General features: G+C 67.3%; 152 protein-coding genes and 1 pseudogene (1 of these 153 cut by a window edge). 86 read left to right on the top strand and 67 right to left on the bottom strand.

Annotated features, from left to right (window positions below; translation table 11 throughout):
- Together A9974_RS22460 and A9974_RS22455 are read left to right on the top strand one after the other, a co-directional pair.
- Positions 1 to 405, top strand: a 405-nt coding sequence (locus A9974_RS22460) for a hypothetical protein (protein WP_183006375.1), incomplete at its 5' end; no start/stop codon positions are given.
- Positions 402 to 1,931 carry a hypothetical protein gene (locus A9974_RS22455; RefSeq protein WP_183006374.1) on the top strand — a complete coding sequence of 510 codons (1,530 nt, stop codon included), beginning with the start codon at positions 402 to 404 and terminating at the stop codon, positions 1,929 to 1,931. The genes A9974_RS22460 and A9974_RS22455, both read left to right, overlap by 4 nt.
- Here A9974_RS22455 and A9974_RS22450 read toward each other — a convergent pair.
- From A9974_RS22450 to A9974_RS22430, 5 genes are all read right to left on the bottom strand, one after another.
- Positions 1,928 to 2,566, bottom strand: a complete 639-nt coding sequence (locus tag A9974_RS22450; protein ID WP_183006373.1) for a 2OG-Fe(II) oxygenase — start codon at positions 2,564 to 2,566, stop codon at positions 1,928 to 1,930. The genes A9974_RS22455 and A9974_RS22450 overlap by 4 nt on opposite strands.
- 23 nt (positions 2,567 to 2,589) lie before the next feature.
- Positions 2,590 to 4,911 (bottom strand): YcaO-like family protein, encoded by a 2,322-nt coding sequence (locus tag A9974_RS22445; RefSeq protein WP_183006372.1) that lies wholly within the window; start codon positions 4,909 to 4,911, stop codon positions 2,590 to 2,592.
- Between the two features lie 11 nt (positions 4,912 to 4,922).
- Positions 4,923 to 7,118, bottom strand: a complete 2,196-nt coding sequence (locus tag A9974_RS22440) for a YcaO-like family protein (RefSeq protein WP_183006371.1) — start codon at positions 7,116 to 7,118, stop codon at positions 4,923 to 4,925.
- A 156-nt stretch (positions 7,119 to 7,274) separates the two neighbouring features.
- Entirely contained in the window at positions 7,275 to 7,475 is a 201-nt protein-coding gene (locus A9974_RS22435) for a hypothetical protein (protein WP_183006370.1), read from the bottom strand.
- Between the two features lie 378 nt (positions 7,476 to 7,853).
- Complete coding sequence (locus A9974_RS22430) at positions 7,854 to 9,098, bottom strand: NADH:flavin oxidoreductase/NADH oxidase family protein (protein ID WP_183006369.1); 1,245 nt, start codon at positions 9,096 to 9,098, stop codon at positions 7,854 to 7,856.
- A gap of 107 nt (positions 9,099 to 9,205) precedes the next feature.
- Between A9974_RS22430 and A9974_RS22425 the strand changes: the two genes are divergently transcribed.
- Positions 9,206 to 9,625, top strand: a complete 420-nt coding sequence (locus A9974_RS22425) for a MerR family transcriptional regulator (RefSeq protein ID WP_183006368.1) — start codon at positions 9,206 to 9,208, stop codon at positions 9,623 to 9,625.
- Here the strand turns inward: A9974_RS22425 and A9974_RS22420 are convergent.
- Both A9974_RS22420 and A9974_RS22415 read right to left on the bottom strand, forming a co-directional pair.
- A complete protein-coding gene (locus A9974_RS22420) occupies positions 9,622 to 10,002 on the bottom strand; it encodes a LysR substrate-binding domain-containing protein (protein ID WP_370539671.1) in 381 nt (126 codons plus the stop codon). The two genes, A9974_RS22425 and A9974_RS22420, sit on opposite strands and share 4 nt — an antisense overlap.
- On the bottom strand, positions 9,957 to 10,850 hold the full coding sequence (locus A9974_RS22415) for a LysR substrate-binding domain-containing protein (protein WP_183006367.1): 894 nt from the start codon (positions 10,848 to 10,850) through the stop codon (positions 9,957 to 9,959). Before A9974_RS22415 ends, A9974_RS22420 begins: the two co-directional genes overlap by 46 nt.
- A 177-nt stretch (positions 10,851 to 11,027) precedes the next feature.
- On the opposite strand from A9974_RS22415, the gene argH reads away from it, so the two are divergent.
- Entirely contained in the window at positions 11,028 to 12,551 is a 1,524-nt protein-coding gene (gene argH / locus A9974_RS22410) for an argininosuccinate lyase (protein ID WP_183006366.1), read from the top strand.
- A gap of 108 nt (positions 12,552 to 12,659) precedes the next feature.
- Complete coding sequence (locus A9974_RS22405; protein ID WP_183006365.1) at positions 12,660 to 13,640, top strand: tripartite tricarboxylate transporter substrate binding protein; 981 nt, start codon at positions 12,660 to 12,662, stop codon at positions 13,638 to 13,640.
- 65 nt (positions 13,641 to 13,705) lie between these two features.
- Here the strand turns inward: A9974_RS22405 and A9974_RS22400 are convergent, their stop codons facing one another.
- Positions 13,706 to 14,197, bottom strand: a complete 492-nt coding sequence (locus tag A9974_RS22400) for a GNAT family N-acetyltransferase (protein ID WP_183006364.1) — start codon at positions 14,195 to 14,197, stop codon at positions 13,706 to 13,708.
- Between the two features lie 344 nt (positions 14,198 to 14,541).
- Between A9974_RS22400 and A9974_RS22395 the strand changes: the two genes are divergently transcribed.
- Entirely contained in the window at positions 14,542 to 15,576 is a 1,035-nt protein-coding gene (locus A9974_RS22395; protein WP_183006363.1) for an AraC family transcriptional regulator, read from the top strand.
- 20 nt (positions 15,577 to 15,596) lie between these two features.
- On the opposite strand, the gene A9974_RS22390 is transcribed toward A9974_RS22395, so the two are convergent.
- Positions 15,597 to 16,487: a LysR family transcriptional regulator gene (locus A9974_RS22390; protein WP_183006362.1), complete on the bottom strand. Its 891-nt coding sequence runs from the start codon at positions 16,485 to 16,487 to the stop codon at positions 15,597 to 15,599.
- Positions 16,488 to 16,649: 162 nt separating this feature from the next.
- On the opposite strand from A9974_RS22390, the gene A9974_RS22385 reads away from it, so the two are divergent.
- Positions 16,650 to 18,131, top strand: coding sequence for an MFS transporter (locus A9974_RS22385; protein ID WP_183006361.1), 1,482 nt, complete (start codon positions 16,650 to 16,652; stop codon positions 18,129 to 18,131).
- Here A9974_RS22385 and A9974_RS22380 read toward each other — a convergent pair.
- Genes A9974_RS22380 through A9974_RS22360 form a run of 5 tightly spaced genes read right to left on the bottom strand, consistent with a single transcriptional unit; the run spans position 18,119 to position 23,525 of the window.
- Positions 18,119 to 18,958 carry a class I fructose-bisphosphate aldolase gene (locus A9974_RS22380; protein WP_183006360.1) on the bottom strand — a complete coding sequence of 280 codons (840 nt, stop codon included), beginning with the start codon at positions 18,956 to 18,958 and terminating at the stop codon, positions 18,119 to 18,121. The two genes, A9974_RS22385 and A9974_RS22380, sit on opposite strands and share 13 nt — an antisense overlap.
- A gap of 13 nt (positions 18,959 to 18,971) precedes the next feature.
- Entirely contained in the window at positions 18,972 to 19,952 is a 981-nt protein-coding gene (locus A9974_RS22375; RefSeq protein ID WP_183006359.1) for an aldo/keto reductase, read from the bottom strand.
- Positions 19,949 to 20,974, bottom strand: coding sequence for an ABC transporter permease (locus A9974_RS22370; protein WP_183006358.1), 1,026 nt, complete (start codon positions 20,972 to 20,974; stop codon positions 19,949 to 19,951). The genes A9974_RS22375 and A9974_RS22370 overlap by 4 nt, the downstream gene beginning before the upstream one ends.
- Positions 20,971 to 22,494: a sugar ABC transporter ATP-binding protein gene (locus A9974_RS22365; RefSeq protein ID WP_183006357.1), complete on the bottom strand. Its 1,524-nt coding sequence runs from the start codon at positions 22,492 to 22,494 to the stop codon at positions 20,971 to 20,973. Before A9974_RS22365 ends, A9974_RS22370 begins: the two co-directional genes overlap by 4 nt.
- Complete coding sequence (locus A9974_RS22360; RefSeq protein ID WP_183006356.1) at positions 22,491 to 23,525, bottom strand: substrate-binding domain-containing protein; 1,035 nt, start codon at positions 23,523 to 23,525, stop codon at positions 22,491 to 22,493. The genes A9974_RS22365 and A9974_RS22360 overlap by 4 nt, the downstream gene beginning before the upstream one ends.
- Positions 23,526 to 23,705: 180 nt before the next feature.
- Here A9974_RS22360 and A9974_RS22355 point away from each other — a divergent pair, with 180 nt between their 5' ends.
- The 3 genes from A9974_RS22355 to A9974_RS22345 are packed head-to-tail and all read left to right on the top strand — an operon-like array spanning position 23,706 to position 27,651.
- Entirely contained in the window at positions 23,706 to 25,187 is a 1,482-nt protein-coding gene (locus A9974_RS22355) for an FGGY family carbohydrate kinase (protein WP_183006355.1), read from the top strand.
- The gene (locus A9974_RS22350) at positions 25,184 to 26,896 is read left to right on the top strand and encodes a glycerol-3-phosphate dehydrogenase/oxidase (protein ID WP_183006354.1); all 1,713 of its coding nucleotides are present in this window, start codon (positions 25,184 to 25,186) and stop codon (positions 26,894 to 26,896) included. Before A9974_RS22355 ends, A9974_RS22350 begins: the two co-directional genes overlap by 4 nt.
- Positions 26,893 to 27,651 carry a GntR family transcriptional regulator gene (locus A9974_RS22345; RefSeq protein ID WP_183006353.1) on the top strand — a complete coding sequence of 253 codons (759 nt, stop codon included), beginning with the start codon at positions 26,893 to 26,895 and terminating at the stop codon, positions 27,649 to 27,651. Before A9974_RS22350 ends, A9974_RS22345 begins: the two co-directional genes overlap by 4 nt.
- A gap of 59 nt (positions 27,652 to 27,710) precedes the next feature.
- Here A9974_RS22345 and A9974_RS22340 read toward each other — a convergent pair whose 3' ends face one another.
- Entirely contained in the window at positions 27,711 to 28,316 is a 606-nt protein-coding gene (locus A9974_RS22340; RefSeq protein ID WP_183006352.1) for a hypothetical protein, read from the bottom strand.
- 349 nt (positions 28,317 to 28,665) lie between these two features.
- Between A9974_RS22340 and A9974_RS22335 the strand changes: the two genes are divergently transcribed.
- Genes A9974_RS22335 through A9974_RS22325 form a run of 3 tightly spaced genes read left to right on the top strand, consistent with a single transcriptional unit; the run spans position 28,666 to position 32,488 of the window.
- On the top strand, positions 28,666 to 29,379 hold the full coding sequence (locus tag A9974_RS22335) for a gluconate 2-dehydrogenase subunit 3 family protein (protein WP_183006351.1): 714 nt from the start codon (positions 28,666 to 28,668) through the stop codon (positions 29,377 to 29,379).
- A gap of 3 nt (positions 29,380 to 29,382) precedes the next feature.
- Positions 29,383 to 31,158 carry a GMC family oxidoreductase gene (locus A9974_RS22330; protein WP_183006350.1) on the top strand — a complete coding sequence of 592 codons (1,776 nt, stop codon included), beginning with the start codon at positions 29,383 to 29,385 and terminating at the stop codon, positions 31,156 to 31,158.
- 10 nt (positions 31,159 to 31,168) lie between these two features.
- Positions 31,169 to 32,488 (top strand): cytochrome c, encoded by a 1,320-nt coding sequence (locus A9974_RS22325; RefSeq protein ID WP_183006349.1) that lies wholly within the window; start codon positions 31,169 to 31,171, stop codon positions 32,486 to 32,488.
- 83 nt (positions 32,489 to 32,571) lie between these two features.
- Here A9974_RS22325 and A9974_RS22320 read toward each other — a convergent pair whose 3' ends face one another.
- On the bottom strand, positions 32,572 to 33,087 hold the full coding sequence (locus tag A9974_RS22320; protein ID WP_183006348.1) for a GNAT family N-acetyltransferase: 516 nt from the start codon (positions 33,085 to 33,087) through the stop codon (positions 32,572 to 32,574).
- Between the two features lie 306 nt (positions 33,088 to 33,393).
- Here A9974_RS22320 and A9974_RS22315 point away from each other — a divergent pair, with 306 nt between their 5' ends.
- The 3 genes from A9974_RS22315 to A9974_RS22305 all read left to right on the top strand — a co-directional run bounded on the left by A9974_RS22315 (position 33,394) and on the right by A9974_RS22305 (position 37,866).
- On the top strand, positions 33,394 to 33,864 hold the full coding sequence (locus tag A9974_RS22315; protein WP_255468292.1) for an ATP-binding protein: 471 nt from the start codon (positions 33,394 to 33,396) through the stop codon (positions 33,862 to 33,864).
- Between the two features lie 91 nt (positions 33,865 to 33,955).
- Entirely contained in the window at positions 33,956 to 35,593 is a 1,638-nt protein-coding gene (locus tag A9974_RS22310) for a VRR-NUC domain-containing protein (RefSeq protein ID WP_183006346.1), read from the top strand.
- Positions 35,590 to 37,866, top strand: coding sequence for an ATP-dependent DNA helicase (locus A9974_RS22305; protein WP_183006345.1), 2,277 nt, complete (start codon positions 35,590 to 35,592; stop codon positions 37,864 to 37,866). Before A9974_RS22310 ends, A9974_RS22305 begins: the two co-directional genes overlap by 4 nt.
- Positions 37,867 to 37,874: 8 nt before the next feature.
- On the opposite strand, the gene A9974_RS22300 is transcribed toward A9974_RS22305, so the two are convergent.
- Both A9974_RS22300 and A9974_RS22295 read right to left on the bottom strand, forming a co-directional pair.
- Complete coding sequence (locus A9974_RS22300; protein ID WP_183006344.1) at positions 37,875 to 38,279, bottom strand: group III truncated hemoglobin; 405 nt, start codon at positions 38,277 to 38,279, stop codon at positions 37,875 to 37,877.
- A 109-nt stretch (positions 38,280 to 38,388) separates the two neighbouring features.
- Complete coding sequence (locus A9974_RS22295) at positions 38,389 to 39,915, bottom strand: MFS transporter (protein ID WP_183006343.1); 1,527 nt, start codon at positions 39,913 to 39,915, stop codon at positions 38,389 to 38,391.
- Positions 39,916 to 40,091: 176 nt separating this feature from the next.
- Here A9974_RS22295 and A9974_RS22290 point away from each other — a divergent pair, with 176 nt between their 5' ends.
- From A9974_RS22290 to A9974_RS22245, 10 genes are all read left to right on the top strand, one after another.
- Positions 40,092 to 40,976, top strand: coding sequence for a LysR family transcriptional regulator (locus A9974_RS22290; protein WP_183006342.1), 885 nt, complete (start codon positions 40,092 to 40,094; stop codon positions 40,974 to 40,976).
- A 183-nt stretch (positions 40,977 to 41,159) separates the two neighbouring features.
- Entirely contained in the window at positions 41,160 to 41,672 is a 513-nt protein-coding gene (locus tag A9974_RS22285) for a PaaI family thioesterase (RefSeq protein ID WP_183006341.1), read from the top strand.
- Between the two features lie 111 nt (positions 41,673 to 41,783).
- Positions 41,784 to 43,247, top strand: a complete 1,464-nt coding sequence (locus A9974_RS22280; protein WP_183006340.1) for an amidase — start codon at positions 41,784 to 41,786, stop codon at positions 43,245 to 43,247.
- A 255-nt stretch (positions 43,248 to 43,502) separates the two neighbouring features.
- Positions 43,503 to 45,122, top strand: a complete 1,620-nt coding sequence (locus tag A9974_RS22275) for a methyl-accepting chemotaxis protein (protein ID WP_183006339.1) — start codon at positions 43,503 to 43,505, stop codon at positions 45,120 to 45,122.
- Positions 45,123 to 45,129: 7 nt separating this feature from the next.
- Positions 45,130 to 45,669 (top strand): chemotaxis protein CheW, encoded by a 540-nt coding sequence (locus A9974_RS22270; protein WP_183006338.1) that lies wholly within the window; start codon positions 45,130 to 45,132, stop codon positions 45,667 to 45,669.
- A complete protein-coding gene (locus A9974_RS22265) occupies positions 45,666 to 47,045 on the top strand; it encodes a CheR family methyltransferase (protein ID WP_183006337.1) in 1,380 nt (459 codons plus the stop codon). The genes A9974_RS22270 and A9974_RS22265 overlap by 4 nt, the downstream gene beginning before the upstream one ends.
- A complete protein-coding gene (locus tag A9974_RS22260) occupies positions 47,038 to 47,718 on the top strand; it encodes a chemotaxis protein CheW (protein ID WP_183006336.1) in 681 nt (226 codons plus the stop codon). Before A9974_RS22265 ends, A9974_RS22260 begins: the two co-directional genes overlap by 8 nt.
- Entirely contained in the window at positions 47,715 to 49,976 is a 2,262-nt protein-coding gene (locus tag A9974_RS22255) for a hybrid sensor histidine kinase/response regulator (protein WP_183006335.1), read from the top strand. Before A9974_RS22260 ends, A9974_RS22255 begins: the two co-directional genes overlap by 4 nt.
- Positions 49,973 to 50,989, top strand: a complete 1,017-nt coding sequence (locus tag A9974_RS22250) for a chemotaxis response regulator protein-glutamate methylesterase (protein ID WP_183006334.1) — start codon at positions 49,973 to 49,975, stop codon at positions 50,987 to 50,989. Before A9974_RS22255 ends, A9974_RS22250 begins: the two co-directional genes overlap by 4 nt.
- A gap of 36 nt (positions 50,990 to 51,025) precedes the next feature.
- Positions 51,026 to 52,039, top strand: a complete 1,014-nt coding sequence (locus A9974_RS22245) for a PleD family two-component system response regulator (RefSeq protein WP_183006333.1) — start codon at positions 51,026 to 51,028, stop codon at positions 52,037 to 52,039.
- Between the two features lie 62 nt (positions 52,040 to 52,101).
- Here A9974_RS22245 and A9974_RS22240 read toward each other — a convergent pair whose 3' ends face one another.
- A complete protein-coding gene (locus A9974_RS22240; RefSeq protein ID WP_183006332.1) occupies positions 52,102 to 52,581 on the bottom strand; it encodes an Lrp/AsnC family transcriptional regulator in 480 nt (159 codons plus the stop codon).
- A gap of 178 nt (positions 52,582 to 52,759) precedes the next feature.
- On the opposite strand from A9974_RS22240, the gene A9974_RS22235 reads away from it, so the two are divergent.
- On the top strand, positions 52,760 to 54,052 hold the full coding sequence (locus A9974_RS22235) for a cystathionine gamma-synthase family protein (protein WP_183006331.1): 1,293 nt from the start codon (positions 52,760 to 52,762) through the stop codon (positions 54,050 to 54,052).
- A gap of 30 nt (positions 54,053 to 54,082) precedes the next feature.
- On the opposite strand, the gene A9974_RS22230 is transcribed toward A9974_RS22235, so the two are convergent.
- Complete coding sequence (locus A9974_RS22230; RefSeq protein ID WP_183006330.1) at positions 54,083 to 55,627, bottom strand: MFS transporter; 1,545 nt, start codon at positions 55,625 to 55,627, stop codon at positions 54,083 to 54,085.
- 96 nt (positions 55,628 to 55,723) lie between these two features.
- Here A9974_RS22230 and A9974_RS22225 point away from each other — a divergent pair, with 96 nt between their 5' ends.
- A complete protein-coding gene (locus A9974_RS22225) occupies positions 55,724 to 56,599 on the top strand; it encodes a LysR family transcriptional regulator (protein ID WP_183006329.1) in 876 nt (291 codons plus the stop codon).
- Between the two features lie 69 nt (positions 56,600 to 56,668).
- Here the strand turns inward: A9974_RS22225 and A9974_RS22220 are convergent, their stop codons facing one another.
- Positions 56,669 to 57,115 carry a universal stress protein gene (locus tag A9974_RS22220; RefSeq protein WP_183006328.1) on the bottom strand — a complete coding sequence of 149 codons (447 nt, stop codon included), beginning with the start codon at positions 57,113 to 57,115 and terminating at the stop codon, positions 56,669 to 56,671.
- Between the two features lie 109 nt (positions 57,116 to 57,224).
- The gene (locus A9974_RS22215; protein WP_183006327.1) at positions 57,225 to 57,911 is read right to left on the bottom strand and encodes a GntR family transcriptional regulator; all 687 of its coding nucleotides are present in this window, start codon (positions 57,909 to 57,911) and stop codon (positions 57,225 to 57,227) included.
- A gap of 316 nt (positions 57,912 to 58,227) precedes the next feature.
- On the opposite strand from A9974_RS22215, the gene A9974_RS22210 reads away from it, so the two are divergent.
- Positions 58,228 to 59,280 carry a D-cysteine desulfhydrase family protein gene (locus tag A9974_RS22210; protein WP_183006326.1) on the top strand — a complete coding sequence of 351 codons (1,053 nt, stop codon included), beginning with the start codon at positions 58,228 to 58,230 and terminating at the stop codon, positions 59,278 to 59,280.
- Positions 59,281 to 59,348: 68 nt separating this feature from the next.
- Here the strand turns inward: A9974_RS22210 and A9974_RS22205 are convergent, their stop codons facing one another.
- Genes A9974_RS22205 through A9974_RS22180 form a run of 6 tightly spaced genes read right to left on the bottom strand, consistent with a single transcriptional unit; the run spans position 59,349 to position 68,022 of the window.
- Positions 59,349 to 60,335, bottom strand: a complete 987-nt coding sequence (locus tag A9974_RS22205; RefSeq protein ID WP_183006325.1) for a tripartite tricarboxylate transporter substrate binding protein — start codon at positions 60,333 to 60,335, stop codon at positions 59,349 to 59,351.
- Between the two features lie 39 nt (positions 60,336 to 60,374).
- Positions 60,375 to 62,306 carry an acyl-CoA synthetase gene (locus tag A9974_RS22200; protein ID WP_183006324.1) on the bottom strand — a complete coding sequence of 644 codons (1,932 nt, stop codon included), beginning with the start codon at positions 62,304 to 62,306 and terminating at the stop codon, positions 60,375 to 60,377.
- 17 nt (positions 62,307 to 62,323) lie between these two features.
- Positions 62,324 to 63,457, bottom strand: coding sequence for an acyl-CoA dehydrogenase family protein (locus tag A9974_RS22195; RefSeq protein WP_183006323.1), 1,134 nt, complete (start codon positions 63,455 to 63,457; stop codon positions 62,324 to 62,326).
- A 9-nt stretch (positions 63,458 to 63,466) separates the two neighbouring features.
- Positions 63,467 to 64,675, bottom strand: coding sequence for an acyl-CoA dehydrogenase family protein (locus tag A9974_RS22190; protein ID WP_183006322.1), 1,209 nt, complete (start codon positions 64,673 to 64,675; stop codon positions 63,467 to 63,469).
- Positions 64,676 to 64,686: 11 nt separating this feature from the next.
- Positions 64,687 to 65,868: an acetyl-CoA C-acyltransferase gene (locus tag A9974_RS22185; RefSeq protein ID WP_183006321.1), complete on the bottom strand. Its 1,182-nt coding sequence runs from the start codon at positions 65,866 to 65,868 to the stop codon at positions 64,687 to 64,689.
- 33 nt (positions 65,869 to 65,901) lie between these two features.
- Positions 65,902 to 68,022 carry a 3-hydroxyacyl-CoA dehydrogenase NAD-binding domain-containing protein gene (locus tag A9974_RS22180; protein ID WP_183006320.1) on the bottom strand — a complete coding sequence of 707 codons (2,121 nt, stop codon included), beginning with the start codon at positions 68,020 to 68,022 and terminating at the stop codon, positions 65,902 to 65,904.
- Positions 68,023 to 68,258: 236 nt separating this feature from the next.
- On the opposite strand from A9974_RS22180, the gene A9974_RS22175 reads away from it, so the two are divergent.
- The 4 genes from A9974_RS22175 to A9974_RS22160 all read left to right on the top strand — a co-directional run bounded on the left by A9974_RS22175 (position 68,259) and on the right by A9974_RS22160 (position 71,961).
- Positions 68,259 to 69,188, top strand: a complete 930-nt coding sequence (locus A9974_RS22175; RefSeq protein WP_183006319.1) for a LysR family transcriptional regulator — start codon at positions 68,259 to 68,261, stop codon at positions 69,186 to 69,188.
- 148 nt (positions 69,189 to 69,336) lie between these two features.
- A complete protein-coding gene (locus A9974_RS22170) occupies positions 69,337 to 70,620 on the top strand; it encodes a hypothetical protein (protein WP_183006318.1) in 1,284 nt (427 codons plus the stop codon).
- On the top strand, positions 70,602 to 71,204 hold the full coding sequence (locus A9974_RS22165) for a hypothetical protein (RefSeq protein ID WP_183006317.1): 603 nt from the start codon (positions 70,602 to 70,604) through the stop codon (positions 71,202 to 71,204). The genes A9974_RS22170 and A9974_RS22165 overlap by 19 nt, the downstream gene beginning before the upstream one ends.
- 25 nt (positions 71,205 to 71,229) lie before the next feature.
- Positions 71,230 to 71,961, top strand: a complete 732-nt coding sequence (locus tag A9974_RS22160) for a hypothetical protein (RefSeq protein WP_183006316.1) — start codon at positions 71,230 to 71,232, stop codon at positions 71,959 to 71,961.
- Positions 71,962 to 71,988: 27 nt separating this feature from the next.
- Here A9974_RS22160 and eno read toward each other — a convergent pair whose 3' ends face one another.
- The gene (gene eno / locus A9974_RS22155; protein ID WP_183006315.1) at positions 71,989 to 73,269 is read right to left on the bottom strand and encodes a phosphopyruvate hydratase; all 1,281 of its coding nucleotides are present in this window, start codon (positions 73,267 to 73,269) and stop codon (positions 71,989 to 71,991) included.
- A gap of 224 nt (positions 73,270 to 73,493) precedes the next feature.
- Here eno and A9974_RS22150 point away from each other — a divergent pair, with 224 nt between their 5' ends.
- The 3 genes from A9974_RS22150 (at position 73,494) to sodC (ending at position 76,530) form a co-directional block, all read left to right on the top strand.
- Positions 73,494 to 74,363 (top strand): LysR substrate-binding domain-containing protein, encoded by an 870-nt coding sequence (locus tag A9974_RS22150; protein ID WP_183006314.1) that lies wholly within the window; start codon positions 73,494 to 73,496, stop codon positions 74,361 to 74,363.
- Between the two features lie 188 nt (positions 74,364 to 74,551).
- Entirely contained in the window at positions 74,552 to 75,796 is a 1,245-nt protein-coding gene (locus tag A9974_RS22145) for a DUF445 domain-containing protein (RefSeq protein WP_183006394.1), read from the top strand.
- A 209-nt stretch (positions 75,797 to 76,005) separates the two neighbouring features.
- Positions 76,006 to 76,530, top strand: coding sequence for a superoxide dismutase family protein (sodC, locus tag A9974_RS22140; protein ID WP_183006313.1), 525 nt, complete (start codon positions 76,006 to 76,008; stop codon positions 76,528 to 76,530).
- 42 nt (positions 76,531 to 76,572) lie between these two features.
- On the opposite strand, the gene A9974_RS22135 is transcribed toward sodC, so the two are convergent.
- The 6 genes from A9974_RS22135 to A9974_RS22110 form a co-directional block, all read right to left on the bottom strand.
- On the bottom strand, positions 76,573 to 77,208 hold the full coding sequence (locus A9974_RS22135) for a glutathione S-transferase family protein (protein ID WP_183006312.1): 636 nt from the start codon (positions 77,206 to 77,208) through the stop codon (positions 76,573 to 76,575).
- Between the two features lie 212 nt (positions 77,209 to 77,420).
- Positions 77,421 to 78,641 (bottom strand): MFS transporter, encoded by a 1,221-nt coding sequence (locus A9974_RS22130; protein ID WP_183006311.1) that lies wholly within the window; start codon positions 78,639 to 78,641, stop codon positions 77,421 to 77,423.
- A 139-nt stretch (positions 78,642 to 78,780) separates the two neighbouring features.
- On the bottom strand, positions 78,781 to 79,572 hold the full coding sequence (map, locus tag A9974_RS22125) for a type I methionyl aminopeptidase (protein WP_183006310.1): 792 nt from the start codon (positions 79,570 to 79,572) through the stop codon (positions 78,781 to 78,783).
- Positions 79,573 to 79,818 carry a ParD-like family protein gene (locus A9974_RS22120; protein ID WP_025137936.1) on the bottom strand — a complete coding sequence of 82 codons (246 nt, stop codon included), beginning with the start codon at positions 79,816 to 79,818 and terminating at the stop codon, positions 79,573 to 79,575.
- A gap of 188 nt (positions 79,819 to 80,006) precedes the next feature.
- Positions 80,007 to 81,161, bottom strand: coding sequence for a PAAR domain-containing protein (locus A9974_RS29535; RefSeq protein ID WP_255468291.1), 1,155 nt, complete (start codon positions 81,159 to 81,161; stop codon positions 80,007 to 80,009).
- Positions 81,162 to 81,197: 36 nt separating this feature from the next.
- A complete protein-coding gene (locus A9974_RS22110) occupies positions 81,198 to 81,449 on the bottom strand; it encodes a hypothetical protein (RefSeq protein WP_183006309.1) in 252 nt (83 codons plus the stop codon).
- A gap of 142 nt (positions 81,450 to 81,591) precedes the next feature.
- On the opposite strand from A9974_RS22110, the gene tssA reads away from it, so the two are divergent.
- Entirely contained in the window at positions 81,592 to 82,704 is a 1,113-nt protein-coding gene (gene tssA / locus A9974_RS22105; protein WP_183006308.1) for a type VI secretion system protein TssA, read from the top strand.
- Positions 82,705 to 82,801: 97 nt separating this feature from the next.
- Here tssA and A9974_RS22100 read toward each other — a convergent pair whose 3' ends face one another.
- From A9974_RS22100 to A9974_RS22080, 5 genes are all read right to left on the bottom strand, one after another.
- Positions 82,802 to 83,596: an OmpA family protein gene (locus tag A9974_RS22100; RefSeq protein ID WP_183006307.1), complete on the bottom strand. Its 795-nt coding sequence runs from the start codon at positions 83,594 to 83,596 to the stop codon at positions 82,802 to 82,804.
- Positions 83,597 to 83,598: 2 nt separating this feature from the next.
- Positions 83,599 to 84,582 carry a type VI secretion system-associated protein TagF gene (gene tagF, locus A9974_RS22095; RefSeq protein WP_183006306.1) on the bottom strand — a complete coding sequence of 328 codons (984 nt, stop codon included), beginning with the start codon at positions 84,580 to 84,582 and terminating at the stop codon, positions 83,599 to 83,601.
- Positions 84,579 to 88,343: a type VI secretion system membrane subunit TssM gene (gene tssM, locus A9974_RS22090; protein ID WP_370539674.1), complete on the bottom strand. Its 3,765-nt coding sequence runs from the start codon at positions 88,341 to 88,343 to the stop codon at positions 84,579 to 84,581. Before tssM ends, tagF begins: the two co-directional genes overlap by 4 nt.
- Before the next feature lie 65 nt (positions 88,344 to 88,408).
- Entirely contained in the window at positions 88,409 to 89,818 is a 1,410-nt protein-coding gene (locus A9974_RS22085; RefSeq protein WP_255468290.1) for a hypothetical protein, read from the bottom strand.
- On the bottom strand, positions 89,815 to 90,666 hold the full coding sequence (locus A9974_RS22080) for a M15 family metallopeptidase (protein WP_183006304.1): 852 nt from the start codon (positions 90,664 to 90,666) through the stop codon (positions 89,815 to 89,817). Before A9974_RS22080 ends, A9974_RS22085 begins: the two co-directional genes overlap by 4 nt.
- Positions 90,667 to 90,905: 239 nt before the next feature.
- Between A9974_RS22080 and A9974_RS22075 the strand changes: the two genes are divergently transcribed.
- From A9974_RS22075 to A9974_RS22010, 14 genes are all read left to right on the top strand, one after another.
- On the top strand, positions 90,906 to 91,838 hold the full coding sequence (locus A9974_RS22075) for a hypothetical protein (protein WP_183006303.1): 933 nt from the start codon (positions 90,906 to 90,908) through the stop codon (positions 91,836 to 91,838).
- A 24-nt stretch (positions 91,839 to 91,862) separates the two neighbouring features.
- Positions 91,863 to 94,769: a type VI secretion system Vgr family protein gene (locus A9974_RS22070; RefSeq protein WP_255468289.1), complete on the top strand. Its 2,907-nt coding sequence runs from the start codon at positions 91,863 to 91,865 to the stop codon at positions 94,767 to 94,769.
- Positions 94,762 to 95,628 carry a DUF4123 domain-containing protein gene (locus tag A9974_RS22065; RefSeq protein ID WP_183006302.1) on the top strand — a complete coding sequence of 289 codons (867 nt, stop codon included), beginning with the start codon at positions 94,762 to 94,764 and terminating at the stop codon, positions 95,626 to 95,628. The genes A9974_RS22070 and A9974_RS22065 overlap by 8 nt, the downstream gene beginning before the upstream one ends.
- Positions 95,625 to 97,778: a DUF2235 domain-containing protein gene (locus A9974_RS22060; protein ID WP_183006301.1), complete on the top strand. Its 2,154-nt coding sequence runs from the start codon at positions 95,625 to 95,627 to the stop codon at positions 97,776 to 97,778. Before A9974_RS22065 ends, A9974_RS22060 begins: the two co-directional genes overlap by 4 nt.
- Before the next feature lie 2 nt (positions 97,779 to 97,780).
- Positions 97,781 to 98,332 (top strand): DUF3304 domain-containing protein, encoded by a 552-nt coding sequence (locus A9974_RS22055; RefSeq protein ID WP_183006300.1) that lies wholly within the window; start codon positions 97,781 to 97,783, stop codon positions 98,330 to 98,332.
- Between the two features lie 83 nt (positions 98,333 to 98,415).
- Positions 98,416 to 98,907, top strand: coding sequence for a DUF3304 domain-containing protein (locus tag A9974_RS22050; protein WP_183006299.1), 492 nt, complete (start codon positions 98,416 to 98,418; stop codon positions 98,905 to 98,907).
- A 159-nt stretch (positions 98,908 to 99,066) separates the two neighbouring features.
- Positions 99,067 to 101,163: an ATP-dependent helicase gene (locus A9974_RS22045; RefSeq protein WP_183006298.1), complete on the top strand. Its 2,097-nt coding sequence runs from the start codon at positions 99,067 to 99,069 to the stop codon at positions 101,161 to 101,163.
- 118 nt (positions 101,164 to 101,281) lie between these two features.
- On the top strand, positions 101,282 to 102,289 hold the full coding sequence (locus A9974_RS22040; RefSeq protein WP_183006297.1) for a magnesium and cobalt transport protein CorA: 1,008 nt from the start codon (positions 101,282 to 101,284) through the stop codon (positions 102,287 to 102,289).
- Positions 102,290 to 102,359: 70 nt separating this feature from the next.
- Positions 102,360 to 103,028 (top strand): thermonuclease family protein, encoded by a 669-nt coding sequence (locus A9974_RS22035; protein WP_183006296.1) that lies wholly within the window; start codon positions 102,360 to 102,362, stop codon positions 103,026 to 103,028.
- A 100-nt stretch (positions 103,029 to 103,128) separates the two neighbouring features.
- Complete coding sequence (locus tag A9974_RS22030; RefSeq protein WP_183006295.1) at positions 103,129 to 105,366, top strand: ABC transporter substrate-binding protein; 2,238 nt, start codon at positions 103,129 to 103,131, stop codon at positions 105,364 to 105,366.
- The gene (locus A9974_RS22025; RefSeq protein ID WP_183006294.1) at positions 105,363 to 106,340 is read left to right on the top strand and encodes an ABC transporter permease; all 978 of its coding nucleotides are present in this window, start codon (positions 105,363 to 105,365) and stop codon (positions 106,338 to 106,340) included. Before A9974_RS22030 ends, A9974_RS22025 begins: the two co-directional genes overlap by 4 nt.
- Positions 106,341 to 106,345: 5 nt before the next feature.
- Positions 106,346 to 107,854, top strand: a complete 1,509-nt coding sequence (locus A9974_RS22020; RefSeq protein WP_183006293.1) for an ABC transporter permease — start codon at positions 106,346 to 106,348, stop codon at positions 107,852 to 107,854.
- Positions 107,851 to 109,545, top strand: a complete 1,695-nt coding sequence (locus A9974_RS22015; protein WP_183006292.1) for a dipeptide ABC transporter ATP-binding protein — start codon at positions 107,851 to 107,853, stop codon at positions 109,543 to 109,545. Before A9974_RS22020 ends, A9974_RS22015 begins: the two co-directional genes overlap by 4 nt.
- Before the next feature lie 250 nt (positions 109,546 to 109,795).
- Positions 109,796 to 110,962 carry an NAD(P)/FAD-dependent oxidoreductase gene (locus A9974_RS22010; protein ID WP_183006291.1) on the top strand — a complete coding sequence of 389 codons (1,167 nt, stop codon included), beginning with the start codon at positions 109,796 to 109,798 and terminating at the stop codon, positions 110,960 to 110,962.
- A 70-nt stretch (positions 110,963 to 111,032) separates the two neighbouring features.
- On the opposite strand, the gene A9974_RS22005 is transcribed toward A9974_RS22010, so the two are convergent.
- The 3 genes from A9974_RS22005 to A9974_RS21995 form a co-directional block, all read right to left on the bottom strand.
- Positions 111,033 to 111,572 (bottom strand): MarR family winged helix-turn-helix transcriptional regulator, encoded by a 540-nt coding sequence (locus A9974_RS22005; protein ID WP_183006290.1) that lies wholly within the window; start codon positions 111,570 to 111,572, stop codon positions 111,033 to 111,035.
- A 27-nt stretch (positions 111,573 to 111,599) separates the two neighbouring features.
- Positions 111,600 to 113,267: a collagen-like triple helix repeat-containing protein gene (locus tag A9974_RS22000; protein WP_183006289.1), complete on the bottom strand. Its 1,668-nt coding sequence runs from the start codon at positions 113,265 to 113,267 to the stop codon at positions 111,600 to 111,602.
- A 356-nt stretch (positions 113,268 to 113,623) separates the two neighbouring features.
- Complete coding sequence (locus A9974_RS21995; RefSeq protein ID WP_370539673.1) at positions 113,624 to 115,222, bottom strand: ShlB/FhaC/HecB family hemolysin secretion/activation protein; 1,599 nt, start codon at positions 115,220 to 115,222, stop codon at positions 113,624 to 113,626.
- A 601-nt stretch (positions 115,223 to 115,823) separates the two neighbouring features.
- Between A9974_RS21995 and A9974_RS21990 the strand changes: the two genes are divergently transcribed.
- The 17 genes from A9974_RS21990 (at position 115,824) to A9974_RS21910 (ending at position 132,165) form a co-directional block, all read left to right on the top strand.
- On the top strand, positions 115,824 to 116,654 hold the full coding sequence (locus A9974_RS21990; protein ID WP_183006287.1) for an MHYT domain-containing protein: 831 nt from the start codon (positions 115,824 to 115,826) through the stop codon (positions 116,652 to 116,654).
- A gap of 117 nt (positions 116,655 to 116,771) precedes the next feature.
- On the top strand, positions 116,772 to 116,948 hold the full coding sequence (locus A9974_RS21985; RefSeq protein WP_006390266.1) for a Flp family type IVb pilin: 177 nt from the start codon (positions 116,772 to 116,774) through the stop codon (positions 116,946 to 116,948).
- A 264-nt stretch (positions 116,949 to 117,212) separates the two neighbouring features.
- Entirely contained in the window at positions 117,213 to 117,734 is a 522-nt protein-coding gene (locus A9974_RS21980) for a prepilin peptidase (protein WP_220806069.1), read from the top strand.
- Positions 117,701 to 118,141, top strand: coding sequence for a TadE family protein (locus tag A9974_RS21975; RefSeq protein WP_183006286.1), 441 nt, complete (start codon positions 117,701 to 117,703; stop codon positions 118,139 to 118,141). The genes A9974_RS21980 and A9974_RS21975 overlap by 34 nt, the downstream gene beginning before the upstream one ends.
- A gap of 1 nt (position 118,142) precedes the next feature.
- Complete coding sequence (locus A9974_RS21970) at positions 118,143 to 118,634, top strand: TadE/TadG family type IV pilus assembly protein (protein WP_183006285.1); 492 nt, start codon at positions 118,143 to 118,145, stop codon at positions 118,632 to 118,634.
- Positions 118,631 to 119,587, top strand: coding sequence for a Flp pilus assembly protein CpaB (gene cpaB, locus A9974_RS21965; protein ID WP_183006284.1), 957 nt, complete (start codon positions 118,631 to 118,633; stop codon positions 119,585 to 119,587). Before A9974_RS21970 ends, cpaB begins: the two co-directional genes overlap by 4 nt.
- Positions 119,588 to 119,652: 65 nt before the next feature.
- A complete protein-coding gene (locus A9974_RS21960) occupies positions 119,653 to 121,035 on the top strand; it encodes a type II and III secretion system protein family protein (RefSeq protein WP_183006283.1) in 1,383 nt (460 codons plus the stop codon).
- Entirely contained in the window at positions 121,032 to 122,372 is a 1,341-nt protein-coding gene (locus A9974_RS21955) for a pilus assembly protein CpaE (protein ID WP_183006282.1), read from the top strand. Before A9974_RS21960 ends, A9974_RS21955 begins: the two co-directional genes overlap by 4 nt.
- 22 nt (positions 122,373 to 122,394) lie before the next feature.
- Positions 122,395 to 123,756 carry a CpaF family protein gene (locus tag A9974_RS21950; protein ID WP_183006281.1) on the top strand — a complete coding sequence of 454 codons (1,362 nt, stop codon included), beginning with the start codon at positions 122,395 to 122,397 and terminating at the stop codon, positions 123,754 to 123,756.
- Complete coding sequence (locus A9974_RS21945; RefSeq protein ID WP_183006280.1) at positions 123,756 to 124,685, top strand: type II secretion system F family protein; 930 nt, start codon at positions 123,756 to 123,758, stop codon at positions 124,683 to 124,685. The genes A9974_RS21950 and A9974_RS21945 overlap by 1 nt, the downstream gene beginning before the upstream one ends.
- Before the next feature lie 11 nt (positions 124,686 to 124,696).
- Entirely contained in the window at positions 124,697 to 125,695 is a 999-nt protein-coding gene (locus A9974_RS21940; RefSeq protein ID WP_183006279.1) for a type II secretion system F family protein, read from the top strand.
- The gene (locus A9974_RS21935; protein WP_255468288.1) at positions 125,695 to 126,579 is read left to right on the top strand and encodes a tetratricopeptide repeat protein; all 885 of its coding nucleotides are present in this window, start codon (positions 125,695 to 125,697) and stop codon (positions 126,577 to 126,579) included. The genes A9974_RS21940 and A9974_RS21935 overlap by 1 nt, the downstream gene beginning before the upstream one ends.
- 21 nt (positions 126,580 to 126,600) lie before the next feature.
- A complete protein-coding gene (locus A9974_RS21930; RefSeq protein WP_183006277.1) occupies positions 126,601 to 127,047 on the top strand; it encodes a DUF3613 domain-containing protein in 447 nt (148 codons plus the stop codon).
- Between the two features lie 26 nt (positions 127,048 to 127,073).
- Positions 127,074 to 129,182: a pilus assembly protein TadG-related protein gene (locus tag A9974_RS21925; protein ID WP_255468287.1), complete on the top strand. Its 2,109-nt coding sequence runs from the start codon at positions 127,074 to 127,076 to the stop codon at positions 129,180 to 129,182.
- A 49-nt stretch (positions 129,183 to 129,231) separates the two neighbouring features.
- A complete protein-coding gene (locus tag A9974_RS21920; RefSeq protein WP_183006276.1) occupies positions 129,232 to 130,638 on the top strand; it encodes a sigma 54-interacting transcriptional regulator in 1,407 nt (468 codons plus the stop codon).
- 176 nt (positions 130,639 to 130,814) lie between these two features.
- Positions 130,815 to 131,525 carry a DUF2968 domain-containing protein gene (locus tag A9974_RS21915; RefSeq protein ID WP_183006275.1) on the top strand — a complete coding sequence of 237 codons (711 nt, stop codon included), beginning with the start codon at positions 130,815 to 130,817 and terminating at the stop codon, positions 131,523 to 131,525.
- A gap of 181 nt (positions 131,526 to 131,706) precedes the next feature.
- Complete coding sequence (locus A9974_RS21910; protein WP_183006274.1) at positions 131,707 to 132,165, top strand: DUF1178 family protein; 459 nt, start codon at positions 131,707 to 131,709, stop codon at positions 132,163 to 132,165.
- Positions 132,166 to 132,258: 93 nt separating this feature from the next.
- On the opposite strand, the gene efp is transcribed toward A9974_RS21910, so the two are convergent.
- From efp to A9974_RS21895, 3 genes are all read right to left on the bottom strand, one after another.
- Positions 132,259 to 132,816 (bottom strand): elongation factor P, encoded by a 558-nt coding sequence (efp, locus tag A9974_RS21905; protein WP_183006273.1) that lies wholly within the window; start codon positions 132,814 to 132,816, stop codon positions 132,259 to 132,261.
- 158 nt (positions 132,817 to 132,974) lie between these two features.
- Complete coding sequence (earP, locus tag A9974_RS21900; RefSeq protein ID WP_183006272.1) at positions 132,975 to 134,105, bottom strand: elongation factor P maturation arginine rhamnosyltransferase EarP; 1,131 nt, start codon at positions 134,103 to 134,105, stop codon at positions 132,975 to 132,977.
- Positions 134,106 to 134,116: 11 nt separating this feature from the next.
- Positions 134,117 to 135,319, bottom strand: coding sequence for a DUF2863 family protein (locus A9974_RS21895; protein ID WP_183006271.1), 1,203 nt, complete (start codon positions 135,317 to 135,319; stop codon positions 134,117 to 134,119).
- A 256-nt stretch (positions 135,320 to 135,575) separates the two neighbouring features.
- Here A9974_RS21895 and A9974_RS21890 point away from each other — a divergent pair, with 256 nt between their 5' ends.
- Entirely contained in the window at positions 135,576 to 136,349 is a 774-nt protein-coding gene (locus A9974_RS21890; protein WP_183006270.1) for a class III extradiol ring-cleavage dioxygenase, read from the top strand.
- 116 nt (positions 136,350 to 136,465) lie between these two features.
- On the opposite strand, the gene acnA is transcribed toward A9974_RS21890, so the two are convergent.
- Positions 136,466 to 139,171: an aconitate hydratase AcnA gene (acnA, locus tag A9974_RS21885; protein ID WP_183006269.1), complete on the bottom strand. Its 2,706-nt coding sequence runs from the start codon at positions 139,169 to 139,171 to the stop codon at positions 136,466 to 136,468.
- A 326-nt stretch (positions 139,172 to 139,497) separates the two neighbouring features.
- Positions 139,498 to 140,427: a LysR family transcriptional regulator gene (locus A9974_RS21880; protein WP_183006268.1), complete on the bottom strand. Its 930-nt coding sequence runs from the start codon at positions 140,425 to 140,427 to the stop codon at positions 139,498 to 139,500.
- Positions 140,428 to 140,545: 118 nt separating this feature from the next.
- On the opposite strand from A9974_RS21880, the gene A9974_RS21875 reads away from it, so the two are divergent.
- The 3 genes from A9974_RS21875 (at position 140,546) to A9974_RS21865 (ending at position 144,032) form a co-directional block, all read left to right on the top strand.
- Complete coding sequence (locus A9974_RS21875) at positions 140,546 to 141,433, top strand: SDR family oxidoreductase (RefSeq protein ID WP_183006389.1); 888 nt, start codon at positions 140,546 to 140,548, stop codon at positions 141,431 to 141,433.
- Entirely contained in the window at positions 141,430 to 142,926 is a 1,497-nt protein-coding gene (locus A9974_RS21870) for an AMP-binding protein (protein WP_255468286.1), read from the top strand. Before A9974_RS21875 ends, A9974_RS21870 begins: the two co-directional genes overlap by 4 nt.
- A gap of 122 nt (positions 142,927 to 143,048) precedes the next feature.
- Entirely contained in the window at positions 143,049 to 144,032 is a 984-nt protein-coding gene (locus A9974_RS21865) for a tripartite tricarboxylate transporter substrate binding protein (protein ID WP_183006267.1), read from the top strand.
- Positions 144,033 to 144,112: 80 nt separating this feature from the next.
- Here the strand turns inward: A9974_RS21865 and A9974_RS21860 are convergent, their stop codons facing one another.
- Complete coding sequence (locus tag A9974_RS21860) at positions 144,113 to 145,021, bottom strand: LysR substrate-binding domain-containing protein (RefSeq protein WP_183006266.1); 909 nt, start codon at positions 145,019 to 145,021, stop codon at positions 144,113 to 144,115.
- Between the two features lie 143 nt (positions 145,022 to 145,164).
- Here A9974_RS21860 and A9974_RS21855 point away from each other — a divergent pair, with 143 nt between their 5' ends.
- The gene (locus A9974_RS21855; RefSeq protein WP_370539670.1) at positions 145,165 to 146,151 is read left to right on the top strand and encodes a pirin family protein; all 987 of its coding nucleotides are present in this window, start codon (positions 145,165 to 145,167) and stop codon (positions 146,149 to 146,151) included.
- Between the two features lie 326 nt (positions 146,152 to 146,477).
- Positions 146,478 to 148,685 (top strand): TonB-dependent siderophore receptor, encoded by a 2,208-nt coding sequence (locus A9974_RS21850; protein ID WP_183006264.1) that lies wholly within the window; start codon positions 146,478 to 146,480, stop codon positions 148,683 to 148,685.
- 129 nt (positions 148,686 to 148,814) lie between these two features.
- On the opposite strand, the gene A9974_RS21845 is transcribed toward A9974_RS21850, so the two are convergent.
- From A9974_RS21845 to A9974_RS21820, 6 genes are all read right to left on the bottom strand, one after another.
- Complete coding sequence (locus A9974_RS21845) at positions 148,815 to 149,582, bottom strand: SDR family NAD(P)-dependent oxidoreductase (RefSeq protein ID WP_183006263.1); 768 nt, start codon at positions 149,580 to 149,582, stop codon at positions 148,815 to 148,817.
- Positions 149,579 to 150,574: an NAD(P)H-quinone oxidoreductase gene (locus tag A9974_RS21840; RefSeq protein ID WP_183006262.1), complete on the bottom strand. Its 996-nt coding sequence runs from the start codon at positions 150,572 to 150,574 to the stop codon at positions 149,579 to 149,581. Before A9974_RS21840 ends, A9974_RS21845 begins: the two co-directional genes overlap by 4 nt.
- Positions 150,575 to 150,594: 20 nt before the next feature.
- Positions 150,595 to 151,299: an ABC transporter ATP-binding protein gene (locus A9974_RS21835; protein WP_183006261.1), complete on the bottom strand. Its 705-nt coding sequence runs from the start codon at positions 151,297 to 151,299 to the stop codon at positions 150,595 to 150,597.
- Positions 151,292 to 153,073: a branched-chain amino acid ABC transporter ATP-binding protein/permease gene (locus A9974_RS21830; protein WP_183006260.1), complete on the bottom strand. Its 1,782-nt coding sequence runs from the start codon at positions 153,071 to 153,073 to the stop codon at positions 151,292 to 151,294. The genes A9974_RS21835 and A9974_RS21830 overlap by 8 nt, the downstream gene beginning before the upstream one ends.
- Positions 153,074 to 153,095: 22 nt before the next feature.
- The gene (locus A9974_RS21825) at positions 153,096 to 153,962 is read right to left on the bottom strand and encodes a branched-chain amino acid ABC transporter permease (protein ID WP_175193098.1); all 867 of its coding nucleotides are present in this window, start codon (positions 153,960 to 153,962) and stop codon (positions 153,096 to 153,098) included.
- A 126-nt stretch (positions 153,963 to 154,088) separates the two neighbouring features.
- The gene (locus A9974_RS21820) at positions 154,089 to 155,288 is read right to left on the bottom strand and encodes an ABC transporter substrate-binding protein (protein ID WP_183006259.1); all 1,200 of its coding nucleotides are present in this window, start codon (positions 155,286 to 155,288) and stop codon (positions 154,089 to 154,091) included.
- A 332-nt stretch (positions 155,289 to 155,620) separates the two neighbouring features.
- Between A9974_RS21820 and A9974_RS21815 the strand changes: the two genes are divergently transcribed.
- From A9974_RS21815 to A9974_RS21805, 3 genes are read left to right on the top strand one after another with little or no spacing between them, the layout of a single operon-like run.
- On the top strand, positions 155,621 to 156,403 hold the full coding sequence (locus A9974_RS21815; protein WP_183006258.1) for an SDR family oxidoreductase: 783 nt from the start codon (positions 155,621 to 155,623) through the stop codon (positions 156,401 to 156,403).
- On the top strand, positions 156,403 to 157,380 hold the full coding sequence (locus tag A9974_RS21810; RefSeq protein WP_183006257.1) for a 3-hydroxyacyl-CoA dehydrogenase: 978 nt from the start codon (positions 156,403 to 156,405) through the stop codon (positions 157,378 to 157,380). The genes A9974_RS21815 and A9974_RS21810 overlap by 1 nt, the downstream gene beginning before the upstream one ends.
- The gene (locus A9974_RS21805; protein ID WP_183006256.1) at positions 157,373 to 158,308 is read left to right on the top strand and encodes a 3-keto-5-aminohexanoate cleavage protein; all 936 of its coding nucleotides are present in this window, start codon (positions 157,373 to 157,375) and stop codon (positions 158,306 to 158,308) included. The genes A9974_RS21810 and A9974_RS21805 overlap by 8 nt, the downstream gene beginning before the upstream one ends.
- A gap of 97 nt (positions 158,309 to 158,405) precedes the next feature.
- Here the strand turns inward: A9974_RS21805 and A9974_RS21800 are convergent, their stop codons facing one another.
- Positions 158,406 to 159,473 (bottom strand): glycerol dehydrogenase, encoded by a 1,068-nt coding sequence (locus A9974_RS21800; protein ID WP_183006255.1) that lies wholly within the window; start codon positions 159,471 to 159,473, stop codon positions 158,406 to 158,408.
- Between the two features lie 9 nt (positions 159,474 to 159,482).
- Entirely contained in the window at positions 159,483 to 160,187 is a 705-nt protein-coding gene (locus A9974_RS21795) for a GntR family transcriptional regulator (protein WP_183006254.1), read from the bottom strand.
- Positions 160,188 to 160,366: 179 nt separating this feature from the next.
- Between A9974_RS21795 and A9974_RS21790 the strand changes: the two genes are divergently transcribed.
- The 4 genes from A9974_RS21790 to A9974_RS21775 are packed head-to-tail and all read left to right on the top strand — an operon-like array spanning position 160,367 to position 164,612.
- On the top strand, positions 160,367 to 161,182 hold the full coding sequence (locus A9974_RS21790) for a transketolase (protein ID WP_255468285.1): 816 nt from the start codon (positions 160,367 to 160,369) through the stop codon (positions 161,180 to 161,182).
- The gene (locus A9974_RS21785; protein WP_183006252.1) at positions 161,183 to 162,169 is read left to right on the top strand and encodes a transketolase family protein; all 987 of its coding nucleotides are present in this window, start codon (positions 161,183 to 161,185) and stop codon (positions 162,167 to 162,169) included.
- A gap of 15 nt (positions 162,170 to 162,184) precedes the next feature.
- Positions 162,185 to 162,994, top strand: a complete 810-nt coding sequence (locus A9974_RS21780; RefSeq protein ID WP_183006251.1) for a shikimate dehydrogenase — start codon at positions 162,185 to 162,187, stop codon at positions 162,992 to 162,994.
- Positions 162,995 to 163,010: 16 nt separating this feature from the next.
- The gene (locus A9974_RS21775) at positions 163,011 to 164,612 is read left to right on the top strand and encodes a GMC family oxidoreductase (RefSeq protein WP_183006250.1); all 1,602 of its coding nucleotides are present in this window, start codon (positions 163,011 to 163,013) and stop codon (positions 164,610 to 164,612) included.
- Here A9974_RS21775 and A9974_RS21770 read toward each other — a convergent pair.
- The 7 genes from A9974_RS21770 to A9974_RS21740 are packed head-to-tail and all read right to left on the bottom strand — an operon-like array spanning position 164,609 to position 170,270.
- The gene (locus A9974_RS21770) at positions 164,609 to 165,712 is read right to left on the bottom strand and encodes a mandelate racemase/muconate lactonizing enzyme family protein (protein ID WP_183006249.1); all 1,104 of its coding nucleotides are present in this window, start codon (positions 165,710 to 165,712) and stop codon (positions 164,609 to 164,611) included. The genes A9974_RS21775 and A9974_RS21770 overlap by 4 nt on opposite strands.
- 22 nt (positions 165,713 to 165,734) lie before the next feature.
- Positions 165,735 to 166,553, bottom strand: coding sequence for a transporter substrate-binding domain-containing protein (locus tag A9974_RS21765; RefSeq protein ID WP_183006248.1), 819 nt, complete (start codon positions 166,551 to 166,553; stop codon positions 165,735 to 165,737).
- Between the two features lie 55 nt (positions 166,554 to 166,608).
- Complete coding sequence (locus A9974_RS21760) at positions 166,609 to 167,340, bottom strand: amino acid ABC transporter ATP-binding protein (RefSeq protein ID WP_183006247.1); 732 nt, start codon at positions 167,338 to 167,340, stop codon at positions 166,609 to 166,611.
- Positions 167,324 to 167,983, bottom strand: a complete 660-nt coding sequence (locus A9974_RS21755; protein WP_183006246.1) for an amino acid ABC transporter permease — start codon at positions 167,981 to 167,983, stop codon at positions 167,324 to 167,326. Before A9974_RS21755 ends, A9974_RS21760 begins: the two co-directional genes overlap by 17 nt.
- Positions 167,984 to 167,993: 10 nt before the next feature.
- The gene (locus A9974_RS21750; protein ID WP_183006245.1) at positions 167,994 to 168,677 is read right to left on the bottom strand and encodes an amino acid ABC transporter permease; all 684 of its coding nucleotides are present in this window, start codon (positions 168,675 to 168,677) and stop codon (positions 167,994 to 167,996) included.
- Positions 168,678 to 168,699: 22 nt separating this feature from the next.
- Positions 168,700 to 169,932 carry a UxaA family hydrolase gene (locus A9974_RS21745; protein ID WP_183006244.1) on the bottom strand — a complete coding sequence of 411 codons (1,233 nt, stop codon included), beginning with the start codon at positions 169,930 to 169,932 and terminating at the stop codon, positions 168,700 to 168,702.
- Between the two features lie 11 nt (positions 169,933 to 169,943).
- Positions 169,944 to 170,270, bottom strand: coding sequence for a UxaA family hydrolase (locus A9974_RS21740; RefSeq protein ID WP_183006243.1), 327 nt, complete (start codon positions 170,268 to 170,270; stop codon positions 169,944 to 169,946).
- Between the two features lie 255 nt (positions 170,271 to 170,525).
- On the opposite strand from A9974_RS21740, the gene A9974_RS21735 reads away from it, so the two are divergent.
- From A9974_RS21735 to A9974_RS21725, 3 genes are read left to right on the top strand one after another with little or no spacing between them, the layout of a single operon-like run.
- Positions 170,526 to 171,296, top strand: coding sequence for an SDR family oxidoreductase (locus A9974_RS21735; RefSeq protein ID WP_183006242.1), 771 nt, complete (start codon positions 170,526 to 170,528; stop codon positions 171,294 to 171,296).
- Positions 171,297 to 171,333: 37 nt separating this feature from the next.
- The gene (locus tag A9974_RS21730) at positions 171,334 to 172,188 is read left to right on the top strand and encodes a fumarylacetoacetate hydrolase family protein (protein ID WP_183006241.1); all 855 of its coding nucleotides are present in this window, start codon (positions 171,334 to 171,336) and stop codon (positions 172,186 to 172,188) included.
- Between the two features lie 26 nt (positions 172,189 to 172,214).
- Complete coding sequence (locus A9974_RS21725; RefSeq protein WP_255468284.1) at positions 172,215 to 173,102, top strand: IclR family transcriptional regulator; 888 nt, start codon at positions 172,215 to 172,217, stop codon at positions 173,100 to 173,102.
- A 128-nt stretch (positions 173,103 to 173,230) separates the two neighbouring features.
- Here A9974_RS21725 and A9974_RS21720 read toward each other — a convergent pair whose 3' ends face one another.
- Positions 173,231 to 175,432, bottom strand: coding sequence for a TonB-dependent siderophore receptor (locus tag A9974_RS21720; protein WP_183006240.1), 2,202 nt, complete (start codon positions 175,430 to 175,432; stop codon positions 173,231 to 173,233).
- A gap of 158 nt (positions 175,433 to 175,590) precedes the next feature.
- On the opposite strand from A9974_RS21720, the pseudogene A9974_RS21715 reads away from it, so the two are divergent.
- Both A9974_RS21715 and A9974_RS21710 read left to right on the top strand, forming a co-directional pair.
- A pseudogene (locus A9974_RS21715) lies at positions 175,591 to 175,734 on the top strand (type II toxin-antitoxin system HipA family toxin); the annotation flags it as partial.
- A 385-nt stretch (positions 175,735 to 176,119) separates the two neighbouring features.
- Positions 176,120 to 176,383: a hypothetical protein gene (locus tag A9974_RS21710; protein WP_183006239.1), complete on the top strand. Its 264-nt coding sequence runs from the start codon at positions 176,120 to 176,122 to the stop codon at positions 176,381 to 176,383.
- A 50-nt stretch (positions 176,384 to 176,433) separates the two neighbouring features.
- On the opposite strand, the gene A9974_RS21705 is transcribed toward A9974_RS21710, so the two are convergent.
- On the bottom strand, positions 176,434 to 178,833 hold the full coding sequence (locus A9974_RS21705; protein WP_370539669.1) for a TonB-dependent siderophore receptor: 2,400 nt from the start codon (positions 178,831 to 178,833) through the stop codon (positions 176,434 to 176,436).
- A 140-nt stretch (positions 178,834 to 178,973) separates the two neighbouring features.
- A protein-coding gene (locus tag A9974_RS21700; RefSeq protein WP_183006238.1) for a FecR family protein crosses the window boundary here: on the bottom strand, positions 178,974 to 179,270 show its end. The gene runs 693 nt beyond the window's last position; 297 of the gene's 990 nt are visible here — the last part of the coding sequence; its start codon lies off the right edge, out of view; the stop codon is at positions 178,974 to 178,976.

The raw sequence follows: 179,270 nt of genomic DNA, 5'->3' as shown, positions 1-179,270 counted from the left end.
TGGTACGGCTACGACGCGATGAACCGCCAGACCACGGTCGAGGCGGTCAACGCCAACCTGGAGATCAACGCGGCCCAGGGCCACAAGCTGACGTACGACGCCAACGGCAACCGCCTCTCGGACACGTATTGGGACAAGGTCCTCTATGCCGACGGCGGCACGGCGGCCGGCTTCACCACGGAGCGGTACACGTACGACGCGATCAACCGCCTGACCACGCTGCGGCGCGACGGGCTGCTGCTGGACGCGCGCTACTACGACGGGGCCGACCGCGTGGTGCTCAGCGGCATCGACGGGTCGCTGGGCAAGGCGTTCTTTGACCGGTCGGGGCTGGCGGGCGAGCAGCGGCGTATGACGGCTACGACGGCGCCGGGCGGCTGTATTCGGCGCGGGTGGTCAAGATGACCGATGCGGGCCTGTCGGGCGGCTACGCCACGACGTATTCCGGCTACGACCAGGCGGGCAACGTCACGCAGTACTCGACGGCGGTGTATGACGGCTCGCCCTACACCAACACGTACACCTACACCCACGAGCGCTACGAGGGCTACCGGGAGAAGACGCTGTCGGGCACCAGCACCGCGCTGGACCCGGGCCAGACGACGTACCAGTACGACGTCAACGGCAACCTGATCGGCGTGGTCGATAGCAAGGACAGCAGCAAGAACCAGACGCTGGTCAATGATGCCAACGGCAAGATTTTGCAGCGCGTGCAGAACGGGCAGACGATCCGGTCGCTGGTGGTGAACGGGGAGTTGATGGGAACGACCGGGCCGGCGGCGGGGGCGGATGATTTCTCGCCGAGCTTCCGACCGATTGACGGGGGCAATCCTTCGGCCAGTCCGGGGTCGTATCGGATACAGGCGGGCGGACGGGCCGCTAAACCGATTGCTTGCCGAAGGGAGAAGTTAGATCTTGGGCCACCAAATTGCCTGACGCCCACGCACCCTCCGGCCACGCCATTCCTCATGCACTACCTCTTCCGCCCCATCAAACACCTGTACCCCATCCGTGAATGGGCGCTTGAGCGGGGGGCGGAAATGCGCATGGCGCCCGAAACCTACGAGATGTCTTTGCAGTTGAACGATCGCAAGGTGGTGCTGATCCCGCGATTCGTCCGGGAAGAAGAAGGTCGCATCGTCTACCACCGCGACATGTCGGCGGATGGAAATTTCATTGGCTGGATGCCGTACGCGGTGAAGTCATGGGCGTTGTCCAACGACAAGCGTGCATTCAAGGACTATGCGGTGGCCAATGGGCTGCGGGTAACGGCCAGTTGGACGGAAGGGGCGCATTTGGCGCCGGACTACATCGTCAAGCCTGCGGTAGGGTCGTTTGGCGTCGGTATCCGTGGACCGTTCGGGCCGTTGGCGCCATTGGACGCGGACGTGGAGCTGGCCGAAGGTGAGTTCTATGAGCAGTTCATACGGGGCCGCAGTGCCAAGGCGTGGTTCTGGAATGGCCATCCGGTGGCGCTGGAGGTGCTGACGCCGCCGATGATTACCGGGGATGGCCGGCGCAGCCTGCGCGAGATTGCGGCGCAGCCGCGCGGCAATTTCGATGTGGCGTTGAATCTGGACGAGTCAGTGCAAATTCTGGCGTGGCAGGGCGTGGATCTGGATTCCGTGCTGCCCGCCGGTATGGAGGTGATGCTGGACTACCGCTATATGACGCCGTACGACCGGGTGACGGTGACGAACCGCAATGTGTGGCGGTCGGTATCGCCAGAGATTGCCGGGCAGTTCAGCTACGCGGGGCAGTTGCTGTACCGCGGTATCGACGCGGCGGTGCGGCGCAATTCGGTGTTTACGCTGGATGCGGTGATCGACTCGGAAGACCGGGTCTGGTTGCTGGAGATGAACAGCCATCCGATGATTCATCCTGGCGTGTATCCCCATATGCTGGCGTCGATATTTGGGGAAGCGGCTTAGACCTGCGGCGCCCGGAGCCTGGCCTGCTCGACCAGCGGTCGCAGCGCGTCTTCGTCCCACATCTTGAACACCAGCACGCGGCGGTCGCTGGGGCAGATTCGCGAGACGGACCGGCCGACGTGATGGGGGTCGCCGCGCAAGATGGCGACGCGGCCCGGACGGGGCATGATGCCGCCGCTGATTTCGCCGTTTTCATCGAAGATCAACGTTTCGCCAGCCCAGGTGATGTCCCACTGCGGGCTGCAGTAGATCAGTACGGTGAGGTGAGCGGGCGCCACGGTGCGGTTGCGAAAGTCGAAGTGCGGGTTGCCTTCGGTGCCAAAGGTGTTGGCGCTGACGCTGCATTCGTACAAGCCCAGGGTGCCGCCGATCTTGGCGGCGACCATTTCCCAGGTTTCGCGCAGCACATCGAGCGGGTCTTCCAGTGCGTCCATTTGGTCTTCGACGCGTCCGAACAGCGCTTCTTCGGTGACGGCGACGGGGTAGTACCAATGGATGTCCAGGGAGTGCGTTTCGAACCGGCTGGCGCGGTTCAGGAAGTACATGGGCATCCAGTTGGACGCCTGGGTCAGGCGCTCGAGCAGGTCGGGCGTGAACCAGTCGTCGTGGACTTCAACGCCGGTGGGCAGGTGCATGGGGTTTCCTGGTGGTGAAGCGTTCAGGGAAAAGGATGGGGGAAAGTCGACGCGGGATGGTGGCTGGCCACGTTGCCGAGCGGTTCCATGCCGCTACCGAATGACATGGGCACTAGACCGGGCGCAAACGCACGCGCCACGGCCAGGCGTTCGCCTGAACCCAGTGCGTTCTGGCGGGGCGTGATGTCGACGAACAAGGGGCTGATGCCTTGGGCGACCAGCCCGTCGTAGAGCGCCTGCGCGTCGGGCAGGTCGTGGCGCTCGATCTGCGCGAAAGGTTGATGGGTATCGGGGACGGCCAGGTTGTCGGCCCGGTGAAACCAGGCGGGGCTGGCGTACAGGTCGAAGTGGTCGTCGGGCGTGCGGACGCTGGCTGGGCGGATGCGGCCGATGGCAATTCCATGCAGCAGCGAGAAGACGCGGGATTCCAGTTCGGCCAGGGCCGATTCCAGGGCGCGTTGCAGGCCTAGCCCGGCGCCTGCGCTGACGCAGGCAACGCGCCGCTCGGCATGGCGCGCCATCAGGAAGGCTACCTGGGCGTAGGGGGATGGCAAGGCCTGGACCGTGACGGAGAATCCCGTGGCGAGGATGGCGCGGACGCGGGCCTGGAACGCGCCAGGCAGCGAGTCGATCGGCAGGCCCGTGCCGGGCTGCTGGGCGAGCCAATGGCGCATGAAGCCATCGCGTTCGATCAGCTCCAGCGTGCCTGCCAGGCGGGCGTCGGCCTGGGTGGTGCCGGCGGCGCAGCCCGAGGAATTGCTGTACCAGTAGAACGCGCTTTGCCCATGGCGGTTGCGCAGCGATTCGGCCGAGTAGACCAGATCGGCCAGTACGGCGATACGCCGGCCGTCGGTGATGCGTTCGGCGTCGGCCCAGCGCTGCGTGGCGTGGTCATCGAATGGCACGCAAGGAAAGCCTTTGCGACGGTACTGCTGTGGGGTGAAGCGCGCGACGTGGTGCGGATGCAGGGCATCGGTCAGGTCGGCGTAGGCGGCTTGCCGCAGGTTGCGGGGTTCGCAGTAGCCTTGGCGTTCGATGGTCTCGGCGACGGCCTTCCGGCAAGCCAGCACAGGATCGGTGTCGCGGCCCCAAGTGGGGCGGTCGATCGGACCGTGCCGGAGTTTGGCGCGGCCAACATAGTAGGGCAGGGTGTATTGGTCGGAAGGGGCATCGGCCCACGTGAAATCCATGACAGGCGCGGCGTCGGTCCGCGCCAGCTGGCTGGCGGTGGGCAGGGTGCCGAAGATCGCCGAACCCAGGATCAGATGGCTCGGCGTGCGGCACAGGCTGCGCACGATAGCCTCGTAGTAGCTGCCAAACGCCACGAAGCCCAGGCCCTGGTGACTGGCGGCCAGGGCGCCGTTCTGCAGAGCCATGCCGGCTTCGGTGTACAGGTATTGCACGGCGCGGTTGCGGTAGCGCAGCGCGGCCAGTTGCGCGTCGGCCGCCAGGAAGATCATGCCCGCGGCTGATTCCAGCAGCCAGGGCTTGGCGATGGCGCGTGGCAGGGTCGCCAGCGACGGGGCGATCAATTCGTATTGCAGGAGATAGGCGTCGGGATAGCGGACACGGTAGAGGCCGGGCGCCAGGGTTTGTCCAGGCGCGCCGCAAGTGGGGCGCTGCAGCGCGAGGTAGACCTCGGTCAGGTGCATGGCGCCCGCCGAAGGCGTGGTGCGGCGGGGCAGGAGATGGCCCGCGCGCTCGCGGTCGTTGCAGACAATGCCCGTCAACGACCAGGCCAACGCGTCCAGCGCCTCTTGCGGCACGGGGGCATCACCGTAGGTATAGGTCGAACGGCGGGTGGCCAGGGCCGTTTGCAGGGTGTCGTCCTGGAGGCGGGCGATGGTGCGTTGCAGAGAGGGACGGCACGCCGCTGCGAGGGTTTGCGCGGGGGCGCGGACCGAGCCGGCCGGTGCCGTGGCGTTGTTCGCTGGCGAAGTGGCGGATCCTGCAAACCGCTGGCCGATGCGTTCGGACAGGTTGTCGGGTGCAGGCTGGCCATAGGGACTACTGCCCCAGGCAAACCCCATATTGGCCAGCAGATAGCTCCCGGCGTCCACCAGGGCGCCGCTGTCCAGCAGAAAGGGGATGAACCGGCCGAGCCGCTCGCGCGTGTCGCGGTGCGCGACGCTGTCCAGCAGTTCCGTGATGGAGCGGGTGCCGTCGCACAAGGCGAAGGCCCGGCGCAGCAACGCGCGGTCGGCGCGAATGGCGATGTCGCCGTGGGCTTGGCGTACGGTGAGCGTGTCGCCATCGATCAGCGCGGGACCGGCCAGCATCGGGCACACCCTGGCGGGATCATGGGCGCGCAGGTCTTCTGCGGTGATGGGGGCTTCCGTCAGCATGTGGGGAGTCGTCAAGGAAATGGGTGGGGAAATTTCGCGTGGCGATGCACCTGGGCGAGCATGCCCAGGGGCTCCAGGCCCACGCCGAAAGACAGGGGCACCAGGGATGGCACAAATGCCTTGACCACGTGCAGCGGGCGCGTGCCGTGGTCCAGCACGCACTGCGTGGTAGTGAGGTCGACGATGACGGGCGCCATGCCGGCCGCGGCCAGCCGGTGCACCAGCGCGCCGCGCAGGGGCCGCTGCGCCAGGTCGCGCCAATCGATGGCGGCAGCATGGGCTTGGAACAGCGTATCGGCCCGCCGGTAGTAGCGCCTGACGCCATACAGTTCGAAATGGTCGGCCGGGGTGCGCACCGCGGCGGGGTGGCTGATCATCGGGACAGGGCCATGGCGCCAGGCCAGCACGCGCGATTCCAGTTCTGCCAGGGCGTGTGCCAGGGTTGCGTGCGGATCGTTGCCTGCCGCGGCGCCCAGGGTCGTGAAGCAGCGGGTGTCATCGCGCGCCCAGACGATGAAGACGTGCGCCCACTGCGAGTCCAGCCGTTGAATGCTGATCTCGCTGGGCAGCGCGCGCAGGCGTTGCAGGCGTGCCTGGATATCGGCAGGCAAACTGGTGTCGGCCAAGGGTGTGCCGGGGTGCTGGCTGAGCCAGTGGCGCATGAACGCATCGCGTTCGATCAGTTCGCCCAGGGCGCGTTCGATGGCTTCGGGCGGTGTGGCGCCGGCTGCACAGCCCGAAGTGGTGGCGTACGTCAGAGGCGGGACGAGCGCAAGACCAGCGCGGACCAGCGAGGGCCGCGCGTAGACCAGATCTGCGGGAATCCAGGCGGAGCGGCCATCGTCGCTGTGGACGGCACGAGTCCAGTGATAGCGTTGGGTCGCGGAAAACGGCCGAAAAGGGAAGCCTGGCCGGCGATATTGCGCCGTGCGATACCGGATGAAGGCGGACGGGTCCAGGGTGCCTGGCAGGTCGTTGGCGCAGCCCTCGGCCGGCGCGTCTGGCGTGTTCCAGGCCAGGCGCTCGATGACTTCGGCGCTGGCTTTGCGATAGGCCGTGTCTGGGTCCTGGCTTGCACCCCAGGAATAGTCGCCGTCGGGCGCGTTGCGCCGCTGCTGGGCGCGGGCCAGATACAGTGGGGGGGCCGCGGCCTGCGGGGCGCCGTTGTCCAGCAGGCTCGTGTCGATCCACGAAAATTCCAGTTCCGGGCCGGACCCGGCCGGAACGGGCGCATCCGTCGATGGGCCGAACACCGCCGATCCCAGTATCAGTTGTGGCCCCGTGCCGCAGAGCGCCTGCACGGCCGCTTCGTCGTAGCAGCCCAGCGTGGCATAGCCCAGGCCAAGTGCAGTGGCGGCCAACGCGCCGTTATGCAGCGCGGCGCCGGCTTCGGTGTACAGGTACTGCACCGCGCGGTTGCGGTAGCGGGTCGCTGCCAACGCGATATCACCCGCCAGGAAAATGGCGCCTGTGGCCGTCTGCACATGCCAGGGCTGAACGAAGGCGCGTACCAGCAGGGAGACGTCGCCGACGCGCTCCAGAGCCACCTGGCGCGGGCCGGGGTAGTGCACGCGGTAGATGCCCGGCGCATGGCCGTCGACAGGACGCCGCAACGCTACGTAAGGCTGGACCTGATGCAGGGCGCCTGCGGATGCAATGGTCCGGCGGGCGATATCGGCGCCAAGGCGCTCGTGGGCGGTACGTACAATGCCGCACAGCGCCCATAACAAGCCCGTGAGACTGCCGGCTGGCATGGCGGTATTCGCGAAGACATAGCAGGAAATCCGGTGCGTCAGGGGCGCCATCCAGGCGGCTGCGTCGACGGTGTCGATACTCAGAGCGTCAGTGGTGGACGTTGCGTCTGGCCAGCGCGGGCGGCGGCTGAGACGGTCGGTGTCCAGCGGTGGTGCGGAGCGGCCGTGAGGGGCGGCCTGGGAGGCGTACTGCAATGCATGCGCCGTCAACAGGTTGCCGTCCACCAAGGCCCCTGCCGCAAGCAGATCCGCCAGAAAGGCCGCGAAGCGCTCGGGATTGATCGCGGTAGGCAATGCCGACAAGATGGCAGCGACAGGGCGCGTGCCATCGCAGAGATCCAGCGCCGCGCGCAAGAAGGCGGGCGGCGCGGTGACGGAGAGCTCGCCATCAGCATGGCGGATGCGCAGGCGGCGGCCGGTCAAGATGGCCGTGCCCGTGACCGCCGGGCACATTGGCGTTGCCGGAAGCGGCGCGAGGTGGCCGAGCGGCGTTGCGGCGTCGGTCTGTGAAACCATGAATACGGGAAAGAGAGTAAAAAATCCCTTACTGCCGCCGGGCGGGCGAGGGATCGGGCAACGCGGACAACAGGGCCTGCGGCGTGCCGCAGCTCAAGGGGCGCCGCCGCTGCCGGAGTCGTCGCCGCTGCCGCCAGAACCCAGCGGCATGCCGACCTTGTGGGGCAGGCGCATCTTGTGCGTCACCGACCATTCGACGTCACGGCGGGGTTTTTTTTTCTCGACCTTGCTCGCCGCGCCCTGTTCAAGCGCCTGGGCGGATTCCGCGCCCTGTTGGGCAGCGATTAGCGTCATGGATATCTCCTGATATGTATAGACAAAGAGGACCTGCATCGACTTTTTTTGCCATCCTCGACAACATATCCGGCTTGGGGAGGAAAAGTTTAGCGAAGGCGGGGCGGAGTCATGGTCGAGCTCGCCCTTCGGCAGGCAGGCCCGCCCTGCGCTTGGCGGCTCATCCGCGGGGATGCTAAATGGGTGCCGAGTTGAGCCGGTGCAGGCGGTGCTGCGCCATGTGTCGGGGGCGGATGTGACGATGACAGAGGGACATGCTGTCGGGCAGGCGCTGCTGGCATCGGTGGCCGGGTTCTGGTTGCGGGTGGTTTTTTCGATGTCTGAAAGGCCGATCGGGCGGGGCTGGTTTGGCCGGTAAGGCTTGTACGCCCCGCATACCTACGCCCTGGCGCTGTCCGCGCGCGCTTGCATCCAGCGGCGATACCGGCAGGTCCGGCGCTGGGCGCCGGCTTGCGACACGACCAGCGCCCAGACGGGTGACACGCCGGGCGCGGGACGGCGTTGGCGGCTGAGGCGGGTCAGTTGGTATTTCACGGCCGCCATGTGCGCGGCGGTGGCCAGCACCTTGTCTTTCCAGTGGATGGGCTTGAGTTGGGGCGCGCTGGCTTGTCCCTGGCGCCAGCGGCGAGGCAGGTCCGGTTCGATGGCCAAGGCGGTGGCGATGCCGGCCATGGCGATGCCGCTGTCGATCACCTGGTCCGCGACGGCGCGGCGCCGGATGCCGCCGGTGACCATCAGGGGCATGGTGGCGACCGCGGCGATGTCGCGGGCGAAATCCAGGAAATAGGCCTCGCGCGCCAGGGTGCGTTCGTCTCGCGCGGCGCCCATCATGGCGGGGGCTTCGTAGCTACCGCCGGACAACTCGACCAGGTCCACACCCAGCGGCGCCAGCATCTCGATCACGTGGCGGGCGTCTTCCGGCGAGAAGCCGCCGCGCTGGAAATCGGCCGAGTTGAGTTTGACGGCAATGGCAAAGCCCGGGCTGACGGCGGCGCGCACGCGCCGCACGGTGTCCAGCAGCAGGCGGGCACGATTTTCCAGGCTGCCGCCCCAGCGATCCTGGCGGCGGTTCGATAACGGCGACAGGAACTGGCTGATCAGATAACCGTGCGCGGCATGGATCTGCACGCCCGTGAATCCGGCGCGCTCGGCAAGCGCGGCGGTGGCGGCGTAGCGGTGTTCGACGTCGGCGATGTCGGCGGCTGTCATTTCACGCGGGACGCCGAACCTTTTGGATTGCGCGCCCAGGTCCAGGGCGACCGCGGACGGCGCCAGGGTTTCCTGGCCGAGGGCGGCGGGCATCTGGCGGCCGGGGTGGTTGATCTGCATCCAGGCTTGTGCGCCGTGTGAACGCGCGGCGTCCGACCAAGCCTTGAAGCGGTCCAGATGACGGTCGTTTTCCAGCACGACGCCGCCGGGGCCGGTCATGGCGCGGGCATCGATCATGACGTTGCCGGTGATGATGAGGCCGGCCTCGCCCTCTGCCCAGGAACGGTACAGGCGGATCAGCGCGGCGGAGGGGGCGTGATTGTCATCGGCCATGTTTTCTTCCATGGCGGCTTTGGCGATGCGGTTCGGGATGACGCTGCCCGAAGGCAGGGTAAGGGGCGAGAACAGGGACATGATGTGCTTACGGAGTCAGGGATTGCCAGACCTTAACCTTCAAGTTAGATTGAAGGTCAAGCGCTGGCGCGCGCTTTTTGCGGGTGCGGCGGCAAAAGGGGAAAACGTTGAATATCGGAGAATTGGCCAAGCGCACCGGACTGGCCGCGTCGCGTATCCGCTTCTATGAAAGCCGCGGCCTGCTGAAGATGGCGGCCCGGGGCGCCAATGGCTATCGCGTCTACCCGCCCGAGGCGGCGCTGGCGCTGGCGCTGATCACGACCGCGCAGCAGGCCGGTTTCAGTCTGGATGAGATCCGGCCGTTGCTGCCGTCCGGGCAGGGCGACTGGGATCAAGGCGCGCTGTTGGCGGCGCTGCGTCGCAAGGTCGCCGAGATCGAGGCGTTGCAGGCGAAGCTGGCCAACAACAAGGCGCAACTGGCGGCGGTGATCGAGGACATCGAGGACATCGAGGCCAGGCCGGACGATCTGGATTGTTCGGCCAACGCCAGCCGGGTGCTGTCGCGTGTGCTGGGTAAAGACGCCTAGGGCAGACGCGGCGGGCTGCCAGGCAGTAGTTCTTCGCTGGCATGGTCGAAACGCTCGATCAGGAAGTCCAGCAATCGACGCACGCGGGGCGCCATGTAGCGGGTGCCTTGAAAGACGGCGTGCACGCCGGCTTCGGCCACGCTGTAGTCGGGCAGCAGGACTTGCAGGCGGCCGGCGCGCAGGTCTTCGGCGGCGTCCCAGATGGTCTTGCGGGCGATGCCGCGGCCGGCCAGCGCCCAGCTGCGCGCGAGCGCGCCGTCGTTGGTTTCCCAGGCGCGTTCCAGCGGCACGGTGATGCGCTGAACCTCACGGTCACGTTGACGGACGGTGGTCAGTACGCCGGCATATCCAGCGCGGTGAAGGTTTCCCGCACGCACTCGGCCATGCGCCGGGCCAGCGTGTTGACCGGGTAGTGGTCGGACGTGACCGCGTAACTGTGGAATTCGACCTTTTCTGAAAACGGAATCTCGCGCAGGTCCGGGATGCCCAGCGCGCGCGGTACGACGGGATTGACGATGGAGATGCCCAGCCCCTTGCTGACCATGGTGCAGATGGTGGTGGCGTAGGGCGTTTCGATCGACAGGATGCGGGCGTCGTCGGGAAAATAGCGGTCAATGGCGGCGCGGTTGAAACTGCCGGCGGGCAGCGAGATGAAGTTCTCGTCGTGGAAATCGGCGGGCGTGAGCCGCGCCCTGGCGGCCAGCGGATGTGCGGCGGGCACGATGCCCGCGCCGTGAGCGGTGTTGATGCGTTCGTAATGCAGGCCGGGCAGGTCGGTGTGCAGGGAACAGAAACCGATATCGCAGACGCCGGTGGCGAGCCATTTGGCGACGACGTCCGAGCCGCCGGTGTTGACCACGACGGGGATGTCCGAGAACTTGCGGCGAAACAGGCGGATGGCGTCGGGCAGGACGCATTGGGTGATGGAGCCGACCGCGCCGACCCGCAGCAGCCCGGTGCCGCGCCGGCGGATGGAGCTGGCGCTGTCGTTCAGGGATTCCAGGCCGATGAAGGCGCGTTCGACGTCGGCGTAGAAGGCTTCGGCTTCGGGCGTGGGGATGATGCGCGTGCCCACCCGCTGGAACAGGCCGAAGCCCAGGGTCTTTTCCAGCAGCGCGATCCAGCGGCTGACGTTGGGCTGCGAGGTATGCAGCAGGCCGGCGGCGGTGGTCATCGAGCGCGTCATCATGACGGCGCGGAAGGCTTCGACTTGCTTGAAGTTCATGCGGTAAATCCCTAGGCGGGCAGGGCGGGAACGGGCGGCCAGCAAAGCGGCCTGGCGGCACGGCGGCTGGCGTGTCTAATCATATCAATTTTGTATGAGAAGTCGTAAGAATCTGATTTGACGTATGAATTGGCCGAGCGAGAGACTACGGTTTTCCTTGTTTCGCACCGGACCGATATGGAATCCAAAGTCAGCACCCGCTTGAAGCAACCCCTGGCCCCCCAGGTGCTCCAGCATCTTTTTCTTCCGCGCTTGAACCGGGAGTTTTTCGCCAATTTCGAGATGTTGACCCAGGTCAACCTGGCGCATCTGCTGATGCTGCGCGAGCAGGGCATCCTGGACCACGCAGCGTCGCAGCGCCTGGCGCAGGCCTTGCTGGCGATGCAGGCGGACGGGCCCCACGCGGTGGAGCTGGACGCGGCGCGTGAAGAGGCCTATTTCAACTACGAGGCCCACCTGATCAAGGCGGTGGGGCAGGAATTGGGCGGGCGGTTGCATACGGCCCGCAGCCGCAATGACATCGGCGCCACGATCGACCGGATGCGGGCGCGCGATTTCGCGGCCCGCATCGGTACCGCGTTGATCGGCGTGTCGCAAGCGGCGCTGGCGCAGGCCGAGCGCTACGCGGACTGTGTGATGCCGGGCTACACCCACATGCAGGCGGCGCAGCCGATTACCTATGGCTATTACCTGTCGGCGCTGGCGGATGCCTGGTCGCGGGATATCGGCCGGCTGGCGCATGCGCTGGAAACCGCTGACGCCTCGCCGCTGGGCGCCTGCGCGCTGGCCGGCACGTCGTTTCCGATCGACCGCGGCGCCACCAGCGCGCTGCTGGGCTTCAGCGGTCCGCTGGCCAATGCGCTGGACAGCGTGGCGTCGCGGGATTTCGCCTTGGAACTGAGCGCAACGCTGTCGATCATGATGATCACCTGCAGCCGCATGGTGCAGGACTTCTATATCTGGTCGACGCCGGAATTCGGCTATCTGTCGTTTCCGGACAGCATCGCCAGCACGTCCAGCATCATGCCGCAGAAGAAGAATCCGGCGGTGCTGGAGTACCTGCGCGGCAAGACGGGGCACCTGATCGGGCTGACGGCGGCCGCGCTGTCGACGGTGAAGTCGACCCACTTCACGCATTCCGGCGACAGCAGCCGCGAAAGCACCCGTACCTGCTGGGAGTCCTGCGAGGAAGCGCTGAAGGCGCTGGAACTGATGCAGCTGCTGGTGGAGCAGGTGGCGCCCAATCGCGAACGCATGGCGTCGCGCGCGGCGGACGACTTTTCGACCGTGACGGACCTGGCGGATCTGCTGGTGCGACGGGCGGACGCGTCGTTCCGCGATGCGCACCACATCATTGGCGCGGTGGTGCGGCAGGCGCTCGAGCAAGGCTTGCCGGCGCGCGCGATCACGCCGGCGATGATCACGTCGGCGGCGGCTGGGCAATTGGGCCGTCCGGTGACGCTGGACGAGGCGGACATCGCCGCTTGTCTGGACCCGGTGCGCAACGTGGCCGCGCGCCAGTCGCAGGGCGGGCCGGCCCCGCAATTGGTGCGGGCGCATATCGGCGAGCAGCGCGCGCGGCTGGCCGTGCAGCAGGCGGCGATCGACGCGGCGCTGCAGCGGGCGGCGGATGCGCGCGAGGCGCTGCAGCGCCAGGCTGCCGCGTTGGCGGCATCTGAAGCCGGCGTGGCCACGGCATAAGGCGGCGCCACCCGTAACCGTTCAACCCGACAGACGCAAGAACCACGGCACACGGCGCGGCATCCTGCGCCGCCGTATAAATCACATCAAGCAAGGGGAATATCAATCATGGTCAATGCATTGCCGAAGTTCGCCGTGGCGCTGGCCGCGGCATGGGGGATCAGCCTGGGCGCCCAGGCGGCCCCGGCGGCCTATCCCAGCAAACCGATCACGCTGGTGGTGCCGTTCGCGCCGGGCGGCACGGTGAACCTGATGGGGCGGCTGCTGGCCAACCACATGTCCGAAGCGCTGGGCCAGACGGTGATCGTGGAGAACAAGCCGGGCGGGGGCGGCAGCATCGGGGCCAATTTCGTGGCGAAGGCGGCGCCCGATGGCTACACGCTGTTGCTGGCGACGATGGGCCAGCAGTCGATCCTGCCGCTGCTGTCCAAGAACCTGCCGTACAACGCCGACAAGGATTTCGCGCCGGTGGCGTTGTTCTCGACGGTGCCCAATGTGCTGGCGGTGTCCAAGGACGCGCCGGCCAAGACGGTGGACGAGTTGGTGGCGTATGGCCGTGCCAATCCCGGCAAGCTGAACATGGCGTCGGCGGGCATGGGCTCGGTCAATCACCTGACCGGCGAGCTGTTCATGTTCCGCTCGGGCGCCAAGTTCGAGCATGTGCCTTACCGCGGGGCAGGGCCGGCAACGTCGGACCTGCTGTCGGGCCAGGTGCAGGTACTGTTCGCGAACCTGCCCAATGTGTTGCCTTACGTGAAGTCGGGGCAGGTGCGGGTGCTGGCGGTGGCCAGCGACAAGCGCAGCGCGTCCATCAAGGACGTGCCGACGCTGGCCGAGGCGGGCGTGAAGGACGCGGTGGTCGAGTCGTGGTACGGGGTGATGGCGCCGGCGGGCACGGATCCACTGGTGATCCGCAAGCTGCAGGACACGGTGATCGCGATTGCCAACGACAAGGCGCTGGTGGGGCAACTAGCCGACCAGGGCGCGGTGCCGTTCCCCGGCACCAGCGAAGACCTGGCCAAGCTGTCCGGTGAAGAGACCAAACGCTGGAAGGAAATCATCGACAGCGCGAAGATCCAGCTGGACTGACGGCGGGATGGCGCAGTGTCGTCGGGCCGCGGCGCACAGCGCCTGGCGGCCCGGCAGAGGCGCCGCTACAGGTCCATCACCATTTCATGCCACGACATACCGCCGTGATCGGACGGCGAAGGCCGCACGTAGCGGTAGCCCAGCTTGCGGTAGAGCGCGACGTGGCGCTCCTTGCACATCAGGTGGATGGTCTGCTTGCCCAACTGCCGGGCATTGTCGACAAACTTGCGCATCAGCAGGCTGGAATAGCCCTTGCCCTGGTGGGCCGGGTCCACGACCACGGACATGATCACCACGTTGGGCGCGTCCGGGTCGTGGCCGACGAGCTCCTTGAAGGCCTCGTCCGACATGGTCACATCGTGGGCGCAGCCGCTGTTGATGAAACCGACGATGCCGCCGTCCGCTTCCAGCAGCAGGAACCCTTGGGGATATTGCGCGATGCGGGTGGCGATCTTGGCGTGGGTGGCGGCCTCGTCGCCTTCGTAGGCCGTGGTTTCGATCTGGAAGCAGCGGTCGGTGTCGGCGGGGCGGGGCGAGCGGAATACCAGGGTGGGCATGGATGTGGCGGCGCAGCGTAAACGGGCAAAAGCGCTATGGTAGCTGTTTCGCGAAGCCTCTCCTGCGCTGGCGCGCAATGACAAAAAAAGCGCATTCCCCGGGGAGGGGGAATGCGCGAAATAGCTGTGCGGCGCAGCGCGAGAAACCTGATCGCTGCGCCCCGCCTGCTTGCGGTACTTCGGCCCGAGTCCGCATACTGCTGCGGGATCTCGCAGCCAGCTTAGATACTGTCGGTCGCACGGCTATACCGTGCGTCTCAGTTTCGGTCTTTTTGCCTGGTATTTACTTTTTGTTATGCTCTGGACAGCTCAGCCTGCAGCCATCCGCGCAGCGATCTCCAAGCGTGAATCCGAATGCTTACCTGGCCGGCTCGACGCCGCCGCTTCCGCCCGATATCGCCCATCATCATTTCGATGTCGCGGCGCAGGCCCCCGAACGCCGTTTGCTGGCCTGGCGCGACCAGGTCGGGCACGTGGTGGACGTGCTGCCAAGCCTTGATGCGCTGCAGCAACCCTTCAACGCCTCGATCGACCGTTACCGCGTCGGCCAACTGATGTTCACCGACTGCCGTTCCGACGCGATGCGGCTGGAACGGTCGCTGGTGCGCATTTCCCGGGACAACATCCGCGACTTCGCGTTCCATGTGTTCCTGGAAGGGGGCGTGGACGGGGTGTCGGTGCGCAATGGACCGCGCGCGGGGGACGAGGGCGGCGCGGCGCGGGTGCTGGCGGTGGACCTGGGCCAGCCGGTGCGGATGCTGCGCCATGCCTGCCGCATGCTGACCTTCTTCGTGCCGGCGGGCCTGGTGCAGGAAGTGTTTCCGGACCCGCAGGCTATTCACGGCCGGATGCTGCGCGACACGATGCCGCTGACCCGCCTGGCGATCAGCCAGGCGGCCGCGCTGGGGCAGTCGGTGTGCAGCCTGAGCGCGGCGCAGGTCCAGGCCGGCATCACCGACTGCGTGCGCCTGCTGTTGGCCGCCTTCGGCAAAGAGGCCGGGCTGGCGGGCAATGCCCGGGCGGCGGTGCGGGCAGCGATGTTCGGCGAAGTGCGCCGCTACATCCAGGCCAACCTGCACCAGGCGGAGCTGACGCCGGAATCCGTGGTGCAGGCGCTGCGGCTGCCGCGCCCGACGGTGTACCGGCTGTTCCAGCACGAGGGCGGACTGGGCGCGTATATCCGTCTGCTGCGGCTGCGGCTGGCGGCCGAGGAGCTGGTGCGGTATCCGCATCTGACCGTGATGGAAGTCGCCTATGGGCTGGGGTTCGGCAGCGCGTCGGACTTTACCCGCGCGTTTCGGCGCGCCTACGACATGCCGCCGCAGGAATTCCGCGAGCAGTCCTGGATGTGGCCGGAACGGGCCCGGCTGCGGGCCTAGCGAGCGGGCGCGGGGCGGCGCTAACCCGAGCACACCTGCCGCACGCTCTCCCTTAACCAGCGGTGGCCGGGGTCGGCGTCCATGCGCGGATGCCACAGCATGGATACGGTGATTTCCGGCGTGCCGACGGGCAGCGCAAAGCTGTGCATGCCGGCGCGCAGATTGCCGGTGTGGCGTTCGGGCACGCTGGCGATCAGGTCGGTGCCGCGCGCCAGGGTCAGCGCATCGGAAAAGCCAGCCACGATGGTGGCGACCTGACGGGTCAGGCCCAAGGCGGCCAAGGCCTCGTCGATGGGGCCTTTGTCCAGCCCGCGCCGCGACACCAGCACGTGCTGGCCGGCCGCGTAGCGGGCCGGTGTGATCTTGCCCTTGGCCAGCGGATGGCCGGCGCGCACTGCGCCGATGAAGCGGTCGCGAAACAGGGCGCGGGTGCGGATCTCGGGGCTGCTGCCCGAGCCGATGACGCCGGTTTCCAGGTCTACGCTGCCGTCGCGCAGCGGGGCGCTGTTCTTGTCGGTCTTGGCGACGAAGCGCAGTGTGACGCCGGGCGCCTCGCGGCCGGCCAGCGCGATCAGGGCCGCGCCGAAATTTTCCACGAAGCCGTCGCTGGTGCGCAGCGTGAAGGTGCGCGCCAGCCGCGCCGGGTCCAGCAGCTCGGCGGGGCGCAGCACGGCACGGGCGTCCTGCACCAGCTGGGCGACGTGATCGCGCAGTTCGATGGCACGGGGCGTGGGCACCAGGCCGCGGCCGGCCCGCACCAGCAGGGGATCGCCGGTGGTTTCACGCAGGCGGGCCAGCGCCCGGCTCATGGCCGACGGGCTCAGGTGCAGACGGCGCGCCGCCCGGGCGACGTTGCCTTCGGCCAGCAGGACGTCCAGGGTCAGCAGCAGATTGAGGTCGGGGCGGGACATGGCGGGACGGTAGCACGGCGGCGGCGCGGTATGGCGTCTGGTGCAGGGATAAAGTGCAAATGCTGCGTCTTCCGCCCTACGTGAGACGGCCCTACGCTGCGGGTTGGGGCCGGTCCGGTGCACGTCGGGCGGCCGTTTTGATGCCCGCCGCCGCAGAAAATCATGTCCGAATCCTTGCCGAACCCGAACCCGAACCCGAACCCGAACCCGAACCCGGTCGGGAGCGCTGCGGCGCGCCAGGGCCGGCATCCCGCCCAGGATCCCCCCCTGGCCGTTGTATCGGCCCCGCGCGCCGCCTGGGCGTTGGCGAGCCTGTCGCTATCCCTGCTGCTGGCCTCCCTGGGTACCAGCAGCGCCAACGTGGCCCTGCCGGCGCTGGCGCAGGCCTTTGCCGCGCCGTTTCCGCAGGTGCAGTGGGTCGTGCTGGCGTATCTGCTGGCGGTCACGATCTGCGTCGTCGGCGCGGGTCGCCTTGGGGACCAGTGGGGGCGCCGGCGCCTGCTGCTGGCGGGCATCGTGGTGTTCACCGTGGCGTCGGCGTTGTGCGGCGTGGCGCCCACGCTCGGGTGGTTGATCGCGGCGCGGGCGGCGCAGGGCGCGGGCGCCGCCGTGATGATGGCGCTGTCGATGGCGTTCGTGGGCGACATCCTGCCCAAGGACAGGACCGGCAGTGCGATGGGCTTGCTGGGCACGATGTCGGCGGTGGGCACGGCGCTGGGACCGACGCTGGGCGGCGTGCTGATCGCGGCGTTGGGCTGGCGTCTGATCTTCCTGGCGAACCTGCCGCTGGGCCTGCTGGCCTTGGCGCTGGTGGCTCGCCATCTGCCGGCAGACCGGCCCAGGGCGGGCGGCGCGGGCGTCGACGTGAACGGCACGGTGTTGCTGGCAGTCACGCTGGGCGCCTATGCGTTGGCGATGACGTTGGGGCGCGGCCACTGGGGGGCGCTGAACGCCGGGCTGCTGCTGGCGGCGGCGGCCGGCGGGTGGCTGTTCCTGCGGATCGAGGCCCGGCTGGCGGCGCCGCTGGTGCGCCCGGCGATGTTGCGCGACCGGGAGCTGGGAGCCGGCCTGGCGATGAACGCGCTGGTGTCGACCGTGATGATGGCCACGCTGGTGGTCGGCCCGTTCTACCTGACTCAGGCCTTGGCGCTGGACGCGGCCATGGCGGGGCTGGTGATGTCGGCGGGGCCGCTGGTCAGCGCGCTGTGCGGCGTGCCGGCGGGGCGCCTGGTGGACCGCCATGGCGCGGCGCGGATCGCTCGACGCGGCCTGGCGGCCATGGTCGCGGGCGCGGCGCTGCTGGCGGCGTTGCCGCCGGCGCTGGGCGTGGCTGGCTATATCGGGCCGATCGTGGTGCTGACCATCGGCTACGCAGTCTTTCAGGCCGCCAACAATACCGGCGTCATGGCCGACGTCGACGCGCGACAGCGCGGGCTGGTGGCGGGCATGTTGAGCCTGTCGCGCAACCTGGGGCTGGTGACCGGGGCCTCGGCCATGGGCGCGGTGTTCGCCCTGGCGGCGGGGACGGCGGACCTGACCGAGGCGCCGCCCGCGGCGGTGGCGCGGGGGATGGGGGTGGCGTTTGGGGTGGCCGCGGCGCTGGCGGCCTGCGCCTGGGGAATCGGCTGGCGTCAACGCTCGTAGATATCCCATGCCTGCTTGGCGTCCACACCGTCATGGATCAGCGCCATCAGCGCTCGCACCACCGCCGACGGATCGGCATGCTGGTAGACGTTGCGGCCATACACCAGCCCCACGGCGCCCTGGTCCAGCAGCTCGCGTGAGCGGCCAAAGACCTGGCGCAGGTCTTCGCGGCCGCCGCCGCGCACCAGCACCGGGCAGCGGGCGGCCTGCACCACGCGGTGGAAGTCCTGCGCATGGGTGGTGGGGTCCGCTTTGACGATGTCGGCGCCCATTTCGCGCGCCAGCCGCACTAGCGTGACGATTTTTTCCGCGTCGCCGTCGACCATGTAGCCGCCGCGCTCGGAATGCGGCGCCATGACCAGCGGCTCGATCATCAGGGGCATGCCGTAGCGGTCGCAGTCGGCGCGCACGCGGGCGATGTTGGCCACGCATTGGCGGAACAGGTCGGGCTCGCCGGGCAGCATGAACAGGTTGACCACGACGCAGGCCGCGTCCATCTGCACGGCGGGCAGCACGGGGTCTTGTTCGTTTTGCAGCACCGCCCACATGACGCGGTGGATGGTGGCGTTGTAGGGGTTGCCCATGTCCAGGCGCATGACCAGGGCGGGCTTGTCGCGGCCGGGCTGCTGCTGCAGCAGATCGGCCTGGCCGTAGTTCAGCTGGATGGCGTCGGGACCGGCGGCCAGCAGCTGGGCCATGACGGCGGGCATGTCTTCCAGGCCCGACAGAAAGCTGGGCTCGTTGCAGACGCCGTGGTCTACGGCGATGTCCAGGCAGCGGCCGGCGTTCAGCAGGCGATTCAGGCGGGCTTGTTTGAGGTGCGGCATGAGGGCTCCGGGGTCAGTCCAGCGCTTGCAGGTGGCGCTGGGCCGCCGCGTCGATAGCGGCGATGTGTGGGGGATCCAGGCGCAGCGCGGCGGCGCGCGCGTTCTGGGTGGCCTGGCGGGCGTCGCGGGCGCCGCACAGCGCCACGGTGACGCCGCCGGGCCGGGTGGTCCAGGCGATCATCAGTTGCGACAGCGTGCAGTCCAGCTGTTGCCGCAGCGGCTCCAGGTCCTGGAAGAAGGCTTGCAGGCGAACGCGGTTGCCGGTCGAAAAGCGCGGGTTGCCGGCGCGTTGGTCATCGCCGCCGAACTGGCGGCCAGGATCGATGGGGCCGGCCAGCAGGCCCAGCGCCAGCGACGAGTAGCCCAGGATGCCGACCTTGTGTTCGCGGCACAGCGGCATCAGGGTGGCTTCGATGTCGCGGTCGATCAGGCTGTAGCGTTCCTGGATGGCATCGACGGGGCCGTGGCGCAGGTATTCGGCCAGCGTGGCCGCGTCCACATTGCTGACGCCGATGCCGCGGATCTTGCCCTGGCGCTTCAGGTCGAGCAGGGCGTCCATGGTTTCGGCAACCGGCGTGGTGTCGTCCTGCCAGTGGGTGATGTACAGGTCGATGTAGTCGGTACGCAGGCGCGCCAGGCTTTGCTCGACTTCATGGAAGATGGAGGCGCGCCCCAGATGGCGGTGCACGGCCTGGCCGTCTTCGTCAAAGAAATGGCGGCCCTGGCGGGTGTGCCACACCAGGCCGCACTTGGTGGCGATCACGGCCTGGTCGCGGCGGCCCTCCAGGGCGCGGCCGACCAGGCTTTCGGCGTGGCCCAGACCATAGGCGGGGGCGGTGTCGATCAACTGCACGCCCGCGTCGAGCGAGGCGCGGATGGCGTCGATGGCGGCCGCGTCGTCGTTGCCGCCCCACATCCAGCCGCCCATGGCCCAGGTGCCCAGGCCCACGGTTTGGCAGCGGATGGCGCATGCGCCCAGTGTGATGGTGTTCATCGATGTCCCTTCTTGACGTTCATGAGATGGTCGACGGTGACGGCGCCCAGGAGAATCAGGCCCTTGACCACGTCCTGCCAGTACGGCGACACGTCCAGCAGGATCAGCGAGCTGGTCACCACCGACAGCAGCGCCAGGCCGAGCACCGCGCCCAGCACGGTGCCCGAGCCGCCTTTCAGGCTGGCGCCGCCAATGACGACGGCGGCGATGACGTTCAGTTCCATGCCGACGCCGAAAGTGGGCGTGGCCGCGCCGAAGCGCGCGGTGTAGACCACGCCGGCCAGGCCCGCCAGCGCCGAGCACAGCACGGTGACCCAGAACTTGACGCGGCCGGTGCGGATGCCGGCGTAGAGCGCGGCCTTTTCGTTGCTGCCGGTGTAGAACACCTTGCGCAGCAGGGCCGAGCGGCGCAGCGCGAAGTCGCTGAGGGCGACGATGGCGCCGAAGATCAGGATCACCGCGGGAATGCCGGCGATCGTGCCCTGGCCGATGAACTTGAACTGCGGCGGCAAGGAAAACAGCGATTGCGGCGTGCCCTGGGTGATGGCCAGGCAGAGCCCGCGCACGATCACCATGAAAGCCAGCGAGGCGATGAAATGGCTGAGCCCGATGCGCGTGACGCAGCCGCCGATCATGGCGCCGATCGCGGCGCTGGCGGCGATGGCGGCCAGGCCCGCCGTCCACGGATCCAGTCCCATCAGAAACAGCTTGCCGGTTACCACCATGGCCAGGCACACCACCGAGCCCACTGAAAGATCGATGCCGCCGACGATGACCAGGAAGGTCATGCCGACCACGACGATGCCTTCGATGGAAAACGACAGCAGCATCGCGCGCACGTTTTCCCAGGTCAGGAAGTGGGGCGAGGCGAAGCTCATCACGATGCACAGCGCGGCGATGATCAGCAGCAGGCCGGCTTCGCGCAGGCTGGCCAGCCGGTGGCGCAGGCGCGGCGGCGCGCCTGCTGCCTGGGGCGCCAGCGCAGCGCTGGCGGAGGCCGGGGAGGGTAGGTCCGTCATCATGCCGTCTCCTGTGCGCCCAGGCCCGAGGCCAGCCTGAGCAGCTTTTCTTCTGTCATGTCGGCGCGGGCCAGCTCGCCGGCCAGCCTGCCGTTGCGGATCACCAGCGCGCGGTCGCACAGGCCGATGATTTCGGGCAATTCGGATGAGATCACCACCACGCCGACGCCCTGGTCGGCCAGTTCGCGCAGCAGGTGGTGGATTTCGGATTTGGCGCCCACGTCGACGCCGCGGGTGGGTTCGTCCATCAGCAGCACGGCGGGGCGGGTGGCCAGCAGCTTGGCGATGGCCACTTTCTGCTGGTTGCCGCCCGACAGGCAGGCGGCGTCCTGGCCCACGCCGGCGGACTTGAGCTTGAGCCTGGCGCCCAGGTCGACGGCCAGCTGGCGTTCGGCCGGCCGACGCAACAGGCCGAAGCGGCCGCTGATGCGGGCCAATGCCATCGACGACACGTTCTGCTCGATGGGCATGTCCAGGAACAGGCCGGCGGCCTTGCGGTCTTCGCTGAGATAGGCGATGCCGTGGCGCAGGGCGTCGGCGTAGCGGCGTAGCCGCAGGGGCTTGCCGCGCAGGCTGACCGAGCCCTGGCGCGCGCGCCGCAGGCCGCAGACGGTTTCGGCCAGCTCGCTGCGGCCGGCGCCCATCAGCCCGGAGATGCCCAGGATCTCGCCGCGCCGCAGGCTGAAAGAGATGCCGTGCACGCGGGCGCCGTCATCGATGCCCTGCACGTCCAGCAGGGTTTCGGGCGGCTGGCCGGTATCGGCCTGCCCGGGCGGGTAATAGTTGCCCAGGTCGCGCCCGACCATGCTGCGCACCAGGGCGTCCGGCGTCATGTCGGCAATGCAAGCGCAGTGCACGTCGCGGCCGTCGCGCAGCACGGTGACGCGGTCGCAATGCTCGAAGATCTCGGCCATGCGGTGGCTGATGTAGATGATGCCGATGCCCTGCGCCTTCAGGCCATGCAGCACGCGGAACAGCGCCGCCGACTCCACTTCGGTCAGCGCCGCGGTGGGCTCGTCCAGGATCAGCACCTTGCAGTCCAGCGTCAGGGCGCGGGCGATCTCGACCAGTTGCTGGCTGGAGATGCCCAGCTGGTCCACCCGCAACGCCGGGTCGATGTCCTGCCCCAACCGCCGCAGCACCTGCACGGCGCGCCGGTTCAGGTCGGCGTAGTCCATCCAGGCGCTTGGCTGGGTGTTGATGTGCGGCATGAACAGGTTTTCGGCCACCGTGGCGTCGCCGCACAGCGCGATTTCCTGGTGCACTAGGCCGATGCCCAGCCGCATGGCGTGCGCCGGGCCGTCAATGACGACCCGCTGGCCATCCAGCAGGATGGCGCCGGCGTCGGGCGCATGGATGCCGTCGATGATTTTCATCAGCGTCGACTTGCCGGCGCCGTTCTCGCCGCACAGGGCATGGATTTCGCCCCGTTGCAGCGAGAAGTGCACGCCGGCCAGCGCTTGCGCCGCGCCGAAGCGCTTGCTGATGCCCTGCAGTTCCAGCAGGGGCGCGGCGGGCGTCATTCGTTGATGCCCTTGGTGCCGCGGCGCGCCAGGTACTTGTCCCAATAAAAGTCGTCGGCGTTGGCCTTGCTGACGATCGACAGGCCGTTGTCCAGGAACGGCACCGCCATGGGGTTGCTGCCGTTGCGCTTGGCGTCGTTCATGGGGTCGATCAGTTGCTGGTTGCGCGCCAGGAACAGCAGCATCATGCCCATGTAGCCCTGCACGCCCTGGTTGGGGTTGACCGAACCGAACACCTCGCCGGACTTGATCATGTCCAGGATCTTGGCGTTGACGTCGCAGCACAGCACCTTGATGTTCTTCTTGGTTTCGATGCTGGCTTGCGCGGCGCCCAGCGCGGAGTTGGCCTCGGGCATGAACAGGGCGCCCAGGCCGGGGTTGGCCTGCGCCAGGCTCAACGTGGCCTGGTAGGCCTTGTTCGGATCCTGGTTGCTGGCCGCGCGGCCCACCAGTTTCATGCCGGGGTGCTTGGTCTTCATGCGGTTGATGAAGGCCGCGATGCGGCGGTCGTGGTTGTCCTGGCCGGGGTTTTCCAGCACCGCGTATTCGCCCTTGCCGCCCAGCGCGGCGGCGATCGCGTCGGCGGCCTGCGCGCCTTCGCGGTCGTTGTCCGACGTGACGAAGGACACGCGCTTGGAGTTGGGCGAATCGGCGGCGAAGGTCACCACCGGAATGCCCATCGCCGCGGCGCGGTTGATGGGTTCGATGAAGGGGTCAGGGTTCATCGGATGCAGCAGGATGCCGGCCGGCTTGCGCGCCAGTTCCTGTTCAAACGAGGCCAGCTGTTTGTTGACGTCGTACTCGGGCGTGCCCGAATAGCGGGTGCGCACGCCGAGCGACTGGCCCAGCTGCTTCATCATTTCGTACACCGGGAACCAGTACTCCACGCCCGACACCATCACGTTCATCACGTAGACGTCGTTGGGGTTGCCGCGCAGCCCGGGGGCCTGCGGCGCGGCTTGCGCAAAGGCATTGGCGCTGGCCAGGCCCGCGCCCGCCGCCGCCACGGTCTTCAAGAAATCTCGTCTCATGTTTCCGCTCCTCGTCCTTGCATTGATCCAACGGCCCTGGGGCCCGGGAACCTGCTGATCGGTCTGATTCGACCAATTCGTTGTTATGACATCGAGAGCACTATATGGCAGCCGAAATTTTTAGATTACTAGGGGAAACACTGCTATCCTGCAAAAAATTTCTGTAGACAATGTTATGACATGAGAACAGACATCTACCTCGGGATAGACATGGGCTCCACGGGCTTGAAGGCGGTTGCCTTCGAAGCTGGGAGCGGGGCCACCCTGGCGGCCGCGGGCGGCGCGTTGCCCTACCGGCAGTTGCCGCAGGGCGGCTGCGAACTGGCCGCCGATGCCATCGAGACCGGCCTGGCGCACGCCCTGCGGGGCGTCGCTGCCCAGCTGGGTGATCGGGTGCGGGAGGTGCGCGCGCTCAGTTGCACCGGCCACGGAGCGGGGCTGTACCTGCTGGATGCGTCCGGCCAGCTGCTGGGCGGCGGCGCGGTGGCGTCCACCGACCAGCGCGCCGCGGGCCTTGCCCGCGCGCTGGGGCTGCGCCTGGGCGATGCGCTCTACGACGAGGTTGGTTGCCGGCCGTGGTCGGGGCAATCGTCGCTGATCGCGGCCGAGCGCTTCCAGGCGGACCCGGCGCTGCGCGGCCGCGCCCGCCACCTGCTGTTCGCCAAGGACTATCTGGCGTTTCTCTTGACGGGCCAGATCGCCACCGATGCCAGCGACGCCAGCACGGCGGGCTTGCTGACGCTGAAGACGGGCGTCTGGTCGGCGATGGCGTTCGAGGCCGCCGGCCTGGCCGATCTGGCCGCGCAGGCGGCCCCGATCGTTGCGGCCGGTTCGGTGATCGGCCGGGTGTCGGCCGGGGCCGCGGCAACCTTCGGCCTGCCGGCCGGCGTGCCGGTGGCAATGGGCGCAATCGATCTGCTCGCCTCGCTGCGGGCGGTGGGCGCCGAGCGCCACGGCAATGCCGTGGCGGTGCTGGGCACCTGGTGCGTCAACGCCGTGGTGGCCCCGGCGCGCGAACCCAAGCCCGAGGTCGGCGCCATCGTTCGCTTTGGCGATCCGGATCGCAGGCTGTATCTGGAGAACAGTCCGTCGTCGATGGCCAATGTGGCCTGGGCGGCGCGCGCGCTGCAATTTCCGGATGCGACGGCGGTGGTTGAATGCGCCATGTCGGTGCCGTTGGGCGCCGAGGGCTTGCGCTTTCTGCCGTTCATCAATGGCGGCAATTGGCCGGCGGGCGCCAGCGCCGGCTTCGTGGGATTGCAGGGGCACCACACGCGCGCCCACCTGGCCCGCGCCGTGGTCGACGGCGTGGCGGCCTGGCATACCTGGCACCTGAAACGCCTGGCGGCGCAGGGCCTGGGTGTGGCGGGCAGGGTGGCCGCGCTGGGCGGCGGCGCCCGCGACCGGCGCATGGCGCAGTTGCTGGCCGGCCTGCTGGGCCATGCGGTAGAGCGCTGCGGCGATGATGAGACCGGCGCGCGCGGCGCGGCGGGCTATGCGGCGCTGTCGCAAGGGGCGGGCGATTGCCTGCCGGCGCCGCGCGAACAGGTCGAAGCCGATCCGCGGCAACACGCCGCGCACGCGGACTTCTATACGGAATTTCACGCGCTGGTGGACAGCATGGCGCCGGCGTTCGCGCAGATAGCGGGAGCCGCGCGATGACCGCCGCCACGCCCTATGCGCGTCCGGCAGCGCTGGCCGGCCGGCATTTTTCCACGGTCATCGTGGGCGCCGGCATCAATGGCGCGGGGGTGTTTCGCGACCTGTGCCTGCAAGGGGTGGACTGCCTGATCGTGGACAAGGGCGATATCGCGGCCGGCGCCAGCAGCGCGCCGTCGCGCATGATCCACGGCGGCCTGCGTTACCTGGAAAGCGGCGCGTTTTCGCTGGTGGCCGAGGCCACGCGCGAACGCAATCTGCTGCTGCGTAATGCCGCCCATCTGGTGCGGCCGCTGGAAACCGTGGTGCCGCTGTCCAGTCGTTTCGGCGGCCTGGTGGGCAGCGTGCTGCGCTTTGCCGGCCTGCGCGCCTCGCCCGGCGCACGCGGCCTGTGCGTGGTGGGCTTGGGCTTGCGGCTGTACGACCGCCTGGGGCGGCGCCAGCGCGTCATGCCGGAACACCGCATTGCGCGGGTGCCGGCCGACGACGGCGCCTTGTTCAGCGCGTCGGTGCGCTGGACGGCCACGTACTACGACGCCTGGATCCGCCACCCCGAATGGCTGGTGCTGGAACTGATCCGCGACGGCCATCGCGACCAGCCCGCGTCGGCCGCGTCCAACTACTGCAGCGTCACCGCGTGCCTGGGGCGCACGGTGACGCTGCGCGATGAACTCACGGGCGAATCGGTGCAGGTCACCGCCGACACCGTGGTCAACGCCACTGGCGCGTGGCTGGACCGCTCGGCGGGAGCCTTGCAGGGCGCGGGGTCACGCGTCATGGGCACCAAGGGCTCGCACCTGATTCTGGATCATCCCGCGCTGCGCGACGCTTTGCGCGGACGCATGGCGTACTTCGAGGCCTCCGACGGCCGCGTCTGCATCGTGTATCCGTTTCTGGATCGCGTGCTGGTGGGGTCGACCGATATTCCGGTGGACGATCCGGATCAGGCAGCCACCGAGCCGGCCGAGATCGACTACCTGCTGGACGTGCTGCGCGAGGTCTTTCCGCGGCTGGATTTTGGCCGCGGCAACGTGGTCTACACTTACGTCGGCGTCAGGCCGCTGGCGCAGTCGGATGCCGACAAGCCGGGCCAGATTTCGCGTGATCACGCGGTGGCGATCGATCCGCCGAATGCCGCGCGCGAGGTGCCGCTGGTGTGCCTGGTGGGCGGCAAATGGACCACCTTCCGTTCGCTGGCGCAGTTGGCGGCCGACGCGGTGCTGCGGCAATTGGGCCGCGCCCGCACGCACTCGACCGAGCAACTGGCCATCGGCGGCGGCGCCGGCATGCCGGCCGACGCGCCGGGGCTGGATCGCCTGCTCGATCGCATCCAGTCCGTCAGCGGGCTGACCCGTCCGCGCGTGGCCGAGCTGGTCAACCGCTATGGGTCGGGCGCGCAGGCGTTGGCGCGCGGCTTCGCGGACGATGGCGATGCGCCGCTGCGGCACGCGCCGGATTATTCGGCCGCCGAGGTCCGTTACCTGTGCCGCGAGACGGCCGTGCAGCACCTGGCGGACCTGGTCATCCGCCGTACGCTGCTGGCCATCCGCGGCCGCATGACCGCCGCGCTGGCGGCCGAGCTGGCCGGCATCGCCGCGGCCGAGCTGGGCTGGAGCCCCGCGCGCCGCGACGACGAATTGCAGGCCTGCATCGCCACCTTGCGGGACCGGCATTGTGTTCCTTTTTCCGTTTCAAGCCCCGTCACGATATGAGCAGCTCGACCCCTACCGAAGACACCGTGCTGGACCGCAGCGCCAGCGCCCCGTTGTGGACGCAGTTTCGCGACGTGGTGCGCGGCAAGATCCTGCAGGGCGAGCTGGCCGTCGGCGCCAAGCTGCCTACCGAGGCCGAGTTCGGCGAGCAATACGGCATTTCGCGCATCGTGGTGCGTGAAGCCCTGGCCGACCTGGTGCGCAATGGCCTGATCTACAAGATCCGGGGGCAGGGCGCCTTCGTGTCGGCGCGCGAGCGCGACGAGGATTTCGTTTCCACGGTGCTGGGCTTTTCGGACGAGATGGAACGCAAGGGCCGCACGGTGCGCACCCAGGTGCTGCTGCAGGAGCTGCGCGCACCGACCGAGCGCGAAGCGGCGTCGCTGGGATTGGCCTTCGATGCGCAGGTCGTCGCGCTGAAGCGCTTGCGCAGCGTCGATGGCGAACTGCAGCTGCTGGTTGAGACCGCGGTGCCCGCGGACCTGGCGCCGGGGCTGAACCGCACCCGGCTGGAAAACCGTTCACTGTACGACGTGCTGCGCCGCCAGTATGGCCTGCGCATCGTGCGCGCCGAACGCTGGATCGACGCGGTGCTGCCTGACGCCGAAACCTGCGCGTTGCTGGGCATGACCGAGCCCGAGCCGCTGCTGCGCATCGAATCCATTGCCTACGGCGCCAATGGCCGGCCGCTGGAACACTACCGCGCGCTGCACCGCTGCCAGACCAGCCGGTTGCACGTGCAGACGACCACCTAGCCGGTTCCGCCGGGCCCTCGTTGGAAGGGAAAGCGCCCGCGCTATAGCGGGCGCCGTGGTCACACCACGTTCATCAGCCGCAACACCCACCAGACCAGGCCCACGGCCGCCACCACCAGCACCATGCGCAGCAGGCCACCGCCGCTGCGCGGCACGGCGCCGGGCGCCGGCGCGTTTGGCGACGACGCGCTTGCCGGAAACGCTTGCGCCTGCGGCGCGCCACTCACGGCAGGCGCCGCGCTACGCACGTCGGGAATATCCGTTTCGATGATGAATTCGGGCTTGGCCGGATCGCGCTGGTCCGGCGCGCCCGCCAGGCCGCCGATGTCGATGCCGGCGTTCTTCAGCATGTCCCAAAGCCCGCCGTCCGCCAGGCCGCCGCGCAGCGCCTCGATGCGCTCGCGGTCGGCGCGCGGCACCTCGTCCAGGCTGTCGTAACGCTGGCCGTTCACGGTGACCGCGCCGTCCTTGATCTCGACCTTGAAGGGGCCGTCTTCGCCGCCGCTGGCGTAGCTCCATTGCTCGCTGACGCGCACATTGGCGGCGTCAGCGGCGCCGTCCAGCAGGGAATCGAGGCTGTCGCGCTGTTCGCGGGTCAGGCCTTTTGTCGAGCTCCAGCGGGTCGTGGTGGTCGTGCTGCGCCACGTTTTGCTTTTCTCTGTCATGGAATGGTGTCCGTGAGTAACTTTTATTAGCAAGCCGTACGTCTGTCTGGCCGCGCAGGAAATCGGGCCTCCGCACTATACAGACCCGTCGCCCACTCACTGTCTTCTTACAGTGTCCTTAATGCAAAACTGAATCCCAAGTCAAGAAATGCAATCTGATCCGGTCTTATGAGCGGATCAGATGCGCCAAAAAGCGCATAATGGGGACCGCTTCCCCTTATGTCCCTTTTCAAGGGAAAGCTGTTTTTCTGTAACGAAAAGCGTGTTGTTTCTAGCTCGGCAGTTCGTGTTTCCAGGGTTCATGTTCGGTAGCGCGCTAGGACAACTTGGAATTCTCACGGAGATGTCTATGACAGAAGATGCAAAGCCGCGCAGGCGGTTTCTGCAGGCGCTGGCCATCGTGCCGGCGTCCACATTGGCGGTCGGCACGCTGACCACGGCCTGTACCAACGCGTCGGAAGGCGGCGCGGCAAACGCGGCCAAGGCCTACCAGCCCACCTACTTCACCAAGCCCGAATGGAACTTCATCGTCGCCGCGGTGGATCACCTGATCCCCGCTGACCAGTACGGTCCGGGCGCGATCGAAGCCGGCGTGCCGGAATTCATCGACCGCCAGATGGAAACGCCGTTCGGCCACGGCAAGCTCTGGTACATGCAGGGCCCGTTCCATCCCGACGTGGCGCCCGAACTGGGCTACCAGTTGAACCAGAACCCGCGCGAGGTCTATCGCCACGGCATCGAGGCCTGTGATGCCTGGTGCAAGAAGACCCACAGCAAGGTCTACGCGGAACTCGACAAGCCCCTGCAAGAGCAGATCCTGAAAGACCTGCAAGGCGGCAAGATCGAATTGGACAGCGTGCCCGCCAAGACGTTCTTCAGCTTCCTCTTGTCCAACACCAAGGAAGGGTTCTTCGCCGACCCGATGTACGGCGGCAACAAGAACATGGTGGGTTGGAAGATGGTGGGTTTCCCCGGCGCGCGCGGCGATTTCATGGACTGGGTCGACCAGCCCAACGTCAAGTACCCCTACGGGCCCGTATCGATTTCTGGGGAAAAGGGGTAAGCCATGGGTATCAAGAAAGAAAAAGTCGATGCCGTCCTGGTCGGATTCGGCTGGACCGGCGCGATCCTGGGTCAGGAGCTGACCGAAGCCGGCCTGCACGTGCTGGCGCTGGAGCGTGGCGTCATGCAGGACACGCCCAAGGACGCGGAATACCCCAAGGTGCTGGACGAGTTGGCGTACTCCGTGCGCGGCAAACTATTCCAGGACCTGTCTAAGGAAACCGTTACGATCCGCCACGGCGTGGACGACGTGGCGGTGCCGTACCGCCAGAACGGTTCGTTCTTGCTGGGCACCGGTGTGGGCGGCGCGGGCTTTCACTGGAACGGCATGCATTACCGCACGTTGCCCGAAGAGCTTGAGTTGCGCACGCGCTACGAAACGCGCTACGGCAAGAATTTCATTCCCGAAGGCATGACCATCCAGGACTTCGGCGTCACGTACGACGAACTGGAACCGTACTTCAGCAAGTTCGAGTACGTCTGCGGCACGTCGGGCAAGGCCGGCAACCTGAACGGCAAGATCGTCGAAGGCGGCAACCCGCTGGAAGGCAAGCGCAGCAAGGAATTCCCGCTGCCGCCGCTGGCCAACACCTACGGCGCCCAGCTGTTCGAGAAGGCTGCGCGCGAGGTGGGCTTCAACCCGTATCCGGCGCCCGCGGCCAACGCGTCCGGCCCGTACACCAACCCGTACGGCGTGCGCCTGGGCCCCTGTAATTTCTGCGGTTTTTGCGAAAACTACGGCTGCTACATGTATTCGAAGGCGTCGCCGCAGACCACGATTCTGCCGGTGCTGCTGAAAAAGCCCAATTTCGAACTGCGCACCCAGTCGCACGTCATCAAGGTCAACCTCGATTCGACCGGCAAGAAGGCCATCGGCGTGACCTACATCGACGCCCAGGGCCGCGAGGTCGATCAGCCGGCCGACCTGGTGATCCTGTCGGCCTACCAGATGCACAACGTGCGCCTGCTGCTGCTGTCGGGTATCGGCAAGCCCTACGATCCCAAGACCAACGAAGGCGTGGTCGGCAAGAACTACGCCTACCAGATGAACGGCGCGGTCAACGTGTTGCTGCCCAAGGGCACCCAGCTCAACCCCTTCGTGGGCACGGGCGCGGGCGGCGTGGGCATGGACGACCTGAACGGCGACCAGTTCGACCACGGCCCGCTGGGCTTCGTGGGCGGCGCCAGCATCCGCCACGTGCGCTACGGCGGCCGTCCCATCAAGACCACGCCCACCATGCCGGGTACGCCCAGCTGGGGCACGGCCTGGAAGGCCGGCGTGCAGGATGCCTACCAGCGCTACATGACAATCGGCATTTCCGGTTCGGTGATGTCGTACCGCGACGCCTACCTGTCGCTGGACCCGACCTACAAGGACAGCTTCGGCCAACCCTTGCTGCGCATGACGTTCGATTGGCACGACAACGAATTCGACATGCTCGGCTACATGGGCGGCCGCATGGACGAAGTGGCCAAGGCCATGAAGCCCGAAAAGCATTTCGTGGCCGTGCGCAAGAAGGGCGCCCGCTACGACACCCGGGTCTACCAGAGCACGCACAACACTGGCGGCGCCATCATGGGGTCCAACCCCAAGGAAAGCGTGGTCAACAAGTACCTGCAAAGCTGGGACGTGTCCAACGTGTTCGTGATGGGCGCCTGCGCGTTCCCCCAGAACATGGGCTACAACCCGACCGGACTGGTGGGCGCCTTGGCGTACTGGGCCGCGCAAGCGATCCGCGACCAGTACCTCAAAAACCCCGGCCCGCTGGTCCAGGCCTAAGGAGCCCACAATGATGAAGAAAACCATTGTTGCGGCGCTTTCGGTGCTGGTCTGCGGCGCCGCCTGGGCTGCCGACGGCACCCCGGCTACCGCGGATGCGCAGCTGATCAAGAAGGGCGAATACCTGTCGCGCGCCGGCGACTGTATCGCCTGCCATACCGCCACCAACGGCAAGCCGTTCGCCGGCGGCCTGGGGATCGAGTCGCCGCTGGGCACGATCTATTCGACCAACATCACGCCCGACAAGGACACGGGCATCGGCAACTACACCTACGAGGACTTCGACCGGGCCGTGCGCCACGGCGTGGCCAAGGATGGGCATTCGCTGTATCCGGCCATGCCGTATACCGCCTACGCCAAGGTGACGCCCGATGACGTCAAGGCCCTGTACGCCTACTTCATGCACGGCGTCGAGCCGGTCAAGCAGGCCAACAAGGACACCGACATCACCTGGCCGCTGTCGATGCGCTGGCCGCTGGGCGTGTGGCGCTGGATGTTCGCGCCGGACGTCGCGACGGCGCCGGCCGCCAACGCCGCGGCCGTGGCGGATGCGGACAAGCAGGCGCTGCTGCGCGGCCAGTACCTGGTCGAAGGCCTGGGCCACTGCAGCACCTGTCATACGCCGCGCGGCGTCGCCTTGCAGGAAAAGGCGCTGAGCGACGCGGACGGTTCTGCGTTCCTGTCGGGCGGCGTGGTCGAAGGCTGGCTCGCCAAGAACCTGCGCGGCGACATGACCGATGGCCTGGGCAGCTGGAGCAAGGAAGACATCGCAGCCTTCCTGAAGTCCGGCCGCAATGGCCACTCGGCGGCGTTTGGCGGCATGGCGCAGGTGGTGCAGGACAGCACCCAGCACCTGACCGATGCCGACCTGAATGCCATCGCGGTGTATCTGAAGAGTTTGCCGCCGGTCAACAAGGACGCGACCAAGCCGCTGGCCTACAACGAGACCGTGGCGCAGGCGCTGCGCACGGGCACGGACAAGGGCGACGGTGCCATGGCGTTCCTGAACAACTGCGCGGCCTGCCACCGCAGCACCGGCAAGGGTTACACGGAAACGTTCCCGCAGCTGGCGCTGAGCTCGACCGTGAATTCGGCGGACCCGACCTCGCTGATCCACATCGTGCTCAAGGGCGCGCAGATGCCGGGCACGACGGCGGCGCCGACCGCGTACGCCATGCCGGGCTTTGACTGGCGCATGACCGACAAGGAAGTCGCCGACGTGGTGACTTTCGTGCGGGCCAGCTGGGGCAACCAGGGCGCCAAGGTCAGCGCGTCCGACGTGGCCAAGGTGCGCAAGGACGTAGGCGCGGCGCCGCAGCCCAAGCGCTAGTCCTACGCGTTTCGCGTGCGGCCAACGGCGCCGCGTTGCCTTCGGGCGGCGTGGCGCCGTTTTCATGGGCGGCTACCGCAGTCCTATAGCGGCCGCTCGTAGCGCCGCGCCTGCGCCGTGACGCCGCCGATCTGGTCGGTCTCGGTGCCGGCGTATTGCCAGCCCTGGCGCTCGTAGAAATGGATGGCGCGGGTGTTGCCTTCCAGCGCGTACAGGTACAGATGCGAGGCGCCGCGGGCGCGGGCCCAGGCTTCGGCCTGCGCCACCATGCGCTTGCCGGCGCCCGTGCCCTGGTAGGCGGGCAGCACGTGCAGGTTGTCCAGCAGCACGCCGTCCGGGCTGTCATGTTCCTGTTTGACGCAGACAAAGCCGATGGGTTGGCCGTCCTGTTCGGCGATGAACACGGCTTGCGCGCCGGCGTTGGCTTCCTGCATCTTGTCTTGCCAGTGCACCATGCGTTCGCTGGCCAGGTTCGTGTCGAGAAAGCCGTCGGGCAGCAGGCCCCGGTAGGTGACGGCCCAACTGGCCGCGTGCATCCGGGCGATGGCGTCGGCGTCGCGGGCGGTGGCCAGACGCAGGGTCACGGTGGGGGCGGGCATGGCATCCTTGCGGGAGTGTTGGCAGACGGTTGGCGGTTGTGGCTTGCGTTGTTGCGGGTGTTGGCCATGGACGCCGCGTCCGCGCATTTGACAGCGTCGCCAGGCGCGCGCATCATCTTCGCATGAACCGCCCGCAACCCTCGTTCGCCTTGATTATTACCACCATTAGGCCAATGGTGGGTTAGCGCGCGTCGGATCATCGCTACATCAACCCGCCACTGGCGGGTTTTTTGTTGGCCCGCCGCCTGGTTTCTTTCCTGAAGGCACGCCATGCAAGCCCATCTTTCCCCTTACGTTCCCACGCCAATGTTGCACTTTCTGTGCGGCAAGATCGGCGCCGGCAAGTCCACCCTGGCCGCGCAACTGGCGTCGCAACCGCGCACGCTGCTGATCAGCGAGGACGCCTGGCTGGCCGCGCTGTATCCCGGCGAGATCCTGGACGTGGCGGATTACGGCCGCTGCGCCAGCCGCTTGCGCAACGCGCTGGGCAGCCACGTGGTGGCGCTGGTGCAAGCCGGCTTGTCGGTGGTGCTGGATTTTCCGGCCAACACCCGCCGCAGCCGCGAATGGCTGCGCGAGGCCGCCCAGGCGGCGGGTTGCGGTCACCAGTTGCATTTCCTGGACCTGCCGGACGAGGTCTGCAAGGCGCGGCTGCGGGCGCGCAACGCGTCGGGCATGCATCCGTTCACGACCAGCGAGGCGCAGTACGACGCCATCACCGCGTATTTTGTGGCGCCGCAGGAAGACGAGGGGTTCGAGATCGTGCGGCATGGATGAATTTGCGTCTTGCGTCATCAGGGTCGGCGCTTGCGGGGCTGATCGGCCTGCTATGATTACTGGATAAATAACCAGTCATCCGGCCCCGCCGATGCTTGCCCCGCACCGCTACTACTACCTGCACAATTTCCAGCGCGCCCTGGCCTGGGTGGCCGAACGCTACGCCGACCTGCTGGACGAGCGCGAACGCCGCTTCCTGGCGGACTTCGCGGCGTTGCCGCAGGCCCCCCAGGCGCTGCTGGTGCGTATGCTGATGCGGCGCGGGCCGTGGTTTCGCGCCAGCCGGCTGGTGTACGACGAAATCTCCAGCACGCAGGAGGCCGCGGCGCCGCTGCTGGCGTTGGGCTGGCTTGATGCCGATGCGCCCATGACGCTGGACGAGCTGTTCGCGCTGCATACGCGGCCGGAATTGGACCGCATCTTTGCCGGGGCCGTGGCCAAGGGGGCGCGCAAGAGCGACTTGCTGGACGCGTTGCGGGCGACGCAACCCCAGGCGCAACCGTATGCGGCGTGGCGGCCGGGCGGCGATCCGGCCTGGCGCGTGGCCGTGGCCGACCTGTGCGAGCGCTTGCGCCTGATGTTCTTCGGCAATCTGCATCAAGACTGGTCCGAATTCGTGCTGGCCGATCTGGGCGTGTTCCAGTACGAAGCAGTGCCGTTCGACGCTTCATCGCGGGCGTTCCAGACGCGCGACGACGTGGACCGCTATCTGGCCTTGCATGCCTGCCGCCGGGCGCTGGACGACGGCCTGGACGTCGATGCGTTGCTGCAAGCGGTGGCCGATTGCGCCAGCGACAACCCCTGGTTGGAAAAGCGCCGCGCCAAGGTGCTGCTGCGCATCGGCCAGGCCTGCGAACGCGCGCAAGACTGGCAGGCTGCCCAGCGCGTCTATGCCTTGTGCGCCTATCCCGGGGCGCGGCATCGCCGCATCCGGATGTACGAACGCATGGCGTGTTTCGACGAGGCGCTGGCGCTGGCCTTACAGGCCCAGGCGCAACCCGAAAGCGAAGAAGAAACCCAGCGCCTGGCGCGCATGCTGCCGCGCTTGCGGCGCAAGCTGGGACAGGGCGCGCCGAGCGGCGGGGCGGCCGCGCCTGTGATCCGCCTGGACCTGGAGCTGGACCGGCCCCAGCCGCCCGCGCCGGTGGAATTCGCCGCGCGCGACCATCTGCACCGCGACGACGCGCCGGTGCACTACGTGGAGAACGCGCTGATCAATTCGCTGTTCGGCCTGCTCTGCTGGCCGGCGGTGTTCGCGCCATTGCCCGGTGCGTTTTTCCATCCTTTCCAGCGCGGCCCGGCCGATCTGGACGCGCCGGATTTTCACGCGCGGCGCCAGGCGCTGTTCGCGGACTGCCTGGCGCAGCTGGACACGGGCGAGTACCGCGCCACCATACGCCAGCGCTATATGGAAAAGCGGGGCGTGCAGTCGCCGTTCGTGTTCTGGGGCGCCTTGTCGGACACGCTGCTGGAACAGGCGCTGGACTGCCTGCCCGCGGCGCACCTGAAGCTGTTTTTCGAGCGGCTGCTGCGCGACGTGAAGGCCAACCGGTCGGGCCTGCCCGACCTGATCCGCTTCTGGCCGGACGCGCCCGGCTATGAACTGATCGAGATCAAGGGCCCGGGCGACAAGCTGCAGGACAACCAGATCCGCTGGCTGGCGTATTGCGCGGCGCATGACATGCCGGTGCGTGTCTGCCACGTCCGCTGGCGCGAGGCCCAGGCATGACCTACGCCGTGGCGGTGCGCACGCTGTGCGAGTTCACGGCCCGCGCGGGCGACCTGGACCAGCGCTTCACGCCCGCGCCGAGCGGGCTGGAAGGCATGGCGGGTCATGGCGTGGTCACGGGCCGGCGCGGGCCCGCCTACGAAACCGAATTGGCGCTGTCGGGCCAATACGAAAACCTGCTGGTGCGTGGCCGCGCCGATGGCTACGACCCTGCGGCCAACCAGCTTGAAGAGATCAAGACCTACCGAGGCAAGCTGGACAGCGTGCGCGAGAATCACCGCGCGGCGCATTGGGCGCAGGCGCGGGTCTACGCCCACCTGCTGTGCCAGGCGCGCGGCCTGACCCAGCTGCGGGTGGCGCTGGTGTACTTCAATGTCACCACCGAAGAAGAAACCGTGCTGACCGAAGGCCGCGACGCGGCATGGCTGGCGACGTTTTTCCAAGCGCAATGCGGGCGCTTCCTGGCGTGGGCGGGCACGGAACTGGCACATCGCCAGGCGCGCGACGCCGCGCTGGAAAAACTGGCGTTTCCGCATGGCGAATTCCGCAGCGGCCAGCGCGAGCTGGCGGTGTCCGTGTACCGCACGGCACGCGACGGCCGTTGCCTGATGGCGCAGGCGCCGACCGGCATCGGCAAGACACTGGGCACGCTGTTTCCGCTGCTCAAGGCCAGTCCGGGCGCCGGGCTGGACAAGGTGTTCTTCCTGGCGGCCAAGGGCTCGGGGCGCAATCTGGCGCTGGAGGCGCTGGACACCCTGAACGCGCAGCCCGCCGCGCCCGGCCTGCGGGTGCTGGACCTGGTGGCGCGCGACAAGGCCTGCGAGCACCCGGACAAAGACTGCAATGGCGAGTCCTGCCCGTTGGCGCGGGGTTTCTACGACCGCTTGCCGGCGGCGCGCGAGGCGGCGCTGACGCAGATTCAAAGCCGCCTGGACGCGCCTACTGTGCGCGCCGTGGCCCGCGCGCACCAGGTCTGTCCGTATTACCTGTCACAGGAACTGATCCGCTGGAGCGACGTGGTGGTGGGCGACTACAACTACTACTACGATTCCACAGCCATGCTGCACGCGCTGACGCAGGCCAATCAGTGGAAGGTGGCGGTGCTGGTGGACGAGGCGCACAACCTGGTGGAGCGCGCCCGTCGCATGTACACGGGCGAATTGCACCAGTTGTCGCTGGCCGCGGCGCGGCAGGCGGCGCCCAAGCCGCTGAAGAAGGCGCTGGACGGCCTGCAGCGCTCATGGACGGCGCTGAACAAGAAGCAGGCCGAGGCTTACCAGGCGTACGATGCCGCGCCCGCCGGGGTATTGGCGGCGGTGCAGAAGGCCGTGACCGCCATCACCGACCACCTGGGCGAGTCACCGCTGGCGCAAGACGACCCGGTGCTGGCGTTCTACTTCGAGGCACTGCATTTCATGCGCCTGGCCGAGCAGTTCGGCTCGCACGCGCTGTTCGACGTGACGCGGGCCGACGGGCGCGCGCTGGGCGCCAAGACGCCGCCTTCGACGCTGTGCGTGCGTAACGTGATTCCGGCGCCGTACCTGGCGGCGCGCCACGCGGCGGCGCATGCCACGGTGCTGTTTTCGGGCACCTTGAGTCCGCAGCAGTTCTATCGCGATACCCTGGGACTGCCTGCGGATGCCGCCTGGATCGACGTGGCTGCGCCGTTTCAGGCCGAACAGCTCGCAGTGAAGGTGGTGGGCAACGTATCTACCCGCTATCGCGACCGCGAGCGTTCGCTGGCGCCCATCACCGACCTGATTGCCGCGGAATACGCGCGTCGGCCCGGCAACTACCTGGGCTTTCTGAGCAGCTTCGATTACCTGCGGCAGGTGGCCGACCTGATGCGGCTGCGCCATCCGCAGGTGCCGATCTGGCTGCAGACGCCGGGCATGGGCGAAACCGACCGTACGGCGTTCCTGGCGCGCTTCACCGAAAACGGGCAGGGCGTGGGGTTCGCGGTGCTGGGCGGCGCGTTTTCCGAAGGGGTGGATTTGCCGGGCAAGCGATTGATCGGCGCGTTCATCGCCACTCTCGGATTGCCGCAGGTCAATGCCGTGAACGAGAACATCAAGCGCGCCATGGACCTGCGCTATGGCCAGGAGCAGGGCTACGACTACACCTATCTGTACCCCGGCCTGCAAAAGGTGGTGCAGGCGGCTGGCCGGGTGATCCGCACCGAGCAGGACGTCGGCACGGTGCACCTGATCGACGATCGTTATCGCCGCGCCAAGGTGCGCAATCTGCTGCCCAGCTGGTGGCGGGTGGACTGAAATCAGCGTTAGGCGGACCGCAGTTCCGTCAGCGCCTGGTTGGGATCGCGGCTGAGCTGGTAGCCGTACCACAGGCTGCGCGCCATGCGCTTGGCCATCTCGCTGGCGGCATCGGCCAGCGCGCGGTTGGGTAGCGCGGCCAGCGTTTCGCCCCACAGCGCCAGCCAGCGCTCGAACAGTTCGGCGCTCAGGTGCGGCATGGCGACATGCTTGGGCATCGGCATGCCGGTAAAGCGCCGGGTGCCCAGCAGCACGGCCGACCAGAAGTCCGACAGCGTTGCCAGGTGTTCGTCCCAGTCGTGGATCTGGGCCTGGAAGACCGGCCCCAGGGCGTCGTCGGCGCGCGCCTTGGCGTAAAAGGTATGCACCAGATCGCGGATTTCGGCTTCGGTGCAGAGGTCGGCTTGGGGCAAGGGCGGCTCCTGGCGGCGCGATGGATAACGCGAAATAGTAGGGTGCGGGGCGGGCGTGCCGGGTTGATCTGGCGCAAACAAGTGGCCGGCTGTCCGGCCTGCATGGCGTTCACGAAACCTGGGGGCGCGCCGCGGCCGTGGCCGCCTCTGGCCTGCCCAGCAACGCATACACCAACCCGGCCAGCAGCAGTGCAAACACCGCCAGCGCGTACAGCACCTGTCCGAAGGCCGCGTCATAGGCCTGGTGCAGCAAGGCGCCAGCGCCTGGCAGCAGCTCGGCGGCCTCGGCCAACTGACCCAGGGCGGCGCGGTTGGCGGCTTGCAGCAGGTCTTGGCGGCCGGCGCCGGGCAAGGCCGTGGCCGCCTGGGCGTGAATCAAGGTGGCCAACAAGGCGCTGACGACGGCGATGGCCACGCCGTCGGCGGACACGCGCACGGTGTTGAAGATGCCGGTGGCCATGCCGACGCGTTCGCGTTCGACCACGCTGACCGCCATGGCGTCCATCAAGCCCCAGGGCAGGCCGATGCCGATGCCGATCAGGCCCATGGGCAGCCACAGCCCCTGCGCGCCGCCGGCCAGGTCGCGCGCCAGCCACGCCAGGCCGGCCGCCACGGCCAGCAGGCCCGCGCAGGACAGCGCGCCGGGGCGGGCCCAGCGCGTCAGCAGCGCGGCCAGGAAGGGCACCACCAGCAAGGGCGCGGCCAGGCCTATCATCAGCTGGCCGGCTTGCAGCGCGCTGTAGCCGTCGATGCCGATGAAGCGCCCGGGCAGGATGGCGATCAGCACGATGAAGAGAAAGGCGGGCGAGGCCGCCAGCACCTGCACACCGACAAAGCGCGCGCCGCGGAACAACGTCAGGTCCAGCATCGGATGGGGCGTGCGCATTTCGGTGACGACAAACGCGGCCGCCAGCAGCGCGGACAGGAGCAGCGAGCCGGCGACCGCGAGGTCGGCCCAGCCGTTTTCGGGCGCCAGCAGCATGCCGTAGGTGAACAGTCCCAGCGCGCCGGTGAAGCTGAGCGCGCCGCGCCAATCGAAGCGGCCTTGCGCCGCGCCGGACGTGGCGCGCACGCTGGCCGCTACCAGCGCCAGGCCGGCCAGCCCCACCAGGCCGGTGCCATGGAAGACCCAGCGCCAGCCGGCCGTCTGCACCAGCCAGCCCGAGATCAGCGGGCCGAATGACAGGCCGATGCCGAACGTGGTGCCCAGCAGGCTGAAGGCGCGGGCGCGGGCCGCGCCATGGAACAGCGGCGCCAGGGACGACATGGCCGCGGCGAAGGCCGCCGCGCCGCCCACGCCTTGCATCAGGCGCAGGAAGTCGATCCAGCTGGCCGACGGCGCCCAGGCGATGGGAAAGGTAAAGGCGCAGAACCAGGCCAGCCCGCCCAGCCAGACGCGGCGCGGGCCGTACAGGTCGGTCAGGCTGCCGGACACCATGATGACGCTGCCGTAGGCCAGGATGTAGCCGTTCAGGATCCAGTTCAGTTGCACGGGCGTGCCGCCCAGCGCCTGGCTGATCGATGGCAGCACCACGGCGGGGCCGGTGAAGCACAGCGGAATCAGCACGGCGGTGAGACAGGCGGCCAGCAATTGCAGCCAGCGGTTGGGGGCAGGGGAAAGGGCAGGCGGTGTCATGGTCGGAACAAAATGGTGCAAGGCCGGATCGGCAAGAAGGAAACCGGTTGAGCCAGGGCGCAACCGATGCAGTGCCCGCAGAATAGGCAAGCGCCGATAAAAGAAAAATAGGCTAGGATTCCGAATATTCCGGACATGAATGTCCGCATTGAAATCGATGGGGAAAAGGCCGGAACATGGACAGCCTGAGCGGTATCGGCGTCTTCGTGCTGGTGGCGGACACGCGCAGCTTCGCCGAGGCGGGGCGCGTGATGGGCGTGTCGCCGTCGGCGGTTGGCAAGAGCGTGGCGCGGATGGAAGCGCGCCTGAAGGTGCGGCTGTTTCACCGCAGCACGCGCCACATCGCCTTGACGCCGGAAGGCGAGAAATTCCTGGAGCGCTGCCGCCGCATCCTGTGCGAGGTCGAGGCGGCTGAACTGGAGTTGTCCGAAGCCAGCGGCACGCCCAGCGGCCGGCTGCGGGTCAGCTTGCCGCGTTACAGCGGGCTGTTCGAGCCGGCGCTGGCCAGTTTCATGAAGCGGTACCCGCAGGTGGAGCTGGACCTGGATTTCACCGATCGCATGGTCGACGTGATCGGCGAAGGCTACGACGCCGTGGTGCGGACCGGCGAGATGGACGATTCCGGTCTGAAGCGCCGCCGCCTGGGGCCGTTTCGCCGCATCCTGGCCGCGTCGCCCGACTATCTGGCGCAACACGGCACGCCGCGGCGCGCCAGCGATCTGCTGCGCCACTGCTGCCTGCACTACCGCTATCCCAGCACCGGCAAGCTGGAGAAATGGCCCCTGAAGACCGGGCCCGACGCGCAGACCCCTGAGTTGCCGCTGACCCTGGTGTGCAACAGCGTCGAGATGCGGATCTTCCTGGCGCTGAGCGGGCTGGGCATCGTGTGCCTGCCGGATTTCACGATTCGCGACGAGTTGGCCTCGGGCCGGCTGCAATCCGTGATGGACGAGCGCACCCGCGGCAACGGCACGATGTGGGCGCTATGGCCAGCCAGCCGGCACCCGTCGCCCAAGCTGCGTGTGTTCGTGGATCATCTGGCGCAGCACCTGTTCGAGTAGGGCTGGGCGCGCGAAAATCTGGGCGCTTGCCGTGGCTGCGCCGCGGCGCAGACCTGGCGGCGCATTTGCTATATGATGTTCGTCATATTCAGATCTTAACCCGCCTTCGTGGCCGGGTATGGCTTCTCGAGGGCCCGGCCGCCTTGGTTCTCGCTATCGCCTTTCGTTCCTGGAGCACACCGCATGACTGCATCGTCGAATCCGGCGGGCGGCACGTCCGCCGCCCCGCAACGCGAACCCAGTCTGGTCGATCAGACCGGCGCCGGCCTGAGCGGCCTGGAGCAATTGCGCGCCTTGTTGGCCTCGGGCCGCAAGCCCGGCATCCTGGTGTCGCTGGACTTTGATTTCGTCGAGGCCGAGGAAGGCTTGGCGGTGTTTGCCGGCACGCCCGGCCCGCACGCCTACAACCCCATCGGCACGGTGCACGGCGGCTATGCCGCCACCTTGCTGGATTCGGCCTGCGGCTGCGCGGTGCATTCGCGCCTGTCGGCCGAGCAGGCCTACACCACGCTGGAACTGAAGGTGGCCTATCACAAGGCCATCACGCGCCACAGCGGCCTGCTGCGGGCCGAGGGCAGGGTGCTGTCGTTCGGCCAGCGGGTGGCATACGCCGAAGCCAAGTTGACCGACGCGCAGGGCCGCCTGCTGGCCTCGGCCACGTCGACGCTGCTGGTATTTGCGCGTCCGTCCGTCTGATTCCGCGGGTGTCTTGCCCGGCCGGCATTTCCGGGAGGTTCCTCGCCGGGTTCTCAAGGGCCCGGGTTGCGGCGTAGTATCGTCGCCGTACAAAGAGGAGACCACAACACCATGAACGCAGCCACGCCGGCGGCCTCGGGCCGCCTGAACGATATCGTCGCCATGCCCGCCCATGCGCTGTCGGACGCGATCCGCCAGCGCCGGGTTTCCTGCCGCGAAGTCATGACGGCCTATCTGCAGCATATCGACGAGGTCAATCCGCGCCTGAACGCCATCGTGGCCCGGCGCGATGCGCAAGACCTGCTGCGCGAGGCCGACGAGCGCGACGCGCAGCTGGCGGCGGGGCAATGGCTGGGCTGGTTTCACGGCATGCCGCAAGCGCCCAAGGACCTGACCGCGGTGCGCGGCATGGTCACGTCGATGGGGTCGCTGGTCTACAAGGACCAGGTGACCCAGCACGACTCGATCCTGGTGGAACGCATGCGCGCGGCCGGAGCCATTTTCATCGGCCGCACCAATGTGCCGGAATTCGGCCTGGGCTCGCATACCTACAACAAGGTCTACGGCACGACCCGCAACCCCTACGACACCACCAAGACCGCGGGCGGCAGCAGCGGCGGCGCGGCGGCGGCGTTGGCCGCGCGCCTGTTGCCCGTGGCCGACGGCAGCGACTTCGGCGGCTCGCTGCGCAATCCGGCGGCGTTCTGCAACGTGTATGGCATGCGTCCCTCGGCCGGACGGGTGCCGTTCGGGCCGTCCAACGAGGTCTTCCTCAAGCAGCTGTCCTATGAGGGCCCCATGGGGCGCACGCCGCGCGACGTGGCGCGGATGCTGTCCGTGATCGCCGGGCCCGATGCGCGCGTGCCGCTGTCGCTGGGCGACGATCCGGCCGTGTTCGCGCAGCCGCTGGACGCCGATATGCGCGGCAAGCGCATCGGTTGGCTGGCCGACTGGAATGGCTACCTGCCGATGGAGCCGGGCATCCTGGAACTGTGCGAGCAGGCGCTGACGGACCTGGGCGCGGCCGGCTGCCAGGTCGACGCCTACCGCGTGCCGTTCGACCCCGCGCAGCTGTGGCGCATCTGGCTGGCGCACCGCCACCTGCTGGTGGGCGGGCAGTTGCACGGCCTGGTCAGTAACCCCGAGACCCGCAAGCTGGTCAAGCCGGCCGTCATCTGGGAAGTCGAAGGCATGGACGGCATGACCGCGCACCAGGTGTTCCAGGCCACCGAAGCACGCAGCGCCTGGTACCAGAGGGTGCTGGCGATGTTCCAGGACGTGGATTTCCTGGCCGTGCCCACCGCGCAGGTGTTCCCGTTCGACGCCGAGCTTGACTGGCCAAAGGCCATCGCCGGACGCGCCATGGATACTTACCATCGCTGGATGGAAACCGTCACGCCCTGGACGCTGGCCGGCTGCCCGGTGATCAGCGTGCCGGTGGGGTTCGGCGCGGCGGGGCTGCCCATGGGCATGCAGCTGATCGGTCCGCCGCGCGGCGACCTGGCGGTGCTGCAACTGGCTCACGCCTATGAACAGGTGCGCGACTGGGTGGGGCAGCGTCCGCCGCAGTTTTAGGGATATTCGGTACGCGTTGTCACAGTAAAAGACAAGCCCTTGTAAGAGGGCTTTGCTTTTTTCCGACGAACCGCGCCAAGATGGCGGGGTTTCCCCTGTTTTTTCATAGCTGATAGGCTGCGCCTTTGCAATAATTGTTGATCATTTAGACATCCCGTCATGAATGGGTGGCAAGCGCGCGGAAAATACGCGCCGGAAACCTCGACCGTGCCGATCCGGGCGCTGGCGAGCCGACACAGCACAAAGGTCCCCGGTATGAAGAATCTGACACTCCGCGAGCGCATCATCGCCAGCTTCCTGGTCATCCTGGCCATCATGGCGCTGATGGTGGTGGTCGATTACCAGCGGCTGTTGCAGGTCGAGGCCGAGGCCAAATCGATCAATACGGACGCCGTGCCGGGCATCTACTACAGCACCTCAATCCGTTCGTCGTGGTTCGCGGGCTTCGTGGTGGTGCAGGACGCCTTCAATAGCGACACCGAGCAGGAGCGCCTGGCCGGTCTGGCCGCGCTGCCCAAGAACGACCAGCAGTTGCGCGAGGACATCGAGCAGTACCGCCGCACCGTGGTGCGTGGCGACGATCAGCGCATGTTCGACGACTTCGAGAAGGCGCTGCAGGTCTACATGCGCATCCGCGGCGAGATACTGGATCCCTCGATGGGACCGAATCCGGCGCGGGCGCAAGTCAAGATCAAGTCCGACCTGCGTCCGGCGTTTTATGCCGGCCGCGACGTGCTGGCAAAGATGGTGGCGGCCAACAAGGTGCAGGCCGACGAATCGGCCATCAGCATCCAGAAGGCGGTGGACAAGGCCGAGGTCGGCATGCTGGTGTCGCTGGGGCTGGCGATCGTCGCCGCCATCATCTGCGGCTTCTTGCTGCTGCGCGCCATCGTCAAACCCATGAGCGCCATCGTGAAAACGCTGGAAGCCACCGGCAGCGGCGACCTGACGCGCCGCCTGACGCTGGCGCGCAAGGACGAGTTCAACGCCATCGAAGGGGGCTTTAACGGCATGGTGGACGAGCTGACCGGCCTGGTGGGCAAGACCCAGCGCTCGGCCGTGCAGGTGGCCACCTCGGTGACCGAGATCGCGGCCACGTCCAAGCAGCAGCAGGCCACGGCATCTGAAGTGGCCGCCACCACCACCGAGATCGGCGCGACCTCGCGCGAAATCTCGGCCACTTCGCGCGAACTGGTGCGCACCATGACGGAAGTGTCCAGTGCCGCCGAACAGACGGCCTCGCTGGCGGGCAGCGGCCAGGTCGGCTTGGCGCGCATGGAGGACACCATGCGCAACGTGGTCGGCGCGGCCGGCTCGGTCAACGCCAAGCTGGCCATCCTGAACGAAAAGGCCGGCAACATCACCCAGGTGGTCACGACCATCACCAAGGTCGCCGACCAGACCAATCTGCTGTCGCTGAACGCCGCGATCGAAGCCGAGAAGGCCGGCGAGTACGGCCGCGGCTTCGTGGTGGTGGCGACCGAGATCCGGCGCCTGGCCGACCAGACCGCCGTGGCCACCTACGACATCGAGCAGATGGTGCGCGAGATCCAGTCGTCGGTGTCGGCCGGTGTGATGGGCATGGACAAGTTCTCGGAAGAGGTGCGCCGCGGCATGGCCGACATGCAGCAGGTGGGCGACCAGCTGTCGCAGATCATCCAGCAGGTGCAGACGTTGGCGCCGCGCGTGCAGATGGTCAACGAAGGCATGCAGGCGCAGGCGACCGGCGCCGAACAGATCAACCAGGCGCTGCAGCAACTGAGCGACGCGGCCCAGCAGACGGTGGAATCGCTGCGCCAGTCGAGCCTGGCGATCGAAGAGCTGACGCTGGTGGCCAACGACCTGCGCAGCGGCGTGTCGCGCTTCAAGGTCTGACGCGGCCATGGCCGAGCTTGCCTCCATTCCGCCCGCCGCGGCCGGTCAAGCCGCCGCCCGGCGCCGGCTGTACCTGCTGTTTCGCATCGGGCCGGACCGCTATGCGCTGGACGCCGGCGACGTGGTCGAGGTGCTGGGCATGCGCGGATTCAAGCAGGTGCCGGGCACGCCGCCTTGGGTGGCCGGCATGTTCGATTGCCGCGGCGTGGCCGTGCCGGCTATCGACCTGAGCGCGCTGGCCGGCGCGGGCGCCGCGGCAATGGTGACCAGTACCCGGCTGGCGCTGGTGCGCTACCGACCGGATGGCCAGGCGCAGGCGCGTCTGCTGGGCCTGATCCTGGAGCAGGCCACCGAGACCGTTCACTATGATCCGGCCGCGTTCCAGCCCGTGGGGCTGGACACCCCGGCCGCGCGTTACCTGGGGCCGGTGCTGAGCGATACGCGCGGGATGGTGCAGGCCGTCAATGTGCCGGATCTGCTGCCCGAGCCCGTGCGCGCGCTGCTGTTCCCCATCGAACCGGCGCAACCGCCAGGAGCCCGGCCATGATGCTGGTGGATGACTTCAGCGCGGTGCTCAAGCGCAAGATGGGGCTGGACAGCGGCTCGATCGGCAAGGCTGCCGTCGAACGCGCGGTGCGTCACCGCATGCAGGCGGTGGACCTGGACGACGAGCAGGAGTATCTGATGCGGGTGCAGACTTCGCCCGCCGAAATGCAGCAGCTGATCGAAGCCGTGATCGTGCCGGAGACCTGGTTCTTCCGCTATCCGGAGTCGCAGGCCGCCATGGCGGCGCTGGCGCGTGAACGTCTGTTCGGGACGGGCGGCGTCAGCGGACCGGGCAGGGCGGCCACGGAAGGCCTGGCCGCGCCGGACACCGCCGCGCGCATGCTGCGCGTGCTGAGCGTGCCCTGTTCGAGCGGCGAAGAACCTTATTCCATCGCGATGGCCTTGCTGGACGCGGGCGTGCCGGCATCGCGTTTCCAGATCGACGCGGTGGACATCAGCGAGCGCATGGTCGAATTTGCCCGTCGCGCCTGCTACGGCCGCAATTCGTTCCGCGGCGACGATCTGACGTACCGCGACCGCTATTTCACGGAAACCGCCAACGGCCACCAGCTGTCCAGCCAGGTGACGGCCCGCGTGCACTTCCTGGCGGGCAATCTGTTCGATGCGCATCTGCTGCAGAACACGGTGCCATACGACTTCGTGTTCTGCCGCAATCTGCTGATCTATTTCGACGCGGCCACGCAGGAACGCGCCGTGGGCGTGCTGCGGCGCTTCACGCGCCGCGACGGCATTTTGTTCGTCGGGCCGGCCGAGACCAGCCTGATGACCGGCCGTCGCCTGCCTGCGGTGCCGATGGCGCGCGCCTTCGCGTTCCGCGCCGAGCCGGCGGCCGCGCCGGTCGAAAGCGCTGCCCCGGCGGCGTTGGCCTGGACGCCGCCGCCCGCGCCGCGTCCCGTCACCCGCGCGCAGGGGCATGCGCCGGCCCGCGAGACGGCTGCCGTTGCGGCGGGAAGCCATTGGCAAGCCACGGCGCCGCTGGGAGCCGCGTCCGCGCAGACCCCGGCCGCGGATCAACGGCAGCCGTCCGCGGCCGGCAGCCAGAGCGTGGATGCGTCGTTGCGCGAGATCGCCGTGCTGGCCGACCAGGGCCGGGTGCCGGATGCCATGGCCCAATGCCGCGCCCACCTGGAGCGCCACGGCGCCAGCGCCGAAGCGCTGTATCTGCTGGGCCTGTTGCAGGACGCCGAAGGCGACGCGCGCCAGGCCCAGGCCGCCTACCGCAAGGCGCTGTACCTGGACCCGACCCATCGCGAAGCGCTGCTGCACCTGGCCGCGCTGATCGCGTCCGACGGCGACCAGGAAGGCGCCCGCCGTTTGCAGGCGCGCGCCGCGCGCCAGGAGGCCCGCCGTGAGTGACGTTTTGGCGCGGTTATCCGAAGTGGACGATTGCTGGAACCGCATCGGCATCCGCGGCGACAAGCGCTGCGAGCGCCTGCCCGAGCACGTGCATTGCCGCAATTGCCCGGTGTACGCGGCGGCGGCCAAGCGCATTCTGGACCGCCTGCCGCCGCAGGCCGACACGCACGAGCACAGCGCCGCGGACACGGCCGCCGCCCAGGCGGCGCAAGCCCGGCTGTCGTCGCTGCTGGTGTTCCGCCTGCAAGGCGAATGGCTGGGCCTGCCGACCAAGGCGCTGGACGAAGTGGCCAGCACGCGCGCCATCCTGACGCTGCCGCACCGGCGCGATCCGGCGGTGCTGGGCGTGACCAACGTGCGCGGCACGCTGACGGTCTGTGTGTCGCTGGCGCGCCTGCTGGGGCTGGACACGATGGCGGCCGATACCGGGCGCGAGCGGCCCGCTGCCGCGCGCATGCTGATCTTCGGCGGGGCGGGGCGGGCGGTGGTGCTGCCGGTCGACGAGGTCGAAGGCATCCACTCGGTGGACCTGGACGCGCTGGAAGGCCTGCCGGCCACGGTGGCAGGCGCCAGCCTGAAATATTCGCGCGGCATGGCACGCTGCGGCGCCCGCAGCGTGGGCGTATTGGACGAGAATCTGTTGATGCAAGCCTTGGAACGGAGCCTGGCGTGAACCCGGACCAGATGCGCGACGCCTCGCTGCTGGAACTGTTCCAGCTGGAAACCCGCAATCAGGTGCAGGTGCTGAACAACGGCCTGTTGGCGCTGGAGCACGACCCCACGTCGGCGCCCCAGCTCGAGGCCTGCATGCGCGCCGCGCATTCGCTCAAGGGCGCCGCGCGCATTGTCGACCTGCACCCGGCGGTGCGCATCGCGCACGCCATGGAAGACTGCCTGGTGGCGGCGCAGGAAGGGCGGTTGCGCCTGCAGGCGGCTGACATCGACGCGCTGCTGCTGGGGGCTGACCTGCTGCAGCGGGTGGCCACGCCCGGCGTCGAGCTGGGCGAAGAAATCGACGACCTGGTGGCGCGCCTGTCCAACGCGCCCAATGCGCCGCCGGCCGCGCCGGTGGTCGAGCGTCCGCCCAAGCCCTCGGACTTCCTGCCGCCGCTGCAACGGCCCGGCGATCCGCCACCGCCGCCACCGCCCGCGCGTCGCGTGTCGGACCAAAGCCTGGGCGAAGGCGAACGGGTGCTGCGGGTCACGGCCGATACGCTCAACAAGCTGTTGGGCCTGTCCAGCGAAACCCTGGTGGAGTCGCACTGGATCGCGCCTTTCAGCGCGTCCATGCTACGCCTGCGGCGGCTGCAATCGGGCGCCAGCCAGGCGCTGGACAGCCTGCGGGCGTCGCTGGCCGAGACGCACGTGGACGCCCGCAGCCAGGCGGCGCTGGATGACGCGCAGCGTATCGTCGAAGCCTGCCAGCAGGAACTGACACAACGCGCCAGCGAGGTCGATGAATTCGGCTGGCGTATGGGCCACCTGGCGCAACGCCTGTACGACACGGCGCTGACCTGCCGCATGCGGCCTTTTGGCGACGGCGTGGGCGGCATGGCGCGCATGGTGCGCGACCTGGGCCGCTCGCTGGGCAAGCAGGTGCGGCTGGAAATCGATGGCGACACCACGCAGGTCGACCGCGACATCCTGGACAAGCTGGACGCGCCGCTGATGCATCTGTTGCGCAACGCGGTGGATCACGGTATCGAAATGCCGATGGACCGCCTGGAAGCCGGCAAGCCGCCCGAGGGCTTGATCCGGCTCTCGGCGCGCCACGCCGCCGGCATGCTGCTGATCGAACTGAGCGACGACGGCGGCGGCATCTCGCTGGACCGTCTGCGGGTCGAAGTCGTGCAGCGCAAGCTGACCAACGCGGAAACCGCCGCGCGCCTGAGCGAGGCCGAGCTCCTGGAATTCCTGTTCCTGTCTGGCTTCAGCACGCGCGGGGAAGTCACCGAGATATCCGGCCGCGGCGTCGGGCTGGACGTGGTGCAGACCATGGTGCGCCAGCTGCGCGGCGCCGTGCGTATCCACCAACAGACGGGACAGGGCACGCGCTTTGTGCTGGAAATGCCGCTGTCGCTGTCGGTGGTGCGCAGCCTGCTGGTCGAGGTGCAGGGCGAGATCTACGCGTTTCCGCTGGCCTATGTCAGCCATGCGCTGCAAGTGCGGGCGCAGGACATCGAACAACTGGAAGGGCATCAGCACTTCCGCTTCATGGACCGGCAGATCGGCCTGGTGTCGGCGCGCCAGATCCTGCGGTCCGGCGAGCCGGCGCCCGCCGCCGAGACCCTGTCCGTGGTGGTGGTGGGCGACCACGACAAGCTCTACGGCATCGCCGTGGACCGCTACGTGGGCGAGCGCACGCTGGTGGTGCAGCCGCTGGACCCGCGCCTGGGCAAGGTGCAGGACGTCATGGCCGGCTCGCTGATGGACGACGGCACGCCGTTGCTGATCCTGGACGTCGAAGACATGCTGCTGTCGGTGCAGAAACTGGTCGAAGGCGGGCGGCTGACCCGCGTGGACGGTGGCGGTCCGGTGGCGCAGGCGCGCCGCCGCAAGCGCGTGCTGGTGGTGGACGATTCGTTGACCGTGCGCGAACTGGAGCGCAAGCTGCTGCTGAACCGCGGCTTTGACGTGGCGGTGGCGGTGGACGGCATGGACGGCTGGAACATGCTGCGCAACGAATCCTTCGACCTGGTGGTGACCGACGTGGACATGCCGCGCATGGATGGTATCGAGCTGGTGTCGCGGATCAAGGCCGATCCCAAGTTGCAAAGCCTGCCGGTGATGGTAGTGTCTTACAAAGATCGCGAAGAGGACAGGCGGCGCGGGCTGGATGCCGGCGCCGACTACTACCTCGCCAAGGGCAGCTTCCACGACGACGCCCTGCTGGACGCCGTCGAAGACCTGATTGGAAAGGCGCGAACGTGAGAATCGGCATCGTCAACGATCTGCAGATGGCGGTCGAAACCCTAAGGCGCGTCATCGCGCTCGAACCGGGGCTGGAGGTCGCCTGGGTGGCCTCCAACGGCCAGGAGGCCCTGGAACAATGCGTGCTGGACCGCCCCGACGTGGTGTTGATGGACATGGTCATGCCCGTCATGGACGGCGTCGAGGCCACTCGCCGCATCATGGCCGAAGCCCCCTGCGCCATCGTGGTGGTCACCGTGGACGTGGCGCGCCACACGACCCGGGTGTTCGACGCCATGGGCTATGGGGCGCTCGACGCGGTGGATACCCCGGTGGTGGGCAGCGCCGACCTGCGCACGGCGGCCGCGCCGCTGCTGCGCAAGATCCGCAATATCGGCTGGCTGATCGGCCGCTACGGCAACAACCGCACGGCGTTGTCGCCGGTGCCCCGCAGCACGGCGCAGCCCAGCCCGTCGCAGGGCCTGCTGGTGATCGGCGCGTCTGCCGGCGGCCCGGCCACGCTGGCCCAGTTGCTGCATGACCTGCCGGTGACTTTCCCGGCCGGTATCGTGCTGGTGCAACACGTGGATGCCTCGTTCGCCGCCGGCATGGCCGACTGGCTCAATGACCAGGTGGCGCTGCCCGTGCGGCTGGTGCGCGAAGGCGAACGGCCGGCGCCGGGCCAGGTGCTGCTGGCCGGCACGGACGACCATTTGCACCTGGTGGCGGATGGTACGCTGCGGTACACCGAGAATCCCAAGGAAAGCCTGTACCGTCCCTCTATTGACGTTTTTTTTCATAGCGTCGCGCAGCATTGGCGCGGGCTGACGGTGGGCGTGCTGCTGACCGGCATGGGGCAGGACGGGGCGCGCGGCTTGAGGGCGCTGCGCGAGCGGGGCTGCCTGACCATTGCCCAGGACCAGGCCACCAGCGCGGTCTATGGCATGCCCAAAGCCGCGGCGGCCTTGCAGGCTGCCGTCGAAATCCGCCCATTGGATAAGATTGCACCCCGTCTGATACAGGCTTTTGCCTGATGCGGCGGATACAGCGAGACATCAAGGAAAGACACTATGCACCCTCCCATTGACAGCCCTGCCTCGGCGGACCTGAATTCGCACGCGGCCATGGTATTGCTGGTCGACGATCAGGTGATGGTCGGCGAAGCCATCCGCAGGGCCCTGGCCACGGAGGGCAACATCGATTTCCATTACTGCTCGGATCCCTACAAGGCCCTGACCGTCGCCATCCAGACGCGGCCCACGGTGATCCTGCAGGACCTGGTGCTGCCGGGCGTGGACGGCCTGAGCCTGGTGCAGGAATACCGCGGCCATCCGGTCACGCGCGACATTCCCATCATCGTGCTGTCCACCAAGGAAGACCCGGCCATCAAGAGCGCCGCCTTCGCGGCCGGCGCCAACGATTACCTGGTCAAGCTGCCCGATTCGATCGAGCTGGTGGCGCGCATCCGTTACCACTCGCGCTCGTACCTGGCGATGGTGCAGCGCGACGAGGCCTACCAGGCGCTGCGCCAGAGCCAGCAGCAACTGCTGGAAAGCAATATGGAGCTGCGCCGCCTGACCAATTCAGATGGCCTGACGGGCCTGGGCAACCGCCGCTATTTCGACGAATACCTCAATGCCGAATGGCTGCGCGCGCGCCGCGATGGCCGCGAGATCAGCATGCTGATGATCGACGTGGACCATTTCAAGTCCTACAACGACACCTATGGGCACATTGCTGGCGACGAGGCGCTCAAGCGCGTGGCCAACACAATCTTCGCCAGCTGCGACCGGTCCACCGATCTGGCGGCGCGTTTTGGCGGCGAGGAATTCGCGCTGGTACTGCCGGGCACGCCGGCGGGCAGCGCCCGCCTGGCCGCCGAAAAGCTGCGCCGCGCGGTCGAAGCCATGCAGATTCCGCAGAAGGACGTGGGCGACGGGCCGTGGCTGACGGTCAGCGTGGGCACCGCCACCGCCATCCCGGTCACCGACCAGCCTTGCACCGACCTGATCCAGGTCGCCGACCGCGGGCTCTACCAGGCCAAGCGCCAGGGCCGCAACCGCGTGGTGCAAGGCGAAATGTAAGGAACAGGCGGGCGCCAGCAGCCGTGACGTCACCAGCTCGCGCGACGCCACTCGCCTAAACCCTACAGATGCAGCTTGGTCGACGACTTCACTTCGTGCATCGATAGCGTGCTGAGCAGTTCCTTGACGCCGGGCAAGGTGCGCAGCCGGTTGCGCACGAATTCGGAATAGGCGTCGAAGTCGCGCGCCACGATGTGCAGCAGGTAATCGTGCTGGCCGGTGGTGTTGTGGCAGGCCAGCACCTCGGGCATGGCGGCCACCGCGGCCTCGAACGCGTGGCAGGTTTTTTCGGTGTGGTTGTCCAGCGAGATGCTGACAAAGGCCACCACGCCCATGCCGAGCGCGCGGCGGTCCAGGATGGCCTGGTAGCCGCGGATGACGCCGGACGTCTCCAGGCGTTTCAAGCGTTTCCAGCAGGGCGAGGCCGACAGCGAGACACGCTCGGCCAGTTCGGCGTTGGACAGGCGGCCATCTTCTTGAAGGATTTTCATGATTTTCCAATCGATCGCGTCAAGTTGATGTAACAAGGCAGTGTCTTTCATGGTTTCGAGTCTATGGGAAACAATATTTCCCATTATCTGATTCCTGGAACAGAAATGGAAAGAATATTGGGGACCGGCAGGCTCATACTCGCTGCATTGCCCGGCGGCCGGCGCTATGGTGTATGAACCCGCGCACCGTCCGCCCGGCAGGCCGAATTCCACTAAAGCGAGGCACACCATGAGTTATTCCAGCTATCACAAGAAAGACATCTCCGGCCGTCCGCTGCATGCGGAAACGCAGATGATGTCGTACGGCTTCGATCCCTTCCTGTCCGAAGGCGCGGTCAAGCCGCCGGTGTTCCTGACGTCGACGTTCGCCTTCCGTTCGGCCGAAGACGGCGCCGAGTTCTTCGACCTGGTGTCGGGCCGCAAGCCGCTGCCGCAGGGCGAATCGGCTGGGCTGGTATACAGCCGCTTCAATCACCCCAACCTGGAAATCGTCGAAGACCGCCTGTCGCTGCTGGATGGTTCCGAGGACGCGGCAGTCACTTCCAGCGGCATGTCCGCGATCAGCGCGGTGTTCCTGGCGTTTCTGCGGCCCGGTGACCAGCTGGTGCAGTCCGTGCCGCTGTACGGCGGCACCGAGACCCTGATCGCCAAGATTTTTCCGGAATGGGGCATCGGCTCGCATCCGATCCACGACGGCCTGTCGGCGCAAAGCATGCGCGATGCGCTGGAAGCCGCCGCGGCCAAGGGGCCGGTGCGCTTGTTCTATGTGGAAACACCGGCCAATCCGACCAATGCGCTGATCGACTTCCAGGCCATGACCACCGAATTGGATGCCTTTGCCGCGCGCCACGGCTACCGCCCGATCTCGGTGTGCGACAACACGCTGCTGGGCCCGATTTTCCAGAAGCCGGCCGAGCACGGCGTGGACCTGTGCGTGTATTCGCTGACCAAGTACGTGGGCGGCCACAGCGACCTGGTGGCCGGCGCGGTCACGGGGTCCAAGGACCTGATCAAGAAGGTGCGCGCCATCCGCAGCGCCTTTGGCTCGCAGCTGGATCCGCATTCGTGCTGGATGATCACGCGGTCGATGGAAACCGTGGTGCTGCGCATGAAGCAGGCCGCGCGCAGCGCCACCAAGGTGGCGCAGTGGCTGGCCGGCAATCCGCACGAAAAAGTGCGGATATTCCACCCCGAGATGATCGCGGACGAGGCCTACCAGGCCGTCTACAAGCGCCAGTGCACCGGGCCGGGCTCGACCTTTGCGTTTGTGCTGGAAGGCGGCCGGCCCAAGGCGTTTCGCTTTATCAACGCGCTGCGCCTGTTCAAGTCGGCGGTCAGCCTGGGTGGCACTGAATCGCTGGTGTGCCATCCGGCGTCCACCACGCATTCGGGCGTGCCGGCCGCCGACCGTGACGCGGCCGGCGTGTCCGAGGGGCTGATCCGCATTTCCATCGGCCTGGAGCACGAGGAAGACCTGATCGCCGACATGGATCAGGCTTTTCGCACCGCCGCCATGAAGTAGGCCACGGCCAGCGCGGCCGGGGCCGGTGCGTCAGCCGGCCGTCGCGCCGCGCGTGCGGGAGCCGCCGCGCAGGCGGTTCAGCAGCACCAGGACAGCCGTGCCCAGCAGCATCAGGGCGGCCGTGGCGATGACCACGGCGTAACCCGAGTCGAAAGCGGCGCGGGCCAGTTGCGCCAACGAGGCGCCCAGGTCCGCGGGCAGGCCTTCGGCCACGATCAGGGCTTCGTCCAGGCTGTCACGCGCGGCGCTGGCGCCGGCCGCGGGCAGGCCCACCGGTACGTCCAGCGTGTGCGCATAGACGCCCGACAGGAGCGATCCCATCAGCGTCACGCCGAGCGCGCCGCCCAGCTCGTACGAGACCTCTTCGATGGATGCGGCCATGCCGGCGCGTTCCGGCGTGGCGCTTTGCATGATGGTGCTGGACGCGGCCGTCATGGTGGCGCCGATGCCCACGCCCAGCACGCACAGGCTGAGCATCTGCGGCAGCAGCGCGCCGTCGTAGCTGAACAGGTAGCCGGCCATGCCCGCGCCCGAGACCAGCAGCGACACGAACAGCATCCGCGCGCCGCTCACGCGCGACAGCAGCCAGCCCGCCAGCGGGCCGGCGATGAACGCGGCCAGCGGCAGCGGCAGGATGTACAGCGCCGCCTCGATCGGCGACATGCCCAGCACCAGTTGCAGGCGCTGGCTGAAGACCAGTTCCATGCCGAGCAGGGCCGCCGCCGCGAACAGCGCCGACGCCACGGCCGAGCTGAAGCTGCGGTTGCGGAAGATCGCGAAGTCGATCATCGGATAGGGCCGTGCGCGCTGGCGCCGCGCGAACACGGCGAGCGTGGCGGCGCCCGCGGCGCAGGCCAGCCCGGCGTGCAGCCACGAGGGCTGGGCGCGGCCCAGTTCCTTGAGCGCGTAGGCGGTCAGGATCAGGCCCGCCATCACCTGCAGCGAACCGGTCAGGTCCCAGGGACGCTGGCGGTCGGGTCGGCTGGCGGGGATGTAGCGGCGCGCGAGCGGTAGCGCCAGCAGCACGATGGGCAGGTTGATCAGGAACACCGAGCCCCACCAGAAATGCTCCAGCAGCACGCCGCCGATGACCGGCCCCAGCGCCGCGCCGCCCGAGGCCACCGAGGCCCAGACGCCGATGGCCACGGCGCGCTCGCGTTCATCCGCGAAGGTCAGGCGCAGGATCGACAGGGTGGCCGGCATCATCATGGCCGCGCCGATCGCCAACACCGCGCGGGCGGCGATCAGGGGGCCGGGGTTGGGCGAATAGGCTGCCGCCAGCGAGGCCGCGCCGAACACGGCCAGGCCCATCATGAACAGGCGCTTGTGGCCCAGGCGGTCGCCCAGCGTGCCCATGCCCAGCAGCAGGCCGGAAACGACCAGCGCATAGATGTTGACGATCCAGAGCTTGGACGAGGCCGTCACGCCCAGCTCGTGGGTGAGCCGGGGCAAGGCGGTGTACAGCACCGTCATGTCCACGACGATCAGCAATAGCGCGCTGGACACAATGGCCAGCACGAGCCAGCGGCCGGGGGCGGCCGGGGCGACAGCGTGTGAAAGATTCCGCGGCGTCATAGGGTTACTCCTGTAAGACTGGCATTATCTATCTGGATATGAGCTATAAAAAGTTTGATTGCATCTATAAAATTGATGAATAAAACAGGAGCAACCATGAACTGGACCTTGGATCAGCTCAGGCATTTCGCGGCGGCGGCCGAGGCGGGCTCGTTTTCGGCGGCGGCCCGGCAACTGGGCCGGGCCCAGTCCGCCGTCAGCACGTCGCTGGGTTTGCTGGAAGCGGACCTGGGGGTCGAGCTGTTCGACCGCTCGCGCCGCAACGCCACGCTGACGCAGGCCGGCGAGGTGCTGCTGCAAGAGGCGCGCGAGCTGCTGCGCCAGGCGGCCGGGCTGGAACAGCGCGCGCTGTCGTTCGCCGCCGGGCAGGATGCGCGACTGTGCGTGGCGCTGGACGAAGCCTTGCCGTACTTGGTGCTGGGCGAACTGGTCAAGGAAGTGTCGGCGCGCTTTCCGGCGCTGGAACTGACCCAACTGAACGGCACGGCGACCGAAGTCGCGGACTACGTGCAGCAGGGTCGTGCCAGCGTGGCTTTCCATTTCGACCGGGGCGATCCCGGCCCGGCCTTCGCGCACCGCTATCTGGGCGACGTGGGGCAGGCTATCTTCGTGGCGCGCGGGCATGCGCTGGCCGCGCTGTCCGAGGTGACGCGCAACGATCTGGCGCGGCATCGCCAATTGGTCATGCAGATGGAAGGGGTCGAGGATGTGGTGATAAGCCCGTCGGCCTGGCGCTCGGACAGCTTCTACAGCATCGCGGCGATGGCGGCCGATGGGCTGGGGTGGGCGATCCTGCCGTTGAACATCGCCGAATACGAGGGCTACCGCAACGACCTGGTCAGCGTGCCGTGCACGGGCCTGTCGCTGCCGCCGCTGTCGGTGCGCACGCTATGGCTGCAGGGCGGCACGCCCAGCCCGACCGAGCGCTGGATGCAGGAACGCATGGGGCAGCTGCTGCGTACGGGGGCGTGAATCCTCGCCGCTGCGGGCTTGCCGGATCGTCGCGGTGTTCGCCAAGGCGGTCTTGGCGGCCGCCTGGCCTCAGCCTTTCTTGCGGTACACCAGTACCGGCGTGGTGGAATGCGCCAGCACCTTCTGTGTCTGGCTACCCAGCACCACGGCAGCCATGCCGCGGCGTCCGTGCGAGGCCATGGCGATCAGGTCGCAATGGCGCTCGCGGGCGGCGTCGATGATGGCCTGGTAGGGGTCTTCGTGGGTGGCGCGCAGCGTTTCGCACGGCACGCCGGCTTCGCGCGCCTGCGTGGCCGCCGCGCTCAGCAGCCGTTCGGCCTGGGCGCGGATCTGGTCCTGGTATTCGTTCAGGTTGTGGGCCACCTGCGCCGCGCCCATGGCGAACACATGGAAAGGTTCTTCGACCGTCAGGATGGTGACCTGGGCGCCCAGCGCGCGGGCCAGGTCCAAGGCGTTGACGACGCCCTCGGAGGACAGGGGCGAGCCGTCCGTGGGGATGAGGATGTGCTTGTACATGGTGTCTCCCGTACTTGTGCCGCGGCCCCCGCGAATGGCGGCCATCTACGTAACACTGTATCGGGCAGGCACGCGGCGCGGTTTGCGCGGGATCAAACCCGGCGCGCGTTCAGCTCAGCAGCGCGGTGACCAGATCGCCGCCGGTGCGGTCGTCTTCATTGAAATCCAGCGCGGTCTGCACGTGTTCCAGGTGCTCGTCCATTAGCGCGCAGGCGCGTTCGGTGTCGCCGGCGCGGGCGGCCTCGATGAAGGCATGGTGCTCGCGCGACGAGCAACTGGCGTCGTGCGAGCTCTGGTACAGCACGGTGATCACGGCGCTGCGCGCGGACAGTTCGCGCAGCATGCCCGTCAGCACCGAATTGCCGACCGTTTCGGCCAGCAGGATATGGAAGTCGCCCAGCAGGCGGTTGCGGGCCTGCACGTCGCCGCTTTCCACGGCCGCGCGTTCCTGGGCCAGGTGGGCGTCGATGCGGCGGTAGTCGGCCGCGGTGGCGCGGGCCACGAATTCGCGCGCCAGCGCGGCTTCCAGGATGCGGCGGACGGCGTAGACCTCGCGCGCCTCGTTGGCGTCGGGCTTGCTGACGAAGGCGCCCTTGTCGGGCACGATGTTGATCAGCTTGTCCTTGGACAGCATCAACAGGGCCGCGCGGATCTTGGTGCGGCTGACCTTGTAGACCCGCGCCAGGGCCTCTTCACGCAAGCGGGTGCCGGGGGGCAGGCGGTGGGCCACGATGGCGGCGGCGATGGCGCGGGCGATGTCGTCGGCGCTGGGGTCGGGAAGGGCTTGCTCGGTCATTAGGCGCGGCAACGAAGGCCGACAGGGGAAGACGCAGGGCAGTCAGTCTAGCAAAAACGCGTACAGGAAAGGCAACATTTATTGCATACCAAACTTGTGCGCGGCGGCCCCGCGTCCCGCAATCCCGGACTTGGCGGGCGCAACCTGTCTTTGCGCGTCGTACTGCCGGGTCCAGGGCCTGCCCCCTGCGTGCATCGACCTGGACGCCTGGCGCGAGGAACCGCAAGGTCATTTTGCCGTATCCTGCTGCGGTCCGTTCGGCTTGCCCGCCGAGCTTTGCCCAGCTCGCCTTCACCCTTGTTTCAGGAACGCATCCATGTCCACTGGCCTGTCGTCCGCGCTGCAGCGCTTTCCCCGTTACGCCTTGCTTGACGGTCCCACGCCGATCCAGCGCCTGACCGGCCTGGAAGCGGCCCTGGGCGCCGCGGCCAACGGCGTGCGCTTGTATGTCAAACGCGATGACCACATGTCGCTGGGCGGCGGCGGCAACAAGCTGCGCAAGCTGGAATTCCTGCTGGGCGACGCGCGGCAGCAGGGCGCCGACACTGTGGTGACGGTGGGCGGCCTGCAATCGAACCATGCACGCCTGACCGCCGCCGCCGCCGCGCGCGCCGGCATGGCCTGCGAACTGGTGCTGGGCCGCGTGGTGCCGCGTAGCGACGTGGACTACGAAGAAAACGGCAATATGCTGCTGAACCGCCTGCTGGGCGCGGTGGTGCACGACCTGCCCGTGGGCGCCGACGCCATGGCCGCGGCGCTGGAACGGGTGCGGGCGCTGGAATTGTCGGGCCGCCGCGTCTACCTGGCGCCATTGGGCGGGTCCACGCCCACCGGCGCGCTGGGCTATGCGGCCTGCGCGCTGGAAATCCTGGAACAGTCACGCGTGCTGGGCGTGGATTTTTCGCGCATCGTGGTGGCCAACGGCAGCGCCGGCACACATGCGGGCCTGGCGGCCGGGATGATCGCGGCCGGTCTGCCGGCCGCCAAGGTGCAATCGTTCACCACGCTGGCCGACGCGGCCGTGGCGCACACCAAGACCGTCGACCTGACGGCGGCGACCTTGACGCTGTTGGGGCAGGGCGAGGGCGTGGCCACTTACGCGCCGCCCGCGCCCGGCGATATCCAGGTCGACGGCAGCCAGCGCGGCCCGGCCTACGGCGTGCCCACGCCGGCCATGGTCGAGGCGGTGCAATGCCTGGCGCGCAGCGAAGGGCTGCTGCTGGACCCGGTGTATTCAGGCAAGGCCTTCGCCGGCCTGTTGGCCGACGTGCGCGCCGGCTGCCACGCGCCGGGTTCGGATGTGCTGTTCGTGATGACGGGCGGCGCGCCGGGGCTGTATGCGTACAGGACCGCATTCCGAGCGCGCTGAATGCATTCGGGCCAGGCCGGGCGCATGCCGGATCTGGCCCGTGAAAGACAGCGTCGAGCCGACCCGTCTCAATCCTTGGCCATCAGCCCCAGGTACTCGATGAGCCCCTTTTCCTTTTTGTAAGTGGCCTGCGCCCACGCCTGGTAGTCGGCGCTGTCGCGGTAGACGGGCTCCTGGTTAAGCTGCTTCATCACCTCCGTGCTGGCCGGGTCGAACAGCGCCTTCTTGAAGGCGTCGTGCAGCACCTTGACCACCGCCGGGTCCATGCCCTTGGGGCCGGCCAGGCCGTAGGGCGACGTGGAGCTGACCTTGTAGCCCAGTTCCAGCGCCGTGGGCACGTCGGGCCAGCGGGTGGTGCGCTTTTCGCCGAAGGTGACCAACAGGCGCATCTTGCCCGAGTCCACGAACTGGTCCCAGCCGGTGCCGTCGCTTTGCGCCATGACGTGGCCGCCCAGCAGCGCCTGCTGCATGTCGGCGTTGCCCTTGTAGGGCACGTGGTTCAGCTTGACCTTGGCATTGAGGGCGACCTCTTCCATCAGCAGGTGCGGCGACGAACCCACCCCGGTCGAGCCGTAGTCGATGGTGCCCGGGTTCTTGCGCGCCGCTTCAATGTATTCGTTGAAGGTCTTGAACGGCGAGTCCGCGCGCACCGTGACGCCGAAGGTGTAGCCCGACAGCCCGATGATGAAGGTGAAGTCGTTGATCGGGTCCCAGGTGGTCTTCTGCATGTAGGGCATGCGCAGCATGGCCAGCGTGTACAGCGCCACCGTGTAGCCGTCGGGCTTGGCGGTGCGCGACATGGTGGCCGGACCCAGCGTGCCGCCCGCGCCAGGGCGGTTTTCGACGATGACGGTCTGGCCCAGATACTTGGAGGCGTCCTGCGCCACGATGCGCAGGTGGCGGTCGGTGGACCCGCCGGCCGGGAATGGCACGATCACGGTGATGGGCTTGTTGGGAAAGGCGCTTTGCGCCAACGCGGCGGGCGCCAGTACGGCGCCCGTCAGCGACAGCAGCAGGGCGCCCAGGCAGGTTCTGCGCAGCGGGTGGTGGGGCATGGGGTTGTCTCCTGTGTGTTTTTTATGGGGTTCCGATCGTCAGCCGCGCAAGGCGACCTTGACCGGCAATCGATCCAGCGCCGCGCGCAACTGCTCCTTCAGCGGCGCGGAGGTGGCGGCGTCGACGTCGACGGCGACATCGGGCTGCGCATCGGCTTGGACACGGAACAGCGGGCTGTCCGGTTCCAGACCGGCGTCCTGCAATACCCGCGCCACGACCGCCTGCACCGACACCGCGGTGGCCAGGCGGCGCAGATCGGGCTTGTAGATCTTGCCGACGTTGGTCATGGGCATCTGTTCGAGCACGATGACCCGCTTGGGGCGCGCCGGGCCTTCGTCGACATGGGCGGCGGCGTAGGCCACCAGATCGGCCTCGGACACCTGTGCGCCCTCGGCCAGTGTGACGAAGGCGATGGGCAATTCGCCGGCGTAGGGGTCGGGCGCGCCGACCGCGGCGCAGATGTGCACCGCCGGGTGCGTGGCCAGCGCATCCTCGATGGTCTTGGGATCGATGTTGTGGCCGCCGCGGATGATCAGGTCCTTGGCGCGGCCCTGCAGGTGCAGGCGGCCCTCGGCATCCAGGAAGCCGACGTCGCCGCTGATCAGCCAGCCGTCCTCCGTGAAGGCGCGCGCCGTGTCCTCGGGGTCCAGAAAGCCCGGGATCACATTGGGCGACTTGAACAGCAACATGCCGGGCTGGCCAGGCGGCAGCTCGCGGGCGGGCTGGCCCGCGGGCGTGTCCAGCGCGGCCACGCGCACCTGCACATAGGGCAGCGGAAAGCCCACGCAATTGACCGGAAAGCGCGAGCCCGGCGGCGTGATGGACGTGATGCCGGCCATTTCGGTCATGCCCAGGCTTTCGTTGACATGCAGGCCGAACAGGCGCTCGAAGCGCGCGGCCAGCTCGGCGGGCAAGGGCGCGGCGCCTGTGCGGCAATAGCGCAGCGACGAGATGTCGGCGCCCGCCAGCGGGATGTCGGCCAGCGCGGCCAGGATGGTCGGCACGCCTTGCAGCGAGGTGGCGCGGTGGCGCTCGACCAGCCGCCAGTAGTTGCGCAGCACATCGCGGTTGCGCAGCAGCAGCGGCGTGGGAATCACGGTCTGCACGCCGGCCGACAGCGCGGCCAGCGAGGCCGGCAGTACGCCCGCCACATGGAACAGCGGATAGCCGTTGATCACCACGTCACCCGGCCCCGCGCCTTGCAATTGAACCGCGGCCCAGGCCGTGAAGACCTGGTTGGCGTGGGTGTGGATGGCCAGCTTGGGCGCACCGGTGGTGCCGCCCGTGTGGAAATACGCGGCCACGTCTTCGGCGCGGATGACCCGTTCGCTGACCAGGCGGTCCATCGGCTGCTCGGCCCGCGCCGCATTGAAGTCCCGCGCGAAGGCCGGCAGGGCGGGGCGCTGGTCGGGCGCCTCGTCGTGCGGCGCCACGCGCAGCAGGGTCTTCAGGGACGGCACGCGTTCATGCAGGCGCAGGGCCTTGGACCAGGCGCCGCATTCCACATCCGAGCCATAGGCGATCAGCGCCTTGGCACCGGCGGTGGTCAAAAGCGAGGCCAGCTTGTCCTCGGTCAGCAGCGGGTTCAGTGGCTGCACGATGCCCGCGGCCTCGCCGCCCCACAGCGCCAGGTGGTATTCCAGGCAGCCGGGCAGCAGCACGCCCACGGCGTCGCCCGCGCCGATGCCCAGGCTGTGCAGCAGATTGGCGGTCTGGTGGATGCCGGCCAGCAGCTCGTCGTAGCGCCAGACGATCGGCGGATCGTCGGGATCGGCGCTGCGCAGGAAGGTCAGCGCGGGGCGTGCGCCGAACGCGGCGGCCGAGTTGCGAAAGATCTCGTAGGTGCTTTGCACCGTCAGCGTCTCGGCCAGCGGCCGGGCGGCCAGGCGCTGGACGTCGGCCGCGGTCTTGACCGGAAACGGCGCCGAAAACGGCGGGGCGATGGGCGGGGCGGCGTAGGCCTGGGTCATGGTCGTCTCCTGGCCATTCATGCCTGTCCCAGCGCGATGTAGCGGCGCAGGTGGTGGTCTTCGTCGCCCAGCTGGTGGTCGATCATCACCAGGCGCTTGGCGTAGTGCGCCAGCGGCAGTTCCCAGGTCATGCCGATGCCGCCGTGCAGCTGGATGCTTTCCTCTGCCACCAGCGTGCCGATGCGGCCGATGGTGTATTTGGCCGCCGAGAGCGTGCGTTCGCGGGTGACGCGGTCGGGGTGGTCCAGCGCCGCGGCGGCATTGATGACCGCCGAACGCGCCTGCTCGATTTCCAGCAGCACGTCGGCCATGCGGTGCTGCAGCGCCTGGAAACTGCCGATGGGCACGCCGAACTGGCGCCGCGTGCGCAGGTATTCCAGGGTGGCGTCGCGGGCGCAGTCCATGGCGCCCACGGCTTCGGCGCACAGCGCCAGGATGCCGCGGCCGGTGGCGTATTCCAGCAGCGCATAGCCGGCGCCGGGCTCGCCCAGCAGGCTGTCGGGGCCCAGGGCCACCTGGTCGAACGTCAATTCCGCCGCGCGGCCGCCGTCGATCAGGCCGTAGCCGCGCGTGGTCAGCCCCGGCGTGCCGGCGCTGACCAGGAACAGGCTGATGCCGGCCTCGTCGTCGCCGGCCCCAGCGGTGCGCGCCGACACCAGGAACAGGTCGGCGTGCTCGCCCGCGGTCACCACGGCCTTGGCGCCGTTCAGCACCCAGCCGTCGCCGCTGCGCTCGGCGCGCGTGCGCACGTCGGACAACGCGTAGCCGGACTGCGGTTCGGCGGCGGCCAGCGCAGCGGTGATGCTGCCCGCGATCAGGCCGTCCAGCGCCTCGCGCTGCGCCGTGTTGCCGGCCTGGGCGATGGCGCTGCCCACCATCAGCGCGTCCAGGAAGGGTTCCAGCACCAGGCCGCGGCCCAGCGCCTCGAACACCACGCTGATGTCGAACCCGGCGCCGCCCAGGCCGCCCTGTTCTTCGGCGAACAGCGCGCCGATGGCGCCCAGTTCGGCGTAGCGGCGCCAGAACTCGGGGTTGTAGCCTTGCGGCAATTTGGCGTTGCGCTCGCGGGTGGCGAAGTCGTATTGCTCTGCGACAAAGCGGCGCAGCATATCGGACAGCATGCGCCGGTCTTCGGTGTGTTCAAAGTTCATGGCCGGCCTTTACAGTCCCAGGATCATCTTCGAGATGATGTTTTTCTGGATTTCGTTGGAGCCGCCGAAGATCGACAGCTTGCGGTTGTTGAAGTACTGCGCCGCGGCGCTGTCGGCGCCGTCCGGGCCGATGGGCGCGGCGTCATAGCCGTCGTGCAGGGCTTCAGGCACGAAGGGGCGGGCGTACGGCCCCATTGCGCGGCGGTTCAGCGCCGTGATTTCCTGGCGGATCTGCGTCCCGCGGATCTTCAGCATCGAGCTTTCGGCGCCGGGCGCGCCGCCGCCGGCCGCCGCCGCCACCACGCGCAGGTTGGTGGTGCGCATGTTGGCCAGTTCGATTTCCACTCGCGCCATGCGGGCCGCGAAGTCCGGGTCCTGGTCCAGCGGCCGGCCGTTTTTCTTCTGGCTGGCCGCCACGGCTTTCAGGCGTTCCAGCGCGGCCGTGGACTGGCCCACGCCGGCGATGTTGGTGCGCTCGTAGGTCAGCAGGTACTTGGCGCAGGTCCAGCCGCGGTTCTCTTCGCCCACCAGGTTCTCGACCGGCACCCGCACGTCGGAAAAGAACACCTCGTTGACTTCGTGTTCGCCATCCAGCGTGATGATGGGGCGCACTTCCACGCCGGGGCTGGCCATGTCGATCAGAAGAAAGCTGATGCCTTCCTGGCGCCGGCCTTCGCTGGACGTGCGCACCAGGCAGAAGATCATGTTGGCGTACTGGCCCAGCGTGGTCCAGGTCTTCTGGCCGTTGACGATGTAGTGGCCGCCGTCGCCGTCATTGCCCCGTACGGCGGTGGTGTTGACCGACGCCAGGTCCGAGCCGGCGCCGGGTTCGGAATAGCCCTGGCACCACCAGTCGGAGCCGTCCAGGATGCGCGGCAGCAAATGGCGCTTCTGGGCCTCGTTGCCATACTTGATCAGCACCGGGCCCAGCATGCTCAGGCCGAACGGCACGATGCGCGGCGCGCCGGCCAGCGCGCATTCGTTATCGAAGATGAACTTCTGCGTGGTGCTCCAGCCGGTGCCGCCGTATTCGACCGGCCAGTGGCTGGCCAGCCAGCCCTGGCGGTTCAGGATGGCGTGCCACTCGACCATGTCGGCGCGCGCCAGCAGCTTGCCCTGCGTGACCTTGGCCGACAGGCGCTCGGGCAGGTTCGTCGCCAGGAAGGCGCGGACCTCGTCGCGGAAGGCGTTTTCTTCGGGGGTGAATTCCAGATCCATGACGCGGTTCCTCAGTAGATTTCAAACAGGCCGGCCGCGCCCATGCCGCCGCCCACGCACATCGTGACGACGGCGTAGCGCGCGCCGCGGCGGCGGCCTTCGATCAGCACGTGGCCGGCCAGGCGGGCGCCGGTGACGCCGAACGGATGGCCCAGCGCGATCGAGCCGCCGTCCACGTTCAGGCGGTCCATCGGGATGCCCAGGCGTTCCTGGCAGTACAGGGCTTGCGAGGCGAAGGCCTCGTTCAGTTCCCACAGGTCGATGTCCTCGACTTTCAGGCCGTGGCGCGCGAGCAGCTTGGGCACGGCGTAGACCGGGCCGATGCCCATTTCGTCGGGCTCGCAGCCGGCTACCGCCAGGCCGCGGAACGCGCCCAGCGGGCGGATGCCGGCGCGCTCGGCCTCGGCCGCTTCCATGAGCACGCAGGCGGCCGCGCCGTCGGACAGCTGCGAGGCGTTGCCGGCGGTGACGAACTGACCGGCGCCGCGCACCGGTGCCAGCGCGGCCAGGGCCTCGTAGGTGGTGCCGGGGCGGTTGCAGGTGTCCTTGTCCACCGTCACTTCGCGTTCGGACACGGCGCCGGTGGCGCGGTCGGTGACCGACATGGTGGTGGTGACGGGGATGATTTCCTCGCGATAGCGGCCGGCGGCCTGGGCCGCTTCGGTGCGCGCCTGGCTTTGCGCGGCAAAGCGGTCCTGCGCTTCGCGGCTGATGCCGTAGCGGGCCGCGACGATGTCGGCGGTTTCGATCATGGGCAGGTAGAGCTCGGGCTTGTTGGCCACGATCCAGGGGTCCATACCGCTGACGCCGTCGTCACGGGTGCGGATGTGCGAGACGCATTCGATGCCGCCCGCGATCATGGCGGGCGCGCCGTCCATGACGATGCGGGCCGCGGCCGAGGCGATGGCCTGCAGGCCCGAGGCGCAATAGCGGTTGACGGTGGCGCCGCCGATGCTGACCGGCAGGCCGGCGCGGATGACGGCCTGGCGGCCGATGTTGCGGCCGGTGGCGCCCTCGGGATAGCCGCAGCCCAGGATGGCGTCTTCGATCAGCGCGGGGTCGATGCCGCTGCGTTCGACGGCGGCGCGCACCGCGTGGGCGGCCAGCGTGGGGCCGGCGATCAGGTTGAATTCGCCGCGTTGGGCCTTGGTGATGGGCGTGCGGGCGGTGGAAACGATAACGGCTTCGCGCATGTCGGTGTCCGGTAGGTAAAGGGGGGCAGGGCTTCAGGCCGCCTGGTTCAGGCTGGCGAAATCGCGGCCGGCGTCGGCCAGCTGCACCAGCAGCGGCGACGGTTTCCAGAACGCGGGGTCTTCCTGGGCGAACGCGCGGATGTCGGCCAGCACATTCGCCAGGCCGACGCGGTCGGCGTAGTGCATCGGCCCGCCGCGATGGCGCGGAAAGCCGTAGCCCGACAGGAACACCATGTCGATGTCCGACGGCCGCAGCGCGATGCCCTGGTGCAGCACGTTGGCCGCCTCATTGATCATGGCGGCCAGGTAGCGCCGCTGGATGTCCTCGTGGCTGAACGGGCGCGGGGTGACGCCTGCGCGCCGGCGTTCGGCGTCGATGATGGTCAGCACTTCAGGGTCGGGCTTGCCGCTACGGGCGCCGTCGGGGTACAGATAGAAGCCGCGGCCGGTCTTCTGGCCGAACCAGCCCCGTTCGCACAGGCGGTCGGGAATCTGGACGTAGCGCAGCGCCGGGTCGCGCGTGGCGGCGCGGCGCTTGCGCGTGGCCCAGCCAATGTCGCCGCCGGCCAGGTCCGCCATCTGGTAGGGGCCCATCGGGTAGCCGAACTCGCGCACGGCCGCGTCGATGTCGTAGGGCGAGGCGCCGTCTTCCATCATCATGTCCGCCGCCTGGCGGTGCACGGCCAGGATGCGGTTGCCGATGAAACCGTCGCAGACGCCGGCGCGCACTGGAATCTTGCGCAGGCGGCGCGCCAGCTCGAAGCCGGTGGCGACGGTGTCGGCGCCGGTCTGGCGGCCCACCACCACTTCCAGCAGCTTCATGATGTTGGCCGGCGAAAAGAAGTGCAGCCCCAGCACGTCGGCCGGGCGGCTGGTGGCCTGGGCGATGCGGTCCACGTCCAGGTACGACGTGTTGGTGGCCAGCACGGCGCCGGGCTTGGCCACGCGGTCCAGCTGCGCGAACACGGCGAGCTTCACGTCCATGTCCTCGAACACGGCTTCGATGACCAGGTCGGCGTCGGCCAGCGCGTCGTAGCTTGTGGCCCCCGTGTAGCGGTCCAGCCGCAAGCCACGTTCGTCCGCGCTCATGCGGCCCTTCTTGACCAGCAGGTCGTAGACCTGTTCCACCCGCTTGCGGCCGCGTTCCAGCGCGGCGTCGTCCTGCTCGACCATGACGGTGGACAGGCCGGCGTCCAGCAGGGCCACCACGATGCCCGCGCCCATGGTGCCGCCGCCGATCACGCCCACGCGCTCCAGCGGGCGCGGCTTGGCTTCTTTCAATTCGGGGATCTTGGCGGTGTCGCGTTCGGCGAAGAACGCGTGGATGAGGCCGGCGCGCTGCGGGCTGTCCAGGCATTGCAGAAACAGCGCGCGCTCGGTGGAGAGGCCCTCGTCAAACGGCTGTTCGACGGCGGCGCGCACGGCCTGGACGATCTTGGCGGGCGAGAACAGGCCGCGCGCCGTGGCGGCCACGTGTTCGCCGGCGGCGGCAATGGCGGCCAGCGCGGCGGCCTTGTCGGCCAGGGCGCGGCCGTCGCGGCTGCGGCGCGGCTGGGCGCCTTGCGCCAGCAGGCGGCGCGCGTAGTCCAGGCCGGCAGCCAGCGGATCGGAACCGGCGGCCAGTTCATCGGCCAGGCCGGCATCGACGGCAGCCTGGGCGGATAGGGGCTTGCCAGACAGCATCAGGTCCAGCGCGGCCTGGGCGCCGATGAGACGCGGCGTGCGCTGGGTGCCGCCGGCGCCGGGCAGCAGGCCCAGCGTGACTTCGGGCAGGCCCAGCTTGGCGCTGGCCAGCGCCACGCGGTAGTGCGCGGCCAGCGCCACTTCCAGGCCGCCGCCCAGCGCGGCGCCCTGCAGCGCCGCCACGACGGGTTTGGCGCAGGCTTCGATGCGGTTGCAGACGTCGGGCAGGCTGGGCGGGATGGGCGGCTTGCCGAATTCACGGATGTCGGCGCCGGCGATGAAATTCTTGCCCGCGCCGGTCAACAGCACGGCCTTGATGTGCGGATCGGCCTCGGCCTGGTCGATGGCGCTTGCCAGGCCGGCGCGCACGGCGAAACTCAGGGCATTGACGGGGGGATGATCGAGGCTGACGACAAGAATGTCGCCGTCGCGGCGCGTATGGACCGCGCCGGCGTTTGCGCTGGCTGTCATGGGACAGTGTCTCCGGTAGGGCTCGCCGCCCGCACCGGCCTGGCCCACGCGCACCGGCGACGGATCGCTCGGGAGGCACGCCGGTCGGCGGACGCGGCGCAGTCACGGCGCCTGGCGGGCCAGGGACGGCCCGTCTTGTAGTTGCTTATTCTTTCTCAGTAAAGAAGTCTTGACAATGACATCAATAATTGACATTGACGATAAAAAAAATTGACAATCGGTCGAGGAGATTCGACATGGACACCAAAGCCCTGACCTTGCTGGTAGAGATCCTGGACGCGGGCAATCTGAGCGAAGCCGCGCGCCGCCTGAAAATGACCCGCGCCAACGTCAGCTACCACCTGACCCAGCTGGAACGCGCCGTCGGCATGCAACTGCTGCGGCGCACGACGAGGCACGTCGAACCCACGGAAATCGGACTGAAGCTCTATCAACACGGCCGCAGCATCCAGGACGAACTCGCGGCGGCGCGCGAAGCCGTCGAAAGCCTGGGCAAGACGCCCCAGGGCAAGGTTCGCCTGAGCGTGCCCAGCGGCTACGGCCAGTTCGTCATGACCCCGTGGCTGCTGGAATTCAAGAAGACCTATCCCGACATTGTGCTGGACGTGCTGTTCGAGAACAGCGTCGACGACCTGCTGCGCGACGAGGTCGACATTGCCGTGCGCATCATGTCCGAGCCGCCGCAGAACCTGGTGGCGCGCGAACTGGGCCAGGTGCGTTACGTGGCCTGCGCCTCGCCGGATTTCGCTGCCGCCCGGGGCCTGCCGCAACGGCCCGAAGACCTGACGCGCCTGCCCGTCATCAGCGCCGCGGTCATCGGCCGGCCGTTGCGCCTGTCCGCCTATTACGGCGGCCAGCCGCGGCAGCACGTGGTGCTGGAGCCCACCATCATCTCCCGCAACTACGCCTTTCTGCGCGACGCCATGCTGGCCGGCCTGGGGGTGGGCGTGGTGCCTGACTATGTGGTGCACGACGACGTCGCGCGCGGCGATCTGCTGGCCGCGTTGCCGCAATGGCGGCTGAGCATCTTCGGGCGCGGCATGTACATGCTGTACATGCCCAACCGCCACCACCCGCGCGCCATCGCCATGCTGATTGAATTCATCCAGCAGCGGGCCCAGGCGGCGCACGAAGGCCGGCCGGGGTTGCTGGGCGCGGGGGAGTAGGGCGAGGGCCGCGGCCCCGCCTGGGGGCCGGCGCCCGGACGCCTTGCCGGGGGCAGTGCGGGTTAGCGAGGTTTGACAAAAAGAAACATAATGATAAAAATCCCGTCGTCGTTCCGATCCATTGCGGGCCTTTTCTTGCGGAGCAAGTATGGCTTTCGTGTTCTGGTGCCGGCTCCTGTCCGGCAGATGGCGTGCGGGCATGCTGGGGGTGGTCGGATTATTGGCGGGGTGCACGGGCGGTGAGCCGAACGTCGGCGATCGCTACACCGCCTACACCCCGATCTACGCGGATAACCGCAGCTTCTATCTGGTACCCGGCGCCAACGCGGCCGACGTCGTGCGCAGACTGGAATTGACCGGCGTGCCAGCCTCGGACGAAGCCGACCAGCAACTGGCGGTGCCCGCCAACGAACCCCTGTCCATCCTGATGCGGTCGGTCGAGATTCCCGCGCGCCAGGACGCCTCCGGCAAGAAGACGGCGGGCATCGACGGGCCGGCGGACTACGCCGTGCTGTTGGACATCGGCGCCAAGGACGACGGCAGCACCGAGTCCATCGTGGTCTGGTATCAACGTGGCGTGCAGCCCGACCAGTCCTTGAACTTCTCGAACCTGCTGGTCTATTACGTGCCGCGCTGGGACGAACGCGTGGCGCCTTACTTCCGGATCAGGGTGATGGACGTCACGGCCGAACGCAACGCCGAAACCCTGCGCGCCCTGAACCGGGCGCAAGGCGTGGTCGGCGGCGCGCTCAATCTGGTCAGCAATCCGCTGGTGTCGCCGCTGGCGGGCGTGGCGTTCACCGCCGCCGAACTGGTGCTGGCCAACCGGCGCAACCGCCTGGTGCTGGAATACAGCGTGCAGCTGTATTCGCAGGCCGCCGTCAGCCGGTCGACCGGCGCCAACCTCGGCATGCTCAAGCAGGGCTCCTACGTGGTGGTGGGCCGGCCGGACGGGGAAACGCGCAGCTTCTGGGGCAAGGCGCTGACCTACAACACGCGCACCAATCAGGTCATGGACGGCGCCACGCCGCTGAACGTGCCGACCGCGCTGCTCTCGGTGGGCACGTTCGACAGCATCGTGCCCAAGTCGGTGATGGAACGGTCGGTCGCGCTGACGGCGCTATTGAGCAAGGTGGGCGCGGGCGCGTCGATCGAGCAGGTCGGCGATGCGCAGGCCCGGTTGCAAGCGGCGCTGACCGCCTATCTCCTGGGTGAACGGCTGACCCGCTATCGCGACGAGGCCGCGCTCAAGCTGATCGTCAAGAAGCTGGGCGAGAAGGAATTCTCCGACTCGCTGGGCAGCGAAGAGGCCTTTTTCCTGCTGCGCGGCCTGAACAATTGCTACCGCCTGTCGACGCCGCTGGCGAGCCTGGAAGAGTTCCGCCGCTTTGCCGACAAACCGGAGTCCAAGTCATGCGCCGCCCGATCGTAGCGTCGCGGCAGGGCGAGGCGGGCGGCATGATTCGCTTGTTGCCGCGGTTGCTGTTGTCGGCCTTGGTCGCGGTGTTGTTCGGTGGTTGTGCGGCGTCCTCGCGGCCGGCGCCGGCTCCGGCTGCCGTGGTGCCTGCGTCGGCTTCCGCGTCTGCGCCCGACTCAGGCGTCGCGCCGGCGTCGATCGTGCCGCCGTTGGCGCTGCAGCTTTCCCGCTCGTTCTCGCATCGCCTGCTGGTGCCGCCTTTGCAGCTGACGCAGATTGCGCTGGCCAAGGACGTGCCGGATGCGCGGGCCGCGATGCGCCGCTTCGCCGAGGCCGCCCCGTCTGCATTGGCCGCGCGGGGGCTGCTGAACGCCCGGTCCGCGCTGGAACCGGAAAGCGGCTGGCTGACGCTGGTGTTCCGCTCCAGAGGTTACGATTGGGCATTCGGCCTGCAGTTCAGCGTGGACGGCGGCGGCAGCACCTTGACCGTGCGTCTGCGCACCGCGGGCGCCGTCGACAACCGCGACCCCAGGCCGGAGGAAATGGACGAGTACATCGGCATCCTGGCGTCGGCGGTGCTGGAGGTGTTTCCATATTGAGCCGGCGACTCAACGAGGGCAGCCCGTGCCGCAACCGCTTACCGCCCGTCGCCTGCTAGGCCAGACGCTACGCCAGTTTCCCCAGCAGGTGCCCGGCATGTTCGCCGCCGCGCCGTTGGCGTTCGTCCTGTTCGTGTTGTCGCTGCCCGGCGCGTTGGTATTGGATCAGTTCGGCGGCCCGATAGAACGCTGGCTGCTGCTGGCCGCGGTCGTCTGCCTGCTGTCTCTGGCCCGCTTGGCGCTGGCGTGGCAGCGCCATCTGGCGCAGGCACCGAGCCCGCCGCTGCGCCCGGATGGCGCCTACCTGCGCATGGTGGTGCTGATCGCCGGCGCGCTCCTGCTGGTCGCCGGCCTGAAATCCCTCAGCACCACGTTGGGGGTCGCCCTGTATTTCAAAATGCCGGACACGCCCAGCACGGTTTTCCTGACGCTCATGCTGCTGCTGTGGCTGGCGCTGTGGCTGCCGGTGATGCACCGGATGGGCGCGTGGTCACTGAGCCTGCCGCAGGTGGCCCTGACCGATCGCTTTGGGTGGCAGCAATCGCGCCAAGCGCTGCGCCGCCGGGTCTGGCCGTTTTCCCTCATGCTGCTGATGCTGACCGCGTCAACCGCGGTGGCGACAGGGTCGCTGACCACGGCGTGGCGCACGGGCTGGGCCAACGCCATCACCACGGCCGGGGCCGCGCTGATTCTCAGCGTGGCGTTGATCCTGGCATTCGCGATCCTGTGCGCGACAGCGTATCGCGACCGGGAATGAGCGGACGGCAAGCTGCTCAGCCGCGCCTCAGGCGCGCCGCGTCAGCGCGCCGGCGCCGGCATACACGGCTGCCGCGCCCAGCTCGCGTTCGATGCGCAGCAGCCGGTTGTACTTGACGGTGCGGTCCGCGCGCGACAGCGAGCCGGTCTTGATCATGCCGCAATTGGCCGCCACCGCCAGGTCGGCGATGCTGGTGTCTTCGGTTTCGCCCGAGCGGTGCGACATGACCACGCCATAGCCCGCGCGGCGCGCCAGCGCCAGCACCCGCCAGGTTTCGCTGAGCGTGCCGATCTGGTTGATCTTGACCAGGATCGCGTTGCCGATGCCTTGTTCGATACCGGCCTGGAACAGGTCGGGATTGGTGCAGAACACGTCGTCGCCCACCAGCTGGCAAGCGTTGCCCAGCGTGGCGCCCAGCACTTTCCAGCCAATGGCGTCGTCTTCGGCCATGCCGTCCTCGATCGACACGATCGGATAGTCGCGCACCAGGCCGGCCAGGTATTGCACCTGGTGCTCGGCGTGGCGCAATAGGTTTTCGCCGTGGTAGCGGTAGCCTTGCGCGTCATGGAATTCGCTGGCCGCGGGGTCCAGCGCCAGCGCGATGTCGGCGCCTGGCCGCAGGCCCGTCTGTTCAATGGCGGCCATGATGAAGTCCAGCGCCTCGGGCGCGTTGCGCAGGGTCGGTGCAAAGCCGCCTTCGTCGCCCACGTTGACGCTGTGGCCCGCCGCTTTCAGCGCGTGGCGCAGCGTGTGGAACACCTCGGCACCCATGCGCAGGGCCTCCTTGAAGCTGTCAGCGCCCACCGGCAGGATCATGAATTCCTGGAAATCCAGCGGGTTGTCGGCGTGCGCGCCGCCGTTGATGATATTGATCATCGGCACCGGCAGGGTCTGCGCCTGCACGCCGCCCACGTGACGCCACAGCGGCAGGCCCTGGCTGTTGGCCGCCGCATGCGCCACCGCCAGCGACACGCCCAACAGCGCGTTGGCGCCCAGGCGGCTTTTGTCGGCGGTGCCGTCGAGCGTGATCATGGTCTGGTCGACTTCCGCCTGCTGGTCGGCGCGCAGTCCCACCAGCGCGGCGCGCAGTTCGGTATTGACCGCGTTGACCGCGCCCAGCACGCCCTTGCCCAGATAGCGAGCGGCGTCGCCATCACGTTTTTCCAGGGCTTCGCGCTGGCCGGTGGAGGCGCCCGAGGGCACCAGCGCCAGCCCGCATGCGCCGTCGTCCAGGCGGACCTCGACTTCAACGGTGGGGTTGCCGCGGCTGTCCAGCGCTTCGTGGGCGGTCAGGTGGGTGATGTGCATGGCATGTGCTCCGAGGAGGAAAGGAAAATCGTCAGGTAATTGAAATAAAGCGGCACCAGGCGGCGGCAACCCGCAGCGCTTGAATCGCTGCATGGACGCTGCGCGTATATGGCGATTTCCTGCTTAGTAGCCCCGATGGCAATGCCGCCATGCTAAAAACAGGGCTGGATTCCAACAATGCAGTTTTTCTGCCTATCCGTCAGTTTTCCTGACAGGTACCCGCCATGCGCCAACTGCCGCCCCTATCCGCTGTCCGCGCCTTCGAAGCCATCGCCCGCAGCGGTTCGGTTACGCGCGCCGCCGAAGAACTGTGCCGCAGCCACGGCGCCATCAGCCGCCATCTGCGCCTGTTGCAGGAACACGCGGGCGTGGCCTTGTTCGAAAAAGACGGCACCGGCCTGCGCCTGACCCCGGCCGGCGCGACCTTCTACACGTCGGTGCGAGCGGCCTTCGACCAGCTGGAAAACGCCTACGAGCGCCTGGCGCGTGAGTCCCAGGCGCCGGGGCTGCACGTCGCTTGCAGCGCTACGTTCGCCATGCGCTGGCTGGTGCCGCAGCTGGCCGTGTTCTATCGCAAGCACCCCGAAATCCGCATCCGCCTGTCGATGACCTCTGCTCGTGAAATGCGCAACGAGGGCGCCGACCTGATCGTGGCCTGGGACCTGTCGGGCTATGCCGAGGCCGACCGGCGCCGGGCGCTGGCGTTGGCCCCGGTGCGCTTCGGCGCGGTCTGCACGCCGGCCTATGCCCGCAAGAAGCCTGCGGCGCGTGCGCGCATCGCGCATGAATACACCTCGAGCGCCTGGAACCAATGGGAGGCCATCACCGGCCAGCCGGCGGCGCAGGGCGACACGCTGGCCTTTCCCCATACTCACTTGTGCATCGAGGCCGCGCTGTCCGGCTTGGGCGTGGCGCTGGTCGAGCGCCGCCTGATCGCGCGCGAACTGCAAGACGGCCTGCTGGTGGCGCCTTACGGTTTCGTGCCGTTCGAAGGCGGCCTGTGCGCGGTGCCGGCCGCCGGCCGCACGCGCACGGCCCACGCCGACGCCTTCATTGCCTGGCTGCGCGGCACGCTGGCCGAGCCGGACAACTGATACGCCGGCCTGGCGCGGCGCCCACCCCGGCGCAAGCCATGTCCGGCGGGTGGACTTGGTATGCTGGGCCTCGCGTCCCCGCTGGAGACTTCATGACCGACACGCCGCCTTCCTCCCGCCCGTCAGCCAGGGCGTTCGCCACGCACTCGGCGCTGGCCTCGCAGGCGCGCCGCACGCAACTGCGGCGCATGAAGATCGCCGCGCTGGCGCTGCTGGTCGCCATGATCAGCGGCTTCATCACCAGCCACGCCATGGGCGGGCAGGGCGCCTGGGCCTGGGTGCGGGCCTTCTGCGAAGCCGCCACGGTGGGCGCGTTGGCCGACTGGTTCGCGGTGGTGGCGTTGTTCCGGCGGCCGCTGGGCTTGCCGATTCCGCACACGGCCATCATCCCCAGCAACAAGGACCGCATCGGCGACAACCTGGCCGTGTTCGTGCGCGACCATTTCCTGGATCCGGACACGCTGATGGAAAAGCTGCGCGTGTTCGATCCGGCCTCGCGCCTGTCGCGCTGGCTGGCGCGGCCCAAGCAGGCGCATGCGCTGAGCGACGGCGCGCGCCGCGTGGCGCTGCAAACGCTGGACCTGCTGGACGACCAGGCCGTACGCGGCGTGATCCAGGAGTTCGTGGTGAAGAACCTGCGCCGCTGGGACGCCGCCGGCACCGCGGGCGAAGTGCTGGGCTTGCTGACGCGCGACGGCCGTCACCAGGAATTGCTGGATGCCGCGCTTGAGCGGCTGGGCGGCTACCTGGGCGATGACGACGTGAAAGAACGGGCGTCGGCGCTGCTGGTGAAATTCGCCCGCAAGGAATGGCCGCGCATCATCGCGGCGGTGGACGTCATCGCCTCGGTCGACGGCATTGCCGACAACCTGGCCGACCGCCTGGCGCGCGCGCTGGTGCAGGAACTGCGGGACGTGCTGTCCGAACCCGGCCATCCGGTGCGGCGCGACTATGAAGCCTGGGTGCTGGACTACATCGAGCGCCTGCGCGCCGACCCGGCGCTGGCCGAGCAGGTCGAAGCCTTGAAACAACGCGCCATCGACCACCCCAAGGTGCAGGAATACGTGAAAGGCCTGTGGGACGACATCCACGCCGCGCTGCGGCGCGACCTGTCGGACGAACGGTCGGCGCTGGCCGGGCACCTGGAAAGCGCCTTGCTGGCCCTGGCGCGCAAGCTGGGCGAGGACCCGGACCTGCGCGAGGCCATCAACAACCACATCCTGGGCGCCGCGCGCCGCCTGACCGGCCGGCTGCGCATTGGCGTCACCGAGCACATCTCGCGCACGGTCAAGCTTTGGGACGAGCGCCACCTGGTCGACGAATTGGAACTGAGCGTGGGGCGCGACCTGCAGTACATCCGCTTCAATGGCACGCTGGTTGGCGGCCTGATCGGCGTGCTGCTGCACGCGGGGGTGCTGTGGGCCGGCAATTGACGCCCCGCCGGCAGGCCGGGGCGGAATCGGCGCCGCGAGCCGGGACAGGCCCGCGCCGTGTGTGTATCAGGAACGAAGATTGCTGGCGAAGCGCCACGCCCCGGTGCTATTGTCTTTGCCAGTCTCCGATGCCTGGCAGCAGGTCCGGACCACACCCACCGCCCACCCGGACGGTGCGCAACCCGCGCAAGATCCCAGGAGGCAAGTCCATGAAGAAACTCTCGATACTCGTTGCAACGCTGACGCTGGCCGGCGCCTCGGCCGCGGCCCAGGCCGAGAACGTCGCGATGTCGTTCCTGACTCCCGACGGCGTCGGTAAAAGCGCGGGCACGATCTCGCTCAAACAGACCAAGGCCGGCCTGCAGTTCATGCCCAACCTGACGGGCCTGCCGCCCGGCGAGCACGGCTTTCACGTGCACGAAAAAGGCTCGTGCGACCCCGGCATGGTGAACGGCCAGATGGCGCCCGGCGGCGCGGCCGGCGGTCACCTGGATCCGCACGGCACCAAGGCCCACAAGGGTCCCGAGGCCACCGACGGCCACACCGGCGACCTGCCCTTTATCGTGGTGGCCGCCAACGGCACCGCCAAGCAAGCCGTGGTGGCGCCCCACCTGAAGCTGGCCGATGTCAAGAAGCACGCACTGATGATCCACGTGGGCGGCGACAACTACAGCGACACGCCCCAGCCGCTGGGTGGCGGAGGCGCGCGCCTGGTCTGCGGCGTGGTGAAGTAAGTCTTTCCTCCAGGCCGCAGCCGTGGCCTGGACGGGCGCCCGTCAAGCCGTGCCGTTGCGTCCGTAAAGCAGATACCCCGGACGCTCGGCCAGGCGGTCGTAATAGGCGGCCACCGCGGGCAGCGGTGGCCGTTCGCTATTGGCCAGCGGCGTGCAGAACCACCGGTTCACCGACAGGCCGACGGCAATGTCGGCCAGCGTGAAGGCATCACCGGCCACATAGGCTCCGGTATCCGCCAGGCGCTGTTCCAGGATGCCCATGAAATGCGCCCAGTCCCGGCTGGAGGCCAATATCGCGGCTGGGTCCTGGTGCGCGGGCGATTGCCGTGCCAGGCCCATGAAGGCATAGCTCCACGACCGGTTCAGGTCGGTCGCCTGCCAGTCCAGCCATTGATCGACGCGGGCGCGGCGCCGGGGCAGGTCGGGGTATAGCGCATCCGTCTTGCCGTATTGCCCGGCCAGGTAGCGGATGATGCTGTTCGATTCCCACAGCACGAAGTCGCCATCGCGCAGCACGGGCACCATGGCGTTCGGGTTCAAGGCCAGGAAGGCCGGGTCCTGCGTGGGCTGAAAGCCCACGCCCCAGTCTTCGCGTTCAAACGGCAGGTCCAGTTCGGCACAGGTCCACAGGACCTTGCGGACGTTGATGGAAGAGGCCTTGCCCAGGATGTTCAGCATGTCGGAAGCGGCGCCGGCCGGGCGCGATGAACGAGGAGTCGGAAAGCAGGCGCCGCGCGAGGACGCCTTGCAGCACCGGGCCAGTCTAGCGGCAGGCGGCGCGGCCCGACAGATACAGATCCGCCGATCCGTGGGCGCAACAGAAGTCGCGGTGCCAGGGCGTCACGGCATTGTGCGGGCAGTCCAGGTGAGCCACGGCGCCGCAACGCACCTCAGCCCGCCACGGCCTCGGGCTGGTTGCGCAGCCGCAGCACCGGCGAGGCGAACAGCACTCCGAATTGCACGGCAAAGCCCAGGCTGGACACCCACAGGCAGGCCTGCAGGCCTACCTGCGAGGCCAGCGCCGCGCCGATCAGCGCGCCGATCGGCCGCGCCCCGAAGGTGGCGGTGAGTATCACCGCCGACACGCGTCCCAGCAGTGCGTTGGGCGTGACAGCCTGGCGCAGGGTGGTGGTGGCAATCGTCCACAGGATCGGTCCGGCGCCGAACAGGAAGAAGCCCACGGCGGCCCAGGCGCCGGACGGCATGGCCAGGGTAGACAAGAGGATCAGGCTGGCCGCCAGCGCGCACAGCGGACCCGCCGCGATCAAGGCGCCGAAGCGCAACCGGCCAGCCAGCCAGGGCGCTGCCAGCGCGCCGGCCAGCATGCCCGCGCCATAAATGCCCAGCGTGATGCCCACGCCGGCCGCCGTCAGGCCCAGGCGCTCGACCGCGTAGGCCACGTAGACGGCCTGCAGCACGAACCAGGCGGTATTGAAAAACACCGCGGTCACCAGTACCGGCCGCAGCAGCGGATGCGCCGCGACGAAGGCCGCGCCTTCGCCCAGTTCGCGCCACAGCCGCCGGCGCGGCGTGGACCGCGGCGCTTCTTGCGGCAGGCCTGCCAGCAGCGTGGCCGCCAGCAGCGACAAGGCCGTGGCCAGGCCATAGGCGACGGATGCGCCGATCCATCCCACCAGCGCGCCGCCGACCGCCGGCCCGGCCGAAAACGCCGCGCTGCGCGCCAGTTCCAGCCAGCGGTTGGCGCTGCCCAGATCGCGCGCCGGCACCAGCGTCGGCACCAGCGCGGGCGCGGCCACGTTATAGGCGACGGTGCCGATCGCGCCCAGGAATCCCAGCGCCGCCAGCCCTCCCAGGTTCAGCCCGCCCACGGCCATCAACGCCAGCAGCCCCAGCAGGCTGGCCGCGCGCGCGCACTCGGCGGCCGTCATCAGCGCGCGGCGCGGCATGCGGTCGGCCAGCACGCCGGCCGGCAGTGACAGCAGCAGGAACGGCAGGGTCTGCGCGGTCTGCAGATAACCGGTCTGGGCCGCGCCGGCGCCCAGCGCCAGCACCGCCACCAGAGGGGCGGCGGCCAGGGCGATCTGTTCGGAAAACTGGGCGGCCAGGTTGGACGCGGCAAGGCGCCGGAAGGCCGGGGGCAGGGCGGGCATGGAGGCGGGCGGCGGCGCCGCGGAAACGATAAGGGCCCGATCATGATCGGGCCCTGGCTTGGCCGCACTCCGTTAATTGCTGTGGGCCGACATGATCAGGCGGGCGCAGGCACCCGCGCGGAATGTCCGCCGCGCGTCCTCAGGGAATCGGCGGGTAGTCGCCGAAGCCATCCGGCCAAGGCGTCAGCACTTCAAAGCCGGTTTCCGTCACCACCACCATGTGTTCCCACTGCGCCGACAGCGAGCGGTCCTTGGTGACGACGGTCCAGCCGTCGGGCAGTTGCTTGGTCTGCGGCTTGCCGGCGTTGATCATCGGCTCGATCGTGAACATCATGCCGGGCTGCAGCACCATGCCTTCGCCCGGGCGGCCGTAGTGCAGCACCTGGGGATCGTCGTGGTAGATCTGGCCGATGCCATGGCCGCAGTACTCGCGCACGATGCTGAAGTGCTCGCGGTGCGCGACGGTCTGGATCGCGTGGCCGATGTCGCCCAGCGTGGCGCCCGGCTTGACGGCCAGGATGCCGGCGCGCATGGCTTCGTAGGTGGTGTTGACCAGCCGGCGCGCGAGCGGGCTGGGCTGGCCCACGAAGTACATGCGGCTGGTGTCGCCGTACCAGCCGTCCTTGATGACCGCGACGTCGATGTTCAGGATGTCGCCGTTCTTGAGCACCTTGGCCGACGGGATGCCGTGGCAGATGACGTGGTTGGCCGACGCGCAGATGGTCTTGGGAAAGCCGTGATAGCCGACGTTGGCGGGAATCGCCTGCTGCACATTGACGATGTAGTCGTGGCAGATGCGGTCCAGCTCGTCGGTGGTGACGCCGGGGCGCACGTGTTCGGCAATCATGTGCAGCACTTCCGCGGCCAGGGCGCCGGCCTTGCGGGCCATGGCGATATCGGCGGCGGACTTGATCGAAACCTTCTTCGCCATTTACGCGGCCTCCTGCTGGCCGGGCTGCGGCTGCCCCTGAGACAGGGCCGCGATGCTGAAGCCTTCCGCCTGCTCGATGCGGATCAGCAGCTGACAGATGTCGGCGTGGCGCAGTTCAGGGTACAGCTCGGACAGCATGCCGATGCGCATCCAGTGTTCCGCCTGGGAATTGATGGACCGGCTGAGCGCGCCGCTGGCGACGCGCAGGTTTTCATGCATCTGCTCGGAGATCTTGACGATGCCCATGGTGGACGTTCCGTATATGGTTTGTATATGAAACGTATGGTACTGCGGGAGGCCGGCGTGTGCAAATCGGCGTGGCGGGATGAACCCGGGGACGCCGAATGCACGCACGCGCCGGGTGGATGCCGGCGCCTGCGATGCCGAGGGGGCGTCGGCATCCCGCGCCTTGAGTCCCCGCGCCGTCGGCGGCCTCAGGCGCTTTGCGTCGCTGGCGCCTTGTCCAGCAGATTCATGCCGTCCAGCAGCGCGTAGCGCGCCGGGTACTGGGACCGGGCGTACTGTTCGCAGCCTGTGCCCTGGGTCGCCACGGCCATCACCACGAATTCCGCGAAGTCTTCTTGCGGACCGGCCTTGGCATACTCGGAAGGCACCTTGCCATCGGACCGCGCGGCGGCCGCCCAGGCTTTCATGTCGACCTGTGTGTTGTTGGCGTAGCTGTGGGCCAGCTCGTGTAGCACCGCATGGTCGATCATGCCCTGTTCGCCCGGCATGCTGTAGAGCGTGATGCGGGAGAACACCGTTTCGCCTACCGTATGGGCCTCGCGGGTGGGGTCGGCCCACGGCGGGCCCTTGACGACCTGCGCGTTCAGGCGGGTGACGCGGTCTTCCAGCGACATGCCACGCGCGATCCGGATCTGCAGGTCACGGCCTTGCAGTAGCGCCTTGGGGGCCGCGCCCAGGCTCTTGGCCACCTGTTCGGGCTGCGGCTGGGGCTGCTCGGTCAGGCGTTCGGTGATCTCGGCGGGCGAGCGCTGCAACAGGTTGCCGGTCCAGGGCGATTCACGCGGCTCCAGCACCACGGGCACGCGCTGGCCGCCCGGCCAGGCTTCGTACATGACGCACTTGTCGTCCCCCTCGCGGGCCTGGCCGGCCGGCGGCTGGTAGGCCGACGGACCGGTCATGCGCACGGGCGCGCGCTTGGCGTCGAACATCTGCTCGGTCAGTTTCAGGGTGTCGTCCACGTGGCCGCATTTGGCGGGCGCGTCCTGCGGCGCAATCGCCTCGGCCAATGCCGCCGGCGCCCCGGCCCGCACGGCCGCCGCAGCATCATTCACCCCCGCGCCGCCGCCCGCGCCGCCGCCGTGCTCCAGCTGATAGAACTGCTGGCTGGCGATCAGGGTGGCGCCGCAGGACGTCTTCATGCCTTCCAGCGCCGTGCGGCGGTCCGAGCTGACGCTCTGCACGCCTTCGACGATGGTGTGCTGGCCCGCGCATTTGGGGCAGGTGACGCGGTCGCCCAAGCGAGCCATGGGCTGGCCGAAAATCTGGACGGATTCATCGCCCGTGACGACCACGCCGCCATGCGAGGTGCGGTCGCCCTTGCGTATTACGGATCGCTGCGCCATGGCCGTCCGTTGCTCCGATAGTGAAGTTATGTCTGCTTACAGATAGGTGCCGTCAGGCGCCATGCGGGGAGGCCCCACCACGAAGGTGCCGTCCGGCGCCATGCGTACCGGACCGCCGCTGCCCACGTAGCGGCCGTTGGGCGCGCGCTGCGGCGTGCCAGCCACGTAGGTGCCGTCAGGCGCACGGGTGATCGGCCCGCCGTCGCCGACGTAGGTGCCGTCCGGGCAGCGCCGCGGCGTGCCATTGATGAAGCGGCCGTCGGGCATCATATGGAATGACTTGTTCATCGTGACTCCCAGTTTTTGGAGAGCTTGAATGATATCCAGGGTGCCTGATGCGCTTTGTAATAGGACGTGTCATCTTAGAACGTAACGTCGTTACAGATATGGGATCATCGCTGCTTTCGACGCCGCCACGACTCAGGAACCTATGAGCGATATCGACGCACTGTTGCAGCCCATTCCCGGCCCGGCGCCTTGTGGCGCCGACATGGTTTTCTCGGCTGAATTCGACGCCATCCGCGAGGCCCGCCGCCACGACGATCCGCACCTGGACCAGGGTGATTGGGTCATCGACATCAAAGAGGCCGACTGGCCGCAAGTCATTCGCATCTGCACCGAGGTGCTGACCCAGCGCAGCAAGGATGTGCGCGTGGCCGCTTGGCTGGCCGAGGCCTGGGCCAAGACCCGTGGCTTTGCCGGCCTGCGCGACGGCTTCCTGTTGGTCGATGGCCTGTGCCGCCACTATTGGGAAGGCCTGCATCCCGTACCCGACGAAGGCGACGCGCAGCAGCGCGTCGGCAACCTGGCCTGGCTGCTGGCGCGCTCGCAGCAACTGGTGCGCGAACTGCCGTTGACGCAATCCGAAGGCGGGCGTTTCGGCGCGGTGCTGTGGGACAGCGCCAGCCAGTTGGCCAATGCCATCAAGCGCACGCCTTCGAACGCGGCCGACATGTCGCGCGGCAAGGTCACGCTGGACCAGTTCGATGCGGCTCGCCGCGACACGCCGCCGGCGTTCTATTCTGATCTCGAAAGCCAGCTGCAAAGCTGCTTTGCCGCGGTGGACGTGCTGGAACTGACGCTGACCGAACGCCTGGGCGATGACGGCCCGGCGTTCACGCCGCTGCGCACGGCCCTGCAGGACGTGACCGAACTTGTGCACCGTTTCGCCCGCGAGGCCGGCCTATTGGTGCGCGCCGACCTGGCGCCGCCCGCGGCCTCGGCCGTATCGCCGGCCGGCGCGCCCGCCATCCGGATGGAGCCCACCTTGACCGCTGCCGCCGACCTCCCGTCCGCCGCGCCCGCACCCGCGCGCGGCCCGCTGCAAACCCGCGATCAGGCCCTGGCGCAATTGCGCGAAGTGGCTGAATTCTTCCGCCGCACCGAACCCCACAGTCCGGTGGCCTACCTGGCCGACAAGGCGGCCAGCTGGGGCGAAATGTCGCTGCACCTGTGGCTGCGCACCGTGGTCAAGAACGGCGAGGCCCTGTCGGGCCTGGAAGAATTGCTGGGCGTGCCCAAGCCGCCCGACAGCAACGGTTGATGCGGACAGGGCCCCAGGCGCTGCCGGGGCCCGCAAAACGGCGTGTTGGCCGCCGGTCCAGCCGCCACGCCCTTGGCCGTGGCGGCTGTCTCCCTGCTTACCGGCTGGCCCGGAATTCGATGCGGCGGTTCTTGGCGCGGCCCTCGGTCGTGGCGTTGGTGGCCACCGGCTGGTCAGGTCCCGCGCCCAGCGTTTCGAAGCGTCCGGGCGGCAAGCCCTTGTCCACCAGATAGGCCCTGACCGCGTCGGCGCGCGCCTGGCTCAACGCCAGGTTGGTGCTGCGGCTGCCGGAGCTGTCGGTGTGCCCGATGATCTGCACCTTGTCGCTATGCAGCTTGGGCACCACGTCGGCCACCTGGTCCAGCAATTCGCGGCCGCGCGCCGTCAGCGTGGCGCTGCCGGTCTCGAACTCCACCACGCGGTTGGTCAGCACCTTGTCGAGCAAGCCCTGTTCGTCCTTGCCGGCCGCCACGCGCAAGCCGTTGACGATCTTGTAGGTGGGGTTGAGCGAGGTGGCGAAGGCGCTGGCGATCTGCTGGCGCGAGGCCTCGTTCTGCACCTCGCCGCGCAGGCGGATCTGGGTGCCGTCGACTTCCAACTGGCCGCGGTTGATCTGTTTGAGCGGCTGGCCGATCAGCTTGCCCACGTGTTCGGACCAGTTGGGCGGGGCGACCACGCCGCCCACTTCGATCTGATCGATCACATTGCCCACGCCATACACCTGCTGCAGCCGCGTCAGCACGTCGGCCTTGGTGGCTTCGTCGGGCACGGCGCCGCTGGCCACCACCTGGCCCGGCTGCGGGATGACATTGGCGGGCACGACGGTCGCGCCGTCTTGCGCCGCGGCGGCGGACGACAGCAGCGCCGCCAGGATCAGGAGAGAGACGCGCATGGTCAGGCTCCGGTGAAGACTTCGCGGTAGGTATCCAGCGCCAGGCGCAAGGACAACCGCGGTTGGTCCAGGTAGCTGGACAGCTTGGCCAGGCCATGGCTGGCCGACACGTGGTTGCGCACCCAGGGCGCGTCTTCCAGCACGATGTGCTGCTCGGCAAAGGCCTGCGGCGTAGACAGCAGGCTGGCCAGTGTCTGCGGCGAAGCGCCGCGAAAGCCCGCCACCAGCCGGTGCTTGCCGGCGATGCGGCCGATGAATACCGTGATCTCGAAGTCGGCGCGCGACAGGAACGGCGCGATCAGCGTCATCCAATACGAGGCCACCAGATTGCGGTAGAGCGGATCGTCGGGCAGCGGCAGCGCCAGGCCGCGATCCAGTTGCGACGAACCGCTGGACATCACCGGTTCGAGCAGGATGCCCAGCGCCAGGATGATGTCGTGAATACGGGCCGCGTGGCCATTTCCGCGCAGCATCGCTTCCAGGCGTTCCACTGTCTGCAGGTCGACAAAGGCGTCAAAGCCGTCATCGGCCTCGGTGCGGATCTCGCCCTCCAGCTCGTTCAGCGTCTGCAAGGCCGCGCCGGGGTCGGCGTCGGTCATCAGCAGCGCCGCCGTGCCGCTCATGCGGTTCCATAGCCGGCTGAAGGCCATGGGGCTGCGGGCGATGAATTCCAGCGGCCGCTGCACCTCCACCGAGGTGGCGGACAGGAAGGGGAAGCGCCGGCCCGACTGATCGCGGCTGGGCTGCAGGTGGCCGGCGATGGCCAGCTTGCCGCGCGAGCCCAGAATGGCGAACGGCATCGGCTCGGCCTCGTCGTACAGCGTCTTCCAGTGCGGCTCCTGGGCCAGCAGCTCCATGGTGTTGGCGACCCAGGCGTCCAGCGTGGCCATCAGTTGCGGGTGCGAGGTGTTCTTGACGAAGTCGCCGCGGGCCGGGATCTTGCCGAAGTAGGCCGTGCGGAACAGGGGGGACTGCAAGTTGCTCATTGCGGCGCTCCGGGTCGCGTCTGGGCGGAGGATTCGGGGGAGGCGCCCACCACCGAAGAGGGCAGGCGCAGGTTGCGCAGGCCCTGGCTGCCGCCGGGCTCGCTGCCGCCGGCGCCGGGCGCCTGGGCATTGCTGATGATGCGCAGTTTCACGGGGACCGTCACGGTGGACTTGGCCCAGCTCATATTGAAGCTGCCGTCCGCGTTGGCGGTGCGCTGGGCGGTCGCGATCAGGCGTTCCAGGCCGAAGCGGCCCGGTTCGTTCACGACCTCGACCACGCTGCCGTCAAACAGGGTGGCGGTGATGCGCGCGCCCGGCGCGCCTTGCGCGTTGGGCCACACGAAGTTGACCCACTGCGGCGGCGTGTTGCGGTAGCGCAATTGCTGGCCATCGATCTCGATGGTGTATTCGGTGACGCCCGAGGCCGGCTTGGGCTGGATCTGGAACAGCGTCTGCGGCTGGCTGGACGCGCCGCTGCCCGCCGCGCCGCCCGACAAAGGCGCCACCCACTGCGCGAAATTGGCCGTGAAGGTCGGCTGCAGGCTGATGCCCATGTCGCCCCACGTGCGCGCCGTCAGGATGTCGCCGCGGCGCACGGTCAGCGGGCCCAGCGTGTCGTTGACGTACTTGGCGATGCTGCCCTGCGGGCCGAATACCTGGCCGATTTCGTCGCTGCTGGCCTCGACGCTGGCGCGCGCGGCAAACGGGTACTTCTCGGCCAGCGTCAGGTTGAACGGCTGGTAGATCTGGGCGTTCCAGACTTTGTTCAGCTCGGACTCGGCCGGTTGCATCGCTACGGAGTAAGCCTGGATCAGTGGCCGCACCAGCAGCGGCCGCAACGTTTCACGCTGGGTGGCCGACAGGCCCGCCAGCATCTGCTCGTCCACCAGCTTGAGCGCATCGGCCAGTTCCGAATCCTTGCCCTCCAGCGTCTGGCGCAGCAGGATCAGCGAGCCGGGGCCGGGGTCGCCCTGATTGTTCAGCAGGTTGAAGCGAGTGCGGATCTTGGACAGCGCACCCATGTAGTTGCCCAGCAGCGACTGGTTCTCGCGCGTGACCACCAGGCGCGCCACGTCCGAGAATTCGCGGCCCACCGGGCCCATCGGAATCGCTTCGCCATTGGCCGTGGTGGTGGCCGCCGGCGCGGGCGGCGTCTGGCGCAGGATCACGCGCTTGAACCAGCCCACCACGCCGCTTTGCGCCTGCTGCAGGCCGGCGTTGATCAGCGACGGGTTGTCCCACGAGGTCTGTTCGTAGGTGGTGTTGATCAGCTTGGCGATGGGCGAGGTCTGCGGATCGCCCAGGCGGTTCATCGCGCCCACCGACTGCTCGAAGCTGGTGAACGGCTTGATGGTGACGCCGCGCAGGAACTTCTGCCATTCCTGGGCGTATTCCGTCTTGTACATCGTCGCCAGGCTTTTCTGGATCTGCTCGGGGCTGCCGTCCAGCGTCAGGTCGTCGCGTGCGTTCACGCCCAGCACCCAGTCGCTGGTCTGCACTTCCTTCTTGGCGGCCTCGTTGATGGCGGGCTGGATGTACTGTTCCCAGGCTTCGCGGGTGAAGGTGCCGGGGATGGCGTAGCTGCCGGCCACCACACCCGCGTCGTTCTCGCCGACGATGCGCGCCACCGTCATGGTCTGGAAGCGGGTGGCGGCCCGCGCCTTCAGGGTGGCGTAGGCGCGTTCGCGCGCCGGCATGCCCTGCATCACGGCGCGCAGGCTGGCGCGGGTCTTCTCGACCAGCGCCAGATTGGTGTCGATCTGCGGCCAGCCCGCATCGGGCGCGCGGCTGACGTAGAACGAAATCAGGCGCTCGCCGCTGCGGATCAGCTGGTCGCGCGGCATCGCGCCGCGATTGGTTTCAAGCCAGCCGCGCCAGAACCGCGTGATCTGATCGGACAGGTGGGTAGGGTCGACGTGCTGGTGATTGGCCATCATCAGGTACGTCTTGAGCGCGTTGTAGGCGTCGTCGGCGTTGGTCGGCGAGGCATCCTGGAACAGCGTGTCGCCGCCCGGGTTGTGCGGCGTGCGCGGGGCCTGCGGCGCCGGCTGCGGCGTGCCGCCAGCGGCCGCGGCGGCGCCGGACATGTCCACCTTGGCCAGGAAGTCTTCCAGGCTGGCCTTGACCGGACTCAGCATGAACTGGCGCGCGCCGTTGTAGTACTCGGCCAGCAGGCGTTCCTTGAGCACGTCGCCCTGGTACAGGCCCAGGCCCAGCGACCACGGCCGGCTGGACGAATAGCGGTCCAGCTGCTCGATGCGGTCCTGCAGGATTTCCATGGCCTCCAGGCGGCTTTGCAGATCGGTGCGTTCGCTTTGCAGTCGCACTACCTTGTCCAGGTCGGCCTGCACGTTCTGCGCCAGCTGGCGGTTGCCCAGGTACGACCAGCTCCAGCCGCCCAGCACCAGCCCCAGCGCCAGCACCAGGCCGAAGAAAGTCAGATAGCGCATGCGCGTCTTGGCCGGGCTGGCGTGTTGGCGCACCAGCTTCTTGTCGGCGAAGATCACGCTGGAAAACAGGTCGCGCAGGAAAAATCCGTTGTGCGACGACACATTGCGGGCCTGGCCTCGCGGCGCCGGCCGCAGGTCGAAGCGCTCGGCCAGCCGTTCGGTCGACGTGCTTTGCGACACGCCTTCCTGCAAGGCGCTGGTGAAGTAAAAGCCGCGGAATACCGGCTTGTACTGGAACGGATTGGTCTCGAACAGCGTCGACAGGAACGTGCGCAGCGCGGGCTTGACGCCCGCGAATTCCAGCGGGAAGGTCAGCAGGCCCGGCGGCAGGTCGCGGCTGTTGCGCAGCGATATCTGCGCGGTGCCCATTTCCTTCAGGCCTTCGTACAGCTCGTCGAAGCGTTCATCGAACAGGGCCAGCACGTCGCGGTTCTCTTCCGCGCCGTAGGGCAGGGTGGCGCCCCAGACCCGGTCGCGCTCGCGCTGGTCGTTGTCGGAGAAAAACTCGCTGAAGCCCGAGATCAGGTCGGCCTTGGTGAAGATGATGTAGACCGGCGCAAACACTTCCAGCCGGTCGGTCAGCTCCTGCACGCGCTGGCGCAGGTTCTTGGCCAGGTTGATGGCGAACTCGGGGCCCGCGCCCGTCAGCTCGTCGATGCTGGCCGCCACGATGATGCCGTTGATCGGCGCTTTGGGACGATAGCGCTTGAGCAGGTCCAGAAAGCCCATCCATTCATTGCGGTCTTCTTCGTGCACCGAATAGCGGCCCGCCGTGTCCAGCAGGATGCCTTCGGTGGTGAAGAACCAGTCGCAGTTGCGCGTGCCGCCCACCCCGCGTACCGCCGCGCCGTTCTTGTCGGCGAAGGGAAATTGCAGCCCCGAATTGATGACCGCGCTGCTCTTGCCCGCGGCCGGGTTGCCGATCACGATGTACCAGGGCAGCTCGTACAGCGCTTCGTTGCCCGACACCTGCCCGATCTTGGACGTCTTGATGGTGCGCACCGCCTGGATCAACCGGGTGCGCAGCGCCTCGACCTCGCCGCGGTTGGCGGCGGCCGCACCCGTCTGCACCTGCTGTTCCAGCATGTCGCCCAGGTTCTTGTTGGCGCGCCGCGCACGGCGCCGGCGCCACAGGAAGGCGCACAGCCAGAGAAACAGGAAGATCCCCAGCGCGATGCCCGCCCATACGAGGCCGATCTCGACCGTGTCGGCGAACAGGAACAGGAACACGACCAGGGCGATCAGGCCGATCGCCATGAACAGGCGCGGGTTGCCCAGCGCGCGTGAGGTCCAGTGCCTGCCTTCGCTCATGGCGCTGGAAATACCGGAGAAGAAACCTGAAGGGCTACGCATGATTTTGGCTGTTTTTATAGGGGTCAAGCGGAGGGGGAAAGGGGTTGGGACACCAGCGCTAGCGTGCGTAGCGCCGGGTCTTGCGTCATGACGACCAGCACCGGCGCTTCGGCCTGCGTGCTGGCCTGGCCCGCGACGGCCAGGGTCAGCAGATGCGCGGCCGAGCCGGTGTAGCCGCAGGCCGTGCCGACCGCCAGGCAATCCTGGTTCGGGTCCAGCGCGGGAAACAGCGTGCTGGCCAGCCCCGCGGCTTCCAGCGGCCGGCTGCCGCGGTGGTCGGCGTCGCTGATCAGCGCGCGGATGTCGTCCGCGCGCCGCGCGTGCTGGGTCAGGAAGTGGGTGGCCAGTTCGGTCAGCATGGGTTCGCTGGCGGCGCCGCGCGCGTCAGCGTCGGTCGCGCGGTGCGCCATGGCCGACAGCGTCAGCGCGAAGGCGCCTTCGGGCGGCAGGGCGGGCGGGGCGCCTTTGGCGTCGGGCGGCGCGGTCTGCGCCAGATCGAGCAGCAGGCCCGCGGCGGCCTCGCCGGGCACGCGGCCTTGCGGCGTGGCGGTGCTGACCAAGGTGCCGCCGGCATCCCAGTCCTGCACCACGTTCGCATCAATATAGGAATCGGCCGCGGCCACGATGCGCAGCGGGGCGCGGTCCGCGGCAAGTGGTTCCAGCGCCAGTTGGCGCAGCAGGCTGTCGCTGGCCAGCGTGTCGTCGGCCTTGTGCAACTGCACGGTCAGGCGCGAGGGCGCCCACACGGTCGCCGTGCGGGCCTGTTCCTGCGCGTGGTCGCGCGCGGCCTGCGGCCATTGCGCGGGCAGCAGCAGCTCCAGCTGCAGTAGCGGCCAATCATGGTCGCGTTCCGGCGTGCCGTGATCCAGCACGTGGCCGCGGGCCTCTTGCGACAGCGTTTCAATCACCTCGCACAGCAGCGCCGTGGCGCGCAGGCGGTCATCCGAACACGCCGCCTGCGGAGCCTTGTCGGCGTGGGCGGCTTCGCGTAGGGCATCGATATCCAGGTGCTCGGCGCGGGCGCTGAACACCGGAAAGCCGCGCGCGTTCGTCAGCTGGGGGTCCAGGTCCGGCCGCTGTTGCTCGGCCAGCGCGTCGTGGATCGCCGCGGCATCGCTGCCGGGCGCGGCGCGGGCGGCGCCGGCCAGGGCCACCAGGCGGGTCACGGCGGCGGCGGCGGGGGCCTGCGCCGCGGCGCCATCAGTCTTGGGGGCCGCGGCCGCGGCGGCGCGGGCCTCGCGGCGTGCGCGAACGATGCGCAGGCCGGCCCAGCCCGCCGCAATCAGGGCCAGCGGCAAGGCGAACAGGTACAGCCCGATATCCACGCCGGTGGGCAGCGTGCGCGATTCCTGCCACCAGATGATGACGCCCAGCCAGACGATGCCAAACACCAGGGCCAGCACGAGGCCGGTCTTCAAGAGGCGGCCCATCATTGCGCGGCTCCGGCGTCGCGGCGGATCACGCCGGGGCGGCGCAGCTCGGTGTGGCCGAAGTCCATCAGCTTCCAGCGGCCACCCCAGGTCAGGCCGACGCGCTCGGCGGTTTCGCCGAACAGTTCATAGCCACGCATGGCCCAGGGGTCTTTTTCGGACACCACCACCTTGCCGTCGCGCAGGAACGCGCTGTCCGCGGCCAGGCCGTACTGGTGATAGCTCTGGTAGGCGCCGGCATTGGTCACGTGCGATCCCTTGTCGGCCAGTTCGGCCTGGCGTTCGGGGCTGCGATAGCCCTCGATCAACACCATTTCGTAGCCATGCTCTTCACGCATGACGCGATACGCGGCTAGCAGGCGCTGGCGGTAATCCGCATCCAGCAGGTTCCAGTCGCGGCTTGCGCCGCCCAGGTTCGGACGCACCAATTCAACCTCGCGCGTAGTGAAGACTTCGGGGGGCAGGGGCGGCGGCGGCACCAGCCTTTCGCCCGTCAGCAATGCCTGGATTCTGGGGTCCGGACCGGCCATCCGGTCCTCGTAAATAAATGTGTGATTGTGTCGCATGACGAAAGCGAAAAGGGACGGAAGCAACACCACCGCAAGCACCGCGGCGATCTGCCAGCGGTAGATGGAAAACGTATTTCCGGCCCTGCCGACGCCTGCTCGTACCACTTGCGCCGAGCCCCCGACCATACCCCCGGCATGGCCCGCGCCCCGGGTGACGCGGCGGCGAAATCCCTGCGCGAACGCACGCGCGCTTCGCGCGGTTGCGGCCCGCAAGGACGGGAAAACCAGCAACGCGGAAACGCCTATCGCGAGCAGAAAATATAGGGGCAGTAGAACTAGCAACGGTATCCCTCAATCACGAAGGCGTAATCTTTTGTTCTATTCGGGATTGAGGCAAGCGCTTGGGCGTTGCAGACAGCGTCGATGCTTTAGGAATCGTAACAAGAAGCCGTGATCTAAAAGATGTCATCAGGTATTCTCGGACACCTTGGTTAAAAGGGGTTTTATGCGCCCCAGCCAACACGGGACCTCGCATGGCAGAAGACGAAAAAAGATCGCGACCACCGCCCTCTATTCCAAGTTTGCTGGCCGGGCGCTCATCCACGCCGGATGAGCGGCAGTCGTCGCGCATACTCGCCACGCTCGAAGGCCGCGTACCCGACGCCGAGGTCAAGCACCTGCCGCCCAAGACGCGTTCCAAGACACCGCTGGTGGTGTTGCTGCTGCTGTTTCTAGGCGCAGTGGGCGCGGGCTTGTGGGCGGTGTACGACACGGCGCAGTTGCCTCTGGTCGTGGCCCGCGCGGACGCCGATGTGTCGTCCGGCCTGCCCACGTCCGGCGCCACCGTGCCGGGCACTTCACCGTCAGGCGCCACGACGCCGAACGCCGCATTGCCGACGGCCTCGCTCAATCAGCCGGCTGCGGGGCAAGCGCCGGCGCGGGCCAATGCCGAAGCGCCGCCGTCCAATGCGGCCACCATCATCGAAGACCATCCGCTGGCGCAACTGACCCAGCCCGATGCGCAGGCCGACTTGCGCGAGCCCGCCAATCCGCTGGCCGCGCTTGCGGTGACGGCCGCCGCGCCCAACAAGCCTGCGGCTGCGGCGTCGGCCAAGGCGCCTGGCCCGGCCCCGCAGCGCACCGAGCGTGCGCGCGACGGCACGGTCGCCGCGGCGACTGCCGCCGCCCCGCAAGCCACGACGGCCAAGGGTGCGCCCAAGGCTGCCGCCGCACCCGCGCGCGGCAAGGCCGCCCCACGCAACGACAGTGACGCGGCCCTGCTGGCGGCGTTGATGTCCTACGGTCTGCCGCCCGCGTCGCCACCTGGCACCAAGGTCTACAAGACCGACGGCATCTTCGTCCGCGAGCTGCCGGGGTCTTCGCTGTCCACCCGCCTGGGGGAATGTCGCAAGCTCGGTTTCCTTGAAAGCGAACAATGCCGCCTGCGCGTTTGCGCGGGCCACTGGGGCACCGCTCCGGAATGTCCCAATGCGCAAGCTCACACCGAGCCTTGAGCGCTGCTGAATAAGGTTTTCCTCATGATGGATACGACCGCGACCGCGGGCCTGTTCAATTCCGAGGCCCGCCTCTACCGCCTGCAAGGCGAGGGGGCGCTGGCCTCGCTGCACGTCGAAGGCTGGATCGGCCGCGAAGCGTTGTCGGACGTGGCGCAGTTGCGCGTGGTGGCCCTGTCGGACGACGCCGGCCTGTCGTTGCAGGACATGATCTCGCGCCCCGTTACCCTCTGGACCACCCGCGCCGATGGCAGCCGCAGCGGCCGCAGCGGCGTGGTGCGCGAGGCTGAACTGCTGGCCGGCGATGCGGGCCTGGCGCGCTACCGGCTCACGGTGGTGCCCTGGCTGTGGCTGGCCACGCAGCGGCGTGCCAGCCGGTTGTTTGAGAACAAGCCGGTGCTGGACATCGTGCGCCATGTGCTGGACACGTATGAAGGCTATGTCTACCGCATCGCGGCCGACGTCGAAGGGGCGCTGGCCGACCTGGCGCCGCGCCCCTACACCACGCAGTATCGCGAGACCGACTACGCCTTCATCAGCCGCCTGTTGGCCGAGGCCGGCCTGGGCTGGACCGTGCTGGAAGACGCCGAGGTGCCCGCGCGCCACGTGGTGCAGATTTTTGCCGACAGCCGCACCCTGGCCGAAGACGCGGAATCGTCCAGCGGCGGGGTGCGGTTCCAGCGCGCCAGCGCCACGGAATCGCGCGACACCGTGCAGGCCCTGGTGCGCCAGCGCCGCCGCACGCCCGACAGCATCACGGTGCTGGGCTGGCACGACAGCGGCAAGCGCGCGGTCGCCGCGCAGGCGCTGGTCAACGCGGCCAATGGGCAGGACGATGCGGCGGGGCTGGACTGGTACGACATCGCCGGCCACGGCGGCTTTGCCAACGAGGCCCAGGCCCGCCGCCAGGCGGAACTGGCGCGCGAGGCCGTGCGCGCCCGCGCCGAGACCTTCACCGGGCGCGGCGTGGTGCGCACGTTCCGCTCGGGTACGCGCTTCACGCTGCAGGACATGTCGTCGCTGGGGCCGACGGACGAAGCCGGATTCGAGCCGGTCTTCGCGCTGGACTGGATCGAGCACGTGGGCATCAACAACCTGCCGCCCGAAACGCGCGCGTCGCTGGCGCAGCGCCTGGGTGGGCTGGATGCGTATCTGACGCTGGATAGCGAGGCTGTTGCCGCGCCGCAAGAGACCATACGCGGCGATGATTCGACGTGGGATGAGGCCTCGATCTCTCCCGACCCCGCCGTCCTCGCCAAGGCCCGCGAAGTCGGCTACGCCAATCGCTTCGAAGCGGTGCGCTGCGACCGCCCCTGGCGTCCCGCCTTGCCGGCAACGCGCGGCGCCCGCCTGGGCGGCGCGCCCTCGGTCCATGGCGTGCACACCGCCGTGGTCACCGACGCCGAAGGCGGCACGCAACCCAAGCAAAGCGACGAAATCCTGCGCAACAAGCGTGGCGACGTGCGCATCAGATTCCATTGGCAGGCGGGCAGCCAGGACGGCGAGGCCAGCAGCCGCTGGGTGCGCGTGGCGCAGCGCCAGTCCGGCGCCGGCATGGGCATCAGCTTCGTGCCGCGCATCGGGCAAGAGGTGCTGGTGCGCTTTCTGGACGACGACATCGACCAGCCCATCGTCGTGGGCGCGCTGTACAACGGTCGCGGCGAAGGCGGCACGCCCGCCACGCCCGGCGGGCGCGCGGGCAGCGCGACCGATACGCAGGTCTACGCCGCCGCGCGCGACAACGCGCCCAGCGCCCAGGCCAACCTGGCCGCGGGCAACGCGCCGGCCTGGCACGGGGCGGCCGCAGGCGACGACAACCACCGCAACGCGGCCGCGCTGACCGGCTTCAAGAGCAAGGAATTCGGCGGCGCGGGCTACAACCAGATCGTGTTCGACGACACCGACGGCCAGCTGCGCATGCAGGTCAAGAGCAGCCAGGACGCTTCGGAACTGAACCTGGGCCATCTCATCCACCAGGCCGGCAACTACCGCGGCGGCCTGCGCGGCGTGGGCGCCGAACTGCGCACCGACGCCTACGGGGCCGTGCGCGGCGGCGCGGGCGTGCTGCTCACCACCTACAGCGCCACCGGCGGCAACGCCAGCGCCGTGGGCGATGCGGCGGGCGTACAGGCGCTGGCCAGCCAGACCGAGCAGATGGCGCGTTCGCTGGACGGCGTGGTCGGCGCCCACCAGGGCCTGCGGCTGGCGACGGCGCTGGGCACCAAGGGCCCGCAGGCCAGCGTGCTGGATGGCGACAAGGCGCCGCTGGCGGCCATGCACCGCGCGGTCTCGGGCACGGTCGCGGGCGACAGCCTGGACGGCGCCCGCGGCGATGCCTCGGCCAGGCACACGCAGGCCGCGCAAGGCAAAGTGCCGCACCCCACCGATCCCGTCGTGCTGATGGCCGCGCGCGCCGGGCTGGCACAGGTCGCGGCCAAGCACCTGCAAGTGACGGCCGGCGAGGCCGTGCACTGGTCGGCGGGCAAGGACCAGAACCTGGCGGTGATGGGCGCGTTGCGCCTGCACACCGGCCAGGGCCTGGGCATCGTCGCCGGCCTGCAGCAGGGCGGGGCGGACTCGGGGCTGGACCTGATCTCGGCCAAGGGCAACGTCGATGTGCAGGCCCAGCACGACATCCTGCGAGTGCAGGCGCAGAAGGACATCACCATCGGCAGCGCGCAGACCGCGGTGGAATACGCCGCGCCCAAGCGCATCCGCATCGCGACGGCGGCGGGCGCCAGCATTGTGCTCGAAGGCGGCAACATCACCGTCACCGCGCCGGGGCGCATCGACGTCAAGACTGGCGACAAGCGCTTTGCCGGCCCCGACCGCTTGCCCTATCCGTTTCCGCAGATGCCCGAGAGCGTCTGCGTCAGTTGCGCCGAGCAAGCCGCGGCGGGCGGCCAGGCCATGACGGTGAAGAATGCTTGAGGACCGCGATACCTGGATCGATCCGGCCAGCCCCGCCGTCGGCCAGGCGCTGTACGACGCCGCGTGGAACCAGCCGCAGCCCGTTGAGCGCTATGTGCTGCTCGACGCCGCCTTTGCGCCAGGGCTGCCCGCCCGGCTGGCGCGCTGGATCGAGGCCGAAGACTACTGCTCGCTCTATGCCGGACGCTACGAAGGCGAAGGCCTGGACCAGGTCGCGCCCTACCTGCTGCGCCTGCCGTGGGTGCCCGCGCTGCGCCAACCGCTGTGCGACAGGTTGATGGCGCTTGCGCGGGGCAAGCCCATGCTCAGCCTGCTGTTCAGCGAGGCCACGCTGGAACAGCTGGCCGACCACCTGCGCGCGCAGATCGAGGCCGTCGGCGCCGATGGCCGCGCCTATCTGTTGCGCCTGGCGGACACGCGGGCGCTGGCGGCGCTGCTCGACGTGCTGACGGCCGCGCAACGCCAGCGCCTGCTGGCAGGCATCTCGCGCTGGTCCTATGTGGACCGCTCGGGTGAGCTGCATTCGATCGAAGGCGGCTCGCCCGCCGCGCCTGGCATCGTGCCGGCGCCCTATCGGATCGACGCCGATCAACAGCGCCAACTGCAGCAACGGGCCCTGCCGGACGCCATCCTGCGCTTCGTGCAACTGCGCGCCGGCCTGTTCGGCGAGCTGGCCTGCAGTCCGGCCGCGGCCCATCGCCTGATTGACGAAGGCGTGCAACGCCTGGCGCGTCGCGGCGTGGACCACGACGCGCTCGCCTATCGTCATGCCCTGACGCTGCTGCGCCGTCACGGCTTGCTCAGTCCCACCCATTCGGCACTCACGCCCGATGCCTCCCGCCTGGAGCCGCAATCATGACGTTCAAGTTCCGCTTCGCCGGCCCGTGCCGCGAAATCCCCACGGATCTGGATTTCCAGGAGCAACGCAAGGCCTGCCAGAAGATGGGCGAAAAGGCCGGCACGGATTGCTCGATCGAGTTGTTCTTCGGATTTTTCTTTGATGGCACGCGCAATAACATGTATGTGTCGGACAAAGCGCGAGACAACACGCAGACGAACGTGGCGAGGTTGCATAACGTATTTGACGATAAGAAAGACCCCAGTTACAGCGCGCGCCAACACCGATTTCGTACCTATGTCGAAGGCGTGGGCACTCCGTGTATCGATAAGGTGGGTGATCCGGGAACTGGCGTGCATGCGCAGGCGGGAGCGGCGGCGGGATGGGGCGGAGAAGGCCGCATCAATTGGGCGCTGCTGGAATTTCAGAACAACCTGTATTTGCACTTCGTACCGAATAGCACTTTGACAGATTCGCTAAGGCAGGACACGCGAACGCTGGTTCGGGAAATGAGCACAGATATGTCGATGTCCGGTTTGCAGATAGAAGAGCTGGCGAAGGGCGCCACTCTTCCTTTTGCGTCCTCCGCTGGAGCAACGCCTGGCGATGCGGCGGACATCGCGATTCGACGCGCCCAAGGTCTGGGTTCATCTGCTTTGAGAGTGTGGAGCGTTCACAAAGCCAAACCGAACAATATGGCACGCTATTCCGTGTTGTCACGTCGTAACCGTGAGATGCGGCAGATGCTGTCTGGTTACCTATCCACAAACCCAAAAGTAGAGCGCATTCGAGTCTCCATCTTTGGCTTTTCTCGCGGTGCGGCCGAGGCACGCGTGTTTGCCAATTGGCTCAAGGACGCCTGCGATGTGCCCGAAGGAATGTCTTTCTATACCCCTCGCGGCGACGGCGTCTTGCGCCTTGGGGGTATTCCTGTCGTCATTGATTTCATGGGGTTGTACGACACAGTGGCCTCGGCCGGCATTGCGCAGTCGGCGCCTGGTGAATTGTGGGACGGCCATGGAGCGTGGGCAAGCAAGGAAGACATGGAAATTCCGAGCATGGTCACTCGCTGTGTCCATATGGTCGCAGCGCACGAAGTACGAGGATCATTTCCGCTGGACTTGATCGATGGCCGCGGCTACGAAGAGATCGTCTATCCGGGGGTGCATTCAGACGTCGGCGGCGGCTACAAGCCCGCAGAGCAAGGCCGAGGGATGACGGACAGCGATAAGCTGTCGCAAATTCCTCTGTGCGATATGTATCGGGAAGCCGTGAAGGCAGGCGTGCCCTTGAGGTTGCACACGGCGCCTGCACGCGACAAGGCTCGGTTTGACGTGTCGTCCAACCTGCGCACCGCATTCAATGCCTACGTCGAGAACACGCGAGATATATCTAGTGAGCAATCATCGACCCGTCGAATCATGTACAACCACTACGTTCAGTATGTGCGCTGGCGACGCCTTCGGGTTGATCGGGGGCCTGAGTGGTTGGGCGGAATTCCCAGTGCGCTGCGGGCCAAATCGAACAATCCTGAGGACTACGAAGATCTGGTGCAAGCCAATAACGAGTTGCTGCTGGAGGTGCAAACGCTGACTGCGAACAATGCGCTTGAACGCAGTTCCGTGCCGAATGCGATGCCAGGTGCCGAAGGCGCTCGGCTATATGACAGTGTCATGTTGGTATTGCGAGGCAACAAAGAGAAGATATGGTTGGATCAGATGCGCACGGTCTGGAATCTTCCTGGCAAGCCCGTCGCGGCGGTGATCGATCTGTTGGACAATTATGTGCACGATTCAAGGGCCTGGTTCAAGCCTCTTGGAAAGGATGACGACGTGTGGATGAGTATCCAGCGTGATCGTCTCAAACAACTGGACCAACGTGAAAAGTTGGCCGAACAATATGTATCGACCGGTCGGGCTGATCTGGCGTGGCCACTGATGCCCAGCAAGGAAGAGCGGGCAGAGTTGGTTGCCTATCGAGCAAATCCCAATGCCGTGCCGTTGCAGGCCGGTGGACGGGAGTTCTACTCTCAATGGGGCTATTTGCGCTGGCGCTCTGTCTACACCAATCCTCAGGTTCGGGCGCAACGGGAGGCGCAGCAGGACCGGGAGAATACGCAGCGTGCTCTGCAGAATATGCCAATAAACTTCAACGCCATTCCGCGATTCTGAGTATGCAGAAAATCAATTTTCCGATCAGCCTGTTCACTCGACTTCGCTCGCTTCGTTGGGGATGCTCTTTAGCTTTTTGCATGGCGTTGATAGGGCAGCCTGTGGCTGGTTGGACGCAGTCTATGCCTATTCCCGCAACGCTTGGCGTGCGGTTAGGCATCATCAATTATCTTGACGAAGGTTTGAGCCCCGTCTTCATCAATCGTGCATGGGCGGGAAGTGCTCGAGCGCAGGCTTACACATCCAGCACTTGCTGCATTGCCATTGCGACCCAGTGGAAGCCGGGAATGACAATGAGGGTGGAGTGGAATTCTGATTCGATGTTTTATCGTGGCGAGAATGATCTATTGGTTCGCGATGTTCCGGTCATGCCATACGAGCCGTTTCACGATGGTTATGTCTGGGCCATTTTTCTGCCTGGTGGAGAGGTGCGGCTGCAACCATCACGCTCTCGTCCTGGCGCGGAAGGCTTTTTGTTGGGACTGCCTCCACCCGGCGAGGCGACCGAGGCGCAATTGAAGCAGTTCACCGAAAAGACGCAACCCAAGCAGTAGGCATGCGCCCAAGCATACGGATTCTTCGTTCATATGCACGCGGTCAGTCGCTACATGGCAGTGCCCGTCTGATTCGGCGATCTATGTTGGCAATGTTCCTGGGCGCTTCAAGCCTGATCGCTGGTCCGGCTTCGACGCAGCCCATGCCGACCCCCGAGACGCTTGCTGTTCGATTGGGCATCGTCAATTATCTGGATGAGGGCTTGAGCCCGGTCTTCATCAATCAAGCGTGGGCAGGCACCGCTCGTGCGCAGGCTTACACATCCAGCACTTGCTGTGTTTCGCTGCCAAGGGAGTGGGTGCCGGGCATGACGATGCGGGTCGAATGGAACTCCGATTCCATGTTCGAGCGCGGGCAGGATGCATTGGCGGTACGAGACGCGCCGGTCTTGCCTTACGACATTTCCTATAGCGGCTATGCCTGGGCGATTTTCTTGCCCGGGGGCGAAGTGCGTGTACAGCCTTCAGCGTCTAGGCCTGACGCTGCGGACTTTTTGCCAGGACTGCCTCCACCCGGCGAGGCGACCGAGGCGCAATTGAAGCAGTTCATCGAAAAGACCCAACCCAAGCCTTGAATCGTCCGGGCGACGAGCGACCGCCGCGCTGCCCGTCCTCGCTCTTCCTGCGTCCCCGTCAGCCCCCCGCGGGAGGTTGCCCGCGGCTGTTATGATGCCTGGATATATAACCAGTTGTCAGGCCGGCCCCGCCGCGCCTGCCCGCCAGCCCCGCGCGCCATGTCCGACCCGACCCTTCCGCCTTCCAACAGCCGTCCCGATCCGCTGGCCGACCTCAATCCCGCCCAGCGCGAGGCCGCTGAATTCGGGGTGGCCGGCGCGGGCGACGACGGTCCCTTGCTGGTCATTGCCGGGGCCGGGTCGGGCAAGACCAACACCCTGGCCCACCGGGTCGCCCACCTGATCCTGAACGGCGCCGACCCGCAGCGCATGCTGCTCCTGACCTTCTCGCGCCGTGCCGCCCAGGAAATGGAACGCCGCGTCGGTTCCGTGCTGCAGCGGGTCATGAACCTGCGCGGCACCCAGCAAGCGCCGTCGCTGCCGTGGGCCGGCACCTTCCATGCCATCGGCGCGCGCCTCTTGCGCGACTGCGCGCAGCGCATCGGCCTGTCCGAAGCCTTCACCATCCACGACCGCGGCGACGCCGAGGACCTGATGGGCATGGTCCGGCACGAGCTTGGCCTGTCGTCCACCAAGTCGCGCTTTCCGCTCAAGGGCACCTGCCTGGCGATCTACTCGCGCGTGGTCAACAGCCAGACGCCGGTGGCCGACGTGCTGCACAGCGTGTTCCCATGGTGCGCGCAGTGGGAAGACGAGCTCAAGAACCTGTTCCGCGCCTACGTGGCGGCCAAGCAGGACCAGCAGGTGCTCGACTACGATGACCTGCTGCTCTACTGGGCCGAAATGATGGGCGACCCGGCCATCGCCGCCGACGTCGGCGGGCGTTTCGACCATGTGCTGGTCGACGAGTACCAGGACACCAACCGCCTGCAATCGGCCATCCTGCTGGCCATGAAGCCCGATGGCCGCGGCCTGACCGTGGTGGGCGACGACGCCCAGTCCATCTACTCGTTCCGCGCGGCCACGGTGCGCAACATCCTGGATTTCCCCACGCAGTTCCCCAAGCCCGCCCGCGTCATTACGCTGGACCGCAACTACCGTTCGACCCAGCCCATCCTGAACGCGTCCAACGCCGTCATCGGCCTGGCGACCGAGCGCTACGCCAAGGACCTCTGGACCGACCGTTCGTCGTCGCAGCTGCCCGAGCTGGTCACGGTCAGCGACGAAGGCGGGCAGGCCCGCTGGGTGGCCGACCAGGTGCTGGCGCAGCGCGAGGGCGGGGCCACGCTCAAGTCGCAGGCCGCGCTGTTTCGCACGTCCAGCCACAGCGCGGCGCTTGAGCTGGAACTGACCCGCCGCAATATTCCGTTCGTCAAATTCGGCGGGCTGCGCTTTCTGGAAGCGGCCCACGTCAAGGACCTGCTGTCGCTGCTGCGCTGGGCTGAAAACCCGCGCGGCCGCATGGCGGGCTTCCGCGTGGCGCAGTTGCTGCCCGGCATCGGCCCGGCCACCGCCGGCAAGCTGATGGACGCCATGGCGCAATCGGCCGAGCCGCTGCGCGCCTTGCGCGAATTCAAGCCAGGCGGGGCGGCCCAGGCCGAGTGGGGCGCCTTTGCCGACACCTATGCCGCGCTGGCCGATCCCGGCCTGCGCTGGCCCGCGGACGTGGACTTGGCCCTGCGCTGGTACGCCGGCCAGCTCGAACGCCTGTACGACGACGCCCGCGTGCGCAAGACCGACCTGGACCAGCTGGTGCGCATCGCCGCCGGCTACCCGTCCCGCGAGCGTTTCCTGACCGAGCTGACGCTGGATCCCCCGGACGCCACCAGCGACGAGTCCGGCGCGCCCTCGCGCGACGAGGACTACATGATCTTGTCCACCATCCACTCGGCCAAGGGGCAGGAATGGAAGGCGGTGTACGTGCTGAACGTGGTCGACGGCTGCATCCCGTCCGACATGAGCACCGGCACGGCCGAGGAAATCGAAGAAGAGCGCCGCCTGCTGTACGTAGCCATGACGCGCGCCAAGGAACGCCTGCAGCTCATCGTGCCGCAGCGCTTCTATGTGCACCAGCAGACCGGCATGGGCGACCGCCATGTCTACGGCTCGCGCACCCGCTACATCACCAACGCCATGCTGCCGCTGTTCGACCACCTGCCCAAGCTGCCGGACCTGCCCGGCGGGCCGCGCGAACCCAAGGCGCCCCAGGCGCCGCAGGTGGACGTCGCCAAGCGCGTGCGCAACCTGTTCGCCTGACCTTCGTTTCCGGCCGGTCGGGGCCTGCGGTGGCAGCCTGCCGTCAGGCGCCGTGGGCTATCATCGCCCCATACCGATACGCTGTTTCCGCAAGGGCTCGCATAGCCGGAGGATGCCTATGTCTACTGAAGAAAATGCCGCCACCGATCCCCATAAAGGCGAGGTCGTGGCGTCCATTGCCTATGTGAACGGCAGGCGCGACCGCGAGGTGCCCATCGACGAGGTGGGCCAGTACGTCAACCAGGACCGCAGCATGCTGTGGGTCGGCCTGCGCAACCCCAGCCCCGAGCTGCTGGCCCAGGTGGCCCGCGAGCTGGGCGCCTGCGACAAGAACCAGGAAGAAATGCTGGAGCCGCACCGCCGGCCCAAGATCATCGACTACGGCAACATGGTGCTGATCGTCGCCATCACCGTCGAAGTCGAGGCCGAGCGGCCCATCTTCGGCGAAACCCAGTTCCTGATCGGCGAAGGCTTCTTGGTCACGGTGCGGCGCGGTGCTACTGCCGGCCACAGCCCCTTGCGCGAACGCCTGGAGGCCTCGCCCGACCTGCTCAAGCGCGGCAGCGACTACGTGGCGTCCGAACTGCTCGACTGGCTGGTGGACCGCTACGTGGCGGCGGCCGGCAAGATCGAATCGGTGGTCGAGGGCGCCGAGCAGAAGCTGCTGATCCGCGGCGCCAAGGACTCCGACATCCGCAAGCTGTATCGCCAGCGCCGCGACCTGCTGCGCATCCATACCGTCGTGTCGCCGCTGGTCGAGATCAGCCGCCGCCTGGCGCGGGTCGAGATGTCGGCCGTGGACGAACACGCCCGCCCGTATTTCGGCGAAGTGGCCGACCGAGTGTCGCGGGTCGACGAATTGTTCAACGCGCTGCGTGAATCGCTGGCCTTCGCCTTTGAAGCCAGCCTGATGATCGGCCAGGCCGCGCAGAACGACACCACCCGCAAGCTGGCGTCCTGGGCCGCCATTCTGGCGGTGCCCACGGCGATTGCCGGCATCTACGGCATGAACTTCAAGTTCATGCCCGAACTGGAATCGCCGCTGGGCTATCCCATCACCCTGGGCGTGATCGTGTCGGTCTGTTCCTTCCTGTATTGGCGCTTCCGCAAGTCGGGCTGGCTGTAGCGGATTGGCCCGCCCGCCGGGGCGGGCTTGTGGCACACTGCCCATCGTTTCCCTATCCGGAGCCCGGCCCGTGCGCGGCAAACCTCCCTTTCGCGGCGGCAGCAAGCTGACCGCCCTGATTGTCGCCCTGGTCCTGGCCGCGGCCGGCGCCATCGTCAATTGGCTGCAACCGTCGGGGCAGGGCGGCCAGCGCTCCGGCGACCGGCCCGGCGCCCCGGCCCCCGCGTCCCAAGGCAAGTCCGGCGCCGCCCCGGCCGGCGGCGTGCCAGCGGGCAGCTATACCCTGACCGGCATGATCGTCAACGTTGCCGACGGCGACACCGTGACCCTGCGCGCGCCCGACGGGCAGCGGCGCATCCGCCTGGACAGCATCGACGCGCCCGAAGAGGGGCACGGCGCCGACCAGCCCGGCCAGCCCTATGCCGAAGCCGCCCGCAAGAACCTGGCCGACCTGGTGGCCGGCAAGACCCTGACCGCGCAGTGCTACGAAAAAGACCAGTACGGCCGCGAGGTCTGCGCGCTGATCCTCGAAGACGGCCGCTCGGCCAACCGCCTGCAGGTCGAAGCCGGCTATGCCTGGGCCTACACGGCCCGCCAGGGCGACTATCTGCGCGACCAGGCCATGCCCGGGCTGCAACGCCAGGCCAAGGCCGCCGGGCGCGGCCTGTGGGCCGGCCAGAACCCCATGCAACCCTGGAAGTGGCGCTACGACTGCTGGCGCCAGCGCCAGTGCGGCTGACGCCGTTTGGTTCCCGCATTACCCCTAGGGGGATGCCTGGGTACTGGGGCAGGAGGTCCTTTGCTATCCTCTGTCGCACTGAATAGAAGGAAAGGTTTCCATGCGTGCTTTGAAGCGGCTTTGGGCGGCGGCCATGCTGCTGGTGCTGGCGTTGGCGGGCTGCTCCCAGGAAAGCAGCCCCATCAACAGCCCGTATCCGTCCGGCGCCGAAGGCCAGAACACCCTGTATTCCGCCTTCGTCAAGCGCTCGCCCAAATACCTGGACCCGGCCAGCTCTTATTCCGTCGACGAAACCCCTTATACCTACAGCATCTATGAGACGCTCTATGGGTATCACTATCTCAAGCGTCCCTACGAACTGATTCCCCGGGCTGCCGCGTCCATCGACCCGCCGGTCTACCTGGACGCGCAGGGCAAGGTCCTGCCGGCCGATGCGCCGGGCGAGCAGATTGCGCAAAGCGTCTACGACATCAAGATCAAGCCCGGCGTGCGCTTTGCGCCGCACCCTGCCTTCGCGCGCAAGACCGACGGCAGCTACGACTACTTCCCGCTCTCGCCGGAAGACCTCGAAGACAAATTCGCCATCCCCGATTTTCCCCGCACCGGCACCCGCGAGCTGACGGCCGACGACTACGTCTACGCGTTCCGTCGCCTGGCCAGCCCGCGGGTAGTGTCGCCTATCTATTCCCTGCTGGCCGAATACGTCAGCGGCCTGAAGGACTACGGCGATCGCCTGCGCCAGCGCGACCAGGCGCTGCGCCGCGACCTGCCCGGCGGCGCAGGCGCTTCCTGGCTGGACCTGCGCGAGCCCGACGGCTTCACCGGGGTGCAGGCGCTCGACCCGCACACGCTGCGCATCCGCGTCAACGGCAAGTACCCGCAGTTCAAGTACTGGCTGGCCATGACCTTCACGGCCCCGGTTCCCTGGGAGGCCGACCGCTTCTACAACCAGCCCGGCATGGCCGACCACGACCTGTCGCTCAATACTTGGCCGGTGGGCACCGGGCCCTACATGCTGGCCGAGTCGCTGCAGAACCGCCGCCATGTGCTGGCGCGCAATCCCAATTTCCATGGCGAGCCCTATCCCTGCGAAGGCGGGCCGGGCGACCAGGCTGCCGGCCTGCTGGCCGACTGCGGCAAACCCACGCCCTTCATCGACCGCGCGGTGTTCAGCGTCGAAAAAGAAGCCATCCCCCTGACCGGCAAGTTCATGCAGGGCTACTACGACATGCCGCAGATCGAGCGCGGCGAGTACGGCGTGGCCATGCTGGTGGCGGCCGGCGACAGCCAGGACAAGGCCCGCAAATACCAGGAACACGGCATCCGCCTGCCCACCACCGTCGAGACCGCCAACTGGTATATGGGCTTCAACTGGCTGGACCCGGTGGTCGGCAAGGGCGACACTCCCGAGCAGGCCGAAAAGAACCGCAAGCTGCGCCAGGCCATCAGCATCGCCTTCGACTGGGAAGAATATGTGGCGGTGTTCGAGAACAGCCAGGCCTCGGTCGCCTACGGCCCGGTGCCGCCCGGCGTGCTGGGCTACCGCGAGCCGCCCGAAGGCGTGAACCCGGTGGTCTACGACCTGGTCGACGGCAAACCCGTGCGCAAATCGGTCGACGTCGCGCGCCGCCTGCTGGCCGAGGCCGGCTACCCGGACGGCCGCAACGCCGAGACCGGCGCGCCCCTGGTGCTGTACTACGACTCCATGACGGGTGGCGGCTCGAATCCCCAGTTCGACTGGATGCGCCGCCAGATGGCCAAGATCGGCGTGCAGATGGACGTGCGTTCCACCGACTACAACCGCTTCCAGGACAAGATGCGGCGCGGCTCCGCCCAGATCTTCCTGTGGGGCTGGAACGCCGACTACCCCGACGCCGAAAACTTCCTCTTTCTGCTCTACGGCCCCAACGCCAAGGCCAAGAACGGCGGCGAAAATGCCGCCAACTACGACAGCCCCGAATACGACCGGCTGTTCGAGCAGATGAAATTCCTGGACGACGGCCCCGCCAAAGAGGCGCTGATCGCCCGCATGGTCGCCATCGTGCAGCGCGACGCGCCCTGGATGTTCGGCTACTTCCCGATGTCGGGCGGCGCCTACCAGCAGTGGGTCGGCAACGCCAAGCCCACCCAGATGGTGCGCAACACGCTGCAGTACATGAAGATCGACCCGGCCCTGCGCGAGCGCAAGATCGACGAATGGAATTCCCCCATCTGGTGGCCGGTGGGCCTGTTCGCGCTGCTGATCGCGCTGGTCATCTGGCCGTCGTACGTGGCGCTCAAGCGGCGTGAACGGCAGACCGCTTTTGCCCAGCCGCAGCGCAAGGAGCATCAATCATGATCGGCTACATCATTCGCCGGCTGCTGTATGGCGTGCTGATCCTGATCGGCGTGAACCTCTTCACCTTCATCCTGTTCTTCGCGGTCAATACGCCCGACGACATGGCGCGGCTGGCCATCGGCGGCCAGCGCATCAGCCAGGACGCGGTGGAAAAATGGAAGGTCGAACATGGCTACGACAAGCCGCTGTTCTACAACGGCCAGGCCAGCGGCGCGGCGCAACTGACCGACACCGTGTTCTACCAGCGCTCGGTGCCGCTCCTGGCGATGGACTTCGGCAGGTCCGACGGCGGCCGCGACATCGGCCGCGAGATCCAGACACGCATGGGCCCCAGCCTGGCGCTGGCCGTGCCGACCTTCTTCCTGGGGCTGTTCGCCAGCGTCGTGTTCGCGTTGACGCTGGTGTATTTCCGCGCGACCCGCCTGGATTTCTGGGGCGTGGTGGTGTGCGTGATCCTGCTGTCCATCTCCAGCCTGTTCTACATCATCGCCGGCCAATGGATGTTCGCCAAGCTGCTGCGGCTGGTGCCGTTTTCGGGCTTCGAGGGCGGCCTGGACGTGGTCAAGTTCCTGGCGTTGCCGGTGCTGGTGGCGATTGTGTCGCGGCTGGGGCCGGAAGCGCGCTTCTACCGCACCCTGTTCCTGGAGGAAATCGGCAAGGACTACGTGCGCACGGCCCGGGCCAAGGGGCTGGCCGAGCGCGTGGTGCTGTTCCGCCACGTGCTGCGCAACGCCATGCTGCCTATCCTGACCAGCACCGTGGCCGCCTTGCCGCTGCTGTTCATGGGCAGCCTGATCGCCGAATCCTTCTTCGGCATTCCCGGGCTGGGCAGCTACACCATCGACGCCATCAACGCGCAGGACTTCTCCATCGTGCGCGCCATGGTCTTCCTGGGCGCGTCGCTCTATATCGTGGGGCTGATCCTGGCCGATATTTCCTACACGCTGGCTGACCCCCGCGTCCGATTCGAGTAGCCGCCATGCCCAAGTTCGTATTTCTCTGGACCGACATCGCGCTGTGGCTCATGGTGCTGGGCGCGCTGACCTATGCCTGGCGGGTGCGGCGCAGCCCGAACCTGCGTTCCACCTGGGCGCGCGTGGCGCACGACACGCCGGCCATGTGCTCGGCCGTAGTGCTGGCCGCGTTCGCGATCATCGGCCTGCTCGATTCCGTTCACTACCGGCCGCTGCTGCCGCCCGCGCCCGGCGCCGCGGCGGACGCGCCACGGGTCTACGCGCCCGCCGTCAAATCGGTGCTGGACGGCCTGCTGGGCAGCTCGGTCCTGACGCAACCTGAAAAAACCTATTCCAGTCCCCTGGCGGTACGCCAGTTCACCAAGGAAACCCTGCTGGTCGACGACAAGCCCGTGCGCGATTTCCCCCGCCTGCGGGCGGCGGGGGCGCACCTGGCCGATCCCGACCGCGACTATGCCGGCGATCTTTACCAGCGCCTGGGCCTGGGCGTGGCGGTCGGGCTGGCCGTGGCGCTGGCCGGCACGGGCCTGCTGTTCGCCGGCCTCGCCCGGCGTTCAGGCGCGGCCGCGGCGGCGCAGGCCGTGCTCGGCGGACGTTCGGATGTGCCCTGGCGCGCCATGGCCGTCACGTTCACATTGCTATGCCTGGCGGCCGGTGCGCTGGCGGGCCTGTCCAGCGGTTACCACGCGCTGGGCACGGACCGCATCGGCAACGATGTGCTGTGGCAAGCCCTGAAAAGCATCCGCACCGCGCTGGTCATCGGCAGCCTGACCACCCTGGCCATGCTGCCGCCCGCCATCGTGTTCGGCATCGCGGCCGGCTACTTCAAGGGCAAGGTCGACGACGCCATCCAGTATCTCTACACCACCATCACCTCGATTCCCGGGGTACTGCTGGTAGCCGCCTGCGCCCTGATGATGCAGGTCTACATCGACAACCACGCCGACCTGTTCGACACCTCGGCCGCGCGCGCCGACCTGCGTCTGTTCCTGCTGTGCATGATCCTGGGCTTTACCGGCTGGGCCGGCCTGTGCCGCCTGCTGCGCGCCGAAACCCTCAAGCTGCGCGAGCTGGAATACGTGCAGGCGGCGCGGGCGTTCGGCGTGTCCCACTGGCGCATCATGACCCGCCATCTGCTGCCCAACGTCGCCCACCTGGTGCTGATCACCGTGGTGCTCGAATTCTCGGGTCTGGTGCTGTACGAGGCCGTGCTGTCCTACCTGGGCATCGGCGTGGACCCCAGCATGAATTCGTTCGGCTCGATGATCGACGGCGCCCGGCTCGAAATGTCGCGCGACCCGATGATCTGGTGGAACCTCCTGACCGCCTTCCTCTTCATGCTGACGCTGGTGCTGGCCGCCAACCTGTTCGCCGACGCCGTGCGCGATGCCTTCGATCCGCGCACGCGCCGCTACAAGCCGAGCCGCCTGCCCGGCATCGGCCTGTTCGGCCGCCGTCCGGGCGCCATGCTGGCCGCCGATGCCCGCCAATCCAAACCGGGAGACGCCCCGTGACGCAGGACACTCCTTTGTTGGCCGTGCAGGGCCTGGATGTCGATATCGTCGGCGAAAGCGGCATGACGCATGCGGTCAAGCGCTTGCAACTGGCAATTTCCCAGCGCGAGACCTTCGCGCTGGTCGGCGAATCCGGCTGCGGCAAGAGCATGACGGCGCTGGCGCTGCTGCGCTTGCTGCCGGATGCGGGCCGCATCGTCGGCGGTCAGATCGAGCTGGACGGCGAAGACCTGAACCGGCTGCCGGAAAGCGCCATGCGCGGCGTGCGCGGCGGACGCATCGGCATCATCTTCCAGGAACCCTCCACCAGCCTGAATCCCGTCATGCGGGTGGGCGACCAGATCATCGAGACCCTGCTGGCCCACACGCCGCTGCGCGGCGCCGCGGCGCGCGCGCGGGCCATCGACTGGCTGCGGCGGGTCGGCATTCCCGAGCCGGACCGGCGCGTGGATGACTATCCGTTCCAGTTCTCCGGTGGACAGAAGCAGCGCGTCATGATCGCCATCGCCCTGGCGGCCGAACCGTTGCTGCTGATCGCCGACGAGCCCACCACGGCACTGGACGTGACCGTGCAGGCGCAGGTGCTGGACCTGCTGGCCGACATCCAGCAGGAAATGGGCATGGCCGTGCTGCTCATCACCCACGATCTGGCGGTGGTCAAGAACGTGGCCCATCATGTGGCGCTGATGCGTGGCGGCGAAATCGTCGAAAGCGCCAGCGCCGAGGAATTCTTCCGCGCGCCCAAGCATCCCTACGCGCGCCAGCTGTTCGACGCCATCCCGACGTTTGAAAAGCGTGGCGTGCCGCTGAGTGAACCGGCGCGCCGCGCGCAGGCAGGCGAGGGCGCCGTCGTCCGCCGCCGGGTGCGCGATCCCGGCGTGGTGCTGGACGTGCAGGACCTGTTGGTCCACTACCCGGTGCGCAAGGGGCCGCTGCGGCGCATCGCCTCATGGGTCAAGGCCGTCGACGGCGTGACCTTCACGCTGCGCGCCGGCGAAACACTGGCCTTGCTGGGCGAGTCGGGCTGCGGCAAGACCACCACCGGCAAGGCGCTGCTGCGCCTGATCGACGGCGCCCGCATTTCCGGGCGCGCGATGCTGCAGGGACAGGACCTGCTGACGGCCGACCGCCGCCGCCTGCAGCGTCTGCGCCAGGACATCCAGATCGTATTCCAGGATCCCTATGCCTCGCTCGATCCGCGCATGCGGGTGGGCGACATCCTCGACGAAGGCCTGGAATCCCTGCGCCGCGGCATGACCGCCCAGGAACGCGCCGCCCATGCCGCCCGGCTGATCGAACGCGTGGGCCTGCCGGTCAATACACTGACGCGCTATCCGCACGAGTTCTCGGGTGGCCAACGCCAGCGCATCGCCATCGCGCGCGCCCTGGCGGTCGAACCCAAGGTGCTGATCTGCGACGAACCCACCTCCGCGCTGGACGTGTCGGTGCAGGCGCAGATCCTGGATCTCCTGCGTGAGCTGCAGGACGAGCTGGGTATCGCCTACCTGTTCATCACGCACAACTTCGGGGTGGTCGAATACCTGGCCGACCGCATCGCGGTCATGGAGGGCGGCCGCATCATCGAACTGGGCGAGGCCGACGCGGTGCTGCACGCGCCGCGCCAGGACATGACGCGCCGGCTGCTCGAGGCCGTGCCGCGCCTGCAATTCGGCCCCGCCGCCGCGGGCTGATCCCGGAACTCGCGGCGTCCTGCCGCCGCGGCCCCGCGTGCGGCAGGACGCGGATCCATGCGATACTGGCGCTTCGATCCCCGCGAAAAACGGCCTTCCGCCGTACCGGCCCTTGCGCCGCGTCATCAGAAGGCCGCGCACACGCCACCCAGCCCTTGAGTCAGGTCGGCCAGCGATTCCCCGGCATCCGCCGGACCGTCTCGAGCAAACGCGCTTTCCACGCGCCTTGCCCGTACCACTGGAACGCGCCATGGTCAGACCGCTCAACGCAGCAAAACCTCTTTCGACTTCCCGCATCGCCATCATCGGCGCAGGCCTTGGCGGCTTGATGCTCGCCCGCGTCCTGCATCGGCATGGGGTGCCCGCCACGCTGTACGAGGCGGAGGCTTCGCCCGATGCCCGGGCCCAGGGCGGGCTGCTGGATATCCACACCCACAACGGCCAGATCGCGCTCAAGGCCGCGGGGCTGCATGATCAATTCCTGGCCCTGGCGCGGCCCGGCGAAGACGCCAAGCGCGTGGTCGACCGGCATGGAAACATCCTGATCGACCGGCCGGGCAGGGATCCCGCAAGCCACACCGCCCGGCCCGAGATCGCCCGAGGCGACCTGCGCCGGCTGCTGATCGGTGCATTGCCGCCCGGCGTGATCCGCTGGGGTTGCAAACTCACGCGCGTCACTCCCTTGGACGATGGGCAGCATCGGCTGGTCTTCGCCAATGGCGCGCAAGCGACGGCCGATCTGCTGGTCGGCGCCGATGGCGCCTGGTCGCGCATCCGTCCTCTGCTGTCCTGCGCCATTCCCGTGTATGCCGGCACGACATTCATCGAGACCCATCTGTTCGACGGCGGCACCCGGCACGCCGCCTGGGCGCGGATGATCGGCAGCGGCACGCTGATGGCCGTCGAACCCGGCAAAGGCATCCTGGCGCACCGCTACGCGAGCGGCGCCGTGCAGGCCTATATCGCGCTGAACCAGCCTCAGGCCTGGTTCGATGCCATCGACTTCACCTGCAAAGCCGCCGCGCTCGATCGGATCGCGCGGGAATTCGAAGGCTGGGCTCCCGCGCTGCGGGCGCTGATCACCGCCGGGGATCGCGAGCCCGTCGCCAGGCCGCTGCATGCCTTGCCGATCGATCATCGGTGGATCCGCAAGCCGGGTGTCACCCTGGTGGGCGACGCCGCGCATCTGATGTCGCCCTTTGCGGGCGAGGGCGCCAACCTGGCTTTGTATGACGGCGCCGAGCTGGCCGGCGCGCTATGCGCGCATCCCGGCGATATCGAGGCCGGGCTGGCCGAGTACGAGCAGGCGCTGTTTCCTCGCAGCGCGGCGGTCGCCGAACTGACGGCCCGCAATCACCAGCGCTTCTTCGGCGAACACGCTCCGCGGAGCGTCGCCGATCTGTTCGCCGCGCACTGATTGCGCCCGGCCAAAGAAAACCGCGCCCGGATCCTTGCGGATCGGGGCGCGGTGCGCCTGCGCGGCCAGGTCAGTCGTGGGCGCTGCGGGTTTCCAGCCAGACCAGGGTGTCGTGTCGCAGGGCGCGTACGCATTGCGCCAGGAAGGCATGCACCACCTCAAGTTCGGCGGCGTCGTAGCGGCGCGCCATCAGCACCACTGCTTCGGCCACCCACTGGCGTTCCTGCGCCAGTTGCTGGCATTGCTCTTCAACCGGCCGGATCACGATCATCCGGCGATCCAGCGGATGACGGCCCCGTTGCACATAACCCGCCGCTTCCAGGCGGTTGATCAAGGCGGTGGCGCCGCCGGAGCTGATGCCCATCAGCTGGGCCAATTGGCCGGTGGGCAGGGCATCAAACTCCATCACCAGTTCCAGCGCTTTCAGATCCGCCAGGGGGATACCCAGTTTCTCCGCCAGGGCCGACTGGCATGCCGCGTTGTACACGGCGAACTGCCGGCCCAGCATCAGGGCGATGTCGTCAAGCATTCCGGGCCGCAGATCGTTGTTGCGAGATTCAGGCATCACGGTCACATGCTCGTGGTGAACGATGGTTTCTTGTTGCAGCATGGTTCGCTCCCTCACGGATCCGGTTGATTACTTCTTGGCCGACAGACCGCCGAGCAGGCCGCCCAGCAAACCGCCGTTGGCCGAGCCGTTGGTGGTGGTGCCGCCGTTCACGCCTGCCGTCACGCCGCCCAGCAAGCCACCCAACAGGCCGCCGTTGTTGGCCGTGCCCGAGGCGCCTGCATTGGCGGAAGCGCCGCCCGTCAGGCCGCCGAGCAAGCCACCCAGCAAGCCGCCATTGGCGCCCGCGGTGCCGCCCGCCGTGCCGCCACCCGTACCGCCACCCGTCACGCCGCCCAGCAGGCCGCCCAGCAAGCCGCCATTGGCGCCCGCGGTGCCGCCGGCCGTGCCGCCGCCCGTCACGCCGCCCAACAAGCCGCCCAGCAGACCGCCGTTGGCGCCGGCGTTGCCACCGGCTGCAGCGCCGCCCGTCAAGCCGCCGAGCAAGCCGCCCAGCAGACCGCCGTTGGCGCCGCCACCGAGCAGGCCGCCGTTGCCGCCGGCCGTGCCTCCCGTCACACCGCCGAGGATGCCGGTGATCGGGCTGAGCAGGCCGCCGTTGCCACCCGTCGCGCCGCCCAGGCCCAGACCGCCGGTCAGGGAGGCGACGGCGCCGGTCACGTTGTTCAGCGTGGCGCCGAGCGGATTGGGGTTGCCCGGCGTGGCGTTCAACAGGCCGCCGGCGCTGCTGACGGCGCCGCCCAGGCCTTGCAGCACGCCATTCAGGCCTGCCACGTTGCCGCCAGGCAACTGACCGCCCAGATTGCTGACCGTGCCGCCCAGGGAGTTGAGCAGACCGGCGACCGGCGCGCCCAGCTTGGTCGTGGCGCCGACTTGCTGCGTCAGGCCGACCACGGTGCCCGCCAGGGGGCTGGCGGTCGGATCAAGCGCGGCGCCCAGGCCGGCCAGCGTGGGTTGCAGACCCAGCGGCAGCACGTTGTCGACCGTCTTGCCGACATTGCCCAGCGCCGGCTCCAGCAGCGGCTTGGACGGGCCATTGAGCACGCCGCCGGTGACGCCGCCCACCAACTGGGTGACGGGGTTCAGCAGGCCGCCATTGCCTGACAGGCCGCCGGTCAGGGCGCCCACCGCGTTGGTGGCGTTGCCCAGGATCGTGGTCAGCGGTTGCGGATTCTTGGGATCGGCGTTGAGCAGGCCACCGGTGCTGGCAACCGTCTTGCCCAGGCCTTCGACCAGGCCGCCGACGCCGGCGCTCAGGCCGCCGGGCAGGCCGGTGCCCTTGACCGTGGTGCCCAGGCCTTCAACCAGGCCGCCGACTTGCTTGACCGTGCCGTCCACAGGTTGTCCGAGGCCCGTGGTGGCGCCGACTTGCTGGGTCAGGCCGACAACGGTATCGACTACCGGCTTGACGGTCGGATCCAGCGCCTTGCCGACGCCGCCCAGCGTGGTGCCCAAATTCAGGGGCAGGGTATTGTCGACAGCCTTGCCGGTATTGCCCAGGGTCGTTTGCAGCAAACCGGTGGTCACTGGATCGACCGGCGGATTATTCGGATTATTCGGGTTGTTGGGGTTGTTGGGGTTGGTCGGGTTGTTCGTGCCCGGCAAACTGGCCGAGGCGCCGTCACCGCCGTGGCCACCGCCACCACCGCAAGCGGCCAGCGTGCTCATCAGAGCGGCCGCCAGAACGGTGGAAGTCAGAATACGTTGTACGCGCTGCGTTTCAATCTTGGCATTCATGGCGAGCTCCTGTGGGGGATATGTCAGGCGTCGAAACTGCCCGATACGTCTCTACATGCATAAACCGTGCCAATATTTTTCCCGCACCGTGCCAGTTTGCTTTCTTGGGATTTTTCCTATTTTAAAAATCCAATAAAATCAATGACTTGTTGTTCGTTTAAAGGGTTTGTACCAATATTTGGAATCCCCCATTTTTACGATCACGCAGAGCCTGCGAATGTTACGTCTGGCCGTAAAACCCCCGTTACGTTACGGCCCACGTTACGTAACGTGGTGTATGGAACAGGCAAAAAAAAGCGCCTGTTGGGACAGGCGCTGATGACTTGGCGCGCGGGCGGCGCCAGCAGGCACGCAGATCAGAACGCGTCGTAATACAGCGAATAGTTCGCGTTGAAACGCACGTCTCGGTCGTTGTTCACCGTGGCCGAACCGATAGGCTTGGCTACGTTGAAATCAAACAGGTAGTACTTGTCGTCGGTAAAACGCAGCCCCAGCGCCACGGAAGACAGGTGGCGCTGATTCAGTTGCTGCAAGCCCTTGTTGTTGTAATAGGTACGGGCAAAGTCGATCAGTGCGTAGGGCTGCACATTCGACAGGTATTCCCAGCCGATGCCGAAACGGCGATTCACCTCGGCGGAAACGCCTATGCCTTTGTCGCCGCTTTGCTCGCCTTGCGGATAGCCCATGGCAAAACGCCAACTGCCGTACGACACTTGTTCGGACGACGGCAGGATGTTGCTCGAGTATTGCGCGGCGCCCGACAGGGTCAGGCCGAACTGCGCCGGCAAGGCGAAGGTCTGCTTGGCGTTCAGGTTGTAGCGCGTGAAGTCCAGGTCCAGGATCGGCACGGCGGAATAGCCGTAGTTGGTGTAGATCTCTTTCTTGGCGCCGGCTGCATTGAAGCCCTTGGCGACCCCCAGGGTCACGTCGGTAGTCTGGGATTCCGACACCTGGATATAGCGCATTTCAAGATTGGCGGCGCGCACTTGCGCGTCCTGCTGCAGCCAGCGGTCAGAATCCTTGGCCTCGTACCGGTCCTTGGAGTTGGCCGCATATACCCCCAGCGTGCCGGTCAGCGAGCGGGTGTTGTTCAGCAGGAAGGGGTAGCTCACGCCAATGCCGATGCGGTTGTTCTTGACGCGGCGCTGGAAGCCCAGGAAATCGATGGCGTCGTCCTTGGGCCGGGCGTCGTAGTAGTAGCCGTCCACCTTGACCGCCAGCCCGTCATTGCCGATGGGCACGCGGACTTCGCCGGACACGTACTTCACGTCGTCGGTATTGAACGGAACCGACGCCGTCAGTTTGACCTGCTCGCCCAGCGGCGTCAGGCTGTTGGTGGCGGCATTCACAATGGGCTGCATGCCCGTGCCCAGATCCGCCACGCCGCCCGTCAGGCTGACCGGCTGGCGCGTGGCCGTCAGCAGCAGTTCGGTGGCGCCGTCGGCGCGCCGGGGCAGGTCCAGCGACGGCGTGAACTTCACGCCCGGCACCGTCCGCATCAGGTTCAGCACCCGTTCCAGCGTCGCCTGCTTCAGCGGCTTTTCTTCCTTCAGCGGCTCGGCCAGGGATTCCAGGCGGTCCTGCGCATTGCCGATGTCGCCTTCGAAGCGCACCGTGCCGATATAGCCTTCCACCACCGTCACGACCACCAGGCCGTTGGCGAAGGTCTGGTTCTGCACCAGCGCGAACGACAGCGGATAGCCGCGGTCGCGGTAAAGCTGCGTGATCTTGTCCACCTGCTGCACCAGTTCGCCCAGGCTGATTTCCTTGCCCGACAGCGGCGACAGCAGGGCGGAGACCTCATCAAACGGCATTTCATGCACGCCGGTCACGTCGAAATGCTGCGGCACGATGCGCTGCGCCAGGCGCGCCTGCAAGGCCAGTTGTTCCGGCGTGGCGGTCTGGACGACGGGTGGGGGTTGCGTGGCGTTGGGCGGCCGCTCGATCTGCGGCATGGCGTCGACGGGGTTGCCCCGTAGCGGGCCGTCGGCCCGTGCCGTGCCGATCGCGGCGAGCGTGCAGATCAGGGCGAGGGAAAGCGGACTTGCGGGAAGCGTACGTCTCATGCCTTGTTGTCTCTCATTTGCCGCAGGTGCCGTCAAAACAGCATTCGATAAATGCCCGAATAGCTTCTGGATATATGGGGACGCTATATAAGTTAAGCCGGTTGCGCACCGCTCAGGCGGTATGTTGCCAGCGCGCCAAGGCAATGACAAATTATTTCATTGTGACTGGCCGGAAACGTGGATATAACAACATAGTGAAATAGAAGGCAATCCCGGCATCCGAAATTACCGGGTTTATCGGTATCGAAAAAAACGACCCCTTCGAATTTCCGAGTATTCGTTACAAGTGAGCTGTCGCAGTGTTGCGAATACTGGTATAAACCCTGATGTGTATTAATTGTTAATAGATAAGACTATATAAACGTTTCAAAACACATCGGGTTTTACAGGCTATCGGGAGTCCGTCGATGGACCAGGATGACCGCAAGACAATCGTCGAATGCAGGCCTGCCCCCGGTGGGTTTAAGCGGCTGCTTCAGAGGGGCCGTTCATGAACCCGGGCGATATCGTGCCGCTGTCTTTCCACGGCGGACTGGTCGCACTGTCGTTCCTGATCGCGGTGCTTGGCTCCTATGTGGCCCTGCTTGCCGCAGTGGGCATCCGTGCCGAAATGCAGGACGGCGAGATACGCATCGGTTACATCATCATCGGTGCATTGGCCATGGGCGGCGTCGGTATCTGGAGCATGCATTTCATCGGCATGCAGGCACAGAACTTGCCGTTTGAAGTGGGTTACCAGGTCGGTTTGACCGTGCTCAGTTTCCTGGTGGCCGCCGGGTTTTCCGGTTGGGCTTTCTGGTATGTAGGCCGCGATCGCTTCACCTTCATGCGTTGCGTGGTGGGTGGCTTGGCGGCAGGGCTGGGCGTGGCGGCCATGCATTATGTGGGCATCAGCGCCATGCGCATGCCCGCGGTATTTATGTGGAATTTGCCGATGGTTGTTTTATCGGTATTCATAGCGGTAATTGCCGCGTCAGCCGCTTTGTGGCTGGCTTTCAATACGCAGAATGAGTTTCAGCGCGCCGCGGCGGCCGTTTTGATGGCGATTGCGGTGTGCGGCATGCATTACACGGGCGCGGCCGCCGGCACGGTTGTCTGCACCACGCCACGCGATTTTTCCAGCATGCAGATCGGTGGAGTGATGCTGCCGTATATCGCCTTCGCGCTGTCGGCCGCCATTTTGCTGGTCATGCGCTGGCATTTGCAGCGCGCCTCGCGCCGTTTCCGCGCGCGCCTGGCGCAACGCATCGATTCGATCATTGAATCGGCTCCCGTGGCGGAGCCGGGCAGAACACCTGGTTCCACTCTGGGGCCGGGTTAGCAGGTCCCCGGAAGGCGCGCGGGTGAGGAACACGCCAGCGCGTCGGCAGCACCGGGTCTAGGGGGCGCCGCCACTGCGGCGGGGCCCAATTATCCAGCGAGACCTTAGGAGCTCGACATGAAAGCGAAACTTGCGCAGTTCTGGAACGACGAAGAAGGTATTACCGCCCTGGAATATGGGCTGATCGCGGGCACGATCGCGGTGGCGCTGGTAGCGGCGTTGGCGACATTCACGGGCGCGCTAAGCGGCCTGTTCACGTCGCTGCAGGCCAAGCTCGCCAACGCGTCCAAGTGACGCCGAAGGTTCCGGCCGCGGCGGCGCGCCTGGCTCATGCCAGGCAGCCCCGTGCGGCCGGGCCTGCCACCCGCTTGGTGCGGAGCCGATGTTGACAACACTACCCGCGCGACAGCCCAGGGCGGTCGCGGATTGACGGCGTTGGGCGCATTGGCTCGTTGCGTACTGCATGAATACGTATTGCCAGCCAGTCGAATGAAGGAGACGGTGTCCCATTGAGCGGACACCCGGTAGTTCAAACCGAAACCGTCATAAGGTCCTGCCTTGTATCCAGGGGAAGTGCTGTGGTGGCTGTTGTTCGCATGCTGGAATCTGGCGTTGATCTACACCGATCTGCGCTATCGCCGCGTTCCCAACACGCTCATCGTCGCGGGATTCGCGGGGCAGGTGCTATGGCTGCTGGCCGCCTGGCTCGCGCCGGCATGGGCGTATCCGCCGCGTTGGGCCGGCTGGTCCATGGCGCTGGCCGGATTCGCGCTGGCGTTGCCATTCTTTCCACTGTGGATCAAACGCTTGATGGGCGCGGGCGACGTCAAGGCGATCGCCGTGCTGGGGCTGCTGATGGGCTTTGCCCCGCTGGTGCTGACCCTGGTGTTCGCGAGCATCCTGGCCGGGCTGCACGCCTTGCTCTACCTCTACATTTCCCGAAGCTGGGCGTTGCCGCTGCGGGCCCGCCAGATTCCGTACGGCGCCTATCTGGGCGCCGCCGCGCTCAGCGTGGTGTTTATTCCCTTGAGTTCGGACTGGTATTCGTGGTGTTTTTCCTGGTGTTCTACGCGATCCTGACGTATGCCCTGGTCTTCACCGCACAGCATTCCGTGACCCTGGCCGCGCAGGACGGCGCCCGCAAGGTGCTGCAATGGCAGCCGGGCGCCACCTCGCTGACGGTCCGTGCCAACGCCGGCCGCGACATCGCGCTGGACCGCTCCGGGTGGATCACCACCATGTCCTCGGCCGCAGTGGCGGTGGCGGTATGCGGGGCCTCCGGCACGCTCAGCAGCACGGCCGGCGGCACCTGCAGCGGCTTGCCGCTGACCGCCGACCAGATCGAGGTGACGGTCAGCTATCCCTACGGCGCCAATCCCCTGATTCCGAATTTCCCGTTCCTGGCGCAGGCGCTGATGCCGCCTTCCAGCGTGCTGACCGCCCGCGCCACGGTCCACCTGGGCAATTCCCTGGATGGGAGCAATTGACATGGTTGCGCGCGCCAGTTCCGACACCTTCCGCGGCCGCAAGGCCGGCCAGCGGGGCCTGGCCGCGCTCGAATTTTCGTTGACGGTGACCATGCTGCTGATGTTCGTCTGCGCCGTCGTTGGCTATGGCGTGCTGTTCTGGATGCAGCAGCAACTGGCCTCCGCCGCTTCCGAAGGCGCGCGGGCCGCGGTCTATGCCCGGTTCGCCGGCCAGGCCGATGTGCCCGGCGCGGCCTGCTCGGCGGCCATGAGCGTGTTCGGGACCGGTTCGACGGTGGCCTGCGCCACGACCAGCGCGCCCTGCACCTGGAGCGGTTCGGGTGGCCAGACGGCGCAGTGCACGACCGTCGCCATGACTTTCAACGTGCAGGCCTGGCCGGTGCTGTCCACCTTCCAGGCCTTCATCGCCATGCTGCCCGGGACGGACAAGAACTGGATCCCGACCCGGTTGTCGTCGAAGGCCATCGTGCAAATTTCCCAAGGGACACCATGAGCAGTCTGAGCAAAATCATTGCGGGTGTGTTGTTGGCGGCGGGCCTGGTGCTGGCGTTCGTGGCGTGGCGCCTGGCTTCCGAGCCGCCGGCCCCGGCGCCCGTGGCAACGGGGCCCACGGCGACGACGGCGGCGCCCGCGCCGGCCGAAGCCCCGGCCAAGCGCTATCCGGTGGTGGTGGCAAGCGCGGCGATTCCGGCCGGTACCCGCATCGATGGCGAAAAAATGCTCAAGGTGGATGAATGGCAGGTCGCGCTGTCGGGCAGCTACAGCTCGCGCACGCCGCTGGAAGGGGCGTATGCGCGGGTCGACATCGCGCCGGGCGATCCGGTGCTGCCCAGCATGCTGGCGCAAGGCCTGGGCCGTCAGCTCAAGCCCGGCGAGCGCGCCGTGGCGATCGGCGTGGACGAGGTCGTGGGCGGCGGCAACCGCATTGCCCCGGGAGACCTGGTGGACGTTTTCTTCATGGTCGAGAAGGGCGTCGAGATCCAGGGCGGCCAGGCCCGCTTGCTGCAATCGCAGGTCCGCGTGCTGGCCTATGGCGCCGCGTCGGTGGACGGGCCCGAGGAAAAATCCACGCTGCCCGGACCGCCCGGGCAGCCGGCCAAGACCGCCGTGCTGGCCGTGCCGGTCGAGCAGGTCAGCGAACTGATACTGGCCAGCCGCGCCGGCCGCCTGCAACTGGCCTTGCGGCCGGTGGGCGACGACGCCAAGCCCGACACGCAGCTGTTCGCGCAGCGCAGCGCCGTGTTGCCGCCGCGGCCCGATCTGACACCGGAACAGCGCGCGCAGCTGCTGACCGGCCCGAACCGCGCCTACGCCGGCGAAAGCCTGGCGCAGCTGGAGGGCACGTCGCCTGCCGCCAAACCCGCGCCGGTCCGTGCGGCCGGGGGTGGGGGCGGCCGTACGGTGGAAATACTGCGAGGAGATAAATCCGAGCGCGTGCGTTATTGAAACGCGGCTGCGCGTGGCTAGGTGCCGCCCGCGGCTGGACCTTACCTGTCAACTAGATCCAGCAAATGAAGAGAACCCAGCGCACCACTTTGATCTGCGTCCTGTCGGCCGCAGCGGCGATGACCTACGGCGCCATCGGCACGGCGCAGAACGCCATGCCCGCCGCCTCTGGCCTGAATACGCCTGCCCGCGATATCGCGGTGGCCGTCAAAGGCCAGCAGACGCTCATGCTGGACGGCGCGCCCGCCCGCATCGCTATCGGCGACCCTGACGTGGCCGATGTGAAAGTGCTGCCCGCCTCGGGCAAGCGCCAGGCTTCGCTGCTGCTGTATGGCAAGAAGGCGGGCACCACCACGCTGCAGGTCTGGACGGGCGCCAACTCGGCGCCGCAGCTCTGGAACCTGCGGGTGGCCGGCACGGTGCAGCAGGTGCTGGCCGGGCGCGGCGTGGCCGGCGGCGCCAACGTTGATGTGGCGGGAGACCGGGCGGTGGTGTCCGGCCAGGCCGACTCGCCGTTGTCGCACCAGGCCTCGGTGGCCGCCGCGGCCGCCACGGTCGGCGACAAGAACGTGGTCGACGTGTCCACCGCGGGCACAGGCGGGGTGGTGCAGGTCGAGGTCAAGGTGGTCGAGGTGTCGCGCTCGGTCATGAAGCAGGCGGGCATCAGCTTCGCTGGCCGCGCCGGCCCGTGGGGCGGCACCAATTCCATCACGCCCGACAACCTGCCCGCACCCCTGGGCTTCAGCAAGACCGCGGCCCTGGCGTCGGGATTTTCGCTGTTCTATGACTCCAACGACTTCAGCGCGCGCCTGCGCCTGTTGCAGAACAACGGCATGGCGCGCGTGCTGGCCGAACCCACGCTGGTGGCCTTGACCGGGCAGAGCGCCAGTTTCCTGGCGGGTGGCGAATTGCCGATTCCGGAAGCGGGCGGCCTGGGCACGACGACGGTGACGTTCAAGCCGTTCGGCATCGGCCTGACGGTGACGCCGACCGTGCTCTCGCGCGACCGCATCGCGTTGAAGGTGGCGCCCGAGGCCAGCGAACTGGACTACAGCAACGCCATCGCGATCTCCAACGGCACCAATTCCAGCACGCTGATTCCGGCCCTGCGCACGCGGCGCGCGGATACGACGGTCGAGCTGGGCGATGGCGAGAGCTTCGTCATCAGCGGCCTGGTGTCGCGCCAGACCAAGGCGCTGGTCAATAAAGTGCCGATGCTGGGCGACCTGCCCATCATCGGATCGTTCTTCCGCAGCGTGGACTACACCCAGGAAGATACCGAGCTGGTCATTGTTGTGACGCCGCGGCTGGTGCGGCCCATCGCGCGCGGCGTGACATTGCCGTTGCCGGGGGCCAAGCAGGAAGCGACCGACACGACGTTCAACGCTTGGGGCTACTACCTGATGGGTAACTCCAGCGGACAGCAAATGCCGGGCTTTTCACGGTGAGTAATATGAAGACACATGCCAGAGAGTGGGTTGGCCTGCAGAACGGCAACCGGTTTCTGTTTTGTTCGAAAGGCGATGGCGTCGCGGCGCAGCTTGGGCAGGCGCTGGGCGACATGGGCATGTTGACTCAGGAAGTGCCGGGGGTCGAGGAATTGGGGCGGCGCTTGACCGAGATCGAGCCCCAAGTGGTGTTCCTGGATTTCACCTTGAGCGAGGACGAGCCCGGCAAGCTGTTCAAGTCGGCCGAACTGGCGCGCCTGCTGGCCCGCATCGCGCCGACGATTCCGCGCGTGGCGGTGGGGCTCCTGAGCCAGCCCGAAGGCGCCATTGCGGCGCTGCGGGCCGGCGTGAGCGATTTCGTCGACCCCACCGTGGCGCCGCAGGAAGTGAAGGATGTCGTGCAGCGCCTGCTGGATGTGCCGGCCGGCGGCGGCCGGCAGGATGGATCGCGCCGCAGCGTGCTGCTGCTGGGCGCGCGTCCGGGCGTGGGCACCAGCACCCTCGCGGTGCACCTGGCGGGCATGGTGCAGGACCGCCTGAAGCACCTGCACGGCGTGCGCGCGACGGCGTCGGGCGCCAAGGCCGCCAAGCCGTCGGCCGATATGGGCAGCACCTTGCCTCTGAGCAGCCGCGTGGCCCTGATGGACCTGGGCTGGCCGGTGGGCGATTGCCAGCTGTACCTGAACATCGGCAGCGATTTTGATTTCGCCGAAGCCGCGCGCAATCTGCGCCGGCTCGATTCCACCTTGTTGAGCTCGGCCATGGCGCATACCGCCAACGGCCTGAGCGTGCTGGCGTTGCCGCGCGACCTGGGCCAGATGCGCGATGTGTCGCAGTCCGATTCGCTGCTGGTGTTCGAACGCATGCGCCAGCATTTCGGCGTGGTGGTGGCCGACTCGGGCGGCTTTACCAACCCTGAGTTCGTCGCGGGCCTGGCGCGCGCCTCGCAACAGAACTGGATCGTGACCGACCAGAGCGTGGGCGCGCTGGTGTCGCTTGCCGGGCTGCTGCAGGAACTGGAACAACTGCATGTGGACCGCCGTAGCCTGGGCCTGATCGTGAACCGCTACGACGAGCGCTATGGCATGACGGCGCAGCAGATCGCCGAACGCTTCCAGCTTGATCTGGTCGGCACGCTGCCCGATCGCACGCTGGCGCTGATGGTGTGTACCAACCAAGGGCATTTGCTGCACGAAGAAGCCGAGCGCGACGTCTACGTCCGCGCGGTCCAGGCGCTGGCCGAAAAGCTGAGCGCGGAAGAAAACACACCGGGCGGCCGGGCAAGCTGGCTGGCCACGTGGCTGCCTGGCGTGCACCGCCGCATGGTGGTCGAGTAACGGACGGCGGCGGAAATCCGACATGATCATGACAGCGACCATAGAGTTCGGTGGCGATGGCGACAAGGGCTTCTCCTCGTCCAACCGTTTCCAGGAAGTAAAGACGGCTGCCTACGAGCACCTGCTTTCCCGCATCGAAGAGCTGGGGGCGGAGTTCGGCAGGTGGGCGCGCTCGGCCATCCAGGAGTTCGTCGACATCGAGGTCGCGAGCTTCGTGCGCTTGCGCCGGGTGCCCATCAATGAAAGCGAAATGCGGCAGATCGCCGAGGCCTTGACCAAGGAACTGGCCGGGTTGGGACCGCTGGAGGACCTGCTGGCCGACCCCGCGGTCGAAGACATCCTGATCAACGGCTACGACAACGTCTTCGTGTCGCGGCGCGGCGTGCTGGCGCGCGAGACGCTACGCTTTACCGACAACCAGCACGTGTTGCGCATCGTGCGGCGTATCCTGGCGCCCATGGGGCGCCGGCTGGACGAGTCCAGCCCCATGGTGGACGCGCGCCTGCCGGACGGCGGCCGCCTGAACGTGGTGATCGAACCCTTGGCCGTGGACGGGCCGATGGTCTCGATCCGTAAATTCCGCCAGGATCCGCTCAAGCCCGCCGACCTGCTGACGCTGGGCACGTTCGACGAGGAAATCTACCGCCTGTTGCACGAGGCGGTGAAGAACCGCTGCAACATCCTGGTGTCGGGCGGCACCAGTTCGGGCAAGACCTCGTTGTTGAACGCGCTGGCGTTTTTCATTCCCGAGACCGAGCGCGTGGTGACGGTGGAAGACACGGCGGAGCTGTCGCTGAATCACCCGCACGTGGTGCGGCTGGAATCGCGCCAGGGCGGCTTTGACGGCAGCGGCGCGGTCAGCATCCGCGAGCTGATCCGCAACAGCTTGCGGATGCGGCCAGACCGCGTGGTGGTGGGCGAAGTGCGCGGCGCCGAGGTCATGGACATGTTGCAGGCCATGAACACCGGCCATGAAGGCTCGATGGCCACCATCCACGCCAACTCGCCGCGCGAGTGCCTGTACCGGATCGAAATGCTGGCCGGCTTCGCGGGCTTTCAGGGCAGCGAGGACAGCCTGCGGCGCCAGATCGCCAGCGCGCTGGATTTCATCGTGCAGATCGGGCGCCTGTCCAACGGCAAGCGCCGGGTGCTGTCCGTGACCGAGGTCACGGGCATGGGGGACAGCGTGATCTCGACCCAGGAACTCTATCGCCACGAAACCTTTGCCACGCCCGAGGGCGAGGAAAAGGATCGCTGGAACTGGCTGGGCATCCATCCGCACACGCCCAAGCTGGCCAAGATGCGCAATGAGCAGCGGCCCGCCGACCATAACCCGGGCGAGCCCGATGGTGGCGGCGGGGGCTTCTGGAGCAGGAGGCGCTGATGCTGCAAGCCGGCGTGATCGGGGGATTGGCACTGTTGTTTGCCTTGGCGGCGGTGCTGCTATGGCGCCACGCCAACAGCGGCGCGCGCCGCGCCGCCAGCTCGGCCTTCCTGGAAGATCAGCTGCGCCGCAGCCGTGGCGCGCCGGTCAGCGGCAAGCTGCCGTTTGCGCAAGGCGCGCGTGCCTTGCGCAGCGGCTTCTCGCGCTGGGACATGCTGCTGCTGCAAGGCGGCGTGCGCCAAAGCCCGGCCTTCTACGCCAAGCTGACGCTGCCCATCGTGGTCGGCGCGCTGCTGGCCTGGGCGTTCCTGGGGTGGCTGTCCGGCGTGGTGGCGCTGGTGCTGTTGGTGGTGTTTGCCTATTTCCTGCTGTGGCTGCGCGCTGACAGGCGCCAGCGGCGCCGTGTGTCGCAACTGCCGGCGTTCCTGGACAACATCGTGCGCCTGGTCACCATCGGCAACAGCATGGCGTCGGCCTTCCAGACGGCGGCCGCCACCACCGACGAGCCGTTGCGCGAAGTGGTCGAGACCGCGGCCGCACTGAGCCGCTCGGCCAAGGAGCTGGACGCGGCCTTGGTGCAGGTATCGCGCCAGTACGACATGAAGGAACTCTACATGGTGGCCGCGGTAGTGTCGGTCGCGCTGCGCTTTGGCGGCCGCAGCGACCAGGTGCTGGAACGCATGGCCGCCTTCATGCGCGACATCGGCCAGGCGCGCGCCGAGCTGACGGCCAGCTCGGCCGAAATCCGTCTGTCGGCCTGGATCCTGGCGCTGCTGCCGCTGGGCATCGCGGGCTTCATCATGGTGGCCAACAATGACCTGTTCATGGGGCTGTGGATCGACCCCCTGGGATTCAAGATGCTGATGACCGCGGTGGGCCTGCAACTGGCGGGTTCCTACATCCTGTATCGCATGGCCAAGGCCATTTAAGGACGCCACGGATGCAAGCCCTTCAATCCTGGAGTGTTTCGACCGTGCTGGCGCTGGCGCTGATGCTGGTTGCCGCCGCCATGCTGATCCTGGGCCTGAGCATGACGCGGCGCCTGCGCGGGCAGGACCGCAGCCGCCAGGTAGTGGAACAGGCGCTGGCGACCCGGGACGGACGCGGCAAGGCTGCGGCTGCCGCGGCCGCCGAGGGCGGACAGGGCCGCCTGGCCGCGGCCACGCGCGCGGCCGACTCGTTCGGCAAGCGCCTGAGCGAAGGGCGGTTCGCCGAGGCCCTGCTGGCTGGCGAGGACCGCAAGCTGGTGGACATGGCGGGCTACGAAAACCCCTCCACGGCGCGGCTGCGCTTCATCGTCGCGCGCTTCACGCTGGCGCTGCTGCTGCCGGCGGCGGCCGTGGGGCTGGACCTGGGCCGCAAGGTCAGCGATTCGTCGCTGGGCCTGTTCGTGGCGGCGTTCTTCGGCTTTGCCATCGGCTACATGCTGCCCAAATGGTTCGTGCGCAGGCGTCTTTCGCGACGCCGCAAGCAAGCCGCTGACGAGCTACCGCTGCTGATCGACCTGCTGCGCTTGCTGCAGGGCGTGGGCCTGTCGATCGATCAGAGCCTGCAAGTATTGATCAAGGAGTTCGCCCAGGTGCTGCCGGTCCTGTCATATGAGCTGCGGCTGGCGTCCGAACTCTACGTGCGCGGCCGCACCCGCGAGCAGTCGCTGGCGCGCCTGGCGGGCGGGTTCGACAACGACGACCTATCCGCTATCTGCCGCCTGATCGCCCAGGTGGATCAGCACGGCGGCGCGGTGCAGGAACCGCTGAACCGTTTCGGCGAACGCCTGCGCGACAAGCGGCGGCTGGAATTGAAGGAAAAGGTGGGCAAGACCACCGTCAAGATGACGGCGGTCATGATCGTGACCTTGTTGCCGGCGCTGTTGATCGTGACGGGTGGAGCAGGGTTTGTTGCGGTATTGCGCGGTTTGTCGCGCATGGGGGGCATGTGATGGCGGGCGGGATAGAAGGCGCGGCACGCGCATGGCGTTGGACCTTGGCGGCGGCCGTTGTTCTGGGCGCAGGGGGCCTGGCCGGCTGCCAGAGCAACAACGCGGAAACCGCCTGGCAGCTGATCCAGCAACAGCAGCAGGAGCAGGCGCTGATGCGTCAGCGCGAGGACGAGGCCGAGAACCGGCGCAAGCCGGCGGAACCCGAGATGATGCTGTCCATGATCGCCGAGTCGCAGCGCCAGGAGCGTTACTTCGCGTCGCTGGCCTACATCGACGCGTTCCAGCAGAAGTTCGGCAATGACCCGCGCGTGGCGGTGCTGCGCGCCGAAGCCCTGCGCCAGACCGGCCAGACGGCGTCGAGCGAACAGGCCTACCGGGCGTTGATCGGCACTGCCCAGGCCGCGGACGGCTGGCACGGGCTGGGGCTGATCGCCGGTTCGCGCGGGCAATTCGAACAGGCCGCGGATGATTTCGCGCGCGCCGCCAAGCTGTCGCCGATGGATCCGCGGATCCTGGGCGACCTGGGCTATGCGCGTCTGCGGGCTGGCGATCCGGCCGGCGCCCGCGTGCCCTTGGGGCAGGCCGCCGAACTGGCCCCCGACAACAGCAAGGTGCTGGCCAACCTGGCCTTGCTGCTACTGGTGGAAGGCGAGCCGGTCCGGGCCAAGAACGTGATGGACCGCGCCCAGCTCGGCGACGAGGCCCGCGGCCAGGTCCTGCGCCTGGCCTCGGAGATCCGCAGCCAGACCGCCGCGCCGCTGGCGGCCGCGCCTGCGGCCGGCGCCGACACGCAGGCTACCCGGGTGTCCCGTGGCGAAGGCATGGTGATGCCGGTCATGAGCCCCTTGATGGACAGACTGGGCAACGGGCCCATCATGCGCTAACCCGCTTTCAGGAATCTTGCCATGTCTCGAACCGCTACTTTCGCTCCGTTCTCCCTGGTGCTGGCCCTGGCGGCGGTTGCGCCCTGGGCCTGCCAGGCGCAATCGAACGCGCCCCTGACCGGCTCCATGACCGGTGGCGGCGTGGCTCAGGCCACGCCCGTGCCCGCCACGGCGCCGGCCGCCGCACCGGCCGCGCAGATGCCGGCGCGGCCCGTGGTGCAGCAGGTGCAGACGCCGATGCCGCAGCCCGCGCCCCAGGCCGCGCCGCAGGCTGCCGAGCCGCCCGAGGCCTTTGGCGACATCACGCGCGGCCTGTTGGCCGCCCAGGCCGATGGCCGCCGCGCGGGCGCGGCGCTGCCGGTGCTGGGGGCGGCCTCGACCGCCGCATGGAACCGTTACGTGGACAGCTTCACCCGGCCGATTCCCGAGTGGTTCACCAAGCGCGTGCAAACCAACAACACCAATTAGCGTCATTCCGTCACGGAGTCGCGATCATGCCAGCCCCTTCTTCTTGTCCTGCGTTCCGCCTGCGGCAGCGTGGCAGCATGACGGTGGCCATCGTGTTCGCGGTCATCGTCGGCCTGGTGCTGCTTGGCGTGGCCAATCTGGGCTACGCGTACTACATGAAGCGGGAAATGCAGAAGGCCTCGGATCTGGCCGCGTTGTCGGCGGTGCAGGTGCTGGGCATGGGCGCGCCCGCGGACTGCTCTCGCGCGCAGGCTGCCGGGCAGAGCGCCGTGCTCGCCAACGTGCCCAACATCCTGGACACATTTGCCGCGGGCGACGTGACGGTGGAGTGCAAGCTGTGGGACAACACCCGCGCCGATCCATCCGGCATGTACCTCTTCGACCCGGCTAGCGGGCAGGTGCCGAATGCGCTGCGGATCACCATCAACAAGAACCTGACCAGCCTGATCCCCAGCTTCACGGGCGGCGCCGGCGGCACCCCGGTCCAGGTGGTGTCGGTGGCGGCCAGCACCCAGCCGGTGGCGGTCTTTACCGTCGGCTCGCGCCTGCTGCGCCTGCAAAAGGGCGGCCTGCTGTCGCAATTGCTGTCCACCGTGGGCGCCTCGCCCGCCCAGCTGGACATCCTGGATGCGGCCGGCCTGGCCACCGTCAACATCACGCCGTCGGGCCTGCTGGAAGCCCTGGGCCTGCCGATATCGGTGGCCACCGGGGTGGGCACGCCGGCGCAGTTGGCCGCGCTGAACAACCTGACACTGGGTCAACTGCTGCAGGCCACGCTGACGGTCATGAACAAGGCTGGCAACACCGCTGGCGCGAGCCTGGGACTGCTGAGCAACGCCATCAATGTGGTGCTGAACGTGATGCCGGTGAACCTGCCCGTCAAGCTGTTCGGCGACGGCGGCATCCTGGACCTGAATGTGGTGGGCGGCGATATCAACTCGGCGCTGCAGGCCAACATCAACGCGCTGAACGTGCTGGAGACCGCCCTGGTCATCGCCAATGGCCAGAACCTGGTCAACCTGGGCCTGAACGTGCCGCTGCTGGGCGTGCAATCGCAGGTGCGCATCGTCGAACCGCCCAGCATCGGCGTGGGCGGCGTGGGCACGCAGGCCACCAGCGCCGGTATCCGCGTGTACCTGCGCGCCAATACCAGCAATATCCCGCTCCTGGGGCCGCTGCTGGCCAGTGCGCTGGGCACCAAGGTGGACCTGCCCGTGATCATCGACGTGGCGCAATCGACCGGCACGGTGTCCAAACTGTGCCAGGCGCCGTTGACCCAGCAGCAGGCCACCATCGACGTGACCTCGTCGGTGGCCAACATCTGCCTGGGCAAGTTCCCGGGCATGTCGTCGGCCGTGGACAACGTGCAGGCCAATTTCCTGTCCATCACCAACAGCTGCCAGCCCAGCTCGTTCGCCGCCATCCAGCGCTACCAGATCCTGAACGTGCTGGGCATCCTGCCGCTGACCGCCAAGGTCACGCTGCCGGTCTTCAATTCGACCGCGCCGGTATCGGTGACGCTGACGCAGCCGCCTTCACCCAATTCCACCGCCACCGTCAACGCCACGTCCATCAACCTGGGGGCGCTGGCCTCGAACCTGGCGGATGCGCTGATCGGCGGCATCCTGGGGGATCTGGTCGGCACCGGCACGCCGCTCACGTCCGACCAGCGCACCGCCCTGGCCACCGATCTGGTGGGCGGGGGCGGGAACAACCCCGGCAATTCGATTTCGCAGGTGGTCAACAACATGCAATGGTCCACCACCGCCCTGAACCAGTTGAGCCAGCGCCTGTCCACGGGCGGCCTGACCGGCGTGCTGGGTGGCACGCTGCAACTGGTGGGCAATATCCTGAATTCCCTGCTGCTGGCCCCCTTGAGCGATTTGACCTGCTCGCTGGCGCTGGTGCCTGACGCCATCCGCCAATGCCGCGTCAATGCCGTGGCGTCGCTGGCCCTCAGCGGCGGCAACCAGATCGGCGGCGTGCTCTCCATCGTGGTGGCGCTGCTGCAGCCGCTGCTGGGCATGTTGTCGACGCTGCTGCAGCAGTTGCTGGACATGCTTGGCCTGAGTGTCGGCCAAACCGATGTATCGCTGCTTTCCGTGGACTGCGGCAAGCCCCGTCTGGTGTATTGATGATGAAGCCCTTGACTCCCTCTCCCGCCTGGCCGGCCCGGTGGTCGCCATGACCCAGAAATATTCGCGCGAAGAATTCGACGTCTACGTCTGGGAAGGCACGTCCGACATTGCCAGCCGCGCCGAACGCTGCCTGGCCGGCATGGACGTGTCTTTGGTGCGGGCGGACGCCGGCACGGCCTTCCCGCCGCCGCGTGATCCGTCGCGGCCGGCCGTCGCCTTGGTGTCGGTGTCGGTCATGGGCGACAACCGCTTCAGCGGCTACGACTGGCTGTCGGTGCAGGCGATGCCCGTCATCTGGGTGGCCGCCGAAGCTCGCGGCCGCGATCCGCGCTATTACCCGCCCGAATATTCCTACACCCTGCCGCTGGCCTTCACCACCACCGACTTGCGCAAGCTGCTGTTCGAACTGCTGGGCACGCTGGATCAGGTCAACCGGTCCGCGCCGCGGCGCGAGCAGCCGCTGATCGCCGTGTCCGAGCCCATGCGAGCGCTGCTGGCCGAAGCCGACATGTTCGCGGACTGCCGCAGCAATGTGCTGATCCATGGCGAAACCGGGGTCGGCAAGGAACGCGTTGCCCGCCTCCTGCACGACCACGCAACCTGGTCCGACGGGCCCTTCGTGGCGGTCAATTGCGGCGCCATTCCCGAAGGCCTGTTCGAGGCGCATTTCTTCGGCCACGCCAAGGGCGCGTTCACCGGCGCGGTGGGCGCGCACAAAGGCTACTTCGAGCAGGCCAGCGGCGGCACGCTGTTCCTGGACGAAATCGGCGACCTGCCGCTCTACCAGCAGGTCAAGCTGCTGCGGGTGCTGGAGCAAAGCGCGGTGACGCGGCTGGGGTCGACGGTCGAGGTGCCGGTGGATTTCCGCCTGGTCGCGGCCACCAATAAAGATCTACGTGTGCTGGTGGGCCAGGACGAGTTCCGGGCCGATCTGTATTACCGGCTGGCGGTGATCGAATTGCGCATTCCCAATCTGGAGCAGCGCGGTCCCGAGGAAAAGGCCGCGATTTTCCGCGCCTTGCTCGAGCGCATGGGCAGCGAGGGTGAGCCGCCCGAGTGGCTACTGGAGCGCGTATCGCGCACCCGTTATGAGGGCAACGTACGGGAACTGTCCAACGTGGCCGAACGTGTGGCTATTGTCCGCCGCCAGTTCAAGACCTGGGACCAGGCGCGTATCGAGCGCATTTTCGATCAATTGGCCGAACCGCTGCGGGCGCCGGGCGCTTTGAACGGCGCGCCGGCCAATACCCAGTGCGAGCCGCCGGTATTTACCGATGCCGAGCGCGCCGAGCGCGCCCGCATCCTGGCCGCGCTCGACGTAAACGGCTGGCGCCGCCAGGACACCGCCAATACCTTGGGCATCAGCCGCAAGGTACTGTGGGAAAAAATGCGCAAATTGCACCTGGGCGGCGGTCAGGGTGAAACCGCCGACGGCATTATCGAGGCGTCTTGAAGTGCAGTAATACGCTTGCGATAAACCGGTATTTCAGCGGCAAATCCGGGCGGCGATATAACGCGCAATAGGGAATGCCCCTTAGGGCGCGACATTATCGGGGCGTGCTATGTAAGTGCGTCTGCTTCAAACGAAATAAATTGCTATAGTTCCGCAACGATTTTTTTGGGGAAGGCATGAACGTCCACTTTATCCGTGCCGCTGCGCGCATGGCGCTATTGGGCACGGCCCTGTCCGGTCTGGCGGCTTGCGCGAGCGCGCAGTCCGAACCCCCGCGGCCCACGGTCCAGCAGGTCGAGGACAAGCAAGCGCCGTCCACGCCGGTGACCCCGCCCGCGCCGGCGGCTGCCGCGCGTCCGTCGTCGACGGTGGCCGAGCTGCAGGCACTGATCCAGAACCGCCAGGTTTCCGAGCTGCGTACGAGCTACAACGGCACGTACGGCGCCAGCCTGCTGTTCAAGCCGGACGATCTGACCTACTACGTGGCCCTGTTCCAGCAAAAAGATTTCTGGCGGGTGCTCAAGACGAAGTCGGACAAGCAGGCCGAAGCCACGTACCGGGCGTTCGCCGCCCAGTCCGTCGAACTGGCCGAAGTGGATATCAAGCGCATCAAGCTGCAGGCCGAATACACCCACGCCGAAAAGTTGCTGGCCAGCCGCAACGCCGAACTGAGCACGCTGCAAGCCGACCGCACCCTGCGCATGCAGCAGGAAGAGCAGGTCGCGGCGCGCCAGGAGCAGTCGCGCCAGGAAGCCACGGCCTTGGCCGACCAGCAAAAGGACGTGCGCCAGCAACTGCGTGATCTGCAACGCCAGATCGACGCCTTGCAGGCCCAGCAGGCGCAGATCGGACAACCTGCCGCCGCAGCCCCCAAGCGCGGCAAGTAAATCCGTCAACGCAGGCAAAAGCGGGCCCCCGGGGCCCGCTTTTTCTTTGTCTTCAGGCGGCGCGATGCCGAAAAGGGCGCCGTTCGGCAGGAAACCGGCCTAAACCCCCGTCCCGGGCAGGGCCTCCCGGCTGGCCGCGGCGCTTTCTTGTATTCTGGCTGCTTATCCCCATATTCCCGTCATGGCTCTCAAAGTTTTCGACCTCCAGTGCGAGCACGGCCACATATTCGAAGGCTGGTTCGGTTCGCACGAAGACTATGACGCGCAACAGGCGCGTGGCTTGGTCTCGTGCCCCGTTTGCGCATCGGCCAGCATTACCAAGCGCCTGTCGGCGCCGCGTTTGAACGTGGCGCACCTGCACGCGCCCGCCACCCAGCCGGCGCCGTCCGCCAGCGCCTCCGAGGCCGAAAAGATGGCGGCCATGCAGGCTGTGGTCATGCGCCAGGTCCGGGCGTTGCTGCGCAATACCGAAAACGTCGGTCCGCGTTTCGCCGAAGAAGCGCGCCGTATTCACGAGGGCGATGCCGACGAGCGCCCGATTCGCGGCACGGCTACCCCCGCAGAACGCGAATCGCTGGCCGAAGACGGCATCGATGTGATGGCCGTGCCGGATTTTCTCGACGACGACCGTCTCCAATGACGGGTTGGATCCCCCACGCCGCGCGCTTCGCGTGCCAATAAAAAACGCCAGCCCGAAAAGGGCTGGCGTTTTTTGTACCTGCTGCCGGCGCGATTATTGAACGCGGCTGCGGTATTCGTTCGTGCGGGTGTCGATTTCGATCTTGTCGCCGATGGCGCAGAACAGCGGCACGTTCAGTTCGTAGCCGGTGTTGATCTTGGCGGGCTTGGTCACCTTGCCCGACGTGTCGCCGCGGACGGCCGGTTCGGTGTAGGTGATTTCGCGGACCAGGACCGTGGGCAGTTCCACCGAGATGGCGCGGCCGTCGTAGAAGACCACTTCCACGGGCATCGCTTCTTCCAGGTAGTTCAGGGCGTCGCCCATGCTTTCGGCTTCGATCTCGTACTGGTTGTACTCTTCGTCCATGAAGACGTACATCGGGTCGCCGAAGTAGGAGTAGGTGCACTCCTTGCGATCCAGCTGGACGACTTCGAACTTTTCGTCGGCCTTGTAGACCGATTCGCTGGCCGAGGCGGTCAAGAGGTTCTTGAACTTCAGCTTCACAACAGCGGCGTTACGGCCGGACTTGTTGTATTCGGCCTTCTGGACCACGAGGGGATCCTTGCCGACCATGACCACGTTGCCGACTCGCAATTCCTGAGCGGTTTTCATCGTTAAAACTCCGGGGGTGATGGGTGCACTCGCCGTGCTAGCAAAAAACCGCGCGACTGGACCTGATTATTGGCCCGCGTTCTCGGCTTGATGCACACCCCGGGAGGCGTAATAGCTGAGGCCCGGCAATACTTGGGCGACTCAGAAAACTCTCTATTCTAGCGTTTCTTGGCCAACTCTGCGCAAAAGCTGGCCAGATTTTCCGCCAGATCGGGCAGGGCGGCCTGGTTGGCATCCCAGTCGCGGGCGGCGCGTGTCCAGCCTTGCCAGGCGGCGGGCGCCAAGGCATGGGCCAGCGCGCGGACGGCGGGTTCGCCGTCGCCGGGCGCGTTCCAGGCCCGGATGAGCGCGGCGGCGGTTTCCGGGGCCGGATAGCGGGCCAGCCATGCATCCAGCTTCTCGAGATGGATGTTTTCGTCCTGCGGGTAGATCTGCCACACCAGCGGGCGGGCGGCCCAGGCGGCGCGCACGAAGGAATCTTCGCCGCGGACGAAATTCAGGTCGGCGCACCACAGCAGGCGGTCGAAATCGGGCTGGGCCACGAAGGGCAGGCGCGCTACGGCGGGGCCGCCCGGGATGGCGCAGGCGGCTTCCAGCCCGGGCGCCACGCCTTGCGGCGCCAGCACCAGCGCGGGTTGCGGGTCGCTGGCCAGGGCGCGGGCCAGGGCGCCGACGGGCGCGTTGGGATAGCAAAACAGGGACACGGTGCGGGCGCCTTCGCGTCGGGCGCCGTTGCGTCGGTGCGACAACAAGGCTTCGGCCACGCCAAGGCTGCGCAGAAACGCATCCTGGGCGGCGGGGTCGGCCTGGAAGGCATCACGTTCGGCGGACAGTCCCGGCTCGCGCAACAGGCCGCCGGTGGCGGCCGTGAAACCCGGAAAGAAGAAATGCTTTACCAGGCCATCGGGCCGCTGCGACGGCAGGCCGTGGCAGCTTTCGACCCAGGCTTCGGCGCTGAGGTATTCCAGGTTGATCCACACCGGATGGCTGTGGCGCATGTGGTCCAGGAAAACTTCCGGCGGATCGCAGGCGAAGGCTTCGATCACCACGTCGCGGGGCGTGAGCGCCGGGTCGGGGGTATCGGACCACTGCACCACATCGATACCCTGGCAGGACTGGCGCGCGCGATCCGGAGCAATGCCTGGCTGGATGCGAGCGAAACTGGCCAGATCGTCCACCCACAGGCGGACGTCCCAGCCGCAGCCGTGGGCCAGGCGCCGCGCCAGGCGCCAGCAGACGCCGATGTCGCCGTAGTTGTCGACGACCCGGCAGAAGATGTCCGCTTGCATCGTGCGCCGGCTTAATGGAACTTGGCGGGAGCGGCCTCGGCGTCTTCGGGCAGCTCGGCGTGCACCAGTTCGCCCAACGGGTTGGGGAAGTAGGGGGCGCCGCAGTCTTCGCAGTATTCAGGTGGCAGTACGCCCGGGATGCGGCGCACGTCGTTCACGCCGTATTCCTTGAGCAACGCTGCGATCTCGTCGACGACATCGGGCTGGCCTTCGTCGCCGGGCAGGTCTTCCTCGCGGCCGTACAAGGGCCAGACGCAGCCGTAGTAGACGTCGTTGCTGTTGCGGGCCGTGAAGCTGATGCGGTATTCGTCGATGCGGCTTTCACCGCAGCCGGCGATCACGGCGCGCAGTTGCGCGGCTTCGAGGCTGACTGCGCCTTCGAGCCAGCTGATGGCGGCGCGCAGCGACAGCGGACGCACGCGGCGGTCGGCTTCGCGGTTGCTGACGTAGTAGGCGTCGGGCAGCAGCGCTTCGAAGCCACAGCCGGGCAGCAGGCCGGCCAGCGTGGGCTGGGCCTGGGCCGCCCATTGTTCCTGGCAGGCGTCGCGGCTGGCCTCGGCCTCGCCGATCTGTTCCTGCCAGCGGAAGACGGGCGCGAATTCGGGCACCGCCGCCGCCAACACGATGTAGCGGGTGTCGGCCAGCATGTTCGCGGTTTCGGCTTCGGTGTTCAGCGTCGGCTTGGTGGTTTCAGCGCCCAGCGCTTGCGACCCCAGGCGTTGCAGCCATTGCCAGGTTTCGGAGAAAGTGCGCGGCATCTGGTCCACGCTGACCAGCGAGGGCATCAGGGCCGTGCGGGCCTGGCTGGACAGCACGTGGCCATGCAATTGCGCCAGTAGCGCTTGCTGGGCGCTGGCGGAGACCGGGCCCGTGGGAATCGCGTAGCGGGTCCAGGCCACGATGGGCGCGACGATCAGCAGGATGTCGTAGCGGACGCCGTTTTTCTCGATTTTCATCGACTCGGACAGCGTCTCGGCCTGTTCGATCAGGACTTCGTAGGCGCCCACGTCGCTTTGGGCGAGGTGGTCCAGGGCGGCTTCCAGCGGGGCGTCCTGACCTGCCTTGAGCAGCTTCGGAATCGCTTCGCCAAGCTGATTCTCCCAGTACACGTCTTCGACGCGGCTGCCCGAGCGGTTGAGCGACTGGGCAAGCGTGACCAGGCGGGTGGCATCGCGGTTCATGCGGGGAGCGGATTGGCTGCGGGATCGGGCCATAACTTCGGGGGCGTCCAATAAGTGTGTAACGACGTAGTTTAACGCTCGCCACGGCGGCGGGCTGCACGGCGTCCGGCGAGCGCCGGTCGTGCTGGCCGCGGGCCGGCAGGCGCGCTCGCACCGGCTCGGGCGAGCCAGCCTGCCAGGGCTTTATTAGTGCTGATTGAGCAACAGATTATCCCTTTGAAAGGGGTTTATTGCTAAATGGAATCGGCCGACAATGCCTTCATCGACATGATTTTCTGGAGTCACCGCTATGCGTTGGCCTACGCTTTTCGTTTCCCATGGTTCTCCCATGCTTGCCGTCGAGCCGGGTCTGACCGGCCCCGCGCTTGCGGCCTGGAGCCAGGCCCAGGGCCGCAAGCCCCGCGGCATCCTGGTGGTCTCGCCGCACTGGATGGGCCAGGGCCTGGCCCTGTCCACCCGCGACCAGCAGGTGGCCTGGCATGATTTTGGCGGCTTCCCGCCCGAGCTCTACACGCTGCAGTACGCCGCGCCTGGTTCTCCCGAGCTGGCGGCGCGCGTGCAGGCGCTGCTGGCCGAATCCGGGATCGCCGCCGACCGCGACCCGCGCCGGCCGCTGGACCACGGCGCCTGGGTGCCGCTGCGCTACCTGTATCCCGAGGTCGACGTACCGGTGGTGCAGCTGTCGCTGGACATGGACCGCGACGCGGCCGGGCAGCTGGAACTGGGCCGTGCGCTGGCGCCGCTGCGCGACGAAGACATCCTGATCATCGGGTCGGGGTCGCTCACGCACAACCTGCGCCATGTCCGCATGCCGCAGAATGCGCCGGCCGTGCCCTACGTGCCGGCCTTCCAGGACTGGTATGCCGGCCGCCTGGCCGCGCACGATATGCCGGCGTTGCTGGACTGGCAGGCGCAGGCGCCTGGCGCGGCGCAGGCCCATCCGCACGACGATCACCTGATGCCGCTGTACGTGGCGTTGGGGGCCGGCGGCAGCCAGGCCACGCGCTTGATCGACGAGATCTCGTACGGCGCGCTGGCAATGGACGCCTACGCGTTCAGTTGACGCGGCTTCACGGCGGTCGCGCCGGGCGGTGAAGCCGGGCAATCCAGCCCTTTGCCGCGTCATGAAAAAGCCCCTGGAACCTTGCGGTTCCAGGGGCTTTGCCTTGCGGCGGACGCTTACGCAGCCAGCAATTGGCGCAGCACGAAGGGCAGGATGCCGCCGTGCTGGTAGTAGTCGACTTCGATCGGGGTGTCGATGCGCAGCAGCACCGTCACGTCCTGCTTTGAGCCGTCCTTGCGGGTGATCGTCAGCGTCACGTCCATCATCGGCTTGATGCCGTTTTCCAGGCCCGAGATGTCGTAGGTTTCTTCGCCGGTGATGCCCAGCGATTGCACGCTGTCGCCGCCCTTGAACTGCAGGGGCAGCACGCCCATGCCGACCAGGTTGCTGCGGTGGATGCGTTCGAAGCTGCGGGTGATGACGGCCTTGACGCCCAGCAGCTGGGTGCCCTTGGCGGCCCAGTCGCGCGACGAACCGGTGCCGTATTCCTCGCCGCCGAACACCACGGTGGGCGTGCCGGCCGCCACGTACTTCATGGCCGCGTCGTAGATGGACATCTGTTCGCCGCTGGGCTGGAACAGGGTTTCGCCGCCTTCGAAGCGGCTGCCGTCGGCGCGCGCGGGGATCATGAGGTTCTTGATGCGCACGTTGGCGAAGGTGCCGCGCATCATGATTTCATGGTTGCCGCGGCGCGAGCCGTAGCTGTTGAAGTCGGCCTTCATGACGCCGTTTTCCTTCAGCCACTTGCCCGCGGGCGAGGTTTCCTTGATGGAGCCGGCCGGCGAGATGTGGTCGGTGGTGACCGAGTCGCCGAAGACGCCGAGCGCACGCGCGCCCTTGACGGCGGGCATGGCCGCCGGCGTCATGCCGAAGCCCTCGAAGAAGGGCGGCTCGGCGATGTAGGTGGAATCCGGCCAGTTGTAGGTGTCGCCCTTGACGCCCTTGATGTTCTCCCACAGCTTGCCGGGATTGCTCTTGACCTGGCCGTAGTTGGCTTCGAAGACCTTGGGGTCGAGCGCGTGCTTGAGCAACGCGTTGACTTCTTCGGCGGTGGGCCAGATGTCGCCCAGCCAGACGTCGCCGTTCTTGCCGCGGCCCACCGGTTCGGTCATCAGGTCGCGCGTGACCGTGCCGGCCAGGGCATAGGCGACGACCAGCGGGGGCGAGGCCAGGAAGTTGGCCTTGATGTTCGGGTGGATGCGCGCTTCGAAGTTGCGGTTGCCGGACAGCACAGCCGAGCAGACCAGGTCATTGCTGGTGATGACGTCGTTCAGGTCGGGCGTCAGGTCGCCAGCGTTGCCGATGCAGGTGGTGCAGCCGTAGGCGGCCACGTCAAAGCCCAGCTTTTCCAGATAGGGCAGAAGGCCCGTCTTGGTGAGATAGTCGGTGACCACGCGGGATCCCGGGGCCAGCGACGTCTTGATGTGCTTGGGCACCTTCAGGCCGGCTTCGACGGCCTTCTTGGCCAGCAGGCCGGCGGCCAGCAGCACGTTGGGGTTGGACGTGTTGGTGCAGGACGTGATGGCGGCGATCAGGATGTCGCCGTTCTTGACCTTGGTGCCGGCGCTGGTGGTGAAGGTCTGCTGCAGCTTCTCGGCGGGCTGGTTGAAGCCGTTTTCGGCGATCGGCTTGGAGAACAGGTCGATGAAGGTGTTCTTGACGTTGCCGATCTCGATGCGGTCCTGGGGGCGCTTGGGGCCGGCCAGCGAGGGCGCCACGGTGGACAGGTCCAGCGTCAGCAGCTTGGTGAAGTTGATATCCTTCGAGGCGGGCACGCCGAACATGTCCTGGGCCTTGAAATAGGCCTCGAAAGCGGCGATTTCCTCTTCGGTGCGGCCGGTGCCGCGGAAGTAGTCGATGGTGCGGTCGTCGACCGGGAAAAAGCCCATGGTGGCGCCGTATTCGGGCGCCATGTTGCCGATGGTGGCGCGTTCGGCCACCGTCAGGCTGGCCGTGCCTTCGCCACAGAATTCGACGAACTTGCCGACCACTTTTTCACGGCGCAGCATTTCGGTAATGGTCAGCACCAGGTCGGTGGCGGTGACGCCGCCGCGCAGCTGGCCCTTGAGTTCCACGCCGACCACGTCGGGGGTCAGGAAGTACACCGGCTGGCCCAGCATGCCGGCTTCGGCCTCGATGCCGCCCACGCCCCAGCCGACCACGCCGATGCCGTTGATCATGGTGGTGTGGCTGTCGGTGCCGACCAGCGAGTCGGGATAGTAGACGTTGTTTTTCTTGTCCTGGTGCACGCCGCGCGCCAGGTATTCCAGGTTCACCTGGTGGACGATGCCGAAGCCCGGGGGCACCACGCCAAAGGTGTCAAAGGCCTGCATGCCCCACTTCATGAACTGGTAGCGCTCTTGGTTGCGCTTGAATTCCAGCTTCATGTTCAGGTCGAGCGCGTTCTTGGTGCCGAAGTAGTCGATCATGACCGAGTGGTCGACCACCAGATCGACCGGCACCAGGGGTTCGATGCTCTTGGGGCTCTTGCCCATCTTGTCGGCGACCGAGCGCATGGCGGCGATGTCGGCCAGCAGCGGCACGCCGGTGAAGTCCTGCAGCACCACCCGGGCGACCACGAAGGGAATTTCGTCTTCGCGCTTGGCATTGGCCTGCCAGTTGGCGAGCTGGCGCACGTGTTCTTCGGTGACCTTCTTGCCGTCGCAGTTGCGCAGCACGGACTCCAGCACGATGCGAATGGAGACCGGGAGCCGCTGCACGTCGATGCCCAGGGACTTGCCCAGCGCCGGCAGCGAATAGAACTGACAGGATTTATTGCCGATCTTGAAATTCTTGAGTGTGTCTAGGGTGTTGTGCGGCATGATGGACTCCGTGGTTTCGCCCGCGTAAAGCCGGCATTTTCAGGCGTTTCGACGCGTTTGTCATTGTAGGCGACAGCGGCGCGGTCTGGCTTGTGTCTTATATCTTATATAAGACTTGATGGGCACGTCAAAGTTCCAGGGTGCGTCAAGGTCCCGCCCGCGCCCGGCACCGGGATGATGGCCAAACCCCTACTGTGGAGCAGGCGCGCCGTCCCTGCAAGTCCCCTGTTTTTTAACAAAGAAGTCCTACAAGTGCATGGCGGGCGGCGCCGCCCCGGGAGGCGCCCTGCGAGGCGCCTCGAGGTCCGCTCGGCGCCGCCGCCGGATCAGGCCAGGAAATCGCGCAGCAGCGGCTCGAGTTCCGTTTTCAGAAAGTCCACCAGGGCCCGCTGGGCGGTGGAGGGGTAGGGGGTGGGAGAGGTCAGGATGTAGAGCTTTTCGCCGGGACCTTCGGCCTGGTAGGCCTGCAGCACCGGCACCAGCCCGCCTGCCTGCAGATCGGGCTGCACGATGTAGGCCGGCAGCAGCGCCACGCCCGCGCCTTCGCGGGCCGCCTGGGCCAGGAAGGGGAAATATTCGGATTGCAGGCGGGTCGCCAGCTTGACGTCATAGGCCTGGCCCTTGCGGCGCAGCCGCAGGGTCGTCTGGGGCCGGGGCCCGGGCGGCGCCAGGAAGTCCAGGCGGGAAAGGTCGCGCGGGTGGGCGGGAACGCCCATCCGGGCGAGATAGCCGGGCGCGGCGCACAGATGCCATTTGATGCGGCCCAGCTCGCGGGCCACATAGTCTTGCGGCGGCGTCGAAATGACGCGCAGCGCGACATCGATTTCGGACGAAATGAGGTCGCTGACCCGGTTCGAAAACAGCACCCGCAGGCTTAGACTGGGATGGTCCAGCGCAAAGCGCACCAGCAGCGGACGCAAGGCTTCCAGTTCGCCCAGGCCGGTGGGCAAGCTCAGGCGCACATGGCCGGTGGGTTCGGTGCCCAGCTTCTGCAAGGCGTGGCGGGCCGATTCCACCTCGCGCGCCATGCGGGCGCCGTGGTCGTACAGCACGGAGCCCTCGTGGGTCAGTTCCAGGCGCCGCGTGGTGCGCCGGATCAACTGGGCGCCAAAGGCGCGTTCCAGCTTCTGCAGGTTGCGGCTTACGTGCGACCGCGTCACGCCCTGGCGCAATGCGGCCTCGCTCAGCGTGCCGGCTTCCACGATGGTCACGAAGAGCTGGATCAGGTTCAGGTCCAGCGCGGGCAGGGCGGCCATGGCTTGCCTTTATTGTTGCCTGTCAGGAAACAGAGTTTACCCAGACCGAAGGATTGTCGCGAAGTAGCACCATTGATATGCTGAAATCAAACACAAGGAGACTCCGATGCGGCAAACCATGTTCCGCGCCGACCTGTTCCAGGGGCAGCGCATCCTCATCACCGGGGGCGGCACCGGGCTGGGCTACGCCATGGCCCGGCAACTGGCGGCGCTGGGCGCCACGGTGCACATCTGCGGACGCCGCCTGGCGGTACTGGAGCAGGCGGCCGAGGCCCTGCGGCGCGATTTCGGCGGCCAGGCGTACGCCCACGCGGTCGACATCCGCGATGCCGCCGCGGTGGACGCCATGGTGGCGGGCATCTGGGCCGATCACGGCGGGCTGGACGCGCTGGTCAACAATGCCGCGGGCAACTTCATCAGCCCCACTGAAAAATTGTCCGAGCGCGGCTTCAACGCCATCGCCGACACGGTGTTTCGCGGCACGTTCTACATGACGCAGGCGGTGGGTAAGCGCTGGATCGCCACGGGCGCCACGGGCGCGGTGGTGTCCATCGTGGTCACCTGGGTCTGGACCGGCTCGCCCTTCGTGGTGCCATCCGCCATGTCCAAGGCGGGCATCGATGCCATGACCAAGTCGCTGGCCGTGGAATGGGGCCGCCACGGCATCCGTTTCAACGCCATCGCGCCGGGTGTGATCCCCACCGAGGGCGCGTCGGCGCGGCTGCGGCCCAACGACACGGGCACCGACGCGCTGATCAAGCAGAATCCCATGCAGCGGCTGGGGCAGGACCAGGACATCGGCGAGCTGGCCGCTTTCCTGCTGGCGCCGGGCAACGACTGGATCAACGGCCAGACCATCGCGCTGGACGGCGGCGACTACCTGGCCAATGGCGCGTACTTCAAGCAGTACTTCGACTGGTCCGACGACGATTGGGCCGCGGCCCGCGCCGCGATCGAGGCCCGCAACGCCGAAGACAAGGCGCAACGTTCGGCGGGCCGGGCATGACGGGACCGGGCAACATCATCGCCGGCGACAGCGTGCTGGACCGGGCCGCGCTGGTCATGCGCGGCGAGCAGGTGGCCGGCGGCCTGGCGGCCCTGGGCATCGCCGAGGGCGACGTGGTGGCGGTGCTGCTGCGCAACGGTATGCCGTACCTGGAAATCATCCAGGCCTGCAAGCGCCTGGGCTGCTATTACTGCCCCATCAATTGGCACTACACGCCGGACGAGGTCGCCTTTCTGGTCCAGGACAGCGGCGCCAAGCTGCTGATCACCGAGGCAGACTTGTGGCCCGCCGCCAGCCAGGCCTTGCCCGCCGGCCTGCCGGTACGGCGGGTCGGCGCCGCGGGCGCCGCCGACGATTACGCGGCCTGGCGCGATGCGCAGGCCCCCTATGCGGGCCCGCAGGTGGCGCCGCGCGGCCACATGGCCTACACCTCGGGCACCACGGGCCGCCCCAAGGGCGTGGTGCGCGAGCCGTTTCCGCTGGATCAGCTGCCGCAGCGGTTGGCGGCGGTCGAGGCCGTGGTCGAGCAGGCCTACGGGTTACGGCCTGGTTGCCGGGCACTGCTGCCCGCGCCGATCTATCACAGCGCGCCCAGCGTGTTCGCGCAGGTGGCGCTGCGGGTCTGCGACACGCTGGTCGTGACCCCGCGGTTCGATCCGCTGGACGTGCTGCGGCTGATCGAGCGGCATCGCATCGACACGATCTACCTGGTGCCCATCATGTATGTACGCCTGCTCAAGCTCGACCCGGCCGTACGGGCGTCTTTCGACCTGTCGTCGCTGCGTTTCGTGGCCTCGACCGGCGCGCCGTGCGCGCCCGCGCTCAAGCGCGCCATGATCGACTGGCTGGGGCCAGTCATCCACGAAACCTACGCCTCCAGCGAGGCGGGCATGGTGACCGCGATCGATGCCCGCGAGGCGTTGGCGCGCCCCGGCAGCGCGGGCCGGCCCATCGGCGCCGCGCAGGTGCGCATCGTGGACGACGCCGGCCAGCCGTGCGCGCCGGGCCAGATCGGCCGCATCTTCGTGCGCCAGCCGGCCTACGCCGACTTCACGTACCGCAACCACCCCGAGGCGCGCCGCCGCGTCGAACTCGACGGACTGATCGGCCTGGGCGACCTGGGCTACCTGGACGCAGACGGCTATCTGTTCGTGTGCGACCGCGAATCGGACATGGTGATTTCGGGCGGCGTGAACATCTACCCCGCGGAAATCGAGCATCACCTGATGCAGTATCCAGGCGTGGCCGATTGCGCCGTGCTCGGCGTGCCCGACGACGAGTTCGGCGAACGCCTGCTGGCGCTGGTGCAGCCGGCGCAGGATGCGCAGGTGGCGCCCGAGGACGCGCTGCAATGGCTGGCGGCGCGCATCGCGCGCTACAAGGTGCCGCGCGAGCTGCGCCTGCAAACCGCGCTGCCGCGCGACGACAACGGCAAGATCGCCAAGCGCCGCCTGCGCGACGCGTTCTGGGCCGGCAAGGAAAGGAAGGTGTAGCGCCCATTCACGTCTTCAACACGGCACGATACGGCAACGACAGCACAACAAGCACGCCGGATCGTGCGCCACACAACATGCGCAATGTCATTGCGCCCACGATCACGATTGGGGAGACAACCATGTCGAGGATGAATCATTGGTTCGGCCGCGTGGCGGCCGCGATGCTGTTATGCGCCGCCGGCGCGCCGCCTGCCTTGGCGGCGTTTCCGGACCGGCCCGTCAAACTGGTGGTGCCGTATACGCCGGGCGGTTCGGCGGACCAGTTGGCGCGGGTGCTGGCCGAAAGGCTGTCGCAGGAACTGGGCCAGCCCGTGGTGGTGGAAAACAAGCCGGGCGCCAACACCATGATCGCCGCGACCCAGGTGGCGCGGGCCCAGCCCGATGGCTACACCGTGTTCCTGGCCAGCAACGCCAGCATGGTGCTCAACCCCATGCTGTACCAGAAGATCTCGTACGACGCCGCGCGCGATTTCCGCGTGCTGTCGGTGGTGGCGGAATTGCCGCTGGTGGTGGTGGCCAACAACGACGTGCCAGCGGCCACGCTGGCGCAATTCGTCGACTACGCCCGCGCCCGCCCGGGCAAGCTGAACTACGCCTCGGTGGGCATCGGCAACCCGCTGCAGCTGGCCACCGAGCTGTTGAAATCGCGCACCGGCATCGACGTGGCGCACATTCCCTACAACGGGAGCGCGCCGGCGCTTACTTCGCTGATGGGCAACGACACGCAGCTGATGGTCGACGTCATCAGCACGTCGCTGCCGCTGGTGCGCGAAAAGAAGATCAAAGCGCTGGCCGTGACCACGAGCGAGCGCCTGTCAGTGCTGCCGGACGTGCCCACCGTGGCCGAAAGCGGCTTTCCGGGCTTTCGTGCCGCGACCTGGTTCGGCCTGGCTGTGCCCAAGGCCACGCCATCGGCCGAGGCGGGCCGGCTGCAGGATGCGGCGGCAAAGGTGATGCAGCAAGCCGACTTTCGCGACCGCTTCCAGGTGCAGGGCCTGGTGATCCAGGCGCCGCGCAACCAGGCCGGGATCGACGCCTATGTGGCCGAAGACCGCGAGCGCTGGGGCGGCGTCATCAAGGCCAACCAGATCAAGCTGGATTGAGACGTCATCGGCGGGCCGCCGCCGCAGCGGGATCTGGCCAGGCCGTGCGGGGCGGCGGGGCTGGATGCGCGACCGCCGTCCTAAGCCAACAGCGCCGGCAATTCGGCTACCGCGAACTCCAGGAAGCGCCGCAACGCCAGCGGGGAACCTCGACGCGCGGGCATGACGGCGTAGAGGCGCGCCGGCGCCGCCCGCCAGGCGGGCAGAATCTGCACCAGGTCGCCCTTGGCCAGCGCGCCGGCGCACAGGTAATGCGGCAACAGGGCCACGCCCAGGCCGGCGCGCGCCATTTCGCGCAGCGCCGCCAGGTTGCTGCTCAGGCAGCGTGGCAGGTATTCGACCGATTCGGCTTCGCCCGCCGGGCCGGTGAAGTGCCAGCTTTGCGGACTGTCCTGGGTGGCGTGGGCCAGAAGGGGCAGCGCGCTCAGTTCGCGCGGATGGCGTGGCGCCGCCAGCGCCATCGACGACGCGCACACCAGGATCATGGGCACGGGCGCGAGTTCGCGCGCGACCAGACGCGAATCCGTGAGCGAGGCGCCCTGGGCCCGGAAGGCCAGGTCGTAGCCTTCGCCGACCAGGTCGATGATCTGGTCGCGAGTGTCCAGCAGCACCCGCACGCCCGGGTGTTTGAGGCAGAAGCGCGCCACCAGGTCGCCCACCAGCGTTACGGCCAGCGCCGACGGCGCGGTCATGCGCAACAGGCCGCTGGGGGTGTCGCCCATCGACGCGGCCAGGTCGAAGGCGCTGCGGGCTTCGCGCGCCATCGCCAGGGCATGCACGTAGATCTGCTCGCCCATCGGCGTCAGCGATACCCGGCGGGTATTGCGCTGAAGCAGCCGCAAGCCCAGGCGCGCTTCCAGTTCGGCCACGCGCCGGCTCAGCTTGGACCGCTGCATGTTGAGCACGCGGGCGGCGGCCGAAAAGCCGCCTTTCTCCACCACCTCGCTGAAAAGCAGAAGATCGTCGAGATGATGGATATAGGTGTTCATGGGGGTTTACGCGAATAATTGTCCTGCTTAACAGGACAATTATTCCTGAAATCCGACTCTACTGTGCAGGCGGCAGAACCCATAAGCTTTGCGCCACGCAATACTCAGGCAGCACATCCTTGACCATTCACCTCAGCCCCCCCGTGGCCAAACCCTTTGAGCCCGCGGGCGACGCCTGTTCCATCCGTCAATTCCGCTATACCGATTTTCCCCAGGGCATGTCGCCGCTGGTTCTGGTGGACCATTTCGTCATGACCGGCCCCACCTTTGCGCCGCACCCGCACGCCGGCATGTCGGCGGTGACGCTGCTGCTGGAAGACACGCGCGGCGCCATGCGCAGCCGCGACAGCGTGCGCAACGACCACGAGATCCGCGCGGGCGATCTGCACTGGACCCTGGCGGGCCGGGGCGTCGTGCACACGCAGCAGCCGGTGGGCCAGGCCCGCCTGAATGGCCTGCAGATGTTCGTCAACCTGCCCGAACGCTTGAAGTCCCTGCCGCCGGCGACCTCGCTGTTACGCGCCTGGGAAATGCCCGTGATCCAGAACGATGCCGGCCGCGTGCGGGTGGCGTCGGGCAGCTATGGCGGCTGGGACGCGCCGCTGGAAACACCCGAACCGTTGATGGTGCTGGACGGCTGGCTGCGTCCGGGCGCGTCGCGCCTGGTGCCGTTGCCGGCGGGCTGGAATGCCTGGCTGTATGCGGTGCAGGGCGAATTGGGCGTGCGCGCCAAGCATCAGGTGCTGCGGCCCGCGGCGGCTGCCGCGGCGTCGGAGCAGAATGCCCGGTCCGCATCGACCGCGGCGCCCGCGCCTGCCGGCGCGTCTGGTCCCGGCGCGGGCGGCAAGCGGGCGGCGGCAGCCCCCAAGCACGTGGCCGATCCCGACTTCGCCATCCTGCCGGCCGGCGCCTCGCTGGCCGCGTCGGCCGACCGCGAAGGCCTGCTGCTCCTGATCGCAGGCAGCGCGCCGGCCCATTTCGTGCTGGTCGCCGGTCCCGCCATCAACGAACCGGTGATCCAGCGCGGCCCGTTCGTGATGTCCAATTCACGCGCCTTGGCACAGGCCATGGCGGCCTATGAGGCCGGAGAGTTCGGCCAGTTGCGGCAAGAGACCGGCGTGCAGGGGTGACGGACGGCCTGTCGGCCTCGACGGGCGGCACGCGGGCTAACGAGGTCGTGCTGACGATGGCCTGACAGCGGACCGGCCGAGGTGGGGGGTGTGGCACCTCGGCAACAATCTGCAATTTCTAATAAGGGACGCAATGAGAATGATTCCCCTTTAATTAGAATGCATCTCGCACGATCTCAATCCTCCTTGGTGAACGGGCTCGACAAGGCCGGCGCGTCCGGCTCTGCGGCAGTTCGAGCGGCAAGCCGTTACCCCGCGTGACCCCTCCATCGGGATTTTTGTGATTCCCCGCTTCCTGCGAAGCGCCCGCCTACTGATATCCCGATATGAAAATTCGAACCCTTGCGTACGTGGTCGCGGCCCTGCCGTATGCCGCCGTCAACGCCCAATCCGCCGCGCCTGCCGCCGGCGCCAACCCGCCGGTGCAGTCGATGGACGCGATCAAGGTCGAGGCCAGCGCCGACGCCTCGGCCGGCGGCCTGGCCCAGCCTTACGCGGGTGGGCAGGTGGCGCGCGGCGGCCGGGTCGGGGTGCTGGGTACGCAAGACATCATGAGCACGCCGTTCAGCATCACCAGCTACACCAACGAGCTGATCCAGGACAAGCAGGCGCGCAGCGTTGGCGACGTGCTGCAAAACGATGCGGGCGTGCGGGTGGCACGCGGCTTCGGCAATTTCCAGGAGTCGTACTTCATCCGCGGCTTCATCCTGAGTTCGGACGACGTGGCCTACAACGGGCTGTACAGCCTGCTGCCGCGCCAGTACATCGCCACCGAACTGTTCGAGCGCGTGGAAGTGCTGCGCGGCGCGACCGCTTTCCTGACCGGCGCCGCGCCCAACGGCGGCGGCATCGGCGGCGTGATCAACCTGGTGCCCAAGCGCGCGCCGAACGATCCGCTGACCCGCATCACCACCGGCGTGTCCAGCGGCGGCCAGTTCCAGGTGTCCACCGACATCGCGCGCCGCTTCGGTCCGGACGACAGCACCGGCATCCGCATCAACGCGGCGCAGCGCAGCGGCGACACGGCGATCGACGACGAGCATTCCCGCACCAGCCTGGTGTCGCTGGGCCTGGATTGGCGCTCGGCCGATACGCGCTTGTCGGGGGATATCGGCTGGCAGGAAAACAAGCTGAAGCGCGCGCGGCCGAACATCAGCGTCGTGGGCCTGAAGGACCATGTGCCCGATGCGCCGGATGCCAGTTCCAACTACGCGCAACCGTGGTCGTATTCCAATGAGCGCGACTGGTTCGGCACGGTCCGCGCCGAGCACGACTTCAGTGACAAGCTGACCGGTTGGGCCGCGTTCGGCATGCGCCGCAGCGCCGAAGCGAATTCACTGGGCAATGTCAACCTGACCAATGCGGCCACGGGTGCCGGCAATTTCTACCGCTTCGACAATACCCGCGAGGACAGCGTGAATACGGGAGAAATCGGGCTGCGCGCCAAGGTGCGCACCGGCCCGGTCGGCCATGAATTCGTGGTGTCGGCGTCCTTCTTCGACCTGAAGAAGAAGAACGCCTACATCATGGACTATGCCAATGCGTTCCCGACCAATATCTACGACCCGGCTACGTACGACCGCCCGGCGTTCAGCGCCAAGGCGCTGCGCGGCAACGATATCGACGACCCGGCGCTGCAGGGCCGCACCCGCACCAGCAGCTATGCGTTCGGCGACACGATGTCGTTCCTGGATGACAAGGTGTTGCTGACGCTGGGCATCCGCCACCAGAGCCTGTCCTCGCGCAGCTATGCCTACAACACTGGCAAGGAAAACGGCGCCTACGACCAGAGCCGCAACTCGCCGGCGGCGGGCATTGTGTTCAAGGTTGCGCCCAGCGTGTCCCTGTATGCCAACTACATCGAAGCGCTGGTGGCTGGGGATACGGCGCCCACGATTGCAAATAGCAAGCCGGTGCCCAATGCGGGCGAAAGCCTGGCCCCCTACGTGTCCAAGCAGAAGGAAATCGGCGTCAAGTACGACGGCGACGGCCTGGGCGCGGGCCTGGCGTTGTTCTCCACCGACAAGCCGCGCGCGGCCTACGATGCGGCGAACAAGTTCACCGCTTCCGGCAAGGACCGCCACCAGGGCATCGAGCTGACCGTGTTCGGCGAACCGGTCAAGAGCGTTCGCGTGCTGGGCGGCGTGACCTTCCTGGACGCCAAGCAGCGCTCGACCGGCAACACGGCCACCGACGGCAACCGCGTGATCGGCGTGCCGCGTTTCCAGGCCAACCTGGGCGCGGAATGGGACATTCCCGGCGTGCAAGGCCTGGCCGTGGACGGCCGCATGGTCTACACCGGCGCGTCCTACGCCGACGACGCCAACACCCTCAAGGTGCCTGGCTGGACCCGTTTCGACGCCGGCGTGCGCTACCTGATGGACGTGGACGGCCACGTCGTGACGCTGCGCGCCCGGGTCGAGAACATCGCTAATCGCAACTACTGGGCGTCGGTGGGCGGCTACCCCGGCAACGGCTACCTGGTGCTGGGCGGCCCGCGCACCTTCTCGCTCAGCGCCAGCATGGACTTCTGACCGGTCAGGTCCGGCTCGGCCGCGGGTCCGCCCGCGCGGGGTCGGCGCAAGGGCCAGGAACGACAAGCCCCGCCAGCGCATTGCCTGGCGGGGCTTTGTTGTTTTTGGGGCGTCTGGCTGGGTCGGCGGCTACGTCATCAACCAGCCGCCCGCGACATCCAGCACCTGCCCGGTGACAAAGCGCGCCTGGTCCGACGCAAAGAACAGGCAGGCATCGGCGACTTCTTCGGGCGTGCCCAGGCGGCGCAGGGCGGTCACGCCGGCGACGGCGTCGTTGATTTCCTTGGGCACGCTTTTGAGCAGCGGGGTGCTGATGCGCCCCGGGGCCAGGCCGTTGACGGTGACGTCGTACTCGCCCAGCTCCGCGGCCCAGTGGCGGGTCAGGCCCAGTAGCGCGGCCTTGGTGGCGGCGTAATGCGCGGCGACGATGTCGCAGTAGGCCTTGCCGGCTACCGACGACATGTTGATGACGCGGCCCTGGCGCTGCTTGACCATGTGGGGCGTGGCCAGGTGCGTCATGTAGAAGACACTGTTCAGGTTGACCGACACTACCTTGTCCCATTCGCCGGGCGTCATCTCCCAGACTTTCAGCGCGCGGCCGTCGGTCTTGGGCGAAATGCCGACGTTGTTGACGAGGATGGCGGCCGGCCCCAGGTCGCGGGTGATGCGATCGTAGGCGGCCTGGCACTGGTCGAAATGGGCGACGTCGGCCGGCACGAAGGCGACGGCGTGGCCGCGTTGCTTCAACGCCTTTTCGTAGGCTTGGCCGGCCTGGGCGTTGAAGTCGATCAGTCCGACGCGGGCGCCCTCGGCCAGGAAGCCCTCGACGATGGCCGAGCCGATGCCGCCGACGGCGCCGGTGACGATGACGACCTGGTCCTGGAAGCGCGCGCTCATGGCCGCACCTGCAGCATGATCTTGCCGATGTGCGTGCTGCTTTCCATCAGCGCGTGGGCCTCGCTGGCCTGCGCCAGCGGGAACACGGCATGGATGCGCGGCAGGCACTGGCCCCGCTCCATCAGTGGCAGCACCTTGTCGGCCAGCGCGCGGGCGATGGCGCCCTTATCCTCGTCGGAGCGCGGGCGCAGGGTGGACCCGGTGAATGACAGGCGCTTGGTCATGATGGGCAGGGCGTCGATCTCGGCCTTGCTGCCTTCCAGGAAGGCGATCTGCACCAGGCGGCCATTCACGGCCAGCAGGCGGATGTTCTTGTTGATGTAGCGTCCACCGACCATGTCCAGGATGACGTCCACGCCGGCGCCCTGGGTCGCGTCACGGATCTCGGTTTCGAAGTCCGCGTCGCGGTAGATCACGGCGTGGTGCGCGCCGGCCGCCAGGCAGGCGTCGGCTTTTTCCGCATTGCCCACGGTGGTCCAGACCTCGGCGCCAAAGGCGCGCGCCAGCTGGATGGCGGTCAGGCCGATGCCGCTGGAGCCGCCGTGCACCAGGAATTTTTCACCGCTGGCAAGACGGGCGCGGTCGAACACGTTGGTCCAGACCGTGAAGTAGTTTTCGGGTATGGCGGCGGCCGCCAGCAGGTCCAGGCCGCGCGGCACCGGCAGGCAGTGGCGTTCGTCGGCCAGGCAGTACTGGGCGTAGCCGCCGCCCGGCGTCAGGGCGCAGACCGGATCGCCCACTTTCCAGAACGTGGCCTCGGGGCCGGTGGCGATGATGGTGCCCGACACTTCCAGGCCCAGGTAGGGCGACGCGCCGGGCGGGGGCGGGTACGAGCCCGAGCGTTGCAGCACGTCGGGGCGGTTGACCCCGGCGTAGGCGACTTCGATCAGCACCTGGCGGCCGGTGGGCGACGCCATGGCGCGCTCGGCCGGGCGCAGGCAATCGGGCGGGCCGCCCTTGCCGTGGTCGATGAATGTGCAGCGTAAAGACATAAGAGACGGGTCCTTGGTATTCAATGGCCCAGGTAGGCCTTCTTGACGTGAGGGTCGGCCAGCAGTTCGGCGCCGGTGCCGGTGCGCACGATCGCGCCGTTTTCCAGCACGTAGCCGCGGTCTGCCAGCCGCAGGGTTCGGAACACGTTCTGCTCGACCAGCAGCACTGTGACGCCGTGCGAGGTGACGTTGCGGATGATGTCGAACATCTGTTGTACCAGCAGCGGCGACAGGCCCAGCGACGGCTCGTCGAACACCAGCAGCTTGGGATCGGCCATCATGCCGCGCGCGATCGCCACCATCTGCTGTTCGCCGCCCGATAGCGAACCGGCATACTGGCCCAGGCGTTCGCGCACGCGCGGAAATATCTGCAGCACTTCTTCCAGTTTGCGCTGCACGATGGACCGGGCGGCGCGCTTGTACGAGCCCATCAGCAGGTTGTCCTTCACGGTGAAGTGCGGAAACAGCTGACGGCCCTCGGGGATCATGGTGATCCCGGCGTCGACGATGTCGTACGGCTGGCGGTTGGTCAGGTCCTGGCCTTCGAATTCCACGCGGCCGGTGGTGGCGCCGATGACGCCGCACAGGGTCTTGAGCGTGGTGGTCTTGCCGGCGCCGTTGGCGCCGATCAGCGTGACGATCTCGCCGGCGTGCACCTCGAAGTTCAGGCCATTGAGCACCTGGCTCTTGCCGTAGCCCGACGAAAGATCCGAAACCTTAAGCATCCTGGTACTCCTTGCCCAAATAGGCTTCGATGACGGCGGGGTTCTCGACCACGTCCTTGGGTGCCCCGCTGACCAGCACCGCGCCTTCGTTCAGTACGATGATGCGGTCCGACAGCGCCATGGTGGCCTGCATCATGTGTTCGATCAGCAGCACCGATACGCCTGAATCGCGGATGCGGCGGATCATCTGGATGGACTTCTCGATGTCGGTGGGGTTCAGGCCCGCCATGACTTCGTCCAGCAGCAGGATGCGCGGCCGGATGGCCAGGGCGCGCGCGATCTCCAGCCGTTTCATGCCGCCCACCGTCAGGCTGCGCGCCTCGGTGTTCAGGGACTTGAGCAGGTCGGTTTCCTCGGCCACCTTCAGGGCGATCTGCTCGGCTTGCTCGCGGTCCGAGGTGCGGATGAAGGCGCCCAGCATGATATTCTCCAGCACCGTCAGGCCGGTGAACGGCTTGGCGATCTGGAAGGTGCGGCCCAGGCCCTGGTGCGCGAACTCGTCCGGCGTGCTGCAGGCGACCCAGTTGCCCTGGGCGTCGCGCATCGACACGGCGCCCTTGTCCGGCGATAGAAAGCCCGACAGCAGGTTGAACACCGTGGTCTTGCCCGCGCCATTGGGACCGATCATGCCCAGGATCTCATTCTGGTTCAGCGTCAGCGACACGTCGTTGGTGGCGCGCAGGCCGCCGAAGCTCTTGAACAGCTTGTCGGCCTTGAGCACGGGCTGGTCATTGCGGACCGCGTCGTGCAGCCGGGCCGGCTCGTTCAGCTTGCGCTTGGCCCGTGGCGTGCCCAGATAGGGCAGCCGCGCCAGGGCGCGTTCGATGGCCGGGCCGAAGGCGCCCGCCAGACCGCGCGGGATGGTCAGCACCACCGCCACCAGGATCAGGCCGTAGATCAGCCCGTGCATGCCATTGCCCACGCTGGACAGCCAGCCGCGCGCCAGCTCGGCAATCGGCAGCACCAGGAAGGTGCCGGCGATGGGGCCGGCCACCGTGCCCAGGCCGCCAATCAGGGCGAACATGGCGACCTGGATCGACAGTTCCAGCGAAAACGCGGAGCTGGGGTCGACGAAGGTCAGGTAAGTGATGTGGAAGGTGCCGATCACGCTGGTCAGCATGGCCGAGACCACGGCGGCGATGATCTTGACGCGGACGGTGGCGATGCCGACCGCCAGCGCCGCGTCCTCGCGTTCGCGGATGGCGATCAGGTAGTGGCCGATGCGCGATTTGCGGATGTACCACGACACCCACGTCACCAACAGGAACAGGCCGAAGGCGATGATCACGTAGTTGATCTTTTCGCGGAACACGATCCAGGCCCAGCCGATGTTCAGCGGCAGGCTGATGCCGCTGGAGCCGCCGGTCCAGCTTTCCTCGTGGATGACCAGCAGGCGCACCACTTCCAGGATGGCGATGGTGGCCAGCGCGAAGAACGGGCCGCGCAGCCGCAGGGTGGGGTAGCTGATCAGGATGGCCACGGCCGCCGAAATGGCCGCGCCCGCCAACATGCCGAACCACGGCGAAATGCCGAAGTTCTGGGTCAGCAGCGTGGCGGTATAGCCGCCGATGCCGTAGAACACCGCATGGCCCAGCGACAACTGGCCGGCGTAGCCGCCGACGATGTTCCAGGCCACCGACAGCGCCGAAAAGACGAACAGCAGGACGAACAGGTTGGTCCAGAAGGGCGTGCCCAAGACGGCGGGCACGATGAACATGACGATCAGCAGGATAAGGCTGACGTAGGCTTTGGGGCTTCGAAAGTCGGGAAACACGTCTCGCTCCTTGTGGCTCTGATCACTCTGTGCCGACGCCGAACAGGCCGGTCGGACGCAGGACAAGGATCAAGAGGAAGATCCCGAAATAGACGACCTCTTTCAGGTCGGGGGCGATGTAATAGCCGGCCAGCGTGTCGACGATGCCGATGATCATCGACCCGGCGACGGCGCCGTACAGGCTGCCCAGGCCGCCCAGCACCACGATCACGAAGGCGGTCAGCACGAAGTACGTGCCGACGGTCGGGAACACGGGGTACTGCGGCGCCAGGAGGCCCGCAGCGATGCCGACGAAGGCGGTGCCCAGGCCGAAGGCGATGGCGTAGACGTTGTTGACGTTCACGCCCATCAGCGTGGCGGCGTAGCGGTGCTGCGCCACGGCGCGCAATGCGCGGCCCAGATAGGTACGGTGCATGAACAGGTGCAGCAGCACGGCCAGGCTGATGCCCACCACGAAGGTGATGAGCTGGCCCGTCACCATGGAATAGGCGCCCACGTCGATGGCGTTGGTGCCCAGCTCGACCGGCGCGCGGTAGACGTTGGCCCCGAAGATCACCAGCGCCAGGTTCAGCAGGATGGTGGACACGCCCACCGTGGCGAAGATCTGGATGTGCTGGTCCGCGTTGAGCAGCGGCTGGATGATGCCCTTCTGCGTCAGCGCGCCCAGCGCGAACAGGATGACCGCCACCGGCACCAGGCCGATGTACGGATGCACGCCGAACTGCGCGGCGATCAGATAGACCAGATACATGCCGATCATCAGGAATTCGCCGTGGGCGAAGTTGACGACGCGGACTACGCCGAAGATCAGCGTCAACCCCAGGCTGATGATGGTATAAGCGCCGCCCAGCAACAGGCCGTTGATGACCAGTTGAATGAAGATATCCATGGTGCAACCTCTTAGAGAGGGGTGCGCCCCGGCCCGGCGGCCGCGCCGGCCGGGCCGGGGCCTGCTGGCCCCTGTGTTACGCCAGGCGCCCCCGAGCGCCTGGTTGCTGGCATGTCGTCCTGCTTGCTATTTCTTGAAGACAGGTTTGCCCAGCGCGAGGTTGCTCGGCGCGATGGTGACCAGCTTGCCGTCCTGCCACTGCATCACGTAGAACGTGGCGGCATTGTTCTGGCCGTCTTCGCCGAAGTCGAAGGCCCAGCCGTTGGCCGTCTGGCCGGCGGGCTTCTTGTAGGCCAGCACGGCGGCGCGGATCTTGTCCTTGTCGGTGGACTTGGCCGCGGCGATGGCTTCGAAGAAGGCCTTGGCGCCAACGTAGTTGGTCAGGCTGTGGCCCGATTGCGGGTCGCTCTTGTAGGTGGACTTGTAGGCTTGCAGGAACTTGTCCAGGCCGGGCGCGCCAGCCGGGTTGATGGACGATTGCGGGAAGTCCAGGTCGAACACGCCGTTCATGTCGGCGCCCACGGCTTTGGCGGTGTCGGCCAGCGAATAGCCGCCGCCCGCGCCGATCACGACCTTGGGCTTGAAACCCGCGGCGCGCGCCTGGCTGAAGAACAGGATGGCGTCGTTCTGGTAGGCCGTCTGCAGCACCACGTCGACCTTGGCGCCCTTCAGGCGCAGGATCAGCGACGACAGGTCGACCGTCTTGGCGGAGTAGGGCAGCACTTCGGCCACCGTGTAGCCCAGTTCCTGGGCGCGCTTTTTCTCGGTGGCGGCCACGTCGGTGCCGTAGGGCCCGTCTTCGTGGATGATGCCGATCTTGATGTCCTTGGGGTTCAGGCCCATGCCTGGCGCGATGGTGTCGTGCAGCGCGTTGACCACCGACACGCCGTACAGCGCGGTGTTGGGGTTGCTGCGGAACAGGTACTTGTAGCCGCGCGTGGTGATCTTGTGGGCGGTGGCGCCCAGTTCAAAGTAGGGCACGCCGGCCAGTTCGGTCACGGGCGAGGCCGCGTACGAGATGCCCGAGGCATAGCTGCCGAACACGCCGACCACGTTCGAGGAAATCAGACGCTTGGTTTCCGACACGGCCTGGGTGGGGTCGACGGCGTCGGCCTTGATGATTTCGATCTTTTCGCCGTTGATCCCGCCGGCGGCATTGATTTCATTGACGGCCAGTTCCAGGCCGCGATAGCTCTCTTGTCCCAGCAGCGCCAGGGCGCCGCTGAACGGGAAGAGGGCGCCTACTTTCATGTCGGCCGCTGCGGTGCCGCTGGCCACGACGCCGCACAGGCCCAGCGCGATGGCGAATTTATTGAACTTGAACACTGTCTACGCTCCTTTGTTGGTATGGGATGCGGACTGTCTGCTGCGTCGTCCGTCTATTTTAAATATATGATATATGCGCCGGCGGGGTGTGGAAACCTCGTTCTGGATTCTAGTGCCGGACTTGCCGGGCTGAATCGGGGATTTCCCTCAAGCCGCATGAATAAAGCGTTTCCAGGCGATTGGCTCCTATATGAAGGCGCAAATTTCGTCTGTCGGAGCAGTCCTATGGGACCACTTTCCGGCAAATCCTCGGATGTGAAAGTATCCACCATGATCATATATCCTATATGATCAAGCACGCGTTTTACCAAAAAGACCCAGGAGACATACGCATGTTCGAGGAAGTGGATTTCGCCGGAAAAAAGGTACTGATCACGGCCGGCGCCGATGGGCTGGGCCTGGAAATGGCGCAGGTGTTCCACCGCGCGGGCGCGTCGGTGCTGGTGTGCGATGTCAATCGTGACCGCCTGGCCGCGCTGCCGGCCGAACTGCCCGGGGTGCATGCCGTGCATGCGGACGTGTCGGACGAAGACAGCGTGGCCGCGCTGTTCACGGCGGTCCGGCAGAAATTGGGCGGCCTGGACATCCTGGTCAACAACGCCGGTGTTGCCGGCCCCACCGGATTCGTCGAAACCCTGTCCAAGGCCGATTGGGACCGCACGCTGGCAGTCAACATCACGGGTCAGTTCCTGTGTGCCCGCCAGGCCATCCCGCTGCTCAAGGAATCGCGTGCCGGCGTGATGATCAATCTGTCGTCGGCCGCAGGCCACCTGGGCTTTGCCGGGCGTTCGGTCTATTCGGCGTCCAAGTGGGCGGTCATCGGCTTTACCAAGTCGCTGGCCATCGAGCTGGGCGGCCACGGCATCCGCGTCAACGCCATCTTGCCGGGCGCCGTCGAAGGGCCGCGCATCCGCGCGGTCATCGCCGCCAAGGCCAAGACGCTGGACAAGCCGGTGGACGAGATCGCCTCGCTGTATGAAAACCAGGCGGCACTGGGCCGCATGGTTACGGCGCGGGACATCGCCAACATGGTGCTGTTCAACGCCAGCGAGGCCGCCCGCAGCGTCACCGGCCAGGCCATCGTGGTCGATGGCTTCACGCAGAAGCTCTACTGATGGCGGCCGCTACCGACCCGGGGGGCGCGGGCATCGTCCGCCGTTGCGCGGCCATCATCGGCACCGGCCTGATCGGCCAGGGCTGGGCCATCGTGTTTGCCCGCAAGGGCTGGGACGTGCGTCTGTACGACGTCAATGCCGCCATGCTGGGCGAAGCCAGCGCGCTGATCCGCCGCCAGCTCGACGAGTTGCAGGCCCACGGGCTGCTGCAGGATGCCGCTGCGGCAGCCGCGCGCATCCATGTGGCCGGCAGCCTGCAGGATGCGCTCAAGGGCGCCAGCTATATCCAGGAAAACTCGCCCGAGACGCGCGAGATCAAGCGCAGTCTGTTCCCCTTGCTGGATGCGGCGGCCGAACCCGACGCCATCATCGGCAGTTCCACGTCCAGTATCCCGGCCAGCGAATTCACCGAGGATCTGCCCGGGCGCCACCGTTGCCTGGTGTCGCATCCGGTCAATCCGCCCTATCTGATCCCGGTGGTGGAACTATGCCCCGCACCCTGGACCAGTCCGGAGACGATGGCGCGCGCCCGCGACGTCATGCTGGACATCGGCCAGAAGCCCGTGTCGATGACGCGCGAGATCGAAGGTTTCATCCTGAACCGCCTGCAGGGCGCCTTGCTGCACGAGGCCTTCCGGCTGGCGGCGGCCGGCATCGCCAGCGCCGAGGACATCGACGCCACGGTCAAGGACGGCCTGGGCCTGCGCTGGTCGTTCATGGGGCCGTTCGAAACCATCGACTTGAATGCCCCCGGCGGTATCGCCGATTACTGCGGCCGCTATGGCGGTCTGTATCAATCCATCGGCGCCACCCAAGCCGAAAGCGTGGCCTGGAAGGGCGCGCTGGTCGATGCCCTGTCGGCCGAGCGGCGGCGCCTGCTGCCCGACGAAGGCCTGACGGCGCGCCGCTATTGGCGCGACGAGCAACTGATGCGCCTGATGCGCCATAAGCAAAGCAACGGAGACGAAATTGGCTAAACCCAAACAGAAAGTCGTGATCACCTGCGCCGTCACGGGCGCCATTCACACCCCCAGCATGTCGCCGCACCTGCCGGTAACCGCCGACGAGATCGCCGAAGCCGCGATCGGCGCGGCGCGCGCGGGCGCCGCGGTGCTGCACTTGCATGCCCGCGACCCCGAAACCGGCAAGCCCTCGCAGGACCCCGCGCTGTTCAAGCCGTTCCTGGAGCGTATCAAGGCCGAAACCGATGCCATCATCAACATCACCACCGGCGGCAGCCCCCACATGACCGTGCAGGAGCGCATGCGGCCGGCCACCACCTTCAAGCCGGAACTGGCGTCGCTGAACATGGGGTCGATGAATTTCGGCCTGTTCCCGATGCTGGACCGCTTCAAGGACTTCAAGTACGACTGGGAACGCGAGCACCTGGAGAACAGCCGGTCGCTGATCTTCCGCAACACGTATCAGGACATCGAATCGATTCTTGAATTGGGCAATGCCAATGGCACCCGTTTCGAATTCGAGTGCTACGACATCAGCCACTTGTACAACCTGGCGCACTTCGTGGACCGCGGCCTGGTCAAGTCGCCGCCGTTCATCCAGTCGGTGTTCGGCATCCTGGGCGGCATCGGCCCGCACCCCGAAGACCTGATGCACATGAAGCGCACGGCCGACCGGCTGTTCGGCAACGAGTACGAATGGTCGATCCTGGGCGCCGGTCGCAACCAGATGCCGTTGGCCACCATCGGCGCGGCCATGGGGTCGAACGTGCGGGTGGGGCTGGAGGATTCGCTGTGGATCGGGCCGGGTCAGCTGGCGGAATCGAACCGGGTGCAGGTCGAGCGCATCCGCACCATTGTCGAAGCGCTGAATCTCGACGTGGCCACGCCGGAGGAAACCCGCGCCAAGCTGGGGCTGAAGGGCGGCAACAACGTGGCGTTCTGAAGCAGCAACAGCCGGCGTGGGAAGGTCTTCACGCCGGGTGTCTAGCCGCCGCGCCAGCGGGGCAGGCTGCCCCTGGGGGGCACCCCGCTGGGCAATTTCAGGCGTGGCGGCGCAGCGCGTCAGCGAGAGTCTTGATGTCCAGGGTGCGATCGAAATTGGCGGCGTGGCGCGCTTTCAGCGTCAGGTCGGCCGCCAGCGTCAGCTCGGCGTCCGCCGGACCGGTGGCGCCCAGCGCGCGCAGCGTGGTGGGCAGGCCGACCTGGTCGTACCACTGCGTCAGGGTGGCCAGCATGCCGTCCTGGCGCGCTTCCAGGTCCAGTTGCACCAGCAGGCCCACGGCGACCTGCAGCCCGTGCAGCGCCGTTGCCACGCCGGCGATCTTCGGCAGTCCGCGGGTCAGGGCGTGGGCGATGGACAGGCCGCCGCTTTCAAAGCCCAGGCCGCTCATCAGGATCATGGCTTCCACCACGCGTTCAAAGGCGGGCGTGGGCGCGCCGCTGCCGGCAACGGCCAGCGCGTCGGCGCCGTCGGCCAGCAGCGTGCGCAGGCAGCCATCGGCGATCAGCTGGGCCGACAGCAGCGGGGCGCCGTCGTACATGTTCTTGCCGCCGTTGCGGGCGCATTGTTCGGCTTCGAACTTCTTGGAAATGGCGTCGCCCAGGCCGGCACGGAAGAAGTGCGCGGGCGCGGTGGCGATGACGGCCGTGTCCACCAGCACGATGGTGGGGTTGAACAACATGTGTTCGACCGCCAGGAGATTGTGATGCGCGTCATACAGGACGTAGTTCTTGCTGGTGGGAGCATCGTTCGAAGCCACCGTGGGCACGGTGACCAGATGGCAGTGCGCGGACCTGGCCACCGCCTTGCCGGCATCCAGCGACTTGCCGCCGCCCACCGCGATGACCATGTCGATGCCGGCCGCCGCGGCCTGGGCGCGCAGGGCCGCGATGAGCTCGGGTGTCAGGTCGCCGTCCACCAGCAGCGGCGTCAGCGTGACGTGGCGCGCCGCGCACAAGGCTTCGATTCTTGGGCCCAGCACGCCATGGACGTAACGGTCGATGACCAGGGCGGCGTGGCGGCCGAACAGGGCGGCGTATCCGCCCAGCGCATCCAGCGCGCCCGCTCCCTGGATATAACGGCTGGGAGCGCCAAAAATCTTCAGCATGAGGGTTTCCTATTTGCGGGGCCCGGGCGGGCGGTAGTCGAGTTCTTTTTCGCGTTCGACCAGCCAGTCGATCATGATCTTTCCGCCCCAGACCAGGTCGGCCTGGATGGCCTTGGCGGCCGCTTCCGAATCGCGGGCTTCCAGCGCGTCGAGCACGGCTTCGTGGCGGTGCTCGTTTTCGGAGTAGTCCAGCCCGGCGGTCTTGACGTGGAACACCTTGAGGATGGGGCCGGTGATGACCCAGAACGATTCCACGGTGTTGCGCAGGATGGGCTTGTTGCTGGCTTCCAGGATGCCGAAGTGGAACTTGCGGTTCAGGTAGCTGGCGCGCTTGGGGTCGGTCGACGTGCAGGAGATGAAGTCCTTCTGCAGGGCGATCAGGTTGTCCAGCTGCTTGCGGGTGATGTTCTTGGCGGCCTCGGCCGCGCCCATGCCTTCCAGGTGAAAGCGGATCTGCTGGATTTCGCGCAGCTTTTCGGAATTGACGTAGGGCACGTAGACCGCGGTGGCGGCCTGCATTTCCAGCCCCTGCTCGCTGATGAGGCGAAAGATGGCCTCGCGCACAGGCGTGATCGAGACGCCCATTTCCTGGGCCAGCTCGCCAATGATCAAACGTTCTCCGGGTTCGTATTGCCCATTGATGAGGGCATTGCGGATTTCGTTGTAGACCTTGACGGAGAGGTTCTCTTTCTTTACCGGTTTAAGGCTGGGCATGACGGTTCAGGCTAGCGGGTTCGAGGGAAAGGGCCGGGGCCGGAAACAGCACCCGGCGCAATTCTAGCCCGGCCTAGCCAATTCGAGCGCGATGGGTATATTATATATCATATATTCTAACGACGTAAGGATGCGTCATGCGCCAGGACCGGGGAGCCCCAACCGAAGGGGAAGTCCGCATGCTGCGGGAGAAGGCCCGCTACATACGGCTGGAGACAATCAGGCTGATCGAGATCGCCAAGGTCGGGCATTACAGCTCGGTCTTTTCCTGCGCGGAGATCTTCGCCGCGCTGTACTACGACGTGATGCGGCTGCGGCCGGGCGAGGCGGCCTGGCCGGATCGCGACCGCTTCCTGATGGGCAAGGGCCATGCGGCGGTGGGGCTTTTCCCCGTCCTGGCCGACCACGGCTTCATTTCCCGCGAGCTGCTCGATGGCTACACCCGCCTGGGCAGCCCGCTGGGCGACCACCCCGACATGACCAAGGTGCCAGGCGTGGATTTCAGCTCGGGGTCCATCGGCCATGCGCTGTCCAATGGCGCCGGCATGGCGCTGGCCGGACGCATGAACCAGCGCGACTATCACGTGTTCGTGATGCTGGGCGATGGCGAAATGCAGGAAGGCCAGGTCTGGGAAGCGGCGCTGTTCGCCGCGCACCAGCGCCTGTCGCGCCTGGTCGCGATCATCGACCGCAACGGCTACCAGCTGGACGGCAAGGTCGACGACGTAATCGGCGTGGAATCGCTCAAGGACAAGTGGCAGGCCTTTGGCTGGGAAGTGCATGAGGTCGACGGCCACGACCTGGCCGAATTGACCGCGCTGCTGCGCCGCCTGCGGGCCGACGAGGCGCGCGCCAAGCCGGCCTGCGTCATCGCCAAGACCCTCAAGGGCAAGGGCGTTTCCTATATGGAAACCGAGCCCGGCTGGCATCTGGGCTACCTGGCGCCGCAAGACGCGCAGGCCGCCGTCGACGAAATCATGACCCGCGAGATCTGAATGGCACAGGCACAGGTACTTTCTCCCGACTCCTGGCAGTACCGCGCGTTGAACGCGGTGAACCCCGGGCTGTCTTATCTTTCCGATGCGCTGATCGACCTGGCGCGCGCCGGGCACCCCGTGGTGGCGGGCTCGGCCGACCTGCAGTATTCCAACGGCCTGAACCGTTTCGCCTCGGCCTATCCCGACCGCTACGTGCAGTTCGGCATTTCCGAGCAGAATATGGTGTCGGCGGCGGCCGGGCTGGCCACCGCGGGGCTGATGCCTTTCGTGGCCACGTTCGCGTCGTTCCTGGGCTTGCTGTGCTGCGAGCAGATCCGCATGGACGTGGCCTATACCAAGCTGCCTGTGCGCCTGATCGGCCACCACACCGGCATCAGCCTGGGCTTTTACGGCACCTCGCACCACGCCACCGAAGACATTTCCACCATGCGCGCCATCGCCGGCCTGACGGTCGTGTCGCCGGCGGACGGCCCGCAGCTGGCCGCGGCCATCAAGGCGTCGGTGGATTGGCCCGAGCCGATCTATTTCCGTATCGGCCGCGGCCGCGATCCGCAGGTATATGAAGACGGCACGCCGTTCACGTTCGGCCGCGCCATCACGCATTGCACCGGCAGCGACCTGAACATCATCGCCTGCGGCATCACGCTGCATGCCGCCCTGGAAGCTGCCGCGCGCCTGCGCGAAGACGGCTTGTCGGTGGGCGTGATCGACATGCCCACCATCAAGCCGCTGGACCGCGAGGCGGTACTGGCGGCGGCCGGCCAGGCACGCGCGCTGCTGACGGTGGAAGAACACAACGTGATGGGCGGGCTGGGGTCGGCGGTGGCTGAGGTGCTGGCCGATGCCGGCACCGGCACGCGCCTGCGGCGCCACGGCATCTATGATGAATACAGCCTGATCGCACCGCCCACCACCCTGTATGCCCACTATCGGTTGGACGGCGCCGGCATCGAGGCCGTGGCGCGCGAACTGATCCAGCGATAAGACACGGAGACTGCAATGAAGGAAATCAGCGGAAACACGCGCCTGTTCGGCATCCTGGCCGACCCGATCTACCACGTCAAAACACCGCAGCGCATGAACGAGCATTTCGCGCGCATCGGCTTTGACGGCGTCTGCGTGCCGTTTCATGCGCGGCCGGACAACCTGGCGGAGGTGGTGGCCGGCCTGCGCCGCCTGGAAAACCTGGGCGGCCTGGTCGTGACCATGCCGCACAAGACGGCCATCCTGGCGCTGGCCGATGACGCCACGCCGGTGGCGCGCAAGATCGGCGCGGCCAATGTGGTGCGGCGCGAGGCCGATGGCCGCCTGGTGGCGCACATGCTGGACGGCGAGGGCTTTGTGCGCGGCCTGCGCACGGCCGGTGTGTCGCCCGAGGGCAAGAGCGCCTACCTGGCCGGCGCGGGCGGCGCGGCCAATGCGATCGGTTTTGCCCTGGTGCAGGCGGGCGTGTCGCGGCTGACCATCGCCAACCGCACCCCGGCCAAGGCCGAGGACCTGAAGGCCCGTATCCTGTCGCTGCATCCGGACGCGCGCATCGATGTGGGAACGGCCGATCCGTCGGGCCACGACCTGGTCGTTAATGGCACGTCGCTGGGCATGAAGGAAGACGACGCACTGCCGTTGGACGCATCGCGCCTGACGTCGGACCAACTGGTGTGCGAGGTCATCATGCAGCCCAAGGACACGCCGCTGCTGCGCGCGGCGCAGGCCCGCGGCTGCAAGGTGCACTACGGCGCGCCGATGCTGGCCGGGCAGATCGAGCTGATGGCCGAAATGATGGGCGTGGCGCCCGCTGCGCAAGCCTGAGCCGCGGATCCAGACGATGGGCGATTACGATTTCATCATCGCGGGCGGCGGCACCGCCGGCTGCATCCTGGCCAACCGCTTGTCGGCCGACGGCCGCCACCGGGTGCTGATGCTGGAGGCCGGGCATCAAGCGCGCAGTATGTGGATCGGCATTCCGGCGGGCTTTTCCAAGCTGCTGGTGAACCCGGACTACAACTGGCGCTTTGCCACCGAGCCGGAAGACAATGTGTACGGCCGCACGATCGCCGTGCCGCGCGGCAAGGGCGTGGGCGGCTCGACGCTGATCAACGGCATGATCTATGTGCGCGGCCAGCCCGCGGACTATGACGGCTGGGAGGCCGCAGGCGCGACAGGCTGGGGCTACGGCCAGGCCGAGCGCGTGTTTCGCAAGATCGAACACTACGAACCGGGCGACGCCACGCGCGGCAAGAGCGGGCCGATGCACCTGGAGGAAGTGGCCGAGCGCTTTCCGGTGTCCGACGCTTTTCTGCGCGCCGCCCAGGAAGACGGGTTGCCGCTGAATCCGGACTACAACGGCGGCAAGCAGGACGGCGTGGGCTACTACCAGGTGCTGCAGCACCGCGGCCGCCGCTGGAGCGTGGTGGACGGCTATCTTGCGCCTGCCGCTGGCCGCAAGAATCTGACGGTGGAGTGCGGCGCCCATGTGACGCGGCTGCTGTTCGAGGGCAAACGCTGCGTGGGGGTGGCGTATCGCCAGAATGGCCGCGAATTCACCGTGCGGGCACGGCGCGAGACGCTGCTGTGCCTGGGCGCGGTGCAGTCGCCTCAACTGCTGGAACTGTCGGGCGTGGGCAGCCCGGCGCTGCTGCAGTCCTTTGGCATTCCGTTGGTGCATGCGCAGCCGCAGGTGGGCGAGAACTACATCGACCACTTCGCCACGCGCATGAACTGGCGGGTCAGGAACACGGTCACGCTGAACGAGATGTCGCGCGGCTGGCGGCTGGCAGGGCAGGTGGCGCGCTACTACACGCGGCGCAAGGGCATCCTGACGCTGGGAACGGGGCTGGTGCACGGTTTTATCGAGAGCGCGCCGGACCTGCCGGCGCCGGACGTGCAGTATTTCTTCGTGCATGCCAGCTATGCCAACGCGGCCGAGCGCATCCTGGACCGGCATCCGGGCATGACGCTGGGCGTGGCGCAACTGCGGCCCGAGTCGGTGGGCTCCATCCACATCAAATCGGCCGACCCGTTGGCCGGGCCGTCGATCCGCCCCAATTTTCTGTCGGCCCAGGTGGATCGCGACAGCCTGGTGGGCGGCATGCGGGTGGCGCGCCGCATCGTGCAGCGGCCGGCGCTGCAGCACTATGTGGAAGCCGAACTCAGCCCGGGGCCCAAGGTGGAAACCGACGCAGAATGGCTGGATTTCGCCCGCCGCAACGGCCAGACCATCTACCACCCCATCGGCACCTGCCGCATGGGCTCGGATGCCGCCGCCGTGACCGACGTGCGGTTGCGGGTCAACGGCGTGTCCGGGTTGCGGGTGGTGGACGCCTCGGTGATGCCGAAGATGGTGTCCGGCAATACCCAGGCCGCGGTGATGATGGTGGCCGAGCGCGGTGCCGAGATGATCCTGGAGGACGCGGCGGCCGCCGCTTAGCCGTGGCGGCTTTGGTGCAGCGTCAGCTTGCCGATGCGGTCCCAGTCCCAGGCGATGCCCAGGCCAGGCTCGTCCGACGGGATCGCGCGGCCGGCCTCGATCCGCATGCCGCGTTCGGTCACCATGTCCAGCTGCGGGATGTATTCCAGCCAGCGGCTATTGGGCACCGCGCAGCACAGGGCCACGTGGATTTCCATCAGGAAGTGCGGGCACACCGGCACGTTGTAGGCCTCGGCCATGTGCGCCACCTTCAACCACGGCGTGATGCCGCCGATGCGGCCCACGTCCACTTGCACGATCGAGCAGGCATCGCTTTGCAGGTAGTCCTTGAATTGCGACAGGCTGTAGAGCGATTCGCCGACCGCGACCGGCAAGGTAGTGGATTCGCTCAGGCGGCGATGCGCCTGCACGTCGTCGGCGTGGATCGGCTCTTCGAACCAGGCCAGATCCAGCGGCTCGAAACAGCGCGCCCGGCGGATGGCTTCCGGCAGCGTGAAGCCCTGGTTGGCGTCCGTCATGATGTCCCACCCCGGGCCCACCGCGGCCCGCACCGCCGCCAGCCGCGCCACGTCTTCGGCCACGTGGGACTTGCCGACCTTGATCTTGGCGCCGCCAAAACCGGCCTCGCGCGCCTTCAGGGCTTCTTCCACCAGCTGTGTTTCGCTCAGGTGCAGCCAGCCGCCTTCGGTGGAGTACAGCGGGATGTCCGGCTTGGCGCCGCCCGCCAGTTGGTGCAGCGGCAGCCGGGCGCGGCGAGCCCGCAGGTCCCACAAGGCGGTGTCGATGGCGGCCAGGGCGATGGACGTCAGCGCGCCGACGGTAGTGGCGTGGACCCGGTACATCAGGTCGCGCCAGATCTGCTCGATGTGCTCGGCGTCGCGCCCGAGCAGCAGCGGCGCCAGGTGATCGTCCAGCAGCCGCACCACCGACGAGCCGCCGGTGCCGATGGTGTAGCTGTAGCCGGTGCCAGTGACGCCGTCGGCGTCCGTAATGCGCACGATGGGGGTTTCCTGGCGCTCGAAGCTTTGCACGGCGTCGGTGCGCTTGACCTTGGGTTGCAGGTCCACCTGCAGGATGTCGACGGAAACGATGCGGGCCATGGGTTCTCCTGGGGACGTTGCGTCAGCCGCCGACCTTGGCGACTTCCTGCGGCAGGTCGACGCCGTGGAATTGTTTGTAGATGGTGTTGAGTTCGCCGTTCTTCAGGTTGGCGCGCACCCAGTCGTCCAGCTTGGCTTTCAGCGCGGGTTCGTTCTTGCGCATGCCGATGGCCAGCATGTTCAGGCGCATCACGAACTTGGACTCCATCTGCTTGGCGGGCGCCTTTTCGTTGATGGTGCGCAAGAGGGCGGGCGCGGTGGCGAAGATGTCGGCCTGGCCGCTGACCACCGCGGTGATCGAGGTGGCATCGTCGTCAAAGCGGATGATCTGCGCGTCCTTGGGGGCGATCTTGGTCAGCTCGGTGTCGTTGGTGGTGCCGCGGGTGGAAATGACCTTCTTGTTGGACAGGTCGGCCGCGCTGGTCAGCGTCATGCTCTTGGGGGCACCCACCACCGCCAGGATCGCGGCATAGGGCACCGAGAAGTCGATGACCTTCTGGCGCTCGGGGGTGACGGACATGCTGGAGATGACGATGTCGGCCTTGTTCGTCTGCAGGAAGGGCACGCGGTTGGCGCCCGTGGTGGGCACGATCTCCAGTTCCACGCCCAGGCCCTTGGCCAGGAGGCGCGCGGTTTCGACATCGGACCCGGTGGAATGGAGCGCGGCGTCCTTCATGCCGTAGGGCGGCACGCCCAGGTCGATGGCTACGCGCAGCTTTTTGGCCTTCATGATGTCGTCGAGCTGGTCGGCGTGGACGGCGCCGGACACGGCCAGGGCGCCGGTCAGCGCCAGGCCGAGGAAAGCGGCGCGCACGCGCGGCGGGAATACGGGCTTGTTCATGGGCTTGTCTCCAGTGTGCTGTTGTTGTGGTGGGTGCTGCGAGAGGGCGGCGGCGCTACAGCCCGCTGCCCAGGAACTGCCGCAGTTCCGGCGTGGCGGGGGCCGACAGCATGGCGGCCGGCCCCTGTTCCCAGACCTGTCCCTGGTGCATGAAGATGACCTTGTCGGCCACTTCCCGCGCGAACGCCATCTCGTGCGTGACCAGGATCATGGTCATGCCTTCGGCGGCCAGGTTTTCCATCACCTTCAGCACCTCGCCCGTCAGCTCCGGGTCCAGCGCCGAGGTCACTTCGTCGAACAGCATCACCTTGGGCTGCATCGCCAGCGAGCGGGCGATGGCCACGCGTTGCTGCTGTCCGCCGGACAGTTGTTCGGGGTAGGCGTCGGCCTTGTCGGCCAGGCCCACGTGTTCCAGCGCCTGCATCGCCTGGTCGCGCGCTTGGGCCGGCTTGATGCCCTTGACCGAACGCGGCGCCAGCGTGATGTTCTGCAGCGCGGTCATGTGCGGGAACAGGTTGTAGCTCTGGAACACGATGCCCACGTCTTTGCGCAGCGCCCGCAGGTCCAGCTTGCCGCTGTCGTGCAGCGCATGGCCGCAGACGTGGATGGTGCCGCCGTCCGTGGTCTCCAGGCGGTCCATGCAGCGCAGCGCGGTGCTCTTGCCCGAACCGCTCTTGCCGATGATGGCCGCGACCTCGCCGCGGTTGACGGAAAACGACACGCCGCGCAGCACGTGGGTGCTGCCGAAGCGCTTGTGGACCTGGTCCAGTTCAACGACGGGTTGCATTCAGTCTCCTTTCCAGGGAACGGCTCCAGCGTGACAGCGGGTAGCACATGAGGAAGTACAGGATCGCGGCGCAGCCGAAATACAGGAAGGGCTGGAAGGTCGAGTTGTTCAGGATCTTGGCGTTGTAGGCCAGCTCGGCGTAGCCGATCACCAGCGAGGCGATCGAGGTGTTCTTGATGATCTGCACCAGGAAGCCGACAGTGGGCGGGGTGGCGATGCGCAGGGCCTGCGGCAGCACCACCTTGGCCATGCGCTGCAGCCGCGACAGGCCCAGGCATTCGGCGGCTTCCCATTGGTTCCTGGGCACGGCCTGGATGCAGCCGCGCCAGATCTCGCCCAGGAAGGCGCTGGCATACACGGACATGGCCAGCGCGGCGGCGGCCAGGGCCGACAGCTCGCCCAGGCCGAACAGGCTGGGTCCGAAAAAGCACAGGCCCATCAGCACCAAGAGCGGCGTGCCCTGGATGACCTGGATATAGCCGGCGGCCGCCATGCGCAGCAGCTTGCGCGGGGCCACGCGGGCCAGGGCCAGCAGCAGCCCGGCCGCGCCGCCGCCCACGAACGTCCAGGCCGATAGTTTGAGGGTGCCCCAGGCGCCTTGCAGCAAGTACCAGGCGTGTTCGTCGGGAATGAAGAAAGCCATGGCGCGGTCCTTACAGCGGCGTGCCGAGCTTGCGCTGGCGCGGGAACACAAGCTGGGCCAGCAGCCAGAAGCCCAGGCGCATCAGCCAGGACAGCGCCAGGTACACGCCCCACAGCACGAGAAAGACCTCGAAGTTGCGATACGTGTCGGACTGGATGCGGTTGGCCACGGCCAGCAGTTCTTCGGCGCCCACCGCCGACATGATGCTGGAGGCCAGCATCAGCAGCACGAACTGGCTGGTCAGCGACGGATACACGCGCTCGACGGCGGGGCGCAGCACCACGTGCCAGAACACCTGGGGGCGCGACAGGGCCAGGCATTCGCCGGCCTCGAGCTGGTCCTTGGGGATGGATTCGATGCCGGCCCGCACGATTTCGCAGGTGTAGGCGCCGATGTTGATCACCAGCGCCAGCACCGCGCCGGCCATGATGGGCATGGTCAACCCGGCGCTGGACAGCCCGAAGATCAGGAAATAGGCCTGGATCAGGAGCGGTGTGTTGCGGATCAGTTCGACATAGCCGCCGGCCAGCGCGCGCAGCCAGCCCAGCCGGCTGTTGCGCGCCAAGGCGCATAGCGTGCCCAGCACGAAGCCCAGCACGGTGGCAAGAAAAGACAGCTTGATCGTGACCCAGGCGCCCTGCGCCAGCAGGGGCCATTGTTCCAGTACCGAGGCGAAATCAAACGTGTAGTTCACAGCTTCGCTCCTAGGCGGCGGATCACGCGGCGCGGGTCAGCGGCAGGCAGGACGGGCCGATGGGCTCGAACGCCTTGTACGTCAGGATGAATTCGCGGTGTCCCAGGTCTTCGGATTTGCTGGGCGCGCCGTTGGCCACCGCCTGCACCTGGGCGTGGATTTCCTCGGCCACTTCCTGCAGCGTGCCGCGGCCTTCCAGGATGCGGCCAGCGTCCACGTCCATGTCTTCGCCCAGTGCGCGATAGGTGTCGGGATTGGCACAGACCTTGATGACGGGCGAGACCGCCGAGCCCACCACGGAGCCGCGGCCGGTAGTGAACAGGATCACGTGCGAGCCGCAGGCGATCAGTTCGACGATTTCGGCGTTGTCGCTGATGTTGGGAAAGCCGAAGCGCGGCTCGCCGTCAGGCACCACGTCCAGCAGGTACAGGCCGCCGAAGGGCGGCACGTCGCCCGGCTTGATGATGCCGTCGATGGGCGAGGCGCCGCTCTTGGCGTAGGCGCCCAGCGATTTTTCCTCGATGGTGGACAGTCCGCCGTCGGCGTTGCCGGGGGCGAAGCTGCCATGGCCCATGATGCTGTAGTAGCGCGCGGCCTTGTTGACGCAGGCGACGATCTCCTCGCCCAGCTCGGGCGTGGCGGCGCGGCGGCGCATGTGGAATTCGCAGCCGACCAGTTCGCCGGTTTCTTCGAAGATACAGGTGGCGTCCTGGGCGATCAGCATGTCGAATGCGCGGCCCACGGCCGGGTTGGCGGTGATGCCGCTGGTGCCGTCGGAGCCGCCGCAGATGGTGCCGATCACCAGTTCGTCCATGCCCATTGGCACGCGGGCCTGCTGCGCCAGCTGTTGCGCCGTGGCGCGCACCCAATCGCGGCCGGCGGCCACGGTGCTGCGGGTGCCGCCGCGCTGCTGGATGGTCAGGGTCTGCACCGGCCGGCCGGAATCGGCGATGGCCGCTTCCAGCTTGCGCTTGTTCATGCTTTCGCAACCCAGCGACACCAGCAGCGCGGCGCCGACGTTGGGATGGGTGGCGATGGCCGTCATCATCTGCTCGGCGTAGGCGTTGGGGTAGCAGCCGGGGAAACCCACCAGGTGCACCTGCACGTCGCCGGTCAGGTCGCGGAAATCCAGCGCGATTTCGCGCGCGACATGGTGGGCGCATTCGACCAGGTAGGCCACCACGACCACATTGCGTATGCCTTTGCGGCCGTCGGCGCGCGGGTAGCCCTGCAAGGGCTGGGACAGATCCGTCATGGGGAAAAACCTCAGTGCCGGTCGGTGAAGGCGTGGCCTTCTTCCAACGTGTAGGTGGGGGTGTAGTCGCTGTCCAGGTTGTGGGTGTGGATGTGATCCCCGGCCGCGACGGCGGTGGTCAGGCTGCCGATGACGGCGCCGTACTTCAGGATTTTTTCGCCGGCCGGCATGGCGTGGCGGGCCAGCTTGTGGCCTAGTCCGAGCGGCGTGGCGATGACGGCGGTGCCGCTTTCCAGCTGCACGCAGGCGCCGGCGGGCAGGGCGCTGCGCACGATCAGGCAGTTGTCTTCGGGGGAAATCAGCAAGAGCTGAGGGTCCAGGTGGCTTTGTCTCGTCATGATTTTTTTGATGTTGTGTTTTGCGTATAAAAGCAATTTTCATATTCAAGGTCAACATTGGTTTTCCCGGATTTTCAATTAATTGCGTGAAAATTCGGGTTAATACCGATGCTAGATACCCGCGTCATGCTTGCTGTGGGGCAAATTTCCCGTGTATCGTGTTTTACAAATGAAATTTAGTTTTCATGAGACAAATCCGGCAGCCGCCTGCAAGGCGGCCCCGCCGGGCCGCCTTACCCACCCAAGAGAAGAGACATGACCCTACGTTTGCAAGACAAGCGCGCGCTGGTCACCGCGGCCGGCAACGGCATCGGCCGCGCCAGCGCCCTGGCCCTGGCGCGCGAAGGCGCCCAGGTCTGGGCCACCGACGTCAACGAGGACGCGCTGGCCGACCTGGCGCGCGAGGCCCGCGAAGCCGGACTGAGCGGCTTGCGCACCCGCGTGCTGAACGTGCGCGACAACGCCGCCGTGGCCGACTGCGCCCGCGAAACCGGCGCGGTGGATGTGCTGTTCAATTGCGCCGGCTTCGTCCATGCCGGCAGCATCCTGGAATGCGAGGAGGCCGACTGGGACTTCAGCATGGACCTGAACGTCAAGGCCATGTACCGCACCGTCCGCGCCTACCTGCCGTTGATGCTTGAGCGCGGCGGCTCGATCATCAACATGGCCTCGGCGGCGTCCAGCGTGAAGGGCGTGCCCAACCGCTTTGTGTACGGCGCCTCCAAGGCGGCCGTGATTGGCCTGACCAAGGCGGTGGCCGCCGACTTCGTGGCGCGCGGCATCCGCTGCAATGCCATCTGCCCCGGCACCATCGAATCGCCGTCGTTGCGCGACCGCATCGCGGCGCAGGCCCGCCTGCAAGGCAACGACGAGGCCGCGGTACGCGCCGCCTTCGTGGCGCGCCAGCCCATCGGCCGCGTCGGCCGCGTGGAGGAAGTGGCGGCGCTGGTGGTCTACCTGGCCAGCGACGAATCCGGCTTCACTACCGGTACCATCCAGGTTATCGACGGCGGCTGGTCCAACTGACCGGCCGGCAGCTTTCATTTCATTCCAAGGATTACGCATGAAACTCGTACGCTACGGCCAACCCGGCCAGGAAAAACCCGGCCTGATCGATGCCCAGGGCGCCTTGCGCGACCTGTCCGGCGTGGTCGGCGACATCGATGGGGGCGCCATCGCCCCGGCCTCGCTGGCCAAGCTGGCCAAGCTTGACGCGGCCTCGCTGCCGCGCGTGGACGGCGTGGTGCGCTACGGCTGCCCCGTCAATGGCGTGGGCAAGATCGTCTGCGTCGGCCTGAACTACGCCGACCACGCGGCCGAGTCGGGCCTGCCCGTGCCGGCCGAACCGGTGCTGTTCCTGAAACCCAGCTCGTCCATCACCGGCCCCAACGACCCGGTGATCATCCCGCGCAACTCGGTCAAGACCGACTGGGAAGTCGAACTGGGCATTGTCATTGGCAAGAAGGCGTCCTACGTCGAGGAAAGCGAGGCCCTGGACTACGTGGCCGGCTACGCTGTCGTCAACGACGTGTCCGAACGCGAATACCAGATCGAACGCGGCGGCCAGTGGGACAAGGGCAAGGGTTGCGACACGTTCGCCCCGATCGGCCCTTGGCTGGTTACGCGCGACGAAGTCGCCGATCCGCAGAACCTGGACATGTGGCTGGAGGTCAACGGCCACCGCTACCAGAACGGCAGCACTCGCACCATGGTGTTCGGCGTGGCCACGCTGGTCAGCTACATCAGCCAGTTCATGACGCTGCAGCCCGGCGACGTCATCAGCACCGGCACCCCGCCGGGCGTGGGCCTGGGCCAGAAGCCACCGGTCTACCTGAAGGCGGGCGACGTGATGCGCCTGTCCATCGCCGGCTTGGGCGAGCAGCGCCAGGTTCTGCAAGCTTGGTCCCGGGTCGAATAAAATCCGGTTCCAACCCTGAGCCCGCCATGACTGCAACCAAGAAATCCGCCTTCAACCGCGCCACGCCCAAAGCCGATGTGCCGGCCGATGCATCGGCAGACCTGTCGGCCGAGTCGTCAGCCGACGCGCCGGGCGCGCAACGCTACGCGGCGCCTGCCCTGGAAAAGGGGCTGGATATCCTGGAAGCGCTGGCGGCCAGCCCGGCCGGCTATACGCTGGCCGAGCTGGCGCAAAAGATCGGTCGCAGCGTCAGCGAGATCTTCCGCATGGCCGTGACACTGCAGCGCCGCGGTTTCGTGCAGGTCGACGAAAACGACCGTTATTCGCTGACGCTCAAGATGTTCGAGCTGGCGCATCGCCAGCAGCCGCTCAAGTCGCTGGTCAGCGTGGCCTTGCCGCTGCTGCGCGAGCTGGCCAACCGCGCCCGCCAATCCTGCCACTTGGCGGTGTACCAGGGCGGCCGGGTGGTGGTGATCGCCCAGGTCGACAGCCCCGAGCGCTGGTCGTTCGGCCTGAAGGTGGGCGTGATGATGGGCCTGACCGACACCTCGTCCGGCCACGTGCTGCTGGCGTTTCGCGACGAGGTCGAGCGCACCCGGATGCTGGCCGCGCACATCAAGGTCGAAGGCGAGCTGGAGTCCGACCCGGGCGAGCTGTTCTCGATCCTGGCCGACGTGCGCAAGGATGGCTGCGCCTGCATGGCCAGCCGCCAGATCCGCGGCATCACCAACGTGGCGTTTCCGGTCATGGGCGTGGGCAACCACGTCATTGCGGCGATCAACGTGCCGCACATCGAACGGATCGACCAGAAGGAATCTCCCAGCATCGCGCAGGTGCAGGAGATCGTCGGCAACGTGGCCAAGCGGCTGTCGACGCTGATGGGGTATAGCGGGTATCTGCCGGAACAGGCGTAGGCGGTTGCGGTATCGCGGCCCCGTTCTGCGGGCCGCGCTTCATTGACGAGGACGCCGCAATATCTTTGGCGTGCGATGCAGAGTGGTGCCACGCCGTGGCGTGGCACCGTCCGCGGATCGTGGGCCGTTCAGAACAGGTAGCGCGCCGAGAGCACCGCCGAACGACCGTCCCCATACTCGATGGCCGAGGATCTCGAATCGCTGCCCAGGGTCTGCCGCACGCGTTCGACGTAGGCCTTGTCGGTCAGGTTGTCGACGTTCAGCTGCAGCTTGAGATTGCGGTTCACGTCATACGAGGCCATGACCCCGTGGACCCAGTAGGGGGCCAGCGTGCCGTTGCCTTGCGAGGTGACATTGCGCGACCCCACGTAACGCGCGCCGTAGCCGACCGTCCAGCCCGCCGGCAGCCTGTAGCTGGTCCACAGGCTGAAGGAGTGCCGCGGCGTATTGCCCAGGGCCTGGCCTACGCGGGCGGGTTGGGAAACCGACTGGCGTGTTTCGCTGTCCAGCAGGGTGTAGTTGGCGAACACATCCCATTGCGGCGTGACCTTGCCGGAGGCGTTGAGCTCCAGTCCCTTGACGCGCTGGGCGCCCGCGAGCAGATACGTGCCATCGCTCATGGATTCGCGGGCATTGGTCTTGTCGACCTGGAACAGTGCCCCGCCCAGGGCCAGCCGCTGGTCCATCAGTTCCCATTTGGTTCCCAGTTCCACCGTGCGGTTTTTCTCGGGCGCCAGGCTGCTGGTGGCCTGGTTCAGGCCGCTGCCGGTGGACACCAGGAATTCTGCCGAGGGGTTGAAGGACGTGCCGTAGGCGATGTAGATGCGGCCATGATCGGTGGGCTTGAAGGTCAGGCCGGCGCGGGTACTGAGCTTGCGGTCGGTGCTGCTGTTGTCGACGCGGGCCCCCTTGACGGGCCGATTCGAGGCTTCGCCGTCGATCCAGTCATACCGTAACCCCACGTTGACATCGAACATCGAGCCCAGCGCGATGGTGTCCATGGCATAGAGTGCGCGGGTTTCCAGGCTGGTCAGGGTTCTGGCCGACGTCCGCTTGTCGGTGGGGCCATCCCAACGGCCGGGCGGGTTCGCCAGGGAATAGCCATTGGCCGGGAAGCGCGAGTTGATGTTGTAGGAATAGGCGGTGCGGTCGTAGGTTTCGCGCGATAGTTCCACGCCCGTGACCAGGATGTGGCCCAGTCCGAACGTATCGAACTTGCTGGTGAGGTTGGTCTGGTTGATCCACATGTCGGTGACGGAATCGCGGCCATACGCCTGGGGGCCTGCCGGCTTGTAGCGGCCAGGAGGCAGGCCGCGCTGATTCGCATGCGATGCCGACACGACCGTGTTGCGGTCAAGACGGGAGTAGCGCGTCAGGTTCTCGATCTTCAGGTTGGACGAGAAGTCGTGTTCCAGCCGGGCCGTGATCGCGTCGGATTGGATCTTGTCCTGGTCAAGATTGCGCCAGCCGAAGTAGGCCGAGCGCGAGACGCCATCCAGTTTCTTGCCGTTGAGCGCTGGCACGCCGTAGTCGGGGAGGTTGTCATCGGCTTGATGCAGATAGCTCAGGGTCAGCCGGGTCGGCCCGTTCATGCCCAGGGTCAGCGATGGCGCCACGCCCCAGCGCCGCTTGTCGATCCGGTCGCGCCCGGGCACGTCGTTGCCGTGGCCCATCAGGTTCAGGCGGAAGGCAGCGAATCCGTTGGGGTCCAGGGTCTGGTTCGTATCCAGCGTCAGCCGCTTGTAGCGGTCGGTGCCCAGACCCGCGTCGATCTGGGTGAAGCTTGACGCCTTGGGCCGCTTGCTCACCATGTTGATACTGCCGCCCGTGGTGCCGGCGCCGCCGAAGACGGAGTTCGGGCCTTTGATGACCTCGACCGATTCCAGGTTGAACAGGTCGCTGCGGCTGGTCTGGGCGCTGTCGCGCAGGCCATCGAGCTGCATGTTGGCGTTGGCGCTGAAGCCGCGGATGTTGATGGAGTCGCCAGAGCCGCCGCCGCCTTCGCCCGCATTGAAGGTGATACCCGACACATTGGACAGGGCCTGGCGCAGGCTCAGCGCGTTCTGCTCATCCAGGACCTGGCGCGGCACCACGGTGATGGTCTGCGGCACGTCCAGCAGCGGTACGGCATATTTGGCCGAACTCGCGTTGTCTGTCTTGGAGCTATCGACGGCCTGGCCGGTGACGGTGACGGGCGCCAGCTGCACGCTGGGCTGGGCGTCTGCCGCCACGGCCTGCGCGGGCGCGGCGAGCGTGGCGGTGGTTGCCAAGGCGGATACAAAGCAGAACCGGGGGGCCAGCGTGCTTGTCCTGATGTCAGGCGATATCATGAAACGATCCTTTAAATAATAACAAGTTGCATTCGCATTGTTATTAACGGATCAATCAAGCGAGCGGGCAATCAGATCATTCTGATTTTTCTGGAGCGTCGGCAAAATTATTCAGTTTGCGGACTGATCCTATGTTCTGAACCGATGCCATCGAGCGCGACGATTTCCGGATGTCCATTGCCGGCGCGCAGGAAAAGGCCGCTTTCTTGCGGTTCAACGGCCGCTGGTGCCGGCCGCACGGTGCAACGTCGACCATCCATATCTTCAAGATGCCCTTGGGCTTGGCTGGCAACACGAAGGCGGTGTGCGAAAGCCGCTTGGACGTGACGACGCGGACGTATGGATTCGGGATGCTGGAGGGCCGTTTGCGCCTGATCCGGCCCCTTGGCCGGACACAGCGCGAGCCTGGTGGCCCGGACCGGTGAGCCGCGGCGTGCAAGCGTTGAGCACGTGGATTTAGGAACAGTCTGATGTTCGGCGTGTTCGTGCGTCGATATAGTGGCCAAGCACAGTCCATGGCTTGGCGCGCTTGCGGAAAGGCCGCTGCGGCAGCGCCTTCCCGCAGAAAGAGGCGGGGCTACTCTCTTGGCCGATCCCGTTGATGCCGCAATGAATGGTGCCCCCGTTTTCCCGTGTCTTTCCGTTTCTACCGGTGCCGAGTCGCCGGCAGAAGCGCTTTCGCATTCCGTGGGTCTGAATACGTCGGCGCTGCTGTCCATGTGGCTGCTGGCGCGCGCGGGCGGCCCTTCGCGCAGCTCCGTGGTGCAGGCGCTGATGAACACGCACGGCTGGACCAGTCTGCGTGCCTGGCGCCATTGGCGCGGTTATTCCAAGATGGAAATGGCACGGCGGCTGGACGTCCATCCGGCCACCTACGAACTGGTCGACGATGGCTCGGTCGATCTGGGGCAATGGCTGTTGCCTGCCATCGAAAAACTGCTGCAGGACTGAGGCTGCGGTCCCCGAATGCTCCTCGCGGGGTTGCAGATTCAGGAGCCGCCCTACCAGTAGTACTTCACCGATGCCACCACCGTGCGGCCGTTGCCGTACATGCACACGCCATACGACTGGCAGCCGCTGACATATTGCTTGTCGAACAGGTTGGCGGCGTTCAGGGCAAAGCGCCAGTTGGGCATCTCGTAGTGCAGGCCGGCGTCGTAGACGGTATAGCTGGGGATCTTCAACGAGTTGTCGGACGCGCCGGCCGCCGAGCTCTGGTAGCGCACCCCGGCGCCCATGCCGAAGCCTTCCAGCGGGCCGGTGCGCCAGGTCCAGTCGGCCCACAGCGAGGCCATCTGGCGCGGGCGCGGGATATCCACCGGCCATTTGCCTTCGGTGCCGTCGTTGGCCTTGGTGATCTTGACGTTCTGGAACACGTAGGCGCCGACGATCGAGAGCTCGGGGGTGACCTTGCCCACCGCGCTCAGCTCGACGCCTTGCGAACGCACGGCGCCCGTCTGCACGTAGGTGCTGTTGGTGGGATCGTCCGGGTTGTTGGTGACGACGTCGGTCTGCTTGATCTGGTAGACGGCGGCGTTCAGCGTCAGGTTCTTGCCGTCGGGCTGCCAGCGCAGGCCGGCTTCGATCTGTTCACCCTTGGTGGGCTTGGCCCACGAGCCGTCGGCCAGGCGGGTGTTGGACACCGGATTGAACGACGTGGCGTAGCTGACGTAGGGCGACAGGCCGTAGTCACCCAGGTAGGTCAGGCCGACGCGGCCGGTAAAGGCCTGGTCCAGCTGTGAGGTGCGGGCATCGGCTTCGCGGTCGGTCTGTTCGGTCTTGGCCCAGTCCTTGCGGCCGCCCAGCGTCAGCACCCAGCGGTCCCATTTGATCTGGTCTTGCGCGTACAGGCCCACCGCGTTCATGGTGGTGTAGGTGTCGGTGCGCGGGTAGGCGTTCGGGCCGTAGAACAGCGATTTATTGACCGGCGCGTAGACCGGGTTGTACAGATTCAAGGACGGCGCCAGCGCCAGCGATTCGCTGTCGGTGGTGGATTGGCGGCTGTATTCCAGGCCGGTCAGCAGCGTGTGTTCCAGCGCGCCGGTGCGGAATTTGGCTTCGGCCTGGTTGTCGACGTCGAAGCGGCTGTAGTTGAACTGGAAGATGCCGGCGTAGCGCGTCATCGAGGCCATGGTGGGATCGCTGTCATCCAGGCCGCCGCCATAGACCGAGCGGTTGTTCAACTGCAGGTGCATCAGGCGGGTGTTCTGGCGCAGGGTCCAGACCGAGTCCAGTTTGTGTTCCAGCGCGTAGCCGAGCGACCACTGCTTCTTGTGGTAGTAGTTGAAATCCGGGTCGCCGGTGTAGAGGTCGCGCGAAATGCGGCCGTTGGGGTTGGGCAGCACCGTGCCTTGGGCGGGCAGGAAGTTGCTGGTGATGTCGCCCCAGTCTTCCAGGAAGGTGGCGGACAGGGTCAGGCTGGTGGCGGCGCTGGGCTGCCAGCGCAGCGATGGCGCAAGGACCACGCGCTGATCCTTGTTGGGGCCGGTCTGGGCGTTGCCGTCGCGGCCCACGCCCAACACGCGGTACGACAGCGTGCCGTTCTCGTCGATGTTGTCGCCGATATCGAAGCTGAGCTGCTTGCGCGCATAGTTGCCGACCTGGGCCTCGATTTCGCGGGTGCGTTCGCCGTTGGCGAGCTTGCTCTGCACGTCGACGATGGCACCGGGGTCGCCCTGGCCGTACAGCACCGAGGTCGGCCCGCGCAGCACGGTGATGCTGTCGATCAGGTAGGGGTCGACGCGCCAGCTGGCCAGGTTGAGCGTGTTGGGCACCTGCAGGCCGTCAACATAGGCGGTGGGGGTGAAACCGCGCAGCGCGGAATACCAGTCCGAGCGGTTGTCCGAGCCGTAGCTGGAAAAACCGGGCACGTAGTGCAGGGCCTGGTTGATGTCGGTGGCGCCGGTCATCTCGACCTGCTGCGCGGTGACGACGTTGATGGTCTGCGGAATTTCGTTGAGCGCGGTGTCGGTCTTGGTGCCGGTGCGGCTGCGGCGCGCGACCAGGCCTTCGACGGCTTCGCCGCGCGTGTCGCCGTAGACGGACACGGCGGGCAGGGTGGCGGTTTCCGATGCCGGGGGCTGCACGACGGCGGTGTTGCCGTCGATCTTGGCCACCAGGCCGGTGCCGGCCAGCAGCCGGTCCAGCGCCTGTTGCGGCGTGAGCGTGCCGCTGACGGCGGGCGCGCGGCGGTTCTGCACGGCCTCGGGCAGGTAATAGACCTGCAGGTTGGTCTGGCGGCCCAGTTGCAGCAACGCCTGAGCCAGCGCTTGGGCGGGGAGGTTGATCTTGACGGTGGCGGCTTGGGCCGGCGCTTGCGTTTGCGCCCGGGCTGCTGGCGGCACCACGGCCAGCGCGGCGGCGATAGCCAAGGCCAGGGGGCACAGGGCGGTGGTCGTCACGATGGGCTCAGTCGGGACGGCGGATCGGATGCGATCCGGCCGGGGGTTCATGCGAGGCGAAAAACCCCGCTTACTTGCTATGAGCGAATCGGCGGGCCAACCCCGTAATGATTCTCAACTCAAAATTGAAACCGTTTGTATCATCGCGCCGCGATGTCGCTGCCGCCGTCCGCGCGCGGCACCACGCGCACCGGGATCAGGGCGGGCAGGGCCGTCAGAAAGCTGGCGGTGTTGTCCACGTCGAAGACGCCCGCGATGCGGATGCCGCGCAGCGCGGCGGCGACGCGGATGGGCTGGCTGCGGTAGCGGTTGATCTCGTCCACCACTTGCGCCAGCGGCACGTTGTCGAACACGGCCTTGCCCTGGCGCCAGGCGGTGAGCGAGGCGACGTCCACCGCCTCGACCTGCATGGCGTCGCCGCGATGGGCCAGGCTGAT

The organism is Achromobacter sp. UMC71 (genome assembly GCF_014170305.1).
Lineage (GTDB): Bacteria > Pseudomonadota > Gammaproteobacteria > Burkholderiales > Burkholderiaceae_B > Achromobacter.
This window is presented reverse-complemented; position numbering and strand designations above follow the sequence as displayed.

Coding starts and splice junctions, on each gene's coding strand:
- A9974_RS22455 (WP_183006374.1), top strand. CDS start 402: ATGACCGATGCGGGCCTGTCGGGCGGCTACGCCACGACGTATTCCGGC.
- A9974_RS22450 (WP_183006373.1), bottom strand. CDS start 2,566: ATGCACCTGCCCACCGGCGTTGAAGTCCACGACGACTGGTTCACGCCC.
- A9974_RS22445 (WP_183006372.1), bottom strand. CDS start 4,911: ATGCTGACGGAAGCCCCCATCACCGCAGAAGACCTGCGCGCCCATGAT.
- A9974_RS22440 (WP_183006371.1), bottom strand. CDS start 7,118: ATGTGCCCGGCGGTCACGGGCACGGCCATCTTGACCGGCCGCCGCCTG.
- A9974_RS22435 (WP_183006370.1), bottom strand. CDS start 7,475: ATGACGCTAATCGCTGCCCAACAGGGCGCGGAATCCGCCCAGGCGCTT.
- A9974_RS22430 (WP_183006369.1), bottom strand. CDS start 9,098: ATGTCCCTGTTCTCGCCCCTTACCCTGCCTTCGGGCAGCGTCATCCCG.
- A9974_RS22415 (WP_183006367.1), bottom strand. CDS start 10,850: ATGAACTTCAAGCAAGTCGAAGCCTTCCGCGCCGTCATGATGACGCGC.
- argH (WP_183006366.1), top strand. CDS start 11,028: ATGGAATCCAAAGTCAGCACCCGCTTGAAGCAACCCCTGGCCCCCCAG.
- A9974_RS22405 (WP_183006365.1), top strand. CDS start 12,660: ATGGTCAATGCATTGCCGAAGTTCGCCGTGGCGCTGGCCGCGGCATGG.
- A9974_RS22400 (WP_183006364.1), bottom strand. CDS start 14,197: ATGCCCACCCTGGTATTCCGCTCGCCCCGCCCCGCCGACACCGACCGC.
- A9974_RS22390 (WP_183006362.1), bottom strand. CDS start 16,487: ATGTCCCGCCCCGACCTCAATCTGCTGCTGACCCTGGACGTCCTGCTG.
- A9974_RS22385 (WP_183006361.1), top strand. CDS start 16,650: ATGTCCGAATCCTTGCCGAACCCGAACCCGAACCCGAACCCGAACCCG.
- A9974_RS22380 (WP_183006360.1), bottom strand. CDS start 18,958: ATGCCGCACCTCAAACAAGCCCGCCTGAATCGCCTGCTGAACGCCGGC.
- A9974_RS22375 (WP_183006359.1), bottom strand. CDS start 19,952: ATGAACACCATCACACTGGGCGCATGCGCCATCCGCTGCCAAACCGTG.
- A9974_RS22370 (WP_183006358.1), bottom strand. CDS start 20,974: ATGATGACGGACCTACCCTCCCCGGCCTCCGCCAGCGCTGCGCTGGCG.
- A9974_RS22365 (WP_183006357.1), bottom strand. CDS start 22,494: ATGACGCCCGCCGCGCCCCTGCTGGAACTGCAGGGCATCAGCAAGCGC.
- A9974_RS22360 (WP_183006356.1), bottom strand. CDS start 23,525: ATGAGACGAGATTTCTTGAAGACCGTGGCGGCGGCGGGCGCGGGCCTG.
- A9974_RS22355 (WP_183006355.1), top strand. CDS start 23,706: ATGAGAACAGACATCTACCTCGGGATAGACATGGGCTCCACGGGCTTG.
- A9974_RS22350 (WP_183006354.1), top strand. CDS start 25,184: ATGACCGCCGCCACGCCCTATGCGCGTCCGGCAGCGCTGGCCGGCCGG.
- A9974_RS22345 (WP_183006353.1), top strand. CDS start 26,893: ATGAGCAGCTCGACCCCTACCGAAGACACCGTGCTGGACCGCAGCGCC.
- A9974_RS22340 (WP_183006352.1), bottom strand. CDS start 28,316: ATGACAGAGAAAAGCAAAACGTGGCGCAGCACGACCACCACGACCCGC.
- A9974_RS22335 (WP_183006351.1), top strand. CDS start 28,666: ATGACAGAAGATGCAAAGCCGCGCAGGCGGTTTCTGCAGGCGCTGGCC.
- A9974_RS22330 (WP_183006350.1), top strand. CDS start 29,383: ATGGGTATCAAGAAAGAAAAAGTCGATGCCGTCCTGGTCGGATTCGGC.
- A9974_RS22325 (WP_183006349.1), top strand. CDS start 31,169: ATGATGAAGAAAACCATTGTTGCGGCGCTTTCGGTGCTGGTCTGCGGC.
- A9974_RS22320 (WP_183006348.1), bottom strand. CDS start 33,087: ATGCCCGCCCCCACCGTGACCCTGCGTCTGGCCACCGCCCGCGACGCC.
- A9974_RS22315 (WP_255468292.1), top strand. CDS start 33,394: ATGTTGCACTTTCTGTGCGGCAAGATCGGCGCCGGCAAGTCCACCCTG.
- A9974_RS22310 (WP_183006346.1), top strand. CDS start 33,956: ATGCTTGCCCCGCACCGCTACTACTACCTGCACAATTTCCAGCGCGCC.
- A9974_RS22305 (WP_183006345.1), top strand. CDS start 35,590: ATGACCTACGCCGTGGCGGTGCGCACGCTGTGCGAGTTCACGGCCCGC.
- A9974_RS22295 (WP_183006343.1), bottom strand. CDS start 39,915: ATGACACCGCCTGCCCTTTCCCCTGCCCCCAACCGCTGGCTGCAATTG.
- A9974_RS22290 (WP_183006342.1), top strand. CDS start 40,092: ATGGACAGCCTGAGCGGTATCGGCGTCTTCGTGCTGGTGGCGGACACG.
- A9974_RS22285 (WP_183006341.1), top strand. CDS start 41,160: ATGACTGCATCGTCGAATCCGGCGGGCGGCACGTCCGCCGCCCCGCAA.
- A9974_RS22280 (WP_183006340.1), top strand. CDS start 41,784: ATGAACGCAGCCACGCCGGCGGCCTCGGGCCGCCTGAACGATATCGTC.
- A9974_RS22275 (WP_183006339.1), top strand. CDS start 43,503: ATGAAGAATCTGACACTCCGCGAGCGCATCATCGCCAGCTTCCTGGTC.
- A9974_RS22270 (WP_183006338.1), top strand. CDS start 45,130: ATGGCCGAGCTTGCCTCCATTCCGCCCGCCGCGGCCGGTCAAGCCGCC.
- A9974_RS22265 (WP_183006337.1), top strand. CDS start 45,666: ATGATGCTGGTGGATGACTTCAGCGCGGTGCTCAAGCGCAAGATGGGG.
- A9974_RS22245 (WP_183006333.1), top strand. CDS start 51,026: ATGCACCCTCCCATTGACAGCCCTGCCTCGGCGGACCTGAATTCGCAC.
- A9974_RS22240 (WP_183006332.1), bottom strand. CDS start 52,581: ATGAAAGACACTGCCTTGTTACATCAACTTGACGCGATCGATTGGAAA.
- A9974_RS22235 (WP_183006331.1), top strand. CDS start 52,760: ATGAGTTATTCCAGCTATCACAAGAAAGACATCTCCGGCCGTCCGCTG.
- A9974_RS22230 (WP_183006330.1), bottom strand. CDS start 55,627: ATGACGCCGCGGAATCTTTCACACGCTGTCGCCCCGGCCGCCCCCGGC.
- A9974_RS22225 (WP_183006329.1), top strand. CDS start 55,724: ATGAACTGGACCTTGGATCAGCTCAGGCATTTCGCGGCGGCGGCCGAG.
- A9974_RS22220 (WP_183006328.1), bottom strand. CDS start 57,115: ATGTACAAGCACATCCTCATCCCCACGGACGGCTCGCCCCTGTCCTCC.
- A9974_RS22215 (WP_183006327.1), bottom strand. CDS start 57,911: ATGACCGAGCAAGCCCTTCCCGACCCCAGCGCCGACGACATCGCCCGC.
- A9974_RS22210 (WP_183006326.1), top strand. CDS start 58,228: ATGTCCACTGGCCTGTCGTCCGCGCTGCAGCGCTTTCCCCGTTACGCC.
- A9974_RS22205 (WP_183006325.1), bottom strand. CDS start 60,335: ATGCCCCACCACCCGCTGCGCAGAACCTGCCTGGGCGCCCTGCTGCTG.
- A9974_RS22200 (WP_183006324.1), bottom strand. CDS start 62,306: ATGACCCAGGCCTACGCCGCCCCGCCCATCGCCCCGCCGTTTTCGGCG.
- A9974_RS22195 (WP_183006323.1), bottom strand. CDS start 63,457: ATGAACTTTGAACACACCGAAGACCGGCGCATGCTGTCCGATATGCTG.
- A9974_RS22190 (WP_183006322.1), bottom strand. CDS start 64,675: ATGGATCTGGAATTCACCCCCGAAGAAAACGCCTTCCGCGACGAGGTC.
- A9974_RS22185 (WP_183006321.1), bottom strand. CDS start 65,868: ATGCGCGAAGCCGTTATCGTTTCCACCGCCCGCACGCCCATCACCAAG.
- A9974_RS22180 (WP_183006320.1), bottom strand. CDS start 68,022: ATGACAGCCAGCGCAAACGCCGGCGCGGTCCATACGCGCCGCGACGGC.
- A9974_RS22175 (WP_183006319.1), top strand. CDS start 68,259: ATGGACACCAAAGCCCTGACCTTGCTGGTAGAGATCCTGGACGCGGGC.
- A9974_RS22170 (WP_183006318.1), top strand. CDS start 69,337: ATGGCTTTCGTGTTCTGGTGCCGGCTCCTGTCCGGCAGATGGCGTGCG.
- A9974_RS22165 (WP_183006317.1), top strand. CDS start 70,602: ATGCGCCGCCCGATCGTAGCGTCGCGGCAGGGCGAGGCGGGCGGCATG.
- eno (WP_183006315.1), bottom strand. CDS start 73,269: ATGCACATCACCCACCTGACCGCCCACGAAGCGCTGGACAGCCGCGGC.
- A9974_RS22150 (WP_183006314.1), top strand. CDS start 73,494: ATGCGCCAACTGCCGCCCCTATCCGCTGTCCGCGCCTTCGAAGCCATC.
- A9974_RS22145 (WP_183006394.1), top strand. CDS start 74,552: ATGAAGATCGCCGCGCTGGCGCTGCTGGTCGCCATGATCAGCGGCTTC.
- sodC (WP_183006313.1), top strand. CDS start 76,006: ATGAAGAAACTCTCGATACTCGTTGCAACGCTGACGCTGGCCGGCGCC.
- A9974_RS22135 (WP_183006312.1), bottom strand. CDS start 77,208: ATGCTGAACATCCTGGGCAAGGCCTCTTCCATCAACGTCCGCAAGGTC.
- A9974_RS22130 (WP_183006311.1), bottom strand. CDS start 78,641: ATGCCCGCCCTGCCCCCGGCCTTCCGGCGCCTTGCCGCGTCCAACCTG.
- map (WP_183006310.1), bottom strand. CDS start 79,572: ATGGCGAAGAAGGTTTCGATCAAGTCCGCCGCCGATATCGCCATGGCC.
- A9974_RS22120 (WP_025137936.1), bottom strand. CDS start 79,818: ATGGGCATCGTCAAGATCTCCGAGCAGATGCATGAAAACCTGCGCGTC.
- A9974_RS29535 (WP_255468291.1), bottom strand. CDS start 81,161: ATGGCGCAGCGATCCGTAATACGCAAGGGCGACCGCACCTCGCATGGC.
- A9974_RS22110 (WP_183006309.1), bottom strand. CDS start 81,449: ATGAACAAGTCATTCCATATGATGCCCGACGGCCGCTTCATCAATGGC.
- tssA (WP_183006308.1), top strand. CDS start 81,592: ATGAGCGATATCGACGCACTGTTGCAGCCCATTCCCGGCCCGGCGCCT.
- A9974_RS22100 (WP_183006307.1), bottom strand. CDS start 83,596: ATGCGCGTCTCTCTCCTGATCCTGGCGGCGCTGCTGTCGTCCGCCGCC.
- tagF (WP_183006306.1), bottom strand. CDS start 84,582: ATGAGCAACTTGCAGTCCCCCCTGTTCCGCACGGCCTACTTCGGCAAG.
- tssM (WP_370539674.1), bottom strand. CDS start 88,343: ATGAGCGAAGGCAGGCACTGGACCTCACGCGCGCTGGGCAACCCGCGC.
- A9974_RS22085 (WP_255468290.1), bottom strand. CDS start 89,818: ATGATGGGCCGCCTCTTGAAGACCGGCCTCGTGCTGGCCCTGGTGTTT.
- A9974_RS22070 (WP_255468289.1), top strand. CDS start 91,863: ATGATGGATACGACCGCGACCGCGGGCCTGTTCAATTCCGAGGCCCGC.
- A9974_RS22065 (WP_183006302.1), top strand. CDS start 94,762: ATGCTTGAGGACCGCGATACCTGGATCGATCCGGCCAGCCCCGCCGTC.
- A9974_RS22060 (WP_183006301.1), top strand. CDS start 95,625: ATGACGTTCAAGTTCCGCTTCGCCGGCCCGTGCCGCGAAATCCCCACG.
- A9974_RS22055 (WP_183006300.1), top strand. CDS start 97,781: ATGCAGAAAATCAATTTTCCGATCAGCCTGTTCACTCGACTTCGCTCG.
- A9974_RS22050 (WP_183006299.1), top strand. CDS start 98,416: ATGTTGGCAATGTTCCTGGGCGCTTCAAGCCTGATCGCTGGTCCGGCT.
- A9974_RS22045 (WP_183006298.1), top strand. CDS start 99,067: ATGTCCGACCCGACCCTTCCGCCTTCCAACAGCCGTCCCGATCCGCTG.
- A9974_RS22040 (WP_183006297.1), top strand. CDS start 101,282: ATGTCTACTGAAGAAAATGCCGCCACCGATCCCCATAAAGGCGAGGTC.
- A9974_RS22030 (WP_183006295.1), top strand. CDS start 103,129: ATGCGTGCTTTGAAGCGGCTTTGGGCGGCGGCCATGCTGCTGGTGCTG.
- A9974_RS22025 (WP_183006294.1), top strand. CDS start 105,363: ATGATCGGCTACATCATTCGCCGGCTGCTGTATGGCGTGCTGATCCTG.
- A9974_RS22020 (WP_183006293.1), top strand. CDS start 106,346: ATGCCCAAGTTCGTATTTCTCTGGACCGACATCGCGCTGTGGCTCATG.
- A9974_RS22010 (WP_183006291.1), top strand. CDS start 109,796: ATGGTCAGACCGCTCAACGCAGCAAAACCTCTTTCGACTTCCCGCATC.
- A9974_RS22005 (WP_183006290.1), bottom strand. CDS start 111,572: ATGCTGCAACAAGAAACCATCGTTCACCACGAGCATGTGACCGTGATG.
- A9974_RS22000 (WP_183006289.1), bottom strand. CDS start 113,267: ATGAATGCCAAGATTGAAACGCAGCGCGTACAACGTATTCTGACTTCC.
- A9974_RS21995 (WP_370539673.1), bottom strand. CDS start 115,222: ATGCCGCAGATCGAGCGGCCGCCCAACGCCACGCAACCCCCACCCGTC.
- A9974_RS21990 (WP_183006287.1), top strand. CDS start 115,824: ATGAACCCGGGCGATATCGTGCCGCTGTCTTTCCACGGCGGACTGGTC.
- A9974_RS21985 (WP_006390266.1), top strand. CDS start 116,772: ATGAAAGCGAAACTTGCGCAGTTCTGGAACGACGAAGAAGGTATTACC.
- A9974_RS21970 (WP_183006285.1), top strand. CDS start 118,143: ATGGTTGCGCGCGCCAGTTCCGACACCTTCCGCGGCCGCAAGGCCGGC.
- cpaB (WP_183006284.1), top strand. CDS start 118,631: ATGAGCAGTCTGAGCAAAATCATTGCGGGTGTGTTGTTGGCGGCGGGC.
- A9974_RS21960 (WP_183006283.1), top strand. CDS start 119,653: ATGAAGAGAACCCAGCGCACCACTTTGATCTGCGTCCTGTCGGCCGCA.
- A9974_RS21950 (WP_183006281.1), top strand. CDS start 122,395: ATGATCATGACAGCGACCATAGAGTTCGGTGGCGATGGCGACAAGGGC.
- A9974_RS21945 (WP_183006280.1), top strand. CDS start 123,756: ATGCTGCAAGCCGGCGTGATCGGGGGATTGGCACTGTTGTTTGCCTTG.
- A9974_RS21940 (WP_183006279.1), top strand. CDS start 124,697: ATGCAAGCCCTTCAATCCTGGAGTGTTTCGACCGTGCTGGCGCTGGCG.
- A9974_RS21935 (WP_255468288.1), top strand. CDS start 125,695: ATGGCGGGCGGGATAGAAGGCGCGGCACGCGCATGGCGTTGGACCTTG.
- A9974_RS21930 (WP_183006277.1), top strand. CDS start 126,601: ATGTCTCGAACCGCTACTTTCGCTCCGTTCTCCCTGGTGCTGGCCCTG.
- A9974_RS21925 (WP_255468287.1), top strand. CDS start 127,074: ATGCCAGCCCCTTCTTCTTGTCCTGCGTTCCGCCTGCGGCAGCGTGGC.
- A9974_RS21920 (WP_183006276.1), top strand. CDS start 129,232: ATGACCCAGAAATATTCGCGCGAAGAATTCGACGTCTACGTCTGGGAA.
- A9974_RS21915 (WP_183006275.1), top strand. CDS start 130,815: ATGAACGTCCACTTTATCCGTGCCGCTGCGCGCATGGCGCTATTGGGC.
- A9974_RS21910 (WP_183006274.1), top strand. CDS start 131,707: ATGGCTCTCAAAGTTTTCGACCTCCAGTGCGAGCACGGCCACATATTC.
- efp (WP_183006273.1), bottom strand. CDS start 132,816: ATGAAAACCGCTCAGGAATTGCGAGTCGGCAACGTGGTCATGGTCGGC.
- earP (WP_183006272.1), bottom strand. CDS start 134,105: ATGCAAGCGGACATCTTCTGCCGGGTCGTCGACAACTACGGCGACATC.
- A9974_RS21895 (WP_183006271.1), bottom strand. CDS start 135,319: ATGGCCCGATCCCGCAGCCAATCCGCTCCCCGCATGAACCGCGATGCC.
- A9974_RS21890 (WP_183006270.1), top strand. CDS start 135,576: ATGCGTTGGCCTACGCTTTTCGTTTCCCATGGTTCTCCCATGCTTGCC.
- acnA (WP_183006269.1), bottom strand. CDS start 139,171: ATGCCGCACAACACCCTAGACACACTCAAGAATTTCAAGATCGGCAAT.
- A9974_RS21880 (WP_183006268.1), bottom strand. CDS start 140,427: ATGGCCGCCCTGCCCGCGCTGGACCTGAACCTGATCCAGCTCTTCGTG.
- A9974_RS21875 (WP_183006389.1), top strand. CDS start 140,546: ATGTTCCGCGCCGACCTGTTCCAGGGGCAGCGCATCCTCATCACCGGG.
- A9974_RS21870 (WP_255468286.1), top strand. CDS start 141,430: ATGACGGGACCGGGCAACATCATCGCCGGCGACAGCGTGCTGGACCGG.
- A9974_RS21865 (WP_183006267.1), top strand. CDS start 143,049: ATGTCGAGGATGAATCATTGGTTCGGCCGCGTGGCGGCCGCGATGCTG.
- A9974_RS21860 (WP_183006266.1), bottom strand. CDS start 145,021: ATGAACACCTATATCCATCATCTCGACGATCTTCTGCTTTTCAGCGAG.
- A9974_RS21850 (WP_183006264.1), top strand. CDS start 146,478: ATGAAAATTCGAACCCTTGCGTACGTGGTCGCGGCCCTGCCGTATGCC.
- A9974_RS21845 (WP_183006263.1), bottom strand. CDS start 149,582: ATGAGCGCGCGCTTCCAGGACCAGGTCGTCATCGTCACCGGCGCCGTC.
- A9974_RS21840 (WP_183006262.1), bottom strand. CDS start 150,574: ATGTCTTTACGCTGCACATTCATCGACCACGGCAAGGGCGGCCCGCCC.
- A9974_RS21835 (WP_183006261.1), bottom strand. CDS start 151,299: ATGCTTAAGGTTTCGGATCTTTCGTCGGGCTACGGCAAGAGCCAGGTG.
- A9974_RS21825 (WP_175193098.1), bottom strand. CDS start 153,962: ATGGATATCTTCATTCAACTGGTCATCAACGGCCTGTTGCTGGGCGGC.
- A9974_RS21815 (WP_183006258.1), top strand. CDS start 155,621: ATGTTCGAGGAAGTGGATTTCGCCGGAAAAAAGGTACTGATCACGGCC.
- A9974_RS21810 (WP_183006257.1), top strand. CDS start 156,403: ATGGCGGCCGCTACCGACCCGGGGGGCGCGGGCATCGTCCGCCGTTGC.
- A9974_RS21800 (WP_183006255.1), bottom strand. CDS start 159,473: ATGCTGAAGATTTTTGGCGCTCCCAGCCGTTATATCCAGGGAGCGGGC.
- A9974_RS21795 (WP_183006254.1), bottom strand. CDS start 160,187: ATGCCCAGCCTTAAACCGGTAAAGAAAGAGAACCTCTCCGTCAAGGTC.
- A9974_RS21790 (WP_255468285.1), top strand. CDS start 160,367: ATGCTGCGGGAGAAGGCCCGCTACATACGGCTGGAGACAATCAGGCTG.
- A9974_RS21785 (WP_183006252.1), top strand. CDS start 161,183: ATGGCACAGGCACAGGTACTTTCTCCCGACTCCTGGCAGTACCGCGCG.
- A9974_RS21780 (WP_183006251.1), top strand. CDS start 162,185: ATGAAGGAAATCAGCGGAAACACGCGCCTGTTCGGCATCCTGGCCGAC.
- A9974_RS21775 (WP_183006250.1), top strand. CDS start 163,011: ATGGGCGATTACGATTTCATCATCGCGGGCGGCGGCACCGCCGGCTGC.
- A9974_RS21770 (WP_183006249.1), bottom strand. CDS start 165,712: ATGGCCCGCATCGTTTCCGTCGACATCCTGCAGGTGGACCTGCAACCC.
- A9974_RS21765 (WP_183006248.1), bottom strand. CDS start 166,553: ATGAACAAGCCCGTATTCCCGCCGCGCGTGCGCGCCGCTTTCCTCGGC.
- A9974_RS21760 (WP_183006247.1), bottom strand. CDS start 167,340: ATGCAACCCGTCGTTGAACTGGACCAGGTCCACAAGCGCTTCGGCAGC.
- A9974_RS21755 (WP_183006246.1), bottom strand. CDS start 167,983: ATGGCTTTCTTCATTCCCGACGAACACGCCTGGTACTTGCTGCAAGGC.
- A9974_RS21745 (WP_183006244.1), bottom strand. CDS start 169,932: ATGACGGATCTGTCCCAGCCCTTGCAGGGCTACCCGCGCGCCGACGGC.
- A9974_RS21740 (WP_183006243.1), bottom strand. CDS start 170,270: ATGACGAGACAAAGCCACCTGGACCCTCAGCTCTTGCTGATTTCCCCC.
- A9974_RS21735 (WP_183006242.1), top strand. CDS start 170,526: ATGACCCTACGTTTGCAAGACAAGCGCGCGCTGGTCACCGCGGCCGGC.
- A9974_RS21730 (WP_183006241.1), top strand. CDS start 171,334: ATGAAACTCGTACGCTACGGCCAACCCGGCCAGGAAAAACCCGGCCTG.
- A9974_RS21725 (WP_255468284.1), top strand. CDS start 172,215: ATGACTGCAACCAAGAAATCCGCCTTCAACCGCGCCACGCCCAAAGCC.
- A9974_RS21720 (WP_183006240.1), bottom strand. CDS start 175,432: ATGATATCGCCTGACATCAGGACAAGCACGCTGGCCCCCCGGTTCTGC.